This window comes from Bradyrhizobium sp. AUGA SZCCT0158 (assembly GCF_018130065.1).
Taxonomy (GTDB): Bacteria; Pseudomonadota; Alphaproteobacteria; order Rhizobiales; family Xanthobacteraceae; genus Bradyrhizobium.
The window spans coordinates 112,733-338,204 of sequence record NZ_JAFCME010000002.1 but is presented as its reverse complement, the minus strand read 5'-3'; the positions used below and the strand labels follow the sequence as shown (position 1 = coordinate 338,204).

227 protein-coding genes, 1 tRNA gene, 1 other RNA gene and 2 riboswitches (1 of these 231 only partly in view) are annotated in these 225,472 nt (G+C 63.1%); of the genes, 126 read left to right on the top strand and 103 right to left on the bottom strand.

The window, feature by feature from the left end:
- A protein-coding gene (locus tag JQ574_RS04445) for an amidohydrolase family protein (protein WP_212208913.1) crosses the window boundary here: on the bottom strand, positions 1-606 show its 5' portion. The gene continues 1,137 nt to the left of window position 1, outside the view; 606 of the gene's 1,743 nt are visible here — the first part of the coding sequence; its start codon is at positions 604-606; its stop codon lies beyond the left edge, outside the window.
- Positions 607-684: 78 nt separating this feature from the next.
- Positions 685-1,923: an MFS transporter gene (locus JQ574_RS04440; protein ID WP_212208912.1), complete on the bottom strand. Its 1,239-nt coding sequence runs from the start codon at positions 1,921-1,923 to the stop codon at positions 685-687.
- A gap of 192 nt (positions 1,924-2,115) precedes the next feature.
- On the opposite strand from JQ574_RS04440, the gene JQ574_RS04435 reads away from it, so the two are divergent.
- Positions 2,116-3,363, top strand: a complete 1,248-nt coding sequence (locus JQ574_RS04435) for a hypothetical protein (protein ID WP_212208911.1) — start codon at positions 2,116-2,118, stop codon at positions 3,361-3,363.
- A gap of 39 nt (positions 3,364-3,402) precedes the next feature.
- On the opposite strand, the gene JQ574_RS04430 is transcribed toward JQ574_RS04435, so the two are convergent.
- The gene (locus JQ574_RS04430) at positions 3,403-3,609 is read right to left on the bottom strand and encodes a hypothetical protein (protein WP_212208995.1); all 207 of its coding nucleotides are present in this window, start codon (positions 3,607-3,609) and stop codon (positions 3,403-3,405) included.
- 108 nt (positions 3,610-3,717) lie between these two features.
- Between JQ574_RS04430 and JQ574_RS04425 the strand changes: the two genes are divergently transcribed.
- Positions 3,718-3,957 carry a hypothetical protein gene (locus JQ574_RS04425; RefSeq protein WP_192735553.1) on the top strand — a complete coding sequence of 80 codons (240 nt, stop codon included), beginning with the start codon at positions 3,718-3,720 and terminating at the stop codon, positions 3,955-3,957.
- Positions 3,958-4,053: 96 nt separating this feature from the next.
- Here JQ574_RS04425 and JQ574_RS04420 read toward each other — a convergent pair whose 3' ends face one another.
- The 4 genes from JQ574_RS04420 to JQ574_RS04405 form a co-directional block, all read right to left on the bottom strand.
- Positions 4,054-4,341 (bottom strand): hypothetical protein, encoded by a 288-nt coding sequence (locus JQ574_RS04420; protein WP_249119084.1) that lies wholly within the window; start codon positions 4,339-4,341, stop codon positions 4,054-4,056.
- Positions 4,338-4,556 carry a transcriptional regulator gene (locus JQ574_RS04415; protein WP_249119083.1) on the bottom strand — a complete coding sequence of 73 codons (219 nt, stop codon included), beginning with the start codon at positions 4,554-4,556 and terminating at the stop codon, positions 4,338-4,340. Before JQ574_RS04415 ends, JQ574_RS04420 begins: the two co-directional genes overlap by 4 nt.
- 145 nt (positions 4,557-4,701) lie before the next feature.
- Positions 4,702-5,718 (bottom strand): DUF6925 family protein, encoded by a 1,017-nt coding sequence (locus JQ574_RS04410; protein ID WP_212208910.1) that lies wholly within the window; start codon positions 5,716-5,718, stop codon positions 4,702-4,704.
- 97 nt (positions 5,719-5,815) lie between these two features.
- A complete protein-coding gene (locus tag JQ574_RS04405; RefSeq protein WP_212208909.1) occupies positions 5,816-8,095 on the bottom strand; it encodes a TonB-dependent receptor in 2,280 nt (759 codons plus the stop codon).
- Between the two features lie 113 nt (positions 8,096-8,208).
- Positions 8,209-8,409: riboswitch (cobalamin riboswitch) on the bottom strand.
- Between the two features lie 134 nt (positions 8,410-8,543).
- Between JQ574_RS04405 and JQ574_RS04400 the strand changes: the two genes are divergently transcribed.
- From JQ574_RS04400 to JQ574_RS04390, 3 genes are read left to right on the top strand one after another with little or no spacing between them, the layout of a single operon-like run.
- Positions 8,544-9,587, top strand: coding sequence for an iron ABC transporter permease (locus tag JQ574_RS04400; RefSeq protein WP_212208908.1), 1,044 nt, complete (start codon positions 8,544-8,546; stop codon positions 9,585-9,587).
- The gene (locus tag JQ574_RS04395) at positions 9,584-10,366 is read left to right on the top strand and encodes an ABC transporter ATP-binding protein (RefSeq protein WP_212208907.1); all 783 of its coding nucleotides are present in this window, start codon (positions 9,584-9,586) and stop codon (positions 10,364-10,366) included. Before JQ574_RS04400 ends, JQ574_RS04395 begins: the two co-directional genes overlap by 4 nt.
- On the top strand, positions 10,366-11,193 hold the full coding sequence (locus JQ574_RS04390; RefSeq protein ID WP_212208906.1) for an ABC transporter substrate-binding protein: 828 nt from the start codon (positions 10,366-10,368) through the stop codon (positions 11,191-11,193). Before JQ574_RS04395 ends, JQ574_RS04390 begins: the two co-directional genes overlap by 1 nt.
- 116 nt (positions 11,194-11,309) lie before the next feature.
- On the opposite strand, the gene JQ574_RS04385 is transcribed toward JQ574_RS04390, so the two are convergent.
- The 10 genes from JQ574_RS04385 to soxC all read right to left on the bottom strand — a co-directional run bounded on the left by JQ574_RS04385 (position 11,310) and on the right by soxC (position 19,082).
- Positions 11,310-12,350, bottom strand: a complete 1,041-nt coding sequence (locus tag JQ574_RS04385; protein ID WP_192735547.1) for an MBL fold metallo-hydrolase — start codon at positions 12,348-12,350, stop codon at positions 11,310-11,312.
- Between the two features lie 121 nt (positions 12,351-12,471).
- Entirely contained in the window at positions 12,472-12,933 is a 462-nt protein-coding gene (locus JQ574_RS04380; protein ID WP_409363398.1) for a hypothetical protein, read from the bottom strand.
- Positions 12,930-14,672 carry a thiosulfohydrolase SoxB gene (gene soxB / locus JQ574_RS04375; RefSeq protein WP_212208905.1) on the bottom strand — a complete coding sequence of 581 codons (1,743 nt, stop codon included), beginning with the start codon at positions 14,670-14,672 and terminating at the stop codon, positions 12,930-12,932. The genes JQ574_RS04380 and soxB overlap by 4 nt, the downstream gene beginning before the upstream one ends.
- Before the next feature lie 28 nt (positions 14,673-14,700).
- A complete protein-coding gene (locus JQ574_RS04370; RefSeq protein ID WP_212208904.1) occupies positions 14,701-15,009 on the bottom strand; it encodes a hypothetical protein in 309 nt (102 codons plus the stop codon).
- Entirely contained in the window at positions 15,006-15,869 is an 864-nt protein-coding gene (gene soxA, locus JQ574_RS04365) for a sulfur oxidation c-type cytochrome SoxA (RefSeq protein ID WP_212208903.1), read from the bottom strand. Before soxA ends, JQ574_RS04370 begins: the two co-directional genes overlap by 4 nt.
- Entirely contained in the window at positions 15,866-16,177 is a 312-nt protein-coding gene (soxZ, locus tag JQ574_RS04360) for a thiosulfate oxidation carrier complex protein SoxZ (RefSeq protein WP_212001821.1), read from the bottom strand. Before soxZ ends, soxA begins: the two co-directional genes overlap by 4 nt.
- Positions 16,178-16,204: 27 nt before the next feature.
- Positions 16,205-16,696, bottom strand: coding sequence for a thiosulfate oxidation carrier protein SoxY (gene soxY / locus JQ574_RS04355; protein WP_212208902.1), 492 nt, complete (start codon positions 16,694-16,696; stop codon positions 16,205-16,207).
- Between the two features lie 27 nt (positions 16,697-16,723).
- Positions 16,724-17,059, bottom strand: a complete 336-nt coding sequence (soxX, locus tag JQ574_RS04350; protein WP_212208987.1) for a sulfur oxidation c-type cytochrome SoxX — start codon at positions 17,057-17,059, stop codon at positions 16,724-16,726.
- An 84-nt stretch (positions 17,060-17,143) separates the two neighbouring features.
- Positions 17,144-17,776, bottom strand: a complete 633-nt coding sequence (locus tag JQ574_RS04345; RefSeq protein ID WP_249119082.1) for a c-type cytochrome — start codon at positions 17,774-17,776, stop codon at positions 17,144-17,146.
- A 25-nt stretch (positions 17,777-17,801) separates the two neighbouring features.
- A complete protein-coding gene (gene soxC / locus JQ574_RS04340) occupies positions 17,802-19,082 on the bottom strand; it encodes a sulfite dehydrogenase (protein WP_409363401.1) in 1,281 nt (426 codons plus the stop codon).
- A 208-nt stretch (positions 19,083-19,290) separates the two neighbouring features.
- Here soxC and JQ574_RS04335 point away from each other — a divergent pair, with 208 nt between their 5' ends.
- From JQ574_RS04335 to JQ574_RS04315, 5 genes are all read left to right on the top strand, one after another.
- The gene (locus JQ574_RS04335) at positions 19,291-19,626 is read left to right on the top strand and encodes a helix-turn-helix transcriptional regulator (RefSeq protein WP_212033593.1); all 336 of its coding nucleotides are present in this window, start codon (positions 19,291-19,293) and stop codon (positions 19,624-19,626) included.
- Between the two features lie 9 nt (positions 19,627-19,635).
- Positions 19,636-20,331 carry a DUF938 domain-containing protein gene (locus tag JQ574_RS04330; protein ID WP_212208900.1) on the top strand — a complete coding sequence of 232 codons (696 nt, stop codon included), beginning with the start codon at positions 19,636-19,638 and terminating at the stop codon, positions 20,329-20,331.
- A 112-nt stretch (positions 20,332-20,443) separates the two neighbouring features.
- The gene (locus JQ574_RS04325) at positions 20,444-21,688 is read left to right on the top strand and encodes an MFS transporter (protein WP_212208899.1); all 1,245 of its coding nucleotides are present in this window, start codon (positions 20,444-20,446) and stop codon (positions 21,686-21,688) included.
- 24 nt (positions 21,689-21,712) lie between these two features.
- Positions 21,713-22,072, top strand: a complete 360-nt coding sequence (locus JQ574_RS04320; protein ID WP_212208898.1) for a nuclear transport factor 2 family protein — start codon at positions 21,713-21,715, stop codon at positions 22,070-22,072.
- A 202-nt stretch (positions 22,073-22,274) separates the two neighbouring features.
- Positions 22,275-23,519 (top strand): MFS transporter, encoded by a 1,245-nt coding sequence (locus JQ574_RS04315; protein WP_212208897.1) that lies wholly within the window; start codon positions 22,275-22,277, stop codon positions 23,517-23,519.
- 75 nt (positions 23,520-23,594) lie between these two features.
- On the opposite strand, the gene JQ574_RS04310 is transcribed toward JQ574_RS04315, so the two are convergent.
- Both JQ574_RS04310 and JQ574_RS04305 read right to left on the bottom strand, forming a co-directional pair.
- Positions 23,595-24,089, bottom strand: a complete 495-nt coding sequence (locus tag JQ574_RS04310; RefSeq protein WP_212208896.1) for a VOC family protein — start codon at positions 24,087-24,089, stop codon at positions 23,595-23,597.
- 92 nt (positions 24,090-24,181) lie between these two features.
- On the bottom strand, positions 24,182-24,727 hold the full coding sequence (locus JQ574_RS04305) for a carboxymuconolactone decarboxylase family protein (protein WP_212208895.1): 546 nt from the start codon (positions 24,725-24,727) through the stop codon (positions 24,182-24,184).
- Between the two features lie 159 nt (positions 24,728-24,886).
- On the opposite strand from JQ574_RS04305, the gene JQ574_RS04300 reads away from it, so the two are divergent.
- Both JQ574_RS04300 and JQ574_RS04295 read left to right on the top strand, forming a co-directional pair.
- A complete protein-coding gene (locus JQ574_RS04300; RefSeq protein WP_212208894.1) occupies positions 24,887-26,071 on the top strand; it encodes an acyl-CoA dehydrogenase family protein in 1,185 nt (394 codons plus the stop codon).
- 139 nt (positions 26,072-26,210) lie between these two features.
- A complete protein-coding gene (locus tag JQ574_RS04295; protein ID WP_212208893.1) occupies positions 26,211-27,350 on the top strand; it encodes an acyl-CoA dehydrogenase family protein in 1,140 nt (379 codons plus the stop codon).
- Positions 27,351-27,513: 163 nt separating this feature from the next.
- Here JQ574_RS04295 and JQ574_RS04290 read toward each other — a convergent pair whose 3' ends face one another.
- From JQ574_RS04290 to JQ574_RS04230, 13 genes are all read right to left on the bottom strand, one after another.
- Positions 27,514-28,554, bottom strand: coding sequence for an amino acid ABC transporter substrate-binding protein (locus JQ574_RS04290; RefSeq protein WP_212208892.1), 1,041 nt, complete (start codon positions 28,552-28,554; stop codon positions 27,514-27,516).
- Between the two features lie 57 nt (positions 28,555-28,611).
- Entirely contained in the window at positions 28,612-29,211 is a 600-nt protein-coding gene (locus JQ574_RS04285) for a L,D-transpeptidase (protein ID WP_212208891.1), read from the bottom strand.
- 262 nt (positions 29,212-29,473) lie between these two features.
- Entirely contained in the window at positions 29,474-29,629 is a 156-nt protein-coding gene (locus JQ574_RS04280) for a DUF2474 domain-containing protein (RefSeq protein ID WP_212208890.1), read from the bottom strand.
- Positions 29,629-30,636 carry a cytochrome d ubiquinol oxidase subunit II gene (cydB, locus tag JQ574_RS04275; RefSeq protein WP_249119081.1) on the bottom strand — a complete coding sequence of 336 codons (1,008 nt, stop codon included), beginning with the start codon at positions 30,634-30,636 and terminating at the stop codon, positions 29,629-29,631. Before cydB ends, JQ574_RS04280 begins: the two co-directional genes overlap by 1 nt.
- Entirely contained in the window at positions 30,633-32,042 is a 1,410-nt protein-coding gene (locus JQ574_RS04270; RefSeq protein WP_212208889.1) for a cytochrome ubiquinol oxidase subunit I, read from the bottom strand. The genes cydB and JQ574_RS04270 overlap by 4 nt, the downstream gene beginning before the upstream one ends.
- Before the next feature lie 87 nt (positions 32,043-32,129).
- Positions 32,130-32,936 (bottom strand): hypothetical protein, encoded by an 807-nt coding sequence (locus JQ574_RS04265; protein ID WP_212208888.1) that lies wholly within the window; start codon positions 32,934-32,936, stop codon positions 32,130-32,132.
- A gap of 231 nt (positions 32,937-33,167) precedes the next feature.
- Positions 33,168-33,647, bottom strand: a complete 480-nt coding sequence (locus JQ574_RS04260; RefSeq protein WP_212208887.1) for a hypothetical protein — start codon at positions 33,645-33,647, stop codon at positions 33,168-33,170.
- A gap of 311 nt (positions 33,648-33,958) precedes the next feature.
- Positions 33,959-34,150: a hypothetical protein gene (locus JQ574_RS04255; protein WP_212208886.1), complete on the bottom strand. Its 192-nt coding sequence runs from the start codon at positions 34,148-34,150 to the stop codon at positions 33,959-33,961.
- 174 nt (positions 34,151-34,324) lie between these two features.
- Entirely contained in the window at positions 34,325-34,936 is a 612-nt protein-coding gene (locus JQ574_RS04250; protein ID WP_212208885.1) for a sigma-70 family RNA polymerase sigma factor, read from the bottom strand.
- 354 nt (positions 34,937-35,290) lie between these two features.
- Positions 35,291-36,028: a response regulator gene (locus JQ574_RS04245; protein ID WP_212208884.1), complete on the bottom strand. Its 738-nt coding sequence runs from the start codon at positions 36,026-36,028 to the stop codon at positions 35,291-35,293.
- Positions 36,025-37,770, bottom strand: a complete 1,746-nt coding sequence (locus JQ574_RS04240) for a DUF3369 domain-containing protein (RefSeq protein ID WP_212208883.1) — start codon at positions 37,768-37,770, stop codon at positions 36,025-36,027. Before JQ574_RS04240 ends, JQ574_RS04245 begins: the two co-directional genes overlap by 4 nt.
- Positions 37,740-39,782, bottom strand: coding sequence for an ATP-binding protein (locus JQ574_RS04235; RefSeq protein WP_312014610.1), 2,043 nt, complete (start codon positions 39,780-39,782; stop codon positions 37,740-37,742). Before JQ574_RS04235 ends, JQ574_RS04240 begins: the two co-directional genes overlap by 31 nt.
- 55 nt (positions 39,783-39,837) lie before the next feature.
- The gene (locus tag JQ574_RS04230) at positions 39,838-40,833 is read right to left on the bottom strand and encodes a TRAP transporter substrate-binding protein (protein WP_212208881.1); all 996 of its coding nucleotides are present in this window, start codon (positions 40,831-40,833) and stop codon (positions 39,838-39,840) included.
- 226 nt (positions 40,834-41,059) lie between these two features.
- Here JQ574_RS04230 and ugpB point away from each other — a divergent pair, with 226 nt between their 5' ends.
- The 10 genes from ugpB to JQ574_RS04180 all read left to right on the top strand — a co-directional run bounded on the left by ugpB (position 41,060) and on the right by JQ574_RS04180 (position 51,868).
- A complete protein-coding gene (gene ugpB, locus JQ574_RS04225; RefSeq protein ID WP_409363400.1) occupies positions 41,060-42,373 on the top strand; it encodes a sn-glycerol-3-phosphate ABC transporter substrate-binding protein UgpB in 1,314 nt (437 codons plus the stop codon).
- Between the two features lie 111 nt (positions 42,374-42,484).
- Positions 42,485-43,438 (top strand): phosphotransferase, encoded by a 954-nt coding sequence (locus tag JQ574_RS04220; protein ID WP_212208879.1) that lies wholly within the window; start codon positions 42,485-42,487, stop codon positions 43,436-43,438.
- Positions 43,439-43,674: 236 nt separating this feature from the next.
- A complete protein-coding gene (locus JQ574_RS04215; protein WP_212383312.1) occupies positions 43,675-45,294 on the top strand; it encodes an ABC transporter substrate-binding protein in 1,620 nt (539 codons plus the stop codon).
- 116 nt (positions 45,295-45,410) lie between these two features.
- Positions 45,411-46,424, top strand: coding sequence for an ABC transporter permease (locus tag JQ574_RS04210; protein WP_212208877.1), 1,014 nt, complete (start codon positions 45,411-45,413; stop codon positions 46,422-46,424).
- 5 nt (positions 46,425-46,429) lie between these two features.
- Positions 46,430-47,329: an ABC transporter permease gene (locus JQ574_RS04205; RefSeq protein WP_212208876.1), complete on the top strand. Its 900-nt coding sequence runs from the start codon at positions 46,430-46,432 to the stop codon at positions 47,327-47,329.
- Positions 47,330-47,339: 10 nt separating this feature from the next.
- A complete protein-coding gene (locus JQ574_RS04200; protein WP_212208875.1) occupies positions 47,340-49,109 on the top strand; it encodes an ABC transporter ATP-binding protein in 1,770 nt (589 codons plus the stop codon).
- Positions 49,110-49,129: 20 nt separating this feature from the next.
- Positions 49,130-49,309, top strand: a complete 180-nt coding sequence (locus JQ574_RS04195; protein WP_212208874.1) for a DUF4089 domain-containing protein — start codon at positions 49,130-49,132, stop codon at positions 49,307-49,309.
- Positions 49,310-49,316: 7 nt separating this feature from the next.
- Entirely contained in the window at positions 49,317-50,693 is a 1,377-nt protein-coding gene (locus tag JQ574_RS04190) for an AtzE family amidohydrolase (protein ID WP_212208873.1), read from the top strand.
- A gap of 14 nt (positions 50,694-50,707) precedes the next feature.
- Positions 50,708-51,100 (top strand): oxalurate catabolism protein HpxZ, encoded by a 393-nt coding sequence (gene hpxZ / locus JQ574_RS04185; RefSeq protein WP_212208872.1) that lies wholly within the window; start codon positions 50,708-50,710, stop codon positions 51,098-51,100.
- Between the two features lie 33 nt (positions 51,101-51,133).
- On the top strand, positions 51,134-51,868 hold the full coding sequence (locus tag JQ574_RS04180) for a GntR family transcriptional regulator (RefSeq protein ID WP_212208871.1): 735 nt from the start codon (positions 51,134-51,136) through the stop codon (positions 51,866-51,868).
- A gap of 65 nt (positions 51,869-51,933) precedes the next feature.
- Here JQ574_RS04180 and atzF read toward each other — a convergent pair whose 3' ends face one another.
- Both atzF and JQ574_RS04170 read right to left on the bottom strand, forming a co-directional pair.
- Positions 51,934-53,721, bottom strand: coding sequence for an allophanate hydrolase (atzF, locus tag JQ574_RS04175; RefSeq protein WP_283813678.1), 1,788 nt, complete (start codon positions 53,719-53,721; stop codon positions 51,934-51,936).
- Between the two features lie 265 nt (positions 53,722-53,986).
- Complete coding sequence (locus JQ574_RS04170; RefSeq protein ID WP_212208984.1) at positions 53,987-54,478, bottom strand: MarR family transcriptional regulator; 492 nt, start codon at positions 54,476-54,478, stop codon at positions 53,987-53,989.
- 175 nt (positions 54,479-54,653) lie between these two features.
- On the opposite strand from JQ574_RS04170, the gene JQ574_RS04165 reads away from it, so the two are divergent.
- Positions 54,654-56,519: a feruloyl-CoA synthase gene (locus JQ574_RS04165; RefSeq protein WP_212208869.1), complete on the top strand. Its 1,866-nt coding sequence runs from the start codon at positions 54,654-54,656 to the stop codon at positions 56,517-56,519.
- A 3-nt stretch (positions 56,520-56,522) separates the two neighbouring features.
- Here the strand turns inward: JQ574_RS04165 and JQ574_RS04160 are convergent, their stop codons facing one another.
- Positions 56,523-57,053 carry a MarR family winged helix-turn-helix transcriptional regulator gene (locus tag JQ574_RS04160; RefSeq protein ID WP_212208868.1) on the bottom strand — a complete coding sequence of 177 codons (531 nt, stop codon included), beginning with the start codon at positions 57,051-57,053 and terminating at the stop codon, positions 56,523-56,525.
- A 112-nt stretch (positions 57,054-57,165) separates the two neighbouring features.
- Here JQ574_RS04160 and JQ574_RS04155 point away from each other — a divergent pair, with 112 nt between their 5' ends.
- Positions 57,166-58,380 (top strand): ABC transporter substrate-binding protein, encoded by a 1,215-nt coding sequence (locus tag JQ574_RS04155; RefSeq protein WP_212208867.1) that lies wholly within the window; start codon positions 57,166-57,168, stop codon positions 58,378-58,380.
- A gap of 499 nt (positions 58,381-58,879) precedes the next feature.
- Here JQ574_RS04155 and JQ574_RS04150 read toward each other — a convergent pair whose 3' ends face one another.
- Positions 58,880-59,404 carry a MarR family winged helix-turn-helix transcriptional regulator gene (locus tag JQ574_RS04150; protein ID WP_212208866.1) on the bottom strand — a complete coding sequence of 175 codons (525 nt, stop codon included), beginning with the start codon at positions 59,402-59,404 and terminating at the stop codon, positions 58,880-58,882.
- 85 nt (positions 59,405-59,489) lie between these two features.
- On the opposite strand from JQ574_RS04150, the gene JQ574_RS04145 reads away from it, so the two are divergent.
- From JQ574_RS04145 to JQ574_RS04135, 3 genes are read left to right on the top strand one after another with little or no spacing between them, the layout of a single operon-like run.
- Positions 59,490-60,701: a cytochrome P450 gene (locus JQ574_RS04145; RefSeq protein ID WP_212208865.1), complete on the top strand. Its 1,212-nt coding sequence runs from the start codon at positions 59,490-59,492 to the stop codon at positions 60,699-60,701.
- A gap of 8 nt (positions 60,702-60,709) precedes the next feature.
- Positions 60,710-61,033, top strand: coding sequence for a 2Fe-2S iron-sulfur cluster-binding protein (locus JQ574_RS04140; protein ID WP_212208864.1), 324 nt, complete (start codon positions 60,710-60,712; stop codon positions 61,031-61,033).
- Positions 61,034-61,089: 56 nt separating this feature from the next.
- The gene (locus JQ574_RS04135; RefSeq protein ID WP_212208983.1) at positions 61,090-62,304 is read left to right on the top strand and encodes an ABC transporter substrate-binding protein; all 1,215 of its coding nucleotides are present in this window, start codon (positions 61,090-61,092) and stop codon (positions 62,302-62,304) included.
- Positions 62,305-62,475: 171 nt separating this feature from the next.
- Here JQ574_RS04135 and JQ574_RS04130 read toward each other — a convergent pair whose 3' ends face one another.
- Complete coding sequence (locus JQ574_RS04130) at positions 62,476-63,750, bottom strand: NAD(P)/FAD-dependent oxidoreductase (protein WP_212208863.1); 1,275 nt, start codon at positions 63,748-63,750, stop codon at positions 62,476-62,478.
- Between the two features lie 234 nt (positions 63,751-63,984).
- Here JQ574_RS04130 and JQ574_RS04125 point away from each other — a divergent pair, with 234 nt between their 5' ends.
- Together JQ574_RS04125 and JQ574_RS04120 are read left to right on the top strand one after the other, a co-directional pair.
- The gene (locus JQ574_RS04125; protein ID WP_212208862.1) at positions 63,985-64,293 is read left to right on the top strand and encodes a hypothetical protein; all 309 of its coding nucleotides are present in this window, start codon (positions 63,985-63,987) and stop codon (positions 64,291-64,293) included.
- A 17-nt stretch (positions 64,294-64,310) separates the two neighbouring features.
- The gene (locus tag JQ574_RS04120; RefSeq protein ID WP_212208861.1) at positions 64,311-65,207 is read left to right on the top strand and encodes a sigma-70 family RNA polymerase sigma factor; all 897 of its coding nucleotides are present in this window, start codon (positions 64,311-64,313) and stop codon (positions 65,205-65,207) included.
- 7 nt (positions 65,208-65,214) lie between these two features.
- Here JQ574_RS04120 and JQ574_RS04115 read toward each other — a convergent pair whose 3' ends face one another.
- Positions 65,215-65,973, bottom strand: coding sequence for a GntR family transcriptional regulator (locus JQ574_RS04115; protein WP_249119079.1), 759 nt, complete (start codon positions 65,971-65,973; stop codon positions 65,215-65,217).
- Between the two features lie 84 nt (positions 65,974-66,057).
- Here JQ574_RS04115 and JQ574_RS04110 point away from each other — a divergent pair, with 84 nt between their 5' ends.
- The 9 genes from JQ574_RS04110 to JQ574_RS04070 all read left to right on the top strand — a co-directional run bounded on the left by JQ574_RS04110 (position 66,058) and on the right by JQ574_RS04070 (position 74,429).
- Positions 66,058-67,185 carry a cupin domain-containing protein gene (locus JQ574_RS04110; protein ID WP_212208860.1) on the top strand — a complete coding sequence of 376 codons (1,128 nt, stop codon included), beginning with the start codon at positions 66,058-66,060 and terminating at the stop codon, positions 67,183-67,185.
- A gap of 11 nt (positions 67,186-67,196) precedes the next feature.
- Positions 67,197-68,108 carry a fumarylacetoacetate hydrolase family protein gene (locus tag JQ574_RS04105; RefSeq protein ID WP_212208859.1) on the top strand — a complete coding sequence of 304 codons (912 nt, stop codon included), beginning with the start codon at positions 67,197-67,199 and terminating at the stop codon, positions 68,106-68,108.
- A gap of 27 nt (positions 68,109-68,135) precedes the next feature.
- On the top strand, positions 68,136-68,777 hold the full coding sequence (locus JQ574_RS04100) for a flavin reductase family protein (RefSeq protein ID WP_249119078.1): 642 nt from the start codon (positions 68,136-68,138) through the stop codon (positions 68,775-68,777).
- Positions 68,778-69,070: 293 nt separating this feature from the next.
- Positions 69,071-70,243 carry an ABC transporter substrate-binding protein gene (locus JQ574_RS04095; RefSeq protein WP_212208857.1) on the top strand — a complete coding sequence of 391 codons (1,173 nt, stop codon included), beginning with the start codon at positions 69,071-69,073 and terminating at the stop codon, positions 70,241-70,243.
- 123 nt (positions 70,244-70,366) lie between these two features.
- Positions 70,367-71,281, top strand: a complete 915-nt coding sequence (locus JQ574_RS04090) for a branched-chain amino acid ABC transporter permease (protein ID WP_212208856.1) — start codon at positions 70,367-70,369, stop codon at positions 71,279-71,281.
- Positions 71,278-72,225, top strand: coding sequence for a branched-chain amino acid ABC transporter permease (locus JQ574_RS04085; RefSeq protein WP_212208855.1), 948 nt, complete (start codon positions 71,278-71,280; stop codon positions 72,223-72,225). Before JQ574_RS04090 ends, JQ574_RS04085 begins: the two co-directional genes overlap by 4 nt.
- Positions 72,218-72,985, top strand: coding sequence for an ABC transporter ATP-binding protein (locus JQ574_RS04080; protein WP_212208854.1), 768 nt, complete (start codon positions 72,218-72,220; stop codon positions 72,983-72,985). The genes JQ574_RS04085 and JQ574_RS04080 overlap by 8 nt, the downstream gene beginning before the upstream one ends.
- Positions 72,978-73,706 (top strand): ABC transporter ATP-binding protein, encoded by a 729-nt coding sequence (locus JQ574_RS04075; protein WP_212208853.1) that lies wholly within the window; start codon positions 72,978-72,980, stop codon positions 73,704-73,706. Before JQ574_RS04080 ends, JQ574_RS04075 begins: the two co-directional genes overlap by 8 nt.
- Before the next feature lie 120 nt (positions 73,707-73,826).
- A complete protein-coding gene (locus JQ574_RS04070) occupies positions 73,827-74,429 on the top strand; it encodes a trans-aconitate 2-methyltransferase (RefSeq protein WP_212208852.1) in 603 nt (200 codons plus the stop codon).
- Between the two features lie 170 nt (positions 74,430-74,599).
- On the opposite strand, the gene JQ574_RS04065 is transcribed toward JQ574_RS04070, so the two are convergent.
- Positions 74,600-74,848: a hypothetical protein gene (locus JQ574_RS04065; protein ID WP_212208994.1), complete on the bottom strand. Its 249-nt coding sequence runs from the start codon at positions 74,846-74,848 to the stop codon at positions 74,600-74,602.
- Here JQ574_RS04065 and JQ574_RS04060 point away from each other — a divergent pair.
- The 3 genes from JQ574_RS04060 (at position 74,841) to JQ574_RS04050 (ending at position 79,147) form a co-directional block, all read left to right on the top strand.
- Positions 74,841-76,568, top strand: coding sequence for a glycosyl hydrolase family 17 protein (locus tag JQ574_RS04060; RefSeq protein WP_249119077.1), 1,728 nt, complete (start codon positions 74,841-74,843; stop codon positions 76,566-76,568). The two genes, JQ574_RS04065 and JQ574_RS04060, sit on opposite strands and share 8 nt — an antisense overlap.
- A gap of 38 nt (positions 76,569-76,606) precedes the next feature.
- Positions 76,607-78,070, top strand: a complete 1,464-nt coding sequence (locus tag JQ574_RS04055) for a GH1 family beta-glucosidase (RefSeq protein WP_212383309.1) — start codon at positions 76,607-76,609, stop codon at positions 78,068-78,070.
- A 111-nt stretch (positions 78,071-78,181) separates the two neighbouring features.
- Complete coding sequence (locus JQ574_RS04050; RefSeq protein WP_212208849.1) at positions 78,182-79,147, top strand: ABC transporter substrate-binding protein; 966 nt, start codon at positions 78,182-78,184, stop codon at positions 79,145-79,147.
- A gap of 150 nt (positions 79,148-79,297) precedes the next feature.
- Here the strand turns inward: JQ574_RS04050 and JQ574_RS04045 are convergent, their stop codons facing one another.
- On the bottom strand, positions 79,298-80,734 hold the full coding sequence (locus JQ574_RS04045; RefSeq protein ID WP_212208848.1) for a glutamine synthetase family protein: 1,437 nt from the start codon (positions 80,732-80,734) through the stop codon (positions 79,298-79,300).
- A 136-nt stretch (positions 80,735-80,870) separates the two neighbouring features.
- Positions 80,871-82,229, bottom strand: coding sequence for an aromatic ring-hydroxylating dioxygenase subunit alpha (locus JQ574_RS04040; protein WP_212208847.1), 1,359 nt, complete (start codon positions 82,227-82,229; stop codon positions 80,871-80,873).
- Positions 82,230-82,346: 117 nt separating this feature from the next.
- Here JQ574_RS04040 and JQ574_RS04035 point away from each other — a divergent pair, with 117 nt between their 5' ends.
- Positions 82,347-83,132, top strand: a complete 786-nt coding sequence (locus tag JQ574_RS04035) for an IclR family transcriptional regulator C-terminal domain-containing protein (RefSeq protein WP_212208845.1) — start codon at positions 82,347-82,349, stop codon at positions 83,130-83,132.
- A 183-nt stretch (positions 83,133-83,315) separates the two neighbouring features.
- Entirely contained in the window at positions 83,316-83,678 is a 363-nt protein-coding gene (locus tag JQ574_RS04030) for a hypothetical protein (protein ID WP_212208843.1), read from the top strand.
- Between the two features lie 7 nt (positions 83,679-83,685).
- Here JQ574_RS04030 and JQ574_RS04025 read toward each other — a convergent pair whose 3' ends face one another.
- The 3 genes from JQ574_RS04025 to JQ574_RS04015 form a co-directional block, all read right to left on the bottom strand.
- On the bottom strand, positions 83,686-83,904 hold the full coding sequence (locus JQ574_RS04025; protein WP_212208841.1) for a hypothetical protein: 219 nt from the start codon (positions 83,902-83,904) through the stop codon (positions 83,686-83,688).
- 36 nt (positions 83,905-83,940) lie between these two features.
- Positions 83,941-84,300 carry a PilZ domain-containing protein gene (locus tag JQ574_RS04020; RefSeq protein WP_212208839.1) on the bottom strand — a complete coding sequence of 120 codons (360 nt, stop codon included), beginning with the start codon at positions 84,298-84,300 and terminating at the stop codon, positions 83,941-83,943.
- Between the two features lie 140 nt (positions 84,301-84,440).
- Positions 84,441-85,337: a helix-turn-helix transcriptional regulator gene (locus JQ574_RS04015; protein ID WP_212208837.1), complete on the bottom strand. Its 897-nt coding sequence runs from the start codon at positions 85,335-85,337 to the stop codon at positions 84,441-84,443.
- A gap of 135 nt (positions 85,338-85,472) precedes the next feature.
- Here JQ574_RS04015 and JQ574_RS04010 point away from each other — a divergent pair, with 135 nt between their 5' ends.
- From JQ574_RS04010 to boxB, 5 genes are all read left to right on the top strand, one after another.
- Positions 85,473-87,020 carry a benzoate-CoA ligase family protein gene (locus JQ574_RS04010; protein WP_249119076.1) on the top strand — a complete coding sequence of 516 codons (1,548 nt, stop codon included), beginning with the start codon at positions 85,473-85,475 and terminating at the stop codon, positions 87,018-87,020.
- 175 nt (positions 87,021-87,195) lie between these two features.
- Positions 87,196-88,008: an alpha/beta fold hydrolase gene (locus JQ574_RS04005; protein WP_212208835.1), complete on the top strand. Its 813-nt coding sequence runs from the start codon at positions 87,196-87,198 to the stop codon at positions 88,006-88,008.
- 51 nt (positions 88,009-88,059) lie between these two features.
- Positions 88,060-88,578 (top strand): DUF309 domain-containing protein, encoded by a 519-nt coding sequence (locus JQ574_RS04000; RefSeq protein WP_212208833.1) that lies wholly within the window; start codon positions 88,060-88,062, stop codon positions 88,576-88,578.
- 98 nt (positions 88,579-88,676) lie between these two features.
- Positions 88,677-90,365 (top strand): 2,3-epoxybenzoyl-CoA dihydrolase, encoded by a 1,689-nt coding sequence (boxC, locus tag JQ574_RS03995; protein WP_212383306.1) that lies wholly within the window; start codon positions 88,677-88,679, stop codon positions 90,363-90,365.
- A gap of 158 nt (positions 90,366-90,523) precedes the next feature.
- Entirely contained in the window at positions 90,524-91,960 is a 1,437-nt protein-coding gene (boxB, locus tag JQ574_RS03990) for a benzoyl-CoA 2,3-epoxidase subunit BoxB (RefSeq protein ID WP_212208980.1), read from the top strand.
- Between the two features lie 258 nt (positions 91,961-92,218).
- Here the strand turns inward: boxB and JQ574_RS03985 are convergent, their stop codons facing one another.
- Together JQ574_RS03985 and JQ574_RS03980 are read right to left on the bottom strand one after the other, a co-directional pair.
- Complete coding sequence (locus JQ574_RS03985) at positions 92,219-93,019, bottom strand: SDR family oxidoreductase (RefSeq protein WP_212208829.1); 801 nt, start codon at positions 93,017-93,019, stop codon at positions 92,219-92,221.
- Positions 93,020-93,241: 222 nt separating this feature from the next.
- Entirely contained in the window at positions 93,242-94,300 is a 1,059-nt protein-coding gene (locus tag JQ574_RS03980; RefSeq protein ID WP_212383303.1) for a polysaccharide deacetylase family protein, read from the bottom strand.
- A 164-nt stretch (positions 94,301-94,464) separates the two neighbouring features.
- Between JQ574_RS03980 and JQ574_RS03975 the strand changes: the two genes are divergently transcribed.
- The 10 genes from JQ574_RS03975 to phoB all read left to right on the top strand — a co-directional run bounded on the left by JQ574_RS03975 (position 94,465) and on the right by phoB (position 104,398).
- Positions 94,465-95,859 (top strand): OmpA family protein, encoded by a 1,395-nt coding sequence (locus JQ574_RS03975; RefSeq protein ID WP_212208825.1) that lies wholly within the window; start codon positions 94,465-94,467, stop codon positions 95,857-95,859.
- 2 nt (positions 95,860-95,861) lie between these two features.
- A complete protein-coding gene (locus tag JQ574_RS03970; protein WP_212208823.1) occupies positions 95,862-96,158 on the top strand; it encodes a hypothetical protein in 297 nt (98 codons plus the stop codon).
- Positions 96,159-96,430: 272 nt separating this feature from the next.
- On the top strand, positions 96,431-97,486 hold the full coding sequence (locus JQ574_RS03965; protein WP_212208821.1) for a lysylphosphatidylglycerol synthase domain-containing protein: 1,056 nt from the start codon (positions 96,431-96,433) through the stop codon (positions 97,484-97,486).
- Positions 97,487-97,529: 43 nt separating this feature from the next.
- Positions 97,530-98,834 (top strand): ATP-binding protein, encoded by a 1,305-nt coding sequence (locus JQ574_RS03960; RefSeq protein WP_212208819.1) that lies wholly within the window; start codon positions 97,530-97,532, stop codon positions 98,832-98,834.
- 143 nt (positions 98,835-98,977) lie between these two features.
- Positions 98,978-99,988, top strand: coding sequence for a phosphate ABC transporter substrate-binding protein PstS (gene pstS, locus JQ574_RS03955; RefSeq protein WP_212208817.1), 1,011 nt, complete (start codon positions 98,978-98,980; stop codon positions 99,986-99,988).
- A gap of 239 nt (positions 99,989-100,227) precedes the next feature.
- The gene (pstC, locus tag JQ574_RS03950) at positions 100,228-101,217 is read left to right on the top strand and encodes a phosphate ABC transporter permease subunit PstC (RefSeq protein ID WP_212208815.1); all 990 of its coding nucleotides are present in this window, start codon (positions 100,228-100,230) and stop codon (positions 101,215-101,217) included.
- A 3-nt stretch (positions 101,218-101,220) separates the two neighbouring features.
- On the top strand, positions 101,221-102,066 hold the full coding sequence (pstA, locus tag JQ574_RS03945) for a phosphate ABC transporter permease PstA (protein WP_212208813.1): 846 nt from the start codon (positions 101,221-101,223) through the stop codon (positions 102,064-102,066).
- Positions 102,063-102,884 (top strand): phosphate ABC transporter ATP-binding protein PstB, encoded by an 822-nt coding sequence (gene pstB, locus JQ574_RS03940; protein WP_212208811.1) that lies wholly within the window; start codon positions 102,063-102,065, stop codon positions 102,882-102,884. Before pstA ends, pstB begins: the two co-directional genes overlap by 4 nt.
- A 23-nt stretch (positions 102,885-102,907) precedes the next feature.
- A complete protein-coding gene (gene phoU / locus JQ574_RS03935) occupies positions 102,908-103,624 on the top strand; it encodes a phosphate signaling complex protein PhoU (RefSeq protein ID WP_212208809.1) in 717 nt (238 codons plus the stop codon).
- A 72-nt stretch (positions 103,625-103,696) separates the two neighbouring features.
- Complete coding sequence (gene phoB / locus JQ574_RS03930; RefSeq protein WP_192735463.1) at positions 103,697-104,398, top strand: phosphate regulon transcriptional regulator PhoB; 702 nt, start codon at positions 103,697-103,699, stop codon at positions 104,396-104,398.
- Positions 104,399-104,580: 182 nt separating this feature from the next.
- On the opposite strand, the gene JQ574_RS03925 is transcribed toward phoB, so the two are convergent.
- Positions 104,581-105,090, bottom strand: a complete 510-nt coding sequence (locus JQ574_RS03925) for a GcrA family cell cycle regulator (protein ID WP_192735462.1) — start codon at positions 105,088-105,090, stop codon at positions 104,581-104,583.
- Between the two features lie 482 nt (positions 105,091-105,572).
- On the opposite strand from JQ574_RS03925, the gene JQ574_RS03920 reads away from it, so the two are divergent.
- From JQ574_RS03920 to JQ574_RS03910, 3 genes are all read left to right on the top strand, one after another.
- Positions 105,573-106,778 (top strand): aspartate aminotransferase family protein, encoded by a 1,206-nt coding sequence (locus JQ574_RS03920; RefSeq protein ID WP_212208807.1) that lies wholly within the window; start codon positions 105,573-105,575, stop codon positions 106,776-106,778.
- Positions 106,778-107,704 (top strand): ornithine carbamoyltransferase, encoded by a 927-nt coding sequence (gene argF / locus JQ574_RS03915; RefSeq protein WP_212208805.1) that lies wholly within the window; start codon positions 106,778-106,780, stop codon positions 107,702-107,704. Before JQ574_RS03920 ends, argF begins: the two co-directional genes overlap by 1 nt.
- A gap of 227 nt (positions 107,705-107,931) precedes the next feature.
- Positions 107,932-108,933, top strand: a complete 1,002-nt coding sequence (locus JQ574_RS03910) for an Hsp33 family molecular chaperone (RefSeq protein ID WP_212383300.1) — start codon at positions 107,932-107,934, stop codon at positions 108,931-108,933.
- Positions 108,934-109,805: 872 nt separating this feature from the next.
- Here the strand turns inward: JQ574_RS03910 and apaG are convergent.
- Positions 109,806-110,198 (bottom strand): Co2+/Mg2+ efflux protein ApaG, encoded by a 393-nt coding sequence (apaG, locus tag JQ574_RS03905; protein WP_192735458.1) that lies wholly within the window; start codon positions 110,196-110,198, stop codon positions 109,806-109,808.
- 239 nt (positions 110,199-110,437) lie between these two features.
- On the opposite strand from apaG, the gene JQ574_RS03900 reads away from it, so the two are divergent.
- The 3 genes from JQ574_RS03900 to JQ574_RS03890 are packed head-to-tail and all read left to right on the top strand — an operon-like array spanning position 110,438 to position 113,470.
- Positions 110,438-111,667 (top strand): OpgC domain-containing protein, encoded by a 1,230-nt coding sequence (locus JQ574_RS03900; RefSeq protein ID WP_212211384.1) that lies wholly within the window; start codon positions 110,438-110,440, stop codon positions 111,665-111,667.
- Positions 111,667-112,425, top strand: a complete 759-nt coding sequence (locus JQ574_RS03895; RefSeq protein ID WP_212211383.1) for an SGNH/GDSL hydrolase family protein — start codon at positions 111,667-111,669, stop codon at positions 112,423-112,425. The genes JQ574_RS03900 and JQ574_RS03895 overlap by 1 nt, the downstream gene beginning before the upstream one ends.
- 13 nt (positions 112,426-112,438) lie before the next feature.
- Entirely contained in the window at positions 112,439-113,470 is a 1,032-nt protein-coding gene (locus JQ574_RS03890) for an SGNH/GDSL hydrolase family protein (protein WP_212211381.1), read from the top strand.
- A 171-nt stretch (positions 113,471-113,641) separates the two neighbouring features.
- On the opposite strand, the gene JQ574_RS03885 is transcribed toward JQ574_RS03890, so the two are convergent.
- A complete protein-coding gene (locus JQ574_RS03885) occupies positions 113,642-114,835 on the bottom strand; it encodes an O-succinylhomoserine sulfhydrylase (protein ID WP_212211379.1) in 1,194 nt (397 codons plus the stop codon).
- 72 nt (positions 114,836-114,907) lie between these two features.
- Positions 114,908-114,987, bottom strand: a riboswitch (SAM riboswitch).
- 121 nt (positions 114,988-115,108) lie between these two features.
- Between JQ574_RS03885 and JQ574_RS03880 the strand changes: the two genes are divergently transcribed.
- Complete coding sequence (locus JQ574_RS03880; protein ID WP_192735453.1) at positions 115,109-116,215, top strand: 2'-deoxycytidine 5'-triphosphate deaminase; 1,107 nt, start codon at positions 115,109-115,111, stop codon at positions 116,213-116,215.
- 99 nt (positions 116,216-116,314) lie between these two features.
- Here JQ574_RS03880 and JQ574_RS03875 read toward each other — a convergent pair whose 3' ends face one another.
- Positions 116,315-117,649, bottom strand: coding sequence for a sorbosone dehydrogenase family protein (locus JQ574_RS03875; RefSeq protein ID WP_212211378.1), 1,335 nt, complete (start codon positions 117,647-117,649; stop codon positions 116,315-116,317).
- Positions 117,650-117,796: 147 nt separating this feature from the next.
- On the opposite strand from JQ574_RS03875, the gene JQ574_RS03870 reads away from it, so the two are divergent.
- Positions 117,797-118,852 carry a hypothetical protein gene (locus tag JQ574_RS03870; protein ID WP_212211398.1) on the top strand — a complete coding sequence of 352 codons (1,056 nt, stop codon included), beginning with the start codon at positions 117,797-117,799 and terminating at the stop codon, positions 118,850-118,852.
- Between the two features lie 162 nt (positions 118,853-119,014).
- The gene (locus JQ574_RS03865; protein WP_212211376.1) at positions 119,015-120,457 is read left to right on the top strand and encodes an MATE family efflux transporter; all 1,443 of its coding nucleotides are present in this window, start codon (positions 119,015-119,017) and stop codon (positions 120,455-120,457) included.
- Between the two features lies 1 nt (position 120,458).
- Here JQ574_RS03865 and JQ574_RS03860 read toward each other — a convergent pair whose 3' ends face one another.
- From JQ574_RS03860 to JQ574_RS03835, 6 genes are all read right to left on the bottom strand, one after another.
- Positions 120,459-120,920: a hypothetical protein gene (locus JQ574_RS03860; RefSeq protein ID WP_212211374.1), complete on the bottom strand. Its 462-nt coding sequence runs from the start codon at positions 120,918-120,920 to the stop codon at positions 120,459-120,461.
- Positions 120,921-121,080: 160 nt separating this feature from the next.
- Positions 121,081-121,611 carry a hypothetical protein gene (locus JQ574_RS03855; RefSeq protein WP_212211372.1) on the bottom strand — a complete coding sequence of 177 codons (531 nt, stop codon included), beginning with the start codon at positions 121,609-121,611 and terminating at the stop codon, positions 121,081-121,083.
- Positions 121,608-122,009 carry an SRPBCC family protein gene (locus tag JQ574_RS03850; protein ID WP_212211370.1) on the bottom strand — a complete coding sequence of 134 codons (402 nt, stop codon included), beginning with the start codon at positions 122,007-122,009 and terminating at the stop codon, positions 121,608-121,610. Before JQ574_RS03850 ends, JQ574_RS03855 begins: the two co-directional genes overlap by 4 nt.
- Before the next feature lie 141 nt (positions 122,010-122,150).
- A complete protein-coding gene (locus JQ574_RS03845) occupies positions 122,151-122,510 on the bottom strand; it encodes a VOC family protein (RefSeq protein ID WP_192735447.1) in 360 nt (119 codons plus the stop codon).
- A gap of 58 nt (positions 122,511-122,568) precedes the next feature.
- Positions 122,569-123,408 (bottom strand): AraC family transcriptional regulator, encoded by an 840-nt coding sequence (locus tag JQ574_RS03840; RefSeq protein WP_212211368.1) that lies wholly within the window; start codon positions 123,406-123,408, stop codon positions 122,569-122,571.
- A gap of 9 nt (positions 123,409-123,417) precedes the next feature.
- Positions 123,418-123,996, bottom strand: a complete 579-nt coding sequence (locus JQ574_RS03835; protein WP_212383297.1) for a methylated-DNA--[protein]-cysteine S-methyltransferase — start codon at positions 123,994-123,996, stop codon at positions 123,418-123,420.
- Positions 123,997-124,162: 166 nt separating this feature from the next.
- Here JQ574_RS03835 and JQ574_RS03830 point away from each other — a divergent pair, with 166 nt between their 5' ends.
- The 5 genes from JQ574_RS03830 to JQ574_RS03810 all read left to right on the top strand — a co-directional run bounded on the left by JQ574_RS03830 (position 124,163) and on the right by JQ574_RS03810 (position 125,917).
- The gene (locus tag JQ574_RS03830) at positions 124,163-124,393 is read left to right on the top strand and encodes a type II toxin-antitoxin system HicB family antitoxin (protein ID WP_212211364.1); all 231 of its coding nucleotides are present in this window, start codon (positions 124,163-124,165) and stop codon (positions 124,391-124,393) included.
- Between the two features lie 80 nt (positions 124,394-124,473).
- Positions 124,474-124,557, top strand: a complete 84-nt coding sequence (locus tag JQ574_RS34855) for a type II toxin-antitoxin system HicA family toxin (protein ID WP_312014608.1) — start codon at positions 124,474-124,476, stop codon at positions 124,555-124,557.
- Positions 124,558-124,763: 206 nt separating this feature from the next.
- Positions 124,764-124,837, top strand: a tRNA-Gly gene (locus JQ574_RS03820).
- 12 nt (positions 124,838-124,849) lie between these two features.
- Positions 124,850-125,239: a transfer-messenger RNA gene (ssrA, locus tag JQ574_RS03815) on the top strand.
- A 108-nt stretch (positions 125,240-125,347) separates the two neighbouring features.
- Positions 125,348-125,917 carry a hypothetical protein gene (locus JQ574_RS03810; RefSeq protein ID WP_212211362.1) on the top strand — a complete coding sequence of 190 codons (570 nt, stop codon included), beginning with the start codon at positions 125,348-125,350 and terminating at the stop codon, positions 125,915-125,917.
- 13 nt (positions 125,918-125,930) lie between these two features.
- On the opposite strand, the gene JQ574_RS03805 is transcribed toward JQ574_RS03810, so the two are convergent.
- From JQ574_RS03805 to JQ574_RS03780, 6 genes are all read right to left on the bottom strand, one after another.
- Positions 125,931-126,251 carry a cupredoxin domain-containing protein gene (locus tag JQ574_RS03805; RefSeq protein ID WP_212211360.1) on the bottom strand — a complete coding sequence of 107 codons (321 nt, stop codon included), beginning with the start codon at positions 126,249-126,251 and terminating at the stop codon, positions 125,931-125,933.
- A gap of 11 nt (positions 126,252-126,262) precedes the next feature.
- Positions 126,263-126,784, bottom strand: coding sequence for a DUF4142 domain-containing protein (locus tag JQ574_RS03800; RefSeq protein ID WP_212211359.1), 522 nt, complete (start codon positions 126,782-126,784; stop codon positions 126,263-126,265).
- A 96-nt stretch (positions 126,785-126,880) separates the two neighbouring features.
- Positions 126,881-127,567 carry an RNA polymerase sigma factor gene (locus tag JQ574_RS03795; protein ID WP_212211357.1) on the bottom strand — a complete coding sequence of 229 codons (687 nt, stop codon included), beginning with the start codon at positions 127,565-127,567 and terminating at the stop codon, positions 126,881-126,883.
- A gap of 121 nt (positions 127,568-127,688) precedes the next feature.
- Positions 127,689-128,054 carry a nuclear transport factor 2 family protein gene (locus JQ574_RS03790; protein ID WP_212383294.1) on the bottom strand — a complete coding sequence of 122 codons (366 nt, stop codon included), beginning with the start codon at positions 128,052-128,054 and terminating at the stop codon, positions 127,689-127,691.
- A 160-nt stretch (positions 128,055-128,214) separates the two neighbouring features.
- Positions 128,215-128,565, bottom strand: coding sequence for a RidA family protein (locus JQ574_RS03785; RefSeq protein ID WP_192735438.1), 351 nt, complete (start codon positions 128,563-128,565; stop codon positions 128,215-128,217).
- A gap of 128 nt (positions 128,566-128,693) precedes the next feature.
- Positions 128,694-129,608 (bottom strand): LysR family transcriptional regulator, encoded by a 915-nt coding sequence (locus JQ574_RS03780; protein ID WP_212276178.1) that lies wholly within the window; start codon positions 129,606-129,608, stop codon positions 128,694-128,696.
- A gap of 125 nt (positions 129,609-129,733) precedes the next feature.
- Between JQ574_RS03780 and JQ574_RS03775 the strand changes: the two genes are divergently transcribed.
- Positions 129,734-130,798 carry an aromatic ring-hydroxylating dioxygenase subunit alpha gene (locus JQ574_RS03775; RefSeq protein ID WP_212211351.1) on the top strand — a complete coding sequence of 355 codons (1,065 nt, stop codon included), beginning with the start codon at positions 129,734-129,736 and terminating at the stop codon, positions 130,796-130,798.
- Between the two features lie 164 nt (positions 130,799-130,962).
- Here the strand turns inward: JQ574_RS03775 and JQ574_RS03770 are convergent, their stop codons facing one another.
- On the bottom strand, positions 130,963-132,225 hold the full coding sequence (locus JQ574_RS03770) for a serine hydrolase (protein WP_212211350.1): 1,263 nt from the start codon (positions 132,223-132,225) through the stop codon (positions 130,963-130,965).
- A gap of 95 nt (positions 132,226-132,320) precedes the next feature.
- On the bottom strand, positions 132,321-133,979 hold the full coding sequence (locus JQ574_RS03765) for an FAD-binding dehydrogenase (RefSeq protein WP_212211348.1): 1,659 nt from the start codon (positions 133,977-133,979) through the stop codon (positions 132,321-132,323).
- Between the two features lie 283 nt (positions 133,980-134,262).
- On the opposite strand from JQ574_RS03765, the gene JQ574_RS03760 reads away from it, so the two are divergent.
- The 6 genes from JQ574_RS03760 to JQ574_RS03735 all read left to right on the top strand — a co-directional run bounded on the left by JQ574_RS03760 (position 134,263) and on the right by JQ574_RS03735 (position 139,475).
- Entirely contained in the window at positions 134,263-134,733 is a 471-nt protein-coding gene (locus JQ574_RS03760) for a hypothetical protein (RefSeq protein ID WP_212211346.1), read from the top strand.
- 105 nt (positions 134,734-134,838) lie between these two features.
- Complete coding sequence (locus tag JQ574_RS03755; protein ID WP_249119116.1) at positions 134,839-135,075, top strand: hypothetical protein; 237 nt, start codon at positions 134,839-134,841, stop codon at positions 135,073-135,075.
- Between the two features lie 22 nt (positions 135,076-135,097).
- The gene (locus JQ574_RS03750; RefSeq protein ID WP_212211344.1) at positions 135,098-135,688 is read left to right on the top strand and encodes an SCO family protein; all 591 of its coding nucleotides are present in this window, start codon (positions 135,098-135,100) and stop codon (positions 135,686-135,688) included.
- 181 nt (positions 135,689-135,869) lie between these two features.
- Positions 135,870-136,691: a transporter substrate-binding domain-containing protein gene (locus JQ574_RS03745; protein WP_249119102.1), complete on the top strand. Its 822-nt coding sequence runs from the start codon at positions 135,870-135,872 to the stop codon at positions 136,689-136,691.
- A gap of 72 nt (positions 136,692-136,763) precedes the next feature.
- Positions 136,764-138,404 carry a lysine--tRNA ligase gene (locus tag JQ574_RS03740; protein ID WP_212211340.1) on the top strand — a complete coding sequence of 547 codons (1,641 nt, stop codon included), beginning with the start codon at positions 136,764-136,766 and terminating at the stop codon, positions 138,402-138,404.
- A 288-nt stretch (positions 138,405-138,692) separates the two neighbouring features.
- Positions 138,693-139,475 carry a class II aldolase/adducin family protein gene (locus JQ574_RS03735; RefSeq protein ID WP_212211338.1) on the top strand — a complete coding sequence of 261 codons (783 nt, stop codon included), beginning with the start codon at positions 138,693-138,695 and terminating at the stop codon, positions 139,473-139,475.
- A 129-nt stretch (positions 139,476-139,604) separates the two neighbouring features.
- Here the strand turns inward: JQ574_RS03735 and JQ574_RS03730 are convergent, their stop codons facing one another.
- Complete coding sequence (locus JQ574_RS03730) at positions 139,605-140,186, bottom strand: mismatch-specific DNA-glycosylase (RefSeq protein ID WP_212211336.1); 582 nt, start codon at positions 140,184-140,186, stop codon at positions 139,605-139,607.
- A complete protein-coding gene (locus JQ574_RS03725) occupies positions 140,153-140,803 on the bottom strand; it encodes a helix-turn-helix transcriptional regulator (protein WP_212211334.1) in 651 nt (216 codons plus the stop codon). Before JQ574_RS03725 ends, JQ574_RS03730 begins: the two co-directional genes overlap by 34 nt.
- Positions 140,804-140,987: 184 nt before the next feature.
- On the opposite strand from JQ574_RS03725, the gene JQ574_RS03720 reads away from it, so the two are divergent.
- On the top strand, positions 140,988-141,332 hold the full coding sequence (locus tag JQ574_RS03720) for a DUF952 domain-containing protein (protein ID WP_212211332.1): 345 nt from the start codon (positions 140,988-140,990) through the stop codon (positions 141,330-141,332).
- Positions 141,329-142,426, top strand: a complete 1,098-nt coding sequence (locus tag JQ574_RS03715; protein ID WP_212211330.1) for a quinone-dependent dihydroorotate dehydrogenase — start codon at positions 141,329-141,331, stop codon at positions 142,424-142,426. The genes JQ574_RS03720 and JQ574_RS03715 overlap by 4 nt, the downstream gene beginning before the upstream one ends.
- A gap of 155 nt (positions 142,427-142,581) precedes the next feature.
- On the opposite strand, the gene JQ574_RS03710 is transcribed toward JQ574_RS03715, so the two are convergent.
- From JQ574_RS03710 to JQ574_RS03690, 5 genes are all read right to left on the bottom strand, one after another.
- Positions 142,582-143,907, bottom strand: a complete 1,326-nt coding sequence (locus JQ574_RS03710) for an MATE family efflux transporter (protein WP_212211323.1) — start codon at positions 143,905-143,907, stop codon at positions 142,582-142,584.
- Between the two features lie 2 nt (positions 143,908-143,909).
- A complete protein-coding gene (locus JQ574_RS03705; RefSeq protein ID WP_212211321.1) occupies positions 143,910-144,644 on the bottom strand; it encodes an MBL fold metallo-hydrolase in 735 nt (244 codons plus the stop codon).
- 26 nt (positions 144,645-144,670) lie between these two features.
- The gene (locus JQ574_RS03700; RefSeq protein WP_192735422.1) at positions 144,671-144,973 is read right to left on the bottom strand and encodes a DUF6460 domain-containing protein; all 303 of its coding nucleotides are present in this window, start codon (positions 144,971-144,973) and stop codon (positions 144,671-144,673) included.
- 149 nt (positions 144,974-145,122) lie between these two features.
- A complete protein-coding gene (locus tag JQ574_RS03695) occupies positions 145,123-146,796 on the bottom strand; it encodes an ATP-dependent DNA ligase (protein WP_212211314.1) in 1,674 nt (557 codons plus the stop codon).
- The gene (locus JQ574_RS03690; RefSeq protein WP_212211313.1) at positions 146,793-147,830 is read right to left on the bottom strand and encodes a ligase-associated DNA damage response exonuclease; all 1,038 of its coding nucleotides are present in this window, start codon (positions 147,828-147,830) and stop codon (positions 146,793-146,795) included. The genes JQ574_RS03695 and JQ574_RS03690 overlap by 4 nt, the downstream gene beginning before the upstream one ends.
- A 51-nt stretch (positions 147,831-147,881) precedes the next feature.
- On the opposite strand from JQ574_RS03690, the gene JQ574_RS03685 reads away from it, so the two are divergent.
- From JQ574_RS03685 to JQ574_RS03660, 6 genes are all read left to right on the top strand, one after another.
- Positions 147,882-148,808 (top strand): class I SAM-dependent methyltransferase, encoded by a 927-nt coding sequence (locus tag JQ574_RS03685; RefSeq protein ID WP_212211311.1) that lies wholly within the window; start codon positions 147,882-147,884, stop codon positions 148,806-148,808.
- Positions 148,809-148,912: 104 nt separating this feature from the next.
- A complete protein-coding gene (locus JQ574_RS03680) occupies positions 148,913-149,656 on the top strand; it encodes a FadR/GntR family transcriptional regulator (RefSeq protein ID WP_312014606.1) in 744 nt (247 codons plus the stop codon).
- 113 nt (positions 149,657-149,769) lie between these two features.
- Positions 149,770-150,999: an ABC transporter substrate-binding protein gene (locus tag JQ574_RS03675; protein ID WP_212211304.1), complete on the top strand. Its 1,230-nt coding sequence runs from the start codon at positions 149,770-149,772 to the stop codon at positions 150,997-150,999.
- A 233-nt stretch (positions 151,000-151,232) separates the two neighbouring features.
- The gene (locus tag JQ574_RS03670; protein ID WP_212211302.1) at positions 151,233-153,812 is read left to right on the top strand and encodes a ligase-associated DNA damage response DEXH box helicase; all 2,580 of its coding nucleotides are present in this window, start codon (positions 151,233-151,235) and stop codon (positions 153,810-153,812) included.
- Between the two features lie 39 nt (positions 153,813-153,851).
- Positions 153,852-154,526, top strand: a complete 675-nt coding sequence (gene pdeM, locus JQ574_RS03665) for a ligase-associated DNA damage response endonuclease PdeM (protein WP_212211301.1) — start codon at positions 153,852-153,854, stop codon at positions 154,524-154,526.
- A 460-nt stretch (positions 154,527-154,986) separates the two neighbouring features.
- Complete coding sequence (locus JQ574_RS03660) at positions 154,987-155,388, top strand: hypothetical protein (protein WP_212383291.1); 402 nt, start codon at positions 154,987-154,989, stop codon at positions 155,386-155,388.
- An 85-nt stretch (positions 155,389-155,473) separates the two neighbouring features.
- On the opposite strand, the gene JQ574_RS03655 is transcribed toward JQ574_RS03660, so the two are convergent.
- Positions 155,474-156,337: a LysR substrate-binding domain-containing protein gene (locus JQ574_RS03655; RefSeq protein ID WP_212211396.1), complete on the bottom strand. Its 864-nt coding sequence runs from the start codon at positions 156,335-156,337 to the stop codon at positions 155,474-155,476.
- 133 nt (positions 156,338-156,470) lie between these two features.
- On the opposite strand from JQ574_RS03655, the gene JQ574_RS03650 reads away from it, so the two are divergent.
- From JQ574_RS03650 to JQ574_RS03640, 3 genes are all read left to right on the top strand, one after another.
- Complete coding sequence (locus tag JQ574_RS03650) at positions 156,471-157,406, top strand: DMT family transporter (RefSeq protein WP_212211298.1); 936 nt, start codon at positions 156,471-156,473, stop codon at positions 157,404-157,406.
- Entirely contained in the window at positions 157,403-158,185 is a 783-nt protein-coding gene (locus tag JQ574_RS03645) for an MBL fold metallo-hydrolase (protein ID WP_212211296.1), read from the top strand. Before JQ574_RS03650 ends, JQ574_RS03645 begins: the two co-directional genes overlap by 4 nt.
- Positions 158,186-158,246: 61 nt before the next feature.
- Positions 158,247-159,602 (top strand): NRAMP family divalent metal transporter, encoded by a 1,356-nt coding sequence (locus JQ574_RS03640; RefSeq protein ID WP_212211294.1) that lies wholly within the window; start codon positions 158,247-158,249, stop codon positions 159,600-159,602.
- Positions 159,603-159,648: 46 nt separating this feature from the next.
- Here the strand turns inward: JQ574_RS03640 and JQ574_RS03635 are convergent, their stop codons facing one another.
- From JQ574_RS03635 to JQ574_RS03615, 5 genes are all read right to left on the bottom strand, one after another.
- Entirely contained in the window at positions 159,649-160,434 is a 786-nt protein-coding gene (locus JQ574_RS03635) for a TIGR02186 family protein (protein ID WP_212211292.1), read from the bottom strand.
- Positions 160,431-161,357, bottom strand: coding sequence for a sulfite exporter TauE/SafE family protein (locus tag JQ574_RS03630; protein WP_212211289.1), 927 nt, complete (start codon positions 161,355-161,357; stop codon positions 160,431-160,433). Before JQ574_RS03630 ends, JQ574_RS03635 begins: the two co-directional genes overlap by 4 nt.
- Before the next feature lie 426 nt (positions 161,358-161,783).
- Positions 161,784-162,638: a hypothetical protein gene (locus JQ574_RS03625; RefSeq protein WP_212211288.1), complete on the bottom strand. Its 855-nt coding sequence runs from the start codon at positions 162,636-162,638 to the stop codon at positions 161,784-161,786.
- Positions 162,639-162,744: 106 nt separating this feature from the next.
- Positions 162,745-166,263, bottom strand: coding sequence for a tetratricopeptide repeat protein (locus JQ574_RS03620; protein WP_212211285.1), 3,519 nt, complete (start codon positions 166,261-166,263; stop codon positions 162,745-162,747).
- A gap of 200 nt (positions 166,264-166,463) precedes the next feature.
- Positions 166,464-167,054: a PadR family transcriptional regulator gene (locus JQ574_RS03615; protein ID WP_212036714.1), complete on the bottom strand. Its 591-nt coding sequence runs from the start codon at positions 167,052-167,054 to the stop codon at positions 166,464-166,466.
- Between the two features lie 159 nt (positions 167,055-167,213).
- Here JQ574_RS03615 and JQ574_RS03610 point away from each other — a divergent pair, with 159 nt between their 5' ends.
- The 6 genes from JQ574_RS03610 to JQ574_RS03585 all read left to right on the top strand — a co-directional run bounded on the left by JQ574_RS03610 (position 167,214) and on the right by JQ574_RS03585 (position 175,475).
- Positions 167,214-167,597 carry a nuclear transport factor 2 family protein gene (locus JQ574_RS03610; RefSeq protein ID WP_212383288.1) on the top strand — a complete coding sequence of 128 codons (384 nt, stop codon included), beginning with the start codon at positions 167,214-167,216 and terminating at the stop codon, positions 167,595-167,597.
- A 118-nt stretch (positions 167,598-167,715) separates the two neighbouring features.
- Positions 167,716-169,506 (top strand): acyl-CoA dehydrogenase C-terminal domain-containing protein, encoded by a 1,791-nt coding sequence (locus tag JQ574_RS03605; RefSeq protein ID WP_212211280.1) that lies wholly within the window; start codon positions 167,716-167,718, stop codon positions 169,504-169,506.
- Between the two features lie 172 nt (positions 169,507-169,678).
- Positions 169,679-170,887 (top strand): acetyl-CoA C-acetyltransferase, encoded by a 1,209-nt coding sequence (locus JQ574_RS03600; protein ID WP_212211278.1) that lies wholly within the window; start codon positions 169,679-169,681, stop codon positions 170,885-170,887.
- Positions 170,888-171,017: 130 nt separating this feature from the next.
- Positions 171,018-173,231, top strand: coding sequence for a 3-hydroxyacyl-CoA dehydrogenase NAD-binding domain-containing protein (locus JQ574_RS03595; RefSeq protein WP_212383285.1), 2,214 nt, complete (start codon positions 171,018-171,020; stop codon positions 173,229-173,231).
- A gap of 370 nt (positions 173,232-173,601) precedes the next feature.
- Positions 173,602-174,834, top strand: a complete 1,233-nt coding sequence (locus JQ574_RS03590) for an FAD-binding oxidoreductase (RefSeq protein ID WP_212211274.1) — start codon at positions 173,602-173,604, stop codon at positions 174,832-174,834.
- Positions 174,835-175,082: 248 nt separating this feature from the next.
- Positions 175,083-175,475, top strand: a complete 393-nt coding sequence (locus JQ574_RS03585; protein WP_212211273.1) for a VOC family protein — start codon at positions 175,083-175,085, stop codon at positions 175,473-175,475.
- A gap of 37 nt (positions 175,476-175,512) precedes the next feature.
- Here JQ574_RS03585 and JQ574_RS03580 read toward each other — a convergent pair whose 3' ends face one another.
- Both JQ574_RS03580 and gstA read right to left on the bottom strand, forming a co-directional pair.
- A complete protein-coding gene (locus tag JQ574_RS03580) occupies positions 175,513-176,655 on the bottom strand; it encodes a mechanosensitive ion channel family protein (protein ID WP_212211271.1) in 1,143 nt (380 codons plus the stop codon).
- A gap of 292 nt (positions 176,656-176,947) precedes the next feature.
- Complete coding sequence (gene gstA, locus JQ574_RS03575) at positions 176,948-177,562, bottom strand: glutathione transferase GstA (protein ID WP_212211269.1); 615 nt, start codon at positions 177,560-177,562, stop codon at positions 176,948-176,950.
- Between the two features lie 163 nt (positions 177,563-177,725).
- Between gstA and JQ574_RS03570 the strand changes: the two genes are divergently transcribed.
- The 3 genes from JQ574_RS03570 (at position 177,726) to JQ574_RS03560 (ending at position 180,440) form a co-directional block, all read left to right on the top strand.
- Positions 177,726-178,214, top strand: a complete 489-nt coding sequence (locus JQ574_RS03570) for a MarR family winged helix-turn-helix transcriptional regulator (protein ID WP_212211267.1) — start codon at positions 177,726-177,728, stop codon at positions 178,212-178,214.
- Positions 178,215-178,310: 96 nt separating this feature from the next.
- The gene (locus tag JQ574_RS03565; RefSeq protein WP_212211265.1) at positions 178,311-179,681 is read left to right on the top strand and encodes a glutamate--cysteine ligase; all 1,371 of its coding nucleotides are present in this window, start codon (positions 178,311-178,313) and stop codon (positions 179,679-179,681) included.
- Between the two features lie 204 nt (positions 179,682-179,885).
- The gene (locus JQ574_RS03560) at positions 179,886-180,440 is read left to right on the top strand and encodes a PAN domain-containing protein (protein WP_212211263.1); all 555 of its coding nucleotides are present in this window, start codon (positions 179,886-179,888) and stop codon (positions 180,438-180,440) included.
- 138 nt (positions 180,441-180,578) lie between these two features.
- Here the strand turns inward: JQ574_RS03560 and JQ574_RS03555 are convergent, their stop codons facing one another.
- The 4 genes from JQ574_RS03555 to tldD are packed head-to-tail and all read right to left on the bottom strand — an operon-like array spanning position 180,579 to position 183,745.
- On the bottom strand, positions 180,579-181,145 hold the full coding sequence (locus tag JQ574_RS03555) for a nucleotidyltransferase family protein (protein ID WP_212211261.1): 567 nt from the start codon (positions 181,143-181,145) through the stop codon (positions 180,579-180,581).
- A 42-nt stretch (positions 181,146-181,187) separates the two neighbouring features.
- Complete coding sequence (locus tag JQ574_RS03550) at positions 181,188-181,526, bottom strand: MmcQ/YjbR family DNA-binding protein (RefSeq protein ID WP_212211259.1); 339 nt, start codon at positions 181,524-181,526, stop codon at positions 181,188-181,190.
- 9 nt (positions 181,527-181,535) lie between these two features.
- Positions 181,536-182,318, bottom strand: a complete 783-nt coding sequence (gene lepB, locus JQ574_RS03545; RefSeq protein WP_312014605.1) for a signal peptidase I — start codon at positions 182,316-182,318, stop codon at positions 181,536-181,538.
- Entirely contained in the window at positions 182,318-183,745 is a 1,428-nt protein-coding gene (tldD, locus tag JQ574_RS03540) for a metalloprotease TldD (RefSeq protein WP_212211257.1), read from the bottom strand. The genes lepB and tldD overlap by 1 nt, the downstream gene beginning before the upstream one ends.
- An 89-nt stretch (positions 183,746-183,834) precedes the next feature.
- On the opposite strand from tldD, the gene JQ574_RS03535 reads away from it, so the two are divergent.
- The gene (locus tag JQ574_RS03535) at positions 183,835-184,329 is read left to right on the top strand and encodes a GNAT family N-acetyltransferase (RefSeq protein ID WP_212211256.1); all 495 of its coding nucleotides are present in this window, start codon (positions 183,835-183,837) and stop codon (positions 184,327-184,329) included.
- Positions 184,330-184,364: 35 nt separating this feature from the next.
- On the opposite strand, the gene JQ574_RS03530 is transcribed toward JQ574_RS03535, so the two are convergent.
- Positions 184,365-184,547: a hypothetical protein gene (locus JQ574_RS03530; RefSeq protein WP_212211255.1), complete on the bottom strand. Its 183-nt coding sequence runs from the start codon at positions 184,545-184,547 to the stop codon at positions 184,365-184,367.
- Between the two features lie 193 nt (positions 184,548-184,740).
- Entirely contained in the window at positions 184,741-185,145 is a 405-nt protein-coding gene (locus tag JQ574_RS03525) for a helix-turn-helix domain-containing protein (RefSeq protein WP_212211392.1), read from the bottom strand.
- Between the two features lie 121 nt (positions 185,146-185,266).
- Between JQ574_RS03525 and JQ574_RS03520 the strand changes: the two genes are divergently transcribed.
- The 3 genes from JQ574_RS03520 to JQ574_RS03510 are packed head-to-tail and all read left to right on the top strand — an operon-like array spanning position 185,267 to position 186,851.
- Entirely contained in the window at positions 185,267-185,659 is a 393-nt protein-coding gene (locus JQ574_RS03520; RefSeq protein WP_212211254.1) for a DoxX family protein, read from the top strand.
- A 24-nt stretch (positions 185,660-185,683) separates the two neighbouring features.
- The gene (locus JQ574_RS03515; protein ID WP_212211253.1) at positions 185,684-186,187 is read left to right on the top strand and encodes a DsrE family protein; all 504 of its coding nucleotides are present in this window, start codon (positions 185,684-185,686) and stop codon (positions 186,185-186,187) included.
- Between the two features lie 49 nt (positions 186,188-186,236).
- Positions 186,237-186,851 carry a TlpA disulfide reductase family protein gene (locus JQ574_RS03510; RefSeq protein ID WP_212211252.1) on the top strand — a complete coding sequence of 205 codons (615 nt, stop codon included), beginning with the start codon at positions 186,237-186,239 and terminating at the stop codon, positions 186,849-186,851.
- A 32-nt stretch (positions 186,852-186,883) separates the two neighbouring features.
- Here the strand turns inward: JQ574_RS03510 and JQ574_RS03505 are convergent, their stop codons facing one another.
- A complete protein-coding gene (locus tag JQ574_RS03505) occupies positions 186,884-187,420 on the bottom strand; it encodes an invasion associated locus B family protein (protein WP_249119075.1) in 537 nt (178 codons plus the stop codon).
- A gap of 422 nt (positions 187,421-187,842) precedes the next feature.
- Here JQ574_RS03505 and coxB point away from each other — a divergent pair, with 422 nt between their 5' ends.
- The 12 genes from coxB to JQ574_RS03445 all read left to right on the top strand — a co-directional run bounded on the left by coxB (position 187,843) and on the right by JQ574_RS03445 (position 200,030).
- Positions 187,843-188,685: a cytochrome c oxidase subunit II gene (gene coxB, locus JQ574_RS03500; protein WP_212211251.1), complete on the top strand. Its 843-nt coding sequence runs from the start codon at positions 187,843-187,845 to the stop codon at positions 188,683-188,685.
- Positions 188,686-188,809: 124 nt separating this feature from the next.
- Positions 188,810-190,429: a cytochrome c oxidase subunit I gene (gene ctaD / locus JQ574_RS03495; RefSeq protein WP_212211249.1), complete on the top strand. Its 1,620-nt coding sequence runs from the start codon at positions 188,810-188,812 to the stop codon at positions 190,427-190,429.
- A gap of 63 nt (positions 190,430-190,492) precedes the next feature.
- Complete coding sequence (locus JQ574_RS03490; protein ID WP_212211247.1) at positions 190,493-191,428, top strand: heme o synthase; 936 nt, start codon at positions 190,493-190,495, stop codon at positions 191,426-191,428.
- Positions 191,429-191,446: 18 nt separating this feature from the next.
- Positions 191,447-191,611 carry a CoxF protein gene (locus JQ574_RS03485; protein ID WP_212211246.1) on the top strand — a complete coding sequence of 55 codons (165 nt, stop codon included), beginning with the start codon at positions 191,447-191,449 and terminating at the stop codon, positions 191,609-191,611.
- 36 nt (positions 191,612-191,647) lie between these two features.
- On the top strand, positions 191,648-192,289 hold the full coding sequence (locus tag JQ574_RS03480) for a cytochrome c oxidase assembly protein (protein ID WP_212211244.1): 642 nt from the start codon (positions 191,648-191,650) through the stop codon (positions 192,287-192,289).
- A gap of 91 nt (positions 192,290-192,380) precedes the next feature.
- On the top strand, positions 192,381-193,271 hold the full coding sequence (locus JQ574_RS03475; protein WP_212211242.1) for a cytochrome c oxidase subunit 3: 891 nt from the start codon (positions 192,381-192,383) through the stop codon (positions 193,269-193,271).
- 348 nt (positions 193,272-193,619) lie between these two features.
- Positions 193,620-194,690 (top strand): hypothetical protein, encoded by a 1,071-nt coding sequence (locus tag JQ574_RS03470; protein ID WP_212211240.1) that lies wholly within the window; start codon positions 193,620-193,622, stop codon positions 194,688-194,690.
- A gap of 372 nt (positions 194,691-195,062) precedes the next feature.
- A complete protein-coding gene (locus tag JQ574_RS03465; RefSeq protein WP_212211238.1) occupies positions 195,063-195,920 on the top strand; it encodes an outer membrane protein in 858 nt (285 codons plus the stop codon).
- Between the two features lie 269 nt (positions 195,921-196,189).
- Positions 196,190-196,576 carry a DUF983 domain-containing protein gene (locus JQ574_RS03460; RefSeq protein WP_212211236.1) on the top strand — a complete coding sequence of 129 codons (387 nt, stop codon included), beginning with the start codon at positions 196,190-196,192 and terminating at the stop codon, positions 196,574-196,576.
- Positions 196,573-197,349 carry an SURF1 family protein gene (locus tag JQ574_RS03455; RefSeq protein WP_212211232.1) on the top strand — a complete coding sequence of 259 codons (777 nt, stop codon included), beginning with the start codon at positions 196,573-196,575 and terminating at the stop codon, positions 197,347-197,349. The genes JQ574_RS03460 and JQ574_RS03455 overlap by 4 nt, the downstream gene beginning before the upstream one ends.
- Positions 197,350-197,500: 151 nt before the next feature.
- The gene (locus JQ574_RS03450; RefSeq protein ID WP_409363428.1) at positions 197,501-198,742 is read left to right on the top strand and encodes a threonine ammonia-lyase; all 1,242 of its coding nucleotides are present in this window, start codon (positions 197,501-197,503) and stop codon (positions 198,740-198,742) included.
- Positions 198,743-198,845: 103 nt separating this feature from the next.
- A complete protein-coding gene (locus JQ574_RS03445) occupies positions 198,846-200,030 on the top strand; it encodes an NADH:flavin oxidoreductase/NADH oxidase (RefSeq protein ID WP_212211230.1) in 1,185 nt (394 codons plus the stop codon).
- Positions 200,031-200,113: 83 nt separating this feature from the next.
- Here JQ574_RS03445 and JQ574_RS03440 read toward each other — a convergent pair whose 3' ends face one another.
- The 4 genes from JQ574_RS03440 to JQ574_RS03425 form a co-directional block, all read right to left on the bottom strand.
- On the bottom strand, positions 200,114-201,214 hold the full coding sequence (locus JQ574_RS03440; RefSeq protein WP_212211229.1) for an ABC transporter ATP-binding protein: 1,101 nt from the start codon (positions 201,212-201,214) through the stop codon (positions 200,114-200,116).
- Positions 201,215-201,351: 137 nt separating this feature from the next.
- Positions 201,352-202,638: an ABC transporter substrate-binding protein gene (locus JQ574_RS03435; protein ID WP_212211227.1), complete on the bottom strand. Its 1,287-nt coding sequence runs from the start codon at positions 202,636-202,638 to the stop codon at positions 201,352-201,354.
- Between the two features lie 59 nt (positions 202,639-202,697).
- Positions 202,698-203,534, bottom strand: coding sequence for a carbohydrate ABC transporter permease (locus JQ574_RS03430; protein ID WP_212211225.1), 837 nt, complete (start codon positions 203,532-203,534; stop codon positions 202,698-202,700).
- A gap of 16 nt (positions 203,535-203,550) precedes the next feature.
- A complete protein-coding gene (locus JQ574_RS03425) occupies positions 203,551-204,399 on the bottom strand; it encodes a carbohydrate ABC transporter permease (protein WP_249119074.1) in 849 nt (282 codons plus the stop codon).
- Positions 204,400-204,872: 473 nt separating this feature from the next.
- Between JQ574_RS03425 and JQ574_RS03420 the strand changes: the two genes are divergently transcribed.
- Positions 204,873-205,316: a nuclear transport factor 2 family protein gene (locus JQ574_RS03420; protein WP_249119073.1), complete on the top strand. Its 444-nt coding sequence runs from the start codon at positions 204,873-204,875 to the stop codon at positions 205,314-205,316.
- A 94-nt stretch (positions 205,317-205,410) separates the two neighbouring features.
- Here JQ574_RS03420 and JQ574_RS03415 read toward each other — a convergent pair whose 3' ends face one another.
- A complete protein-coding gene (locus JQ574_RS03415) occupies positions 205,411-206,679 on the bottom strand; it encodes an ATP-binding protein (protein ID WP_312014604.1) in 1,269 nt (422 codons plus the stop codon).
- A 134-nt stretch (positions 206,680-206,813) separates the two neighbouring features.
- Here JQ574_RS03415 and JQ574_RS03410 point away from each other — a divergent pair, with 134 nt between their 5' ends.
- Both JQ574_RS03410 and JQ574_RS03405 read left to right on the top strand, forming a co-directional pair.
- Complete coding sequence (locus JQ574_RS03410) at positions 206,814-207,458, top strand: response regulator transcription factor (protein ID WP_212036681.1); 645 nt, start codon at positions 206,814-206,816, stop codon at positions 207,456-207,458.
- 616 nt (positions 207,459-208,074) lie between these two features.
- Complete coding sequence (locus JQ574_RS03405) at positions 208,075-208,302, top strand: hypothetical protein (RefSeq protein ID WP_212036680.1); 228 nt, start codon at positions 208,075-208,077, stop codon at positions 208,300-208,302.
- 82 nt (positions 208,303-208,384) lie between these two features.
- On the opposite strand, the gene JQ574_RS03400 is transcribed toward JQ574_RS03405, so the two are convergent.
- Entirely contained in the window at positions 208,385-208,708 is a 324-nt protein-coding gene (locus tag JQ574_RS03400) for a hypothetical protein (protein ID WP_212211219.1), read from the bottom strand.
- Between the two features lie 1,070 nt (positions 208,709-209,778).
- On the opposite strand from JQ574_RS03400, the gene thrC reads away from it, so the two are divergent.
- The 4 genes from thrC to JQ574_RS03380 all read left to right on the top strand — a co-directional run bounded on the left by thrC (position 209,779) and on the right by JQ574_RS03380 (position 213,947).
- Complete coding sequence (gene thrC, locus JQ574_RS03395) at positions 209,779-211,197, top strand: threonine synthase (RefSeq protein WP_212383282.1); 1,419 nt, start codon at positions 209,779-209,781, stop codon at positions 211,195-211,197.
- Complete coding sequence (locus JQ574_RS03390) at positions 211,194-212,483, top strand: pitrilysin family protein (RefSeq protein ID WP_212214664.1); 1,290 nt, start codon at positions 211,194-211,196, stop codon at positions 212,481-212,483. Before thrC ends, JQ574_RS03390 begins: the two co-directional genes overlap by 4 nt.
- A gap of 98 nt (positions 212,484-212,581) precedes the next feature.
- On the top strand, positions 212,582-213,169 hold the full coding sequence (locus JQ574_RS03385) for a GNAT family N-acetyltransferase (protein ID WP_192735366.1): 588 nt from the start codon (positions 212,582-212,584) through the stop codon (positions 213,167-213,169).
- Positions 213,170-213,296: 127 nt separating this feature from the next.
- Complete coding sequence (locus JQ574_RS03380) at positions 213,297-213,947, top strand: hypothetical protein (protein ID WP_212214662.1); 651 nt, start codon at positions 213,297-213,299, stop codon at positions 213,945-213,947.
- Positions 213,948-214,000: 53 nt separating this feature from the next.
- Here JQ574_RS03380 and JQ574_RS03375 read toward each other — a convergent pair whose 3' ends face one another.
- The 5 genes from JQ574_RS03375 to JQ574_RS03355 all read right to left on the bottom strand — a co-directional run bounded on the left by JQ574_RS03375 (position 214,001) and on the right by JQ574_RS03355 (position 216,602).
- Entirely contained in the window at positions 214,001-214,486 is a 486-nt protein-coding gene (locus JQ574_RS03375; RefSeq protein WP_212214675.1) for an ATP F0F1 synthase subunit B, read from the bottom strand.
- A gap of 3 nt (positions 214,487-214,489) precedes the next feature.
- A complete protein-coding gene (locus JQ574_RS03370) occupies positions 214,490-215,062 on the bottom strand; it encodes a F0F1 ATP synthase subunit B' (RefSeq protein WP_212214660.1) in 573 nt (190 codons plus the stop codon).
- A 57-nt stretch (positions 215,063-215,119) separates the two neighbouring features.
- Positions 215,120-215,350, bottom strand: a complete 231-nt coding sequence (locus JQ574_RS03365; RefSeq protein ID WP_192735362.1) for a F0F1 ATP synthase subunit C — start codon at positions 215,348-215,350, stop codon at positions 215,120-215,122.
- Between the two features lie 57 nt (positions 215,351-215,407).
- Entirely contained in the window at positions 215,408-216,157 is a 750-nt protein-coding gene (locus JQ574_RS03360) for a F0F1 ATP synthase subunit A (protein WP_212038434.1), read from the bottom strand.
- 73 nt (positions 216,158-216,230) lie between these two features.
- Positions 216,231-216,602, bottom strand: a complete 372-nt coding sequence (locus tag JQ574_RS03355; RefSeq protein WP_212214658.1) for an AtpZ/AtpI family protein — start codon at positions 216,600-216,602, stop codon at positions 216,231-216,233.
- A 340-nt stretch (positions 216,603-216,942) separates the two neighbouring features.
- Between JQ574_RS03355 and JQ574_RS03350 the strand changes: the two genes are divergently transcribed.
- The 3 genes from JQ574_RS03350 to JQ574_RS03340 all read left to right on the top strand — a co-directional run bounded on the left by JQ574_RS03350 (position 216,943) and on the right by JQ574_RS03340 (position 218,830).
- Positions 216,943-217,578 (top strand): 2-hydroxychromene-2-carboxylate isomerase, encoded by a 636-nt coding sequence (locus tag JQ574_RS03350; protein WP_212214655.1) that lies wholly within the window; start codon positions 216,943-216,945, stop codon positions 217,576-217,578.
- A gap of 77 nt (positions 217,579-217,655) precedes the next feature.
- Entirely contained in the window at positions 217,656-218,192 is a 537-nt protein-coding gene (locus tag JQ574_RS03345; RefSeq protein WP_249119072.1) for a hypothetical protein, read from the top strand.
- 164 nt (positions 218,193-218,356) lie between these two features.
- Positions 218,357-218,830, top strand: a complete 474-nt coding sequence (locus tag JQ574_RS03340) for a secondary thiamine-phosphate synthase enzyme YjbQ (protein WP_212214653.1) — start codon at positions 218,357-218,359, stop codon at positions 218,828-218,830.
- Between the two features lie 93 nt (positions 218,831-218,923).
- Here JQ574_RS03340 and JQ574_RS03335 read toward each other — a convergent pair whose 3' ends face one another.
- The 6 genes from JQ574_RS03335 to JQ574_RS03310 form a co-directional block, all read right to left on the bottom strand.
- Positions 218,924-220,567: an MFS transporter gene (locus tag JQ574_RS03335; protein WP_212214640.1), complete on the bottom strand. Its 1,644-nt coding sequence runs from the start codon at positions 220,565-220,567 to the stop codon at positions 218,924-218,926.
- Positions 220,568-220,971: 404 nt separating this feature from the next.
- A complete protein-coding gene (locus JQ574_RS03330) occupies positions 220,972-221,340 on the bottom strand; it encodes a hypothetical protein (RefSeq protein ID WP_211997866.1) in 369 nt (122 codons plus the stop codon).
- Between the two features lie 84 nt (positions 221,341-221,424).
- A complete protein-coding gene (locus JQ574_RS03325) occupies positions 221,425-221,748 on the bottom strand; it encodes a hypothetical protein (protein WP_211997865.1) in 324 nt (107 codons plus the stop codon).
- On the bottom strand, positions 221,745-222,065 hold the full coding sequence (locus JQ574_RS03320) for a hypothetical protein (RefSeq protein WP_212214638.1): 321 nt from the start codon (positions 222,063-222,065) through the stop codon (positions 221,745-221,747). The genes JQ574_RS03325 and JQ574_RS03320 overlap by 4 nt, the downstream gene beginning before the upstream one ends.
- A 171-nt stretch (positions 222,066-222,236) precedes the next feature.
- Complete coding sequence (locus tag JQ574_RS03315) at positions 222,237-224,216, bottom strand: sodium:solute symporter family protein (protein WP_212214636.1); 1,980 nt, start codon at positions 224,214-224,216, stop codon at positions 222,237-222,239.
- 13 nt (positions 224,217-224,229) lie between these two features.
- Complete coding sequence (locus JQ574_RS03310; protein WP_212214634.1) at positions 224,230-224,508, bottom strand: DUF4212 domain-containing protein; 279 nt, start codon at positions 224,506-224,508, stop codon at positions 224,230-224,232.
- Positions 224,509-224,802: 294 nt separating this feature from the next.
- On the opposite strand from JQ574_RS03310, the gene JQ574_RS03305 reads away from it, so the two are divergent.
- Positions 224,803-225,423, top strand: a complete 621-nt coding sequence (locus JQ574_RS03305; protein ID WP_212214627.1) for a hypothetical protein — start codon at positions 224,803-224,805, stop codon at positions 225,421-225,423.
- Positions 225,424-225,472 lie beyond the last annotated feature (49 nt).

Here is a 225,472-nt window from a genome sequence, read left to right as displayed (position 1 = left end):
GAGGGTGCGCGAGGTCGAGAAGCCGAGTGCGCCCGCGCGTACGGCATCGGCGGCGAGCGCCGCCATCGCCTTGTTGTCCTCCGGCGTGGAGGGATCGCGGCGCGCGCCGCGGTCGCCCATCACGTAGACGCGCAAGGCCGCGTGCGGCAGTTGCGCGCCGACATCCATGTCGAAGTTTCGTTTCGACAGCCACTCCATGTAATCCGGAAAGCTTTCCCAGGCCCAGGGAATGCCGGCGCTCAACACCGGCTCCGGAATATCCTCGACGCCTTCCATCAGCTGGATCAGGCGGACATGGTCGCTCGGCCGGCACGGCGCGAAGCCGACGCCGCAATTGCCCATGATCGCTGTGGTGACGCCGTTCTGCGACGACGGCGTAATCTCCTGGCTCCAGGTGACTTGGCCGTCATAATGGGTGTGGACGTCGACGAAGCCGGGTGTGACCAGCTTGCCCCGGGCGTTGATCTCTTCCTTGCCTTTCCCCGAAACCTTGCCGACCTCGGTGATGCGGCCACCCGAGATGGCGATATCGGCTTCATAGAGGTCACCGCCCTTGCCATCGGCAATGTTGCCGCCACGGATCACGAGGTCATGGGAACTGGTCATGGCGATTCATCCCGGGTTGAAATTTTGTTGCCGCATCATCGGATATCCCCTGATGCAGTCAACGGCCGGGAATGAGGTTCAGGAATGCATCACGCCAGTAACCGGGCCCTCCGATCGCGTCTTCGGCTTGCGGTCGGTGATGAGCGCCAGCAGTACCGTCAGGACCATGAAGGCGACGGAGGCGCCGAACACCCAATGCGGCAGGTGCTGGTCCATGATCCAGCCGAACAATAGCGGGCTCAAAATGCCGCTGAAGTTGAAGCCGGTGGAGACGATGCCGAAAGCGCGGCCGGCCGCACCCGGAGGGGCGGCGTTGCGTACCAGCATGTCGCGCGAGGGCGCGATCACGCCGCCGAGGAACCCGGCGATTCCCATCGCCGCGGTCAGCGCCACCGACGGCAAGGTGGTCGTCGCGATCACCAGCATGATGATGGCGTTGATCCCAAAACAGGCGGCGGCGACCTGTCCGTGGCGCGTGGTGCGGTCGGCAAGATAGCCGCCGGCCAGCACGCCCGCCGCACTGGCGCCAAGAAACGCGGTCAGCGCGATATTCGCGGCGGAGAATGTCACGCCATAGCCGCTCATCAGCGCGACCACGCCGAAATTGCTGATGCCGGCGTTGGACAGACCAAGCAACATGAAGAAGAACGTCAGCATGATGATCGCCGGCGTGATGACGCTTTGCCGGGGGGCGGCCGCGCCATCGGTCTTGCGGTCGGCCGAACTCGCATCGGGAATGCCGACGGCGATCAACAGCAGCGCCACGACAGGTCCGACCGCGCCGGCCACGATCAGCGCGCCGAGACCTCCGGCCCAAGCGACGAGTGCCGCCATGATCGCGGGCGCCACCGCGCCGCCGAGGAAGCCCGCAAACGTGTGGATCGAAAACGCGCGGCCCATCCGCGCTTCATCCATATGGGTGGAGAGGATCGCGTAATCGCAGGGGTGATAGACGCTGTTGGCGAGACCAAGCAGCGCGGCGCAGACGATCAGTGACGTGTAGCTCAGATGCATGCCGAGCATGATCAGCGCGAGACCGCCGACACAAAGGCCGATCAGCAGCACCTTGCGGGCGCCGATATGGTCGGCGAGATATCCGATCGGCGCCTGGGTCAGGCCGGACACCAATCCGAACACGGTCAGAGCGAAGCCGAGCTCGATATAGCCGACGCCGAGCTGTGCCTTCAGATAAGGAAACAGCATCGGCAGCACGAAGATATGGAAATGGCTGACCCAATGGGCCACCGAAATTCCCGCCAGCGTGCGCAGAGAACTGTCCGCTTTCACGTCCTGCGGTGCGGTCAGAACATCGACCATATCAGCGTCAAACCCCGTCTCGATCCACGGCCCGGCAAAGGCTGGCTTTACAAAAATGCCTGCCGAAAATAGTGGTTAGCGGTTATTTGTCCATGAATACAACTGCATGGCTGCCCCGGCGCAGGGTGTGGAAGGGCGCAAATGCGTCAATAAGTTCAGGGACAAAGTCGGCGGGCGCGGCAATGATCCGGCATGATTGATCCGGGGAAGCCGCTCCGGGTGCTGGTGTCAGAAGGTTCCAGTACCTCAGCCCGCGAGGCCATCACGATACTGGGCCTGACGGGCCATCATGTCGAGGTTTGCGATCCCTCCGCCCATTGCCTGGCGCGGTTCTCACGCTTCGTCCGCAAATTTCACCGCTGCCCGGGCCTGCGCACGGACCCCGCCGGATTTCTGGCGTTTGTCGAGCAATTGCTGACGCGCCAACGTTTTGACGTGCTGCTGCCGACGCATGAGCAGGGTTTTCTGTTTGCGCGGATGCGCGCGCGACTGGAGGGCCGTACCGGTGTTGCGTTGCCTTCATTCGAGAGCTATCGCGCCGCCCACAGCAAGGCCGGATTCAGCCGGCTGCTCGATCAATGGAAGCTGCCGCAGCCGCTGACGCGGATCGTGAAATCCGCACGCGCGCTGCGCGACGCCATTGGTTTTCCGGCCGTGGTCAAGACCTCGATCGGCACCGCAAGCCGCGGCATCTGGTTCGTGCGCAATACGGATGATCTCGAAATAGCGCTGCGTGATCTCGGCGCCGGCGATGCGTTCACCGATGAGGTGCTGGCGCAAGACCTCATCACGGGCACCACCGAGAAGGCGCAGTCGGTGTTTTGCAGGGGACGGCTGGTCGGCTTTCATGCCTATCGGCAAGTCGCTGTCGGCGTCGGTGGCGGCGAGGCGATCAAGCAAAGCGTGGGCCGGCCGATAGTGCGAGCCTATCTGGAGACGATCGGCGGACAACTCGGCTGGCACGGCGCGTTGTCGGTCGACGTTATCATGCCGGACGATGGCACGGCGCCGCTCCTGATCGATTGCAACCCGCGGCTGGTCGAGCCGGTCAACGCCTATCGCGCCGGCATCGATCTCGTTGGGTTATTGCTGCGTGTCTCGCAGGGCGAGACGCCGGAGCCGTTGCCGGAAAGCCGCGAGGGCGTGCTCACGCATCTGGCGATGCAGGCGCTGCTCGGTTGCGCATCGCGCGGCGGCACGCGGGGCGATATTATCCGGGAATGCGGCCGTGTGTTTACCGCCAGCGGACCCTACGCCGGCAGCCGCGAAGAACTCACGCCGGTGCGACTGGACTGGTTCAGCGCCGTGCCGCTGGCGATGACCGCAGTATTTCTGCTGGCCTCGCCGTCGTCAGCGATCAAATTGGCGCGCGGCGGTTTTGGCGCGCATCTGCTCGATGTCGGGAGTATCCGGAAGATTGAGAGTGAGGGATTTCACTAGATCTCGCGTCGTTCCGGCGCAACGCCGGGACGACAATAATCACAAGGGTTCGTCGTCAGTGCCGTGGCGGTCGTGCTTGGGCGTGGCGATGTCGCCATCCTCGTAATCGTCGTCTTCGACGGGCGGGCCTTTCGGCTTCACGGGCTTGTCGTTGTCCTGCCTGGGAGGCTCGCTCTTCTTCCCGTTTCCACCCATATCGTGCCTTTTCACCGGCGCAACCGGCCTTATCCGGTCGAAATGACGCATTGACCGCAATCCGACCGACTTTGCGCAATATACTAGCGCCAGCAACACGAATTTTCCTTGCCCTTTTGGCCGATAGTGCTTCAAACGGGGCAATCAAACGGAGTCAGAATGAAGAAGCCTCGCATCGAAACCGAAGAACAGCAGCCACGCAAAGTTATCCGCGCCGACAAGGCGCCGACGTCAGGATATTCGCTGGTGGTCGACGGTCACTTCAAATCGCACCACGACACGGTCGAAGCCGCTGAAGAGGCGGGCACGGCGCTAAAGAACAAATTCCAGATGCTGCAAGTGCAGGTCTATGACGCCGAGACCAAGACGCGCTCGATGATCCATTGGCCACCGGCGTAACGCTGCAAGCTTAACTTCAGCGCTGAAGTCAAGGCTGAGCTCAAAGAGCTCAGCCTTGGAATTGAGCCTTGGATCCCTGCCTCAGGGTCTTCGATCTTAGGTCCGTCGTCCGCCGCTTTGCTGGCTCGCCAGCCAATCGCCCAATGCCGGGGTCGGCCGCTTCTCGGCCGGCTGTTTCGATTTGGCCGCGGCCTTCTTTGCCTTGACGGGAGCCGGAGGTGCGGCCGCTTCGCGGGCAAGCCGCAACGCCTTCAGCTTCGCCATATTGTCGAGCATGGCCCTCGAGGCCGCATCGCGGTCGGCCTTGCCGGACCGCGCGTCCTGGGCTGCGCGGGTGGTTTTATCCAGACGCGCCTGGGCGCGGTCGCGATCTTCTTTGGTCATTTTACGTCAGCCTTCTTCGCCACTTTGGCTTTCGCTTTGGGCTTGGCTTTCGGTTCGGGCGGATTGGCAAGGTCCTCAGCTTCCTTGGCCAGCCGCAGCGCGCGCAGCTTTTCAGTCCGCTTGCGAATTGCGATGTCGGAGGCCGCGATCTCGGCCATCGCTTTGATGCCCTCGACCTCCTGGGTACGCTTGCGGTGCAGCCGAATCTCTTTCATTTCGGCCGGACTCTTCGGTTCGTCGTTCATCATATACCTCTGGAACCGCGACGCATGCCGTCGGGCGGTGTTTCGGCCGTAATACCATGGATTGCGCCGCTGGGGGCGCGAATTTGGGCCGAAAATGCCCCGTTATCGGGTTGATTCAGCCCTCATGGTGAAGAGCGGCGGGATCATCGCCGTCTTCAGGACCGCTCTGGTCGAAAGCGGCCAGCCAGGCCGCCAATGTCGTTGACGCCTGACCTTCGGCCTTGACCTGGCGCAGCGCAATGCGGATGCCGGCGCGGCCGTGACGGTCGCCGGCGATCTCCACCGGCGGTTCCCCCGCCAGCACCGCATCGACGACGCGCTGCTTGATCGCGAGCGTTTCGGGATCGCCGCACGCCGCCAGGACCCGTTGAAAACGCTGGTGATGTGCCTGGTCGAATGGCCGGGCCTCGCCCATTCCGTCACGCAACGGATGCGGCGGATAGATGTGCGCGCAGGGGATCCAGCCCTCGGGAACCGGCTCGGTGGCGGCATGGGTCCGGCCGCTTTTCAGCAGTCTTGGCAGCACATGGGTGTGCGGCCCGTCCGGGCTCGTGCCCGAGGGCGGCGGGATCGGCTGATAGACCTCGATGCGGCCGAGCCGGCTGATGAAGACGCGATGCGGGTTAGCGCCAAGGATCATCCCCATCGCGGGATTGTCGTGTTCGAAGATGGCGCGGCCGCAGAGTTGGCGCAGCCGCGCGGCGAGATTGGGATCGCCGACGCGCACGCAGAAATCCGCCTGCAGCGCACCGAGGCCGAGATCGAACAGGAAGGATTCGCGGTCCTCCGGCCGCAGCGCCTCTTGATCGGCGCCGATTTCCGTCAGCGTGGTGCGGCCGTTCATCGCGCAATCGCCTGACGGCAGGCACAGCGCGATCCGATGGCTCCAGCCCGATTTGGTGATGCTCTCGGAGGCGAACGGCCGGCTGTTGCCGTTGGGATTAAGCGCAATGCCGCCGCGCGGCGTCACGGCTGCAACGGCTTCGATCGATTGCGTCAGCCGTACTGGCTCACCGCGATCGCGGGCGAATTCAGCGATGGCGCCGAACGTGCCGAGACTCCATTGCGTGTCGGGATCGGCGATTTCCCGCTGCAACAGATCGGTCGCCGCGACGGCGGAAGCATCAGGCATGGGCCAGCATTCCCTTAACCCTCGGGGCCAAAGAGAATACTGGCTTGTCAGGTCAGGACAAGCCGGTCCGGAGCGGGCCCCGGACCGGCGTCCGGGCTCAGAACGTCGCGCCGGCCTTCACCATGTAGGTCCGGCCCGGCAGCGGATAGGCGCTGAAGCGGCCGTCGGTGAACGTGCTTGCGATCGCATAGTCGTAGTACAGCGCGTTGAGCACGTTGTTGACGCTCACCGACCAGAAGAAGTGCTGATATGCCCCGCTCAGCTTGAAGTCGATGGTGGCATCGGCCGGGATGCGGCGCTGGGTATTTTTCTGGTCGTTGTCCATGTAGCGCTCGCTCCAGCCGCGCACCGTGGCGTCCGCGACCAGATAGTTCTGCCAGATATTCCACGTCACGCCGCCACTGGCGGTGTAGCGGGACACCAGCGGAACGTCATTGCCGGCGAACTGCCCTTCACGGAACACCGCACGGGTGTAGGCGACGCCGCCGCGCAGCAGCACGCTGTCGCTGACACGAAGCGAGGCGCTGGTTTCCGAGCCGTAACGGCGGGTCGGATCGAGGTTGACGTTAAAGAACAGTGCCGGGTTGAAATGGATCTCGTTTTCGAGGTCCATGTTGTAGATGCTCGATTGCATCTGGAACCCGCCCGACTTGATGCGGAAGCCGCCCTCGACGTCGTGCGAGGTCTGGGTTTTCAACTGGAAGGTGCCGGGAATTGGGGTGAAGAAGACAGGATCGAAGGAAGGTCCGGAGGACAATCTCTCGTCGACATTCGGCGTGCGGAACGCGCGGGCGGCCCGGCCGAATACCGAGACGATATTGTTGAAGCGATGTTCGAGGCCGACATGCAGCGCGTGCTGGACTTCGCTGCTATCCAGCGGAAGGTTCTGGGCGCCGCAGGTAAAAAACAGGGCGCAATTCGGCGGATCGTTAAGACGGTCCCGCGCACTCAGGCGGGTGTTCTGGATTCGCGCGCCGTACGAGAAATCCGTTGTCGGCAACAGCCCAAGGGTTTGCTGCCAATAGCCGGCAATCGTTCTCTGCGACAGATCGTAAGTATGGATGGGCGGTGTGCCCTGAAATTCCGGCCGCTCCTGGTGGAACGTCGCATCGTAATAATCGATGCCCGTCAGGATCGAAGAGGGCAACCCGAACATTACGTTCTTGACGCTCAATCGAGGCGTCAGGGACCATGTCTGCAGATGGCTGTCGACGTAACTGTTGGCGAAGGGATTGAAGAACGCGGCCTGCTGTTTCTTGTCCCGCACACCGCCATCGATGATGAGATCGACGCCGTTCCACAGGGTCTTGGTGAAGCCGGCGGTGGCGCTGGCGCCCTGCTGGTTGCCGTAGTCGAGCGGCGTGCTGGTGCCGCGGCGGTTGGTGACGAGCTCGTTGAGACCAATGGATGGATCGACCAGCCGGCCGCCGGGTAAGCCGAGCTTCTGATCGTCGCCGGTCACGGTTACGAAGGCGGTGAGGCCGGGCGTGGAGTAGTTGAGGTTGCCGACCCCGTTGCGCTGATCGAGCGCGTTGTTGACGCGGTAGCCGTCGGACTTGATGGCGTTGCCATAGAACGACGTCGACCACGGACCGAAATTGGTCGCGGCCGAGACCGAGGCCATGCGCTGATTGAAGGACCCGACGCCGGCTTCGCCGCGGATCGCGACCGGCGGGCCGCCGACGCCGTTTTTAAGCACGATGTTGATGACGCCGCCGACGGCATTGTCGCCGTACAGCACCGCGCCGCTGTTGCCGCGGGTGATTTCGATGCGCTCGATCGAATCGCGCGGAATGGTCGAAAAATCGACGCCGGCCATGTCGATGTCGTTGAGCCTTCGGCCGTTGATCAGCACCAGGGTATTGGAGGTCGCAAACGCACCGAATCCGCGCAGATCGACGCTGGTCTTCGCACCGTTGACGCCGCCAAACAGGCTGGTCAGTTGCACGCCCGGTGTTTGCGCGATGATTTCCTGCAAGGTCTGCGCGGGTGAATGCGCGATTTCTTCAGCCGTGATGACGGTCGCCGATGTGCCGACGATGCCGGCGAATTGCCGGACGGGCGCTCCGCCGCCGCCCTGGCCATCGCCTTGCGACGCGACGTTGGAGCCCGTCCCCGGCGCAGGGTTTCGATTGCTTGACGGCCTCGGGTTCGGCGCGACGACGCGGCGCGTGCCCGAGCCCTGATCGGAAGCGGGCTTGGCGCGGGTCCGGTTCTGGTCGCCGGGCGGGTTGACCTCGATCGCCGGCAGTTGATCGGCTGTGGCGGTCTGCTGGGCCTGCGCGCCGGAATGGGTGATCGCCATGATCGGCGCCAGAAAACTGGACGCCAGCAAAAGACGGCGGCACCGCTTGGCGGCAGTGGTGGTGGAAGACATGGTTCAGGCCTCGGTATGACGTCAGTGGCACGTCACAGCGAACCAAGTCCCACCATCGTGCTGCAAACAGCTCTGGTGAAACTAATGCCTGTACTCCCCGACCGACATCTTCGCGTGTGACCACGGCTGACGGCAGGTCTCCTGGCTTGCGGGTCGTTACCTTTCGTCGCCTTCCCAGGACCGAGAATCCCAGTGGCGTAGGACGAAAGATTCACCGCTTACAGTTGCGGGGGCAGCCGCGGAATTGGGGGACTGTCCCCGCACCGCATTCCCTTTTGATCCCCAAAACGGGAACCGTCGGAAATTATGGTAGAAGTTTGTCAAAGATAGAGTCAATCCCATCAGGCCTCGCCTGCGATCCTCACTGGACGAGTGCGTCTTTTATGTCGCATGAGCAGTACCGTTCGAACGCGTTGTGCGGTACGGGCTGACCGTTCGGGGACGATCGATGAGTGTTGAGACCATCACTGCTGCAAACGAGGAGGCCGCGCGGCGCCGGATTGGCGTGACGGCCGCGCTTGCCGGCCTTGTCGCGCTGCTGGTGCTGATCTCGCTCGGTATCGGGCCGGTGCGGCTGTCGCCGCTGGCGGTGATTGAAGCCCTCCTCGGCGGCGGCAGCGACGTGGCGCAGGTGATCGTGCGGGAAATCCGCCTGCCGCGGACCATTCTGGCGCTGGCGATCGGCGCCATCCTCGGAATGTCGGGCGCGTCGCTGCAGGGCCTGCTGCGCAATCCGCTGGCCTCGCCCTCGCTGTTCGGTGCGCCGCAATCGGCCGCCTTCGGCGCGGTGCTGGTGATCGCGCTGGGGTGGGCCGATGTGCGCTCCTATGCGCTGCCTGTCGTGGCGATCATGGCGGCGTTCGGTTCGGTGTTCGTGCTGCTGACGATTGCAGGCCGCAATGCCGGGCTGCTGATCCTGATCCTGGCCGGTCTTGCGATTTCGAGTCTGGCGGGCGCCGCTACCGCGCTGGTGATGAACCTCTCCAGCAATCCGTTCGTGGTGCTGGAGATCGCGTTCTGGCTGCTCGGATCGCTGGAGGATCGCAGTTTTCAGCACGTGATGCTGGCGCTGCCGTTCATCATCGCCGGCGGCATCATCCTGTTCAGCCAGCGCCATTCCTTTCGCGCGCTCAGCCTTGGCGAGGAAACTGCGCAGAGCCTCGGCGTCGATGTCGGGCGCCTGCGGCTGATCGTGATCACCGGCGTGGCGCTCGGGGTCGGCGGCGCGGTAGCGGTCACCGGCACCATCGGCTTCATCGGCCTCGTCGCGCCGCACCTGATGCGGCCCCTGATCGGCCATGATCCGGCGCGGCTCTTGGTGCCGAGTGCGCTGGCAGGCTCGGCGCTGCTGCTCGCCGCCGACATCGCGGTGCGGATCATTCCCTCGACCAGCGACATCAAGGTCGGCGTGCTGACCTCGATCATCGGCGTGCCGTTCTTCCTCTATCTGATCGCGCGCGAACGCCGCGCGCTCGGGGGAGGTGTCGCATGAGCGAAGCCGCGCTTCTCACGGCGCAAGGCGTGAACGTGACGCTGGCTGGCCGCCATGTGCTCAGCGATGTCACGCTGTCGCTGAGCGCGGGTCATCTGGTCGCCCTGGTCGGGCCGAACGGCGCCGGCAAAACCACGCTGTTGCGGGCGCTGTCGGGGCTGCTGCCGTCCCGCGGTGACATCCACATCGGCGGCGACGCACTGGCCGGTCTGTCGCTGCGCGAACGCGCCAAGCGATTTGCCTATCTGCCACAGGGCCACATCGTGCACTGGCCGCTGCCGGCGCGCGACATCGTGGCGCTCGGCCGCTATCCGCACGGCGCGACCGATCCGGCGCGGCTGTCGCCAAGGGATACTGACGCAGTATTGCGTGCGATGCAGGCGGTCGATGTGGTGGAGTTCAGCGAGCGCCGCGTCACCGAACTGTCCGGCGGCGAGCGCAGCCGCGTCGCGCTGGCGCGCGTGCTCGCGGTGGAAGCGCCGGTCATCCTCGCCGACGAGCCGACCGCCTCGCTCGATCCGCGGCACCAGATCGACGTGATGAAGAACCTGCGCGCCACCGCCGACAAGGGCGTGCTGGTCATCGTGGTGACGCACGACCTTGGCCTCGCCGCACGATTCGCCGATCATGTGCTGGTTCTGAAGGAGGGCCGGCTGGTGTCGCAGGGCGCGCCGGTGGAAGCGCTGTCGGAGCAGGTGATAGCCGACGTGTTCCGGATCAGCGCCTACCGCGCCGAATACCAGCGCGAGGCCGTAATCGTGCCGTGGGCGGATCTGTGATGCGCCGCCGGCTTGCCGTGCTGCTGGCGGTTGCGGCGCTGGCGATGCCTGGCGCGACGCTGGCCGCTCAATTGCCGCGCATCGTGTCGATGAACGTCTGCAGCGATCAATTGCTGCTGTCGCTGGCCGATCCCGAACAGATCCTCGGGCTTTCGCGGTATTCTCGCGATGCCTGGGTGGCCGGTGACGTCGCTCGCTATCCAAAACTGTCGGGCGGTGCGGAAGACGTGATGGTGCTGAAGCCCGACATCGTCGTCGCCAATCTGTACGACAAGCGTTCGACGCGGGAATTGCTCAAAGCGCACGGGTTGCGTCTTGCCGAACTTCCGGTGCCGCGAACCTTGCCCGAGGTGAAGGACCAGATTCGCGAGTTCGGTGATATCGTCGGTCACCCCGATCGCGCGGCGGCGCAGATCGCGTTGCTCGATGCCGCGCTCGCACGGGCGCGCCAGGCTGTCGCCGCAAAACACTATCGGGTGCTGCCGCTGTCGCGGCGCGGCTGGGTCGCGGGCAGCGACAGCTTTGTCGGCTCGCTGCTGGCCGAGACCGGGCTGTTCAACACGGCCGGCGATCTCGGCTTCAATTTCGGCGGCTTCGCCTCGCTGGAGGCGATCGTGAGCCAGAAACCGGATTTGCTGCTGGTGTCGCAGGCCGGCGATTTCGCGCGTGACGACGGCCAGGCTTTTCTGCTGCATCCGGCGCTCGCGCGGTTCTATCCGCCGGAAAAGCGCATCGTGATTCCGGAACGGCTGACCGAATGCGGCGGCGTGATGCTGGCGGAAGCGCTGGATGTGCTGACGGCGGAATTGAAACGGGTGGGGCGGTAACAGTCGCGGCGAAGCGTAGGGTGGACAAAGCGAAGCGTGCCCACCATTCTCGCATTCGGATAGAATGGTGGGCACGGCGCGAGTGCGCCTTTGCCCACCCTACGTTCCGTGAGTATTCACCCCATCACCACCGGGCCGCCGGCTTTCTTCCAGGCGTCGATGCCGCCTTCGATATGGGCGGTGTTGGCAAGGCCGGCGTTCTTGGCGGCGGTCACCGCCATCGCCGAGCGTTCGCCGAACGCGCAGAAGAACACCACGCGCCGTCCCGTCGCGGCCGCGACTTCGCGCAGCATGCCGCCCGGCGCTAAGCTTTCGGCGATGCCGGGATAGGGCGCATGCAGCGCGCCCGAGAGCGTGCCGTGCTTGGCGCGCTCGCTGGCCTCGCGCAGATCGACCAGCAGGATGTCGGGCTTGCCGATACTGTCGATCGCGGCGCGCGCTGACAATGCGAGGCCCTGTTTGGCGAGATCGTCCTGGTGCAGGCCGACATGCATGTTGGCCGGCAGCACCACATCCATCAGTTTTGGATTCGGCAGATTGAGATTGTTCATCAGCTCGACATACTCGTCGATGCCGCGCACCTGCAGGCGCGGATTGTAGCGCTTCTCCTCGCCAATGGTGGAAACCGTGTCGCCCTTGTAGTCGTGGGCGGGGAAGACCATGGTCTCGTCAGGCAGCTTCAACAGCCGGTTGAAGATCGAGTCATACTGCGCCCGCGCGCTGCCGTTCTGGAAATCGGTGCGGCCGGTGCCGCGGATCAAGAGCGTGTCGCCGGTGAAGACGCGGTCGCCCATCAAATAGCTGTAGGAATCATCGGTGTGGCCGGGCGTGTACATGACATCCAGGCTCAAGCCTTCGATCATCACCTTGTCGCCGTCGGAGACACGCATCGACACCACGTCGGCTTTGCTCTGTTCGCCCATGATGGTGATGCACTGGGTGCGGTCGCGCAGCTCGCCGAGGCCCGTGACGTGGTCGGCGTGCAGATGGGTGTCGACCGCCTTGACCAGCCGCAGGTCGAGTTCGCGCAGCAGCTGGCAATAACGGTCGGCCTTTTCCAGCACGGGATCGAGGATCAGCGCCTCGCCGCCGGCGCGGCTGGCCAGCAAATAGCTGTAGGTGCCCGAAACGCTGTCGAAGAGCTGACGAAAGATCATGATCGCTGCCGCGTTCTCTACTTCTCGCGGAGGATATTATTCTATTTCGTCGCGCCTCTCAAACGGCTTTCGTCTCTCCGACGTGGCTTTTTCGGGGTAATCTTGCTGATCAAAGGCTCGATCACGGTCTCACCAGTGTATATCCGTTCTCGGTCAGGAACAGAATCTGCGCGACGCCGACCTGAACCGGTGTCGCCGCCGCGATGAACTCCGGCCGTTTGCCGCTTTCGCGTTCGAGCGTGTCGACGGTGTTGAGGCAGATATTGAACCGCGCACCCTGGGCGACCAGGCTCTCGACCATCTTGCGGTTGGGATTTTCCGGGCGCAGCAGTTCGATGCCCGGGCCGAACGCGACGATTTCGATCGCGACCTTGTCGGGGTCGTAGTGCTTCATCAGATTGCTGGCGACGCTGAGCACGAGACCCTGCTTGCGCGGGTCATTGTCCGAAAGCTGCAGCACGATCTTGTGCTCGGCAAACGGCTTGTCCTGCAGCGGCGCCTGTTGGGCGCGCACGACCGGTGCGGTCGCTGCGATCAACAGCGCCGCGGTCATGATGCGCAGGGTGGTGGTAAGGCCTGTCATGCCTGTTTCGAAATGCCCGGATTGCCTTCGACGCCCTTCAGCGTCACGCCCGGGGCCGATCGGTTGGGCGGCTTGCCTGACTTCAGGTGCTTCGCCACCACGTCCCACACCGGCGTGCCGGTCTGTTCGTTGACCGAAGCCCATCCCGCCACCTTGTAGCTCTTGGCGGCTTGCAGCGGGTTGCCATTGTCGAGCGTCAGTTCGGAGATCCGCTTGCCGACGCCTTCCGCCGGCGTGCAGGCATAGGCGAGGCCGCCGAGCCGGACCATGTCGCCGCCTTGCTGGTAGTAGGGATCGGTATTGAAGAGATTATCGCAGACGTCCTCGAGCACGTCCTTGATCTGGGCGCCGGTCATGGTCGCGACGTAGGTTTCGGGATAGGTGACCGCGGTTTGCGCCAGCACGTCTTCCATGGTCAGCGGCTGGCCCGCCAGTGTCGTGGTGCCCCAGCGGAAGCCCGGCGACAGCGCGATTTCGGTGTCGAGTTCGCTGCGCAGCGCGTCGCAGATCAACTGATCCATGCTGCCGCTGAAATTTCCGCGGCGGTAGAGCAGGCGATCGGCCGAAGCGATCTTGTCGACCCAGTCGCCCGCATGCGGCGCGCGGGTCTTGTCGATCAGCCCCTGCATCGCCGGATCCGGCTTCAGCAGTTCGGAGAACACCGGCAGCAGCCGGTAGCGCACGTTCGCGACCTTGCCCTTGCCGATGTCGAGATCGAGCACGGCCAGGAACTTGCCGTTCGAGCCGGCATTGGTCACCAGCGTGACGCCGCCCGGATTGGTCACCGCAATCGGCTGCGGCACCGCGTCGTGGGTGTGGCCACCCAGAATGACGTCGATGCCGGTGACGCGGCTGGCGAGCTTGAGATCGACGTCCATGCCGTTATGCGACAGCAAAATGACCGCATCGACCTTGTCGTTGTTGCGCAAGCCATCGACCAGCTTCTGCAACTCCTCGTCGCGGATGCCGAACTTCCAGTCCGGCGTGAAGCGCTTGGGGTGCGCGATCGGCACGTAAGGAAAAGCCTGTCCGATCACGGCAACCCGACGGCCACCGATCTCTTTGATCGTGGCCGGTTTGAACACGCGGCCCGATGCCGGATCGAACGCCTTGGCGTCGTTGAAGGCGGCTTCCTCGGTCAGGAAAACGTTCTGCGCCAGGAACTCGCCCTTGAAGCGCTCGAGATTGCTGCGCAGCGTCTTCTCGCCATAGGTGAATTCCCAGTGGCCGGTCATCGCGTCGATGCCGAGCAGGTTCGAGGCGTCGACCATGTCGGCGCCCTGCATGACGTTGGCAAGGCCGGTGCCCTGCCAGAGATCGCCGCCGTCGAGCAGCAGCGAGCGGCCGGCGCCGACATCGCCGCGCAGGCGGTCGACCAGCGTCTTCAGATGCGCGAAGCCACCGAGCTTGCCGAACCGTTGCGCGCCTTTTTCGAATTCAATGCAGGTAAAGGCATAGGCATCGGCGCTGTCGGGCCGGATGCCGAAGCGGTCGAGAAAAGCTTTGCCAACCAGGTGCGGCGGATTGCCCTGCATCGAGCCGATGCCGAGATTGACACTGGGCTCGCGGAAAAACACCGGCTTGAGCTGCGCATGGGTGTCCGTGATGTGCAGGATGCGCGCATTGCCGAAGCGCTCGAGGTCGTAGACGCTGTCGGCGCTGTGCGCGAGGCGAGGCAGGCTGCCTGCGAGGGTAGCCGCGCCTGCTAGCGTCAGAAAATCCCGGCGGCGGATCGGCATACTAATCTCCGCGCGTCGCAAAACGCTCTCAACGAATTTCCAAATCTCTCCAGCGTTCCTTTTCGCTGGTCGCCTGGAAGATCGAAGCTTTCGCCAGCGCTTCCGCTTCTTTGGCTGACGCCGTGGCCTTGTCGAAATCGCCGCCGTCGGCGAACTTCTTGGCCACCGCCAGCGTTGACGCCGTCGTGGTCCATTGATTGCGCAAGGAAGCCGCCTGCTTGTTGGCAGCTTCCGCGGCGGCGTAGGCGGCCTTGTAGTCGTCCTCGCCCGCGGCCAGCGCCGATGTCGCACCTAGCAGCAGCAACGCCGCGATCGATGTGAGTGTCGTGATCCTCATGGCCGCGCTCCCGGACCTGATATCGGCAGCCCGTTGCTGACATAGGACAGGTAATATTCGACGTTGCGGTATTCATCGTCCTGCGGCGTCAGCGGCACGCCGCGGATCTGGCTGTTGCAGGTGGTGAAGCGCCGGCTGGTGGTGCCCATGCCGTTCCATTCGGAGCGATAAATCGGCATCGCGTTGACAATGCCGAGCGCCGGCGCCAGCACTTCGGTGCGGACCCGCTCGCCCGGGCTCTGCACATGGCAGGTGGCGCAGGAGAAATTGAGCTGGCCGCGCCGCGTGTAGAAATATTCCTTGCCGTTTTCATAGGCCGCCAGCGCGCGCGGGTCGTTCGGAACCTTGATGTTGAACGGCTTGCCGCGCGAGGTGAAGGCCATGTAGGCGGTCAGCGCCGCCATCTCGTCGCGCACATAGGAGAACGCCGGCTCGCCATTGGCTTCGCGGCAACGGTTCAGTGCCAGCTCCAGCGTGATGACCTTGCCTTCTTTCTCGTCGAAGGTGGGATAGTCCTGGCGGATGCCGATGCCTTTATTCGGGAAGCAGTCGCCATAGGTCTTGCCGTTCTTGAACGGCTTGGAAAACATCTCCTTGCCCAGTTCGAGCGAGAACTCGTAGGGCGGGAACTGTTCCTTGTCCTGCCATTGCTTGTACAGGTCCGCGTCCATCGAATAGGGACCGTTGACGAAATCTTCCGGCTTCAGCTTGGGGAATTTGTCGTAGAAGAATTTTTTGAATGCTTTCTCGTCGGCGACCGGGTCGACCTTGTCGGCGGAGACCGCGGGCGGTGCGGCGAACGCCAGCAGGGCCAGCGCGAAGGCTGCCGCAGCGAACTGTATCCTGGCTCGCAGATTCATTGAATCTTCGCCGTGGTGGTGTCGGTGGCGCCCTTGTTGTCGACCCAGCTCACTTTCAGCTCGTCGCCCTTCTTGCCGCCCTTGAAGGCGAACTTGACGTAGGGGTCCTTGGAGACGCCGCCGCCCCAATCGGCAACGAATACCGGCTTGCCGTTATATTCGAAGGTCAATTGCTGGATGAAATGCGGCGGAATGAGCTCGCCCTTGGAATCCTTGATGAAGCCGGAATCCATCGGATGCTGGATCAACGCCTGCACTTCGGTGGTTTCGCCTGACGAGGTGGCGCGCACGCGAATGGTCGATGCCATTTTTTCGATCCTTCGATTATCTGTGTCTTAGCCGCCGCAGCCGCCGACGGTGACTTTGACTTCCTTGGTGGCGCTGTAGAGCTTGCCGCCGGCTTCGACGACGACGATCACGTTGCTGGTCTTCGCCATCTTGATGCGGTTGGCAACGTTCGGCATCGTGCCGGCCGGAATCTTGTAGGAGGCCACCAGGGCGACCGGGTTTTCAGCCACCAGGAACGAGATCGAGGTCACGTCGGCCAGCGTCGTCGAAACCGATACCGGCACCACCGCGCCGTTCTCGGCGATCTCGGGCGCGTCCATCTTTACCTTGTCGGAAGCTTCTGCCGTCCTGCCATAGAGCGATTTGATCGCGTCGGCTTCGGTCTTCTGCTTGAACGCCTCTTCCGGATATTTGTCGTTGGCGGCGAACGCCTGCGTGAGGCCAAAAGGAAGATTGCCAAGGCCGACCAGCGCCACCGCGCCCGCGCCTTGCAGGACCAGGCGCCGCGTGGCGGAAAATCCATTGTCAGTACGTGTCATCCGAAAGTTCTCCTGAAAGGCGCGTCGTCACAATGTTTGCAGGAAATCCACGACCGCGCTGATTTCCTTGTCGGTCAAAATCCGGTTTCGTCCGAACGGAGGCATCACTGTCAGCGGATTGCGCTTGGTTTCGTCGTAGATAATGGCGATGAGTTCGTCGCGGTTGGGGTACTTGCTCTTGATGTCGACCAGTTCCGGCCCGATCGTACCGGGATACTGGCCGCCTTTGATGGCGTGGCAGGTCAGGCAATTGCCCTTGCTGCGGTCGAACGCCAGTTTCTGGCCTTCCGCCGCCGCGGACTGGGCAGCAGCGGGACCAGCGGCCGCGCCGATCGATAGCGCCAGCACCGTCGCCGCGATCAGGCCGAGCTTGTTTAGAGGTGCGTTGCTCAAGGACGTTTCCCGTAATTCCTGTTCAGCTTGCCAATTCTACTTTGCTTGCCAATTCTACTTTGCCTGCATGGTGTCGAGTGGCCCCGTCGTACGTGGCGTCAGGTTCTTGCCTTCCGCCGTGGACACGATTTTGACGCTGGCAGGGTCAACGCACGCGCTCATGCACGGTTTCGCTGCCGTATCGGGCCTCGGATCGGTCCAGAGGAAATTGTCGCGATTGGGCATTTTGACTTTCGGCAAGCTTTCCCGGTCGGCGACAAATTCACTGGGGACGAGGTCGTTCAGGTTCAGAATATAGGCGGTCAAAGCATAAACGTCATCGGCTGACAATGTGTGCGGTGCGGCCATCGGCATGGCGCGGTTAATGTAGTCCCACAGGGTCGGCGCAAACGGCCAGTAGCTGCCGACCGTCAGCTCCGGCCGGTCGTCCCTGAGCGTCCCGGCGCCCCCGACGAGCTTGGGAAACCGGCCCTCGCCTTCGCCGAAAGTTCCATGACAGGCCGCGCATTGCTCGGCATAGACCTCCGCGCCCCTGATCACGCCGCCGCGGCCCGCGGGCAGGCCCACACCATCCTCGCCGCGCGCATCGATATCCCAGCCGGCGATCTGCTCGGGCGTCGCCCGCTCGCCATAGCCGTAATATCCGGGCTCGGCGCCGTAAGCGAAGGTGCCGGCCGCGATGACCATGCCGGCGCAAAGTAGCGCGAGGTGCTTAACCGAGCTGGACATCGAACACGCTCCCGTCGCCCTTCACCTGCCAGGTCTGGATCGAATTGTTGTGGTAGACCGAATTGGTGCCGCGCTGCTTGCGCAGCTGCGCGATGGTCGGCTGCACATAGCCGGTTTCGTCGATGACGCGGGATTCCAGCAGCGCCGGCGCGCCGTCCCAGCGCCAGGGGATGGTGAATTTCGTCAGCGCCTTCGACAGCACCGGCTCATGCAGCCGCGCGCTCTGCCAATTGATGCCGCCGTCGGTCGAGACGTCCACGCGCTTGACCTTGCCGTTGCCGGTCCACGCCAATCCCCTGATCTCATAGAGGCCGGGATCCGAGAGCGGCTTTTCGGGGCAGGGGAAGGTGATGACGGATTTGGCGTCGATCAGCCAGGTGAAGCCGCGCGAGGTGCCGTCCGGCATCAGGTCGGTATATTTCGAGGTCTCTTCGCGCGAATGCCAGGGTTTGTCGCCGAGCTTGATCCGGCGCAGCCATTTGATGCTGACATTGCCTTCCCAGCCCGGCACCACCAACCGCAGCGGATAACCCTGTTCGGGCCGAAGCGCCTCGCCGTTCTGCGCGTACACCACGAGGCAATCGTCGAGGCATTTGTCGAGCGGCAGGCTGCGGTTCATGTGCGCGCCGTCGGCGCCCTCGACCATGACCCACTTGGCTTCCTTCTTGATGCCGACCTCTTCCAGCAGGGTCGACAGCCGCACCCCGGTCCATTCCGCGCAGGAGATCATGCCGTGATTGAACTGCAGCGAGTTCAACTGCGCGGCCCGCCACTCCATGCCGCCATTGGCCGGGCATTCGATGAAATGGATCCGCGTAACCTGCGGGAAACGGACGATGTCCTTCATCGAGAGCAGCAGCGGGCGCTCGACCAGGCCGTGGATCATGAGCTTGTGCTGCTCAGGATCGACGTCCGGCCGGCCGGCGTGATAGCGCTCGAAAAACAGGCCGTTCGGCGTGATGATGCCGTGCAGGTCCTGCAGCGGCGAAAAGCTGATCGAGGATTCGGTGCCGGCGGTGAGCCAGGGCACGTTGCGCCTGATGACGCCGGTCTCGGTGTCGGCGGGCCGGCCATAGGGACGGTCGACCACGCCGGGCCCGATCGATTGCGACCAAGGCGCGTCCGCCGGCGGGGAAGCCGGCGAGGGCTCTGCATTTCCCTGTTTTGGACCGAGCGCCAAGCCGCCGGTCAGTGCGGCGCCGAGGCCGAGCAGGGAGCGCCGGCCGAGCCGCGTGTGCGCGCCCGTGCTCGACAGTAGAGATATGCTGCGCCAGAGATCAGGCCGCACGTTTCATTCCCCTTGCCGCCACTTGGCCGCATCTTTTGTTGCTTTTTCGCGGGTTTATCGTCGTTCACTAATTTAGTCAATGCTAAATAACCATGGGCGCGATAAACTGGTGCACCGCGCCTTGTCGGCGCTGATTTCGATCCGGATAAAGGCGATGAGAGCAGAAGCGGCAACACCCAACAAGATGCCCATCGGTAACGGCGCCGAGGACGAGGCGTCCCTGAAGAAGCTGGCGAAACAGGCCGGTGAGGCCGCGCAATTGCTCAAATTGCTCGGTCACGAAAAGAGGCTGCTGGTTCTCTGCTTTCTCGCGGTGCGCGGCGAGATGACGGTCGGTGAACTCGTCGGCGTCGCCAAGCTCAGTCAGTCGGCGCTGTCGCAGCATCTGGCAAAATTGCGTGCCGACGGCCTGGTCGAATTCCGGCGTGCCTCGCAGACGCTGCATTACCGCGTCGTCGACCAGCGCGCCCTGCGCGTCCTGCAGCTCTTGAAGGAAATCTATTGCGGAGACTTGAAGTGAGATTTTGCGGTGGCTGAGTTTGTGGTGGAGTTTGGCAAGGATGGCCGTCCGATTGAGGCCGACGGCCGGCTGGACGCGGCCGCATTCCATCGCAACCATGCGCCGATCTGGGCGGTGCTGCAGAAATTCCTCGCCGGCAAGTCCGGCGACGTGCTGGAGGCCGGCAGCGGCACCGGCCAGCATGTGGTGCATTTCGCCCGCCATACGCCCGACATCACCTGGTGGCCGAGCGATTTCAACGAGGCGCACCTGAACAGTATTGCGGCGTGGCGCGCGCATGCGGGCCTGCCGAACATCCGTCCTGCGATGCGGATTGATCTCAGTGATCCCGCATGGTCGCCTGCGATGCAGGACGGCAGCGGGCCTTCCGAATTGCTGGCGGTGTTCTGCGCCAATGTGATTCACATCGCGCCCTGGCGCGTCGCGGAAGGATTGTTCGCCGGCGCGGCGCGTTACTTGCGCAACGACGGCCAGCTGTTTCTCTATGGTCCCTTCAAGCGCGACGGCAAGCACACCGCGCTCAGCAATGCCGTCTTCGACACCAGCCTGCGCGATCGCGACGCCGAATGGGGCGTGCGCGATATTGAAGATGTCAGCCGATTGGCTGAAGGCGTCGGGCTTGCATTGATCGAAACCGTACCGATGCCGGCGAATAATTTGATTCTGGTGTTCGAGCGATCAATGAAGGGTGAGCCCAGCGCATAGCGCGCGCCCGTTTGCGTCGGTTGATCGCACGTCTGCACGTCTCCATAGTACCGCAAATCAAACAAGCCAATGAATTGCGGCTCCCGCCGGGGCCTGCCGGGCGGGAATGCCGATGCTGGATGCCACTGCCACCGCAGAGATCGTCGATGACGCGCGGGCGCGCGCCAATGTGCTGCGGCTCGCCGCGGCGCAGGCGCTGACCGGCGCCAACTCGGCGGTGATCTTCGCCACCGGTTCGATCGTCGGCGCGACGCTGGCGCCCGACATCTCGTTCGCGACCGTGCCGCTCTCGATGTATGTGCTGGGCCTTGCCGCCGGCACGCTGCCGACCGGTATGATTTCGCGCGCTTACGGCCGCCGCATCGCCTTCATCATCGGCACCGGCTGCGGCGTGCTCACCGGTCTGATCGGCGCGCTCGCGATCCTGCAGGGCGCGTTCTGGCTGTTCTGTTGCGCGACCTTCTTTGGCGGACTCTACGGCGCGGTGTCGCAATCCTATCGCTTTGCCGCCGCCGACGGCGCCAGCGTCGCGTTCCGCCCGAAGGCGGTGTCGTGGGTGATGGCGGGCGGCGTGTTCGCCGGCGTGCTCGGTCCGCAGCTCGTGCAATGGACCATGGATATCTGGCCGCCTTATCTGTTCGCCTTCAGCTTTCTGATGCAGGCTTTCGTCGCTTTGGTCGCGATGGCGGTTTTGTCCGGCGTCGATGCGCCAAAACCTGCGGCGGCGGACATGCATGGCGGCCGGCCGCTGTTCGAGATCGCGCGGCAGCCGCGATTCATTGCGGCGGCGCTGTGCGGCGTAATTGCCTATCCCATGATGAATCTGGTGATGACATCAGCGCCGCTCGCGATGAAGATGTGTGGGCTCACCGTCAGCGATTCCAATTTTGGTATCCAGTGGCACATCGTGGCGATGTATGGGCCGAGCTTCTTCACGGGCTCGCTGATCGCACGCTTCGGCGCGCCGCGTATCGTCGCGCTCGGCCTGTCGCTGGAGGCCGCCGCCGCGTTGATCGGATTGTCCGGGATATCGGCGATGCATTTCTGGGCCTGCCTGATCGTGCTCGGCGTCGGCTGGAACTTTGCATTTATCGGCGCGTCCGCACTGGTGCTGGAGACGCACCGGCCGCAGGAGCGCAACAAGGTGCAGGCCTTCAACGATTTCCTGGTGTTCGGGATGATGGCGATCGGCTCGTTCTCGTCAGGCCAGTTGCTGGCGCATTACGGCTGGTCGATGGTCAACATGGTGGTGTTCCCGCCGGTGCTGCTCGGGCTCGCGGTGCTGTCGCTCGCATCATTCGCGCGGCGGCGGGCGAAGCTGCGGGAAGTTGACGAACTTGCCGGCCCCACTATCTGATAGCAGTCACATTCTGGAGGCCTCATGCCCTCACGCGCGCGTCTTGACGAATTCATCGCCGTCGTCGTTTCCGGCGACCATGCCGGCGCGATCGAGCGCTATTACACCGAAGACGCCACCATGCAGGAGAACTCAGCGCCGCCGCGCGTCGGCCGCGACGTGCTGGTGGGGCAGGAGCGCGCGACGCTGGAGCGGGTGTCGAGCGTTGTCACGACCTGCGTTTCCTCGGTCCTCGAGGGCGATCGTGTCGCGATCCACTGGATCTTCGATTTCACCTATCCGTCCGGCGCGGCGATGCGGATCGACGAAGTCGCGATGCAGGAATGGCGCGGCGACCGGATCTTTCGCGAGCGGTTCTTCTATGAGCCGCCGAAGAAGGCCTGATGACAACTGCTGACATTTCGGCGGCGGTCGAATTATTGCTCTTGTGATTCTGCTATTAGTTGTTGTCATGGCCGGGCAGAAGCGCGAAGCGCGTCTTCGCGCTAGATGACCCGGCCATCCACGTGCTTCGTGGCCGCTAGCAAGAAAGACGTGGATGCCCGGCACAAGGCCGGGCGTGACGGTGCAAGAACAAAGAACAAGAATGTTAAAAGGCCCCATTCACACCGCCATCGACGAAACCTCGCTCCGCTATGACGGCTGGCGCATTGTGCTCGTCTGTTTCTTGCTCGCGACCTTCGGCTGGGGGCTCGGCTTTTACGGCCAGAGCGTCTATGTCGCCGAGTTGCAGCGGCTGCACGGCTGGCCGGCGTCGCTGATCTCGCTCGGCACGACGTTCTTCTATCTGTCCGGCGCGGCGCTGGTGGCCTTCGTCAGCGAGGCGATCAGGGCGTTCGGTCCCCGCAACTGCATGATCGCCGGCATCGGCACGATGGCGATTGCCGCTGTTACCATCGGCCAGGTGCGCGAACCCTGGCAGCTCTATCTCGCCAACGCTTTTCTCGCCTTCGGCTGGGCCGGCACCAGCCTCGGCATGATCACCAACACGCTGGGCCTCTGGTTCGACAAGAAGCGCGGCATGGCCATCAGCCTGGCACTGAACGGCGCCAGCTTCGGCGGTATCGCCGGCGTGCCGCTGCTGGTACTGGCGATCGGCTATTTCGGTTTCCCGGGCGCGATGATTGCCGCTGCGGTCGTGATGGTCGCGCTGATGGTACCGGTCATTTTGCTTTACGTCGGGCGGCCGCCGGACCATGCGAGCGCAAACGGGGGCGCGGTGATCGCCGCGGACGCGCCGTCGCCGATCCAGATTCGCGCGCGGGCATTTCGCGATATCGGATTTCTGACGGTATCGTCGGCCTTCGCGCTGGTGCTGTTCGCGCAGGTCGGCTTCATCGTGCATCTGATCGCGTTTCTGGATTCGGTGATCGGGCGCGAGCGCGCCGCCATCGCGGTCGCGCTATTGACCGCCATGGCGGTGGTCGGCCGCGTGCTGTTTTCGTTCGTGATCGACCAGATGAACCAGCGGCTGGCGTCCGCGCTCTCGTTCGTCAGCCAGGCCGTGGCGCTAGGGATCGTCATCAACGTGCACAATGACTACGCGCTGATGGCGGCCTGCGCGCTGTTCGGATTTTCGGTCGGCAATCTGATCACGCTGCCGGCGCTGATCGTGCAGCGCGAATTCGATCCGCGCTCGTTCGGCGTGCTGGTCAGCCTGATCACCGCGATCAACCAGATCACCTATGCCTTCGGGCCCGGCGTGGTCGGCCTGCTGCGAGACATGTCGGGCAGCTATTCGCTGCCGTTCTACGGCTGCATCGGTCTGGAGTTGATTGCGGCGGTGCTGATCATGATTCGTGGGAAGACGGCGTCATTGCGAGGAGCGTAGCGACGAAGCAATCCATAGTGCCGCGGGCGGAGCGATGGATTGCTTCGCTTCGCTCGCAATGACGGTGGGACACGACTACGCCTCCCGCGCCCGCAACAGATCCTCGAGATCCAGCCGCTTCGTGAACATCGACAGCGAACCGTCGGCGGCGCGCGGCCATTCTTCCTTGGGCCGGTCCCGGTAAAGTTCGACGCCGTTCTCATCAGGGTCGCGCAGATAGAGCGCCTCGCTGACGCCGTGGTCGCTGGCGCCGTCGAGCGCAATGCCGGCCTGCATCACGCGATGCAGCGCGTCCGCCAGCGCCGGGCGCGTGGGGTAGAGGATCGCGGTGTGGAACAGCCCGGTGGTGCCCGGCGGCGGCGGATGGCCACCTTTGCTTTCCCAGGTGTTGAGGCCGATGTGATGATGATAGCCGCCGGCCGAGATGAACGCCGCGGCCGAGCCCATCCGCTGCATGATCTCAAAGCCGAGCACGCCGCAGTAAAACCCCAGCGCGCGTTCGAGATCGGCGACTTTCAGGTGAACATGCACGATCCGTGTGCCTGATATGATAGGCGTGTTGTCGGGCATGTCGATGCCTCCATTTGCCTTGCCGAGATTCTAAACTAGGGAGAAGCTGGGAGACGGGTACTGGCAATTCAGAAACCATGCGTTTCCAAATCTTATGCCAAGTCCGAAACTTCTCCATCCGGCAGTCCGAACTCAAACGTATTCAGCGTCATCGACACCATCGTGTAATAGCCGCACAGGCCGATGACCTCTGTCACGCCGCGCACCGTTAGCAATTCCACCGCCGCGTCATACAACGGCTTGGAGACGCCGTGCCCCTCATGCAATGACTTGGCGACGTCGTAGATCATCTGGCCCTTGGGGTCGTCGAAGGTGGGCGTGCGGCGGTCGCGGATGTCGTCGATGATCTTGGGGTCCATGCCGCCTTTCAGCGCCAGGCGCTTATGCGCGTACCATTCGTAATGCGAGGTCCAGTGCCGCGCGGTGACGAGGATCGCGATCTCGGAAAGCTTTGCCGGAAAGATCGTGTTGAAACGGAGTTGCTCGCCGAGCCGCGTGGCATGCTTGGCCATCTGCGGGCTGTTGAGCCAGGCCATCATCGGCGCCGGCGGCGCGCCGCGCTTGCCGGCAATCGACTCGTCGTAGGTCTCTTTTTGGTCGGGGCTCATTTCGCCAGGCGAAAGCAACTTCAGCCGCATGTCGGTTTCCTCTTGTTTTTCAATCGTTGCCGCCCCTGCGATACACCCGATCCCGGCGCGTGACTACGGCAGTCCGCGCATGGTGCGGCGCAGAGAGATGTTGAATTCCGCGATGCGGCGACTAAGGTCGTTTCAACTCGCCCCATATGGAAACGCACCATGTCCGATCCTGATCAATTCCGCCGTGAAACCCGCGCCTGGCTCGAGGCCAATTGCCCGCCAGAAATGCGCAAGCCCATGACGTCCGAAGGCGACACGTACTGGGGCGGCCGCAACGCCAAATTCTCTTCCGAGCCGCAGCGCGTCTGGTTCGAACGGATGCGCGACAAGGGCTGGACCGTGCCCGACTGGCCAAAGGAATATGGCGGCGGAGGGCTCGATCGCGCCGAGCACAAGGTGCTGCGCGAGGAAATGGCGGCGATGGGCGCGCGTTCGCCGCTGTCGAGTTTTGGTATCTGGATGCTCGGGCCGGCGCTGCTGAAATACGGCAACGAGGCGCAGAAGAAGGAGCATCTCCCGAAGATCGCCGCGGGCCTGATCCGTTGGTGCCAAGGCTACTCCGAACCGAACGCCGGATCGGACCTTGCCTCGCTGCAGACCCGCGCCGAGAGCGACGGCGATGATTTCGTCATCACCGGCCAGAAGATTTGGACGTCGTATGCCAATTACGCCGACTGGATTTTTTGCCTGGTGCGTACGGACGCGTCAGCCAAGAAGCATGACGGCATCAGCTTTATTCTGTTCGACATGACGTCGAAGGGCGTCACAACAAAACCGATCTTGCTGATCTCCGGCTACTCGCCGTTCTGCGAAACCTTCTTCGATGGGGTGCGGGTGCCGAAATCGCATGTGGTCGGCACAGTCAACCGCGGCTGGGATGTGGCGAAATATCTGCTGCAGCACGAGCGCGCGATGATCTCGGGCATGGGCGAGCGCGGCGTCGGCCGGCCGCTCGGCCAGGTCGCGGCCGACTCGGTCGGCAGCGACGAGCAGGGCCGGCTCGACGATGCGATGCTGCGCGGCCAGATCTCGACCTTCGAGATCGATGAGGCGGCGCTGTCGGCGGCAGCGGAACGCGCGGTTGATCTCGCCAAAGCCGGCCAGTCGCATCCGGCGTTTTCCTCGGCGATGAAATATTACGGCACCGAGCTCAACAAGCGCCGCTACGAAATCCTGATGTCGGCCGGCGGCGTCGACGCGCTGGAATGGGAAAGCGAGCGCTCCAAAGGCGGCGCTCGCCCGCGCGCCTGGCTGCGCACCAAGGCCAACTCGATCGAAGGCGGCACGTCAGAGGTGATGCTCGGCATCGTCGCCAAGCGCATCCTCGATCTGCCGGGGGCGTGAGACGCTAACTGACGCCGTCATTCCGGGGCACGCGAAGCGTGAACCCGGAATCTCGAGGTTCCGGGTTCGCCGCTTCGCGCCGCCCCGGAACGACGATCTCAAAGATACTCGTTCGAAACACTTAGACCGGAACTCCTCCATGGCACTCGTCCTCACCGAAGAACAATCCATGCTGCGCGACAGCGCGCGCGGCCTTATCAGCGACAAGGCGCCGGTGTCGCATCTGCGCAGCTTGCGCGATACGAAGGACGCTACGGGATTTTCCCGCGAGCTCTGGAAGGCGTTTGCCGAGATGGGCTTTTCGGGCCTGCTGGTGCCTGAGAATTTCGGCGGCAGCGCCTTAGGCGCCGTCGAGGCCGGCGTGGTGATGGAGGAAATCGGCCGCACGCTGATGCCGTCACCGTTCCTGTCGACCGCCGTACTTGCGGCCTCCGCACTGACGCGCGGCGGCAGCGACGCGCAAAAGGCCGCGCATCTGCCCAAAATTTCGGACGGCTCGCTGCTCGCGACGCTCGCGATCGACGAGGGCGCCAAGCATCGCCCGCTGCAGACCAAGCTGCAGGCCGTGCGCTCCGGCAACGGCTTCAAGCTGAGTGGTGCAAAAGCCTTTGTTGTCGACGGCCACACCGCCGATCTCCTGATCGTCGCGGCGCGCACCGCTGGCTCCGCCGGCGAGCGCAACGGGCTGACGCTGTTCCTGGTCGATCCCAAGTCCAAGGGTCTCGCCGTGGAACGCACCGCGATGGTGGATTCGCACAATGCGGCGCGCATCGAATTCGACAATGTCGAGGTCAACGCCGACAGCGTGCTCGGCGAGGTTGATCAGGGCGGGGCATTGCTCGAAGGCGTGCTCAATATCGGCCGCGGCGCGGTCGCCTCCGAAATGGTGGGCCTCAGTGAAGAGGTGTTCGGCCGAACCGTGACCTATCTGAAAGAGCGCAAGCAATTTGGAAAACTGATCGGCGAATTCCAGGCGCTGCAGCACCGCGCCGCCGAACTCTATATCGATATCGAGATCACCCGCGCCGCCGTGCTGAAGGCGCTGCAGACGCTGGACGGCGATTTTGCCAACGCCAGTGCCGCGGTTGCGGTTGCAAAGGCACGCGCCGGGACCACCGCGACGCGGGCGGTACAGGAAGGCGTGCAGATGCATGGCGGCATGGGCATGACCGACCAGTTCGACATCGGCTTCTTCATGAAGCGCGCCCGGGTCTGTCAGGAATTGTTCGGCGACAGCAATTACCACGCCGATCAGCTGGCGCGGATGAAGAGTTATTGAGCTGCGCCTGCCGCGACATTGGCGGTGTCATCGCCCGGCTTGACCGGGCGACCCAGTACGCCGCGGCAGTCGTGATTGATCCGAAACGTCCCCGCGTACTGGATCACCCGCTTTCGCGGGTGACGACAGAGAGTGTGTGGCTACGTTCGCCGGCTTTCGGCCGTCACCGGATCGGCGGCGCGTACTGGATGCCGCCGTTGCTCCAGAGCGAGTTCAGTCCGCGCGGGATCTTCAGCTTGGATTCGGCGCCGACATTGCGGTCGTAGATCTCGCCGTAATTGCCGACGTGGCGGATAATGCGGGCGGCCCAGTCCTTGGAGAGGCCGAGGTCTTCGCCGTAGGCGCCTTCGGTGCCGACCAGCCGCATCACGTCCGGCTTCTTCGACTTCAGCGCCTCGTCGATGTTCTTGGAGGTGATGCCGAGTTCCTCGGCGTTGATCATCGCGTACAGCGTCCATTTCACGATCATCATCCAGTCGTCGTCGCGCTGCCGCACCACGGGCGCCAGCGGCTCCTTCGAGATGACGTCGGGCAGGATGGTGTGATCGTCCGGCTTGGAGAGGTTGATGCGTAGCGCGTAGAGCTGTGAGACGTCGGCGGTCAGGGTGTCGCACTTGCCTTCATTATAGGCTTTGACGACATCCTCCAGCTTGGCGAATTTCATCTCCGTGAATTTCATGTTGTTGGCGCGGAAATAATCCGCGACGTTGAGCACCGTGGTGGTGCCTTCCTGCACGCAGATCTTGCTGTTGTTCAGGTCCAGCGCGGAATCGATCTTGCGCGAGGCCGGCAGCATAAAGCCTTCACCGTCATAATAGGCGACGGCCGGGAAATAGAGAGCGTTGTTGACCTCGCGCGACATGCTCCAGGTGGAATTGCGCGACAGAATGTCGACCTTGCGGCTCGACAGCTCCTTGAAGCGCTCGCTGGCGTCGAGGGGAATGAACTTCGCCTTCTTCGGATCGTCGAAGATCGCCGCCGCCACCGCGCGGCAGAAATCGACGTCGAAGCCGGTCCAGTCTCCCTTGTCGTCGGGGATCGAGAAGCCGGGCAGGCCCTTGTTGACGCCGCACAGCAGTTCGCCGCGCTTGAGCGTCCGCTTCAGGGTCTTGGTGTCATAGCGTTCATATGTGATTGCGCCAGCCGCGACCGCAGTTGCGACCGCCAGCCCAATGAGGAGGCCGCCTCGAAAATTACGTAGCATTTTTTAACTCACCAATTTCAGGGAAATGGATCTGCGGAAGAGACGGTACCGTTGCAATTACAGTTCGGGCTTCTGCCGGATGATCACCTTGGTGCCGACCGGGACGCGCTCATAGAGATCGGCGACGTCGGCGTTGACGAGCCGGAAGCAGCCGGAGGAGACGGCGGTGCCGATGGTGTCGGGGCGGTTGGTGCCATGAATGCGGTAGACGGTGGTGCCGAGATACATCGCCCGCGCGCCGAGCGGGTTACCCGGGCCGCCGGCCATGAAGCGCGGCAGGTAGGGCTGGCGTTGAATCATTTCCGGCGGCGGCGTCCAGTCCGGCCATTCCGCCTTGCGCGTGATGTTGACGAGTCCCTGCCACGTGAAACCCTCGCGGCCGACGCCGATGCCGTAGCGCAGCGCGCGGCCGCCGCCCTGGATCAGATAGAGATGGCGCTCGGCCGTGACCACGATGATGGTGCCCGGCGCTTCGTTGGTGCGGTAGAGCACCGCCGTCTTCCTGAACTGCGGATCGAGCTGGACGGATTCGTCGGCGATCAGTCCCGGCTGGTCACCCACATCGGGCTGGCGCAGCTGCGCATTGCTCTGCGAGGCTGAAAGGATCAGACCGCTCGTTGCGATCATCATCCAGATCAGGTGCCGAAACTTCGTCATTGCGGAGCTCTCCTTGTTGGCGCGTTGGCCAATTGGTTGGCGTTCTAAAGCATGATCCGGAAAAGTGTGAAGCGGTTTTCCGAAAAGATCATGCGCAAACAAAGAAACCAAAGCGCGATGACTAGCGCGCTTTGGCCAAATCAGCGGAACTATCAAATCTCAGGGCCAGCTTGATGGCAAGTTTAGGGCGGCAGGGCCGGTATCTTGCTGGAATGGCTTCTATTTTCTGATATCACAATCGCCGGTGATTGTGGCAAAGGCGTCATTTCGGCGCGATCCAGAGCCGCAGGCCGTACGAGATCAGCGTCACCGTGCCAACGCCGCCGAGCCACAGCGCGGCAAACCAGAGCAGGCGTTGCGTCAGCGGCCGCGGTGTCGGCTCGCTGGAGCTTTTTTCGCTGGAGAACACTTTGGCCATCAGTGATAGCCGCTTTCGGCTTTGACCTTGCCGCGGAACACCCAATAGGCCCACGCGGTGTAGCCGAGGATCAGCGGTATCAGTATGGCGACGCCGACCAGCATGAACAGCTGGCTGTTTTCAGGCGAGGCCGCCTGCCAGATCGTGATGCTCTGCGGCACGATGTAAGGGTACATGCTGATGCCGAGCCCGGCATAGGACAGCGCGAACAGCGCCAGCGTCAGGAAGAACGGCTGGTAGTCATACTTGTTGGCGAGGCTGCGCAGCAGCATCACGGTGACGGCGGCCACCGCGACCGGCACCGGCGCGGTGAGGATGATGTTGGGCCAGGCAAACCAGCGATGGGTATACTGCACATGCAGGAACGGCGTTGCAATGCTGACGATGCCGATGGCACACAGCATCGCGACCAGCAGCAGCCAGCTCAGCTGATAGGCGCGGTCGCGCAATTCGCCTTCGGTCTTCATGACAAGCCAGGTCGAGCCGAGCAGCGCATAGCCGATCACGAGCGCGACGCCGGTCAGGATGCTGAACGGCGTCAGCCAGTCCCACCAGCCGCCGGCATAATGTCGCCCCGAGACCTGAATGCCCTGCAGGATGGCGCCGAGCGCGATGCCCTGCGCCAGCGTCGCCAGCAGCGAGCCGCCGGCAAACGCAATGTCCCAGCGGTTGCGTTCGCGCGTGGTGCGCCAGCGGAATTCAAAGGCGACGCCGCGGAATACCAGCCCGAGCAGCATCACGATCATCGGCGTGTAGAGCGCCGGCATCAGCACGGCATAGGCCAGCGGGAACGCCGCCATCAGGCCGCCGCCGCCGAGCACCAGCCAGGTCTCGTTGCCGTCCCAGACCGGGGCGACGCTGTTCATGATGACGTCGCGGTCTTCCTTCTTCGGAAACAGCGGAAACAGGATGCCGAGGCCGAGATCGAAGCCGTCCATCACGACATAGACGAAAACCGCAAAGGCGATGATGAAGGCCCAGATGGTCGGAAGGTCGATGGCTATCATCGGATCGCTCCCTCGGCGGCGACGCCGGCGGCCGGCGTGATGCCGGCGGCACGGGCAGGGACGTCGCTGCGCGGACCTTCCTCGCCGTGATGCGGCGGCTGTGCCATCAGGCGCAGGAGGTAGATCACGCCGGCGGTGAACACCACGAAATAGACGATGATGAAGGCGATCAGCGACGAGGCGACCGCGGGCGCCGCCAGCGGCGACGCCGAATCCACGGTTCGTAGCAATCCATACACCGTGAACGGCTGACGCCCGGTCTCGGTGGTGATCCAGCCCGCCAGGACCGCGATGAACCCCGACGGAGCCATCGCGACCGCAAAGATGTGCAGCAGGCGCGAATTGTACAGCGTGCCGCGGAAGCGCATCAGCAGGCTGAGGAGGCCGAGCCCCACCATCAGCAATCCCATGCCGACCATGATCCGGAACGACCAGAAGGTGATCGGCACCGGCGGCCAGTTTTCGCGCGGCACGGTGTCGAGGCCGGCCATCGGCGCGTCGAGGGAATGTTTGAGGATCAGCGAGCCGAGTTTGGGGACTTCGATCGCGTAATCCATCCTGCCCGCGGCCTGATTGGGCCAGCCGAACAGGATCAGCGGCGCGCCGTCCTTGTGGCTCTGGAAATGGCCTTCCATCGCCATGATCTTCACCGGCTGATGCTCCAGCGTGTTGAGCCCGTGCTGGTCGCCGGCGAGAATCTGGAGCGGGGCGACGATCGTCGCCATCCACATCGCCATTGAGAACATCACCCGCGGGCCGGCCAGGTGCGGGTCGCGCAGCAGATGCCAGGCGCCGACCGCGCCGACCACCAACGCGGTGGTCAGGTACGCCGCCAGCACCATATGCACGAGCCGGTAAGGGAATGACGGATTGAAGATCACCTTGAACCAGTCGACGGCGATGAACTGGCCTTCAGCATTGAGGGCGTGACCTGTGGGCGTCTGCATCCAGGAATTGGCCGACAGAATCCAGAACGCCGAAATCAGCGTGCCGACCGCAACCATCAAGGTTGCGAAAAAATGCAGTTTTGGGCCGACACGATCGAGGCCGAACAGCATCACGCCGAGGAAGCCCGCCTCGAGGAAGAACGCCGTCAGCACCTCATAGGCCATCAGCGGGCCGATCACCGGGCCGGTCTTGTCGGAGAAGGCCGACCAGTTGGTGCCGAACTGGTAGGACATCACGATGCCCGACACCACGCCCATGCCGAAGGCGACGGCGAAAATTTTCAGCCAATAATTGAACAGGTTGATGAAAACCTCACGTCCGGTCCACAGCCACAGCGCCTCAAGCACCGCGAGATAGCTGGCGAGCCCGATCGAGAAGGCCGGGAATATGATGTGGAACGACATCGTGAAGGCAAACTGCGCCCGGGCCAATACAACGGCATCCCAGCCTTCGAACATCGGCACCACCTGTCGCAGCTAACCCTGGCGTGAATCCTATCATGCCCGATGCGAGAACAGTACCGCGGCTTTTGCAGCAGAGGTCCTCTATCCGGACAATGTTCCGGCATCCGGAGGAGTATTGAGACGCCGAATGATTTCTGCGCGCACGGCACGTGCCGCATTTTCGTCGTGCTTTGTCGGGCTGCAGAAGGTCTGGCCCGTGTGCAACCGAATGCTGATGGTGCTGGTGCGGTCCTTGGAATCGGGCTCGTCGACCTCGATCGCTGCGACGTCATCTGTTCGGATCGTCTCGGCGGATGGCTTACCGCTTAACGCAATCCGCTCGATACGGATCTCGCCTTGCCGAATGGTCCAGCACGCGCCGGCTAATCGGTGCGCGTGGCGGTAGAGTGCAAAGGCAGCGAGAAAGCCGAGCGGCAAGAGCAATCCGAGCGCCATCTCCCACTCACCGATCCAGAATGCGATGAGGAACGGCAGAGCGCACAGGCCGGCCACAACCGGCACGGCGATTCGAATCACGCGGCCCAGATCGGGGTTGACCGGCGAGCCAAGGATGATCTCGGCGTTGCCGGCCTCGAGCGGGTTGTCGATGGGCGCGGCATCGGGAAGACCGAGCAATCCCGTAACCGTTGCGGTGGTTTCGTTGACGCGCGTGATGTCCGGCAGCGGTGGCGAGATCAAGACACCTCCGGAGGCCAACCTGCACACCAGGCTGAAACTCGCTGGGTAGCTGAACCTGTTCTTGCGGACGCGGACCTCTGCGATGTCGTGATGGCTGATCATTCGCTTGTGCACCTTGCCAAGCGGACGCTGCTCGCCGATCAGGATGCCGTCTTGCGTGATGATCCAGGCCACATTGCGTTCAAGAGCGGCAACGCCGATCAGGAACAATCCGAGCGGCACGACCCAGAGTGCAGGAATGAACGGTCGGCCGCCCGAGGCCCAGGTAAGCAGGCCCGGGACAATAATCAGAAGAATTACAACGCCGGAGCCCGCCTGGACAAATCGTTCCCTGAGCGAGGATCCCTTGCGCAGCCGAACTTCATCCGGGTTTGCCGCCGCATCCATTGTCAGCGGCTAACATCATGAGCGGCTCGATCGCGTCAAGCAGGAAGTGCAACATTACTCGATCACGATCTCGCCGGTCATGCCGAGATCGGCGTGGGTCTTGCCTTCAGCGCCCTTGATGTCGCAGCGCAGATCGGTGGCGCGGCCGGCGGCGACCGGTACCAGCCACCATTCGGCGGATTGCCCCGGATAAACCTCGATCTCGCGCATCGCGCCCTTGAACTCGGCGAGCGTAACGGTCTTGCCGTCGCGCTGTTGCGTGACCTGCACCTTTCGCGTCCACACCATCGCTGAGAAGGCGTGCGAGGTGAAATAATGCGGATCGTTGCTGTCGTTGCGCAGGATCAATTTGTAGAGCTTGCCGGTCTCGAACTTCAGTTGCTTCGGCGCGAATTCATGCTTGCCCGGCGAGCCCAATGTGACGGTGAGCTCGATCGGCGTTTGCCGCGACAAATCGCCGGCCGCGATCGCCGCCCCCGAGACAAGGCCGAGCAAAACAGACGCGCCAGTGGCTGCGCGAAACGAGACGAACATGGATGGCCTCCCCTGCGTTCCGGACAGGGGCCGGAAACTGCTTGATGGTAATGCAAGTGCGAATTAGTTGCAAATAAATCACGAGCGGTATCCAAGTCCGGATGAAGAGGGGTCCGCTTTACTTTGCATGGGGTTGTTTTCGAGATTTTAGTCCAGGCCCCGTCCCGGACGTTGGAGCGCCGCCAACTGGCTCTTGGCGCGGCGCGTTGGCCGGACCCCCAAATACAGAGCGACCCGGCTGGGGGGCATCCCGGCCGGGTCGTTGGAGGTTCTTGGGAGGTTAAGCCTTGGTCGGTCGTCAGAAACTTGGTTTAGCGAACGACGTCCGGGATCACACAGACCTCGGCGGCGCTCTTGGTGCTGCAATCGACCACTTGTTCGCGCACGAACATCGAACCGGTATCGCGCTGGGCGCGAGGGCTGACATTTTGAGCGGACAGCGAAGCAAGGGTAGCGACTGCGCCGAGCGGGACGATGAAGAAGCGGAAGGACGGCTTCAGCATGTTCGATCTCCTGTTCGGCGTTGGGTTGCGTTGCTGATGATAGGTATAGGGGCAGAGTTTTTCCGGGTGATGTCGCCAATTGTTTCATTTGTTTCGTCGCCTTTAATCTTTGGCTTCGAAATCGACCCGGTTTCCGCTCCCAATACCTATCTAACCGACTGAATAACCTGCGATTTATGCGGCGATGCTGTCCACGCCAGCGACCTTAAGCAAGTCGGCCAATTGTTTGCGGGCATAGAACATCCGGGTCTTCACCGTGCTCTGGGGAATACCGATGATCGCGCCGGCCTCTTCCACCGACTTCTCGTGGTAGTAGACCAGGTTGATGATCTCGCGGTGCGCCGGCGACAGCTTGGCGACGCAGGCGCGCAGGATGGCGCTGGTGTTGCTGCGGTCGAGCGACGCTTCCGGGGTGTCGGCCTCGTCGGCGATCTCGAGCACGTCGTCCTGATCGATGTCCTCATGCTTGCGCTGGCGCAGCGCGGTCAGCGCCTTGAAGCGGGCGATCGACAGCAACCAGGTCGAAACCTGGGAGCGGCCTTCGAACTGGCTGGCGGTGCGCCACACGTCCAGAAACACCTGGCTGACGAGGTCTTCCGCCATCGTGGTATCGCGCACCATGCGCAGGATGAAGCGGTAAACCCGTACGTGATGCCGGGAATAAAGCACGTGCATCGCCGTGCGGTTGCCCTTGGCAATGCTCTCCAGCAGCGATTCGTCCGATGTAGCGCGGGCATCGGCAATGTGCTTGCGGGCTGCAGCGTTGATGGCAATCACGTTCGGCATGACAAACTCCCAGTTCACCGCTTGGCGGCGTGTCGTTGGGAGATTTCTAGTTAATCAACGTTTCGGGATGTCTGCACCGAAAGAGGAAAATGGTTTCGTGCCGGGGAGAATTGTTTCGTCGGGGCCGCCGCGACGAAACATTCGGGCCGAAAATAACAATAATTTCAATGTGCGGAAAATGGGAGGATTTCAGATCGAAAATCGTTCCGCGGGACCCACAAATCGATCGTCGTCCCGGCCTTGAGCCGGGACCCATAACCACAGGGCGTTGTTGTTTGGCGAGGTCACTACCACAGCACGCCAACACGACCGCTGCGGCGTGGGTCCCGGCTCAAGGCCGGGACGACATGGATGCTAACCCTTTTCGCCGGTCGGCGAGAACAGATAACCGCCGCCGCGGATGGTGCGGATGACAGCGGGCTTGGTCGGGTCGATCTCGATCTTGCGCCGGATCCGCATGATGCGGAGGTCGACCGCACGGTCGAAGGCTTCGGCGTCGCGCGCATTCGCCAGCTCCAGCAGCCGCTCGCGCGACAGCACCCGCTTTGGGTTGGCCGCGAACACTTTCAACAGGCCGAATTCGGACGCGGTGAGCGGATGCTCGTTGCCCTCGTCGTCGCGCAGGGCCTGGGCTTCGAGATCGAGCCATTTGGTGCCGAACCGCACCAACTGTTCCTTTTCCGCCTTGGCGCCGGCGGCCTCGGGCGCCACCGCCTTGACCGGCGCGCTGCGGCGCAGCACCGAGCGGATGCGCGCCATCAATTCGCGCAGCTCGCAGGGCTTTGCAATGTAATCGTCGGCGCCTAGCTCGAGGCCAACGACGCGGTCGATCGGGCTTGCGGTCGCCGTCAGCATGATGACGGGGACATTGATGCGGCTTTTCAGGTCGCGGATGATCGAGAGTCCGTCTTCCTCGGGCATGTTGAGGTCGAGCACGACGAGATCGGGCACATTGGTCTCGATGACGCCGCGCAGGCTCTTGCCGCCGTCGCACAGCGTCACGGCGAAACCGTGCATCTTGAGGTAATCGCCGACCATTTCGCGGGCCGGCGCCTCGTCGTCGACGATGATGATGTGCTGGCTCTGGCTCATGGTGTCTCTGCTGCAGGCAGTGTAACCGTAAAGGTCGACCCCTGTCCGGGGCCGGGGCTATCCGCGGTCACATGGCCGCCATGCATGTCGATAATGCGTTTGACGATCGATAGACCGAGGCCGGTCGAGCTTTCGCCCGCGGTCGGCTTGGCCGACAGCCGCTGGAAACGGCCGAACAGCCGACCGAGATCCTCGGGCGACAGGCCCGCGCCCTCGTCCGTGATCCGGACGACGGTGTTATCCCCCTCATGGGTGACGCCGACCGTGATCTTGCCGCCGATCGGTGAATATTTGATGGCATTGCTGACCAGATTGTCGATCGCCTCGCGGATCCGGTCGACGTCGCACATGGTGACGAAATTCGGCGGTGCGGAGACGCTGATGGCCTGCTGCTTGTTGACCGCCGAGGGCAGATTGGCGTCGGTGACTTCGGCCACCAGGGCGCCGACGTCGACCGGCTCGCGGCGGATGGTGATGTCAAAGGCATCAGCCATCGCGTCCGAAATCAGATGATCGACCATCGAGGTCAGGCGCTTGGTGGCGTCGCGGATGTGGTCGACCTGCGCCGTGACGTTTTCCTTCGGCGAGCCGGCGCCGATCAGTTCGTTCAGCATTTCCGTGCGGCCGAGAATGACGCCGAGCGGATTTTTCAGGTCGTGGGCGACGGTGCCGAGGATTTCGTTTTTGAAGCCGTTGGCGCGCTGCAGCCGCAGCCACTGCGCCGAAAGCCGGCGGTTGGCCTGCATCAGCGCGCGGGTGCGCTGGGCGACGCGGTCTTCGAGCTGGGTATTGGCCGCGTGCAGCTGCTGGTAGAGGATCACATTGTCGAACGCGATCGACAGCCGGCTGGAGAAAATCTCGACCAGCGCGCGGTCGGTGTCGGAAAGCTGGCGTTCGGCCTGCAGCAGCACCACGACCTCGCGGCCGGAGCCGGTGCGCAGGTAAAGCACGCTGCGGTGGTCGGCGAACTCGTTCTTACGGCGCGTGAAGGCGTCTTCCACCATCTGCCGCAAATCCGGATCGAGCGACTTGGAGCTGGTGGTGCCGATGAAGCGACTGTAGCAGCCCGAGCCCGCCAGCACGGAGAATTCGCTGCCAGGGGCGCCGTCGTCGCGCAGCACCAGTATACCGGCGCAATCGACATTGAGCAGCGAAGCCAGTTGCGTCAGCACGCCTTCGGCGAGGCGCTGCATCGATTTGAAGTCGTACAGGGTCGAGGCGGCGTCGATGATGATTTCGAGCCCGCGCCTTGTCTGCACCATGCGCTCGAGCTGCTGGTAGCTGCGCAAGGCGGCGGTCAGCGAGGTGAACAGCTTGTCGGCGGTGAGCTCGGTCTTGGCCTTGTAATCGTTGATGTCGTACTGGACGATGACGCGGCGCTCCGGCGCCTGGCCGGGCTGGCCGGTGCGCAGGATGATGCGGACGGTCTCGTTCTTGATGTCGTTGCGGATGTACTCGACGAGGTCGAGGCCGGCGACGTCGGTTTCCATGATGACGTCGAGCAGCACGGCGGCGATATCGGGATTGTCGCGCATCAGGACGCGGCCTTCGGCCGCGGAATAGGCGGAGAGGATTTCCAGCGTGGCGCCGTGGAGGTTGTAGTCGCTCAGCGCAAACCGCGTGCCTTCATGCACCGCATGATCGTCGTCGATGACGGCGATCTTCCATTTGCGTGCAGACGAATCATCCGGGGCGGTTTCGGAATCGTCGATCAGGTGGAGGACATCGTCCTGTTCGGCCATTGAGGGGTTCCGTCGGCTGCTGTGTCTGTGATCGTGGGTCCGCTGGTTACAATTCCCTTGGCGACCTTAGGCATGATAATGCGGAAAGTGGTGCCTTGTCCTAGCCTTGACTCCAGCATCATCCGGCCGCCGAGCTGTTGAGTGACAAGATTATAGACGATATGCAAGCCCAGTCCGGTACCGCCCTCGTTGCGGCGCGTGGTAAAGAACGGATCGAACGCCTGCCGCTGGACGTCCGGCGTCATTCCGGCCCCATTATCGGCAAAAATGATTTCGACATCGTCACTGCCGCGGGCCCGTGCCGAAAGCGAGATCGCCCCGGAACGGCCGTCGGCGAAGGCATGATTGGCTGCGTTGAGGAAAAGATTGGTTAAAATCTGGCCGTAGGAGCCGGGATAGCCGTCGATCAACAGACCCTCCGGCACGTCGACCGACAGCGTAATCGTCGCCTTCTTCAACACCGGGCGCAGGCTCGCCACGATCTGATCGGTGGCCTCGCTGAGGCTGAATTGCCGGCGCTCGGCATGGGAGCGGTCCACCGCCACCTGCTTGAACGACTGGATCAGTTCGCCGGCACGGTGCAGATTGGCCACCAGTTGCCCGGCGGCGTCGCGCGAGCTCTTGACGAACTCGTCGAGCTTGGAGCGGCGCAGCGGCTCGGTGCGCAGCTCGGTCTCGAAGATATCAGCGCGGCGCGCGAAGCTCGATGCCACCGTCAGGCTGATCCCGATCGGGTTGTTGACCTCGTGGGCGACGCCGGCGACCAGGCCGCCCAGCGCCGCCAGCCGTTCGGCGTCGATCAGGTTCTGCTGGGCGGCATTGAGCTCGAGCAGCGCGCCCTCGGCCTTTTCCTTCGACGCGCGCAGCTCGTCCTCGGTCTTGCGTTTGGCGATGGCGTTTTCGCGGAACACCTCCACCGCGCGCGCCATCGCGCCGACCTCGTCCTTGGCTGACGTGCCCTGCACGGCGCGATCGTAATTGCCCGAGGTGATCGCGTGCATCGACGCCATGATCTGCTGCAGCGGCAGCCGGATCGAGAGCGCGATCAGGACACCCGCGGACAGGATGATGCCGAGGAAGATCACGGCGATCGACAACACCCGGCGCGAAATACCCGCCAGCGTGCGGTCGAAGGTTTCCTGCGCCTTTTGCTCGCGCTGGCGCATCTTCACGGACAGGCGGTCGATCACGCCGATCGCATCGGCCTGGCTGGCGTCGATGGTGTTGCGCAACAATTCGGTCCGGACCGCAAGCTGCTCGGTCAGCTTCGCCAGTCCCTCGCGCAGCGCCAGGGTTTTCGCATGCAGCCGCGTCAGCGCCATGCGCTGCAAATCATTGTCGGCGAGGTCGGACATGACAGGGATGGTCTTTTCGATCGTCTCGGTATTCCGCCGGGCGTCCTCGGCCGACGCCGACGCCAGCGAAAGGTAGTAGGCGTTGGCGGCGACCAGCATCCCGGTAAACGCCTCGCGGGATTTTCCGAGCGACGGCCAGATCAGCGCGTCGCGGTGCCCGGTGGCGCCCTCGATGATGGAATAGAGCCCGGCCATGTCCCTAGCCGGGCCCAGCACCTGCTGCTCATAGGTTTTCGCGATCGTCGCCTGCACCGCACGCAGTTCGCCGAAGCCGTTGAGGAAGCGGTCGGTGACCTGCTCGAGCTGCTCGACCGAGCCCGAAAGCATCGGGTCGTTCGAGGCGCGGTTGGTCAGTGTGCCGAGCACGGCTTCGCGCAGCAGCAGGATCTCCGCGAACAGTTCCGGGCTCGGCTGGTTGATGTAGCGATGGATCAGGTTCTGAAGCCGGCTGGTTTCGCTTTCGAGCAGCGCCAGGATCTTGTCGGATTCCCTGACGTGGCGGACATCTTCCCAGGCCGAACCGAGCACCTTGGCGCCGTTCCATATCAGCGCGGCCAGCACCACGACCACGGCGGAGTTCAAGGCCGCGATCGACAGGATGCGCCAGCGGATCGGGACCGCGCGCAGCACCTGGACGATGCGAATACGGCCGCGCACGGCGAGGCTCGCCGGCCGTTCCACTGATCCGTCCCGTTGCGAGGTTGCGGCCAACTCACTGCACCCCACGAATTCGTTCAATGAGCTGCGCCATCGCGGGGTTTTGCTGCGCCTTGGCGTAAATTCCCGCCATCGCCCCCTCGAGCGGCTTGCGGTCGAAATCGGTGACGATCTTGACGCCGGCGTCTTCCGCCTGCTTGCGCGAGCGCTCTTCGAGATCGCGCCATTTCCCGCGCATGAAGCGGCTCGAACGCATGGCGGCTTCGCGAAAGGCCTTCTGGTCCTCGGGCGACAGGCCAGACCACGCCTTTTTCGACATGACAAGCACTTCGGGGCTCATCGTATGTTCGGTGAGGGTGTAGAAGCCGGCGAATTTGTAGTGATCGGTGGTGACAAAGGACGGCCAGTTGTTCTCGGCGCCGTCGATCAATTTGGTGGAGAGCCCGGTCAGCACCTGACCGTAGGGCAGTGCGACCGGATCGGCGCCGAGCGAGCGGATCATCTCGACCATCTGCTCGGATTGCTGCACCCGAATCCGCAAGCCCTTGAGGTCGGCCATCGAGGTGACCGGACGGACGTGGTTGTAGATCGAACGGGCGCCGGAATCGTAGAACGCGAGGCCGACGAAGCCGTAAGGTTCGAAGCTGTCCAGGATCTCATTGCCGATTGGTCCATCCAGCACCTTCTGCAAATGCTCGATGGAGCGGAACAGAAACGGCATCGCCAGCACATTCATCGCCGGCACCATGGTCCCGATCAATGCGACGTTGGTACGATTGATATCGATGGCGCCTGCGCGGGTCTGCTCCAGGGTTTCCTTTTCCTCGCCGAGCTGGCGCGAATGGAACACCTTGATCTCGTGGCGGCCGCCGGTGCGTTCCGCAACCAGGCTGCCCATATAGTGCAGCGCCTGCACGGTCGGATAACTCTCGTTCTGGGTATCGGCGGCGCGAAATTCGCGCGCAAAAGCGCTCGTTGAGGCCGCTGTCAGGAACAACGCCAGAACAAGCATTATGGTCCGCGAAAGGTCGGCGCGGCGATACACAGGCAACAAATCCCCTTGTGAAGAAGTCTGCGGCGGGAAGAAAAGGTTCAATATTTTTTTAGCAGAAAGCGCCCACACTTGGCTATCCGGAGCCGCTGCAATCGTTAATTGTGCGCTGCGACGGCGGTAGTGGATTGAAACGTCTGGCGCGGGCATCTATGAGGGCGCAGCGCGCAGATTTGATCGCGGCCCTGACAAGCGGTTTTGGCAAAGTGATTCATCAGTGAAGTCGATCTTGAGGCTGTTTCAGTTCGTCGCGCTCGCACTCACCGTGCTGGTGTCTCCGGCGCAAGCGACCACCGAGATCATGTGGTGGCACGCGATGTCGGGTGAGCTCGGCAAGCAGCTGGAGAAGCTCGCGGCCGATTTCAACGCCTCGCAATCCGACTACCGGATCGTTCCGACCTACAAGGGCAATTACACCGAAACGGTTACGGCGGCGATCTTCGCCTTCCGTTCGCGCAGCCAGCCCGCCATCGTTCAGGTCAACGAGATCGCGACCGCGACCATGATGGCGGCAAAAGGCGCGATCTATCCGGTGTTCGAGTTGATGCGCGACCAGTCGGAGCCGTTCTCGCCGGCGGCCTATCTGCCGGCCGTCGCCGGCTATTATTCCGATGTCGCCGGCAACATGCTGTCGTTCCCGTTCAACGCCTCGACACCGATCCTCTACTACAACAAGGACCTCTTCCGCGCCGCCGGTCTCGATCCGGAAGTGGCACCGAAGACCTGGCCCGAGGTGGGGGCCGCGGCGAAGAAGCTGCGCACGGCCGGCGCGGTCTGCGGCCTGACCACCTCCTGGCCTTCCTGGATCAATGTCGAGAATTTTTCGGCATTCCATAACCTGCCGCTGGCGACCAAGGGCAATGGGTTTGGCGGTCTCGACGCCGAACTGACCTTCAACAATCCGACCGTGGTGCGCCACATCACGCAGCTGGCGGAATGGCAGACCACGAAAGTGTACGACTATAGCGGCCGCGGCCAGTCGGCCGAGCCGCGCTTCCAGAAGGGCGAGTGCGGAATCTTCATCGGCTCGTCGGCGACCCGCGCCGACATCAAGGCCAATTCGAAATTCGAGGTCGGCTACGGCTTGATGCCGTATTATCCCGACGTAAACGGCGCGCCGCAGAACACCATCATCGGCGGCGCGACCTTGTGGGTGCTGCGGGCCCGGCCACGCGATGAATATACCGGGGTCGCGAAGTTTTTCGCGTTTCTCTCGAAGCGGGAAGTTCAGGCGGCCTGGCACCAGAACACCGGCTACCTGCCGATCACCCGCGCCGCCTTCGATCTTTCACGGGCGCAGGGGTTCTATGATCGCAATCCCGGCGCGGCGATCTCGATCGAGCAGATGACCCTGAAGCCGCCGACCGAGCACTCCAAGGGAATCCGGCTTGGCTCGTTCGTGCTCATCCGCGACGCGATCGACGAGGAACTGGAGCAGGTCTTCAGTGGCAAGCGGCCCGCGCAAGCCGCCCTCGACCTCGCCGCCGAGCGCGGCAACCGTCTGCTGCGCCAGTTCGAGCGGGCGAATCCGGACCGATAGGACGCGTAGGGTTTCGACTTTTCCGTCATTGCGAGCGAAGCGAAGCAATCCATCGCTCCCAAGGAAAGAAAGAATGGATTGCTTCGCTTTGCTCGCAATGACGGTTGAGTGATGACACCTTCACTGCCGGCCCTCGCAGACTACGAAGCCTTCCATGCCTGGCGCGCCGACCAGTCCCGCTGGCTGCCGGTGGCATCAGACGTCGCGCACGGCCATGGCCTGAAAGCAACATCGCCGCATGTCTTCGCGACCGGTACCAACCTCGTCGTCGGCCTTGGCGATGACCTGATCCTGAAGCTTTTCCCGCCAATGCTTCGCGGCCAGTTTGTCTCCGAGCGCGCATCGCTGAGGCAGTTGCGCGGACAATTGAGCCTCCCGATTCCGGAAATTCTGTTCGAAGGCGAGCGCGACGGCTGGCCCTATCTCATCGTCACGCGGCTGCACGGTGTCGTCGGCTCCGAGGTCTGGCCGGGGTTGCCTGAAGACCAGAAGGAGCGCGTACTTGTGCAGATCGGCGCTGCTATCGCCGAAGTGCAGCGCGCCCCGCTCGGAGAACTCTCGAACATCGAGATGCAATGGGCTGACTTCATCCCGAAGCAAATCGAGGGCTGTCGCGCGCGCCACATGCGTCTTGGATTGCCGCCAAAATTCCTTGCCGGGTTCGACGATATCCTGCGCGATGCGGCATCGCTCATTCCGTTGGACGCGCCGCCGGTCATCCTCACCGGCGAATACATTCCGGAGAATTTCCTGCTGGAGCGCGATAGCAATGGCTGGCGCCTGTCGGGGTTGTTTGATTTCGGCGACGTGATGACGGGTTTTGGCGAGTATGACCTGTTGGGGCCGAGCGCCTTCATGACCGCGGGGGTGAGGCGACGGGTACGCAGCCTGTTCGAGGGGTTTGGGTATTCAAGCGCCGATATCCATCCGGCGATGAAGCGGCGGTTGATGGCGCTGATGCTGCTGCATCAGCACAGCGACCCGATCCGGCATATCCAAATCGAAGGCTGGCAGGAGAAAGCCGGCGACCTCGTTGAACTGCAGGATCTGGTGTGGCCGACCTGACGGGTGCGACGAAGCCGCACATCAAACAGGCGCTCAGAATATTTGCATAATTAGTGAGCAAACATGCCTCTTTGTATGCAATTTGAGCCTCGCTTTGAGGAGCCGAATGCATCAAAAATTCATATTCGTTCGTATTATCAGTCAATTAGATCGTGTTTAGTTTTCCATTAAGGTTTGGCACGAACCTTGCGATTCCCGGTTCCAAAGCCGTTCCCCTCAGGCGTTGGAGCATCACCATGAAGCGTCGCGATTTCCTGAAATCCGTCACGGGGGTCGCCGCGCGCGCCCTGGTGCCGGCGCCGGCCATTTTCTCTCCCGCCAAGGCCGATGCGCGGTCGGAGACGCTTTTGATCGTCTCGGAAGGCGGTCCCAACAACCTCGACATCCATGGCGTCGGCACCAACGTGCCCGGCTATGAAGTGTCGTGGAATTGCTACGACCGCCTGATCACCCATGAGATGAAGAGCGGGCCCGGCGGCGTGCCGTATTACGACCGCGACAAGTTCAAGGGCGAACTCGCCGACGACATGAAGATCGACGACATGTCGGTGACATTCAAGCTGAAGAAGAACGCGAAATTCCACGACGGCGCGCCGGTGACGTCCAAGGACGTCAAATGGTCGCTCGATCGCGCGGTCTCGGTCGGCGGCTTTCCGACCTTCCAGATGAGCGCGGGCTCGCTGACCAAGCCGGAGCAGTTCGTTGTCGTCGATGACAACACGCTGCGGGTGGACTTTGCCAAGAAGGACCGCCTGACGATCCCCGATCTCGCCGTCATCGTGCCCTGCATTGTCAATTCGGAGCTCGTGAAGAAGAACGCCTCCGAGAAGGATCCCTGGGGTCTCGAATATACAAAACAGCAGACCGCGGGCTCCGGCGCCTACAAGCTGTCGAAGTGGACCGCCGGCACCGAAGTCATCATGGAGCGCAACGACGCCTGGGTCGGTGGTCCCCTGCCGAAGATCAAACGTGTGATCTGGCGCATGGTGCCGCAGGCCGGCAACCGCCGCGCGCTGCTGGAGCGTGGCGACGCCGACATCTCCTATGAACTGCCGTTCAAGGATTTCCAGGAGATGAAGGCCAACGGCAAGCTCAACGTGGTGTCGCTGCCGTTCAGTAACGGTATCCAGTATATCGGCATGAACGTCACCAAGCCGCCGTTCGACAATCCCAAGGTGCGTCAGGCGATCGCCTACGCGCTTCCCTATCAAAAAATCATGGACGTCGTGCTGTTCGGCCTCGCCAACCCGATGTTCGGCGCATCCGCCGACAAGGCCACCGAGGTGGCGTGGCCGCAGCCGACCAAATATTCCACCGACATGGCCAAGGCGAAGGCGCTGCTCGCGGAAGCCGGCTACGCCAGCGGTTTCGAGACCACGATCTCGTTCGATCTCAATTTCGCAGGCGTCAACGAGCCGCTCTGCGTGCTGGTGCAGGAGAGTCTCGCGCAGCTCGGCATCAAGGCCACGATCAACAAGATCCCCGGCGCCAACTGGCGCACCGAACTAAACAAGAAGGAGATGCCGCTCTACACCAACGTGTTCTCGGGCTGGCTCGATTACCCCGAATACTTCTTCTACTGGTGCTATCACGGCAACAATTCCGTCTTCAACACCATGAGCTACAAGTCGCCGGAGATGGACAGACTGATCGACGGCGCGCGCAACGCGGCCTCGACCGGCGACAAGGCGGCCTACGACAGCGACGTGAAGGGTTTCGTAGATCTCGCCTACAAGGATATCCCGCGGATTCCGCTGTATCAGCCCTTCGTCAACGTCGCGATGCAGAAGAACATCTCGGGCTATCAATACTGGTTCCACCGAAGGCTCGACTATCGTGCGCTGGTGAAGGCGTGAGGGGCGAATGGTGAGTAGCGAATGGCGAATAGGGGGTAGTGAAGGATGAAAGAACGTAGCCGCGATCGTCCATTCACTATTCGCCATTCGCTATTCGCCGGCGCGGAGCGCCTGCCATGCTGACCATGATCGGCAAGCGGCTGATGTTCGCGATCCCGTCGTTGATCGGGGTCGTGATCGTGACGTTTCTGCTGACGCGGGCGCTGCCTGGCGATCCCGCCGCGTACTTTGCCGGGCCCGCCGCGACCAAGGAGGCGGTCGAGCAGATCCGGAAAAAACTCGGCCTCGACAAGCCGCTGATCGAACAGTTCTTCCGCTACACCAATGATCTCGCGCATGGCGATTTCGGCAATTCGCTGACCACCGGCCAGCCGGTCGCCGCCGAAATCCGCAATCGCCTGCCGGCTTCCGCCGAGCTGACGCTGCTCGGCCTGTTCGTTTCCATCGTGATCGCCATCCCGCTCGGCGTGCTCGCCGCCACAAGGCCCGGCTCGTGGATCGATCATCTCTGCCGCATAACGACGACGGCCGGCGTCTCGCTGCCGGTGTTCTTTACCGGATTGGTGCTGGTCTACGTCTTCTATTTCCGGCTCGGCTGGTCGCCGGCGCCGCTCGGCCGGCTCGATGTGTTCTACAGCGCGCCGCCGACGGTGACCGGCTTCTATCTGATCGACACCCTGATCGCGCGCGATCTCGAGGCGTTTCGTTCCGCGCTGAGCCAGCTGATCCTGCCCGCGACGACGCTGGCGATATTCTCGCTGGCGCCGATCGCGCGCATGACGCGGGCCTCGATGCTGGCGGTGCTGGCCTCGGATTTCGTCCGCACGGCGCGCGCCAGCGGCCTGTCACCGAGCACCGTGATCGTCACCTACGCCTTTCGGAACGCCATGCTGCCGGTCATCACCACGCTCAGCATGGTGTTCTCGTTCCTGCTCGGCGCCAACGTGCTGGTTGAAAAAGTCTTCGCCTGGCCCGGCATCGGCTCCTATGCGGTGGAGGCCCTGATCTCGTCGGACTTCGCGCCGGTGCAGGGTTTCGTGCTGACCATGGCAGTCATGTACGTGCTGCTCAATCTGGTCATCGACATTCTCTACGGTGTGATCGATCCGCGCGTGAGATTGGAAGGGTAACAAGCATGAGCACCGTTGCGCCTGCCGTTGAACCTGTCGGCCCCGCGCGAACCTCGGGACTATCAGCGATCTTCGAGCACACCCGCTATGTGCTCGGCGAGAACCGCGTCACCGCTTTTGCCTTCGCCCTGTTGATCGTGATCCTGTTCGCGGCGGTGTTCGGGCCCTACATCGTGCCCTACGATCCGCTCGCCAGCGACACGTCAGCTGCCTTGAAGGCGCCGTCGGCGGCGCACTGGTTCGGCACCGATCAGTTGGGCCGCGATATCTTCAGCCGCGTCATCGTGGCCACACGGCTGGATGTGTTCATCGCGGTGGCTTCGGTGGCGCTGGTGTTCCTGATGGGCGGCCTTGCCGGCATCGCCGGCGGCTATTTCGGCGGCTGGACCGACCGCATCGTCGGACGTATCGCCGACACCATCATGGCGTTTCCGCTGTTCGTGCTGGCGATGGGCATCGTCGCTGCGCTCGGCAATACCGTGCAGAACATCATCATCGCGACCGCCATCGTGAATTTTCCGCTCTATGCCCGCGTCGCCCGCGCCGAGGCCAATGTGCGCCGCAATGCAGGTTTTGTGCAGGCGGCGCGATTGTCGGGCAATGGTGAGTTCCGGATTTTGCTGGTGCACATCCTGCCCAACATCATGCCGATCATGATCGTGCAGATGTCGCTGACCATGGGTTACGCGATCCTCAATGCCGCGGGCCTGTCGTTCATCGGCCTTGGCGTGCGGCCGCCGACCGCCGAATGGGGCATCATGGTCGCGGAAGGCGCCGGCTTCATGGTGTCGGGCGAATGGTGGATCGCGCTGTTCCCGGGGCTTGCGCTGATGATCGCGGTGTTCTGCTTCAACCTGCTCGGCGACGGCCTGCGTGACATCGTCGACCCGCAGCGAAGAACCTGAGGACATACCGATGACCGCGCAGCCATTGCTCGACGTCAACGACCTCACGGTGGAATTCGCCACGCGGCGCGGCATCGTGAAAGCGGTGCAGCACGTCAACATCTCCGTGGCCAAGGGCGAGACGCTCGGTATCGTCGGCGAGTCCGGCTCCGGCAAGTCGGTGACCTCTTACGCCGTGATGCGGATCCTCGACCGCGCCGGCAAGATCGCCGAGGGCTCGGTGGTGTTTTCCGGCATCGACGTCAAGGCCGCGACCGAGAACCAGATGCGGGATTTGCGCGGCCGCGAAATCTCGATGATCTTCCAGAACCCGCGCGCGGCGCTCAATCCGATCCGCAAGGTCGGCGACCAGATCGAGGATGTGCTGCGCCAGCATGTGCAGTCGGCGGCCAGTGATCGCGGCGAGAAGGCGATCGAAGCGCTGGAACAGGTCAAGATCGCGCGGCCGCGCGAGCGGTACCACGCCTATCCGTTCGAGCTCTCCGGCGGCATGTGCCAGCGCGTCGTGATCGCGCTGGCGCTGGCCTGCAATCCGCAGCTTCTGATCGCGGACGAGCCGACCACGGGTCTCGACGTCACGACGCAAAAAGCCGTGATGGATCTGATCGTCGAGCTCACGAAGCGGCGCGGCATGTCGACCATCCTGATCACGCATGACCTCGGCCTCGCGGCCGCCTATTGCGATCGTGTGGTCGTGATGGAAAAGGGCCGCGTAGTCGAGACCGCGAAATCCGCCGATATCTTCGCCAACCCTGAACATGCCTACACCAGGAAGCTGATGCGCGCGACGCCGCGGATCGGCGTCTCCTTGCGCGATCTGTTGCCGGAGGAAGACGCGGCGGCGCTACCACCCGTCATGGCCGGGCTTGACCCGGCCATCCATCAATCTTCGAAAGATTCCTTTGAAGCGATGGACCCCCGGGTCAAGCCTGGGGGTGACGAGAAGCCGCTTCTGCTGGTCGAGAAACTGGTGAAGGAGTATCCGCGCCAGGGCGCCACGGCCGTTCTCGGCAAGCTGTTTTCCCGCAAGCCGCCGATCGAGACCGAACTATTCCGCGCCGTCGACGGCATCAGCTTTACGGTCGGTCACGGCGAGAGCGTCGGCCTGGTCGGTGAATCCGGCTGCGGCAAATCGACCACGTCGATGATGGTGATGCGGCTGCTGGATCAGACCTCCGGCCGTATCGTGTTCGATGGCGACGAGATCGGCACCATGCTGCCCAACGCCTTCGCGCGGCTGCCGCTGCGCAAGAGCATCCAGATGGTGTTCCAGGATCCGACCGACAGCCTCAACCCGCGCTTCACCGCGGCGCGCGCCATCGTCGATCCGATCATGCAGCTCGGCGACATCAGGGGACGCGATGCGCTGCGCGCCCGTTGCGAGGAACTCGCCGGGCTGGTCGGTCTCCCCATTAATCTGCTCGATCGCTTCCCGCATCAATTGTCCGGTGGCCAGAAGGCCCGCGTCGGCATCGCTCGCGCGATTGCGCTGCACCCAAAGCTCGTGATCCTCGACGAGCCGACCGCGGCGCTCGACGTCTCCGTGCAGGCGGTGGTGCTCAATCTCTTGCAGGACCTCAAGTCGTCGATGGGTATGAGCTATCTGTTTGTCTCCCATGATTTGAATGTGGTGCGCCTGTTGTGCGATCGTGTCATCGTGATGCGTGCGGGACGAATCGTGGAACAGGGCCCGTCCGAACAGGTCTTGGGCAATCCGCAGGACGCCTATACAAAGGAGCTGCTGACGGCGATCCCGCATCCGCCGTTGCCGGTTCACTAATAAACCTGAATGGGAGCGAAATGGCCGAACCCCTGGACGACTATATCGACGCCGTCGCCAAAGCGCTGGCGTTGCCGGTGGAGGATTCCTGGCGGCCGGCGGTGCGCGCGAACCTCGAAGTATCGCTGAGGCTGGCCCGGCTGGTGGACGAATTCCCATTGCCCGACGAAACCGAGCCCGCCAGTGTCTTCACAGCCTGACCGCGCCATGACCGCACAAGAGATCGCCCAGGCCGTGGCCGGCGGCAAGATGACCGCGCTCGCCGCGACCGAAGACGCGCTGGCGCGGATCGCCAAGCATGATTCGGTTCTGAACTCCTTCACTGACGTCACCGCGGATCGCGCACGTGCGAAAGCCCGCGCCGTCGATGCGGCGATTGCGGCGGGGCAGAAAGTCGGCCCGCTCGCGGGCGTGCCGTTTGCGGTCAAGAACTTGTTCGACGTCAAGGGCCTGCCGACGCGTGCGGGCTCGAAGATCAACCGCGACCTCGCGCCGTCTTCGCGCGATGCGACGCTGGTGGAACGCATGGAGGCTGCGGGCGCCGTCCTGATCGGCGCGCTCAACATGGGCGAATACGCCTACGACTTCACCGGCGAGAATGTGCATGACGGCCCGTCGCGCAATCCGCACGATCCGACGTGCATGACGGGCGGTTCCTCCGGCGGCTCCGGCAGTTCGGTCGGCGGCGGCCTGGTCCCGATCGGGCTGGGCTCAGATACCAATGGCTCGATCCGGGTGCCGTCGTCGTTCTGCGGAATCTTCGGTCTGAAGCCGACCTATGGCCGGCTGTCGCGGGCACGGTCGTTTCCGTTTGTCGCGAGCTTCGACCACCTCGGACCGCTTGCGCGCAGCGTCGGCGATCTCGCGCTGGCCTATGATGCGATGCAGGGGCCGGATGCCGATGATGCCGCGTGCACGACGCGGCCGGTTGAGCCGGTGACGTCGCAGCTCGCGCAAGGCGTCGGCGGATTGCGGGTCGCAATAGCCGGTGGCTATTTCCAGAAGAATGTGTTTCCGGAGGCTGTCGAGGCCGTGGCGCGCGTCGCCAAGGCGCTTGATGCGACACAGACGATCGAAATCCCCGAGGCCGCGCGAGCTCGCGCCGCAGCTTACGTGATTTCCACCACCGAAGGCGCTTCGCTGCATCTTGATCGCCTGCGCAAGCGCCCGAACGATTTCGATCCGGCGGTGCGCGATCGCCTGATCGCGGGCGCGATGGTGCCGGCGCCGCTGGTCGATCGGGCGCAGAAATTCCGCCGCTGGTATCGCATGCAAGTGCTGGAGCTGTTCAAATCGGTCGACGTGATCATCGCGCCTGCCACGCCCTGCACCGCGCCCAAACTCGGGCAGGTAACGTTCAAGCTCGACGGCGTCGAACTACCGGTGCGCGCCAATATCGGCATCCATACCCAGCCGATTTCGTTCATCGGACTGCCCGTGGTCGCGGTGCCGGTGCCGCTGGAGCCGATGCCGATCGGGGTCCAGATCATCGCCGCACCCTGGCGCGAGGATATCGCGCTTCGCGTCGCTCGTGCATTGGAGCAATCCGGCGTTGCTGCGGCGCCTGCGCCAAGAGGAATTTAGCGAGGAATTTAGCCATGGATATCGATCTTCCCGACGTGCTCGCTGAAGTGTCAGCGCAATTCGCGCGCTATGAAGCGGCGCTGGTATCGAACGACGTCGCGGTGCTGGATGAATTGTTCCGCAACGATCCCCGCACGCTGCGCTACGGCATCAACGAAAACCTCTACGGCTATGAGGCCATCATGGCGTTCCGCGCCGGGCGCTCGCCGGTGGGGCTGATGCGTACGACCGACAAGACCGTCATCACCAGCTATGGCCGCGATACCGCTGTTGCCTCGACGTTGTTCTATCGCGATGCGTGGAGCGGCAAGAAGGTGGGGCGGCAGATGCAGACCTGGGTGCGGTTTCCTGAGGGGTGGAGAATCGTCGCCGCCCACGTCAGCATCATCGACGAGCCGGCTTCGTAGGGTTGGATTTCGAAAGGATTTGGGTCAAACGACATGAGCCTTGACGATCTTCCTACCCGCAGCCCGCAATCCGGCCCCGAAGGCGAGCCGGTGGTGCGGCGCGTCGACCGCGCCTCGCCGCAGGCGGACAAGGTCACGCGCGCGGAGGAATTGCGACTGCAACTCGCCGACGAGATCGTGCGCGGGGTGCTGGCGCCGGGATCGGGACTGGACGAGACCGATATTGCGCGGCGCTTCAGCGTGTCGCGGACCCCGGTGCGCGAGGCGCTGCGGCAGCTGGTGGCGAGCGGTCTCGTCGAATCCCGCGCCCATCGCGGCGCCGTGGTGGCGCAGCCGTCGATCGAGCGGCTAACCGAAATGTTCGAGGCGATGGCGGAGCTGGAAGCGCTGTGCGCAGGCCTTGCTGCGGAGCGGATGCCGGCGGCGGATCGCCAGAAGCTCGAAAGCATCCACGAGGAATTGCGGGTGCTGAGCTACGCCGGCAATCCTGAAAGATTCCACGAAGTCAACGAGCGCTTTCACAACGCGATCTATGCCGGCTCGCAGAACGGCTATATCGCCGAGATGACGCTGGCGACGCGGGTGCGGGTGCAGCCGTTCCGGCGTGCCCAGTTCCGCAATCTCGGCCGCCTCGCCAAATCGCACGCCGAGCACGACCGTGTCGTGGTCGCGATCATGCGCGGCGACAAAACCGGCGCCGCGGCCGCGATGCGTGCGCATATCGAACTGGTGCGCGGGGAGTATGAGCTTTACGCGGTGTCGGTGTAAGTGGGCGAATGGGGAGTGGCGAATAGCGAATGGGGAGGTTCGCTTAGCTACTCGCTACTCGCCTCTCATCTCTGCGCCATGAACGCGCGCCAGCCGCCGAACGCGGAAATATCCCGCGCGCCGCTCACCGCGGCCGGTTCGACCAAAAACCCCTTCACGCCGCGGCCGTCCGCGAGACGAATGGTGCCGATCGACAGTGGCGGCGGGATTGCGGCGACGAATTTTCCAAATGCCACCGCCGACAGCGCCCAGAGTTCGAGCTTGATCTGCGATCCCGCGCCAGCCTCGACGCGCAGCATGCCGGGTTTTGGCGGCGTGGTGTCGAGCGCATAGAGCCTGTAGTCCGGCGCGGTCGAGGTTTCCTCCAGCAGGCGTCCGCCGAGTGACGTCAGCTCGCCGTTCAGCGCCATGCCGGATAGATGCGCGCCGACCGCCGCGATTGCGATTTCGTCGCCGCTGAGTTGTGGCGAGGGCGCTGCGAGCGGCGGCTGCGTCAGGCCCTTGGCGCCCATCTTCAGTCCAGTGTGGGCATGGAAGGCGCGGCCCATGCTGGCGAGCTGCGCGTCGTGGCCGGCCGGCGCGAGCAGCGTGATGCCGAACGGGATGCCGTCCGGCCGCATCGCCGCCGGCAATGCCAGCCCGCAGAGATCGAGCAGATTGACGAAATTGGTGTAGGTGCCGAGCCTGGAATTGAGCTCGATCGGATTGGCCAGCACCTGCGCCGTTGAATAGGCGGTTGGCGCCGTCGGCAGCACCAGCGCGTCGATGTCGGTAAAGGTGCGCTCGGCGACGCGCCGCAGCGCCTGCAAACGATAGAGCGCCGCGAAGGTATCGGCCGCGGTCGGCCGCGCGCCGGCCATGGTGATCTCGCGCGTGACGGGATGAATCGCATCCGGCGACGATGCCAGGAGATCGCGGATCACCAGATAACGTTCGGCGACCCACGGTCCCTCATAGAGCAGCCGCGCGGTCTCATAAAACGGTTCGAGATCGAATTCGACCAGGGTTGCGCCGAGCGAAGTCCAGCGCTTGAGCGCTTCGCCATAGGCCTGCTCCGACTCACGGTCGCCGAAGAAGATCAACTGACCGCTACGGGGAACGCCGAGCCGCAACTGTCCGGGAAACGCGGTGACCGCGCCGAGCGGCCGGTCGCGTGAAAACGGATCGGCGTCATCGGGGCCGGCCATCGCTGATAGCGCCGCCACGGCGTCATCCACCGTGAGCGCGAACACCGAAATGCAATCCAGCGTGCGGCAGGCCGGCACCAGCCCGGCATTGGAGATCAGCCCGAGGCTCGGCTTCAACCCGACGATGTTGTTGAGCATCGCCGGCACACGGCCACTTCCGGCGGTGTCGGTGCCGAGCGCCAGCGGCACCAATCCGGCCGACACCGCGACTGCCGATCCCGAACTCGATCCGCCCGGAACGAGATCGGCGCGGATCGGATTTGTCGGGATGCCATAGGGCGAGCGCACGCCGACGAGGCCGGTCGCGAACTGGTCGAGATTGGTCTTGCCGATGATGATGGCGCCGGCCGCGCGCAGCTTTGCGACCGCGGTCGAGTCCTGCGTCGGCGAATAAGAAAACGCCGGGCAGGCGGCCGTGGTCGGCAGGCCCAGCGCGTCGATATTGTCCTTCACCGCGACCGGCACGCCCAGCAGCGGAAGCGTCGCCGGATCCTTTGCGCTCAGCGCTTGCGCCTCCGCCAGCGCGTCCCTTTCGTCGCGCAGGGAGATGAACACGGCCGGATCGTTGTGGTCGCGGATGCGCTGATAGCTGCGCGCGACGGTTTGCGCCGGCGTCATGGTGCCGGCGCGGTGCGCGGCGACGATCGCAGCAACGGTTTCAGTCAATTGATGCCCCGTCCTGGGTTGGCTGAGGTCAGTCACGGTCGACTTACCTAAGCGAGGAGTTCGTCCGGATTGAAGCAAGCGATGTGCCATTGTGTACAATTAGGGATGCAACCCAAGACACGGCAATAACCCTGCAATGTTCGTGGGTTAGTTGCCTTGTCGGAAAACGAGGCGTGTCCACGGTCCTAGCGCGGCGCCTTGTCTCTGCCTAATTTGTAGGCGGCATTGTCAGTTGTGGGGCTTGGAGTTCGTCGCGCCCGCGCGCTCAGGTGAACGCCGCCAGAATCCGGAGCAGGTGCTCCCGATTCGCGGCCCCGATCTTCTCGGCGACGTGACGCTCGTGTTCGGCCGCGAGCAGCATGAACTGCCGCAGCGATGCCTCGCCCCGCCCGGTCAGGTGCAGCGCGTGGGAACGGCGGTCGGTCCTGGATTGGACGCGCCGCACCAGCTTGCGATCTTCGAGACTGTCCAGCAGGTGCACCAGCCGGGCGCGCTCGATCCCGAGCCGCTTGGCGACCGCCATCTGGCTCAGGCCCGGATTGGCACCGATCACCGTCAGCACCGAATATTGCGTCGGCTTGATATCGACCGCCGCCAGCGTCCGGATGAAGTCCTGAAAGATCCAGATCTGGAAGCGCCGCACCGCGTAGCCGGCATGGCCGACCAGCCCGTCGAGGCCGACCTCGATATCCTGCTCCCGGTGGCGTGCCTTGCCATTTCCGCCGCGCTTGCCGTTCGCGGAAACTGGGGTTTTCAAGGCTGGTTGGGCCGCTCTGCTCGACACATGCTTCTCCCCGCGTCGCTCCCCTTCTAGCGCTTTGCGGCCGGGAAGGAAATATTGTTGTTGACGACAACAATTGTTGCGACCAACAATATGCCCAAGAGCGGCCCACAGAGGCCGGCGGCCGACGGGCCGCGCGAGGAGGAAACCGATGACGACAGCCGCCGCCACAGGCCGCGACCCATCCGAAGCGCTGTTTGCGAAGCCCGCGATATCAGCCGATCGCCGCGCGGACGGCAGCATCATCCTGAAATCGACGGTGCCGCTGAAGCCAGGCGCGCGCTGCGTCGGCGATTGGCTGGAACATTGGGCCCGGCAGGCGCCGGAGCGGACTTTTTTGGCCGACCGCAAGACGCCGGATGCGCCGTGGAACACGGTCACTTATGCCAGTGCATTGCGGCAGGTTCGCTCGGCGGCGGCATGGATCCTCGCGCAGGGACTGAGCGCGGAACGGCCATTGGTGATCCTGTCCGACAACAGCGTCGACCATGCATTGTTCGCGCTGGCTGCTCAGCATGTCGGCGTGCCCTCGGCGGCGGTCTCGCCGGCCTATTCGCTGATGTCCCGGGATTTCGACAAGCTCAAGGGCATGATCAGTTTGCTCGGGCCCGGCGCGATCTATGTCTCCAGCACCAAACCATTCGCAGCGGCGCTCGCGGCGATTGCTCCGCTGCACTCGACCAAAATCGTCAGCAGCGATTCCAGCGACGGTGATGTGATCCCATTCCCAGAGATCGCGGCGACACCGGAAAAGCCGGCCGTCGAAAAAGCCTTCAAGGCCGTGACGCCGGACACCATTGCAAAGTTCCTGTTCACCTCGGGTTCGACCGGCACGCCGAAGGCTGTGATCAACACCCAGCGCATGCTGACCTCGAGCCAGCAGGCCAAGGCGCAGACCTGGACGTTCCTCGAAGCGGCGCGCGACGATCTCGTGATCCTCGACTGGCTGCCGTGGAGCCATACCTTCGGCGCCAACCACAACTTTAACCTCGTGCTGCGCAATGGCGGCACGCTCTATGTCGACGGCGGCAAGCCTGCGCCGGGGCTGTTCGCGACCTCGCTGGCGAATCTGCGCAGCGTGATGCCGACGGTGTATTTCAACGTGCCGCGCGGTTTTGATATGCTGATCGCGGCGCTGCGCAGTGACGACGAGCTGCGCCAGAAATTCTTTGGCGAGGTGAAGTTCGCGTTCTATGCGGGTGCCGCGCTGCCGCAGAATCTCTGGGATGCGCTGGAGGAACTCTCGATCAAAACCAGCGGCCGCGCGTTGCCGATGGTATCGGCCTGGGGCTCGACCGAAACCTCGCCGCTCGCGACCGACTGCCATTTCCAGGCCAGGCGCTCCGGCAATATCGGCGTGCCGATATCAGGGACAGAGCTGAAGCTGGTACCGTCAGGCGACAAGCTCGAAGTGCGGGTGCGCGGACCGAATGTCACGCCGGGCTACTGGAAGGCGCCGGAACTCACCGCGCAGGCATTCGATGCGGAAGGCTTTTATTTGATCGGCGATGCCGTGACCTTTGCCGATCCTGAGCGACCAGAACTCGGATTGTTTTTCGACGGCCGCGTCGCCGAGGATTTCAAGCTCAACTCCGGCACCTGGGTCAATGTCGGCACACTGCGCGTCGCCGGCATCGCAGCACTCGCGCCGCTGGCGCAGGACATCGTCGTCACCGGCCATGGTGGCGATGAAGTCCGTTTTCTGGTGTTCCCCAACATCGCCGCTTGTCGTGCCCATGCCGGTCTGCCCGACGGCGCCGGCGCCGACGAGGTCATCGGTCACGAAAAAGTTCGCGCCGCGATCGGGCAGGGCCTCGCCAAACTGAAAGCGCAGGGCGGCAACTCATCCGGCCACGCCACGCGCGCGTTGCTTTTGGCCGAGCCTGCCTCCGTCGATGGTGGCGAGATCACCGACAAGGGCTACATCAACCAGCGCGCGGTGCTGACTCGGCGGGCAGGCGCGGTAGCGGTGTTGGACAATGACGCGTCGGCCGAATGGATCGGCTGCGCCGGCTAGATATCAAGCGATTTCGCTTCGCGAAAGTTCGCGCCGGTAGGCCTCGACCAGCCGCGTCAGCATGTGAAGAAATGCCGCCCTCTCTGGCTTGCTGAGCGGGGCGAGCGTCTGTTCATTGAAGATCTCGCCAGCCCGGCTTGCCTCATCGGCCCGTCTTTGCCCGGCCGCGCTGAGCGAAAGCTCGACCGCGCGCTTGTCGCGGGACGATCGCTTGCGCCTCACGATGCCGGCCTCTTCCATGGCAGACAGGATCTTCACGAGGTTGGGCAGCTGCATCTTGAGCACGGCGGCGAGTTCGCTCTGCGTCACGGCCTCGTTGTCGCGCACGGTCATGAGGATGGAATATTCCACCGGCGACACTTCCAGCGCCTGGAAGTGCCGGAAGAAAGCTTCGAAATTCAAGAGCTGCAGGATCCGGATCATGAACCCGGGCGTCTGCTGTAACGCGCTCAGATCGAGCGACTTTTTCTTGTCATCGGCGGTTTCCACCAGCGGGGATTTTTTCGCCGCGGCGCGGCTGCGGGTCTTTTGCATTTGTTCGGTGATTCCCGGTCGAGATTGACTCTCCGAAAAATACTTATATTATATAAGTAATTTCGGCAGCGTGAAGATTGCCTTTTGGAGTTGTAAACACAGGGAGGACCGGATGGGTCATGTTTTTTCGCGGCTGAAGACGCCGCTGGTTGCTGCGGCCGCGGTCCTGCTCGTCTCGGGCGCGCAGGCGCAGGAAAAAGTCCGCATCGGTATCCTGAACGATCAGTCCGGCGTGTTCGCGACCTACCAGGGCATCGGTTCGGTGGTCGCGGCCCAGATGGCAGTCGAGGATTACGGCGGCAAGGCCGCCGGCAAGGTCGTGGAGGTCGTCGCGGCCGATCACCAGAACAAGCCTGACATCGGCGTCGGCATCGCGCGGCGCTGGTATGAAAACGAAAGCGTCGATGCGATCTTTGACCTGCCGAACTCGGCGATCGCGCTCGCGGTCGCCGGCATCAGCGAACAGAAAAACAAGGTGTTCATCGGCTCCGGCGCCGGAACCGTGCTGCTGACCGGCGCGAAATGCACCCCCAACACCGTACACTGGACCTACGACACCTACGCCTATGGCCACGGTCTCGGCAAGGCGGTGGTGGCGAAGGGCGGCAAGAAATGGTTCTTCCTGACCGCCGACTATGCGTTCGGGCATGACCTGGAAAAGCAGGCGATGGAAGCGGTTAAGGCCGCCGGCGGCGAGGTGGTCGGCGCCGTCCGTCATCCGCTGGGGACGGCGGATTACGCCTCCTTCCTGCTGCAGGCGCAAGGCTCGGGTGCTGATATCGTCGGCATCGCCAATGCCGGCGACGACACCATTACGTCGATGAAGCAGGCGGCCGAATTCGGCCTGACCCAGAAGCAGAAGCTGGTCGGCCTGATCCTTGGCATGAACGGGTTGCCGGCGCTGACGCTGAAGGCGGCACAGGGCGCGCAGATCATGAATCCGTTCTACTGGGATCTGAACGACGGCACCCGCCGCTTCGCCGCAAAGTTTGCCGAGCGCCACCCGCAGAAGAACTATCCCAACGACATGCAGGCCGGCGTCTATGCCTCGGTGATTCACTACCTCAAGGCCGTCGACAAGGCCGGCGGCGCCACCGACGGCAAGGCCGTTGTCGAAGCGATGAAGGTGATGCCGACCGACGATCCCCTGTTCGGCAAGGGCTTCATTCGCGCCGACGGCCGAAAGATCCATCCGCTCTATCTGCTCGAGGTCAAGAAGCCCGATGAGTCGCAGTCGAAATGGGACCTTTTGAAAGTGGTCGGCACGATCAAGGGCGAGGATGCATTCCGGCCCGAGAAGGACGGCGGCTGTCCGCTGTCGAAATAGACGGCGCGCCGTAGCGCGCGATCATCGTCAGGGTCTGGCCCAAAAGCAGTCAGTACTTTCGCTTTCTCGTCATGGCCGGGCTTGTCCCGGCCATTCACGTCTTTCTTGCTTAATGGATGCAAAGACGTGGATGCCCGGCACCCGTCTCCGCCAGGGCTTCGACGGGGCCACGAGTGGTCGGCCCGCCGAAGCTTTAGCGAAGGCGGCAAGGCCGGGCATAACGAGCGCCGCCATAATAACCCGTTCATCGATTCCCCCAGCTCGCAAAGCGGCCAAAGTTCCCGACCAACCATTTCGTTGCCTTAGCAACACTCTATTGTTGCCACGGCAACTAATTCGTGACAGTCTCGCGATCAATGATGGCCACAGAAGCAGCCCAGCTGCCGGGTCTCGCAGGGAGGTATGGATGCCCGAAAGCAAAGGCGGGTCACGGAACGCCGCCGCTTCATACGCGGCGCGGACCGCCGCGCATCACATGAAATGGTCGTTGCTGGGCCGCCTACGGGCCACCGACGCCCTTGACGGCATCGAGATTGCCGTGGACGCGGCGCAGCAGGTCGATCAGCACTTCCCGCTCGTCCTTGCGCAGGACGGACAGCAGCCGTCGTTCGCGTTCAAGCGCGGCGACGATGACCTTGTCGTGGGTCGCGCGTCCCTTCGCGGTCAGCGATATCGAATGGGTGCGTCCGTCGTCCGGGGCGGTCCGGATCGCGACCAGGCCGCGCTTCTGCAGCATCGACAGGGTGCGGCTGACCGGCCCCTTGTCGAAGCCGATCACGTGGCAGATCCGCGAGGCCGGGATGCCGGGCTCGATCGCCAGCAGCGACATGATCCGCCATTCCGTGACGTTGACGCCGAAATTGCGCTGATAGAACGCGGTGGCGCTGTTCGAGAGCTTGTTGGCGATGAAGGTGATGAACGCCGGAACGTAGCGCTCGAGATCGAGGGTCGGGCCGTCATCGGCATCTGCGACCTCCACCGGTCTCGGCCGGCGCGCATTCCTGGCGGGTGGTTGACTGCTCATGTCCCTGATCATCGCTGCAAACGCTAGGCTTGAGAGATAGGGACATGCGCCAGCGCTTTACAAGAACAAACTTTGGGAGGTCGGAATGAGTGCATCAGGCTTCACGCCATCGGCAGGCGTGCCGCATATGGACATCGATCCGTTCTCGATCGAGTTCTTCGAAGACCCGCATCCCGCCCACGAGGTGCTCCGGGAAGCCGGGCCGGTCGTTTGGTTCGACAAATGGAAGGTCTACGGCGTCGCCCGCCATGCCGAGGTCCATGCCGTCCTCAACGATCCTCTGACCTTCTGCTCCAGCCGCGGCGTCGGCCTCAGCGACTTTGCGAAGGAAAAGGCATGGCGGCCGCAAAGCATCATTCTGGAGGCCGATCCGCCGGAACATGCGCGCACGCGGGCGGTGCTGAGCCGGGTGCTCTCGCCGACGGTGATGAAGCAATTGCGCGGCAGCTTTGTCGCAGCCGCCGAATCCCGGGTGGAAGCGCTGCTCGCCAAAGGCAGCTTCGACGCCATCGCAGACCTCGCCGAGGCCTATCCGCTGTCCGTGTTTCCCGATGCGCTCGGGCTCAAGCCGGAGGGGCGCGAAAACCTGCTGCCCTATGCGAGCCTCGTCTTCAATTCGTTCGGGCCGCCGAACCAGCTGCGCCAGGACGCGATCGAACGCTCCGCGCCGCATCAGGCCTATGTCGCCGAACAATGCCAGCGCGAAAATCTCGCGCCCGGCGGTTTCGGCGACTGCATCCATGCCCGCGCCGATGCCGGCGACATCACGGCGGCGGAAGCGCCATTGCTGGTGCGCTCGCTGCTCAGCGCCGGCCTCGATACCACGGTCAACGGCATCGGCGCGGCGGTCTATTGCCTGGCGCGTTTTCCCGATCAATGGGCGCGGCTGCGGAGTGACCCGACGCTGGCGCGCAACGCCTTTGAGGAGGCGGTGCGGTTCGAAAGCCCGGTGCAGACGTTCTTCCGGACCACGACACGGGACGTCGAGATCAGCGGGTCGCGGATCGGCGAGGGCGAGAAAATCCTGATGTTCCTCGCCGCCGCCAACCGCGATCCGCGGCGATGGGACCGGCCTGACGAATATGACGTCACGCGCAAGACCAGTGGCCATGTCGGCTATGGCTCCGGCATCCACATGTGCGTCGGCCAGCTGGTCGCGCGGCTGGAAGGCGAGGCGGTGCTTTCGGCGCTGGCCAAACGGGTCAGCGCGATCGAGATCACGGGGCCGGCGACGCGCCGTTTCAACAACACGCTCCGCGGCCTCGAAAGCCTGCCCGTGTCAATCAAAGCAGCGTGAGCCGGATCATGCCGACCATCATTTTCAATCGCCCCGACAACCGTTCCGAACGCGTCGACGCGAGCGCCGGCGACAGCGTCATGCAGGTCGCAACCACGCACGGCGTCGACGAGATCGTGGCCGAGTGCGGCGGCAACGCCATGTGCGCGACCTGCCATGTCTATGTCGATGAAGGCTGGATCGCGCGGCTCGCGCCGATGAGCGAGGAGGAGGATGAGCTGCTCCACGGCGTCGCCGCCGAGCGGCTGCCAAACAGCCGGCTGTCCTGCCAGATCAAGATCACGCCGGAGCTCGACGGCCTCGTCGTGCGGCTGCCGGACCGGCAGATCTGAATTCAAACCCGGCGCAGTCCGGGAACAACAACGATCACATCGATAGGGAGAGAATGATGAAGAATATCAGGGTCTATCTGGCGCTCGCGCTATCCTGCGCCGCGTTCGGACCGGCGCGGGCGGAGATTTCCGAAAATGTCGTCCGGGTCGGCGTGCTCAACGACATCTCCGGCATCTTCCAGGACACCAACGGCATGGGGTCGGTGGAAGCCGCGCGCATGGCGGCGGAGGATTTTGGCGGCGGCGGCAAGAACATCAAGGTCGAGATCGTCTATGCCGATCACCAGAACAAGGCTGACGTCGGTCAGGGGATCGCGCGCAAATGGCTCGATGTCGAGGGTGTCGATGCCATTGTCGACGTGCCGAACTCGGCGGTCGGGCTCGCCATCAATGCGCTGGTGCGGGACTCCCGCATGACGTTCCTGGCGTCATCGACAGCGAGCTCCGACCTGACCGGCAAGGCCTGTTCGCCCAACACCATTCAATGGGTCAACGACGCCTGGGCCACCGGCAACACCACGGCGGCGGCGATGATGGGGCGCGGTGGCAAGGACTGGTACTTCGTCACGGTCGACTATGCGCTCGGCAAGGGCATCGAGGCCGAAGCCACCAACTACATCGAAAAGAATGGCGGCAAGGTGCTGGGCTCGAGCAAGCATCCGCTCGGCACGTCGGACTTCGCGTCGTTCCTGCTGCAGGCGCAGAGTTCCAAGGCCAAGGTGATCGGCCTTGCCAATGCCGGCGGCGACACCATCAATGCGGTCAAGCAGGCCAATGAGTTCGGCATCCAGCAGAGCGGCCAGACCATGGTGGCGTTCCTGTTGTTCGTCAACGACGTGCACGGCATGGGATTGAAGATCGCGCAGGGGCTCCAACTGCTGGAGGCGTTTTACTGGGACATGGATGACGACACCCGCGCGTTCGCAAAGCGCTTTGCGGCGCGGCCGGGCATGAACGGCAAGATGCCGAGCGGCAACCAGGCCGGCGTCTATGCCTCCACGCTCGCTTATCTCAACGCGGTGGCGGCGACCGGCAGCGACCATGCCAAGGACGCCGTGCCGCAGATGAAAAAGTTCAAGGGCAAGGACAAGTTGTTCGGCGACGTCACCATCCGCCAGGACGGCCGCGTCATCCACCCGATGTATCTGTTCGAGGTGAAGAAGCCGGCGGAGTCGAAATATCCGTATGATTATTACAAGCTGGTATCGACGATCCCGGCCGATCAGGCGTTCCGGCCGATGGCGGACGGCGGGTGTTCATTGGTGAAGTGAGGGTCGCGCCGTCGCGGTTTCTTACCTCGCCCCGCTTGCGGGGAGAGGTCGAATCGCATCGCAGATGCGATCCGGGTGAGGGGGTACAGGTCTCACGAGTGACGTCACTCTTGGAGAGAGCCCCTCACCCCGACCCTCTCCCCGCAAGAGCGGGGCGAGGGAGAAGATCGCTCACCCCGTCACCTTGCTGCTCCCTTGCGTGATCAGCCGCGCCGCGCGCTGATTCCTGGCGTGGATCCAGAGCCAGCTCATGGCGACGCTGAGCCGGTGGCGCAGGCCGATCAGGAAATAGATGTGGGCGATGCCCCAGATCCACCAGGCGAGATTGCCGCGCAGCTTCATCCAGCCGAAATCGATCACCGCCTTGCGCTTGCCGATCTGCGCCAGGCTGCCGGCATGTTTGTAGCGGAACGGTGGCAGCGTCCCGCCGCCGAGCCGCGCCTTGATGAGGGCAGCGACGTAGCGGCCCTGTTGCTTGGCCGCCGGCGCAATGCCGGGCACCGGATTTCCGCTCGCATCTGCAATCGTTGCGGTGTCACCCACAGCGAAAATATCGGGATGGCCGGGCACTGTCAGGTCCGGCTTTACCTGCACGCGATAGGCGCGATCGGCGGGCGCGCCCAGCCATTCGGCCGCGCGTGAGGCACGTACGCCCGCGGCCCAGATGATGGTTTTCGCGTCGAGCCTAGTGTCGCCATAGACCACGCCATCGATGCTGCATTCCGTCACCGGCTTTCCCAGCATCACTTCGACGCCGAGGCCCTCAAGCGAGGTTTGCGCGTAGGCGGAGAGATCGTCGGGAAAGCCCGCGAGCACGCGAGGACCTGCCTCGATCAGCACCACGCGCGCCTTGCTGGTGTCGATGTTGCGGAAATCCTTCGGCAGCGTGTCCCTGGCGAGGTCGGCGATGGTGCCGGCGAGTTCGACGCCGGTGGGGCCTGCGCCGATGATGACGAAAGTCAGCAGCGCGGCGCGCCGCGCCGGATCGGTTTCGCGCTCGGCGCGCTCGAAGGCGACCAGGATGCGCCGCCGCAGCGTGGTGGCGTCCTCCAGCGTTTTCAGCCCGGGTGCGAACGGTTCCCATTCGTCGTGGCCGAAATAGGCGTGACGCGCACCGGTGGCAAGGATCAGCGTGTCATAGGGCAGTGCCTCGCCGTCATCGAGCAGCACGCGCTTGCCCGCGGCGTCGACGCCATTGACGTTGGCGAACAGCGTCGTGACATCGGGCCGGTCGCGCAAGAGGTAACGGATCGGCCAGGCGATCTCGGAGGTCGCCAACGATGCGGTGGCAACCTGATAGAGCAGCGGCTGGAACAAATGGTGGTTGCGCCGGTCGATCAGCGTGATTTTCACCGCTGCGCCGGCTAGCCCGAAGGCGGCTTCCAGCCCGCCGAAACCGGCGCCGACGATCACCACGTGGTGCTGACGTTTCGGCACTGTCGTCATGGAATCCGGCCTCGGTTCGAGATGTCTCCGTGCCCTCATTATGTAGTTATTTGTGCACTGCTTCCAAGAGAAGCTTCAAGCCGTGTTTGCCAATCGACCGATAGCGAAAGCGCATCGTGAGGGATGAAACACATGGCCGAAAATATTCTTTTCGAGCCTGCATCCTTTGCCCACCGCCAGACGTCCTTGGGTCGAGCTGCCAGGTTCTGCAGCACCCACGCCATGGAGAAGCACATGAAACGGACCCTGATCAGGTATAAAACAAAACCTGAAATGACCGAGAAGAACGCCGAACTGGTCGCCGCGGTGTTTGCCGAACTGAAGGCGCTGCAGCCGGAGGGCGTCCGTTATCTCTCGCTGCGGCTGGAAGACGATACGTTCATCCATTTCGTTGAGACCACGGCCGATGATGGCGCCAGCGCGTTGCCCAAACTGGCATCGTTTGCCGCCTTCCAGAGTGGTATTCGGGAGCGTTGCGCTGAACCGCCGCTGGCGCGCGCCGTTACCATCGTCGGCAATTATCGGATGCTGGGCGAGATATGAGCTCTTCGGAAGCGCGAATGACAGAGATATCTGAAGCCTCGCCAGCCGCGACGGATATCGATGCGCTTCTGGTCGCGCTGCGGCCAAAACTGCATCGCTATTGCGCGCGCATGGTGGGTTCGGTGATCGACGGCGAGGACGTACTGCAGGACGCGCTGATCAAGGCGGTGGAAGCCTTGTCAGCCACTAGAGCGTTGTCCAGCGGCAATCCCGAGGGTTGGCTGTTCCGGATTGCACACAACACCGCGCTGGACTTTTTGCGTAGGCGCAAGCGCCAGGAGGCGCTTTTTTCGGGGGAGGAGGCGGAGATGATGGCCGACCAGCTCGATGCCGTGACAAGCCGCCAGATCGCGAACGCCAGTCTGCGCACCTTCATGCGCCTCAATGTGACGCAACGCTCATCCGTGATCCTGATGGATGTGCTCGGATATTCGCTGGCGGAAATCTGCGCTGTCATGGATGTGAGCCTTGCCGCGGCCAAGGCCGCGCTGGTTCGCGGCCGCGCACAACTTCGAAAATATGCCGATGAGCCTGACGATGCGCCGCAGCCGAAATTGTCCGACGCCGATCGCAAGCGGCTCGGCGCTTATGTTGCCCATTTCAACGCGCGGGATTTCGACGCCATCCGCGCCATGATATCAGACGACGTGCGGCTCGATCTCGTCAACAAGACCCGCATGACCGGCAAGGCCGAAGTGTCGCGTTATTTCGGCAACTATTCCAAAGTCAGCGATTGGCATCTGGTGCCTGGCCTGGTGGAGGGGCAACCGGCGGTTCTGGTGTTCGATCCGAACGAGCCCAACTCGAAGCTGAAATACTTCATGCTGCTGAACTGGTCGGCCGACAAGGTCGCCACCATCAGGGATTTCCGCCACGCGCCTTACGTCATCGATGGGGCTGAATATCTGGTTTGAACAACCGTTACGCTGACGACGGCCACACGGTCGACGCCTCGATGATGTCTGCGGTTCGCCGGTAATGCTCGGCCAGGTAACGCACGGCATCTTCGCTGCGGCGTAGCGCGGCGTCCATGATTTGCTGATGTTCGGCGGCAACGTCGCGCGCCGGCGTTCCCGCCACCGGGCCGACCAGGCATGGCAGCCGGTAGCGCTGGGTTTCGACATAGAGCTGGTCTGCCAGGTCGAGCAGCCGCGGCGACCGGCAATGGGCGATCAGCGCCCGATGGAATTGATAGTGCCGCTCGTCCATCGCATGCATGTCGACGGCGTCCACCTCGCCGGAGAGGCGCAACTGCCGTTCGGCTTGCAGGCTGAGCGCATGGAAGGCGGCCACGATGCCGGCTTCCCAGTCATCGTCGCCGTCCCGCATCGATCGGCGCAGCGCTTCGGATTCGATCAGGATGCGGGTTTCCGTCGCGTCCTTCATTTCCTCGCGCGACAGCGGCGCGACGGAAAAGCCGCGCAGCGCCGTCGAGAACACCAGACGCTCGGACTGCAGCCGCATCAACGCCTCGCGCAGCGGCGAGAAGCTCAGGCCATAACGCTGCTTCAGCGCTTCGAGCCGCAGCGGCTTGCCCGCGCCGAGCACACCGGAGACGATATCGGTGCGCAGACGCTGATAGGCCACCTCGCTCAATGTTCCGGGCTCGCCAGCTCCTTCGCTGACGATCCGGCGGTCGCCTGCCACGCCGGCCATTTTTCCTGCTTTCGCGGCCACCATTACGGATTCGATTTCTTTCGAAAATTTTCTATTGCTTCGAAGATATATCTCATTTTATATGATTGGCAACCCAGGGAGAGCGAAATGGCAACAGGACGCCGCGAAAACCACCGGGAAGACGTCGCCGGGCGCGCCAATGTCGAGGACACCCCGGAGCTGCTCGCCTATTACGACGAGCTGGAAAATCTGGACGCGGGTGCGCTGTGGACGGTCGCCAACAAGATCGAGCCCTGGCAGCCGAAATCGTCATCCGTCCCCGTGCTCTGGCGCTATGAGGACCTGCGCCGGCATGTGCTGCGGTCCGTCGAACTGGTGTCTCCCGAAAAGGCCGGCCGCCGCGTCATCTATCTGAACAATCCCGGTCGCCGTGATTATGCCGCCGCCGTGGGCTGGCTGTATTCCGGTCTGCAGGTGATGCACCCCGGCGAGGTCGCCTCCGCCCATGCCCATTCGGCCTCGGCGCTGCGCTTCATCATGGAAGGCGAGGGCGCCTACACCATTGTCGACGGCCACAAGCTCACGCTCGGTGCCAACGATTTCGTCCTGACCCCCAATGGCACGTGGCACGAGCATGGTGTCTCCAGCGACGGCACGCCGTGCATCTGGCAGGATGGTCTCGACATCCCGCTCGTGAACACGCTCGAAGCCAATTTCTACGCGGTGCATCCGAAGATGCAGCAGGAGGTTGGTTATCCCGTCGACGACATGACGCATGCCTGGGGCAATCCCGGCTTGCGTCCTGCGGGCGCGGAATGGACGCGCGGATATTCACCGCTCCTGAAATACGAGTGGGGGCCGACCTACGAGGCGCTGCAGCGCTACGGCAAGGCCTCCGACGGCTCGCTCTATGACGGCGTGCTGATGAACTACGTCAATCCCGTCACCGGCGGTCCGGTGATGCAGACGATCGGTGCGTCGATGCAGATGCTTCGGCCCGGCGAGGCCACCAAGGCTCATCGTCACACCGGCAGCTTCATCTACCAGGTCGCAAAGGGAAGCGGTCACTCGATCATCGACGGCAAGCGCTTCGACTGGAAGGAGCGCGACATCTTCTGTGTGCCGTCCTGGTCCTGGCATGAGCATGTCAACGGATCTGGCAGCGACGACGCCTGCCTGTTCACCTTCAACGATCTGCCTGTGATGCACGCCCTCGGCCTGTATCGCGAGGAAGCCTATGGCGACAATCAGGGCCGGCAGCCGCTGACATCTTAGGGGATCCAACCATGCGTCTTGTTACCTACCGCGCCAACATCGAGGCGGCGGCCCGCCTCGGTGCCATCGTCGATGACCTGGTTGTGGACGTCGAGCGGATCGGCGCGCATGCAGGTGTCGCGCTGCCATCCTCGATGCTCGATCTGATTGATCTCGGGCCGCCGGCGACGCTGGCGCTGAAGAAGATTTTAAGCGATCGCGCAAGCCATTGGCCGGTAGGCGCGGCGCTGCCGCTTGCCAATGTCAAGCTGCTGGCGCCGATCCCGCGGCCGCGGAAGAACATCTTCGGGATCGGGCTGAACTATGTCGAGCACGTCGCGGAATCGTCGCGGGCTCTGGACACCGCGAAGGAATTGCCGAAGCAGCCGATCATCTTTTCAAAGCCTCCGACCAGCGTGATCGGGCCCAATGAGGCCATCGAGCACAACAGGACCATCACGCGGCAACTCGACTGGGAAGTCGAGCTTGCCGTCGTGATGGGCCGAACGGCGCGCCGGATATCGGAAGCGCAGGCCCTCGATTTCGTTTTCGGCTACAGCGTGATGATCGACGTCAGCGCCCGCGACAACCGCCGCGCCGGGCAGTGGATCTATTCCAAGGGCCAGGACACCTATGCGCCGTTCGGTCCGTGCATCGTGACGGCAGATGAAATCGGCGATCCGCACGCGCTCGATCTCTGGCTCACCGTGAACGGCGTCGAGAAGCAGCGCTCCAACACCCGCCACATGCTGTTCAAGGTGCCGCTGCTGATATCGGACATTTCGGCGGCGATCACGCTCGAACCGGGCGACATCATCGCGACCGGCACGCCCGATGGCGTGGGCGCGGGGCGGACACCGCAGGAATGGCTGTGGCCTGGCGACGTCGTGGAGGCGGAAGTGGCCGGCATCGGCCGGCTGCGTCATCCGGTCGTGGCGGTCTGAGCGCGGGGGCCGGCGATGTTGTTCGACATGGAGACGCTGGAGGCTCAACAACGCTACAAGATATTGACGGCGACGGTGACCCCGCGGCCAATCGCCTGGGTGACGACACTTTCCGAAGATGGCGTCGTTAATGCAGCTCCCTACAGCTTCTTCAACGTGTTGGGGCACGAGCCGCCGACGCTGGCGATCGGGCTGCTCGCCGGGCCGGGGCGCTTCAAGGATACCGCGACGAATATTCTCGCGACCGGAGAGTTCGTGGTGAACCTCGTGTCCGAACAGAACGCCGCGGCCATGAATGTCACCTGCATCGATGCGCCGTCTGATGTCGATGAACTCGCGCTGGCGGGCCTCACCGCCGCCCCGTCACATGCGATACGGCCGCCGCGCATTGCGGAGTCCCCGGTTTCCTTCGAGTGCCGGGTGCTGAGTTCGATGGTGACCGGACCGCGCCAGACGGCGGTGATCGGCCGCATCCTCTGCGCGCACGTCGAAGATTCCGCGGTTCAGGACAAAGCGCGCTGCTATATCGATACGCCTGCGCTGCAGTTGATCGGCCGCATGCACGGGAGCGGCTGGTACGCCCGCTGCACCGATCTGTTCCAGCTCGACCGGCCGAGCTGGGCGGAGTGGCGACGAAACGCCGCGCCCCAACCGGATCAGGCGCCATGAACATGATGGCGCACGCTGTCTCTTCCGATCGTGCCGCGGCCGAGCCTGCGACATTTGTTGCCCCGGCAACCGGAACTATAGTTCTTGCCTTCGGCGCCGTCTGCGAATTATGGTGCAGGCCGCTGGGGTATGGGCCGAAGGTTCTAATCGGAGCGTTCGGTTCGTGCTTGCTGCGGGCCGGAGATTTCGCGCACAAAATATCCGGGCTTACCGGGATCATACGAAGGCGCAGGCCTCGAACGGCAGCCGCATTGGCTGGCGTAACAAAATAGATAATGAGGAGGGGAGTGAATATGAAAAAGACATTCTGGCTGGCGGGCGCAATGGCTCTGGCGCTGGCCCAGCCCGCGCTTGGCGCCGACAGCATCAAGATCGGTTTCGTCTCGACCTTCAGCGGCCCCACGGCTGCGATCGGCAACGACATGCGCAACTCGTTCGAACTGGCGCTCGACCATCTGGGCCGCAAGATGGACGGCAAGCCGGTCGAGGTGATCTATGAGGACGACGGCCAGAAGCCGGATGTCGGCAAGCAGAAGACCGAAAAGCTGATCCAGTCCGACAAGGTCGATTTCATCGTCGGCTACATCTGGTCGAACGTGCTGCTGGCCTCGCTGAAGACCGCAGTCGATTCCAAAACCTTCCTGATCTCGGCCAATGCCGGTCCCTCGCAGCTCGCCGGCGAATTGTGCTCGCCTTACGTGTTCTCGACCTCCTGGCAGAACGACCAGACGCCGCAGGCGATGGGCACCTACATGAACCAGAAGGGCGTCAAGTCGGTGTTCCTGATCGGCCCGAACTATGCCGCCGGCAAGGACATGCTGGCCGGCGTCAAGAGCACGTTCAAGGGCCAGGTGGTCGGCGAGGAATACACGGTGTGGCCGAGCCAGCTCGACTTCTCCGCCGAACTCACCAAGGCCAAGAACTCCAAGGCCGAGTCGATCTTCGTGTTCTATCCGGGCGCTGCCGGCGTGCAGTTCCTCAACCAGTATGCGCAGGCCGGCATCAAGGCGCAGATCCCGCTCTACACGGCATTCACCATCGACGAATTGTCGCTGCCGCTGCAGAAGGAGAACGCGCTCGGCGTTCCCGGCGCCCAGCAATGGGTCAACGACCTGCCGAATCCCGAGAACAAGAAGTTCGTCGAGGACTATCGCAAGAAATATCCGAACCTGCGCCCGACCTTCTATGGCGCGCAATCCTATGATGCCGCGCAGCTGATCAACAGCGCGGTGGTTGCGGTCAAGGGCGACGTGACGAAAAAGGACGCGATGAAGGCCGAGATGGAGAAAGCCAACTTCAAGTCGGTGCGCGGTCCGTTCAAATACGGCAAGAACCATATTCCGATCCAGAACTTCTATCTGCAGGACGTGGTCAAGGATGCCGATGGCCAGCTGGCGCTGAAGACGGTGGCCACCATCGTCAAGGACAGCCAGGACGGCTTCCATGATAAATGCCCGATGAAGTGATCGGGTACTTCCGGCACATGATCTGTCGAGGTATGAGTGTTTCGGCGAAGATCATCGCCCAATAAAAATAGCGGCGGCGCAACGGCGCTGCCGCTGTTTTGTTTCGAGCTTTAGGGGTCGAGCTTGGTTCTTGTCGAACAATCGCTGAACGGGTTGCAGTTCGGCCTGCTGCTGTTCCTGCTGGCGGCCGGCCTGACGCTGGTGTTCGGCATCATGGACTTCGTCAATCTGGCGCACGGCTCGCTCTACATGATGGGCGCCTATTTCGCCGCGACGTTCACCGCCTGGACCGGAAGCTTCATCCTCGGCGTCCTGCTGGCGCTCGGCGCCACGCTGCTGCTCGGGATCGTGCTGGAGTTTGTCGCGCTGAGGCATCTCTACGGCCGTGACCACCTCGACCAGGTGCTGGCGACGTTCGGGCTGATCCTGTTTTTCAATGACGCGGTGCGGCTGATCTGGGGCCCGGCCGGCCTTGCGCTGCCGCTGCCGGCCTGGCTGACCGTGCCGGTCCAGATCATCCCCGGCGTGTACTATCCGGCCTACCGGCTCTCGATCATCATCGTCGCGCTCGCGGTCGCCGCGCTGCTTTATGTCGTCGTGATGCGGACCAAGATCGGCATGCTGATCCGCGCCGGCGCCTCCAACCGCGAAATGATCGGCGCGCTCGGCATCAACATCAAACTGCTGTTCACGCTGGTGTTCGGGCTTGGTGCGGCGCTCGCCGGCCTTGCCGGGCTGATGCAGGCGCCGATCCTCACCGTGCAGATCGGCATGGGCGAGAACATCCTCATCCTCGCCTTCGTCATCATCGTCATCGGCGGCATCGGTTCGATCCGCGGCGCGTTCCTCGCCGCGATCTTTGTCGGCATGATCGATACGCTCGGCCGTGCCTTCCTGCCTGATCTCCTGCGCATGGTGTTGAGCTCCGCCGCCGCTTCCACCGCTGCACCCGCGCTGTCCTCGATGCTGATCTATCTTTTGATGGCGATCGTGCTGGTGGTGCGGCCGGAGGGGCTGTTTCCGGCCGCCAAGCGATGAAATCACAGTTCAATACAAGCAACGTCGTCGTGGCGCTGGTCGCTGCCGGACTGGTCGTGCTGCCGCTCTATTCGCAGCTCACCGGCAACATCTTCATCCTGACGCTGTTCACCCGCATCATCATCTTCGCGCTGGCCGCGGCCAGCCTCAATCTCATCATGGGCTATGGCGGCATGATGAGCTTCGGCCATGCCGCCTATCTCGGCATCGGCGGCTATGCGGTCGGTATCCTCGCCTTCGAAGGCATCGGCTCCGGCTTCATCCAGTGGCCGGTCGCGCTAGCCGTGTCGGCGCTGTACGCGCTCGTGATCGGCGCGCTCAGTCTGCGCACGCGCGGCGTCTATTTCATCATGATCACGCTCGCCTTTGCCCAGATGGCCTATTACATCGCCTCGGGCATGTCGCGTTACGGCGGCGACGATGGCCTGACCATCTACAAGCGCAGCACTTTCGGCGGCCTGATCGACCTGTCGAACCGCGTGCAGTTCTATTATCTCTGTCTGGCCTGCCTGTTCGGCGGCATCTACCTGATCTGGCGGATCATCAATTCGCGCTTCGGCCTGGTGGTGCAGGGCGTGCGTTCCAACGAGCAGCGCATGCAGGCGATCGGCTTCCACGCCAACCGCTACCGGCTGGTCTGCTTCGTCATCTCCGGCACCATCTGCGGCCTCGCCGGCGCGCTGCTGGCGAACAATACCGACTTTGTCAGCCCGGCCGGAATGTACTGGACCCGCTCCGGCGAGCTCATGGTGATGGTGGTGTTCGGCGGCATGGGCTCGCTGTTCGGCCCTGTCATCGGTACGATCTTCTTTCTGCTGCTGGAAGAACTGCTGTCGCAATTCACCGAATACTGGGCGCTGATCATGGGGCCGCTGCTGCTCTTGATCGTGCTGTTCGCGCGCGGCGGCATCATGGGCCTGCTCGGGAGGTTTAACCGTGGCTGATCCCTTGCTCCGTGTTGAAAATCTGGTGCGACGCTTCGGCGGCATCCTCGCCACCGACAATCTGTCGCTCGATGTCATACCTGGCGAATTGCACGCCATCATCGGCCCCAACGGCGCCGGCAAGACCACGCTGATCAGCCAGCTGACCGGGCAATTGATGCCGAACTCAGGCACCATTCATTTCGGCGGCCGCGACGTCACCGCCCTGCCATCCTACCGGCGCAGCCGGCTCGGGCTGGCGCGCTCGTTCCAGATCACGTCGCTGCTGCCGGATTTTACCGCGGCCGACAATGTCGCGCTCGCAGCGCAAGCCCATGACGGGCACTCGTTCCGGTTCTGGGGCAATGCGCGCAAGGAAAAACCGCTGCGCGACGCCGCGCAGGCCGCGTTGACGCGGGTCGGGCTGGGGGCGCGCGCCGACGTGCCGGTGTCCGAACTCAGCCATGGCGAACAACGCGAACTCGAGCTTGCGGTCGCGCTCGCCACAAAGCCGCAATTGCTGCTGCTCGACGAGCCGATGGCGGGGCTCGGCGTCACCGAGTCGGCGCGCATGGTGGCGCTGCTGAAGGAACTGCGCAAGGAAGTCACCATCGTGCTGGTCGAGCATGACATGGAGGCGGTGTTCGCGCTCGCCGACCGCATCACCGTGCTCGTATACGGCCGCGTCATCGCCTCGGGCGATCCCGATGCGATCCGCCACAACGACGAAGTCAAGCGCGCCTATCTCGGCGATCAGCACGTGGTGGTCGCTCATGGCTGAAACAAAAACGGCTGAAACTCTGCTCGAAATTGACGGTATCGAAACCTGCTATGGCCTCAGCCAGGTGCTGTTCGGCCTGTCGCTGAAGGTTCAGTCAGGTGAAATGGTCGCCCTGATGGGCCGCAACGGCATGGGCAAGACGACGACCATCCGCTCGATCATGGGCATGACGGCGGCGCGTGCCGGCACCATCCGTTTCGGCGGGCAGGAGGTTCGGAGCCTGCCGTCGTATAAAATCGCAAAACTCGGCATCGGCCTGGTGCCGGAAGGCCGCCAGATCTTTCCGAATCTCACCGTGTACGAAAATCTGGTCGCGGCTGCCGGCAATCGCGCCGGCAACACCGATCCCTGGACGATCGAAAAAATCCACGCGCTGTTTCCGCGCCTTGCCGAACGTGGCGGCAACATGGGGATGACGCTGTCCGGCGGCGAGCAGCAGATGCTCGCGATCGGCCGCGCGCTGATGACCAATCCAAAACTCTTGATCCTTGACGAAGCAACCGAAGGCCTGGCTCCCCTGATCCGCGAGGAAATCTGGAGCTGCCTGTCGATGCTCAAGGGACGTGGGCAATCGGTGCTGGTGATCGACAAGAACGTCGCCAATCTCTCCCGCATCGCCGACCGGCATTACATCATCGAGCGCGGCCGCACGGTGTGGAGCGGCACGTCGGAGCAGTTGATCGCCGAGCCGGATTTGCAGCACCGCTATCTGGGGATTTGAGTTATCTCTGTCGTCGTCCCGGCCTAGTGCGCAATTGCGCACTAGGCCGGGACGACGAGAAAGCGCGCGATTCAGCAAGGCCTCTTGCTTGGCCATAGCGCCTACTCCAAATTTGCCACCATGAACCCCGACGCCGACCGGATCATCAGACTCTATCAACGCCACGCCCGCGCCTGGGCGCAGGACCGCGGCAACCGGCTGATGGAGCGCACGTGGCTCGGCCGGTTTCGCGCGTTGCTGCCGGGTGCAGCTTCTGTGCTCGACATCGGCTGCGGCTCAGGTGAACCGATCGCGCGTTATCTTACCCAGCAGGGATGCCATGTGACCGGCGTCGATTCTTCGCCGGAACTGATCGCCCTTTGCACGGCGTCTTTTCCCGATCTCGCGTGGCACGTCGCCGACATGCGCACGCTCTCGCTTGCGCGACGCTTCGACGGTCTGCTGGCCTGGGACAGCTTCTTCCACCTCTGTCCCGATGACCAGCGCCGGATGTTTGCCATCTTCCGGCAGCACGCTGCGCCGCGCGCGGCATTGATGTTCACGAGCGGTCCGGCGCACGGCGAAGCGATCGGGAGCTACAGGGGCGAGCCGCTCTATCATGCCAGCCTGGACGCTGCCGAATACCGCGCGCTGCTCTGCGCAAATGGTTTCGACGTGGTGGCGCATGTCGTCGAAGATCCGGACTGTGGCGGTCATACCGTCTGGCTGGCGCAGCTCACCTAGAGTGGTCGGCTGGCCCACGCTGCGTGCAGGTCAGCCAGAACGAACACGGACATGCCAGGGGCCCGGGATTGTTGGAAGATGACGAACGCTGGTATACTCTTTTTCGTCAAACTGACATGTTCCATCGGGGCCGCCTGCAATCAAACCCGCAAGCCGAATCGTGACCTCCATCAGGCCAAAGTATGTCTAGCAATATATTCAATTGCCTTCCTGTTGACCGGCAGGTTTTCACGATTGTCGGCGCCGCGACCACCGCGCCGCAATACGACGTTGAGCACCGCTTGCTCCTGATCTAGCTCAAGGCTGCGCGCGATGTCCCTCGATGCTCCCACCGCGTTGCGATCTGGTTTGCCGACCCGGCCGACCGGCGCTTCCCGCAAGAGCGTGCCGCTGGCGCTTTTCCTTGTTTCGATGAGCATGATTGTTGCGGTCTGGTACTGGCTGGCGGCGCCGGTGCTGCTGGATCATGCGCTGATCGATCCTGCGAAGAAGCTCGACTGCGTGTCCTACGCGCCGTTCCGGAGCGGGCAGACGCCGTGGAATTCCGACATCATCATCAGTCCGGAGCAGATCGCGGAAGATCTCGGCCAGTTGGCCGGGATATCGAACTGCATCCGCACCTACTCGGTCGAGAACGGGCTCGACAGGGTGCCTCAGCTGGCGTCGAAGGTCGGGCTGAAAGTCATTCTCGGCATCTGGCTCGGACGCGACCGCGTGAAGAACACAACGCTGATCGACACTGCGGTATCGCTGGCCAAGGATTATCAGGGGACCGTGACCTCCGTCATCGTCGGCAGCGAGGTGCTGCTCCGCGGCGAAATGACGGTGGCAGACCTTCGCGAAATCCTCCGCTCGGTCAGGTCGCGTATCACGACGCCGATAACTTACGCCGATTCCTGGGATTACTGGCTGCGCTACCGCGAGATGGCGGCCGACGTCGATTTCGTCACGGTCCACATGTTGCCGTTCTGGGAAGATGAGCCGATCCGGGCCGAAAACGCGGCGGGGCATGTTATCGATATCTACCACAAGGTCGCGCGGGCGTTTCCCGGCAAGGAAATCCTGATCGGGGAGGCGGGCTGGCCGAGCAAGGGACGCATGCGGGAGGTCTCGCTGCCGTCACGCATCAATCAGGCCCGCTTCATTTCCGAACTGCTCGACCGGGCGGAGCGGGAAAAAATCCGCGTCAATGTGTTTGAGGCCTACGACGAGTCTTGGAAGCGCCAGTGGGAAGGCACGGTCGGCGCGCATTGGGGCCTTCTCGACGGCGATAGCCGTCAGATCAAGCATGCGCACGGAGCGGCCGTCAGCAATTATCCGTTCTGGAAGCTGCAACTGGGAGCTGGCCTTGCTTTCGCCATTTGTGTTTTTGCCGTTGCATTGTTGACGCTTTGGCGTCGGCGGAGGGCGACAGGATTGGCGCCGTGGCTGGCCGTGTCGGCCTGCGCGACGACAGGTGGAATCCTGCTGGGGTTGGCGGCCGAAAAGGCCCTCTATGAAAACTATGGCGTCGCCGGTCTGCTGAACCAGGGATGGCTTCTGACCGCGGCCATCACGCTGCCGCTGCTGTGCGCCAACGCGTTGATGGCCGGACGGCCGTTGCCGTCGTTCCGGGAATTGCTCGGCCCGCGCGAGGGCTGGCCGTCATCAGTGCCTGCGCTGGTTCTGGGCGTTGTGATGATGGTCACCGCGCTGATCACAGTAGAGGTCGCGCTCGGCCTCGTGTTCGATCCGCGTTCGCGTGATTTCCCGTTTGCCAGCGTGACCATGGCGGCTGTGCCGGTCTGGATGGTGGCTCTGCTCTGCCGTCGAAAGTCAGACGACGGCGTCACCGCCGAGATGGCGTTCGCCGGCCTGCTCGCGGCGGCTGCGCTTTTCCTCTTGTTCAATGAGGGTGTTCACAACTGGCAGTCGCTCTGGACAGCGGCGGCATTCCTCCTGTTTGGCGCCGCGCTGTGGCCGCCGCGTTTCGTTGCCGTGTGGAGCGCGCTACCGAACATGCCGTTCGTCTTCCGGAAGACGCTTCGCAAGCAACAACTCGCCGTACAACCGGTCGCCGTCGCTTCCCTGCCGCCGCCAAAGCCGCAGGCCGCCGCCGGCTTCGTTGCGGCGACGTCAAAGGTCGAATGCGACAAATAGCTTTGTGCTGAAGAGGGCTCTGGTCCGGGAACGAACGCATGTGGTCGAACAGATTTTCCCGGCGCCGTTTTGGCAAGATCGCAGGATGGGCGGCGCTCGGCCTGTCGGCGGGATCGGTCAAGTCAGCGGATGCACAAAGCGGTTCCAGCGGCCAGAAACCCATCGCGGCCTTTCCGGCTGATTTTAGATGGGGCACCGCGACCTCGTCCTATCAGATCGAAGGCGCGGTCAACGAGGACGGTCGAGGGCCGTCGATCTGGGATCGTTTTGCGCACACGCCCGGAAAAATTGCCGATCACAGCACTGGCGACGTCGCTGATGACCACTTTCATCGCTACAAGGACGACGTCCAATTGATGAAGGCGCTGGGGACGAAGACCTATCGCTTCTCGATCGCATGGTCACGCGTTTTTCCGGAAGGAACGGGCGCGCCCAATCCGAAAGGTCTCGATTTTTACAATCGGCTTCTCGACGAACTGCTGGCCAACGGCATCGAACCGTTTGCTACGCTGTACCATTGGGACTTGCCGCAGACGCTGCAAGACCGCTTCGGCGGCTGGATGTCGCGCGATACTTCGAAAGCGTTTGCAGATTACGCGGGCTATGTCAGCGAGCGCCTGAGCGATCGCGTCAAGCACATTCTCACGATCAACGAATGTTCGAGGCTGGTTCATCTCGGCCATGGCCTTGGCCTCGACGCGCCGGGCCTGAAACTGTCGCAAGGCGAACAGAACCAGGTTCGTCACCATGTCGCCCTCGGACACGGCCTTGCCGTGCAGGCAATCCGGGCCCACGCCAAGGCCGGAACCAAAATCGGCCTCGCCGAGAACATGGTCAACTGCATCCCCGCGATCGAGACGCCGGCGAATATCCGCGCCGCCGAGATCGCGGTGCGCGAGCTCAATGCCGGCTACCTGACCGCCATCCTCGAGGGAAAATTCACGGAAAGTTATCTGGCACACGCCGACGCCCCGAAACATACCGCCGATGATGTCAGGATCATTTCATCGCCGATCGATTTCGTCGGGCTGAATGTCTACACGCCCGACCATTACGTGCTGGCCGCGGACAATTCGCGCGGCTACACGCTGGCGCCGTTTCCGGCATCGTTCCCGCATATGGATGCGTCCTGGCTGAGGATCGGTCCGGAGGCGCTGTATTGGGCGCCGCGTCACGCGGCGAAGATTTGGGGCGTGAAGTCGATCTACATCACTGAGAACGGGACGTCGTCGACCGATCAGCCGGCCGCGGACGGCAACATCTATGACGTCGACCGCGTCATGTATCTGCGCAACTATCTGTTCCATCTGCAGCGCGCGACGGCGGAAGGCGTCCCGGTGGCCGGCTACTTCCTGTGGAGCCTGATCGACAATTTCGAATGGATGGACGGCTACCAGAAACGCTTCGGCCTCTACCACGTCGATTTCAACACCCAGCGCCGTACGCCGAAACTGAGTGCGTCATTTTACCGCGAGATCATCAAGCAAAACGCCGTGGTTTAATATCGGCGGTGATTGACAGGACCGTCTAAAACTTTTCCCGTGCGCGGACCGTCATGGTACCGTCAAGTGTGGCCGCCTGCTACGAAGCGGCATCAGGGTTGGGAAATCAACATGAAGCGGCGGGATTTTATTGCGCTTGTCGGCGGCGCGACGGCTTGGCCGTTCGCGGTGCGAGCGCAGCAGGCGCAACTAAGCCGGATCGGCGTGCTCGTCATCGGTAATGCGGATGTGCCTTCGTTCGGAAAGGAACTTCGTGAAGGTTTGCGCGAACTCGGCCGCATCGAAGGACAGCATTACGTTATCGAGTTTCGTTCTGCCGAAGGACAACTCAGCCGCCTGCCGGAACTCGCGGCGGAACTGGTTCGGCTCAAAGTCGATGTCATCGTGGCGCTCTTCACGCCGTGCGCCCTCGCAGCGAAGCAGGCGACGCGCGAAATCCCGATCGTCATTCTGTCGGGCGATCCGCTTGGGACCGGTTTGGTTCAGAGTCTTGCCAACCCTGGCGCAAACATCACCGGCCTATCGCAGATGGGCGCGGAAACCCATGGCAAATGTGTCGAGCTGTTCCGCGACATGCTGCCATCGACACGGCGGGTCGCGCTGATTGCCAATGCCGCCGATCCGGTATTTGCAAAATCCTTTCTCGAACAAGCCCAGCGCGCCGGCGCCGGTACATCAAGCGAAATCGCTCCCGTCATCACGGTTCGTGGCCCGGAAGAACTGGAAGCGGCCTTTGCAACGGCGGTGAAGGAAAAGGCCGGCGCGGTCGTCTTTCAGGCCAGCCTGCCGACCAAACGCATGGTCGAGCTCGCCCTTGCACATCGCCTGCCGGCTGCAACCATTATCCGTGGCTTTGCCGAGACCGGCGGCCTGATGTCCTATGGTTCGGACGGGCCGGTGCTGTTCAAGCGCGCCGCGACGTTCGTGCACAAGGTCCTGCGGGGCGAAAAGCCGGCGAACATTCCTGTCGAGCAGGCGGTCAAGTTCGAGCTTGTCATCAATCTCAAGACCGCAAGGGCGATCGGCTTGACCGTACCAGCAGGTCTGCTTGCCCGGGCCGATGAAGTGATCGAATGAGTTTGAGAATTTTGAGCTGTATTTCTGTCGTCCCGGCGAAGGCCGGGACCCATACCGCGTGATCCATCGAGCGCGCTGTTCGACGACCTCTCGCAACCACAAATATTTGTGGTTATGGGTCCCGGCTCAAGGCCGGGACGACGAAGAATGTCAAAACATCTCGAAATATTCGCGATGTTCCCACTCCGACACTTCGGCCTGGAAGCGTTCGATCTCGGCGTTCTTGATGTGGACGTAATAGTCGACGAATTCCTGGCCGAACGCCCCGCGAAAAAACGGATCATCATTGAGCGCGGTCACAGCTTCACGCAGCGTTTTCGGCAGCAGCGCCGCCTTGGTCTCATAGGGCGTGTCGGCGGAGGGTCCGGGGTCGAGCTTGCGGTCGACGCCGTCGAGCCCCGAGAGAATCTGCGAGGCCATGTAGAGATAGGGATTGGCGGCGGGCTCGCCGATGCGGTTTTCGAGGCGCGTTGCGGCATCATTGGGGCCGCCGAGCACGCGGATCATGACGCCGCGGTTGTCGCGGCCCCAGATCGCGCGATCCGGCGCCAGCGAATAGGTGCGGTAGCGCTTGTAGCCGTTGATGGTCGGCGTCGTGAATACGGCGGAGGCGCGGGCATGTGTCAGCAGTCCCGCGAGATAGCTGCGCGCAAAGGGGCTGAGAACTTCGCCATCGTTCTTGGTCATGAACGCGTTCTCGCCGCTGGCGCGCGACACGATCGATTGATGCAGGTGCCAGCCGGACGCGAACACGTTCGGCAGTTTGGGCCGGCACATGAAGGTGGCGTGATAGCCGTGGCGCCGGGCGACCTGTTTTACGGCGCTGCGAAACAGTACCATGTTGTCGGCGGGCGTCAGCCCCCTGGTCGGCGCAAAGGTGAATTCGCACTGGCTCGGGCCGAACTCGACCTCGACCGAGCGTAGCGGCAAGCCGAGCGCCAGCACGTCGCGCCGGATGATTTCCAGCACCGGCTCCATCTGGTCGTAGCGCTGCTCGGTCAGGTATTGATAGCCGTGCGACAGGAGGCTCACCGAAGGTGGCTGTCCCGGCTGCCCGGCATCCTCCGGCGCCATGCGCGCGTCTTCGAGCTTGAAGATGTGAAACTCGACTTCGAGGCCCGCGACAAAATCGTAGCCGCGCTGGCCGAGTTGATCGAGCACGCCGCGATAGAGGTTTCGCGTCGCGAACGGCACGGGGCGGCCGTCGTTGAAATAGAGGTCACACAGCAGCCAGCCTGTCGTCGGCGCCCATGGCAGCACGCGGAACGTGGTGGGATCCGCGACCATCAAGACGTCGGCAGCACCTTCCATTTCGCGCATGCCAAACCCGCCGCCGGACGTGAACACCGGAAACACCGTGCGGTGCGAGGTGTCCTTGGCGAGCATGGTCGTGGTGATCGAGCAGCCGCTCTCGAGCGAGGCCAGCGCCTCGCTCGCGACCAGCGTCTTGCCACGCAAAATGCCGTGTTGGTCCGGGAACGACAGCCGGATCACTTCGAGTTTTTGCTCTTCGACGATGCGGCGCAGACGGCTCGCCGCCTCCTTCTGCTCCGCCGACCACAGGCCGTGACGCTCCACGAAACTCAACGCGTTGGCCCCCCTTTTCCGTCATCCCGGGGCGATGCGCAGCATCGAACTATGGAGCGCGCTTGCGCTCCTGAGAATCTCGAGATTCCGGGTCTGGTCCTTCGGACCATCCCGGAATGACGGTGCCGCAAATCCATCACTCAGCCGCCGTCAAATGCCGGATCTTGTCGGATATCTCCCCCGGCACCGGCGCCGCCCACGGCGCGCCGCGGCGGCGTTTGACGTCGACTTCCATCCAGTAGATTTCCCAGCCCCGCGTCGGCCCGATGCCGTCCATGGTGGCAGGGCCCTGGATGCTGCGCGCGCGGGACGCGTCGAGGAACATGAACGGTTTCTCGCCGCCGGAAACCTTTTCGATCTCCTGGCGCAGCAGGCGGCGATATTGCACGATCGCCTTGTCCGAGGTGCCGAGATGTTCGTTGGTGCGGTCCTGGATCGCGCCCATCGACTCCACCGCCCACTGGTCGTGCACGTTGATGTCGGCGCCCATGCCGGTATAGGTCTCGGTCGCCTGCTCGTGCGGATCGAACCCGTAATCGTTCGACTTGTTCTTGCGCGATTTGTAGTCGGGCAGTTCATAGAGTTCGAGGCGCTGGTCGCGCATTTTCTTCTTGTCGACCGGCGCCGTGTAGGAGGTGAAGATCGCGTACCAGTAGCAATTCTCGTCATCGACAGGCACATGCCACTGCGTGATCGTCATCTCCGTGCTCATCGGAATCACGAAGCCGTGCGGGAATAATTGATTGGTGACGCGCACATGGGTGCGCTCTTCGTCGATCTCGCGCAGCGCGATCAGCCGCAGGCCGTATTCGGTGTGCTCGACATTGATGATCGGATTGTCGTATTCGCGCAGGATTTTCGTCATCGGCATGTCTGAGCCGGCGGACGCGCCGCGGAACTGCTTGCCGTAACTGGCGGAAGTATCCTCGTCCTCGAAGAAGCGATGCAGGAACGAGGCGTGCGCCGGATCGATGCCGACTTCGAGCGCCTGCAGCCAGTTGCAGTTGATGTGGCCCTTGAACGCAAACGTATGGCTGTCGGGCGCGATGAAGCAGTCGATCTCAGGAAACGCCGGCGGCTCGCCTTCGCCGAGATAAGCCCAGAGGATGCCGCTCTTCTCGATCACGGGGTAGGAGCGCTGCTTGATGCCCTTGCACAGGTTCGAGCCCTTCGGCTCCGCCGGCGTCTCGATGCACTGGCCCGATGTGTCGAACAGCCAGCCATGGAACGCGCAGCGCAGGCCGCCATGTTCGAGACGGCCGAACGCGAGATCGGCGCCGCGATGCGCGCAATGGCGGTCGATCAGGCCAAAGCTTCCGTTCTCGTCGCGGAACAGCACGAGGTTCTCGCCGAGCAGCTTGACGGCTTTGACCGGCCGCGGGCCCTGCAGCTCGTCGACCAGTGCCGCCGGCTGCCAGTACATCCGCATCAGTTTCCCGCAGGGGTCTTTTGTCCCGGTGCGCGTGATCAGGTCGTTCGCTTCCTGGCTCATCATGGCGTTCAGCCCTTTCGTCGGAGGCAGTTTGTTCGCCTATTGAACGAATGGGCGAATTATGCCATGACTGCAGAGGACGGCAAGCACAATTTTGAACGCTTCCAATCGGAAGGGCCAATGCCAAAGCTGAAACGCGCCGAAGGCGACGAACGCGCCACCGATTTCGTCGAGAGTCTCGACCGCGGCATCCGCCTGCTCCAGGCGTTCGGCACGATCGGCGGCCCCGCGACCTTGAGCGATCTGGCGCGCGCCGCCGATCTGCCGCGCGCCACCGCCCGCCGCATCCTGTTCACGCTCGAGCACGGCGGCTTCGTCACCTCAGACGGCAAGCTGTTCACGCTGACGCCGCGCGTGCTGACGCTCGCCGCCTCCTATCTGCAATCGAGCCAGGTGGTCACGGTGCTGCAACCGGTGCTCGACCGGATCGCGCTGGCCGCGCAGGAAATAAGCTCGCTTGCGGTGCTCGACGGCGACGAGGTCGTTTTCATCGCGCGCGGCAGTCCGACGCGGGTGTTCTCCGCCGGCCTCGACATCGGCTATCGCCTGCCGGCGTTCTGCACCTCGGTCGGCCGCGCCATGCTCGGCCAGTTCGACGATAGCGATCTCACGGCGCGGCTCGCGGCGATGCGGCGCGAGCCGATGACGCCGCACACGGTGACCGATCCAAAACGATTGCTCGCTTGCGTGCGCGCCGATCGCGAACAGGGCTATTCGCTGGTCGATCGTGAGGCCGAGCCGCATTTCCGTTCGATCTCGGTCCCGGTGCGCCGCTACGACGACGTGATCGTCGGCGCCATCAACATGGGCGCGCATGTCGACCGCGTCTCGATGGCCGAGATGATCGAGCGATTCCTGCCACTGCTGCGGGAGGGCGCGGAATCGGTCAAGTCGATGTTGTTGTGAACGTAGCTGCGTAGGATGGGTTGAGCCCTTGCGAAACCCATCAGTTGTCGATCGAGATGATGATGGGTTTCGCGAAGAGCTCAACCCATCCTACGATCCCAGCGCCCAAATTTTCGCTCCCGTGTCATGAACGCAATTCCCTCCGGCATGCACGAAGTCGATGCAGATGCCGTGAGAAATGAAATGAGCAATCCCGACTTGGCTGTCCGTATCGTCGCCGTTCCCCCCGGCGAAGCCCCGCTATGGGTACGCCAGAAATGGGTCGGCCTCGATTTGCCGGTCATGCGCTATGCGGCGCATCGAAAGCTTCTCGCCTTTGGGGTTCTGTCGCGGCCGCATTCATGGCCGGCGCAATGGGCGGCCGTGTTTCGCGGGCAGGCAGAGCTGATCGCCGGCTATGCGGTGGAAGCGGTGCCTGCCGTCGGCATTCTCGCCAAAGATAGTCCCGAGGCCGCCGCATGGTGGCGCGAGAACACGCCACATCTGATCGCGCCGAAGCGCTACCTCGTGTTTCACGAAGAAGTCTGCCGGATTGCCGACATCTGACGGGATACTAAATCCGCTTGAGCGCGGCGGCGATCATTTCGAACTTGGCGACGATCTGCGGTGTCACCAGATAGCGAAGCGTGCCCGCAACCGACAGGCTGACGACGATCGCGACGATCGTGTACTGCGCCGTCAACACCGCCAGTATCGCGCGAAGCGGGCGCCGCCGGCTCCTCGGCATCTTCGCGGCGACGCGGATGGAAGCGTCGTCTTCAAGGGTACTCATGCGATTTCATCCTGACTGGCGGCTGAGTGGATCGCATCAGTGTTCGGATCGCAGCTGATCGAGGCGCGACCGCAGTTGCCGGTTCGCCCGTTCGCTGGCGCGCAGCTTGCGCGCCCAGTTCAGCTCAACGACGCCTTCCGTCTCGCTTGCGCCTGAAAACACCAGGCCTGCCGCGAAACGATCGCGCCAGACGAGGCGCGCCAGGCAGGAGATTCCCTTGCGCTCGATTTCGAAATCCACTTCGTCGGGCACGAGCACCGAATTTTCAAATTCGATCCTGGCCCCGAACTGGCTGAAGTTGCGCACGACGCAGGCGAGCGTCGAAGAGCGCGCGTTGAACGTGACCCTCCCACCGTAATAGACGCGGTTTCTCGGCAGTTTGCGGCGCTCTGACATGATCTGTATTCCCTGCGTTTAACGCTTTGGTAACACTATTAAAGGGTGTGTTTCCGCAAGGAACCGTTGCGGTGGTTAACCGCGGCCGTGGTTAATGGTGGCGTTCTTTCGCGAGCGGTGCGCGAAGACACCGCGCCCGCTCAGCCCCGCGCGAACATCCGCGCTTCATCGTGCAGCACTGGCGCCACCGCATCGACCAGCCGCGACGCGGCGTCGTTGACGTTCAGCCCCGCGGTATCCACCACGACCGACGCGCGGGCGTAGAGCGGCTCGCGGCTGACCAGGATGGTGCGCAGTTCGGCCATCGCGGAGCGATCGTCCGCCATCGGGCGCAGGTCGCCCTGGCCGCGCACGCGCGCCATGTGTTCTTCGGGCTTGGCCTTCAGCCAGATCGTGTAGAACGACGACAGGATCAGGTCGAACGTCAGTGGTTCGGAGACGATGCCGCCGCCGGTTGCCAGCACCATCAGCTCCTTGCGCGCCAGCAATTGCCCGAGGGCTGCCTGCTCCATGCGCCGAAAGCCTTCCTGGCCGTAGAGCGCGATGATCTCGGCGACGGACAATCCGTTCTGCGCCTCGATCTCCTTGTTGAGTTCGACAAAGCTCCAGCCGATTTTCTTCGCCAGCATCTTGCCGAGCGTTGATTTGCCGGCGCCGCGCAGGCCGATCAGCGCGATACCCGAGAACGACATCTTGCGATGCGCCGCAGTACTCCCGCCCGCGAGCACATCCTTGGCCTGCGCGATCTGCGCGGATGTCGCCTTGCGCACGAGGTCGCGAATGACAGCCCAGTCCGGCACAGGTTCGGTCGAGGGAATGAGATCTTCCAGATGTGCGCCCATCGCGTTCGACACCCGGCGCAGCAGCACGATCGAGACGTTGCCCTTGCCGCTTTCGAGTTGGGCGATATAGCGTTCGGAAATGCCGGAGACCTTCGCGAGTACCTTTCGCGACATGCCGCGCAACGCCCGCATGGTGCGCACGCGCTGGCCGAGCTGCTCAAGAAAGCCGGTTTCGGGATCGCTGGTTTCGGACATTTCCCTGAAGTAGCCCTTAGCTCGCCCTGGCTGCAAATCAGCGCGTTTCGGAAACATAATGCCGATGAGGATTGACAGCAAGCGCGCTCGGTGGTCTTTATATGAATTATAATTCTTAAATCTGGGAGAAGCGTCTTGAGCGGCACGTCCGGTTCCTACAATGCGGTGACCTGGCTGCTTGATCGCAATGTCGACGAGGGCCGCGGCGCCAAGCTCGCCTTTACCGATACGGTTTCCGAACTCACTTATGGCGATCTGCAGCGGCAAAGCCGCCGCGTCGCCAACATGCTGCGCCGGCTTGGCGTCCGCCGCGAAGAGCGCGTCGCGATGATCATGCTCGACACCGTCGATTTTCCCTCAGTGTTCCTGGGCGCGATCCGCGCCGGCATCGTGCCGGTGCCGCTCAACACGCTGCTGACGGCGGACCAATACGCCTATGTGCTGGCGGATTGCCGCGCGCGGGTGCTGTTCGTGTCCGAGGCGCTCTATCCCGTCGTCAAAGACATCGTCGGGCGGATGCCGGACCTCGAACATGTGATCGTGTCCGGCAAGGACGCGCATGGCCACAAGAAGCTTGCCGACGAACTCGCGCGCGAGAGCGACACCTTTGCGACCGCTGCGACACATCCAGATGAGCCCGCCTTCTGGCTCTATTCGTCGGGCTCCACCGGCATGCCCAAGGGCGTGCGCCACCTGCATTCCAATCTCGCCGCCACCGCGGAAACCTACGCCAAGCAGGTGCTCGGCATTCGCGAGGACGACGTCGGCCTGTCGGCGGCAAAGCTGTTTTTTGCCTACGGCCTCGGCAACGCGCTGACCTTTCCGATGTCGGTCGGCGCGTCAACGGTGCTGAATTCCGATCGCCCGACGCCGGCGGCGATGTTCGCGCTGATGAACAAATACAACCCCAGCATCTTCTTCGGCGTGCCGACATTGTTCGCGGCCATGCTCAATGACGAGACGCTGAAGGACACGTCCGCCGGCCAGCGGCTTCGCGTCTGCACCTCGGCGGGCGAAGCGCTGCCGGAATCGGTCGGCAATGCCTGGAAGGCGCGGTTTGGCGTCGACATTCTCGACGGCGTCGGCTCCACCGAACTGTTGCACATCTTTCTTTCCAACGCGCCCGGCGACATCAAATACGGCTCGTCCGGTCGCCCCGTGCCGGGCTACCGCGTGCGGCTCGTCAATGAAGCAGGCGCCGACGTGCCCGATGGCGAGGTCGGCGAATTGCTGGTCGATGCGCCGTCGGCCGGCGAGGGCTACTGGAACCAGCGCAGCAAGAGCCGGCAAACGTTTGAAGGCCACTGGACCCGCACCGGCGACAAATACATCCGCGACGCCGACGGCCGCTATACGTTCTGCGGCCGCAGTGACGATATGTTCAAGGTGTCCGGCATCTGGGTGTCGCCGTTCGAAGTCGAGAGCGCGCTGATCACCCATCCCGCGGTGCTGGAAGCCGCCGTGGTGCCGGAGGCCGATTCGGAAGGTCTGCTGAAGCCCAAAGCCTTCGTGGTGCTGCGCGCCGAAACCAAAACCGACGGCCTGCATGATGCGCTGAAGGAGCACGTCAAGCAGAAGATCGGGCCGTGGAAATATCCGCGCTGGATCGATGTGGTCGACAGTTTGCCGAAGACGGCGACGGGAAAAATCCAGCGGTTCAAGTTGCGGGATGGAGCGCCATAACAAGCGTCGTCCCGGCCTAGTGCGCAATTGCGCACGGGCGCCGGGACCCATACGCAGCGGCAGTTGTTGTTGAGCAGAATGGTCGACGGCTTCTTTCAACAACAGATGACCGGTGCTATGGGTCCCGGCGTTCGCCGGGACGACAAGCATCTCGATCACTTCGAAGAGTAACAACATGACACTCCCTCCCACCGGCTTCCTCACCATCGGCGCCGCCAATCTTGAATACCGCATGATCGGTCCGTCGCCTCAGGACGCGCCGACCATCGTGATGCTGCATGAAGGCCTCGGCTCGGCCGGCCTGTGGGGCGATTTTCCGGACAAACTTCAGGCCGCCACCGGCGCCGGTGTCTTTGTTTACTCGCGCGCGGGCTATGGCGCGTCGACGCCGGTGAAACTGCCGCGTGCCGTCGACTACATGCACAGCGAAGCGCTCGACGTGTTGCCAAAGCTGCTCGATCAAATCGGCTTTCGCCGCGGGCTGCTCGTCGGCCATTCCGATGGCGCCTCGATCGCGGCGATCTATACGGGTGCGCATCAGGATCACCGCGTTGAAGGCGTCGTGATGATCGCGCCGCATTTCATCGTTGAGGACATCTCGGTGAGCTCGATTGCCAACATCAAGGCCGCCTATGAGACCTCCGACCTGAAGGCAAAGCTGGCGCGCTGGCACAAGGATGTCGACAACGCCTTCTATGGCTGGAACAGCGCCTGGCTCGATCCGGCCTTCCGCAATTGGGACATTTCCGAATACCTCGCCTATATCCGCGTGCCGGTCGCGATCCTGCAGGGTCGGGATGACGAGTATGGGACAATGCGCCAGATCGAGATCGCCCAGGAAGAGTGCTATTGTCCCGTCGATGTGACCGTGATCCCGGGGGCGGGACACCAGCCGCATCGGGAGGCGCCGGGGGCGACGCTGGATGCGGTCCAGGAATTCGCAAACGCGGTGTTGCGTGTTGACGGCTCGCAGGGACGGGCCGCGTAAACTATTTTTCCGTGCACTGTTAGGGATTGTCGGTCGTCGGGTCATGCCCCGATGACCACGCTGCCTCTGGCCACGGGCAACCTTCCGCTGCCGCGATGGGCCTATGTGCCGGGCGAGGCTGATGAAGCCGACGCCGATTACGAAACGCTGGCGCAGGTCACCGCGCTGGTGCCGTCGCGGTTCGGTGGCCACGTGCCGGCGCGGCATCCGGCGCTGCGCTACGCGCTGCGGCTCAACGACCACGGTTATTTCTGGGAGTCGCAGGAGATCCTTGAGGCGGTGTGGGCGGCCGCACCGCAAGGCGGCCGCGAGCGAATCCTGCTGCGCGCCTGCATCCAGATCGCGACCGCGAATTTGCGGCTGCGCATGCAAAAGCCGCACGCCGCAGCAAGGTTGCTCGGCGAGGCGCTCGCCGAACTCAAGGCGCTGGGCCTGCGCAACGCCGGCGGCGACGGGTTCGCCGACGGTTTTCCGGTTCTGGCCCTGGCCGAACTCGTGAAGGTCAAACTAGGGCGGCCCCAGCTTGCCAAGGCCGATTGGGTGGCCTTTGGCTCTGTCAGCCGAACATGAAACAAAATGCATGTTTCGAAGTTTTGGACTAGACTGGACCAAAAACATGCATTATTGTGCATATCAGGCAAGGCAAACAAAAGCGTCAGGGTGGCCCAATGGCTGGCGAAGATCGCGTCCTCGCAGGCGGTGCAAAATACATCGATTTCCAGACTGATCCGTCGCGCTACCGGCATTGGAAGCTCGATGTCGATGGTGCCGTCGCGACGCTGACCATGGACGTCGACGAGAATGCCGGCCTGTTCGAAGGCTATCAGTTAAAACTCAATTCCTACGACCTCGGCGTCGATATCGAGCTCGCCGATGCCGTGCAAAGGCTGCGCTTCGAGCACCCGGAAGTAAAAGTCGTGGTGATGCGCTCGGGCAAGAACCGCGTGTTCTGCGCCGGCGCCAATATCCGCATGCTGGCGGGCGCCACCCACGCCCACAAAGTCAATTTCTGCAAATTCACCAACGAGACCCGCAACGGTCTGGAAGACTCTTCCGAGAATTCCGGGCAGCGCTTCATCAGCGTCGTCAACGGCACCGCGGCCGGCGGCGGCTATGAACTGGCGCTGGCGACCGATCACATCATGCTCGCCGACGACGGCTCGGCCGCGGTGTCGCTGCCGGAAGTGCCGCTGCTCGCCGTGCTGCCGGGCACCGGCGGCCTGACCCGCGTGGTCGACAAGCGCAAGGTGCGCCGCGATCACGCCGATTATTTCTGCACCATCGAGGAAGGCATCAAGGGCAAGCGCGCCGTGCAATGGCGCCTGGTCGACGAGATCGTGCCGAACAGCAAGCTGGAGGCCAAGGTCGCCGACCGCGCCAAGGAATTCGCCGCCGCCTCCAGGCGCAACGGCAACGGCAAGGGTCTCGCGCTGACGCCGCTCCAGCGCACCATCAACGAGGCCGGCATCCGCTACGGCTTTGTCAGCGTCGATATCGACCGCGCCCAGCGCATCGCCACCATCTCGATCAAGGCGCCGGAAGAAGCCCCGCCCGCCGATATCGACGGCCTGATCGCGCAAGGCGCGTCGTTCTGGCCACTGCAGGTCGCGCGCGAGCTCGATGATGCGATCCTGCATCTGCGCATCAACGAGCTCGAGACCGCGATGCTGCTGTTCAAGTCGCATGGCGACCGCGCAGGCGTCGTCGCCTGCGACGCGTTCCTCGAGGCCAACAAGGCGCATTGGCTGGTCAACGAGATCAGGCAGTACTGGAAGCGGGTGCTCAAGCGCATCGACGTCACCTCGCGCACGCTGGTGACGCTGGTCGAGCCCGGCTCCTGCTTCGTCGGCACGCTTGCCGAACTCGTGTTCGTGGCCGACCGCTCCTACATGCTGATCGGCCAGAAGCAGGGTGACAACCGCGCCCCGCCGACCATCGAACTGACAGCGATGAATTTCGGGCCGTATCCGATGAGCCATGGCCTGACGCGGCTGCAGTCGCGCTTCCAGGCCGATCCGTCCGATCTCGAGCGCGCCGAGGCGACTATCGGCACCACGCTCGACGCCGAGGCGGCCGAAGAACTCGGCCTCGTCACCTTCGCGCTCGACGATATCGACTGGGACGACGAGGTGCGGGTGTTCCTGGAGGAGCGCACCTCCTTTTCGCCCGACGGCCTCACCGGCATGGAAGCCAATTTGCGCTTCGTCGGACCCGAGACCATGGAATCGAAGATCTTCTCGCGCCTCACCGCGTGGCAGAACTGGATCTTCCAGCGCCCCAACGCCGTCGGCGAAGACGGCGCCCTGCGCCGCTACGGCACCGGCCAGAAGGCGCAGTTCGATATGACGCGGGTTTAGATTTCGTGTCCCGGGCGCTGCGCGGCACGCTTGTGACGCGCTGCAGAACCGGGACCCACACGGACCGTTACTGAAATGGTCCCGGCTCTGCGGCGCACCGCTTCGCGTCGCACCGCGTCCGGGACACGAGAGCGAGCAAGGAGCACGCCATGAACTTCATGAACGTCGACTACTCAACCAAGATTCCCAACAACGTGAATCTCAGTGAAGATCGCCAGGTGCTCAAGGCGCTCGAGGGCTGGCATCCCGGCTACATGGATTGGTGGGGCGACATGGGGCCGGAAGGCTTCCAGCAGTCGCTGGTGTACCTGCGCACCGCCTATTCGGTCGACCCGCGCGGCTGGGCCAAGTTCGATTACGTCAAGATGCCGGAATATCGCTGGGGCATTCTCCTTGCTCCCCAGGAGGAAAATCGCGTCATTCCGTTCGGCGAGAATTTTGGCAAGCCGGCCTGGCAGGAAGTCCCGGGCGAACACCGCGCCACGCTGCGCCGCCTGATCGTGATCCAGGGCGATACCGAGCCGGCCTCGGTCGAACAGCAGCGCCATCTCGGCAAGACCGCGCCCTCGCTGTACGACCTGCGCAACCTGTTCCAGGTCAATGTCGAGGAAGGCCGCCATCTCTGGGCGATGGTCTATCTGTTGCAGAAGTATTTCGGCCGCGACGGCCGCGAAGAGGCCGATGATTTGTTGCGCCGCCGCTCCGGCGACGCGGATTCGCCACGCATGCTCGGCGCCTTCAACGAGGCGACGCCCGACTGGCTGTCGTTCTTCATGTTCACCTACTTCACCGACCGCGACGGCAAGATGCAGCTGCATTCGCTGGCGCAGTCCGGCTTCGATCCCTTGTCGCGCACCTGCCGCTTCATGCTGACCGAAGAGGCGCATCACATGTTCGTCGGCGAGACCGGCATCAGCCGCGTCGTGCAGCGCACCTGCGAGGCGATGAAGGCGGCCGGCATCACCGATCCGACCGATATCGCAAAAGTCCGTGCGCTCGGCGTGATCGATCTGCCGACCATCCAGAAGAAGCTCCATCTGCATTATTCGCTGTCGCTGGATCTGTTCGGCTCGGAAGTCTCGACCAACGCGGCGAATGCCTTCAATGCCGGCATCAAGGGCCGCTACAAGGAAACCCAGATCGACGACGACCATCAGCTGAAGAACGCGACCTACCCGGTGCTGAAGCTGGTCGATGGCGTGATCAAGCGCGTCGACGAGCCGGCGCTAACCGCGCTCAACATGCGCCTGCGCGACGACTACACGCAGGATTGCGCCAAGGGCATGCTGCGCTGGAACAAGATCATCTCGCTCGCCGGCTACCAGTACAAGCTGACGCTGCCCGACGTCGCCTTCCACCGCCATATCGGCGAGTTCAAGGACATCAACGCGACCCCGGAGGGCGTGCTGATCGACGCCGCCACCTGGAACGCGCGCAAGAACGATTGGCTGCCGTCATCGGACGATGGCGACTTCATCGCTTCGCTGATGACCCCGGTCACCGAAGCCGGCACCTACGCCTCCTGGATCTCGCCGCCCAAGGTCGGCATCGACAACAAGCCCGGCGATTTCGAGTACGTGAAAATCGAGACGTGAGTTGTTAGGGAGCCCCGCTCGACGGGCTCCCTCCCCCCTTGCGGGGGAGGGTTGGGGAGAGGGGTAGCCCCACAAAAGGTGTTTGAAAGAAGAGACCCCTCTGCGAACATCGGTTCATCACGTCGACACGCAAGCCGAGAGAGCACGTCGTGTGGCACCCCTCTCCCTGACCCTCCCCCGCAAGGGGGGAGGGAACGGAGAAATTCTCGGCTGCCTCACTTGATCCCCGCTGTCACCTGCCGCGATGGATCGCGCCCTCTACCCCGCAATCTCCAGTCCCGCATTCGCGTACACCACGCCGCCATCAACCGCGATGGTGTTGCCGATCACATAATCGCCGGCGCGCGAGGCGAGATAGATCGCAATCCCGGCCATATCCTCGTCGGTGCCGATGCGTTTGGCCGGAATGCGTTTTGCGACTTCATCCGAATGGTCGCGTGCGGCCTTGTTCATGTCCGACTTGAAGGCGCCCGGCGCGATCGCGGTGACGTTGATGTTGTCCTTGACCAGTTTGGTCGCCATGCGCCGTGTCAGATGGATCACCGCGGCCTTGCTCGCGGCATAGGAATAGGTCTCCGTCGGGTTGACGAAGATGCCGTCGACCGAGGCAATGTTGATGACCTTGGCCGGCCGCTCGTGCGATGCGGCCGCGCGCAGCGGTTTCGCCAGCGCCTTGGTCAGGAAGAACAGTGACTTGACGTTGAGGTCCATGACCTTGTCCCAGCCGCTCTCCGGAAATTCGTCGAACTCCGCGCCCCAGGCGGCGCCGGCATTGTTGACGAGGATATCGAGCTTCGGCTCGAGCTTGATCATCTCGGCGGCGAGCCTGTCGCAACCTTCGACGGTCGAAATATCGATCGGCAGCGCGATGCACTCGCCGTCATAGGCCGCCGTGAGTTCTTTCGCGGTCGCCTCGCAGGGGCCGGCCTTGCGCGCGGTGATGTAGACCTTCGCCGCTCCCTGCGCGAGAAACCCGGCCGCGATCATCTTGCCAATCCCGCGCGATCCACCCGTCACCAGCGCGACGCGGCCCTTGAGCGAAAACAGATCCTTGAACATGAGTTCCTCCATTGCTCTTGCCGGCGGTTTTGAGCGCGAGAGGAGACCGAGTCAACTCTCCCCCTCTCCCCTTGTGGGAGAGGGTGGCTTCGCGAAGCGAAGACGGGTGAGGGGTTCTCTCTACACGGTGAGATTTCGAGGAGGATGGAGACCCCTCATCCGGCGCTTCGCGCCACCTTCTCCCACAAGGGGAGAAGGGAAGTGAGGCGTCAATGACGACAACTACGCCGCGTCGATGCGCCGAAAACCGTTCCACATCGCGGTGGCGGCGCCGGAGGTCAGCACGGGGATGATGCGCTCGTCCTGGTAATTGCCGTTGAGCGAGACCCGCTGCAGCGCGGTCAAATGACCGGCGCTTTCCGGGAAGATCATGCCCGGCCGGGTCGTCACCGCGGTCTTGAAGCCGGCCGCCTTGGCGAGTGTGAACTCCCGCTCCCCGGCGGCGATCTTGTCGCCATAGGGATAGGCAAGATGCAGCACCGGGCGTTGCAGCGCCGCCTCGATCCGCATCCGGCTGGTGGCGATTTCGAAACTGGCGGTCGCCTCGGTCTGCTTCGCCAGGTTGCAATGCGTGACTGTATGCGCGCCGATGGTCACGAGCGGTTCGTCCGCAAACGCCTTCAACTCGTCCCAGGACATGCAGAGGTCGCGGGCGATCTTCGTCTCGTCCACATCATAGCGCGTGCAGAGCGCGGAGATTTCGCGTTGCACGTCGAGCTCGCCCGGCAGGCTGCGCAGCCACTCGTGCAGCCGGTCGAAGGCGACCTGCTTGGCCGCCGGCGTCGAGGCATCGAGACGGGTAACCACGCCGCCGATCGGCACCTCGATCGAGGAAGCCTTGGCGAGCGCCAGCTCCATTGCAACCCACCACAACCGGCCGGTGCCTTCGGCGAAATCGCTGGTGACGTAGACCGTCATGGGTGCGTCGAATTCACGCATCACGGGCAACGCGAAATCGCGGTTGTCGCGATAACCGTCGTCAAAGGTGAAGCAGGCGAAGCGCCGCGCGAAATTGCCCTGGGAGAGCCGCGCATGCGCCTCGTCCATGGTGACCAGGTCGACGTTGAGGGACCGCAGATGCGCGAGCACCGCGCGCAGGAATTCGGGTTCGACCTCGAGATGATAATTAGGCTGGAATTCCACGTCGCGGCGCGGGCGCACATGGTGCAGCATGAAAATTGCGCCGACACCTGCGAAGATTGGTCGCAGCAAATAATGCGCGCCCGAGAAGTAAAGCGCCTCCAGTCCGGCGCGGATAACGGTGTTGCGGAGCATTTTCATCAGGACTTGCCGCCTGTTTCATTATGTTTCTAACTTAGCGGCAGACCGTTGAAGAAACGGTTAGCTGGGCAAATATCCGCACCCCGACGCTTCTGCGTTATTTCGGGTTTGACAGCCCCGCAAGGGTTTGTTTTCTCTCTGTTTCCGGACCCTTAGGAACTCGAATGCACGGACTTTTCAGGTGGAGTGGCAAATGGTGGCCGGGTGTGATTCCGCTCGTCATCCTTTGGGGTTTCGCCGCCTGGACAAGCACCGTGCCGCTGGAAGCCGACCTGGCGCAGCGTTCTACCACAGCGCTGAAGGATACCGTCCTCGACAAAAGGCGAATAGTGGTTGCGGGCCGCGACGTGACGTTTGCAGCCGAAGCCTTCTCGGAAGAGGGCCGGATGAGCGCGGTTGCGTCGGTGGAAGCGGTGCCGGGCGTGCGGCTGGTCAACGACGAAACCCGCCTCGTTCCCGAAGCCAAGCCGTTCGTGTGGTCGGCTGAACGCGACGTCGTCCGGGTGACGCTGGGCGGCAGTTCGCCGCTGCCTTCGAGCAAAAGCAAGCTGATGGAAGCCGCGCGCGCGATGCTTGGTGGCGTCGAAGTCTCCGACCGCATGAACCTGGCGCGCGGCGCGCCGCAGCGCTTCGACAATGTCGCGCTGCTGTTGCTCGACCAGATTGCAAAACTGAAGGAAGGAAAGATCACGCTGTCGGACAACAAGGTCACGCTGTCAGGGATGGCGCGTGAACTTGGCGGCCGCGAAGCCATCGCTGCCGCGTTGAAAAATCTCCCCGAGGGCTATTCGGTCGCGGCCAACGAGGTCAAGGCGCCGCCCTACATCTTCCAGGCCTACAAGGATCCGGTCGCGGTGACGCTGACGCTGACCGGCTATGTGCCCGACAACAACGCCCATGCGGCGCTGGTGGCGGCGGCGGGCCGCAAATTCTTCAGCGAGAAAGTCGTAGACAACCTGAAGGCGAGTATCGGTGCGCCCTCAGGATTTGCCGCCGCCGTGGTGCCGGCGCTCGGCGCGCTGTCGCGTTTGTCGACCGGGACGCTCGTGGTCAGCGACCGCGAGGTGAAACTGTCGGGCGATGCGCTTTACGAGACGGCCGCGACCCAGATCCGAGCCGGCCTTGGCAAGGAGTTTCCGCAGGGCTGGCAATTCAAGCCTGAAATCTCGGTCAAACCGACCGCGGCGCCGGTCGACCCAACGGTCTGCCAGCAGCTATTTACCGATCTGCTCGGCAAGGCCAGGATCCGGTTCGAATCCGGGAAGGCCGACATCGTGGCTGACTCCGCCGGGCTGCTCGACCGCCTGATCGAGACCGCAATGCGCTGCCCGAACGCCAATATCGAGGTCGTCGGACATACCGATTCCGACGGCGAGGAACCCACCAATCAGGCGCTCTCGGAGAAGCGCGCCCAGGCGGTCACCGATTATCTGGTCAGGGCCGGACTGCCGGCGAACCGTTTCACGTCGGTCGGCTATGGCAGCACACAGCCGATCGCCGGCAATGATACCGACCAGGGCAAGGCGCAGAACCGCCGCATCGATTTCGTGGTGAGGTAAGGATGGCCTATCTGACGACGTTTTTCTGGGGCTGGCTGCTGGGATCGTTGCTGCTTGGCCTGGCGATGGGCTGGATTTCCATCGTTCAGCACGGCGAGGGCGTATCGAAAACCTGGAAGCGGTGGCTGGCGGCGTTGGCAGTCGTGCTGGTCGCGGCCGCGCTTTCGCGCGTGGTCCCGGGCCGGTTTGGCTATTGGCTCGACCTCGGACTGATCATGTTTGCGCTCTATCTTTGCGGCTGTGCGGTGGGGTCGTGGCTGCGGGACTGGGTGGTCTCGCGCAGCGCCCCCGCGGCTTGAAACGCCCCGGCATGACCCGTTCCAGCCCAAGGGATTGGTTAAGGGATTGCCCAAGGGACCCGGCAGGAGCCCGGTTTGGGCGCGCAGAATCCAGCAAAACTGTGCACCCACTGTCATCAAATCCGCCTAATAGATTGAAGAACCGCGTTTTATTGTCGTTAGACGAATTCCACTCCGGCCCAAAACGCGCTACTGGAGTGCCCAGGGAGCAGCGGAGCGTCGGCGGAATTCGCACCGTTGCCGTCGTCGCGGGATCGCAATTCGAGGTCTAGATGCTGGAAGCAATACGCAGGGCGATTTCGTTTCTGCGCCAGAAGCAGGTCCTGCATAAGCTCGGGGTTGTGATCAGTATCGCGGTCATCGGAACCGCGTGCTACGTGCTCTATCACATGCTGCGTGGCATCGACTCCAACGAGGTGATCGAGGCCATCAAGAGCACGGAACCGCGCCAGATCGTGCTGGCGGCGCTGTTCGTGGCGGCGGGTTACTTCACGCTGACCTTCTACGATCTGTTTGCGGTGCGGGCGATCGGCCACACCCACGTCCCCTACCGCATCACCGCGCTTGCCGCCTTCACCTCCTATTCGATCGGCCACAATGTCGGCGCCAGCGTCTTCACCGGCGGCGCGGTGCGCTACCGGATCTATTCGGCCTGGGGGCTGAACGCGATCGACGTCGCCAAGATCTGCTTTTTGGCCGGGCTCACCTTCTGGCTCGGCAATGCCGCAGTGCTGGGCCTCGGCATCGCCTATCACCCGGAAGCCGCGGCCTCGATCGATCAGTTGCCGGCCTGGCTCAACCGAGCCCTGGCGTTTGCGATTATCGCCGGCCTCGTCGGCTATGTGGTCTGGGTCTGGAGCCAGCCCCGTAGCGTCGGCCGCGGGCCGTGGACCGTGACGCTGCCGGGCGGGCCGCTGACACTGCTGCAGATCGGCATCGGCATCATCGACCTCGGGTTCTGCGCGCTGGCGATGTATGTGCTGACCCCCGATGAACCCAACCTTGGCTTCGTCGTCGTCGCGGTCATCTTCGTCTCGGCGACGCTGCTCGGCTTTGCCAGCCACTCGCCCGGTGGTCTCGGTGTGTTCGACGCGGCCATGCTGGTCGGGCTCTGGCAGATGGACCGGGAGGACCTCCTGGCCGGGATGCTGCTGTTCCGGGTCCTCTATTATATTGCGCCTTTTGTCATATCTGTAATCTTGCTGACGCTTCGGGAGGTTATCCTGGGGGCGCGGTCGAAGCGCTTGCGCCAGTTGGCGCCTGGCCCCGACGCCGAACCGAGACGTGAGGCCGTCTATGTGCGCGAGCGTGGAGACACCGGCGCCTGAAAGCGCGTAAAAGACGCAAAAGACAGAGGGAACAAAGCCAACAATGGCGATAGACGATTCCTCCTCTTCCTCCTCCTATTTTGCCCCATGGTCCGACCGGTTACGGCATTCGGCCATTATCCTGCTGGTCGCGGGCCTTGCTCTGTCGGTCTTCGTCGCCACCGGCGAACTCGGGGTGGCGCGCGCAATTGCCGCCTTTATCTGCATTGCCGCCGCAGCGCTGGTGCCATGGCGGCTGCATGATGCGGTCACCTCGCGCGAGGACGTTCGCGGCGTCAATCCGGTCGAAGCCGCCGCGGTCAGCGCCGTCGTGGCCGGCATGCCGGATCCCGCCGTGCTGCTCGACCGCGCCGGCCGCGTCCTCCATCTCAATGCGGCGGCAGCCCAGCTGGCGCCTGCGTTGCGCAAGAACGAGCTTGCCCAGTTCGCGCTTCGCTCGCCCGAAATCATCACCGCCCTGCGCGAGGCGATCGCGACCACCGAACCGCGCCGCGCGACCTATCTCGACCATGTGCCGGTCGACCGCTGGATGGAGCTGATCATCACGCCGGTGCCGGTGCCGACGCTGTTCGGCGGCACCGACAAGTGCATGCTGATGACGTTTCACGACCAGACGCCGCTGCGCCGGGTCGAGGAGATGCGCGCCGATTTCGTCGCCAATGCCAGCCACGAACTGCGCACGCCGCTCGCCGCCCTGTCCGGCTTCATCGATACGCTGCAGGGACCGGCCAAGGATGACGTCAAGGCGCGCGAGCGCTTTCTCGGCATCATGCACGCGCAGGCGACGCGCATGGCGCGGCTGATCGACGATCTGTTGTCGCTGTCGCGGGTCGAATTGTCGGCGCATGTTCGGCCCGATACCTCGGTCGACATCGTGCCGATCATCCGCCAGGTCGCCGACGGGCTGGAGCCGCTGGCGCATGAGCGCCAGGTCAGAATCGAGATCGATCTGCCCGAGCTGCCGGTGACGATCGCGGGCGATCGCGAGGAGCTGCTGCGGCTGTTCGAAAATCTGATCGAGAACGCGCTCAAATATGGCGCCTCCGGCGGCAAGGTCATCGTCTCGCTGGTGCGGGCGAGTTCCGCCGATGGCACACCGGAAGTCCGTGTCCTGGTGCGCGATTTCGGGCCCGGAATTGCCCCGGAACATCTGCCGCGGCTCACCGAGCGGTTCTACCGGGTCGATGTCGGCGACAGCCGGGCGCAAGGTGGAACCGGGCTCGGTTTATCCTTGGTGAAACATATTGTTAACCGCCATCGCGGCCGGCTTTTGATTGAAAGCGTGCCCAAAAACGGGGCCACTTTTACCGCCTGCTTCCCCCAGGCCAAACCCCCGGTTGGGACCTAAACTCTAGCGATTTCAATCGCTTGAGAGTGTCATCCAACTGTCATCGAACCTTCGTAAAAGCTCTACTGACCGCACCTAAACGGATGCGGCGTGAGCGCGATCGGGCGTTAACAGGCGCTTCGCTCACCAGATGGAGACCAGCCATGAATTTCATCAAGACAATCGTCGCGGCAGGCCTCGTCGCCGCCTCGACCTCGGCGTTTTCAGCCGATATCACCGGTGCGGGCGCCACCTTCCCGTTCCCGATCTATTCCAAGTGGGCCGATGCCTACAAAAAGGAGACCGGCAACGGTCTGAACTACCAGTCGATCGGTTCGGGCGCCGGCATCAAGCAGATCCAGGCCAAGACCGTGACCTTCGGCGCCACCGACGCGCCGCTGAAGGCTGAGGCCCTCGAAAAGGACGGCCTCGTGCAGTGGCCGATGGTGATGGGCGCGATCGTCCCCGTCGTGAACCTCGAAGGCATCAAGCCGGGCGAACTCGTGCTCTCGGGCGAATTGCTCGGCGACATCTATCTCGGCAAGATCAAGAAGTGGGACGATCCCGCGATCGCCAAGCTCAATCCGAAGCTGAAGCTGCCGACCGACGCCATCACCGTGGTCCGCCGCTCCGACGGTTCGGGCACCACCTTCAACTTCACCGACTATCTGTCGAAGTCGAACGCCGAGTGGAAGACCAAGGTCGGTCTCGGCACGGCCGTCGAATGGCCGACGGGCGTTGGCGCCAAGGGCAATGAAGGCGTTGCCGGCAACGTCGGCCAGACCAAGAACGCGATCGGTTACGTCGAGTACGCCTACGCCAAGCAGAACAAGCTGACCCATGCCGCGATGGTCAACAAGGCCGGCAAGACCGTGCAGCCGACGATAGCCTCGTTCCAGGCTGCTGCGGCCAACGCCGACTGGGCGAAGGCGCCCGGCTACTACGTGATCCTCACCGACCAGCCCGGCGAAGGCTCCTGGCCGATCACCGCAGCGACCTTCATCCTGATGCACAAGTCCGCGACCGACAAGGCCGCGTCCCAGGAAGCCATCAAGTTCTTCAAATGGTCGTTCGAGAAGGGCGGCAAGATGGCTGAGGAACTCGACTACATCCCGATGCCGGACCCCGTGATCAAGCTGATTGAAAAGACCTGGTCGGCCGAGATCAAGAGCTGAATTTAAGAACAAAGAACCGGGCGGCGTTCGGCCCGGCGACAATGGGAGCGTGCTCCCACTCTGCCCAACCCGGGTCTTTCCGGGTTGGGTCTTTCCCTCCGGGCAGGAGGGCGAATACAGGCGGGTCTGGTTACCAAGGGGCTTGGTGGACACCAGCCTTGGTTCAAGAGTCCGGTGCAAAACCGGCGCCGGATCCGGGGCAGTTGGGCTATACAGTACAGGGGATTGGCGTGGCAGACATGGCCGTTCAGAGCGACGTGATGGAAGCTGCAGGACCTTACGATCGCGCCAAGGCCCTCAGCGCATTCAAGCTCGGTGACGTTACCTTCTATTGGCTCACGCGCGCCTGCGCGATCTCGGTGCTGCTTATTCTCGGCGGCATCATCCTTTCGCTGATCGTCGGCGCCTGGCCTGCGATCAGGGAATACGGCTTCTCGTTCCTGTTCACCTCGCGCTGGGCGCCGTCGGCCGATCCGCCGGTGCTGGGCGCGCTCGGGCCGATCTACGGCACGCTGATCACCTCCGTGATCGCGATGATGATCGCCATTCCGGTCGGCATCGGCATTGCGATTTTCCTGACCGAGATCTGTCCGATCTGGCTGCGCCGCCCGATCGGGCTCGCGGTCGAACTGCTCGCCGGCATTCCCTCGATCATCTACGGCATGTGGGGCTTCTTCGTGCTGGGGCCTTTTTTGGCCAACTCGTTCCAGCCGTTCATGATCAGCATCTTCGACGGCGTGCCGGTTCTCGGCACCATCTTCGCAGGCCCCCCGTCCTATCTCAGCCTGTTCAACGCCTCGCTGATCCTGGCGATCATGGTGCTGCCCTTCATTACCTCGATCTCGGTCGATGTCTTCAAGACGGTGCCGCCGGTGCTGAAGGAAGCCGCCTACGGCGTCGGCTGCACCACCTGGGAAGTCGTCCGCAATGTCGTGATCCCCTACACAAGGGTCGGCGTGATCGGCGGCGTGATGCTGGCGCTCGGCCGCGCGCTCGGCGAAACCATGGCGGTCACCTTCATCATCGGCAACTCGTTCAAGATCTCGTCGTCAATCTTCGCGCCGGGCACCACGATCTCGGCGGCGATCGCATCCGAATTCGCCGAGAGCGACGGCCTGCACCAGTCCGGCCTGATCCTGCTCGGCTTGCTCCTGTTCGTGCTGACGTTCTTCGTGCTGTCGGCCGCGCGGCTGATGCTGATGCGGCTGGAAAAGAAGGCGGGGAACTGAGCCATGAACCCGATTTACGCCTCCCGTCGCCGTGGCGACATCATCGTCCGGGGCCTCTGCATCAGCGCCGCCTTGTTCGGCGTGACCTGGCTCGCGCTGATCCTGTTCACGCTGTTCTACAACGGCCTTGCCGGCCTCAACCTGGCCGTCTTCACCCAGGACACGCCGCCGCCCGGCTCGACCGATGGCGGTCTGCGCAACGCGATCATCGGCTCGATCATGATGACCGTGATCGGCGTCGGCATCGGCGCGCCGCTCGGCATGCTGGCGGGAACCTATCTCGCAGAATACGGCAAGCATGACCGGCTCACCTCGGTGATCCGCTTCATCAACGACATCCTGCTCAGCGCGCCCTCGATCATCATCGGCCTGTTCGTCTATGGCGCCGTCGTGGTGCCGATGGGCGGCTTCTCGGCCTTTGCCGGCTGTCTGGCGCTGGCCGTGATCGTCATTCCCGTGGTGGTCCGTACCACCGAGGACATGCTCGGCCTGGTGCCCAACCCGCTGCGTGAAGCGGCATCCGCGCTCGGCCTGCCGCGTTCGCTGGTGATCAAGCGCATCGCCTATCGCGCCGCGCGCGCCGGGCTGATCACCGGCGTGCTGCTCGCCACCGCCCGCGTCGCCGGCGAAACCGCGCCGCTGCTGTTCACCGCGCTGTCGAACCAGTTCTTCAGCCTAGACATGACCAAGACGATGGCGAACCTGCCGGTTACCATCAACAACTTCGTGCAGAGCCCCTACGAATACTGGAAGCAGCTCGCCTGGAGCGGGGCGCTGCTCATCACCCTCACCGTACTTGCCCTGAATATTGGCGCACGCATCCTTGGCGCTGAGAGGACAGCAAAATGAACGATCTTTCCGTATCCGTGAGTGCTGCGAACGGACCTGTTCCGCAGGTCGCCTTGCCCGACGCGCCGCCGAAAGTGACCGCGCGCGGCCTGAATTTTTACTACGGCGAGCACCACGCGCTGAAGAACATCAACCTCGCGCTCGGCACCAACCGAGTCACCGCCTTCATCGGGCCGTCCGGTTGCGGCAAGTCGACGCTGCTGCGGATCTTCAACCGGATGTACGATCTGTATCCGGGCCAGAAGGCGACCGGGCAATTGATGCTCGACCAGACCAACATCCTCGACCCCAAGCTCGATCTCAATCTGCTGCGCGCCCGGGTCGGCATGGTGTTCCAGAAGCCGACGCCGTTTCCGATGACGATCTACGAAAACATCGCCTTCGGCATCCGCCTTTATGAGAAGATCTCGAAATCCGAGATGGACGGCCGCGTCGAAAAGGCGTTGCGTGGCGGGGCGCTGTGGAACGAGGTCAAGGACAAGCTGAATGCATCGGGCCTCAGCCTCTCCGGCGGCCAGCAACAGCGGCTCTGCATCGCACGCACCGTCGCGGTGCGCCCGGAAGTGATCCTGTTCGACGAGCCCTGCTCGGCGCTGGACCCGATTTCGACCGCCAAGATCGAAGAACTGATTACGGAGTTGGCGGAGGATTACACCATCGCCATCGTGACCCATAACATGCAGCAGGCGGCGCGCGTCTCGGACAAGACCGCCTTCATGTATCTCGGCGATCTGGTCGAATTCGACGACACCAACAAGATTTTCACCTCGCCGAGCGATCGACGCACCCAGGATTACATTACCGGCCGGTTCGGCTAAGCGCACATCGCGAGGAGAAGACAATGGCTTCAGAACATACCGCGAAGGCGTTCGACAGCGATCTTCAGGAACTGACCCGCCTGGTCGCCGAAATGGGCGGCCTTGCCGAACGCATGATCACCGAATCCGTCGATGCCCTGATCCGCCGTGACGTCGCGCTTGGCAAGCGCGTCGTCGCGTCCGACGTCGAGATCGACCGCCTGCAGCACCTGATCGAGGAACGTGCGGTGCTGACGATTGCCCGCCGCCAGCCGATGGCCATCGACCTGCGCGAGATCGTCGGCGCCATGCGGGTGGCCACCGATCTGGAACGGATCGGCGACCTCGCCAAGAACATGGGCAAGCGCGTCGCCGCGCTGGAGAACGATTTCCAGCCGCTGAAGCTGATCCGCGGTCTCGAACACATGACCGATCTGGTGCAGTCGCAGGTCAAGTCCGTGCTCGACGCCTACGCGTCGCACGACCTGCCGGCGGCGATGGCGGTCTGGAAGGGCGACGAGGAAGTCGACGCCATCTGTACCTCGCTGTTCCGCGAGCTCCTGACCTACATGATGGAAGATCCGCGTAACATCTCGTTCTGCATCCATCTGATGTTCTGCGCCAAGAACATCGAACGGATCGGCGACCACGCCACCAACATCGCCGAGACCGTGTTCTACATGATCGAAGGCCAGCAGATGCTCGACAAGCGCCCGAAGGGCGACATGACCAATTTCGCCACGACGGTGCCAGGAAACTAGAATCGAAACTGGAAGCGGAAGACGTTCGTAACACACCGCGTCAAAATACTGGATATCAAGAGGCTGACATAGATGAACGCACGCATTCTGGTGGTTGAAGACGAGGAAGCGCTCACCACGCTTCTGCGCTACAACCTCGATGCCGAAGGCTATGAGGTCGAAACCGTCGCCCGCGGTGACGACGCCGATACAAGGCTGAAGGAGCGGGTGCCCGACCTGATCGTGCTGGACTGGATGCTGCCGGGCCTGTCCGGCATCGAACTGTGCCGGCGCTTGCGGGCGCGGCCGGAGACCAAGGCGCTGCCGATCATCATGCTGACCGCGCGCGGCGAGGAAAGCGAACGGGTGCGGGGGCTGGCGACCGGCGCCGACGACTACATCGTAAAACCCTTTTCGGTGCCGGAGCTGCTGGCGCGGGTGAAGGGCCTGTTGCGGCGGGCGAGCCCGGAGCGGCTGGCCACCGTGCTGACCTATGGCGATATCGAACTCGATCGCGAGAAGCGCCGCGTCGCGCGTTCGGGCCGTCCGATTGATCTCGGCCCCACCGAATATCGCCTGCTGGAGTTTTTCCTGGAACATCCCGGCCGCGTGTTCAGCCGCGAGCAACTGCTCGATAGCGTCTGGGGCCGCGACATCTATATCGACGAGCGTACCGTCGACGTCCATATCGGTCGCCTGCGCAAACTGCTCAATCCCGGCCGCGAACAGGACCCGATCCGCACCGTGCGCGGCGCCGGTTATGCGCTGGATGATCGGTTTGCGAAGGTGGAGTAGGGCGGGTAAGGCGCAGCAATATCCGCTGTCGTCCCGGCCTTGAGCCGGGACCCATAACCACAAATATTGATTGTTCTAAAAAGGCTGGAGCTCCAGCCAAGCATAACCACGGCCATCGGTGGTTATGGGTCCCGGCTCAAGGCCGGGACGACGGCAAATATTCGTCGTAACGCCGCGCGCTCCTAGCGCGTCGGCTTCGGCGCCGGGCGGCGGCGATCGGAGGCCGGCTGATAGGCGATGCGCGAGTGATGTGCGCAATAGGGCAGGCTGGTGAGCGCCTTGCCGCCGCAGAAAAAGAATTCCGAGCTGGAGGGATCGCCGATCGGCCAGTGGCAGGTGGCCTCGTTCAATTCGAGCAGCGTCAGCCGCTGGCTCATCGGCACCACATTGTCGTAGGCGACCGGATCCGGCTCCATCTCCACCTCGAAGGCGTGGGCCAGCGCGGTGTTGCCGCGCGACACCGGGCGCGCCACCCGCATCATCTGCTGGGCGGGGCGCGCCTTGCGCTGACGCGGCGCGGCCGAGGACGGGCTCTTGGCACGGCCGGAAAGACCCAGCCGGTGCACTTTGCCGATCACTGCATTTCGCGTCACATTTCCGAGTTCCGCGGCGATCTGGCTGGCGGAAAGTCCGCCCTCCCAGAGCTTCTTAAGCTGCTCGACGCGCTCGTCGGACCAGGTCAATACCGTCATCGCATTCTTCCCTTCGCACAGAGCCGGCCAATTGGGGGGCAGCGCTGGCGATGCCAATTCTCAAAAATCCCAGCGGGCAGAATCCCTTAGCCCTCGCCGGGCGCATAAAAGCCGCCCGAACGTTTACGCCTTACAAAATGGACTCTAGGGGTCAGTACTTCCGCACGAGATGTCGTACCCGACAGCCCAGACGCTACAATATGGCGGGACTCTGGCGCAAGAGTCCGCGTCCGTGCGTCCACATGTTCCGGTATTTATGCATTGCAATTAGAGTTTTCCACGGCACCGGAATGCTACGGATTGCTTTATCCTGCACTGCAGGAAAGCCGTTTTTAGGCGTGTTGACACGGTCCAAAGCCAGCATAGAATGCCTGTCACGTGCCGCCCCGAAAAGGCGGCACGTTTTGTTTTCGCAAGACCGGCTGTGCCGCGTTCGCACCAATGCACGCTATGTGGCCGGTCTCTAACCGTCAGTGATGGCCATGACCAACAGCGCCCCGTCGCATCTGCTTCCCGTTTTCGCGAGAGTCGATCTCGGTTTCGAACGCGGCGAAGGCGCGTGGCTGATCTCGACGTCGGGCGAGCGCTATCTCGACTTCACCTCGGGTGTGGCGGTGAATGCGCTCGGCCATTGCCATCCGCATCTGGTCGCAGCCTTGCAGGAGCAGGCCACCAAGCTCTGGCACATGTCGAACCTGTTCCGGAGCCCGGACGGCGACAAGCTGGCAGCAAGGCTGTGCGAACAGAGCTTTGCTGATCTGGTGTTCTTCTGTAATTCCGGCGCGGAAGCGATGGAATGCGCGATCAAGGTCGCGCGCCGCTATCACGCCGCCAAGGGACATCCCGAGCGCTATCGCATCGTCACCTTCGAGGGCGCGTTCCACGGCCGCACGCTGGGCACGCTGGCGGCGACCGGCTCGGCCAAATATCTGGAAGGTTTCGGTCCGCCGCTTGATGGCTTCGACCAGGTCGCGCATGGCGATCTCGAAGCGGTCAAGAAGGCGATCGGGCCGCAGACCGCCGCCATCCTGATCGAACCGGTGCAGGGCGAGGGCGGCGTCCGCAGCGCGCCGCATGCGTTCTACAAGGCGCTGCGCCAATTGTGCGACGACAAGGGCCTGCTGCTGATCTTCGACGAGGTGCAGACCGGCATGGGCCGCACCGGCGATCTCTTTGCCTATAAGCGCCTCGGCGTCACCCCCGACATCATGTCGCTGGCAAAAGCGCTCGGCGGCGGTTTTCCGATCGGCGCCTGCCTTGCCACGGCAGAGGCGGCGTCCGGCATGACGCCGGGCTCGCACGGCTCGACCTTCGGCGGCAACCCGCTGGCGATCGCCTCCGCCAACGCGGTGCTCGACGTGATGCTCAAGCCCGGCTTCTTCGAGCACGTGCAGAAGGTGTCGCTGCTCTTGAAACAGAAGCTCGCTTCCGTGGTCGATCGCTATCCTTCCGTGCTCGCGGAAGTGCGCGGCGAAGGGCTGCTGATCGGCGTCAAGGCCGTAGTGCCCTCGGGCGATCTCGTTGCCGCGCTGCGCGACCAGAAGCTGCTGACCGTCGGCGCCGGCGACAATGTCGTGCGCTTCCTCGCGCCCCTGATCGTTTCCGAATCCGAGATCGAGCAGTCCGTCCAAAGCCTCGAACGCGCCTGCATCGCGCTGTCAGGCGACAAGAAGAAGGCGGCGGGGTGATGAGCAAGTCCCTACGTCACTTTCTCGATATCAGCGAGCTGCCGCCGAAGGAATTGCGCAACATGCTGGACCTGAGCGTCGCCATGAAGGCGAAGCTGAAGGCGCATGAAACGCCCAGAAAGCCGCTTGAGGGCAAGACCCTGGCGATGATCTTCGAACGGCCGTCGACCCGCACCCGGGTCTCGTTCGACGTCGGTATGCGCCAGCTCGGCGGCGAGGCCATCATGCTGACCGGCGCGGAAATGCAGCTCGGGCGCGGCGAGACCATTGCCGATACCGCGCGCGTGCTGTCGCGTTACGTCGATGCGATCATGATCCGCATCCTCAACCACGATGCGCTGCTGGAGCTTGCCGCCAACGCCACCGTGCCCGTCATCAACGGGCTGACCCGGCGATCGCATCCCTGCCAGGTGATGGCTGACCTGATGACGTTCGAGGAGCATCGCGGTTCGATCGAGGGCCGCACCGTGGCCTGGACCGGCGATGACAATAACGTGCTGGCGTCATGGGCGCATGCGGCGGAGCGTTTGAAGTTCAAACTGAACGTGGCGACCCCGCCGCAGCTCGCGCCGAACAAGGCGATGAAGGACTGGATCAAGGCGACGCAGGCGCCGATCGTGCTCGGCAACGACCCGGAAGCCGCCGTCGCCGGCGCCGACTGCGTCGTGACCGACACCTGGGTGTCGATGGGCGACAAGGACGGCGAGCATCGCCACAACGTGCTCAAGCCCTACCAGGTCAACGCCCAGCTGATGTCGCTGGCCAAGCCTGATGCGCTGTTCATGCACTGCCTGCCCGCCCATCGCGGTGAGGAGGTCACCGACGAGGTGATCGACGGCCCGCAATCGGTGGTGTTCGACGAAGCCGAAAACCGCCTGCATGCGCAGAAAGGCATTCTGGCCTGGTGTTTTAACGAAGTGGCGTAGCGCTGCAGTTTGGTTGTCGTCCCGGCGAAGGCCGGGACCCATACGCCGCGGCCCCGGTTGTCGAAAAGAGGAAGATAACGATCAGCGTGTAAAACGATTACCGCCGGTGGTTATGGGTCCCGGCCCCCGTGCGCAACTGCGCACTAGGCCGGGACGACGTCTGACGTGACACTCGCGTTCACTGCAACCCCTTTCGATTCACTTCTGCCGACCCCAGATAAAGCGCCATGACTCAATCCCCCGACATCAAAATCACGGCCTCAGCGCCGATCCGCGCGCCATCGGCGGTTCCCATCGACGACGCGGCGTTGCCGTTCGAGGTCAATGCGCTCGACCTGCGCGGACGGCTGACCCGGCTCGGCCCGGCGCTCGACGACATTCTGACCAAGCACGATTACCCGGCGCCGGTCTGCAAGCTGCTCGGCGAGGCCATCGTGCTGGCGACGCTGCTTGGTTCGTCCCTGAAGTTCGACGGCCGCTTCATCCTGCAGACCCAGACCGACGGCCCGGTGTCGTTCCTGATCGTGGATTTCCAGCTGCCGGATCGGCTGCGCGCCTATGCGCGCTTCGATGCGACGCGGCTGAAGGAGGGGCAGGATTCGGGTGCGTTGCTCGGCAACGGTCATCTGGCGATGACCATCGACCAGGGCGCGGACATGAGCCGCTATCAAGGCCTGGTGGCGCTGGAAGGCGGCAATCTCGAAGACGCCGCGCATGAATATTTCCTGCGCTCCGAACAGATCCCGACCCGCGTGCGGCTTGCGGTCGGCGAGGAATGGCGCGGCAGCGGCGACGGTCCGAAACACCGCTGGCGCGCCGGCGGCATGCTGCTGCAATTCTTGCCCCAGGCGCCTGAGCGGGCGCGGCAGGCCGACCTCGATCCCGGCGATGCGCCGGAAGGCGCCGTGACGCATGCGGTGGCCGAAGACGACGCCTGGGTCGAAGGCCAGTCGCTGATCTCGACCGTCGAGGATGTCGAACTGCTCGATCCGGATTTGTCGGGCGAGCGCTTGTTATATCGCCTGTTCCACGAACGCGGCGTGCGCGTGTTCACGCCGTTAGCCCTGCGCGCGCAATGCTCCTGCTCGCGCGACGCGGTGTCATCGATGCTGAAAAGCTTCCAGCCGCAGGACCGCGCGGAAATGGTCAAGGACGGCAAGGTGGTGGTGACCTGCGAGTTCTGCTCGTCGGTCTATGAGTTCACGCCTGATGAAGCCGGTGTGGAGTAGGGATGCAATTCTGCCTACCACCGTCATTGCGAGGAGCGTAGCGACGAAGCAATCCATTCCTCCGATTGCGGCGCTCTGGATTGCTTCGCGGAGCCTGTCATCGGGCGCGCATTCGCGCGACCCGTTGGCTCGCAATGACGATGTAGGGCGAGCAGCCGCGACAAATTGGCCCGACGGGCAGATCACTTCTGTTTTACGGAAATCATGTCAAGCCCAAAATTTCTGTAAATCAAAAATATTTCCCTTTCTATCTGACCCAAATCAGTGCGCATCTATCGCCATCCCGTCCTACTCAGAAGGGCGTCGGCCGTCGTCACGGACGTTGGGCGGGTTGCGGTGGACGCTGGTTTACGCTTCGACGACGGCGTGGACTAAGCGTACGGCAAAACCGTGTGGTCCTGGCACCCGTTGCAGGTGTCAAGCTGTCGGCTAAGCGTGAGCTGAACCGGCGGTGACGGAGTCAACCCAGAACTCGTCTCCGGGGAGAGCACGGCATAAGCCGTAAAGCCATTGCGCAGGGAAGGCCGGGTGTTCTCCGCTGCCCTGTATGCTCGTGTGCAGCATTTCTTGTGCAAACCGCACACGGGACCGCGGGTGCAGCGCGCACCCGGTCTTCCCTGCGCCCTCTCATTTTGGGGGCAAGGAATTTCTGGCAAAGCTCGGGCGCAATGCGTCGCGAGAACGCGAAGGTGTGTTCAGTACAGTGCAGCAACAAACACGCTGTCGTCCCGGCCTTGAGCCGGGACCCATAGCCACAGGAAGAAGTTTTGCGAAAGGTCTCTGCGACCGAGCCTCATCGAGAGATCACGCGGTATGGGTCCCGGCCCAAGGCCGGGACGACGCGTGGAGGGAGCGCAATGCGCCTCTCGCCCCTAATTCAACACCCGCTTGTTGTCAGGGCTATCCAGCGAAAATGTCGGCACATCGATCTCGAATTTCTCGCCGCTTTCGTTGACCATCTGATAGCGCCCGGTCATGAAGCCGGACGCGGTGGGGAGCGGTACGCCGGAGGTGTATTCGAAGCGTTCGCCGGGGGCCAGCACCGGTTGCTCGCCGACCACGCCTTCGCCGCGGACTTCCTGCTTGCGGCCGGTGGCGTCGGTGATGATCCAGTGCCGCGTCCGCAGCTGCACCGTCTCGTTGCCGGAATTGGTGATGACGATGGTGTAGGACCAGAAATACTGGCCCTTATCGACCGACGACCGCTCCGGCATGAAGTTCGGTTCGACGGTGACTTCGATCAGACGGGTGACGGCGCGGTACATGATGAAAAGCTTCCAGAATCCTGATGCGCAGCATAGCGAAGAAAGGCGGTGGAACCAATCGCCGGCCAGCCGGCGGGGGCGGGCTGTCGAGGTACTCCATCCTCGTTTCAACATAGTTTCGCCCTAAGGCGCACCCGCGCGGTTCCGACCCCGCATCTTGCTTGTATTGCGTGCTTGCGGGCCGATATTATCCTTACGGCCGTGCAATTTGCGTAGATTCGCTGCCAAAACGGTGCCCGATGTCGTCCATTGCCGATCAGATTGCCGGACCGTCCGCGAGTGACGCGGCCGCCACCTCCGCGCCGGCGATCACGCTGCCGGCGGCCGGCGAGCGCGAATTGCGGCTCGATCTGTTTCGCGGGCTGGCGCTGTGGCTGATCTTCATCGATCATTTGCCGGCGAACATCCTGACCTGGTTCACGATCCGCAATTACGGCTTTTCCGACGCCACCGAGATCTTCATTTTCATCTCCGGCTATACCGCGGCGTTCGTGTATGGCCGCGCCATGCTGGAATCCGGCTTCGTGATCGCCACCGCCCGCATCATGCGGCGGGTCTGGCAGATCTACGTGGCGCATGTGTTCCTGTTCACGATCTTCCTGGCGGAGATTTCCTACGTCGCGACCAATTTCAACAACCCGCTGTATACGGAAGAAATGGGGATCATGGATTTCCTCAAGCAGCCGGATGTCACGATCATCCAGGCCTTGCTGCTGAGATTCCGCCCCGTCAACATGGATGTGCTGCCGCTCTATATCGTGCTGATGCTGTTCCTGCCGATCATCCTGTGGCTGATGAAGTGGCGGCCCGACGTCTCGCTGGGGCTGTCGGTGGCGCTCTACGCGGCGACGTGGCAGTTCGATCTGTACCTGTCGGCCTATCCGAACGGCACCTGGTTCTTCAATCCGTTCGCGTGGCAATTGCTGTTTACGTTCGGCGCCTGGTGCGCGCTCGGCGGCGCGGTGCGGATGTCGGCGATACTCTCCTCGCCGATCACAATGTGGATCTGCTTTGCCTATCTGCTGGCCGCCTTCTTCGTTACGCTGACCTGGCATCTTCCGCAGTTGAATTTTTTGATGCCGAAGCACCTCGAACAGTGGATGTACCCGATCAGCAAGACCGATCTGGATGTGCTGCGCTTCGCGCACTTCCTGGCACTGGCGGCGATCACGGTGCGCTTCCTGCGCAAGGACTGGCCGGGGTTGAAATCGCCCTGGCTGCGACCATTGATCCTGTGCGGGCAGCATTCGCTTGAGATATTCTGCCTCGGCGTCTTCCTCGCCTTTGCGGGGCATTTCGTGCTGGCCGAAACCTCCGGTGGAGCGGGCATGCACTTCCTGATCAGCGTCGTCGGAATCCTCATCATGTCCGGCATGGCGTGGGTCATTTCGTGGTACAAGAATTCCGCCGACAAGAATGCCAAGAAAAAAGGCGCTGTTGGCAACGCCGATATGGCGGGAGGGGGCTGATGAAGTCCAACCCGGTGATGATCCTGGGGCTGACCTTGATTGCCGGCTTGCTGGCCGCAGCCCCCGTGCGCGCCGAGGATGCCCCCGCCAATTGCGAGGTTCCGGCCTATCTGCTGACGTCCGAGAGTAAGCTGCCCAAGGTCGAGACGGCCGTTGCCGGCGACCGCCGGCTGGAAATTCTGGTGGTGGGCAGCCGGTCGTCGAGCATTCCGTCGTCCGAAGCCAGCGCCTATCCCGGCCGGCTGCAGGCGATGTTGAAGGAGGCGCTGCCGAAGGTCGCCGTGAACGTATCCGTAGAACTACAGGTCAAGAAGACGGCCGAAGAGGTCGCTGGCGGACTTGTTAAGCTGGCCGAGCTAAAGAAGCCTACTTTGGTTATCTGGCAGACCGGCACCTACGATGCTATCCGATCGATCGATCCCGATGATTTCCGCGCCGGTGTCGAAGATGGCGTTGCTGCGTTGCAGAAGGCGGGTACCGACGTGATCCTGATGAATCTGCAATACAGCCCGCGCACTGAAACGATGATTTCCGCGCCGCCCTATCTGGATAATATGCGCGTGGTGGCGCAGCAGCACGACATTCCCTTGTTCGACCGCTTCGCCATGATGCGGCACTGGAGCGACGCCGGAGATTTCGACTTGTCCAGCACGTCGCATGGCCCCGACCTGGCCAAGCGGGTGCATGATTGCCTCGGCCGCGCGCTGTCGAAATTCGTGATCGACGCGGCGCATGTGAACCCGGCCCAGCAGAATTGAGGAACTAGCGTAAATGAGTCGTTACTGCCCTTTTTCCCCGTCTGCATCGCTGGCAGCGCTCGCCATCGCAGCGACGGTGCTGCTGATGCCGGCGTCCGTTTTGCAGGCGCGAGCGCAGGCGCAGGCGACCCAGACCGCCCAGCAGGCGACGTTATCCGACACGGCCAAATCTGAAGCCGCCAAACCGCCGGCGGCGCCGACCACGGGTGCGGGCAGCGTGGCGGCCACCGAGCCGGCCAGCCCGGCGGCGCAGAGGAGCGTCACCGGCAAGGCGATCGACAAGGCCAAAGAAGTCGCGAAATCGGCCGCCGACATTTTCAGCCGCGTTCCCTGCCTGCCGCCGAAGGGTGGCGCCAAAAAGATGGGATCGCTGCCGCGTGTCGCGGGCAAGCTCGCCGCGGGCGAGCCGGTGGTGATCATCGCGTTCGGATCGTCGTCGACCGCGGGCTTCGGCGCGACCTCGCCGGAATTCAACTATCCCAACCGCCTCGCGGCGCAGCTGCACCGGCAATATCCGACCGCCGACATCACCGTGATCAACCGCGGCCAGGGCGGTGAGGACGCGCCTGAGATGATGAAGCGGCTGCAGACCTCGGTCATCGACATGCATCCGGACCTGGTGATCTGGCAGGTCGGCACCAACGCCGTGCTGCGCAATCTCGATCCGGCCGAAACCATCAAGCTCGTGGAAGACGGTGTCGCGCGCATTCAGGCGGCTGGCGCCGATCTGGTGCTGATCGATCTGCAATATTCGCCGCGGGTCAACGAACGCGCGGAGAGCGCGGGCAAGATGATCAATTTGCTGGGCAAGGTCGCCGAACTGCGCAAGGTCGGCATCTTCCCGCGCTTCGAGGTGATGCGCGACTGGCACGAGAAGCAGGCGATCCCGATGGACAATTTCGTCATCGCCGACGGCCTGCACATGAGCGACTGGGGCTACGCCTGCTTCGCGCAACTGCTCGGCGACGATATCATCCGCTCGGTCGGCCAGATCAAGCTCGGCGTCAACGTGCCGTCGGACGTGCGGACCTACCGGCCGATGTGATTACGGCTGTTGCCGTTACACACCGCCGTCGTCCCGGCCTTGAGCCGGGACCCATACGCCGCGGCCGTGCTGATTAAACACGGTGGTCGACCACTTCCTTGACTCACAACGTCCTGTGGTTATGGGTCCCGGCTCAAGGCCGGGACGACGATGGTGTTGCTGGCAATCAGCTCACGCCTTCTCCAGCGCCTGCGCAAAATCCTCGATCAGGTCATCCGCATGCTCGAGCCCGGCGGAGAAGCGAATGAAGCCTTCGCTGATGCCGAGCTCGGCGCGCGCCTCCGGCGTCAGCCGCTGGTGCGTCGTGGTCGGCGGATGGGTGACGAGGCTCTTGGCGTCCCCGAGATTGTTCGAGATCCGTGAGATCTGCAACGCGTTGAGGCAGCGGAACGCGGCCTGCTTGCCACCCTTGACCTCGAAGCCGACCAGGGTCGAGCCGGCGCGCATCTGCCGCTTCACCAGTTCGGCCTGCGGATGATCTGATCGCCCGGGATAGATCAGCCGCGAGATCTTCGGATGCTTCGCCAGCGCATCGGCCACCTTGCCGGCGGTCTCGGTCTGCGCGCGCACCCGTACCGCCAGCGTCTCCAGTCCCTTCAGCAGGACCCAGGCGTTGAACGGCGACATCGACGGGCCGGTATGGCGCATGAAGTTATGGAGGTGCTCGGCGACGAATGCTTCCGAGGCCAGGATGATGCCGCCGAGGCAGCGGCCCTGGCCGTCGATATGCTTGGTGGCGGAGTAGACAACGACGTCGGCGCCAAGCGAAAGCGGGCTCTGCCAGATCGGCGTGGCGAACACATTGTCCACGATCAATCGTGCGCCGCCACTGTGCGCGATCTCGGCAATCGCCGGGATGTCGAGCACGTCGAGCGTCGGATTGGTCGGGCTCTCCAGGAAGAAGGACTTGGTGTTCGGGCGCAACGCGCGCTGCCACTGGTCGAGATCGAGACCGTCGACCAGAGTCGTCTCGATCCCGTAGCGCGGCAAGAGATCCTGCACCACGTAAAGGCAGGAGCCGAACAGAGCTTTCGAAGCGACCACGTGGTCGCCGGCCCGGAGCGGTGCGAGGATCGCGGTCGCCACCGCGGCCATGCCGGTCGCGGTCGAGCGCGCGGCTTCCGCGCCCTCGAGCTGGATCATGCGGCGCTCGAACATCTCGATCGTCGGATTGGAATAGCGCGAATAGATGAAGCCGGGCTCCTCGCCCTTGAAGCGGGCCTCGCACTGCTCCGCGCTGTCGTAGACGTAGCCCTGGGTGAGGAACAGCGCCTCCGACGTCTCGCCGAACTGCGAGCGTAGCGTGCCGCCATGGACAAGGCGGGTTTCGGGACGATAGCGGGTGGTAGACTTAGCCTCAGGCATGTGACCTCCGTCGTGACCACCATTGAAAATGGTCACAAAAAACCGGCCTGGAAAAATTTCCACAGGCCGGGATCACACGTGTCCCCGGCCTGTTTAGCGACTTATTTAACGTGGCTGCAAGCCGGCCGGCTCAAATCACCACGGGATAAGTCATGCTGATATTCCCTCGCGCCCTTTTCGTCAAGCCGGCCATCGGATAACCCCTAAATGCCCATATTTATGAGGTTTGGATGACATTCGGGTCATCCTTCCCGGGCTCCCTTGAGGACCGCCGTGCCTTTCACGCTGCCGCCCGACGCCAACGGAATTCTGCCCGACCGCATGATCGCGGCGATGGCGGATGCGGGCCTGATCCTGCCGGCCTATCCCTTTGTCGAGAGCCAGATCCAGCCCGCCAGCCTCGATCTGCGCCTCGGCGACATCGCCTACCGGGTGCGCGCAAGCTTCCTCCCGGGGCCGGGTGCGACGGTGGCCGAGCGTATCGACGAACTGAAACTGCACGAGATCGACCTCACTGACGGGGCGGTGCTGGAAACCAATTGCGTCTACATCGTGCCGCTGCTGGAGAGCCTCGCGCTGCCGCCGGAGATCGTCGCCGCCGCCAACCCGAAGAGCTCGACCGGACGGCTCGACGTCTTCACCCGCGTGATCGCTGACGGTACCCGCCGCTTCGACATGATCGGCGCCGGCTACCACGGGCCGCTCTATGCCGAGATCAGCCCGAAGACGTTTCCGGTGCTGCTGCGCGAGGGATCGCGGCTTAGCCAAGTGCGCTTCCGCACCGGCGACGCCATCCTCAATGCGGACGAGCTCGACGCGCTGCATGAGGCCGAGCGGCTGGTCGATATCGACGACGCCGATCTCGCCAATGGCGTGGCGCTGAGCGTCGACCTAAGCGGCGCGAATTCCGGCGGCTTTGTCGGCTACCGCGCCAAGCGCCACACCGGCGTGGTCGATGTCGACCGCCGCGGCGGCTATGCGGTCGATGAATTCTGGGAGCCGATCGCGGCGCGTCCGGACGGCAGCCTGATCCTCGATCCCGGCGAGTTCTATATCCTCGCCTCCAAGGAAGCGGTGCAGATCCCGCCGGATTACGCCGCCGAGATGGTGCCGTTCGATCCCTTGGTCGGCGAATTCCGCGTGCATTATGCCGGCTTCTTCGATCCCGGCTTCGGCTATGCCGGCGCCGGCGGGCAGGGCTCGCGCGCGGTGCTCGAAGTGCGCTCACGCGAAGTGCCGTTCATCCTCGAGCACGGCCAGATCGTCGGCCGCCTGGTCTATGAAAAAATGCTGGCGCGGCCCCATGCCATGTACGGCCAGCGCATCGGCTCGAACTATCAGGCCCAGGGCCTGAAGCTGAGCAAGCATTTCCGGGTGTGATTCTCACCTCGTCATTGCGAGGAGCGCAGCGACGAAGCAATCCATGCTCCCAGCAAAGATGGATTGCTTCGCTTCGCTCGCAATGACGGTGGTTGGTGCCTACCGCGCCGCCGATGTCATCGCAGGCGTCACGCGCCATACCGTGTTGCCGACGTCGTCGGCCACCAATAGCGCACCCTGCTTGTCTAACCGCACGCCGACCGGACGTCCGCGGGCTTCACCGTCATCACTGACAAAGCCGGTCAGCACGTCCTGCGGCTTGCCGGAAGGCTTGCCGCCCTCGAACGACACGAAGATCACCCTGTAGCCGGCGAGCGGCTTGCGATTCCACGAGCCGTGCTGGCCGATGAAAGCGCCACCCGCCATCGCTTCTGGAAACAGATTGCCGGTGTTGAACGCCAGCCCGAGCGAAGCGGTATGCGCGCCGAGTGCGTAGTCCGGTGCCATTGCTTTGGCGACCATATCGGGACGCCGCGGCTCGACGCGCGTATCGACGCGATCACCGAAATAGCTGTAGGGCCAGCCATAGAACGCGCCGTCCTTCACCGAGGTCATGTAGTCAGGCACCAGATCGTTGCCGAGTTCATCGCGCTCGTTGACAACGACCCACAATTCGCCGGTGTGCGGATTCCACGCGGGTCCGTTCGGATTGCGCAGGCCTGAGGCAAACACCCGCCATGTGCCACTGGCGCGATCGACCTCCAATACGGCGGCGCGATCCTTTTCGGCCTCGATGCCGTTCTCGCCGATGTTGCTGTTGGAGCCGACGGTCGCATAAAGCTTCGATCCGTCGCGGCTGGCGGCGAGGTCCTTGGTCCAGTGATGATTGAGCGTGCCCGCGGGCAGGTCGGTGAGCTTCTCACCCGCTGCGGTGATTCTGGTGACGCCGGTCTGATAGGGAAATTTCATGATCGCGTCGGTATTGGCGACATAGAACTCCTCGCCGACCAGCACCATGCCGAACGGCGAGTTCAGCCCGCTGAGGAAGATGCTGCGGGTTTCGGCGACGCCATCGCCATCCGAGTCGCGCAACAGCGTGATGCGGTTCGCGCTCGGCACGCCGGCGCCGGCCCGGCTCTGCGCCCACTTGAAGAAGAAGCCTTTGATGCCCCCGCCGTCCGGTTTCGGTGGGGCGTTGGACTCGGCCACCAGCACGTCGCCATTTGGCAGCACGTAGACCGTGCGCGGATGCTCGAGCCCGCTGGCGAACGCATTCACCGCCATGCCGTTGCCGGCGGTCGGCTTGCCGCCTTCGGGCCAGCCCTTGGCAGTGGCGATGTTGACGGTCGGTATCCACGAGGTCTGCGGCGATGGCAACTGGGGCGAGGGACCATAGGTCTGTTCGGCGGAGCCTGATGGGGCCTGTTCGTTACAGGCGGCGAGAGGAAGCGCCAGCGCTCCCAGACATAGCGCTAGCCGAAGGTGGCTATGCATGACGGCTCCTTGCATATCGATGTACAATGCGGTGCATATCGCTCCACCAATGCGGAAAGCCGGCCATTGTTCGCGGCGCCTGCCATGAAATTCGCGTGAATTGAACCCCAACCCTGCGTGTGGAAAGAAAAGGGAACCGGAATGGCGATGACCGAGGCGAAGGATGACCCCGCGCAGCAAGCGCAATGGGCGAAGTGGCGCAGCATCGCTGATCTCTATCACGCGTTTTTCACCGGCCTCGTTCTCACCGTGGTCTCGCGCCGCGGCACGGCGGATGCCGCCGAATTCGTGTTCCGGGTGTTTCGCCGCCAGCAGCAGGAGCGCTTCCTGCCGGGGCTGGAAAAACTCGGGCTCAGCCATCTGCCGCCGGCGGTCGCGGCTGCGCAGTATCACTATCTCTCGAACTGGATCGGCGGCGTCCATGTCGAATACATGTACGAGACCGATCGCAAGGCCTGGATCCGTTATCCGCCGCCGCGCTGGATCTGGCGGGGCACCGCGATCTGCGGCGTGCCCGGCGAAGTGTCGCGCGCGATGCTGCGGGGCTGGCACGGCAATAACGGCGTGGCGCTCGGCAATCTCAATCTCGGCTTCGTCTGTACCAAGCAAAGCGTCGACGGCCAGGACGGCCTCGAAGGCTATTACTGCGAATACGATCATCCGCTCGAGTTAGATGCCCGAATGGTGTTCGCGCGGCATCTCGAAGCGCCGCGCTTCGATCCCGCCACCGCGCCGGCATTGCCTGTTGCAAGCTGGCCGAAGCCGCGGTTGGAAAAGGCCTATCGCAACTACGCGATGGAATATGTGAAGACCGCGGCTCCCGTGATGGTGCAATGCTTCGGCCCGGAGGACGCCCGATATCTATTGCACCTCACCGGCAAGCTGATCGGCATGCAATATTTCGACGAGATCGCGCAAAACCTTGGGGCGAGCCGCGGCGGGCCGAAGGAATTTGCTGGCTTCCTGCGTGCGCTGTTCGAGGCGCAGGATGATGCGGTTGAGATCAGCGAGTCCGACGGCACGTTCGAAATCCGGCAGCAGAGCTGGAAGCTGATGGCCGATGTCGGCGATTATCACCCGGCCTGCGCCAGCGTCCTGCAGGGATTGTTCGAAGGCCTCGCAGCCGGCTGCGGCCGCCATATTCCCGTGCATTTGAAGCCGCCGGCCGGCGGAAAGGCACCGTTCGTCTGGTCGATCGGCTAGGGGAGTGCGCCCGCCTGCAATCGCGCAGGCCCCCATTGCGTTTCGCGCACGCGGAATCAGCGCCTGCCGTGCTAGGAAACATCCTGGCGCAGCAAGATAATGCGCCCAAAATATTGAATGGGCGCGCGACCTTAAGGTTGCCTTTCGCGCGCGGGAGCAGAAATGTCCGATATCGGCGTTGCCGAAATTCCCGTCGACGAGGAAGAGCGCCCGCTGCCGCCACCGCCGCCGCCGGCGAAGAATGCGCTGGTCGACGGTCCGATCCTGCGCACGCTGTTATGGCTCGCCTGGCCCAACGTCATTGCGCTATCGGCAGGCACCTGCGTGGTGATCGCCGAGACCTCCTATATCGGCCGGTTAGGGGTGGAATCGCTGGCCGCGATGGCGCTGGTGTTTCCCTGCGTGATCCTGACCATGACGATGTCGGGCGGCGCCATGGGCGGCGGCGTGGCGTCCGCGATCGCGCGCGCGCTCGGCGCCGGTGATACCGAGCGGGCGTCGGTGCTCGCCGCGCATGCCTTGCTCATTGGCCTCTGCTTCGGGCTCGTCTTCATGCTGGGCATGCTGATCTTCGGCCCAAAGCTGCTGGAATTGCTCGGCGGCCGCGGCAACGTGCTGGCGCAGGCGATCGGCTACACGCAGATATTCTTCGGCGGCGCTGTCGTGCCGTGGCTGATGAACACGATGGCCGGCATCCTGCGCGGCACCGGCAACATGAAGCTGCCGTCGCTGCTGATGCTGGTTTCCGCCGTCTGCCAGATCATTCTCGGCGGCACGCTCGGTCTCGGTCTCGGTCCGATCCCGCAATTCGGCATGCAGGGCGTCGCCGCCGGTTCGCTGATCGCTTACCTCATCAGCATCTCAGTGATGACGTGGTATCTGTTTTCCGGCCGCGCGCGCATCGTTCCCAGGATCGTCGGCCTGCGGATTCGCTGGGCGATGTTCATCGACATTCTCAAGGTCGGCGCCATCGCCTGCTTCTCGCCGCTGCAATCGGTGCTGACGATCAGCATCTTCACCTACATGCTGGCGGGTTTCGGCACCGAGATCCTGGCCGGTTACGGCATCGGCGCGCGGCTCGAATTCATGTTGACGTCGATCGCCTTTGCGGTCGGCATCGCGACCGTGCCGATGGTCGGCATGGCGATCGGTGCGCAGCGCATCGCGCGGGCCCGCAGGATCTGCTGGATCGCGGGCGGCGTGGCCTTTGTCGGGGTCGGAGCGTTGGCGACCTTGATCGCGATCTTCCCCGACATCTGGGTCAATCTCTTCACCGACAATGCGGGCGTGCGCACCGCAAGCCGGCAGTATCTGTCTACGGCGGCGCCGATGTATGCGTTCCTCGGCCTTGCCACGACCTGCTATTTTTCATCGCAGGGCGCGGCCAAGGTGCTCGGCCCCGTGCTGGCGCAGACCGCGCGGCTGGTGTTCATCGGCGTCGGCGGCTGGTGGCTGTCGACGCACAACGCCACGGCTATGGACTTTTTCATGCTGACGGCCGCATCGATGATGCTGCTCGGCCTGCTGTCCTGCCTCAGCGTGATCCTGACGCGGTGGGGACCGAAGCGCGTCCCCCTTGCCAAGGCTCGCCCGGCGCTGTCGTAGCTCAGCGCCGCCGATGCTTTCGGCCGTGACGGCTGCCGCCCATATTGGCCATGCGCATCAACTGCGGGATCATGCTCATCATCTCGCCGCCGCCGGCGCCGCCGAGCATACCCATGATGTCGCCGCCGCCCATGCCGCCCATGTTGACGCCATAGCCGTGGGCCATACCGCTGCCATAGCCGCCGGGGATTCCACCACCGCCCATCATGCCGCCGAAACCACCACCGCCGCCTTCCATCATGCGGCCCATCATCGGCCCCACGGTCTGCATCATCAAGCCGAAGCGGCGCTTGCCCATCTTGGCCTTCATCATTTCCAGCATCGGCGCCATCTGCGTCATCATGTCGTCGCCGCCTCCACCCCCACCGAACCCGGCGAATTGCGCCTTCGCCGGCGTCGTCGTCAGGGCAAACAGCAGCAGCAGCGTGGCTGCCTGGCACACAACCTTGTCAGCTCCAGTCATGGTTCGACCTCCCAATGCGCCGCGGCCCGCGGGGGCGGTGCCATCCGGGCGCAACTGGTGACGCTAGGAAAGGGAGGCTTGCCGATCTGTGCGAAAGATCACGGTAGAGCATGATCCCGGAAAAGTGGCCGCCGGTTTTCCGAAAGGATCATGCTCAAAATTACAAAGGCTGCCGCCGCGCGGTGAACTCGGTATTGACACGCCAGCTCGCGCCGTTGTCCGCGGATATCTCGCCACGCCAGAGGAACGAGTTCGGCGTGATCTTTGAAAAACTCCAGCGCATCAGCTGTCCATCCGGCCGCGTGCCGTGCTGCACGATGTCACGGCCTTCAGCGCGGCCGATCATCTGCAGAAAATTTTTGGCGACCGGATCGGTCCACTGGATCCGCCAGGCATCGATATCGGGATCGTAGACCCGCAGCGTCGTGCCATAGGAATTGACCTTGGCGGTGGCGTCGCCGTGTCGCGCTTCGCCACGCGGCGGCACGATCCAGACATCCTGGATCGCGCGGCCCTCCAGCGCCCAGCCGAAATGCCATTCACCGGCGCGGCGGCGCTCGCGGCCATCGTCGGAGAATTGCCTGACGTCGAGATCCCAGGAGCCGATGAAGCGTCCGTACAGATCCATCTTGCCGGCGCGGTCGGCTGAAGGACCGACCGCGCCGAGCGCTTCGAGAAATGCGGAAATCATGCCGCGGCTTTCCCAAGCGCGTTCTGCATCGCCAGCGCCGCCTGATCCATCTGCGCGTTCATGTAGGGCGCGATTTCATGTGGCAGCACGTCGACGGTCCAGGCCAGCCGGCTGCGGCCATCGGCTTCGGCGGTCACCTGCACCGCGGCGCTGTGCTGTTTGATCCGCTCGCTGATCACGGCATAGACCAGCCGCCGCCGCGCATCGTCGCAATCGACCAAGAGTTCGCGCGCCACCGTGCCGTTGGAAAACGTCACGATCCGCGCGTCGCCGTCGAGGCGGGTGTCGAGCACGAAGCCCGGCACCAGCCGCGTATGCAACGCCCCGAAATCGCGCACCGCGTCCCAGACGTCGGCCGGCGCGGCGTCGATGATGATGTCCTTGTGGATAGAAGCCATGGTTGAGGTCCTTCGAATGAGAATGAGAGGCATCGGTCCGTAGGGTGGGCAAAGGCGCACTTCGCGCCGTGCCCACCATCTATCCAGGCCGTTGCCTTGAATGGTGGGCACGCTTCGCTTTGCCCACCCTACGATGCGCACCTACGTGCAAACCGCCTCGACATTGTTGCCATCAGGGTCGATCAAAAACGCCGCGTAGTAAGTCGGGCTGTAGTCCGCCCGCGCGCCCGCGCCGCCATTGTCGCGGCCGCCGGCCTTCAGTCCCTCGGCATGGAATTTCTTGATCGCGGCATGATCAGGCGCGCGGAACGCGACATGGGCGCCGGTGCTGCCAGCGCCCTTGTGCAGATGCAGCCAGAGCGCGGGTTCGCCCTTGGGGCCGAAGCCGGCGCCGGAATCATCGCGCGAGCACAGCACAAAGCCGAGGGGCGCGAGCGCTGCCGTATAGAAGCGCACGCTGGCGTCGAGATTTCCGACGCGTAATCCGATGTGGTCGTACATTGCTGTTCTCCAGTGAGAAGTGCGCGCGGGAATGCCGCGCAACCTGGAGAAACCCTAGCTAGTGGAGGGCAAGCCGTTCTTGGAGAATCTTGCGCTTCCCGCGCGAGGCCTGGCGGAACCGGAGCGGCGAGGCGCCGGCGGCGCGATGGAACGTGCGCACGAAATTGGACAGGTCGCCGAAGCCGACGTCATAGGCGATAGCGGTGATCGGGCTGTCGTCATCGGCCAGCCGCCGCGCCGCATGGCGCAGCCGCGAGCGCAGCAGATATTGGTGCGGGGTGACGCCGAGCACGTCGGAAAACAGCCGCAGGAAATGGAACGGGCTGATGCCGGCTTGCGCTGCGGCATCTTCCAGATCGATTTCGCGGTGCGAATTGGCATCGATCCACAGCGCGGTTTCCACCGCGCGGCGGCGGTCGCGGGCGGCGTCGGAACCAGTCTTGCGTGGCTTGCCGGATACCACCTCGACAAAGCGGCTGGCGAACACCTGCCCGATCTCGTCGAGGCCGATGTCGCTGCTGCCGTCTGCCGCCGCCTGCGCCAGTTCGCCCAGCACCATCAGCTCCGGCAGCGGCGGCGCCGAGCCGATCTGCCAGATATCCCTGGCTTCGCTGATCGCTTCCACCAGCTCCGGGCTCAAAAAGAACGACAAGCACTCGTCGCCGCAGACGTGCTCATGCGTGCAGGTATATTCGTCGCCGGGATGGCCGATCAGCACCGATCCCGCCACCAACTCACTGAACTTGCCGCGGCAGTGCAGGCCGAAGCTGCCCTTGCGGACATAGGAGATCGAGTGGCAGCGGTGCTGTTCCGCGAACGGCTTGTCGCCGGGCCCCGCGCTGCAGCGGAAGTCCGACACCGAAATGGATTTGCGTTCCAGGAGCGTGGTCGCTGTCATCCCGCAAATTTAGGTAGGCGGACGAGGCGACGCAACCGGCAGCAGCACGTCGAACAGGGTCTTGCTGGCGGTCGGACGGGTGCCTTCGATCGACAGCAGCCGGCGCTTGGAAATGGCGCCGCCGTTCGGCGATATCTTGTCGGCATAGTGCCCGGCCTCGAGCACGCGGTGGCAAGGCACGATGATCATGAAGGGGTTGCGGGCGATCGCCTGCGCTACCGAATACACTGCGCCCGAGGCGCGCAGCGCACTGGCGACCTCGCCATAAATGCGGGTCTCGCCGCGCGGGATGGTGCGGGCGAGCTGATAGACGCGCTGGTTGAAGGCGGGAATCCCGGTCATGTCGAGCGCGACATCGGAAAGGTCGCTGTCACCGCCGCGCAGCAACGCCACGATGCCTTCGATCGCGAGCGCGACATTTTCGGGAGGGCGAAGTTCGCGGGCATCGGGGTAAAGCTGGAACAGCCGACGTCTGGTGTCGATCTCGCGGGCTTCCGGGAGCTGCACGCCCGTGACGCCGAGATCGCCCCATGCGATCCCGCACCGGTCGATTCCCGTGTCAAAAATGCTGTAGCCCCGCCCCGCCATACGCCACCAACCCCGGCAGGATCATAACACCGTCGTCACAGCGCGCATCTGGAATCTTTATAACCCGTTGGGGGTAGGGGCAGGGAGGCGCCGGTACGGCTTGGCGGAACGCTCGGGTCGGCTAATCAGGGGGAACGCAAAGTTGCGGGATCGCAGGAACCAGATCATGGCAGCAAGCTACAGCTATTCCGTGATCCTCGAACCGCAGGAGGGTGGCGGCTTCACTGTGCTCGTCCCGGCGTTACCCGAAGTCGTGACGGAAGGCGACACCGAGCAGGAAGCGCTTGCCAATGCCGAGGAAGCCATCCGGGCCGTCCTCGCGTACCGGCAGGAACAGGGCATGGCGCCGCCGTCCGATGCTCATCCCGAGATCCGGCACGTAACGGTGGCCGCCTAGTGGGCGGCGGAAAGCTTCCAGCCGTCAACGGCAAGCGTGTCATCCAGGCTCTCACGAGAGCGGGCTTCCTCGTCAATCGAATTGTCGGCAGTCATCACGTCCTCGTCTATCCCGGTGACCCGACGCGTACGGTAACCGTTCCGGTTCATGCCGGACGGACCTGAAACCAGGCACCGTGCGCTCGATCATTCGACAGGCGGGGCTCACGGTGGAGGAGTTCGCGGGTCTCCTGTAAGAGTTTATCGTGTCTTCACCTCTCGCGATGTAGGTTCGCTGGCAGCAAGCGCATCGACTGAGGGGTTGCAGATTGCCGAAAGCTCGGACAATGTGAGCTGCGTCAGATCGGAACCGAAAACCACGAGTGGCGTTCGCGGGCGTAGTTCAATGGTAGAACGGCAGCTTCCCAAGCTGCATACGAGGGTTCGATTCCCTTCGCCCGCTCCATTCCCAGTCACCACCCTATCTTTCCCCGCCAATCCCGAGTACAACCGCTTCGTCGCAAGACGATGGCGCTGAAACTCTGAATGGACTGCGGGCAGACCCGGGGGCAGTACCCGGCGCCTCCACCCTAGCAGCTTGAGCTTAAAGGTCTCATCGACAGCACGATCCGAAAAGATCATGCTCCACATGAGATCGATTCTGCCGCAAGGCAAGATCCCAGGGCTGCTATGGCGGGGGCGAACCAGGATCGATGGTCGCAAAGAAGTTCGGAATTGTGCTCGGCATGATACCGCCGTTATCGGGTCAAAAACCTAAATGCAAACGATAACGTTGCATTGAACGAAGTGCGCCTCGCGGCGTAACCTGTTCGGGGTTGGTCCACCTGGCAACAGAACGGCCATGGCCGCGTCAACCTTCGGGTTGGCGCGGCTTTTATTTGTGAAGCTGTGCGCGAGTACAATCGCAACCGTTATCGTGCTAGATTGCCGCGCCGCAGAGAGGGAGGCGAACGCGTTGACCGAGGCCGTCGCTGCCACTGATGCTCCCCGCAATCTTTTGATGATTGCCGCCGGCGGTCTGCTGTCGGGCCTGTTGACGCCGCTCACGCCGCAACTGATCGACAAGTTCAGCGGCGGTTCCGGCAATCTGCGCATGGCGCTGGTGGCGGTGCCGTTTGCGGTGCTCGTCTTCTTCGTGGTTCGGCGCTGCAGCGCCAATCCGCTCTGGGCGGCGCTGCTTGCCGGCATTGTCACCATGGTCGCTTTTGTCTGCGCGGTGAACGCCGCGATCTGGATCGATCTGCAGGCCTATGGCGCCTCCAAGATGATGCGCAATGTGCTGGCGGGCCTCGCCGGCGGTTTCGTCGGCTCCGGCTTGATGGCGCTGGCGATCGCGCTGCTGCCGGCCGGGCCGCGCGATGCGGCGTTATGGATGCGGATTCTGCTCACGGGCACGCTGGCCGGCACGCTGATGGCGGTCGACAGCGCGCTCGATCTCGATCTCACCTCGGTGCTGTATCCGGTGTGGCAGGTGGCGGTCGCGGTGCGGCTCGCGATGGTGCTGCAGCGAGGGAAGTCGGGCTGACGAGGTTGCCGGCTTACGGCGCGATCGTCAGCACCGCCTTCATGTTGGGGTGGAAGCGGCAATAATATTCGACCGTGCCGGCCTTCTTCAACACCGACGTCACGGTCTTCTTCGGCGGCATGGCGACATCGAAATCGCCGTTTCGCGCGGTGGCGGTGTGGGCGAAGATATCCTTGTTGATCCATTCGATGGTGTCGCCGACCCTGGCGGTTACCTGCGCCGGCGACACCACGAGATTGTCCATCACGATCTGTATGGTTGCGGCATGCGCCGGGACGGCGATGGCGCCCGATAGCAGGGCGGTCACGATGAGAAAAATGCGTCTCGGCAGCATGGCAGTCTCCGTTACTTCAGGCCGGCGGCGACGTGTTCGGCATGCTGCTGGTGGCCCTGAAACAGCTTCAGGCCGGTCTGCAGCAGGCTCTTCAGCTCGGCATTGCTGGCTGACGGGATCAACAGTGTCTCAAGCGCGCCATTGACCGCCTTGTGGTAGGCAATCTCGTTGGCGATATAGGCCTTGTCGTAGTCGGCGCCTTTCAGCTTGCCGAGTTCGGCCAGCTTGTCCGCGGCCTGCTTCGACAGCGTCTTGCTGGTGTCGTTGTCCTCGGGCGTCACCTTCAGCTTCTTGACGAGGTCGAGCGCCTGCTTGTTCACGGCTTCATGGTCGCGCACCATGCCTTCCGCGAACGCCTTGACGTCCTTGTTGCTGGCCTTGGTGATGGCCTGTTTGCCGGCGGCGATGTCGATGACGCCTGCGGTGTAGGCGACATGCGCGATCTGCGGGTCGGTGGGCTTTGCGCCCTGCGCCAGTGCGGCGCCGCCCAAAAGGCTCAATGCGGCAATCGCCGCGCTCAATCGAACGAACATGGTGTGACACTCCTGTGGCGCCGACGCGAGCGATCGGCTTTCAAGTTGATTGCACAGGAGTTGGATGACGCAGGTGGCCGGAGGTTCCCGAAAAAATCAGATAAAGCCGAGCCGGTTCAGCACCGCTTCGGTGAGCCGTTCGCAGCGCCTGCCGGCAAACGGAAACGCGTCCATCACGACAGGGCCGATCTTCTTCTCGACATTGTCGCGGAGCATGACGCGGGCGCGATGCAACCTCGTCTTCACGGTCACAGGATTGAGCCCCAGAATCTCGGCGGTCTCCTCGACATTCATGCCCTCGATCACCCGGGTGATGAAGACGAGCCGGAACGGTTCCGGCAATTCGTCGATGGCGTGTTCGACGACATGCTGAATTTCACGTTGGGCCATGGATTTTTCCGGGTCGTCTGCGGCCGCGCGGGGAAACTGGATGATCTGGGCTTCGAGCGTGCCCTGCGGCAATGACGACAACTCCACGCCCGGCCGCTGCCGGCGCAAGCGCCCCAGCGCCTCGTTCATGGCAATCCGCGCCAGCCAGGTCGCCAGGCTGGAATCGCCGCGAAAATTCTCCAGATGCGTGAAAGCGCGGACGTAAGTCTCCTGCACGACATCCTCGGCCTCGCCATCATTGCGCAGGATGCCACGGGCGAGCCGGTAGAGCCGGCGGTTGTTCGCCTGCATGATGGCGCGAACCGCGGTCTCGTCGCGCGCCAGCGCCCGGCGAACCAGGTCGAGGTCACCAGTATCGACGGGCGGAATATGAGGCGTGTGGGCCTGACGCATGATGGTTCCACCAATAGCATTGTATTGGGGTTGGATGCGGCAAGGCAGAAGAGGTTCCCGGAATAATTCGGGCGCGTCGGCGGCTACCTGGGATTGCCCAGGCAGCCGCGCAGCCTTTCGCTCACGCCCCCGCCGGCACCTGATCGAGGAAGCCGGTGATGCTGCGGATGCGGCCGTCGCTCAGCACGGCGAAATCCGTACCCTTGATCGGGCTGTCGGCGCCGTCGGGGCCGAGGCCCCAACAGAACCGGACGTGGTCGCCGAACCCGTTGGGCTCGCCGATCAGCTTGAATTTGAGATCCGGAAACCGCTGCTGCACGCCTGCGATCAGCGCATCGACGCCGTCGTGGCCGTCGCCGCTCATCAAGGGGTCGACATAACGGGCGTCTTTGGCCCAGTTTTGGCTAAGGATCTCGCGGCGGCGGGCCGGGGTTCGCTCGTTCCACAGATCGATGTAACTGGCGGCAATGGTCTTCGGGTTGGTCATGGGGCTCTCCTTCGTTGCGGCCGAATGGATCGGCTGACCTGTTATCGAAGGTTCGCGCGCGTGTTTCGATTACCTCGGAGGTCAAGGAAACGCGGTCAATGAGATACGGATCAAGGAAAATTACGGCGCGAGGGCAGGCAAGCCCTCGCGCCGTGAAAAATCACTTCGCCGCAACCACCATGATCTCGACGTTGTATTGCGGAGACGCCAATTTGGCCTCGACCGTGGCGCGCGCCGGGGTATTGCCCGCCGACACCCAGCCGTCCCACACCGCATTCATTTCCGGGAAGGTTTTCATGTCGGTGATGTAGATCGTGGCCGACAGAAGCTTCGACTTGTCGGTCCCGGCTTTGGCGAGATGGCCGTCGATGGTCTTGAGCACGTCCTGCGTCTGCTTGGTCACGCTTTCGCCGGCTGCATTGTTGGCGACGACGCCCGCGAGATAGACGGTGTTGCCGTGGACGACGACCTGGCTCATGCGCGGGCCGGTTTCGAAACGCTGGACTGACATGGTGTTCTCCGTTTTTTAAAGTGGCGCGCCTCCTTAGCGCGACAGGGCGCGATCGGCTACTGCGTTCTTCTCAAGGGAGCCTCCGCAAATTGCCGCGCACCGGGATTTGCTGAAACGTGCAGCTGTTTCTATGGGATATCCTCTGCCTCCGCCCCGGCGCTGCCGCGGCCATGCGCTTCCAGCGCATCGAGGAAGCATCGCACTTTTGCCGGAACGAACTGCCGGGCCGGCAGCAAAGCATGCACGTTGAGCGGCTCGCAGATGTGATCCGGCAGCAGCCGCCGCAGCGTGCCTGCTTCAACGGCGCTGTTGGTGAACGTCGCGGTCACCCGCAACACGCCGTGGCCGGCCAGTGCCGCCTGCAACCTGATGTCGGCGTTCGAGCTGACCAGCCGCGCCTTCTGAACGTCCAGATGTTCGATTACCCCAGAAGGCGTGGTGAGCGCCCACGGCGCGTCGTTGGGGCCGGTGAGGACGGGCAGTCTGGCGAGCTCTTCAAGGCTGCGCGGTTCGCCGAACTTCTCCAGCAGCGAAGGCGCGGCGTACAGCCCGCGCTCGAGCGATGAAACCCGTTTGATGACGATCCCTGTCGAAGGAAGCGGCGCCTCCAGCATCGCGAACACGATGTCGTAATTCTCGACCACCGGACTGACGATCTCGTGCTCGACATCGATCCGGATCACGAGATCCGGATAACGGTCCATCAGTTCGCATGCGATCGGACCGGCGTGGTTGGCGCCGAATTCGTAAGGTGACTTGATGCGGAGCGTGCCGGCGACAGTGCTGCTCATCGCAAGCGCTTCGCCATGCGTATCATGCAGCGCAATGAACAGCGGCTTTACCCGCGCATAGATGGTCTCGCCGGCGTCGGTGAGGCGCAAATGCCGCGTGGTGCGCTCGATCAGTCGCAGCCCGAGATTGCTTTCCAGCCGCTGCACTGCAGCACTGAGGCTGGATTTGGGATGGCCGAGCACGCGCGCGGCAGCGCTAAAGCCGCCATGCTGAACCACTTCGCAAAACAGCTCCCAATCGCGCCAATCCATGCGGGCAATTGTCCATGGGCCGGTACAGTGTGTCCAGACAATCCGGATATCCGCACCGGCGCCGATGCCGTAGAAGATGACACAAACGAAAAAGAAAAGCGCACCGAGCAACAGGGAGGAATGCCATGACCGATGACGGAATCTTTCTTCGCAACTCCTGGTACGTCGTGGCCTGGAACCACGAACTGATCGACGGCAGGAAGTTGGCCCGCACCATCCTGGAGCGGCCGGTTGTGATGTACCGCGGCGAGAGCGGCAAGGTCGTCGCCCTCGACGACCGCTGTTGCCATCGCGCAGCGCCGCTCTCCATGGGCCGGATCGAAGGCGACGACATCCGCTGCATGTATCACGGCATGAAGTTCGACCCATCAGGCAAATGCATCCAGATCCCTGGCCAGGACATGATCCCGCCAAAACTCGGCGTACGCAGCTATCCCGTGGTCGAGCGCTACAATCTGATCTGGATCTGGATGGGCGACATCGAGAAAGCCGATCCCGATTTGATCGTGGACTATCCGCCGCTCGCCGATCCCAAGTGGCGGGGTTTGCCGGGTTATATGCACTACAAGGCGAACTGGCTGCTGATCGTCGATAATCTCAGCGATTTCGCGCACCTTGCCTTCGTGCATACCCACACCCTCGGCGGCTCCGAGGAATATGCCTACAAGACCAAGCCGGTCGCGATCGAAAAGCTCGATGACGGTTTCCGCGTCGAGCGCTGGCACATGAGCGCCGATCCGCCGCCCTATCTCTGCAAGGTGATTGCCAACAAGACCGACAAGGTGGACCGCCGCAATATCGGCCGCATGCTGGTGCCCGGCATCTTTCTGCTCGACTCCATGTTCGCGCCGGCAGGGCAGGGTGCGGAGAAGGGAGCCCAGGTTCCAGGCACGCGGCAATTTCGCAACGCCCAGTTCATGACCCCGGAAACGCGAAGCACGACGCATTTCTTCTGGAACTATCTGCACGATTTCGACATCGACAATCCGAACATCGCGCTGTCGCTGCGGCACAGCCTCGAAGAAGCGTTCCACGAGGATCTGGCGATCATCGAGGCGCAGCAGAAGGTGTTTGACGCCGATCCGAACTATCAGCTGCTCGCAATCGGCGCCGATGCGGCGCTGACCTATTTCCGCTGGGTGCTGGCGCGGCGGATCGAAGCGGAGAAGAGCGCGGCGAAGGCGGCGTAGGCCGGCCCGCAAAAATGAGGCTCGTCATGGCCGGGCTTAGCCGCCCGAAGGACGGCGTCGCTTCCGCTCGCCTTGTCCCGGCCATCCACGTCCTCCTTGCTTAACGGAAGCCAAGACATGGATGCCCGGCACAAGGCCGGGCATGACGAATGTAGGTGAGTCGGCTACTTTTCAAACGCCTCATACACCAGCGCCTTGAACGCAGGCGTGATGCGTTGGCGCTCGAGCTGGGTCTGCTCCATCAGGATGTAGATCATGTCCAGCTTGGGATCGACGCCGAAATAGGTGCCGCTGCCGCTGTCCCATTTCAGTTCGCCGATCGAGCCTGCCGGCGGTGGCTTGGCATTTCCAGGTTCTACGCGAACCGCAAGGCCAAAGCCGTAACCAAAGCCATCGCCGGGAAAATAGAAGTAATCCCGCCCGACGCCGGAGCCCGGTCCGATCTGATCTGACGTCATCTGCTTGAACGCGGCCGCGCTGAGATACTGCTTGCCGTCGAGCTTTCCGCCGCCCAGCAGCATCTGCGCAAAGCGTGCGTAATCCGTGATGGTCGAAAGCAGGCCGCCGCCGGCTGATTCCCATTCGGGATGCCTGCGCCGTTCCTTCCCCGACATCCGCAGGACGGTATCGCCCGGCAGCGGCTCGGCCATGCGCGCCGCTTCAGCCGCGCCCTGCAGCACGAACTTCGTGCTGGTCATGCCAAGCGGATCAAGTATGCGCTCTTTCAGGAACTGATAGAGCGATTTGCCGGTGACGATTTCGATGACGCGCCCGAGAACGTCGGTGGAATGGCCGTAGCGCCAGAGTGTGCCGGGCTGCCTCGCCAGCGGCAGGCGGGCGATGCGCTCGGCAAATTCCGCGTTGTTGAAATGTCCCTCAAAGATGTTGGCGTCCGTATAGGCCTTCATGATCAATTCGCTGCCGATGTATTCATAGGTGATGCCGGACGTATGCCGGAGCAGATCCTCGATCGTCACCGGCCGGATCGGCGGCACGAGCCGCAGGACCGGGTTGCCGTCGCGCGGTTTGAATTCCACGCCGACCTTCGTGTCGGCAAATGCCGGAATGTATCGGGACACCGGATCGGCCAGCGCCAGTTTTCCTTCATCGATCAGCATCATCGCCGCCACACTGGTGATCGGCTTGGTCATCGAATGAATGGCAAAGATCGTGTCCGGCGTCATCGGCAGTTTGGTGGCGACGTCCCGAACGCCGAAGCTCTTGAGATAGACCGGCTTGCCATGCTGCTGGATCAGCACAACCGCGCCGGGCAGCTGGCCGGTCGCCACTTCGTTTTCAAAGAATTGCGACACGCGTTCGAGTTTGGCGGGCGAGGGCGCCGGCGCGGCCGCGTTGCCCTGGGCGCGGGCGGGGGTGTTGCTCCCGGCCAAGGCTGCCGCGACCATTATGGCTATGACCTTCGGCATCAAAACAACAGCCCTGGCAATGGGTTCCTTACTTTGCATGGGGTTGTTTTCGCGGTTTTGTTTCCGGGTCCTTCGGCTTTGGTCTGCTTGCCCTGTCATCCCGCCGCCTTCGCCGCCGCGCGTCCCGCATTCCGCCCCGAAAACAGACACCCGCCGAGGAACGTGCCCTCCAGCGAGCGGTAGCCGTGCACGCCGCCGCCGCCGAAACCGGCGGCTTCGCCGACGGCGTACAGCCCCTTGATGATGTCGCCGCCCGTGCCGAACACGCGGGAGTCGAGATCGGTCTCGAAGCCGCCGAGCGTCTTGCGGGTCAGGATGTTGAGTTTGACCGCGATCAGCGGGCCATGCTCGGGATCGAGGATGCGATGCGGTTTGGCTGTGCGGATCAGCTTGTCGCCGATATAGCGCCGCGCATTGTGGATGTTCATCACCTGCGCATCCTTGACGTAGGGATTGGTCATCTCGCGGTCGCGCGCCTCGATCTGGCGCTTGATGTGATCGAGCTGCAGCAGATTGTCGCCGCTGAGCGCGTTCATGGCGCTGACGAGGTCGGCGAGATTGTCGCGCACGATGAAATCGGCGCCTTTTTGCTTGAATGCTTCCACTGGCGCCGGCGCGCCCTTGTTGGTGGCGCGCTTGATGGTCATGCGCCAGCTCTTGCCGGTGAGGTCAGGGTTTTGTTCCGAGCCTGACAGAGCGAACTCCTTCTTGATGATGCTCTGGGTCAGGATGAACCAGGAATAATCGTAACCCGTCGACATGATGTAGTGCAGCTGGCCGAGCGTGTCGGAGCCGGGAAACAGCGGCGCGGGCAGCCGTTTGCCTGTCGCGTCGAACCACAGCGATGACGGGCCGGGCAGGATGCGAATGCCGTGGCGCGGCCAGATCGGCGACCAGTTCCTGATACCCTCGACGTAATGCCACATCCGGTCGCGGTTGATCAGCCGCGCGCCGGCAGCCTCGGTGATCCCGATCATCCTGCCGTCGACATGTTCGGGCACGCCGGAGATCATGAATTTCGGCGGTTCGCCGAGGCGCTTCGGCCAGTTCTGGCGGACCAGATCATGATTGCCGCCGATGCCGCCGGAGGCAACGATCACCGCCTGGGCGCGAAAGCTGAAATCGCCGGTGACCTGGCGCGAGCTGCTCTGGCCGCGTTCGACATTGGTGGGTTCGAGGATCGACCCGCTGACACCCTCGACCGTGCCGTTGGTGATACTGAGCGCATCGACGCGGTGGCGGAACTTGAAAGTCAGCCGGCCGATCTTCTGCGCCTCGCGGGCGCGCCGTTCGAACGGCTCGACGATGCCCGGGCCAGTGCCCCAGGTGACATGAAAGCGCGGCACCGAATTGCCGTGCCCCATCGCGTCATAGCCGCCGCGTTCGGCCCAGCCGACCACGGGAAAAATACGGTGTCCCATCGCGCGCAGCCACTCGCGCTTCTCGCTCGCGGCGAACGCGACATAGGATTCCGCCCACTTCTTCGGCCAAAAATCCTCGTCGCGGTCGAAGCCGGCGGTGCCGAACCAGTCCTGCAGCGCCAGATCGTAGCTGTCCTTGATGCCGAGCCGACGCTGTTCCGGACTATCCACCAGGAATAAGCCCCCGAACGACCAGAACGCCTGGCCGCCAAGGCTTTGTTCGCCCTCCTGGTCGATCACGATGACGCGCTTGCCGGCGTCTGCGATTTCGCATGCCGCGACCAGCCCGGCCAACCCGCCGCCGACCACGATTACGTCTGCGTCCTCTGCCATCGTGTCCTCCCCAACCCGAAATTGATTCAAACCACGCGATCCAATGCGGTCAACGGCAAATGCCGCTTGCCTGTGGCGAAGCTACCACCGTGAAAACGTTAACTTGTTCCAGTTTGGGACCTTTTCGCGCATCGGGTGCAGCGCCACTGCAACACTTAATTTGAATTTGTTTTGACTGGCTCCAGCCGCCTAGACAAAATCACGGTCTCGAACGACGCTCGCGAAGTCTGCATCACGAAGACAATCAGATTCGGGTTCGACGTTTCAGGACTGGGGCTGGGATATGAAGCTGGTGACGGGGTTGCTTGCGGCGGTGCTGCTGCTGGCAGGGGTTGTGTCGAGCCAGGCGGTGGTCCGGATCGCCGACGATCGTGGCGGCCGGATCGGTACCTATGTCGATAAATACCAGGGCCTGCGCAGTTCCGGCGAGATGGTCATCATCGACGGCCTGTGCGCCTCGGCCTGCACTATCGTTCTCGGCGCCGTTCCCCACGACAGGATCTGCGTCACCTCGCACGCCAATCTCGGTTTCCATGCTGCCTGGGATTTCGGCGCCAACGGCCGGGCGATCACCAACGCCGAAGCGACCCAGATGCTGTATTCGATGTATCCGACGCCAATCCGGCGCTGGATCGCCCAGCGCGGCGGCCTGACCCAGCGCATGATCTTCCTGCGCGGCAAGCAATTGCAGGCGATGTTCAAGCCCTGCTATCTCGACGCCCAGGCCTCCGCGATCAAGCCGGCGTCTCGCTGAGATCCCGGCGTCGCACTGCGATCGCCCCGGCGTCTCCCTGAGATCGCCTGGCGTCGCGCTGAAACAGCAGATATTCCTCCGCATGACGTGATTGGCTGCGCGGCCATGGCGCTTGCCTGGCCCTGGAACTGGCCCTATCTGAACCCCATGGTTCAGCCGATTTCCACCCAGCATGGGATGATCGCGGCACCCCGGCCGCAGGGCAGGGTGGCGTCCGCGATCGTCTGGGGCGCCGCCAGCCTCGGCGGGCTAGCCGTGTGCGGCGCCGCGGCGCTCTGGTTCCACTACGGGACCACGGTGTTCTTTGAAATGATCGCCGCCGGTATTTCGGCCTGCTTCTGATCCGGACATAAGGAATTTTCGCATGGACCGGAGCATCCGCCCGCTGGTGATCGTCGCCTCCTTTGCCGTCAGCCTGCTGGTGGGCCTCCTGATCATGCTGTGGGCGCTCGGCGGCCTGCGCACCGTCACGGCGCCGGCCGCGATCGGCGGGCCATTTCAACTGACCGACCAGGCCGGCCAGACCGTGACCGACAAGGATCTCAAGGGTCGGCCGACGCTGATCTTCTTCGGCTTCACCCATTGCCCCGATGTGTGCCCGACCGCGCTGTTCGAGATTTCCGAAGTGCTCAAGGCGATGGGCAGGGACGCCGACCGCGTCAACGCCTTTTTCGTCTCGGTCGATCCGGAGCGCGACACCGCGGTTGCGATGAAGGAATATCTCTCCAGTTTCGACCCGCATCTAAAGGGCCTGACGGGCAACCCCGAGGCGGTGGCCAAGGTGCTGTCGGCCTACCGGGTTTATTCCAAGAAGGTCCCGCTCAAGGACGGCGACTACACCATGGACCACACCGCGCTGGTCTATTTGATGGATCGCGACGGCCGCTTCGTCTCGCCGTTCAACCTGAAACGGACACCCCAGGAAGCTGCGACCGATCTGAAGAAATATCTCTGAGCCGTACCAAAGCCTCGCAAAACGGCCTCGCATCGGATGCCGGATGGTCTATAAGGCCATCCAATTCCACAACAAAACGCCGGCAATGCCCCACCAGCCAGCCTTGTTACAAAGCGCCAGATTGCCAAAATCCGTCCGCAGCTTGCTGGCCGGGATTTCGATCGCGGCTGCGCTGGCTGTTATGCTGCCCGGTGAGGCGTCCGCACAAGCCGCGCCCCGGCCCGCGGTCGAGGCGGCACCGCAGGCGGTGCCAGGTTTTTGGGACCCCAGGCGGCGTCCGGACCGGCCCGATTTGTCGCGCCTGACCGTGATCCGGTTCCTGACCGAAACCGACTATCCGCCGTTCAACTTCACCGGCCCCGACGGCAACCCGGCCGGCTTCAATGTCGATCTGGCGCGCGCGCTGTGCGACGAGATCAAGGTCACCTGCACCATCCAGATGCGCCGGTTCGAGACCCTGATCGACGCCATCACCAGCAACCGCGGCGACGCCATCATCGCGTCGATGGCGGTGACGCCGCAATTGCGCGCCCGCATCGATTTCACCGACCCCTATTACCGCGCGCCGGCGCGCTTCGTGTCGCGGCGCGACGCCGTGATGCCGGAGGTGCGTCCCGAATATCTCGAAGGCAAGAAGATCGGCGCGATCGCCGGCACCTCGCATGAGGCCTATCTGAAGGCGATGTTCACCGACGCCGAGATCAAATCGTACCCCAATGACGAGGCGCTGCGGCTGGCCCTGCGGCGAAGCGAGGTCGATTTCATCTTCGGCGACGCGATCGCGCTGGCGTTCTGGATCAACGGCACGGATTCAGCCGAATGCTGCGCCTTCTCGGGCGGGCCATTCGTCGAGAGCCGCTATTTCGGCGAGGGCATCGGCATCGCGGTCCGCAAGGGCAACGATCTGCTGCGGCAGTCGCTGAACTGGGCGCTGTTCCGGCTCTGGGAAAAAGGCCGCTATACGGATTTGTGGCTGCGTTATTTTTCCATCAGTCCGTTCTGACGGAGGCGCAGCCTCCGTCATTTTGCAATTTGCCGCGGAAGCGCTAGTTTCCGCGGCCTCCGGAGACCTCTGATGTCCACGATCGACCCATCCAACCCGAGCGACTTGCGCGCGCTCGCCGAACAATCCAATGCCTGGCCGTTCGAGCAGGCCAAAGCGATTGTCGCGCGGCTCAAAAAGAGCCCGAAGGACGAGGTGCTGTTCGAGACCGGCTACGGTCCGTCGGGGCTGCCGCATATCGGCACCTTCGGCGAGGTCGCGCGTACCACCATGGTGCGCCATGCCTTTCGCGTGCTGACCGAGGACAAGATCAAGACGCGGCTGCTGGCGTTCTCCGACGACATGGATGGCCTGCGCAAGGTGCCGGACAACGTCCCCAATCGCGACATGATGGCGGCTCATCTCGGCAAGCCGCTGACGCGCGTGCCGGATCCATTCTCGAACGAACACCCTTCGTTCGGCGCCGCCAACAATGCGCGCTTGCGCGCGTTCCTCGATCATTTCGGCTTCGACTACGAGTTTGCCAGTTCGACCGATTACTACACGTCGGGCCGCTTCGACGCGACGCTGCTCAAGATGCTCGCCGCCTACGACAAGGTCATGGCGATCATCCTGCCGACGCTGGGGCCGGACCGGCGCGCGACCTATTCCCCGTTCCTGCCCATCAGCAAGACATCCGGCGTCGTGCTGCAGGTGCCGATGATCCGCCGCGACATTGGCGCCGGCACGATCACCTATGTCGACCCCGACAGCGGCGAGGAGGTCGAAACCCCGGTCACGGGCGGCAATGTGAAGTGTCAATGGAAGGCCGACTGGGCGATGCGCTGGGTCGCGCTCGGCGTCGACTACGAGATGGCCGGCAAGGATCTGATCGACTCGGTGAAGCTCTCGGGCCAGATCACCCGGGCGCTCGACGCCACGCCGCCGGAAGGCTTCAACTACGAACTCTTCCTCGATGAACAGGGCCAGAAGATTTCCAAGTCGAAGGGCAACGGTCTCACGATCGACGAATGGCTGCGCTATGCGTCGCCGGAATCGCTGTCGCTGTTCATGTACCGCGAGCCGAAGGCGGCGAAGCGGCTGCATTTCGACGTGATCCCGCGCAATGTCGATGACTACCAGCAATTCCTCGACGGCTTGCCGCGGCAGGACGCCAAGCAGCAGCTGCAAAATCCCGTATGGCACATCCATGCCGGCCAGCCGCCGAAGGCCGACATGCCGGTCACGTTCCAGCTGTTGCTGACGCTGGTGTCGTCCTCGAATGCGGAGAACGCCGAAACGCTGTGGGGTTTTATCGGGCGCTATCGGCCCGGCGTGACGCCGCAGACGCATCCGAAGCTCGACGCGCTGGTCGGCTACGCCATCAACTATTATCGCGACTTCGTGGCGCCTACCAAAAAATTCCGTGAGCCGACAGACGGTGAGCGCGTCGCGCTGCAGGATCTGCGCGACGCGCTGTCGCAACTGCCGGCGACGTCGACGGCGGAAGAGATCCAGAACGTGGTCTACGAGATCGGCCGCCGCGAGCCGTTCCTCGATCTCGTCAAGAAGGGCAAGGATGGCCGGCCGGGCGTCTCGCTCGACTGGTTCAACATGCTCTATCAGGTGCTGCTCGGTCAGGAAAAAGGCCCGCGCTTCGGCTCGTTCGTCGCGGTGTATGGCCTGGCCAACGCCGTGGCCATGATCGACGGCGCGCTGGCAAGGTCGGCTTAAGAGGCGCGCGCTTCTCTTCCCCTCTCCCCTTGTGGGAGAGGGTGCCGGAGCGAAGCGTAGGCGGGTGAGGGGTTCTCTCCGCGGACACAACTCCCTCTACGGATAGAGACCCCTCATCCGGCGCTTCGCGCCACCTTCTCCCACAAGGGGAGAAGGAAGCAGGGAAGAAGAAGCCGCAAATCCAGATGGCAGGCCCGCCGCAATTTCAACCGCGGCCTGCACCGAATTGCGCTACACTATCCGCCATCAAGCCTCCGTGGAGAGGCGGGCAACATTGGGAGCAGACGCATGCAGTTCAGGGTTTCGCCGAACTTGATCAACGACAGCAGCGCCGAGGAGTGGCAGGCGCGAGTCGATCTGGCGGCCGCGCATCGCCTCGCCTTCAACCAGGGATTTTCCGAAGGTATCTTCAACCATCTGACCTACACGGTGCCGGGCCGCAGCGACCGCTACTACCAGATCCCGTTCGGCATGCATTGGTCCGAGGTGACGGCCTCGTCCTTCATGGAAGTCGGCGTCGATGACGGTGAGGTCAAGCGCGGCGAGGGCGAGGTCGAGCGCTCCTGCTATTGCATCCACGCCCCGATCCACAAGGCGCTGCCGCAGGCCAAAGCGGTGTTTCACACCCACATGCCCTATGCCAGCGCGCTGACGCGCCTCGATGATCCCCGCATCAAGGAGATCGGCCAGACCGAGGTCGGGCTATCAGGCGCCATCGCCTATGACGACGAATATACCGGGCCGGCCGTCGATCCTGCCGAGGGTGCCCGCCTTGCGAAGGTGATCGGCGACAAGCAGGTGCTGTTCATGGCCAATCACGGCATCTCGACGGTCGGTGCGACCGTCGCCGAGGCCTACGACATGCTCTATTACGTCGAGCGCGCCGCGCAGGTGCAGATCTACGCGATGTGGACCGGGCAGAAGCTGAAGCAGCTTCCCGCGCCCGTGGTGGAGAAGACCCAGCGCGAATACAAGGATGAGCGTCTCTACAAGGGACCGACCCCGGCACAACGGCACTTCGATGCGTTGAAGCGCATGCTCGATCGCAAGGAGCCGGATTACGCGACGTAGCAACATTCTCCGCTGTCGTCCCGGCCTTGAGCTCAGATGCGCAATTGCGCATCGGGGGACCTATACGCCGCAGCTTCCCGTTTGGAGAAGACTGTTCGACGACTTTCTTATCACCACTAACGCTTGTGGTTATGGGTCCCGGCTCAAGGCCGGGACGACGAAGGTGGCAGCCCGCACCGCATCCGCAAACGCGTGCCAAATCTCCGGCCGCCAGCTTCCGTTCGCGGCGCCCGACGTGGAGGGCAGGATCCAGATTCGTGTGTGGGCGATCCGCTCAGCCTGTTCGCCGTAATCGCGCTTGCCGCCGAGAAATCCCTGTCCGGCCGCCTTGCTCGTGAATGCCAGGAATTTCGGCCGGAATACCGCAACCGAATTGCCCAGGCGGGATCGCGCATCCAGTCGCAGTTCCGATAGCGGGATCTGGTGGTCCATTCCCGAGTGCGTCTTCACGAGATCGGTGAGGCCGATCCGATGCTGCAGCAGATCTCGGTACTGGTGCGGCTGCAGCAGCGCCGGCGTCAGTCCGGTCTCGTAGAGAATCTTCCAGAACTTGTTCTGCTTGTGCGCGTAGTAAGCCTTGGCTTTGGCTGATGCCGTCCCCGCAGCCATCCCGCACAGAACGATGTGAAGGGAATCTTCCAGCACATCCTGTAGGATATCCGGAGCCGGGGACAACCCTACTGGCTCGCCCATACGATCCGCGCGATCCATTCGACGTCGTCGGCGTCGAGCGCGCGGTCGGCATGCGCCGGGTTGAGCGATTGCAGCTCCAGCGTCCTGGTGGTGCGGCGCTTCAATTCCTTCACCATCACCTCGCCGTCGCTCGTCTTCACCACCACGCGGTCGCCGCGCCGGATCGGTGTGCCGGGCGAGACCACGATGATGTCGCCGTCGCGGTAGGCGGGCTTCATCGAATCGCCGGATATTTCCAGCGCGTAGGCGTGCTCGTCGCCCGCGGCGGGCAGGGCCACCTCATCCCAGCCCTTGCCGGAAGGAAAACCGCTGTCGTCGAAATGGCCGCCGCTGCCGGCTTGGGCGAGGCCGAGCATCGGCACTGATTGCTGGCTGCGCGCGCCGTCGCCGATCAGCTGCACAAACGTGTCGATCGAGGAATTGGTCGCGGCCAGCGCCTTCGAGACCGATTCGGTGGAGGGCCAGCGTTCGCGGCCGTCGCCCGTGATGCGCTTGGATTTGTTGAAGGTGGTGGGGTCGAGGCCGGAGCGCTTCGCAAGGCCCGAGGGCGACAGCCCGGCGCGTTCGGCGAGCCGGTCGAGCGCGGTCCAGACCTGGCCGTGGGTGAGAATGCGGGCTTTGGATGGCTTGGCCATGGGGATCACTCAACGTCGGGTTTAGGAATTATTGCCTGAAACGCGGGTTTTCCGCAAATTCCAGGCTGGCCGGACGGCGCGGCGGCGCTTGAGTTCAGCCCCAGCCGCCTTTACGGTCGGCGCCCGACCCGGAATCCTGGGAAAAATCCCAAGAGACTCAACGACAAACAGGGAATGCCGGCGAGTGCCCACGATCTATAAAATCAGCCCCGCCTCGGCCTGGCGCGAGGCCGAGCGGCAAGGCGTCTATCGGGGCAGCGCGGACGATCTGCGCGACGGCTACATTCATTTTTCCACAGCGTCCCAGGTCGCCGAGACCGCGCGGAAACATTATTTCGGCCAGACCGGGCTGTTCTTGATCGCGGTCGACGCCGATGCGCTGGGGGACAGCCTGCGCTGGGAACCCTCGCGCAACGACGAATTGTTCCCGCATCTCTATGGCGAACTCGATCTCGGCGCCGTCACCGCCGTTCTCGACATGCGGGCGCGGTCCGACGGCCATCATGACATTCCGGAGCTTGCGCCGTGATTCGCGCCTTCGACGCCTTTTCCCTGCCGCTGCTGCGCTGGTTCGATCCGGAGGATGCGCATCGCATGGCGATCCAGGGCCTGCGGCTGCTGCCGCCGATCCGCTCAAAGCCTGACGATTCGAAGCTGGCGGTGCGCGCCTTCGGCCTGAACTTCCCCAATCCGATCGGGATGGCCGCGGGCTTCGACAAGAGCGCGGAGGCGCCCGATGCGCTGCTGCGGCTGGGATTTGGATTCGTCGAGATCGGCTCGGTGACGCCCAAACCGCAAGTCGGTAATCCGCGGCCGCGGCTGTTCCGGATGGAGCGCGACGAGGCCGTGATCAACCGGATGGGTTTCAACAATGACGGGGCGGAGATTGTGCTGCGGCGGCTCGCCTCGCGCGCGCATCTCTCCGGCATCATCGGTGTCAATGTCGGAGCCAACAAGGATTCGGCCGACCGCACCGCCGATTACGTCAAGCTGATCGAGACCTTTGCGCCGGTCGCGAGCTATTTCACCGTCAACGTCTCCTCGCCGAACACGCCGGGCCTGCGCAATCTGCAGCAATCGGCAGCCCTCGACGATCTCCTCGCCAGGGTGATCGATGCGCGCGAGCGGGTGCGCAAGAATGCCGGCGATTCCCCGGTGCTGCTCAAGATCGCGCCGGATCTCAGTCTGGCCGAACTCGACGACGTCGTGCACATCGCGCGTTCGCGCCGGGTGGACGGCATGGTCGTGGCCAACACCACGCTGGCGCGGCCCTCGAGCTTACGTGAATCCGGCCGAGCCAAGGAGCAGGGTGGCCTGTCGGGACGGCCGCTGTTCCGGCTGTCGACGCGGATGGTGGCGGAAACCTATGTGCGTACTGAGGGCGCCTTCCCGCTGATCGGGGTCGGCGGCATCGACAGCGGAGGTGCCGCACTCACAAAAATCCGCGCCGGCGCCAGCCTGATCCAGCTCTATTCGTCGCTGATCTACAAGGGTCTTGGGCTGGTCGAGGACATCAAGAACGATCTGTCCTCGACCTTGCTGCGCACCGGCCGCGATTCGCTTGCGGAAATCGTCGGCGCCGATGCCGCGACCATCACCGCCGAGGAATGGCCGGTGCAGTAGATGAATCTTCCCCTCTCCCCTTGTGGGAGAGGGTGGCTTCGCGAAGCGAAGACGGGTGAGGGGTTCTCTCCTCACGGCAAGATTAGAGTTTGAGGATAGAACCCCTCATCCGGCGCTTCGCGCCACCTTCTCCCACAAGGGGAGAAGGGAAGAACTCACCCTCCGAACGACTTCCTCAACAACGCCGGATAACGCAGTGCTTCCAGGCCGCCGCGGGCGGCGTAATGCACCAATAGCGCGCCCCACAGCCCGGCATTGCCGAACGATCGCAACGCCAGCCACGCGCCGAGGAAGATCGCAAGCGACAGCAGCATCAGGTTGCGCATGTCGCGCGCCCAGGTGGCGCCGATATAGACCCCGTCAAAGGCAAAGGCGAACACCCCGAGCAGCGGTGCGAAGATCACGAACGGCAGAAAATCGCGCGCGATGCGCCGCACGTCGGCGCTCGCCGTCATGATGTCGATCAGCGCGGGACCGAACAGGGCGAAGACGGCGGCGACGGCGAGCGCGAAGCCAAAACCCCAGAGCACGACCAGTTTGACCGCGCCGGCGAATCCGCGTCTGTCGCGCCCGCCGTAGGCGCGGCCGCAGAGCTGTTCGGCGGCGTTGGCAAGGCCGTCGAGGAAGAAGGCGCTGATCATCAGGAAATTGTTCAACACCGCATTGGCTGCGAGCGTCAGATCGCCGGCGCGGGCGCCCTGCGCGGTGAAGAACAGGAAGGCCGCGATCAACGCCGCGGTGCGAATCAGGATGTCACGGTTGACCGCCAACAGCCGCATCAGTTTGGTGCGGTCGAACAGCGTCGCGCGCAAGATGGCCGGCTGCCCATGGGAGAGGCGCCGCGCGATCAGTATGCCGAGCAGGAGCCCGGCCGCTTCCGCGATCACGGCGGCGATCGCCGCGCCGGCAATGCCGAAGTCGAGCACCAGCACCAGGAGCGCGGTCGCTGCCGCATTGATCAGGTTGATGGCGATCTGGGTGCCGAGCGCCAGCCTGGCGCGGGCCTGTCCGATCAGCCAGCCCAGCACGACATAATTGCCGAGCGCCAGCGGCGCCGACCAGATCCGGATCGTGAAATAGGTTTTCGCCGCGCGCGTCACGCCTTCGCTGCCGCCCATCGCCTCCAGCAGGAGGCTGGCGAGCGGGGTCTGCAGCAGGATGAGCCCAGCGCCGACCAGCCCGGCGGCGATGAAGCCGCGCAGCAGGATGGCGCGTAGTTCCTGCGTGTCGCCGGCGCCGAGCGCCTGCGCTGTGAACGCGACTGTGCTCATGCGCAGGAAACCGAACAGCCAGAACAGGCAGTCGAACAGCACGGAGGCGACCGCCACGCCGCCGAGCAGCGTGGCATCGCCGAGCCGGCCGATCGCCGTGGTCGAGACGATGCCGATCAGCGGCGTCGTCAGGTTCGCGATCATCGCGGGACCCGCGATGGCAAATACCTGTGCCGTCGTGACTTTCGAGGGAGCGGCCGGCGAATGCATGCTTACAGCTCGACCACCAGACCGTCGCTTGCGGTGGAATAGGAAAGCGAACCCAGCCGTCCCAGCATGTCGTCGCTCATATGCGTCAGGATCAGCCGCCGGGCGTTGATCTCGGGCAGATGCGCTTCCAGCGTTTTCAGGCTGAGGTGGTTCTTGACGATCTTGTCGTAATAATACGCCTCGGCAATGAACAGGTCGGCCTCGCGCGCGGCCGGGATCAGCGTCTCCGTCCATTCGGTGTCGGCGCTGTAGGTGATGATGCGGCCTTCGGCCTCGATGCGGTGGGCCAGGAACGGGCCGCCGGATTCGCCGTGCACGACAGGATAGGGCGTCACCTTGACCGCGCCGAAGCTGCGGCTTTCCTCGGGATCGAGCGCGACGACGGAGAGCTCGAAGCGCTGCTTCGTCCTTGAGGAATGCTCGAACATTGCTTCCATCAATTGCGTCAGCCGGGTCTCGATTCCGTGCGGACCGGCGATGACGAGCGGACGGGTGCGGCGGGTGAACTGCGCATCGAGCAGGAAGAACGGCAGTCCGCCAAAATGGTCGCCGTGGAAATGCGTGATCAATATCAGGTCGATGCCGTCGCTGATGACACCGAGCCGCTTCAGCGCCAGCAGCGACGAGGCGCCGCAATCGATCAGGAAATTGACGCTGGCGCCGGTGACATGGAAACAGGTGTTGGCGCGGCCACCGGAGCCGAGCGCGTCGCCGCAGCCGATAAATTGCAGTTGCATCGGCTGCGGTCCCTTGGCGAGGAGATTTAGCGCCCGCGCGGGCTGCCGAACAGCCGCGACAACAGCCAGACCGGAATCACGATCACGGCGCCGAGCAGGAAGTAGCGCCACAGCCAGTTGACGGCGTCAAAGCCGAGATCCCAGAGCCGCTGGAACAGCATGCGGATGCTGTGCAGAATGTTCCAGGGATCGAAGCCGACAGCGGCAAGGACCACGCCGACCAGAACCGACAGCAGGATCAGCCGGAATGCCACCGCCAGCGGCGAGCCGCCGAGAAAGCGGTTGAGGCCGTCATTGCTGGCCGGCAAATCCCTGACGTCGTTGGGCATCTCACTCTCCTGCGGGTCACGCCCGCGCATTGTAGCGTTTTCGAGCGAAGTGGATACCGGTTCGCGTGAAGAAAACGCGTCAAAACAAGAATCCACTATAGCGGTCAGCAGATGGGGAACCCGCCCTCAGACGTCAATGGGTTGCAGGATTACGCCGCGGTAATGCTGGCGTCACTCTTCAGCATCCGCTCCAGCGTTTCCAGCCGGTCGGCCTCGCGCGGCGGCTTGTCCCAGCGCAGCCGGCTGATGCGCGGAAACCGCATCGCGACGCCGGATTTGTGCCGCGGCGAGCGCGCCAGCCCCTCGAAGGCGACTTCCAGCACCAGCCCCTGGTCGGGCTCGTGCACGACGTGGCGCACGGGCCCGAATTTTTCGGTGGTGTTGCGGCGGACGAAGCGGTCGATCTGCAGCAGCTCCTCGTCGGTGAAGCCGAAATAGGCCTTGCCGACCGGCACCAGCTGTTCGCCGTCCTCGCCCGAGGTCCAGACGCCGAAGGTGTAGTCCGAATAATAGGACGAGCGCTTGCCGTGGCCGCGCTGCGCATACATCAGCACGGCATCGATCAGATGCGGGTCGCGCTTCCACTTCCACCATTGGCCCTTGGGGCGGCCCGGCAGATAGGCGGCGTTGCGGCGCTTGAGCATCACGCCCTCGACGGCGTCGGCATCCTCACCGGCGCCGGCTTGGGCCGGATCGGCGCGCGCCGCCGTCAGCGCGTCCCAGCTGTCAAAGGCGACCGTCGGCGACAGATCAATCCTGGCATCGTCAAGCTTTCTGACGAACGCCTCCAGCCGCGCGCGGCGTTCGATGAACGGCAGCTCGCGCAGATCGTTCTCGTCGTCGCCGAGCAGATCATAGGCGCGCAAATGAATCGGGTACTCCTTGATCAATTTTGGCGAGACCACTTTGCGGTTGAGGCGCTGCTGCAGCACGTTGAACGTCTGCACGCGGCCCTCGCGCAGTACCAGCAATTCGCCGTCGATGGCGAAACTTGAAGATCCTTGCAGATGCAGCGATGGCACGAGGTCCGGAAAACTCTTCGTAATGTCTTCCCCGGTGCGTGAATAGAGCCGCGCCTGGATGTGGCCGCGCTCGTCGCGGCCGCTCACCGCCTGCACGCGGATGCCGTCCCATTTCCATTCGGCGATGAAGTCGGCGGGATCGAGATTGGCGAAATCCGCATCCTCGATCGCATGCGCCAGCATCACAGGGCGGAACGGTGTCGGATCGCGATTGACCGGTTTCTCGCTGCGGCCTTCCAGCCAGGCGAACAGGTCGAGATAGGGCGGGCTCAATCCCGGCCACATCAGCTCGACGTCGTGGGCGTCCTTGCCGCCGAGGTTGGCCGCGGCAGTCTTGGCGAGCCGCGCCGAAATGCCGATCCGCATCGCCCCGGTGACCAGCTTTAGCAGCGCCCAGCGGCCGGTCTCATCGAGCTCATCGAGCCAGCGCGCAAGCTGCTTCGGCAGCTCGGTCTTGCCGAGGGTGCGTAGCGTAGTGACGACTTCGGAAAGCGTGGGTGGGGGCGGGTTGTTGTGGCCGGGCAACGCCGCCCTCGGCCACATCAGCGCCACCGTCTCGGAGAGATCGCCGACATAATCATAGGACAGGCCGAACAGCACGGGATCGGCGCGGTCGGTGATCAGGTCGCGGATCAGTCCGGGCTTGGCGTGCTTGAACGACAGCGCGCCGGTCAGTGCCGCCAGCGCATAGCCGCGGTCGGGATCGGGCGTGTCGCGAAAATACGCCGTGATCAAGCGCAGCTTGTTGTTGCGGCCGGGCTCATAGGCGAGGCGGTCCAGCAATTCGGCGAAGCGGTTCATGCCTCGGCCTCTTTGGCGGGCGGCGCCTCGTGCTCGTCCTCGTCGCCGTAGCCGACCAGATCGAGCGGCCGCGCGGCGAGGCCTTTGGTCTTGCACCAATGTACCAGCGCATCTTCCTGGCCGTGGGTGACCCAGATTTCGCCGGCGCCGGTGGCCTCGATCGTCGCGGTCAGCCCGTCCCAGTCGGCGTGATCGGAAATCACCAGCGGCAATTCGATGCCGCGCTGGCGGGCGCGGGCGCGCACCCGCATCCAGCCCGAGGCGAACGCCGTGACCGGATCGGGGAAGCGCCGCGTCCAGATGTCAGAGGTCGCCGACGGCGGCGCCAGCGTGATGGTGCCGGCGAGATCGACCTTCTTCATGCCTTTGGCCGGACGAAGCTCGCCGAGCGCAACGCCGCGGCTTTGATAATAGTGCGTGATCGCCTCCATCGCGCCATGCAGATAGATCGGCGCGTCGTAGCCGGCCTCGCGGAGCAGCGCGATTACGCGCTGCGCCTTGCCGAGCGAGTAGGCGCCGACCAGATGCGCGCGCTCCGGGAACAGCGCGACCGAGGCCAGCAGCTTCTTCACCTCATCGGCTGCGTTGCCATGGCGGAACACCGGCAGGCCGAACGTCGCCTCGGTGATGAAGACGTCGCACGGCACCACTTCGAACGGCGCGCAGGTTGGATCCGAAGCGTCCTTGTAGTCACCCGAGGCGACGATGCAGGTGTCCTTGCAGGTGACGGCAATCTGCGCCGAGCCCAACACGTGACCGGCGGGATGGAATTTGATTTTGACGTCGCCGAGCCTGAGTTCCTCGCCATAGGCGATCGCCTGCGTAGAGCCTGCGAAATTATCGCCATAGCGCAGCCGCATCATGTCGAGCGTCTCTTGCGTCGCCAGAACCGCGCCATGGCCGGCACGGGCGTGGTCGGAATGGCCGTGGGTGATCACGGCGCGCTCGACGGACCGAACCGGATCGATATGGAAGCCGCCGGGCTTGCAGCACAAACCGGCGGGAGCTGGCAGCAGGATGTCTTGTGGACGCATCTTGGTTATATAGGGCGTATTGCCCCGATTTTTACCTGCCCCATAGAGCCCATGCCCACGCGAATATTCCTGACCTCCGGCGATCTGATGGCCGATCGCCGCTATGATTTTGCGCGCGACCTGCAAATGAAGGGCGATCTGCCCGGCGCCGCCGACCTGCTGCTGCAGGCGACGGATCTGGCGCCGAATTTCGTCACGGCCTGGTTCACGCTCGGCGATATCAGCGAAACGCTCGGCGAGCGCGATGCGGCGATCACGGCGTTTCGCAAGGCGTGGGACGGTGATCCCGATGATCGTCATGGCGCCCGCCTGCGGCTGATGCGGCTCGGCGCCGAACCATTGGCCGCGATGCCGCAAGGCTATGTGCAGGTGCTGTTCGATCAATACGCGCGGCGGTTCAATTCGGCGCTGGTGGACGATCTCGGTTATCGCGGCCCGGACCTGCTGTTCAGGGCGGTGCTGTCGGTGCGCGCGGCCGCCCGCAAGCCCGCCTTCTTCAAGCGCGCCATCGATCTCGGCTGCGGCACCGGGCTCGTCGCGACGGCCTTCGCCAGGGAGGTCGATCATTTCATCGGCATCGATCTGTCGCCGCGCATGATCGCGCAGGCCCGCGCGACCGGCTGTTATGCGGAGCTTGAAGTCGGCGACATCGTGCAAGGTCTGCGCGCGCAGCCTGCCAGCAGCGCCGATCTCATCCTGGCCGCCGACGTGATGATCTATGTTGCCGATCTCGCGTCGGTGCTGGCGGAATCAAGCCGCGTGCTGGCCGCCGGCGGCCTGTTCGCCTTCACGACCGAGACGCATGCCGGCGAAGGCGTCATTCTCGGCGCAGGGCTGCGCTATGCCCACGCGGCGGCTCATGTGCGCGCAGCGGTGGAAGCGGCCAGCCTCACATTCCTGTTGCTCGAAGATCGCTCGGCACGCACCGAGGACAACATCCCGGTGCCGGGGCTTGTCGCGGTCGCAGCCAAGGGCTGACTGCCCGCACCGTTCGACCCGTGAGCATGCCTCGCGCGGCGGGCTGGACAAACCGGCGAGGATATACCAATCTGGACCTACCAGATTGGTAGGATCAGATGACCGTGCCACAGCAAGCAAGCGAAGGATCGCGAGCGGTCAAGCGGACCATCGAGTTCATTCGCCATCACCGATTGCAGAAGGGCGACCGGCTGCCGTCAGAGCGCGAACTGTCGGACCGCTTTGGTGTCACCCGCAGCTCGGTGCGGGAAGCGTTGGCGGTTCTTGATGCGCTTCGGCTGACCGAGCGACGGCCGAAGTCCGGTATTTTCCTGCGCAACGCGCTCGAAGACAGCGGGCTCGATTCCCTGGTCATCCAGGCCAATCTGGATCTGCCGTTTGACGAGCGCACCATGCGCGATGTGAGCGAGGCCCGCGTCATATTTGAAACCCATGCGATCCGCCTCGCATGCGCGCGCAGGACCGATGCCGATCTCAACAGGTTGCGCGAGTTGGTCGCCAATTATGCCGATCGGGTGCAGGCCGAGCTCAATGTCGCCAATGAAGACGTCGAATTTCATCTGGCAATGGCTGCCGCCAGCCAGAACGCCATCATCGTTCGAACGCTGACGCCTTTGTTCCTGATGAGCTTTCAGTGGCGGCAGAAGTATTTCTCATCCCCGGTCATTCGCCGCCGCTCACTGGCCGATCATCAGGAGTTCGTGGCCACCATTGCTGACAGGGATGAAACCCGGGCGGCGGCTCTGGTGCAAAAGCATGTCCATTCCGCATTCGACGAAGTCCGGGCAATGGCGGAAGGAAACGAGCAGCCGGAATCTCACAACCAATGGGAAGGCCAGGACCAGTAAGTTGCCGGGAATACCGGCTCACGCAGCGCAAGTCGAAGCCAATTTCGATCCGCACAACCTGAATGACAGATCGCTGCATTCAGGCATCGACAACAACAAAGGGAGAAACAACAATGAAAAACAAGCAAACACGCCGCGAGTTCGGCGCCACCGCGCTATCCGCCCTCGCGGCTTCCGTATTGCCCGCCCCGTTCGTCTGGGCCGCCGAGAAGAAATACGATCCTGGCGCGACCGATACCGAAATCAAGCTCGGACAGACCGTGCCGCATTCCGGTCCCGGCTCGCTCTACGGCGTGCTCGGCCGGGTCGGCGAGGCCTATTTCCAGATGCTGAACGAAAAGGGCGGCATCAACGGCCGCAAGGTCAAATTCCTCACCATGGACGACGGCTACAGCGCGCCGAAATGCGTGGAAGCGACGCGGCGGCTGGTGGAGAATGACGAAGTGCTGGCGCTGTTCGGCTCGCTCGGCACCGCGCCGCAGACCGCCGTGCACAAATACCTCAACTCCAAGGGCGTGCCGCAGTTGATGCTCAATACCGGCGCGTCGAAATGGAACGATCCGAAGAACTTCAAATGGACCATGGCGGGCCTGCCGCTCTATCCGACCGAGGCGCGCATCCTCGCCAAATACGTCGTGGCCACGAAGCCGAACGCCAAAATCGGCATTCTCTACCAGAACGACGATTTCGGCCGCGATTTCCTGGCGCCGTTCAAGAAGATTCTGGAAGAGGCCGGCGGCACCGCCAAGGTGATCATGGAGCAGAGCTACGATCTGACCGAGCCGACCATCGATTCGCAGCTGATCAATCTATCGAAGTCGGGCGCGGATGTTTTCTACAACATCTCGACCGGCAAGGCGTCGTCGCAGTCGATCCGAAAGGTGGTCGAGCTCGGCTGGAAGCCGCTGCAATTGCTGTCGGCGGGATCAACCGGACGTTCGATCCTCAGCGCCGCCGGTTTCGAGAACGCTACCGGCATCGTCGCGATCCGTTACGCCAAGGAAGTCGGCGTGCCGCGCTGGGAAAAGGATCCCGACGTGATGGCGTTCGAGGCGCTGCGCAAGAAATATCTGCCCAATGTCGATCCCGACAACACCATCGCCTTCGCCGGCTACGGCCAGGTGGCGTCGATGGCGGAAATCCTGCGCCGCTGCGGCGACGATCTCACCCGCGCCAACGTGCTGAAACACGCGACCACGCTGGCCGGCTTCCACTCGCCGTATTTCCTCGACGGCGTCAATTTCAGCTACACGCCGGAGGACTACACGCCGATGAAGACGCTCTTCATCTCGCAGTTCAACGGCAAGGATTGGGATATTTCCGACAAGCCGGTGACGGAGTAGTTGACCTTCTCCTGGCCTATTCAACTCGTCATGCCCGGGCTTGTCCCGGGCATCCACGTTTTTGACGACCGCAGAACAAGACGTGGATGGCCGGGCATAGGCGAGCGGAAGCGACGCCGTCCTTTGGACGGCTAAGCCCGGCCATGACGATTTGGATGATTTGAGCCTCGCACGGAGTGAGGCGAGGTTGATACCCCTCGACGTGGCGGCCCTGACGGCTTAGTTCTTGTTTTGTGCCAGCCCGAATCCTACCAGCCATATCGGCCGAGCCGGCCGCGCTGCTGCCCGAGCGCTTCCTTCAATGGTTCGCGTCGCGCGGCTGGTCGCCGCGTGAGCATCAGCTGGAACTATTGGCGAAGGCGCGAAAAGATCGCTCGGCGCTGCTGATCGCACCGACCGGCGCCGGCAAGACCCTGGCGGGGTTTCTGCCGACATTGGTGGAACTGTCTGCTCCGCCGCCGGTCGTAGGCGAGGGCGCTAAGAAAAACGTCATCTCGACCGGCCGCGGCGTCAAGCGTACCGGCGGTCTGCACACGCTTTACATCTCGCCCTTGAAAGCGCTCGCGGTCGATATCGCGCGCAACCTGGAGGCGCCGATCGCCGAGATGGGCCTCCCGATCAAGGTCGAAACCCGCACCGGCGACACGCCGGTGTCGCGCCGGCAGCGGCAGCGGCGCTATCCGCCGGATATTCTGCTGACCACGCCCGAGCAACTGGCGCTGCTGTTGTCCTCCGACGATGCGCCGTTCCTGTTCGGCTCACTGAAGCGCATCGTGCTCGACGAATTGCATGCGCTGGTCACCTCCAAGCGCGGCGATCTGCTGTCGCTGGGGCTGGCGCGGCTGTGGCGGCTGGCGCCCGAGATGCGCGGCATCGGATTGTCGGCGACGGTCGCCGAGCCGGAATCCTTGGCGCGGTTTTTGGTGCCGCAGCGTGACCGCAAAATTGAAGCCGCCGACATTGTCGTTGCCGGCGGCGCCGCAGCGCCCGTGGTCGAGATGCTCGACACCCGGGAGCGCCTGCCATGGGCCGGGCACAGCGCCCGCCATGCGCTCGGCGAAATGTACGAGCTGATCAAGCGCAACAAGACCACGCTTGTTTTCGTCAACACCCGCAGCCAGGCCGAAATGCTGTTCCAGGATTTCTGGCGTATGAACGACGACGGCCTCGCCATCGCGCTGCATCACGGCTCGCTCGACGTCGCGCAGCGCCGCAAGGTCGAGGACGCGATGGCGGCCGGCAGATTGCGCGGCGTGGTCTGCACCTCATCGCTCGACCTCGGTATCGACTGGGGCGACATCGACCTCGTCATCAATGTCGGCGCGCCGAAGGGCTCCTCGCGGCTGATGCAGCGGATCGGCCGCGCCAACCATCGATTAGACGAACCCTCGCGCGCCGTGCTGGTGCCGGCCAACCGTTTCGAGGTGCTGGAATGCGCCGTTGCGATCGACGCGATCGCGGAGAATGCGCAGGATACCCCGCCGCTGCGGATCGGCGCGCTCGACGTGCTGGCGCAGCACGTGCTGGGATGCGCCTGCGGCGAGCCGTTTCTCTCCGATGAACTCTATGAGGAGGTGCTGACGTCGGCGCCTTACTCTGGCTTGACGCGCGCCGATTTCGACGACGTCGTCGATTTCGTCGCCACCGGCGGCTACGCGCTGAAAACCTATGAGCGCTTCGCGCGCATCAAGCAGGACAAGCAGGGCCGCTGGCGCGTCGCCAACCCCCGGGTGCGGCAGAGCTATCGCCTCAACGTCGGCGCCATCGTCGAAGAACCGATGCTTAAGGTCCGGCTGGTGCGTTCGCGCGGCGGCGGTGCCGGTTCGACCGGCGCACTTGGACGCGGTGGACGGATGCTCGGCGAGATCGAGGAATACTTTATCGAGGGACTGGTGGCCGGGGATACCTTTGTGTTCGGCGGCGAGGTGGTGCGCTACGAGGCGCTCGCCGAGGACCAGGTCTACGTCTCGCGCGCCAACGATGCGGATGCGAAGGTGCCGTCCTATATGGGCGGCAAGTTTCCGTTGTCGACCTATCTCGCCGAGCGCGTGCGTAAATTGCTCGACGACAAGCGAGCCTGGAACGCGCTGCCGGATCAGGTGCGCGACTGGCTGTCGCTGCAACGGCACTTTTCGCGCGTGCCGGCGGTGCGCGAATTGCTGATCGAAACCTTTCCGCGCGGCAACAAGCATTATTTGATCTGCTATCCCTTCGAGGGACGGCTGGCGCATCAGACGCTCGGCATGCTGCTGACGCGGCGGATGGAGCGGGCGCGGGTGCGGCCGCTCGGCTTCGTCGCCAATGAATATGCGGTCGCGGTGTGGGGGCTCGGCGACATGTCGTTCATGATCCGTCATGGCAAGCTCGATCTCAACGCGCTGTTCGATCCGGACATGCTGGGCGACGATCTCGAGGCATGGCTTGCCGAATCCGCGCTGATGAAGCGAACCTTCCGCACCTGCGCCGTGATCTCGGGCCTGATCGCGCGGCGCTTCACCGGCGAGGAAAAGTCCCGCCGTCAGGTGCTGTTCTCGACCGATTTGATCTACGACGTACTGCGCAAGCACCAGGCCGACCATGTGCTGCTGCGCGCCGCGCGCGCCGACGCCGCCACCGGGCTGCTCGATCTCAAGCGGCTCGGTGATATGCTCTCCCGTATACAGGGCCGAATCATCCATCGGGAACTCGACCGTGTTTCGCCGCTGGCGGTGCCGGTGATGCTGGAAATCGGCCGCGAGTCAGTTTATGGCGAAGCGGCCGACGAGCTGCTGGCGGAAGCCGCCGATGAGTTGGTCAGGGAAGCGACAGGATAGAATGTGAAGGCAGCGGCGCAAGCTTCGGACGATGATCAAATGGCGCGGCTTTCGAAAGTTTCGATCGCAGATGTGAGCTTCCTCGCCGATCTCTCCGGCGCGTTGTTCTGGCAGGAACAGCGCCTGCTCGTCGTTTCCGACCTGCATCTCGAAAAAGGGTCCAGCTTCGCCGCGCGCGGCGTGCTGCTGCCACCCTATGACACCGTGGCGACGTTGAGCCGGCTAGCCGCCGTGATCGCGCGGCACGATCCGCGCATGGTGATCGCGCTCGGCGACAGTTTTCATGACCGCGACGCCCACGAGCGGCTGTCGGCGCCCGATCGCGACGCGCTGTCTGCGATGCAGGCGCGGCGCGACTGGATCTGGATATCAGGCAATCACGATCCGGCCTTGCCGTCCGATCTCGGCGGCGTTGTCGCCAGCGAAGTCGCCATCGGCAACATCATGTTCCGCCATGAGCCAACGGGCGCTGCCGGCGAAATCGCCGGCCATCTGCATCCCAAGGCCCGCGTCGCCACCCGTGGCCGTTCGATGGAGCGGCGATGCTTTGCCTGCGACGGCGAGCGCGCGGTAATGCCGGCGTTCGGCGCCTATACCGGCGGCCTCAGCATCCGCGATCCGGCGTTTGCAAAAATCTTCCAGACGCCGGGCCTGATGGCACACGTGCTCGGCGACAACAGACTGCACGCGATCGCAGCGTCGCGGTGTTATTAACAGAACGATGCTGCTGCCGTCGCTCTATGACCGCTTTCTCGTTTCCTATGAGGTGAACCGCGAGACGCGGCACATTGTTCATGCGAATTCACGAGAGCGAATCGTAGCTCACCGTTGATACGAGCCAACTTACCTTTTCGTAATACGGTTGACACGTTCGTGATTTCGGCAGTCGCAGATTTGAAATAGTGAGTCAGCGCTAATTCACTATGTGGTGAGTCATTGTTGATCGGCGCAACAGCTCTTCGCCAAGCATCGCCAGCCGCACATGGATTTCCTGCCTTTCGCCTCCGCTTAACGAGGATTCTTGGTGCTGACTCCAAGGGCGTCGGCGATGTCCATCGACTGTTTCGAAAAACGCATAAGACCTAAGCGGGAGAGCGGGCTTGTCCCGCCGAGACAACAGGTCGATTACAAAATCAAGGCGAGCTGAGACTCGCTTAACCATGGAGCAAATACCATGAACTACAAAACGCTCATTGCGGCATCCTCGATGTCGATAGCTCTGACATCCGCAGCGACGTCCGCGGCATTTGCGCAGTGCACGGACTGCGCAATGTATCCAGATCGCGATTACCTGAACAAAGGCGTCCCAACCCCCGCCAGCAAGATGATGGCGGAGCCGGGCGGCGCAGCAGCTGCGAGCACTGCGAATTTTGAAAACGGTGGGTACAATGCACGGGCCGGAGCCAGGGTGGCTGGCACGCAGCGCCGCCACCCGCACGACGCCAACGCTTCCATGGCCGGGGGTTCTGCCCCGGCCGGTGTCCCCTCGCAGCGGGTGTACCTCAAGAACCTGCACGACTCCGGATACAATCCTGCCAGCGACGTCGATGGCGCCGGCAACATGAAGGTGAACTGATCCCGACGCACCATTTGGCATGCATTACTTGGTGCGCACGCCCACACCCGCACGCGGGGAGGGAGCGCACCGAGTTCGCCGCGAGCTACGCCGCCTTTGCCTGCACCGTATTGCAAAACTCCGCCAGCCGATCGGCGAGCCGCAACGTGGCGGGGCTGGCATCCGGTGCGGCGACCAGCGCGACTTCCGTACGATCGATCGGCGCAAAGCCGTCTTTCGCGGTCAGCACGCGGTGGTCGGCCTGGATCGCCATCTCGGACAGAATGCTCAGGCCCATGCCGGCGGCAACCGCGGCCTGGATGCCGGAGAGACTGGAGGACGTGTAGGCCATGTGCCAGGGCCGGCCGGCGCTTTCCAGCGCGTGGATCGCGCGTGAGCGATAGAGGCAGCCGGTGGGAAAGCCGATCAGCGGCACCGAGCCCGTCGTGGTATCGCGCGGCCGGCTCTTGCTGGTGACCCAGTGCACGCGTTCGGGCCACACCGCGATGCCGACTTTCTCGCCGGCGGCGCGCTTGAACAGCGCCAGATCGAGTTCGCCGCGTTCGAGGTCGCGCTTCAGGCAAGTGCTCTGGTCGGAGCGGACATCCATCCGCAGCCGCGGATGCGAGCGTGAAAACGCCGCCAGCAATTTCGCGAGCCGATAGGCGGCAAAATCTTCGGGCACGCCGAGCCGGATCGCGCCTTCACTGCCGGGGCGCGTCAGCACATCGCGGGCCTCTTCCGCCAGCGACAGCAGCCGCCGCGCATAGGACAGCAGCCGTTCGCCGGCTTCGGTCGGCGTGACGTCCTTGCCGCTCCGGTTGAGCAACGGCTGGCCGACGTCTTCCTCCAGCCGCTTGATCTGCTGGCTGACGGTCGACTGGGTGCGGTGGACGCGCTCGCCGGCGCGGGTGAAGCCGCCGGAATCCACCACCGAGACGAAGCTGCGCAGCAGTTCCAGATCGAGCATGGCCATGGCTCGTCTCGCTTCTCAGAAGTGACTATTCATAAATCCACTGAATGTAAGTTTATCATTTAATTTCTAAATATCAAGGCGCGGGCCTACATCATGGGCCAAGGAGACTCTCCAAAGGAATCTTGCCATGTCGCTCGCGCCCTCGATTCCCGTTCCTCGCGCCGGTTTCAATTGGCTGCCGCTCACGATCACGCTGTTCTGCCTGCTCTGGAGCTTTGCCTTCGTCGCCGGCAAGATCGGCGTCACCGGTTGTCCGCCGCTGATCCTGCTCACGGCGCGGTTTTCGCTCGCGGGCGTCCTGATCCTCGGCATATCCGCATTTCGCAACGAGGGATGGCAGCTCAGCTGGCGCGACGTGGTCGTGTTCGCGGTACTCGGCGTCGCCAACAACGCGCTCTATCTCGGGCTGGGGTACACCGGCCTCCAGACCGTTTCCGCCGGCCTCGGCGGGCTGATCGTCAGCGCCAATCCGGTGTTCACCGCTGTCGCCGCCGCGGTGTTTCTCGGCGAGGCGCTGACCTGGCGCAAGGTGACAGGACTCTTGCTCGGCATATCAGGCGTCGGCTTCATCGTCTGGCACCGCATGTCTGTCGGTACCGACGACTGGCACGGCATTCTCTATACGCTGGCCTCATTGGCTTCGATCGTGGTCGGCACCATCCTGTTCAAGGTGCTGGCGCCGAAGGGCAGCCTGTGGGTCGGCAATGGCGTGCAGAATCTAGCCGGCGGACTGGCGCTGCTGCCCTTCGCCTTCACGTTTTCCAGCGTCAGCGACATCGTGCCGAGCGCGCGGCTGCTCGGCGCATTCGCCTTCCTGGTGCTGGGCGGATCGATCCTGGCCTATTTGTTGTGGTTTCACCTGCTGAAGGTTTGCGGCGCAACCGCTGCCAGCGCCTATCACTTCCTGATGCCGCCGCTCGGCATGCTGTTCGCCTTCCTCGTGCTCGGCGAGCACGTCGAATTCCGCGACCTGCTGGGGATCATTCCGGTGGCGCTCGGGATTTATCTGGTGACGCGGCCCGCTGCGGTGGCCGCTCCCGCTTCGCAAGGGAGTGCGGCATGACCCTATCCATCACCCTGGTCGGCGGCCCGACCGCACTAATTGAAATCGATGGCTTCCGCCTGCTCACCGATCCGACCTTCGATGCACCCGGCGCCTATCAATTGCCGCATGTGAAGCTGGAAAAGCTGGTTGGTCCCGCGGTGACCGCAGACACGATCGGTGACGTCGATGCCGTGCTGCTTAGCCACGACCAGCATTCCGACAATCTTGATCATTCCGGCCGCGAATTTCTCAAGAAGGCAAAGCGTGTGCTGACGACGGAGGCTGGTGCGAAGCGGCTCGGCGGCAACGCCGAAGGTTTTGCGCCATGGGACGTCACCGAACTGACCGGCAGCAGCGGCCGTTCGCTGACGATTACTGCGACACCCGCGCGTCACGGCCCGGCCGGTATCGAGCCATTGTCGGGCGATGTGATCGGCTTCGTGGTGGCGTCGAACAAATCAGGCAGCCGCCCGGTCTATATCAGCGGTGACACGGTCTGGTTCGACGGCGTCGCCGACGTCGCGAAGCGATTCAAGGCCGGCGTGGTGCTGCCGTTCGCGGGCGCGGCGCAGACCCGCGGGCCGTTCCATCTCACCATGGACACCAATGATACGATCGAGACCGCGCGGGCGTTTGCCGATGCGGTGATCGTGCCAGTTCATACCGACGGCTGGGCGCATTTCCGCCAGAACGCGAACGATCTGCGCGTCTCCTTCGATACGCTGGGGTTTGGAGCGCGGTTACGAATTCTCGAACCGGGAGTCACGACCGTGATCGAATCCTTGCATCCAGCGTAAGCCAGTTCCGCGTCGGAACCGATCGCGGTCCGGTTCGTTGTCGCCGCGGCTGGATCCACACATGGAAGATCGCAACAGATCGAGTTCAAAATGCCAAGCGCACCAGGATGCCGGTAGCAGCAGGCCGGCAACCAGTGCCGAGCCGCATCAGCCGTTTCGTCTCCGCAATGTTGCAAAGGCGCTCGGCCCCGGCCTGATCACCGGCGCCTCCGACGACGATCCGTCGGGGATCGGCACTTACAGCCAGGCCGGCGCGCAGCTTGGTTACGGCATCGGCTGGACCATGCTGCTGACTTTCCCGCTGATGGCGGCGATTCAGGAAATCTCCGCCCGGGTCGGCCGCGTCACCGGGCACGGCATATCGGGCAATGTCTGCCGGCACTATTCGCCAGCGCTGCTCAACATCGTGGTGGCGCTGTTGTTCATCGCCAACACCATCAACATCGCGGCCGATCTCGGCGCCATGGCTGACGCGACCAAGCTCCTGATCGGCGGATACGGCATCGTCTATGTCGTGTTCTTTGGTGTCGTGTCGGTCGCAGCGCAAATCTTCCTCGATTACAAGCGCTATGTCGCGGTGCTGAAATGGCTGACGCTCAGCCTGTTCGCCTATGTCGCGGCGCTTGCATTCGCGAAGGTGTCGTGGGGCGAAGCGCTCACGGGCGTTCTGATTCCGAAGATCACCTGGAGCGCGGATTACTTCACCACCATCGTCGCGATCCTCGGTACCACTATTTCACCCTATCTGTTCTTCTGGCAGGCCTCGCAGGAAGCCGAGGACCAGCGCGTCGACGCCCGCAAGCGACCCCTGATCGAGAAGCATTACGGCGCGCAGAAGGAATTCAACCGGATCCGCGCCGATACCATCGTCGGCATGGCGTTCTCGAATTTGATCGCGCTGTCGATCATCGTGACCGCGGCGGCGACGCTCAATGCCGCAGGCGAGACCAACATCCAGTCCTCGGCGCAGGCGGCTGAAGCGCTGCGGCCGATCGCCGGCGCCTTCGCGGAAGCGATCTTCGCGCTCGGCATCGTCGGCACCGGATTACTGGCGATCCCCGTGCTGGCCGGCGCCGCCGCCTACGCCGTCGGCGAAGCGCGACGATGGCCGGTCGGGCTCGCCCGCAAGCCCAGGCAAGCCGCCGCGTTCTATGCCGTGCTGGCGCTGTCGGCCGCCATCGGCATCGCGCTGAATTTCACGCCGATCAATCCGATCTCGGCACTGTACTGGAGCGCCGTCATCAACGGCGTGCTCGCCGTTCCCGTGATGGTGCTGTTGATGTTAATGGCGCGCCGCAGGGACGTGATGGGGCGCTTTGTCGTCGGCGGCCCGCTCTATTGGCTCGGATGGCTGTCGACCGCGGCGATGCTGCTCAGCGTGCTGGCGATGGGCATCGGGTTTTTTGCGGGCGAATAGCGAATGGCGAATAGTCTATTCGCTACTCGCCATTCGCTATTCGCATCTAATCCTTCCGGAACACAATCGATGCCATCCAGCCCGTCATCAGCGCCATGAAAGCTGTCACCAGCCCATAGGCAAGACCATTGTTGTGGGCAGCGTTGGCGATGAACTGTTCGAAACCGACCTTGACGATCTCGAACGCGGTTTCGGTGCGCGTGACCAGCGCGCCGTCGGCAAACAGCTTGATCTCGACGTCGTAGGTGCCGATCGGCACTTCGCCCGGCAACGGAATGCCCGTGCGGAACAGCGTCGGCGTCAGGAACGTCACCGCCGATTGCTCTTCGCGATAAAGCCCGTGCTGGGTGCGCAGCCGCACGAACGCGCTGCGGAACGGATCGTTGGGCACGACGTCGGCAAAATCAGGACCGACGCGCTGGGTCAGCAGGACATTGTTGAGCCCGAGTTGCTGCCGGCGCTGCACTTCGGGGGAAGCGATGTCGTCGAACGGCCGGTTGGAAAACAGCGCCAGATAGGTCGGCACTTTGAGGAACTGCCGGGAATCGGTGTTGATCCAGATGCCGAATTTGCGTTCCTTGCGCCGTGTCACCATGTCGGCGCGCGGGCCGCTGACGGTCACGACCAGATCGTAATTGTTGCGGCCGGCGGGCGTCTGCGCGTCCTTTTCGACCGAGCCGAACAGCACCAGTTCCTCGCCGGAATAATTCGGCGTCACCGTGACGCGGTGGTTCGACACCGACACGATCAGCCGCTCGGCGGATGCCGGCGAATTGGCGAGTGCGGCGCCCAGCACGAAACTTGCCACGATGAGCGAGGCGCGCGCGATCATACCCCGCCTCCCGTTTCGCGGATCGTGAACAGATCGGCCGGCCGGATCACCAGTTCGACGGCAAAGCGGATACCGACGGCGAGTACCAGAAGCCCGAGCAGCAGCCGCAGATGTTCGCCGCGGATCTTCTGGCCGGCGCGGGCGCCGAATTGGGCGCCGGTCACGCCGCCGATCATCAGGATCAGCGCCAACACCGCGTCGACCAGATGATTGGTCACCGCATGCAGCAGGGTCGCGAATATCATCGTCACCAGCGTCAGCACCATCGAGGTGCCGACCACGGTCGAAGTCGGCACCCGCAGCACGTAGATCATCAGCGGCACCAGGATGAAGCCGCCGCCGATGCCCATGACGGCGCCGATGAAGCCGATGATCAGGCCGATCACGACGACGGGGATCACGGACAGGTAGATCTTCGAGCGCTTGAAACGCATCTTCAGCGGCAGGCCGTGAATCCAGCCATGGCTGCCGGGGCGGCGTATCGTCGCCGCACCGCCGCGCCGGGCCCGCAGCAGCGCGCGCAGGCCTTCCCAGAACATCAGCCCGCCGACCGTGGTCAGCAGGATGACGTAGGACGTCGCGATCAAGAGATCGAGCTGGCCGAGCGCGCGTAGCAGCGTAAACGTCCAGACCCCGAGCGCCGTCCCGACGGTGCCGCCGGTCAACAAGACCACCGCCAGAATGGGATCGATGGATCGTCGCCTCCAATAGGATATCGCGCCCGAGAAGGAGGAAGCCGCGATGTGGCTCGCGACCGAGGCGACCGCGACCGCGGGCGCGATGCCGACGAAGATCAACAGCGGCGTCATCAGGAAGCCGCCGCCGATGCCGAACATGCCGGAGACGAAACCAACCGCCGCACCCATCGCCAGGATGAGGAAAACATTGACCGGAATGTCGGCGATCGGAAGGTAGAGCTGCACGCGCGTCTGCTTCTCGTTGTCTGCCGCTGAGGTGGCCTAACGGCCGCTCAGGGCATGGTTTCGAGCATTTGCCGGCAGTGGAATCCGATTGGCGCGCAGGGTCAGGGCACGCGGACCGGTTGCCGCGTCTTTGCATAACCCAGATCAGTGGCAGGGGGGACTAAAGAATGCCCCGGAAGGCAATTATTTGCCGCACCTGCACACACTTCCGGCGGCGTGATGCGACATTCCGATGAATGCGCCGATATCACGTTTGCGTGGCCGGCCGGGGTGGTGTCGTCCCGGCCTTGAGCCGGGACCCATACCCCGCGGCCTGCCTTGTTGAACAAGGTAGATAAGGCTCAGCGCGCAAAACAATTGCGGCCGGTGGCTATGGTCCCCCGATGCGCAATTGCGCATCTGAGCTCAAGGCCGGGACGACAGCAATCAGGGCTTCCCCACCGGATCGGTGACGAGGTTCATGGCGAGCGCCTCCTTGGGCGCAAGCCAGCGGATGTCCTTGGTCTCGGACATCGCCTGCACGACCGACGATGAAACCCCCATTTTGGTCATATAGCCCAGTACCGCGCCTGATATCTTCTGGGCTTCGGCAAGCGGATCATCCACTTGCTTTGTCGTGGTAAACCGGTGCACGCCCAGGCCTGAGCCCGCCACGCCGATGCGGCTCTTGCCGCCGGCATAGACCAGCACGCAGGCGCTGGCGCAATAGGAGGGTTTGACGCGGCCCGCGGCATCGGCGGTGCCGACCGCCGTGATCAGTCCGCGCGAGCGAATGATCTCGCCGATGATCGCGGCCTGATTCAAATCGCCGCCGGGCGAGGACATCAGGATCACGTCGCCTGCGGCAAGCTGGGCCTCGTCCAATTTCTCGCGGAACCATCTTGCGGCGCCGGGTCCGATCTCGCCCTTGATGAACAGGGCACGCCGATCACGCGCGGCGCCATCGAGATCGAGTTTGGCGACCACCGAGGAGGTCAGGCTCGGCGAGACATACTGGTCCTTCCAGTAATCCCAGGCATCGGGCCGCGAGAGGTCGCGATAGGCCTGGATGGCGATGCCGGCAAGCAAAAGAACGAAGATGAGAATCGAGCCGACCGGCCATTGGCTGCGTGCCGCTTGCGGCGGCTGCGGTGGCGGAGCTGGAAGAGATCGCCAGGGAGAAGCCGGGGCAGAAGGTGGCAGCGAAGGCTGATCGATCACCTTGCGCGGCGGCGCGACCGACGGCCCGGTCGGCGACCTTCGGAAGCGGTTTTCCCCGTTCTGGCCCTCTTCGGCAGACAATCGATCCTCACTGCACAGCCGTGTACGAGGCCCCGCCGGCCCCATCAGATCATACGGCTTTATATGGAGGATTATCGGCGCGACGCCAGCGGCATCGCTGTCCGCTTTAACGGACGGCTGCGGCGCGCTTGGTCGAAGCCTGCTTGGCGGCGGGTTTGGTCGCAGTTGCGGGCGCGGGCACCGGGTCCCAGCCGCCGGCCGGCGTTGCGACATTGACGGCGGCGTCGGGCTGCGGCTCCGGCGTGAAGGTCTGGATCGCGAGCTTCGCCGCCGCCAGCGACTGGGCGTCGAGGCGCTTGGCGATATCGTCACGCTTGCGGCCGGAATCCGCATCGCCCTGTGCCGCTGCGAGGCTGAACCATTTGAAGGATTCGGCGAGGTTCTGCTCGACCCCGATGCCGCGGGCATAGAGGATACCGAGGTTGAACTGGCTGTCGGCGACGCCGCGGTCGGCCGCCTTGCGGAACCATTGCGACGCGACCTTGTAGTTGGCGCCCTTGCCGCCACCATCGGCGTCGAGCACGGCCAGATTGTGCATCGCCTTGGCGTTGCCGCGTTCGGCTGCCTGCAGATAGTAACGCCGCGCGACATCGGCGTCCTTTTTGACGCTCATGCCCTTCTCGTAGAAGGTGCCGAGCCGGAAGATCGCGGGCACCACGCCGGCTTGCGCCGCGCGGTCATACCATTTTGCGGCCTCGTCGAGATTGGCCGGTACGCCCTTGCCCTCGGCAAAGCGCACGCCGACTTCATAGGCTGCCGCCGGATCGCCCTTCAGCGCAGCAGCGCGCAGCATCGGTCCGCCGATGCCATCGGGCAGTTGCTCGCCCGGCGGCACCTGCACCATTCCAGGCTTGCCGTTGGCCGGCAGGGCCGGGAGCGCGCCGGTGATGTCGCCGGCATTGATCGACGACATCGCCGCTTGTGGCGGGATGGACATCGCCGCCTGCGGCGCGATCGCGGTCTGGGGAATAGCGGCTTGAGGAATAATGGCCTGAGGAATTGTGGCTTGGGGAATAGCGACTTGCGCGCCATCCAGCGTGTTCGGTGCGGAGGAGTTGTTCGATTGCCGTCCGATCGGGGCGGGCGACATCATGGAGGGCCCAGCCGGTGCCGGCATGGCGGGCTTGGCGCTGTTCTCGGCCGGGGCCTTTGAGGCCGGCGCTGGATCGGTGGATTCCATCTGCGGTATTTGCGGCGCGCTGCCGGTGTCGAGCAGCGTCATTGCCAGCTGGAAGGTGCTGAGCACGATCGCAAATACGCTGGCGCCGACCAGCAGCGAGCGGATCTTGGAGGTGATGTTCGACGGCTCCTTGCCGTCGGTCTTGCCCTTGTCGATGGCGGTAACCTTGGCCGCCTTCGAGTTAGCCTTCGCAGCGGCCTTGGCCGCCTTCTCGTTGGCGGGCGCGGCGGCAGCGGCCTGCGCGGCGCGGCGGGCGGCGGCGATGAAGCTCGACGAGCTGACCGGCTCCTTGGCGGCCGCGGAAATTTCGTTGATCACGCTTTCGGATGCGGCGATGCGCTCCGATGGCGACGACGCCCGTGCGGCCGGCCGTGTGCCCGGCTCCAGCGGATGATCCGGCGGCAGTTCCGGCGCGATCGCGGTGCGCGGCGCGGCTGCGTGCGGCTCGAGGATTTCGCTGATGGCGCGCGGCGTCATCGGCGGAATGGCCGGCGGTGCTACCGGCTCCGCGGCATGGAAGTCGCGCGGCGCGGCGGCAAAATGCTCCTGGAAGGCTGCGGGATTCGGCAATTCCGGTTTCGGCTGCGGCGCAAAAGCCTGCGGCTGAGCCTGAGGGACATAGGCGGGCGGTGCAAAGCTGGGCGGCGGCATTGCCGCGCGCGGCGCTTCCGCCGGGGCTTCGAACGCAGGCGCTGCCACGGGCGGTGCGGCGCGAACCGCGCGCAGATCGCCTTCGATCATCGCCAGCCGATCGACCACATGGCCGAGCGTGCTGTGAACCGTTTCCAGCGAGTCTTGCGTGCGGCGGTCGGTTTCCGACTGATTAAAACGGAGGTCCGACAATTCACGCTTGACGGCTTCGACGATGCCGGAATCCATCGGCTGCGGCGCCGCGTAGCTGCTGGTGTTGTCGGCAAGCCTGGCCAAATTCGCGTGCTGGTGTTCGAGATGGCGCAGGATGTCCTGCAGCCCTTCCTCGACGCGCCCGAGATTGCCGCCGCCAGAACCGCCCTGGCCGCCGGAGGTCTCCAGGCGTTCCAGCAGATACGTCACGCGCTGTTCGAGATGGGTGAACGCGGAGGCGTTGTCGTTGCCGGCCGGGATCCGATCCAGGCGTTCGGACAGCGAGCGGAGCGCGCCTTCGATATATTCGGAATTGTCGCTTGCGACCGGCCGCTCGCGCGTTTCGATCGACGAGGTCAGCGCGGCAATGCGCTGTTCAAGGCTGGCCAGCGACTCGCTGTTGTCGCCGGCGCGAGACAATTGATCGACCTTGGCCGACAGCGCATGCAGATCGTCGGAAACCCGCGCCAGCGCATCGTTGGACGCAACGTTGGAGGCGATCGCCCGCATCGCCGAGATCGCGTCTTCGAGCTGACGCACCGTCGACGGATCGTCGTTCGTACGCAGGATCAGGTCGAGTTTGGTGCCGAGATTGCGGATCGCATCGTCATAGCCCGCGAGTTGCTCGGCCGGCTTGAGGGAACGCAGCGCGTCGTAGATTTCGCCGAGCGCGCGCTCCAGGTTGGCCAGCACGTTGGCGTCGGTGCCGTTCTGGCGGGTTTCGTCGATCCGGCGCGACAGCGAGCGGATTTCGTTCTCGATCGAATCGATCGCCTGGCGCGGCATCGCTTCGGTAATGGCGCGGCGGATATCGGCAAGCTCGGTGCGGAAGGCCGCAATCGACTGCTCGACATTGTCGGGGCGCTGCAGCGCCTCGATCTGGCTCGTGATCTTGAGCAGATGCCGTTCCAGCGACGAAAAATCCGGACCGGCGGGGATGGGAGCAGGTGCGGGCACCGGTGCAGGCGGCGGCATCGGTGGCGCATAAGCCATGGCACGGGCGCTTGGCGCCATCGGCGGCATACCTGCCGCCATCGGCGGCGTGCTGCGCGGCGGCATCTGTCGGGACGGCACCCCGTCCAGTTCGTTCTGGCGCGCGGCGATTTCGGCGATCGCCGAATCAAACGACGCCGGGCTCAGCGGCGGCGAGGGACGATAGACCTGCGCCGCGGCGCGTTCGACCATCTCGGTCTGGCGCTGCCGCTCCTGCACCGTCGGCTGGCGCGGGGCGTGGCTTGAAATCTGCGACAGCCGCGCATCGAGGCGCGAAATGGCGTCATTGAGCTGCCGCGCGACGGTCGGCTCAGCGCGGGGCGCTTCGGTTCGGGGCGCGTCGCTCCGCGCGGGGGACCGTGAAATCTGGTCGATCTGCCGGGTGATCGAATCGAGCCGCTGGTGAATGTCCGCAACCTCGCGGCTCTCCGCGCTCGGCATCGCCGGCTGCTCGTCATAGGGCGCACGGAAATTTGGCGGGGCGGAATCGCCGATGGTGGAATTGAGCCAGTCGCTCAGCGACATGCCAGCGCGCCGCGCGGCCGCTTCGGCCCTTTCGCGGACCGACGGATCGATGCCCTCAACACTCCACGATACGCGCGAATTCATGCTCTCGTCCGGTTCTGACTCCGGCGCTTCCTGCGCCTTCAGCCTCCCCGCGCGTCCCACCTTGGAGACAATCGAATTTCGCGCAGGTCGTCTGCCTCAGAACCTGACTTTTTCGCGTTACGGTAAATAACGGGTTAAGGAATGGGACCGGGCGGCCCTAAAGTTAACTTTGGAACCCGAACAGCCGGTTCCGCTGCCGCTCAGCCGTTGCTTTCACGGCTGGTGTCTTCGAGCAGCAGGACCGGAGCAGGTTTCGCGACGGCGGCCAGGGTCTCGATCGCCTCTTCGCACCATTCCGCCACGGCTTGTTCGTGGCGCAGACCGATGCGCAGCCCGAGCAGCTTGCCGGTATCGGCGACGGAGGTGGCTTTGCCGTCCGGAAACAGCTTGTTCAGAATTCGCTCGTAGCGGGCGTAGCGGTCGCGGTGATGTTCCAGCCGCGCCATCAGATCGGCGCGCAAGGGCTCGATATCGAAGCTGTCGAGCGCGCACAGCCGAACCAGCAGGTCGTCCTTCATCATCGGCGGGCTGCTCGGCCGGGCGCCCCAGTGCCGCAGCGCGGCCCGGCCCTCCTGTGTCAGCGTATAGACCAACTTGTTGGGCTTGCCGGACTGGACCACCTCGTGGCCCTGGATATGGCCGCGATCCCTGAGCTTCGAGAGTTCGCGATAGATCTGCTGGTGGTCGGCCTTCCAGAAAAACCCGATCGAGGAATCGAACGTCTTGGCGAGCTCATAGCCCGACATCGGACGTTCCGTCAGACAAGCAAGGATTGCGTCACCGAGCGCCAAACGCCGACCCTTTCAAAAATCGCGAAAACAACCCCATGCAAGGTAGAAGGGGCCTAGTCTCCCGACCAAATTGTCGCGTTGACTTTATGCATAAAGTTGCATATGCGTCAACATGCATAAGATTAGGCTAACCCGTATCGAGCCGATCGGAGACGCATCATGACCGTGACTGCACTCGACAAATGGTACGGCTACATGAAGTCGCACGACCAGGCGGCGCTTTGGGATCTGCTGCACCCCGACGCGGTGTTCGAGAGTCCCGTGGTCCATACCCCGCAGCGCGGGCGTGACATCACCTTCAAATATCTGTCGAGCGCCGAGAAAGTGCTGGGCGGCCCGGGATTCAGATATGTCGGCGAATGGCGCAGCGACAATGGCGCCGTGCTCGAATTTGAAAAAGAAATCGACGGCATCGTGATCAACGGCGTCGACATCATCACCTTCGCGGATGGCAAGATCACGCATTTCAAGGTGATGGTGCGGCCGCTCAAGGCGATCAACCTGCTGCACCAGCTGATGGGAGCGCAACTCGCAAAACAGTGACGCCGCGTCGTCCGGAACCGGATAAGGTCCGGCTTTGAACCCTGAAGCGCCCGCTGGCCTGCCAAGCTTCATCTGAAACGTATCCGCCAATTCATTCTGTCCCTGCCGGGAGAACACCATGCCGACTTACAAAGCCCCCGTGGAAGACGTCACGTTCCTGCTCAACGATGTTTTCCAGATCGACCGCTATGACAATCTCCCGGGTTTTACCGACGCCTCCGCGGATGTCCGCGAAGCGATTATTGGCGAAGCCGCCAAGCTCAGCGAAGAAGTGCTGCAGCCGCTGAACCGGGTCGGCGACCTCGAAGGCTGCGTCCGCCACGATGACGGCCGCGTCACCACGCCGAAGGGTTTCAAGGAAGCCTTCAAGCAGGTCGCCGAAGGCGGCTGGCTCGGGCTGTCGGCTCCATCCGAATATGGCGGGCAGGGGTTGCCGGTCACGCTGAGCCAGGTCGTGACCGAATTCCAGAGCTCGGCCAACATGGCGTTTTCGATGTATGGCGGCCTGACCATGGGCGCGACCGCCGCGTTGATGGTGCACGGCAAGCCCGAACAGAAGAAGATGTTCGTGCCGAAGATGGTGGCGGGCGAGTGGACCGGCACCATGAACCTCACCGAGCCGCAATGCGGCACCGATCTCGGTCTGCTCCGCACCAAGGCGGTCAAGCAGGCCGACGGCAGCTACAAGATCACGGGCACCAAGATCTTCATCTCGGCCGGCGAGCACGATCTCGCCGACAACATCATCCATCTGGTGCTGGCGCGCATCGAAGGTGCGCCCGCGGGCATCAAGGGCGTCTCGCTGTTCGTGGTGCCGAAGGTGCTGGTCAATGCCGACGGTTCGCTCGGCGCACGCAACGGCGTGTCCTGCGGTTCGATCGAGCACAAGATGGGCATTCACGGCAACTCCACCTGCGTGATGAATTACGACGGTGCCACCGGATGGCTGATCGGCGAAGAGAACAAGGGCATGCAGGGCATGTTCGTGATGATGAACGAGGCCCGCCTCGGCGTCGCGGTGCAGGGCCTCGCGCAATCCGAGGTCGCCTATCAGAACGCGGTCAATTACGCGCGCGAGCGGCTGCAGGGACGGTCGCTGACGGGCGCCAAAGATCCGGACAAGCCGGCCGATCCGATCATCGTACATCCCGACGTGCGCCGCGTGCTGCTGACGATCCGCGCCTTCAACGAGGCGGCCCGCGCGATGGTAGTGTGGACCGCGCTGAAGAGCGACGTCGCCCACCGCTCAAGCGACCCGAAGGATCGCCAGGAGGCCGACGACCACATGGGCCTGATGACGCCTGTCATGAAGGGCGTGATGACCGATGTCGGATTTTCCAATTCGGTGCTGGCGCAGCAGATGTATGGCGGCCACGGCTACATCGCCGAACACGGCATGGAGCAGTTCGTGCGCGATGCGCGTATCGCCATGCTGTATGAAGGCGCCAATGGCATTCAGGCGCTCGACCTCGTCGGGCGCAAACTGCCGCGCGACGGCGGCCGCGCCGTGATGGCGTTCTTCGGCGAGGTCGGCGCCTTCGCCAAGGAGCACGGCGCCGACGAGGCGATGAAGCCGTTCGTGACGCCGCTCTCGACCGCGCTCGGCCATCTGCAGCAGGCCACCGGCTGGCTGATGCAGAACGCGCTGACCAAGCCCGACAATGCCGGTGCCGCCGCCACCGACTACATGCAATTGTTCGGCCTCGTCACCTTCGCCTATATGTGGGCGCGGATGGCCAAGGTGGCGCAGGACAAGATTGCGTCCTCTGGCGCCACGCCCTATCTGACCACCAAGCTCGTGACCGGCCGCTTCTTCATGGAGCGGATGCTGCCGGAAACCACGGTGCACCTTGCGCGCATCCAGACCGGCTGCGCGACGACAATGGAATTGGCGGCGGAAGCGTTCTGAAGCGTTCTGCAAAATTCTGTCGTCATTGCGAGCGCAGCGAAGCAATCCATAGACCCACAACGGAAGCATGGATTGCTTCGTCGCTTCGCTCCTCGCAATGACGACCCAACGATCTGACTGTTCTGAAATTCGTCTGGCTCGAGGAGAGCCGAGACCGAAACGGGAGAAAACCATGCCTGAGGCATATATCTACGATCACGTTCGCACCCCGCGCGGCCGCGGCAAGGCCGACGGCTCGCTGCATGAAGTGACCGCGCTGGCGCTCGCCACCGTGCCGCTGCAAGCGCTGAAGGAGCGCAACAATCTCGGTGTCGACGTCGTCGACGACGTCGTGCTCGGTGTGGTCGATCCGGTCGGCGAGGCCGGCTCCGACATCGCGCGCTTTGCGGCGCTCAAGGCCGGGCTCGGCCAGGCCGTCCCCGGCGTACAGATCAGCCGCTTCTGTGCCTCCGGCCTCGATGCCGTGAATTTTGCCGCCGCCCAGGTCATGGCCGGCCAGCATGAGCTCGTGATCGGCGGCGGCGCCGAATCGATGAGCCGCGTCGGCATCGGCGCTTCCGGCGGCGCCTGGCCGATGGACCCCTCGATGGCGGTGCCGGCCTACTTCATGCCGCAGGGCGTCTCGGCCGACCTGATCGCTACCAAATACGGTTTTTCGCGCGATGACGTCGACGCCTATGCGGTGCAGAGCCAGCAGCGCGCTGCGAAAGCCTGGGACGAGGGCCGCTTCAAGAATTCCGTGGTGCCGGTGAAGGACATCAACGGCCTCACCATCCTCGCCAAGGACGAGCACATGCGCCCGACCACGACGATGCAGTCGCTCGGTCAGTTGCAGCCGTCGTTCGTGGCGATGGGCCAGATGGGCGGCTTCGATGCGGTCGCGATCCAGTCGCACCCCGAAGTCGAGCGCATCAATTACGTGCACCACGCCGGCAATTCCTCCGGCATCGTCGACGGCGCAGGCGCCGTGCTGCTCGGCAGCAAGGAAGCCGGCGTCAAGCACGGCCTGAAGGCGCGCGCGAAAATCCGTGCCTTTGCCAATATCGGCTCCGAGCCCGCGATGATGCTGACCGGCCCGGTCGACGTCACCGAAAAGCTGTTCGAGCGCTCCGGCATGAAGAAGTCGGACATCGACCTGTTCGAACTCAACGAGGCCTTCGCCTCGGTGGTGCTGCGCTACATGCAGGCCTTCGACATCGACTCTTCCAAGATCAACGTCAATGGCGGCGCGATCGCGCTCGGGCATCCGCTCGGTGCCACCGGTGCCATGATCCTCGGCACCGTGCTCGATGAACTCGAACGCACCAACAAGTCGACCGCGCTGGTGACGCTGTGCATCGGCGGCGGCATGGGCACCGCGACCATCATCGAGCGGGTCTAGGCGACGGCAATTCGTAGGGTGGGCAAAGCGAAGCGTGCCCACCATCACAAGCACCGAATGAAAATGGTGGGCACGGCGCGAAGCGCACCTTTGCCCACCCTACGCAGCAATCGCATTGGGAGCGACCAACATGGCCTTCAAGAATTTCAAGCTGGAAACCGACTCCGACGGCATCGTGCTCGTCACCTGGGACACGCCCGGCCGTTCGATGAATGTGCTCGACGAGACCTCGGCCACCGAACTCGAGGAGATCGTCAAGCAGACCACCGCCGAAGCCGCCGTCAAGGGCGTCGTCATCACCTCGGGCAAGGAAGCGCTGTGCGCCGGCGCTGACCTGTCGATGCTCGAAGGCATGGCCCATCAATATGCCGATCTGCTCAAGGCCAAGGGCGAAGAGGCCGCCAACCAGATGCTGTTCGACCAGAGCCGCCGCTTCTCGCAGGTCTATCGCAACATCGAAATTTCAGGGAAGCCGTGGGTCGCCGCGATCAATGGTCTCGCGCTCGGCGGCGGTTTTGAATTGACCCTGGCCTGCCACTACCGCGTCGCCGCCGACAACCCGAAGACACGGCTCGGCCTGCCCGAGGTGAAGGTCGGCCTGTTCCCCGGCGCCGGCGGCACCCAGCGCGTGCCGCGTATCGTGCAGCCTGCCGATGCGATGCAGCTGCTGCTCAAGGGCGAGGCGATCAACCTTGCCAGGGCCAAGGCGCTCAACCTCATTCACGCCATCGTCCCGCCCGCCGACATGATCAAGGCGGCGAAGGACTGGATCAAGGGCGGTGGCAAGGCCGTCGCACCCTGGGACGAGAAGGGCTTCAAGCTTCCCGGCGGCCCGGTGTTCTCCAAGGCGGGTATGCAGATGTTCCCGGCGGGCAACGCGATCTACCGCCGCGAGACCTACGACAATTACCCGGCGGCGCGCGCCATCATGAGCTGCGTCTATGAAGGCCTGCAGTTGCCGATCGATGCGGCGCTCCGCGTCGAATCGCGCTACTTCACGCAGATACTGCGTTCCAACGAAGCCGCGGCGATGATCCGCAGCCTGTTCCTGTCGATGCAGGAACTGAACAAGGGTGCACGCCGGCCGCCAAACGTGCCGCCGACCAAGGTGAAAAAGCTCGCCGTGATCGGCGCCGGCTTCATGGGCGCCAGCGTCGGCTACGTCTCCGCGCGGGCCGGCATCGACGTGGTCTTGATCGACCGCGACCAGGCCAGCGCCGACAAGGGCAAGGGCCACGCCCAGACCGTGATCGACGATCTCATCAAGAAGGGCCGCGCCAAGGAAAGCGACCGCGACGCCGTGATGTCGCGCATCAGCGCGACCGCCGACTATGGCGTGCTGAAAGACTGCGACCTCGTCATCGAGGCCGTGTTCGAGGACCGCAAAGTAAAGGCCGAAACCTACGCCAAGGCGCAGCCGCTCCTGAAGGATGGCGCGATCTTCGCCTCCAACACCTCGACGCTGCCGATCAACTCGCTGGCCGAGGAATTCAAGGACCAGGGCAAGTTCATCGGCATCCACTTCTTCTCGCCGGTCGAGAAGATGATGCTGGTCGAGATCATCGTGGGCAAGAACACCGGCGATGCCGCGCTTGCCACCGCGCTGGATTACACGCGGATGATCGGCAAGACGCCGATCGTCGTCAACGACAGCAGAGGCTTCTACGCCAACCGCTGCGTCGGCCGCTACATCGCCGAAGGCAACGAGATGTTCCTTGAAGGCGTGCCACCGGCGATGATCGAGAACTGCGCCAAGATGGCCGGCATGCCGGTCGGCCCGCTGTCGCTGTCCGATGAAGTGGCGCTCGACCTCGGGCTCAAGGTGATGAAGGCGACCGAGGCCGATCTCGGGCCGAACTCCATCAACCCGGACCAGAAGAAACTGATGGTGGAGCTGGTGGAGAAGCAGGGCCGTCTCGGCCGCAAGAACAGCAAGGGCTTTTACGACTATCCCGAGAAGGGCAAGGGTCAGAAGAGCCTGTGGACCGGACTTGCCGATCTGCAGCCGAAGAAGCTCGACCCCGACACGCTCGACATCGAGGAGCTGAAGCAGCGTTTCCTGGTGGTGCAGGCGGTGGAAGCCGCGCGCACGGTGGAAGATCACGTCATCACCGACATGCGCGAGGCCGACGTCGGCTCGATCCTCGGCTTCGGTTTTGCCCCGTTCACCGGCGGCACGCTGTCCTATATCGACTTCATGGGCACCAGGAAGTTCGTCGAACTCTGCCACAAGCTGGAAGCCAAATACGGCTCCCGCTTCACGCCGCCGAAACTGCTGGAGGACATGGCGGCCAAGGGCGAGACGTTCTACGCTCGCTTCCCGCCGAAGAAGCTGGCGGCGTAAGGGAAATCGTCGTCCCGGCCTTGAGCCGGGACCATACGCCGTGTGCTATGGAATGGGCACAACGGCAGCGTTCTTTCACCATGAGCATTTGTGGTTATGGGTCCCGGCTCAAGGCCGGGACGACGTGTTGAAAGTTCTGAGCAAAACAAATAAAGGCCGGATCATCGATCCGGCCTTTATTTTGTGAATCGATTTTTGAGGTCGCTCACGCGACCCGGCGCGGCTTGAGCGTCAAGCGCCATTCTGCGCAGGGCATCCGCGCCTTTTCCACTGTCGCGATCTGTTGCAGCAGCTCGTAGATTGGTTGAAGCAGGACTTTGAAGCAGGACTTGGCGACAGGTCGCTGACGTATGCAAAGGTGATCGCGACAATGCCAAGTGTTATCGTTCTCGGTGCCGGAATGGTCGGGGTTGCAACCGCGCTGCAGTTACAGCGCCGCGGCTGGTCGGTCGTGCTGCTCGATCGCAATCAGCCCGGCCGCGAGACCAGCTACGGCAACGCCGGCTTCATCCAGGCCGAAGCGGTGCGGCCCTATCCGATGCCGCGCGATCTTGCGACGCTGGCGGCGATCGCAACGGGGCGCGCCAACGATGTCCATTACCGCGTAAAATGGCTGCCGCGGCATCTTGGTCCTTTGCTGCGGTACTGGTGGCATTCCGCGCCGGATCGGCACCAGCGCATATCGCAGGCCTACGCGCGGATCATCGCACGCGCGACAAGCGAGCATGACGTGCTGATCCGGGAAGCCGGCGCGGACAATCTGGTGCAGCGAAGCGGCTATCATTCCCTGCGCCGCACCCAGGCTGCGCTGGATGAAGTGGCGCTGGTCGCCGAGTCGCTGGCGGCTGAATTCGGTGTGCGATCGGAAATTATCAGCCCGGCACAGCTTGCCGCGGCCGAACCCGGGCTTAACGAGACCGGGGCGGGGGCTGTTCACTGGCGCGACCCATGGACGGTCTCGGACCCGGGCGGGCTTGTATCCGCTTATGCCGATCTGTTCACACGCGCAGGCGGCACCTTCGTCAACGGGGATGCGACCACGTTGGCGCCGAGTCCTGCCGGCTGGACGGTTCAGTCGGATGATGGCCCGATCGACGCCGAGGCGGCCGTGGTATCGCTGGGTCCGTGGTCTCCCGATCTGTTGCAAAAGTTTGACTACCGTTTTCCGATGCTGCGCAAGCGCGGCTACCATCGGCATTTCACCGGCGGCGGCAGGCTCAATCTGCCGCTGCACGACCCCGAATTCGCATACGCGATGGCGCCGATGGCGAAGGGGTTGCGGATTACGTCGGGCGCCGAATTGATGGGACCGGAAAGGTCGTCGCAGTCGCGCCAGCTCGAACGGGCGGAACAGGCGGCACGGCGGCTTGTCGATCTCGGCACGGCGGTGGAGGCCGAACCCTGGAGCGGGGTCCGCCCCTGCATGCCCGACATGCTGCCGGTCGTGGGAGCTGCACCGAAGCACAAAGGCCTGTGGATGCATTTCGGGCATGGTCATCACGGCCACACCCTTGGCCCCACCACAGGCCGCCTGCTGGCCGAGATGATGAGCGGCGAGGCGACGTTTACGGACGCGATGGCTTTCAGTCCTGCGCGGTTCTGATGGCTTCGCGCGCTGTAGGAGCGGTTGCGGTATAAGCCCCGTCATTGCGAGGAGCGTAGCGACGAAGCAATCCATCCATCTGTTATGCTGCGAGATGGATTGCTTCGCTTCGCTCGCAATGACGAACAAACAATGGGCCGGATCATCGATCCGGCCCTTCAGGTTTTCTCTCACGGGATTTTTGGAACCAACCCGCCGCCTCGCGCCTATCTGTGCTGGCCCAAAAAGTTCGACGCGGGAATGCACCGATGATCCATCATGTTTCGGTCGGCACCAATGACCTCACGCGGGCCAAGGCGTTTTACGATCCGCTGATGTCTCTCATCGGTTTCCGGCTTCTCAAAACTTCCGAGAAGGCCGCTCATTATGGCGCATCCGAGATCGTGTTCAGTCTTGAAACCCCGGCTGACGGTTTGCCCGCAACACCGGGCAATGGCGTCCATATTGCCTTTCTGGCGCCGGACCGGAAAACGGTCAGGCGATTTCACGAAAGCGCGCTTGCCAGTGGCGGAACTGACGAAGGCGCGCCTGGCATTCGGGAAAAATACAATGCCAATTATTACGGCGCCTTTGTCCGCGACCTCGACGGCAACAAGATCGAAGCCGTGACCTTCACGGCGAAGGAACGCATCAGCTCCTGAAATCCGCGCGACGGCGGTCGCCGGCAGAAACGCCGCTTCAGCCATTCCCGGCCCGGGCTTTCGACGGCAGCGCGTGTTCCGGCACCAGGCTTGCCTCGTCAAGCCAGACGTGACTGGCGATCTGTCGGCGCGGTTGCGGCAGGGAATATCTGAGTTCCTTGCTCACAAAGCTGATCAAGGCTTCCCTGACCAGACATCTGAGGTCCCAGGCGGACGCCGCGGTTCGCGCGCTGACCAGAATGCGCAGCTGCATCGAGGTCTCCGTCGCATCGCTGACCTGCAAATTGACCACCTTGCCGTCCCACAACGGCATCGTCTTCACGAGCTGTTCGAGCTTTTTCCGGATCGCCGGGACATCGGCGCAATAGTCCACATAGATCATCACGCTTCCGATGATCGACTCGCTATCCCTCGACCAGTTCTGGAACGGCTTTTCGATAAAATAGTTCAGCGGCAGGATCAGGCGCCGCCAATCCCAAAGCTGCACCACGACGTAGGTCGAGTTGATCTCCTCGATCGTGCCGTAGTCTCCTTCGACGATCACGCTGTCCTGAATCCTGATCGGCTGCGTCATTGCGATCTGAACGCCCGCGATCAGGTTTGAAAGCAGCGGCCGTGCTGCAAGACCGATGGCGAGGCCGGCGACGCCGGCGGAGGCAAACAGGCTGACGCCATACTGGCGCACCGCGTCGAAACTCATCAGCGCGGATGCAAGGCCGATCAGCGCGATAATCAGCACCGCCGCCCTCGTCAGGATTCTGATCTGCGTCACATGCTTTCGCGCGAGCAGGTTTTCCTCGAGGTCCCTCTGCAAGCGGCCGAGATAGACGGAGCTGAATATCTCGGTCGTGACAATGGCAAGCCATGTGAGCAGGGTAATGAATGCGATCTGCATCAATGCCGTAAGTCCGGTCGCCGCGGTTCCGCTGATCGGACCCAATTGCAGCGAGAGGCTCAGCGCCGCCATGACGGCGGCAAAAGCTGACGGTGCCTTCGATTTCTTCAGTATCAGCAACCATGCGAATCGTTCGCTGTCGCGCAACTGCCGTTCGAGCAAAAAGAACACCAGCCGGTGAGCCGCCAGCGCCGCGAGGATCGCGACGCCGGCAATGGCGGCAAGGATCGCCCAGGATGGAATCCGCTCGATCTGGGCGACGACGTACGAAAGCCAGTTGTCCATTGGTATGGTGCCTCTGGAGTTTTTCTCGGGATTTTTTTTCGGGATTTTCTTGTGACGTTTTTCGCGCAGAGACTCCGGATGACCAAAGCACCGTCACTACGGAACCACTCTGCCGGCGGTCGGAACCCGCAACACGTTCTCGACCGGAGACTTACTCATCAGCCCGGCCAATGTTCCGGTCTACCTGGACGATCGCCACGTCACGGACGATTTTGTTGATCGACGATCAAATCGAAAATAAAAAGGGCCGGATCATCGATCCGGCCCCGTTCTCATTTTATGTATCGAAACGTCACGCCGCCTTGAGCAGACCTTCCTTGGTCAACGCTTCCTGCACCATCGGGCGTGCGCCGACGCGGGCCTTGTAGGCCATCAGGTTGGAGAGATCGGCGAGATCCCATTTCATCCGTTCGGCCCATGAAAGCATCGTGAACATGTAGCCGTCGGCGACCGAAAACTGCTTGCCCATCAGGTAGTCTTTCCCGGCGAGCTCGCCATCGACATACCTAAACTTGCCCATCACCCGATCCTTGAAGAAGGCCTTGGCGTCATCTGACAGCGCCGGGGCGAATTGCGGGCCGAGGTTCTTGTGCAGTTCACTGTTGATATAGGTGAGCCAGGCCTGCAGCTTGTAGCGATCGGCATGGTCGCGGCTGGGGGCAAGATTCTTGTCCGCGGCCTTGTCGGCGATCATCTGGACGATGACCGGGCCTTCGGTCACCAATTCGCCGGAGTCGAGCGCCAGTGCGGGCACCTGGCCCTTCGGATTGACCGTCAGATAGTCGTCGCCGTTTTCCAGCTTCTTGGCGCGCAGGTCGACCTTGACCAGATCGTAGGGCAGACCGGCCTCCAGAAGCGCGATATGGGGAGACAGCGAGCAGGCGCCTGGCGAATAGTACAATTTCATTGGATTTTCTCCCTTTGGAAGTTCTTGTCTTTGGAAACCTTGGCTTGGGGCCGCGGAACGACTAAATGCATCTGCATGTAATAGTCAAGATTGATGCAGCTGCATTTAGTGCGGTACACTAACCTGTGACAGACACGGACCTGTGACGGATACGGACCAGACCATGAAACGCAAACCATCGACCGAGGCGACCAACGCCTGGATCCGCCTGATGCGGGTGCAGAGCCGGGTGCTCGACGCCGTCGAGCAGGATCTGAAGAAGGCGGGCTTCCCGCCGCTCGCCTGGTATGACGCGCTACTGGAATTGTCGCGCGCGCCGTCCGGCGAGATGCGTCCCGTGGAGCTGGAGAAGCAGATGCTGATCCCGCAATACTCGACCTCGCGCCTGATCGACCGGCTGGTCGACGAAGGGCTGGCGGCGCGGCGCGAATGCAAGATCGACAAGCGCGGCCAGTTCGTCGAAATCACCGAGACGGGACGCGAGCTGCAAAAGAAAATGTGGAGCGCCTATTCCGCCGCGATCGAAAAGCACGTCGGCTCCAAACTGTCCGACACCGACGCCATCAAGCTCTGCGGTCTGCTCGACCGGCTGGGCTGCTCGTGCAGCGAGGTCAGGGCGGCCGCTGTGCGAGACGGCGTTCCCGCCCGATGATACGCCTTCATCTTATCGTTTTTGCGGATAACGCTGTCCGCAATGCTCCCTGCCACACGGCGCGTTCGGTCGAATCGCCAAAGATCCGGGTTTTTTATGGCGCGTGACCAAATCGATATGACGCCGTTGCAATCGCGCGACGAACTCGTGGCGTGGCTGGCGGCCGGCGTGAAGCCGCCGTCGGAGTTCCGCATCGGCACCGAGCACGAGAAGACCCCGTTCACGCTCGAGGGCTATCACCCCGTGCCATATGAAGGCGCGCGCGGCATCGGCGCGCTGCTGGAGGGCATGCAGCTCCTGCTCGGCTGGGAGCCGATCATGGAGCGCGGTAACATTATCGGGCTGTACGACGTCACCGGCGGCGGCGCGATTTCGCTGGAGCCCGGGGGGCAGTTCGAATTGTCGGGCGCGCCGGTCGAGACCGTGCACCAGACCCAGTCGGAGTTGATGGCGCATCTGGCGCAGGTGCGCGAGATCGCGACCCCGCTCGGCATCGGCTTTCTCGGCCTCGGCATGACGCCGTCATGGTCGCGGTCGCAAATCCCTGTGATGCCCAAGGGCCGCTACGGGATCATGACCAATTACATGCCGAAGGTCGGCCAGTACGGCCTCGACATGATGTATCGGACCTGTACCGTGCAGACCAATCTCGACTTCTCTTCCGAAGCCGACATGGTCAAGAAGCTGCGGGTATCGGTGGCGCTGCAGCCGATCGCGACCGCGTTGTTCGCCAATTCGCCGTTCACCGAAGGCAAGGCCAACGGCTTCCTGTCGTTCCGCTCCGAAATCTGGCGCGATACCGATAATGCGCGTTCCGGCATGATCCCGTGGGCGTTCGAGGACGGCATGGGTTTTGAGCGTTGGGTCGACTATGCGCTCGACGTTCCGATGTATTTCGTCAAGCGCGGCGACAGCTATATCGACGTGTCAGGCTCGTCGTTCCGCGCCTTCTTCGACGGCAAGAGTAACGCGCTCCCGGGTGAGCGGCCGACGCTGTCGGATTGGGCCAATCATCTCTCGACGATTTTCCCGGAAGTGCGCTTGAAGCGTTATCTGGAAATGCGCGGCGCCGACGGCGTGCCGTGGGGCCGCTTGCCGGCGCTGCCGGCGTTCTGGGTCGGCCTGTTGTACGACGACACCACGCTGGACGCGGCATGGGATCTCGTGAAGCACTGGACGGCGGCGGAGCGTCAGGCGCTGCGCGACGACGTGCCGCGCTTCGGCTTCAAGGCCCGGATCCGCGACCGCTATCTGTTCGAGATCGCGAAGGAATGCCTGAAGCTGTCCCATGCCGGACTGCGGCGGCGTGGTCATGTCGATCATCTCGGCCGCGACGAAAGCCGTCACCTCGAACCCCTGGAACGGATCCTCGAATCCGGCCGCACGCCGGCCGAAGAGATGCTGGAGAAATTCAACGGCGCCTGGGGCGGCTCCGTGGAACCGGCCTACAAGGAATACGCGTTCTAACGCACGATCCGGTAAAGCATGCCCCGCGTTTGATGCGGGGTGGGTGCCGGCTTTGCCGAAAAGATCATGCGCAAACAAAAGGATAGAGCGTGATGGGATCATCACGCTCGGTTCGTTGCCGCGTTTCCGGGCCGTTCATCCGCCGTACAGGTTGATGCCGCTCCAATGGCAATCTTCGGAACGCGCGCATTCGAAAGCAATCATATGGGGATAGGCCGCCTCGTTAGGGCGTGTTTGGTGACGCTCGCCTTTTTGGCGGCGGCAGCACCCGCGCGCCCGGCCGCGGCGCAGGCCAATTTCGACCGCCCCGGCGGCGATTATCTGAGCTCGCCGGTGATCTCGGGCGATCCGGCCGACTGCGCGCTGGTGTGCGAACGCGACAAGCGTTGCCGGTCGTGGAGCTTCAACTATCCGACCGACCTGACCAGCGGCGCGGTGTGCTGGCTCAAGAGCAACGTTCCGGCGCGCGTCCAGGACAGTTGCTGCGTCTCCGGGGTGCGCGGCGCCGGCGTGGTCGAGCCGAGGAACAGCGTGATCGAAACCTCGATCGACCGGTTCGGCGGCGACTACAAGAATTTCGACGTCAAGAGCAAGGACGGCGATGACGCCTGCAAGGCCGCCTGCACCGCCGACAACAAATGCCGGGCCTGGACCTATGCGCGGCCGGGCTACGCCGGCAAGGAAGGCCATTGCTTCCTGAAAAAAGACATCAAGCCGCCGCGGCGCAAGGCCGGGTTTACCTCCGGCGTGGTGCGGTAGCTTTTCTTGTCGCCCCGGCCTTGAGCCGGGGCCCATACGCCGCGGCCGTTCTGATTAAGGGTGCTGGTCGACGACTTCCTTTACTCATGATGCCCTGTGGCTATGGGTCCCGGCCTTCGCCGGGACGACGGTTGAAATTTACTCCACCGCCAGCACCGTCACCTCCGGCCACAGCGCCTTCCATCGCGCGGCCTTCACTTCATAATTCGCCGCGGAGAAATTCGGACCCGGATTGGGCCGCACGATCAGCCCGGCGGCATCGTCGAAACCATCGGGCGCATAGACGTCGTAGCCATCAGGCATGCGACGGATGCCAATCTGCGTATTCCTGGTCAGAAACCGATCGATGCCTTCGGTCGAGCAGCGCAGCGGCGGGTAGGGCAGGCCGTGCTTTTCGCCGTACCAGAGATGGACGCGCGCCTGGTTGCGCGCCTCGACCCTGGCGTCGAGATGGCCGAGCGCGCCGTGCAGGCGGCGGATCACGGCGTCCTCGGCCGCCCAGGATGTATCGGGATCGAAATAGAACACGTCGTAATCGTTGATGCCGTAATCGACGGCGCGCCCGGTCAGCACGTTCCAAACCGTCTGCAGCAGGCATCCCGACACGATCCAGGCATCCGGCAGCGCCAGATCGAACAGTTTTTCGGCGATGATTTGATTGACGGGGTTGCGTAGCGCAAGGTTGAGGAATTGGTCTTGGGTCATGGATGCTCTTTCCACGTCATTGCTTCGCAATGACGGGATGATCTATGATTCGTCGAATTCCTTCACCGCCTTCTTCGAAGCCAGCGTGCGCCAGTGCCGGCGCAACAGCGGCTCGACGATGCCGCGTTTGGCCTTCGACAGGCGAACCAGCACGATTGGATAATCTCGATAGTGGTCGGTGAAGTAAAACAGCTTCGGTTGGCTTTCGATCAGCATCTCGCGTTCGTCATGGGGAATGCCGAACAGGACGAGGCTGTCGTTGTCTTCCCTCAGCCGCGCCAGCAGCTTCTTGCGCACCTTGAGCGCCGGCGTGCCGTAGGAGGTGCCGTCGTCGACCTCCGCCCACGTCAGCGCAAACTCCCTGACGTCGTCGAAGGTCATGCGACGATCTCAATGCACCGACGTGAAAAACCGCGCCATGCGAAAGCCGGAGAGCCAGGTCCATACCGGCTGGCTGCGGATGCCGAGATCCCAGGAGCCGACCACGGCGTCGGCGCGGCCGATCAGATTGTCGATCGGCAGCAGGCCGACGCCGCCGTCGCGCACGGCGACGCGGCTGTCGGCGGAATTGTCCCTGTTGTCGCCGAGCACGAACAATTTTCCCGTCGGCACCGTTACCTCTGGCGTGTTGTCGAGCCGGCCGCTGTCGCGCATCTTGAAGATCGCATGCGTGACCCCGTTCGGCAGCGTCTCGACATAGCGATAGGCCTTTTCGCTGCCGCCGCGATCGTCTTCGGCTTCACCCACGCCATCCGGCTTCAAGGTCGCGGCATGGTCGTTGATGAAGAGCTGGCCCTGCCGCATCTGGATGCGGTCGCCGGGCAACCCGACCACGCGCTTGACCCAGGCCTGCGAGCGGTCGCCGGGCCAGCGGAATACGACGACGTCGCCGCGCTTGGGCGTCTCGCCGAACAGGCGGCCGGTTTCCGGCAGCGTGATCTGGATCGGTAGCGACGCCGCGCCGTAGCCATAGGGGAATTTTGACGCCAGCAGCGCGTCGCCGATCAGGAGCGTCGGCTCCATCGAACCGGACGGTACGTAAAACGGTTCGGCCAAGGCGCCCTTGGCGACGAACACCACCATCACGATGGCGGCGAGTTGAGCGACCTGCGCGCGCCAGCCGGCGGGTTTTGCCGCAGGTTTTGCGACCGTGGTTTCGTTCTCGCTGGTCACTAGCCGGTTCCTCCGACCGTAATGCGCTCCATCCGCAGCGTCGGCTGGCCGACGCCAACCGGCACGCCCTGGCCGTTCTTGCCGCAGGTGCCGATGCCGGTATCGAGCGAGAGGTCGTTGCCGACCATGGTGATGCGATGCAGGTCGGTCGGGCCGTTGCCGATCAGCATCGCGCCCTTCAAGGGCGCGCCGATCTTGCCGTTCTCGATCTTGTAGGCCTCGGTGCACTGGAACACGTATTTGCCCGAGGTGATGTCGACCTGGCCGCCCCCGAAATTCGCGGCATAGATGCCGTTCTTTACCGAGGCGAGGATTTCCGCGGGATCGCGCTGGCCCGACAGCATGTAGGTGTTGGTCATGCGCGGCATCGGCACATGGGCGTAACTCTGGCGCCGTCCGTTGCCGGTCGGCTTCATGTTCATCAGCCGGGCGTTCTGGCGGTCCTGCATGTAGCCGACCAGAATGCCGTCCTCGATCAGCACGGTGCGGTTGGTTGGCGTGCCCTCGTCGTCGATGGAGAGCGAACCGCGCCGCGAGGCCATGGTGCCGTCATCGACCACGGTGACGCCCTTGGCGGCGACCTGCTTGCCCATCAGGCCGGCGAAAGCCGAGGTCTGCTTGCGGTTGAAATCGCCCTCGAGCCCGTGGCCGACAGCTTCATGCAGCATGACGCCGGGCCAGCCGGCCCCCAGCACCACGTCCATTTCGCCGGCGGGGGCGGGAACCGAGTCCAGATTGACCAGCGCTTCGCGGATCGCGCCGTCGGCGGCATCGCGCCAGGCCTTGGTCTCGATGAAGCGCGCATAGCCCTCGCGGCCGCCATAGCCCTTGCTGCCGCTTTCCTGCCGGTCGCCCTGGCCGGCGACCACGGAAATATTGACCCGCACCAGGGGGCGGATGTCGCGGTAGCTTTCGCCGTCGGGCCGCAGGATTTCCACCACCTGCCAGGTGGCGGAAAGGCTGGCGGTGACCTGCCGCACCCGCGGGTCCTTGTCGCGCACATAGGCGTCGATTTCGGCGAGCAGCTTCACCTTGGCTTCAAAACCGGGTGCATCCAGCGGATTGTCGTCGCCATAGAGTCTCACATTGGTGTGAGCGGGCGCCGCCGCAAAGTTGCCGGAATAGCCGCCGCGGACCGCTGCGACCGCGTCCGCAGCGCGGATCAGCGCCGGCAGCGAGACGTCGGAGGAATGCGCGTACCCGACCGCGTCGTCCTTGACCGCGCGCAGCCCAAAACCCTGCGAGGTGTCGTAGGTCGCCTGCTTCAGCCTGCCATTGTCGAACATCAGCGCTTCGGTCTGGCCATATTCCAGGAACAACTCGCCGTCGTCGGCGCCTTCGAGCCCGCGCGCGATCTCCCGGCGGACGGAATCGCGATCGAGGTTGGCGCGGTCGATCAGGGAGGTTGTAGCGGGGGAGTTGGTCATTACATTCAGTCCGTTGTCGGAGGGGCGCAACCAAGATAGTTGTTTCCCGTCCGTTTCGCGAGGGGCGGGAGAGTCTCGCTGCAAGTACGATGGCTACAATCGAAATTGTTCCGATAACGCAAGGCCATATCGACGGCTTTCACCGCACCCTCGATATCGTCGCGCGGGAGCGGCGCTATTTGTCGTTCCTGGAGGCCCCGCCGCTGGAAGCGACGCGGGCGTTCATTCTCGACCTAATCGAGCAGGGTTATCCGCAATTTGTCGCCCTGTCGGGCGGTGAAGTCATCGGCTGGTGCGACGTGACCCCGAAGCCAAGGCCGATTTATGCCCATAACGGCGTTCTCGGCATGGGCCTTTTGCCGCAATTTCGGGGGCGGGGCATCGGCAAGCGCCTGATCGCGCAGGCGCTCGGCGCCGCACAGGCCTTCGGGCTGCAGCGGGTCGAGCTGACGGTCCGGGAAAACAACGTGAACGCGATCGCGCTCTATAAGAAAGTCGGCTTCGAGATCGAAGGCGTGCAGCGAGAGGCCATCCTGGTCGATGGCAAGCACGAAAACCTGATCTTGATGGGGCTGCTGTTCTAGCGGCAGGCCGGAAAACCTGACGGCGCCCAATCAAATCAGGGGAGGTGCTGGCGACGCCCGGTCGCCAATCCCGACGCCGCGTCCCGCGGGGACTTCACACTGTGCTCGGCGCGCACGATTTCAAACCATTTGCCGCCGGATACGATGTCGAGTTGCTCCCCGGTCAGCTCGCTTTTCGCAGCGTCTGCACGGGCCCCGAACGTACGGTCATTGGTCATGGCGGTCTCCTCCGCGTTGATGGAGAAACCTTTGGCAGGATGGCGGTCGCCTTGGCTGTGAGGGAGGTCACGGTGTCGTTCCGCGTCATTGCGAGCGAAGCGAAGCAATCCATAGGGCCGCGAAGTAAGTGTGGACTGCTTCGCGGAGCCTGTCATCGGGCGCGCATTCGCGCGACCCGGTGGCTCGGGAAACCTACTTTGGCTGCTCCTTTTTGTCGGCGGAAGAAGCCTTGGGCTGCGCCGCCGGCGGAAAGCCGTGCTCCTGCGACCAGCGAAACAGTTCATCGAACACCGGCTTGAGGGCCCTCGCCGAGGGCGTGATCTCATATTCGACGCGCGGCGGCACCTCGGGATAGACCGTGCGCTTCACCAGTCCATTGGCCTCGAGATCGCGTAGCTGCGTCGTCAGCATGTGCTGGGTGACGCCGGGGATCGATTGGCGCAATTCGCCGAACCGGTGCTTGCGCTGGACCAATTGCCAGAGAATTTCGCCCTTCCATTTTCCAGCCAGAACGCCCAGCGCACGATGAAATTGCTCCAGCACCCCGCGCTGGCATGGTTCCGGGGCGGCAATATCCTTGCTTTCTGCAATAGTCATCTTTTTCATACTACCTCACAAAAAGCATCCTACTTGTACTTTTCATCTTACTCCCGAATTTTGTGTCTCGAAAGCCTTCGCGGGCTCGGTCTGAACCGCTGGAACATATCGGGAGCTAACAATGTCACTTGCTGCTGCCTCGGCGCCGCCGCGCTGGAAGTCCGCCGGTCTGTGGATCGTCAGGGGATTGCTGGCCCTTGCCTTTGCAGGCGCTGGCGGCGCCAAGCTCTATGGCGTGCCGATGCTGGTTGAGTCATTTCAGCACATCGGACTTGGTCAATGGTTCCGCTATTTGACGGGGGTGCTGGAAGTGCTCGGGGCTTTCCTGATCCTCACGCCGTCGCTGGCGGCCGTCGGCGCCGTGCTGCTGATCTGCATCATGATCGGCGCGACCGTCACGCATCTCTTTGTGGTCGGCGGCTCGGCCGTGCCCGCGCTGGTGCTGTTGGCACTGAGCGCCATCGTCGCCTATGCGAAGCGCGACCAGATCGCATCGCTTGCCAGGCACTTGTGAACAAGCATTTGTGAGGCCGCTGCCATGCGCCTTTCTCGCCGCGAATGGACGATTGCCGCGGGCCTCATCCTGGCCTTCTTGGTGCCGCTGACCGTGACCCTGTTGCTGACAGGATCGGAGGCGGCGAGCCCAAAGCCGCAGGCGAAGGCAGCTTCAGTCGCGATGCATCGGCTGGTGCTGCCGATCAACACCGATGATCCCACCACGATGCGGGCGCTGATCTCGACCGCGCTCAACCTTCCAAAATACTACCAGGAGCGGAACGAAGCGTTCACGATCGAAGTGGTTGCCTACAACGCTGGCGTTCACATGCTGCGCGCCGACACTTCGCCGGTGAAGGACATGCTGCGCATACTAAGGACGGTCAATTCGAACATCCGCTTCGTGGTCTGCGATGCCACCAAGCTCGGCATGGAGCGCCAAGAGGGACGTCCGGTCACGCTGATCGATGGCGTCGATATCGTGCCGAGCGGGCCGGGGCGCATCATCGAATTGCAGGAAGCCGGCTGGTCCTACATCCGATCGTGATATTTGGATTCAGAACCTGGATGCAAAACTGCACAGCGGAGTATCCGACATGACGTCGCCTCGCGGCCCGACCCGCCGCACCTTTGTCGCGGGGGTCATGGGCGCGGCCGCCTCGCTTGCGATCCCGCCCTTGCCGGGACGTGCCGCGGCCGGCGGGCCGCCGCCATTCGCAACAGCCCGGCATCAGTTCACGCTGGTTCGCGGCGCACGGCCGGTCCCGCCGGTAACGATCCCGCGTCTCGGCGGCGGTGCGCTCGATCTGGCGTCTTTCCGCGGCAAGGTGGTGCTCGTCAATTTCTGGGCGACCTGGTGTGCGGCCTGCCGCACGGAGCTGCCGATACTGGATCAACTCGCGGAAAGCCGCCGCGCCGACCTCGCCGTCGTCGCCATCACCACCGATCGCGATCGATCGGTGGTCGCGCCGTTCGTCAAGAAGTTGAAGCTTCGCCATCTTACGATCGGCTTCGACCCCGGCGGACTGGTGGGACGCGCCGGCGCCAGCGACGGTGTCGACACGCCCTTCGCGCTTTACGGCATGCCGATCAGCTTCCTGCTCGGCGTCACCGGGCAAGTCGAAGGCTACATCACGGGTGAAGCCGACTGGCTCTCGATCGAGGCGCGCCGGTTGTTCGACTATTATGCAAGTGCCGTGGCGCGTAACTAAGCGAAGCGGATGTTGAGGCGGCGCCCGGTGCCTCACGGCAACTTATCATACCCCTCGCCGATCCCGTTCAGGCTCAGCGGGAAGCCGATGCCCTCTTCCGGGGTCTCGAAGATGATAAAGGTCGCGGTCTTGGCGGTGCGGAGCTGGCCGAGCAGTTTTTCGTCCATCACGACTTCGGCAACGCAGCCATTGGGCAGGCAGCGGACAAAACCGGCGCGGCCGACGTCCTGGTTGTCCAGTTTCAGGCCGAGCCCGGAGGGCAGCAGTACGCCCAAGGGGGCTACCACCCGCATCAGCTTGCTCTTCTGGTCGGCGGTCTTCAGCACGATCACGGTGAGGCCGGCGTTGGAGCGGTCTTCGGCTACCACGCTCTGGATCAGGGCGCATTGCTCGCCCTGGGCGCCCGGCGGGGTGTCGCAGCGGATCTGCCAGTCGCCATGGACCGAGCGCACCGCGCCCTGGGCGCTGGCAGCCTCGGTCAGGCCGAGCAGGAAGGCTGTGGCGAGCAATCCGCCCAGCCAGCGGCCTGGCCCTGGCTTGCGTCCTGCCTGATGTTTTGAACGCCTCATCCGGGTCGATCCTCTGAATGATTACTCGGACTGATACGTAATGACGGCGCCTTGAAGGCGGTCTTTCGCCAAATCTCGAAGCGCCTCAGCGGCGAATCAGGTCCCCGCGGCGCACCCTGCCTGTGCGTACATCCGGTAATCCGCCTGTCAAGCGGCGCGGCCGGACAAAAAGGTGGGTTTTGTCTGATTCACCGGGAAAACCTGACATGCAGAGATTAGCCGGTGACGCATGGCTTTGGTCCCCACTACTGCATTGCGAGAGCCTGCGAATTATGGTTTGAGAGGCTGGATTTCGAAGCGTTCTAGCGATCTGGCCCCGGTGCTCCTAACCTCCGGCGGGCTGTTTGTGAGGGCGGATCGTGCGGCATTTCCGGCCATCCGGCGGGGATGCTTTGGGGATTTATCAAGGGAGCGCGAGCGGCATGAAGATGTCGAAGGGCCAGATTGGCCGGCGGTTGCTGGGGTTTGCGGTGGCGGGCATGGCCCTTGTCGCCGGCGGTACGGCGTCAGCCGAATTGGGGCAGCCAGCGCCGTGGGAATACACCCTGCAGGAGTCGGCCTCGCCGGTGATGGACTACATCATCTGGTTCCATAACTGGCTGCTCGCCACCATCACCATCATCACGCTGTTCGTGCTGGTGCTGCTGGTCATGGTCGTCGTCAAGTTCAACGCCAAGGCCAACCCGGTCCCCTCCAAGACCACCCACAATACCCTGATCGAAGTGGCCTGGACCCTGATCCCGGTGCTGATTCTGGTCGCGATCGCGGTGCCGTCGTTCCGGCTGCTGTTTCTGCAGCTCGACGTGCCGAAGGCGGATCTCACCATCAAGGCGACCGGCAAGCAGTGGTACTGGAGCTATGCCTATCCCGATCACGGCAAGTTCGAGTTCGATTCGCTGATGGCGGCGGACAAGAAGCCCCGGCTGCTCGGCGTCGACAATGAGATGGTGGTGCCGGTCAACAAGGTGGTCAAGGTTCTGACCACCGGCGCCGACGTCATCCACGCCTTCGCGGTGCCGGCCTTCGGCATCAAGATCGACGCCATCCCCGGCCGCCTCAACGAGACCTGGTTCAAGGCCACCAAGACCGGGATGTTCTACGGCCAGTGCTCCGAACTGTGCGGCAAGGATCACGCCTTCATGCCGATCGCGGTGCGGGTCGTGAGCGATCAGGAATTCGCGGCCTGGGTGGAAACCGCGAAGAAGAAATATGCGACCAACCCGGCGAATTCGTACGCCTCGGCTGGTGGCGCGGTGGCGCAGTAAGCCGCAAAGCTCAGGCAAGCTTTAAGGCTTAGGCGCAAGGGACAAGGGCGACGGGACCGCAAGGTCCGAAAAGGGCGACAGGACCGCAAGGTCCGACAAAAGGACTGCAAGGCAGGATTTGAACATGGCAACAGGCGCAGCGACACACCACGATCACGCCCATGATGACCACGCGCACGCGCATCCGACCGGATGGCGGCGCTTCGTCTATTCGACGAACCACAAGGACATCGGCACGATGTACCTGGTGTTCGCGGTCATCGCCGGCGTTATCGGCGCGGCGATGTCGATCGCGATCCGTATCGAGTTGATGTATCCCGGCGTCCAGCTGTTCCACGAAGCCCATACCTACAACGTGTTCGTGACCTCGCACGGCCTGATCATGATCTTCTTCATGGTGATGCCGGCGATGATCGGCGGCTTCGGCAACTGGTTCGTGCCGCTGATGATCGGTGCGCCTGACATGGCGTTCCCGCGCATGAACAACATCTCGTTCTGGCTGCTGCCGGCCTCGTTCGCGCTGCTTCTGATGTCCACCTTCGTCGAGGGTGAGCCGGGCGCCAACGGTGTCGGCGCGGGCTGGACCATCTACGCGCCGCTGTCGACCTCGGGCCATCCGGGACCGGCGGTCGATTTCGCGATCCTGTCGCTGCATCTGGCCGGCGCCTCGTCGATCCTCGGTGCCATCAACTTCATCACCACGATCTTCAACATGCGCGCGCCGGGCATGACCCTGCACAAGATGCCGCTGTTCGTCTGGTCGATCCTGGTCACCGTGTTCCTGCTGCTGTTGTCGCTGCCGGTGCTCGCCGGTGCGATCACCATGCTGCTGACCGACCGCAATTTCGGCACCACCTTCTTCTCCGCCGACGGCGGCGGCGACCCGCTGCTGTTCCAGCATCTGTTCTGGTTCTTCGGCCATCCCGAAGTGTACATCCTGATCCTGCCCGGCTTCGGCATGATCAGCCAGATCGTCTCGACCTTCTCGCGCAAGCCCGTGTTCGGCTATCTCGGCATGGCCTACGCCATGGTCGCGATCGGCGGCATCGGCTTCGTGGTGTGGGCGCACCACATGTACACGGTCGGCATGTCCTCGGCGACGCAGGCCTATTTCGTCGCCGCCACCATGGTGATCGCGGTGCCGACCGGGGTGAAGATCTTCTCCTGGATCGCCACGATGTGGGGCGGCTCGATCGAGTTCAAGACGCCGATGCTGTGGGCGATCGGCTTCATCTTCCTGTTTACGCTCGGTGGCGTCACCGGCGTCGTGCTGGCCAATGCCGGCGTCGACCGCGTGCTGCAGGAAACCTATTACGTCGTCGCGCACTTCCACTACGTGCTGTCGCTGGGCGCCGTGTTCGCGATCTTCGCCGGCTGGTACTACTGGTTCCCGAAGATGTCCGGCTACATGTACTCGGAAACCATCGGCAAGCTGCACTTCTGGGTCACCTTCATCGGCGTCAACCTGGTGTTCTTCCCGCAGCATTTCCTCGGGCTATCCGGCATGCCGCGCCGCTACATCGACTATCCGGATGCGTTCGCCGGCTGGAATCTGGTGTCTTCGCTCGGCTCCTACATCTCGGGCTTCGGCGTGCTGATCTTCATCTATGGCGTGGTCGACGCCTTCATCAAGAAAGAGCAGGCGGCGGATAATCCGTGGGGCCCCGGCGCCACCACGCTCGAATGGACGCTGTCGTCGCCGCCGCCCTTCCACCAGTTCGAAGTGCTGCCGCGGGTCCAGTAAACCTTGTCATTCGCGGCGCGCTCTTGCGGGCGCGCCGCGGCCTAGAACCAAGCGAGATCAATCTTGTCGGTCGTCGATCACAACGCCATCGAACTGCCCCGGATTTCCGAGGCTGAGGTCGGCGACTACCTCGCGCTGCTGAAGCCGCGGGTGATGTCGCTGGTGATCTTCACCGCACTGGTCGGTCTCGTGATCGCGCCCGGCCATATCCACCCGATCCTGGCGTTCACTTCCATCCTCTGCATCGCGGTCGGTGCCGGCGCTTCCGGTGCGCTGAACATGGCCTATGAGGGCGATATCGACGCCAAGATGTCGCGCACCGCCAACCGGCCGATCCCGCGCGGCCGCATCACGCGCGAAGAGGCGACCGCGTTCGGGTTGATCCTCGCGTTCTTCTCGGTGATGACGCTCGGCATCCTCGTCAACTGGCTTGCGGGCGGGCTCCTGGCGTTCACGATCTTCTTCTACGTCGTGGTCTACACCATGCTGCTGAAGCGCTGGACCGCGCAGAACATCGTGATCGGCGGCGCCGCCGGCGCGCTGCCGCCTGTCGTGGCGTGGGCCGCGGCGACCGGTTCGCTGTCGATGGAGCCGGTGCTGCTGTTCCTGATCATCTTCTTCTGGACCCCGCCGCATTTCTGGGCGCTGGCGCTGTTCCGCAGCGACGACTATGCCCGCGCCGGCGTGCCGATGCTGCCGGTCGTTGCCGGCCCCGACGCGACCCGGCTGCAGATCCTGCTCTATACGGTCGTTTTGGTCGCGATCGCCGTCGCCCCCTGGCCGCTCGGCTATTTCGACGCGATCTATGGCATCACCTCGCTGGTGCTCGGCGCCGGCATGATGGCGCTGGCGATCAACGTCTACCGCCGCCGCGAGGGTACCGCGGCGCTGCGTGCGACCAGGCGGCTGTTTGCTTTCTCGATCCTTTATCTGTTCGCGCTGTTCGCCACGCTGCTGCTCGAGGTTGTCGTGCGCGGCGTCATCGCCGCGATCGGGTAGGGGGCCCATGGGACCGGAATGGACGACAAGCAGATGCCAGATGGAATCGTCCTCACCGAGGCGCAGAAAAGAAGCCGGCGCCAGCGGTCGGTCGCGATTGCGCTCGCGCTCCTCGTGCTCGTCGTGCTGTTCTTCGCCGTCACCATGGTCAAGGGGCCGGCCGTTCTAGTTCGGCCCATGTAAACTGGAAATGTAGGCTGGGAATTTAGGGTGGTGGAGATGGCAGACCAACCGATCGCGCAAGGGGAACCGGAGGCAAGCCGCAAGGCTTCGCGCCGCGGCCTGACGCGCGATGCGATGGTGGCCTCGATCTGTGGTTTCGTCGTGGTGTTCATGGTCGGCGCGGCCTATGCCGCCGTTCCCTTCTATAACTGGTTCTGCCGCGCTACCGGCTTCAATGGCACCACCCAGGTCGCCACCTCGGCGCCTTCGCAGGGCCCGCTGGCGCGCAAGATCTCGGTGCGGTTCGATGCCAATGTCGGCGCCGGCCTGCCGTGGAAGTTCGAGCCCGAGCAGAACGAAACCGAGGTCAGGATCGGCGAGGTCGTCACCGTATTTTATACTGTGACCAACCAGGCGGCGCGGGCCACGGTCGGCCAGGCCGCCTACAACGTGACCCCGCTGACGGTCGGCGCGTATTTCCAGAAGATCAACTGCTTCTGCTTCACCGAACAGACCATGGCGCCGGGCGAAAAGCGCGAGATGCCGGTCGTGTTCTACGTCGATCCGGCGCTAGTCGCCGACAGCGAGAATGACGGACTGAACACCATCACGCTGTCCTATACCTTCTATCCCGTGCGCGATCCGGCGCCGAAGCCGGTGGCTTCAGGCGAGTCGGACAAGCGCAAGGGAAGCCTGTAACTCCGGGATTTCGGCCTTCCGAAATTCCTGACCTTGATTTTTGAGACGAAGATGTGCCGAAGGATCCGGCACCGCTAACGGAGAGACCGCAATGGCTACGGCGCACGCGAAGCATCACGACTACCACCTCGTCGATCCGAGCCCGTGGCCGGTCGTCGGCTCGATCTCGGCCTTCATCATGGCCGTCGGCGCGGTCGGCTGGATGCACCATATGTATGCGGCGGCACCGATCGTGTTCGGCGTCGGCACCATCGGCGTGCTCTACACCATGGCGAGCTGGTGGGGCGACGTGATCCGCGAAGCCCAGTTCAAGGGTGACCACACCCGCGTGGTGCAGATCAGCCACCGTTACGGCATGATCCTGTTCATCGCCTCCGAGGTGATGTTCTTCGTCGCCTGGTTCTGGGCCTTCTTCAATTCAGCGCTGTTCCCGGCCGACGCCATTCACGCCACCCGCGACGCGGTGTTCGGCTGCGGCCCCGGCACGGCCGCGGGCGCCTGCAGCGTGCCGGGCACCTGGCCGCCGAAGGGCATCGAGACCTTCGACCCCTGGCATCTGCCGCTGCTGAATACGCTGCTGTTGCTGACGTCAGGCACCACGGTGACCTGGGCGCATCACGCGCTGCTGGAGAACGACCGCCAGGGTCTGAAATACGGCCTGATACTCACCGTCGTGCTCGGCGCCTTGTTCACCTGCGTGCAGGCCTATGAATACGCCCACGCCACCTTCGCGTTCTCCGGCAACATGTACGGCGCGACCTTCTTCATGGCGACTGGCTTCCACGGCTTCCACGTGTTGGTCGGCACCGTGTTCCTGCTGGTCTGCCTGTTCCGCGCCTATGCCGGACACTTCACGCCGACCCAGCATCTCGGCTTCGAATTCGCCGCCTGGTACTGGCACTTCGTTGACGTGGTGTGGCTGTTCCTGTTCATCTGCATCTACGTCTGGTTCCGCGGCGCCGGACCTGTCGCCGGGCATTGATCGCAGACTGCACGTGTTAACAAGGGCGGCCGCAGGGCCGCCCTTTTTCTTTGCTTTGCCTTTTAACGATCAAGATGCGTGTCGCCGGGCGTTAACCATCCTCATGCTGACGCGCTCGCCGACGGGCGAAGTCTCGGATCGTGACGGCATGGAGACCTTCACCACTGGCCGGAGCGGCTTGCCGGTTTGGGTAATCCTTCTGCGCACTCACTCTTGCGTCGCCCTCCGAATACTCTGAACAGGTTGCCGGGACGGTCGGGGAAGTTCCCGCGCGTGCCGATAGACTGAACGATAAAACGTTGGACGATATTGAATATCGCGAATTTCGAGAATTGAAGGAGCAGCCTTTTGGCGGCGACGCTCGTGCCGAAGAGCCGGAGCAAGCGCGATTGGATTGCGGGCGCGCACCCGGACGAGGTATCGATTTTTTCCCAGCCCTGGTTCGTGGATATTGCGTACAGGAAGGAGCACCGGGTAGCCAAAGCGTTCAACAAAACCGGCGAGCTAATATGCGAGTTTCCATATTGCCAAACAAACGTACTGGGCATTTTTCCAAGGATAACAAGTTTAGATAACTGGAGACGCCTCAGCTCATTCGTCTTTCTCGACAAACACATTAGTGATGAAGAGAAGCGAGGCGCGATTGCCGATATCATAAAGCAGCTTCCCAGATCGATTGGTCACTGCCAATTCATCCTGGATGATGATTCAGGCATCATTCGCGATGCGTTCATCAACGCCGGGTTTGAATGTATCAAAATACCCAAATACGTCCGTCCACCCAGCAAACAAAAATATGAGCGCGACGCGTATGCACAAGCCAGAGACAAGGTACTGAAAGCCATCTCAAGAGACGGAAGAACCAGATACAGAACAGCATTGGAACAAGCTAAAATAGAAGATATCTCGGCGTCCGACTTTTGTAGGTTTTACCAGAGCAATCTTACCAGCAATGGTGCGCAGAGTTATGCCCCGTTGAGCATTGCAGAGGCACTCATCGAGAATGGCGTCCGTCGTCGGAAAGCCTTCGCGCTGGCGGTAAAAGACAAGGGCGGCATGGAAGCCGCCGCCGCTTTCCTGTTTGATTCAGGAGCAATCTATGCGTGGCTGGCAACCAGAAAGTATCATCCGCAAAGCACGAAATTTCGTGGTGATGATAAATATAAAAAATACTTTATCGATATATTGGCCATCGAAGCCATGATCTTCGCGGAGTTGCATGGGCTGATTTATGATGCCGAATTTGTTCCTGTCGAAACAAATGGCGCCCCCAGAAATCCGCACAAGGTTTTTGTCAACGAGAAGATACTTCACCTTTCGAAAAGAGAATCCAGATTTCTCTTCGAAAGAGTGGGGTGGTGGTATCACGGCGCGAGGCGGTTTTTTTACACGGCAAGGGCTTTTTGCAAAGCGACTTGATATGATCGGATGACGCTCAACTTGACCGTCGGGGCGATTCTTGCGAGGCGCCACCGCTGCTTCGAGCCGTGCTTCCTGGAAATTTCATTCAGGCTGCTCCAAATTGCTCCTCAAGGCTGATGCTGGTCCTGTGGCCGCTCCACCACGGGCGGCAAACCGCCATCATCCGTAGCCTTCCGGATCTGTCGGCGTGGGACTTGATCTACCGGAAGGGGTGCAGCCGCACGGCCTTGCCGGTCCGGCTGCAAGCGCGGAACAGGGTTCCACATGTAAGTCCGAAATGTCTCGACTGTGGCTTGGACGATACATCTGGGCACGATGAACCCGTTTAAGCTCTGGTCCGGGCCGTTCCACGAGTGCTTGGGGCTTTCTATGAAAAAACTTGCTTTGGCAATATCCGTTCTCGCGTCCAGCGCAATGGGCGCGTCCGCTGCCGACATGGCTGTGAAAGCTCCTCGCTACGCGCCTGAAGCAGCGGTTTCGACCTGGACAGGCTTTTATGTTGGAGCCTCGCTCGGCGGCGAGCAGGCCAACGCCGATTGGACCACTACGTCGATTGGCGTTGTCGCGCCGGGCTTTGTAATTCCTCCCCCAACCGTAGACGGTAGCTCGCCTCGACGCTTTAGCCCCTCAAGCGGTCGCTTCGGCGGCTTTGCCGGATACGACTATCAGTTCGCGCCTCAATGGGTTGCAGGCATTGTCCTCGATGCCGCGTATTTTAACGGCACCGTCACGACGGTGGGCGCGCCCGGCTGCACGGTCACTTGCATTTTGGGTGTCCCGGGCCCCGGCCTCGATGTATCGAGCGTGAGAGCCAGATGGGATGCGAACGTGCGGGGCCGGCTCGGATTTCTGGTAACTCCCAATGTTCTGCTCTATGGGACCGGCGGTATTGCGTTCCAGAACTTCTCCAACTCGATAACCTGCGAAACCAGCTTTACGGATCCGCTTTGCGGACCAACTCCAGTCCCCCTTCTTACGACGGCGACGAACAGCACCACCCGAACGGGCTGGACGGCCGGAGTCGGCATCGACGCGAAAATCTTCGCAAACTGGATGCTTCGTGCGGAGTATCGTTACTCGGACTTCGGAACGTGGAGCAATTCGCTGGTGCTGGTATCACCCGGTGTTTCAGTTGTGACGGTAGCCACGGATTTGAAGCTCAACACGCACATTGGAATGATAGGATTAGCCTACCGGTTCGGTGGCCCCGTCGTTGCAAGGTACTGAGTTCTCCAAACTTTCCATACCTTAAAGCCACGCACACCTCCCCTTGTGCCGCTTCGGGCAGTCGCCTCGAAGGCGCGCAGCGTGCGATTTTCCAGTCATGTAGAACGCGCCTGGCGGGCCATGGTGTCCGCCAAAATGTTCCGGACATGGAGTGGGAGGAAGGAAATAAACTTAGCAACTACAATCACTTGGTAGGGTTGCGTGGGGCTGCGTAGAGCGCTATGGAGTGCGCTTTCTCCCCTGTGGGAGAAGGTGGCGCGAGGACGCAAATGGACGAGGCACTCCCCACGCTGACCGAGAGCGCATTGCGCGGTATCGCCTGCCGCTGCCCGCGCTGCGGCAAGGGCAAGCTCTACGCGGGCTTCATCAATTTGCGGCCGAACTGCGAGGCCTGCGGGCTCGATTACGCCTTCATCGACGCCGGCGACGGGCCGGCGATCTTCATCATCATGATCGCCGGCGCGATCGTCGTCGGATCGGCCTTGGTCGTGGAGATCAAATACCAGCCGCCGTTCTGGCTGCATGCGGCGTTGTGGCTGCCATTAATTCTCGCAACCACGCTGTTGCCGCTACGCTCGATGAAGTCGCTGCTGATCGCGCTGCAATACCATCACAAGGCCGCACCCGGCCGCCTGATCGACCGCGAGCCGAAATGACCGGCGTTGTTGCGCGGCGGCGTGGTACGCTCGGCTTTGCCATCTTTACGCTCGTGATGATCGTGACCTGCCTGAGCCTTGGGATCTGGCAATTGCAGCGGCGCGTCCAGAAGCACGCGCTGATCGCGGCCCTCAACGAAAGGCTGGCCGATGTGCCCAAGGCGCTGCCGGAGCAGGCGCAATGGGGCACGCTGACACCAGCCAAAGACGAATTCCGCCGCGTCAGCTTCACCGGAACTTACGAGCGGCTTCCCGATGTGATGGTTTATAGCTCCGGCTCTTCGGTCCGTAACGACGTGTCCGGTCCAGGCACCTGGGCGTTCCTGCCGGCGCAAAGCGCCGATGGGGCAATCGTCGCGGTCAATACCGGCTTCGTGCAGAACACGATGCAGGATCGCGCGCAGCAGGATCGCGCGGTCGGCCGTCTCGTCACCGGCCAGCCGGTCAAATTCACCGGCTATCTTCGTTTTCCCGAAGCCGCCGGCACGCTGACGCCGTCAGAGAATATCGCCAAGCGGCTCTGGTTCACCCGCGATCATCTTGCGATGGGGCGCGCGCTCGGTTGGGGCGAGGGCGGCAAGGCGGTCGCGCCGTTCTATATCGATCTGGAATCACCGGTGCCCGAGAGCGGCATCCCGAAACCGGGGCCGCTCAATGTCCATCTCAAGGACGACCACATGCAATACGCCATCACCTGGTTCAGCCTCGCGGCCGCGGTCGTGATCGCCTTCGGCGTGTGGTGGCGCGCGCAAAGGCGGAGCGCAGCTTCGTAGCTTCGTGGTGTCGTAGGGTGGGTTAGCGCGGTATCCCTGCTGTATCTCCTGCTGTATTTTTTCCTGAGATAGCTCATAGGGTGGGTTGGCGTAGCGTAACCCGCCGTCCGCGCCCTTACTGCGTGGAGCGGTCGGCAGAGATTAGATGATTATGACCGAGACGTTGAAAGCCTCCCTCGCGCACCTGCCGGTTACCCTTGGCGATATCGAGGCGGCGGCAGGCGTGCTCGCCGGCTTCGTGAAGCGGACGAGCTTCGAGTCCAGCCGTACATTGTCCGACATCACCGGCGCGAACATATGGCTGAAATTCGAAAACCTGCAGTTTACGGCGACGTTTAAGGAGCGCGGCGCGCTCAATCGGCTGTCTGCGTTGTCAGTCGACGAACGGCAGCGCGGCGTGGCAGCGGCCTCGGCGGGCAACCACGCACAGGGCGTGGCCTATCACGCGGCCCGCCTCTCGATCCCTGCGACCATCTTCATGCCGGTGGGCACGCCGATGGTGAAGATCGAGAACACGCGCCGGCACGGTGCGACCGTGATCGAAGGTGGGGCGACGCTGGAGGACACCGCCACGCTCGCCACCGACTACGGTCGAAAACAGGGTTTGACGTATATCCATCCCTATGACGATCCGCTGATCATCGCGGGTCAGGGTACCATCGCGCTCGAGATGCTGGCTTCGGTGCCCGATCTCGACGTCCTGATCGTTCCAATCGGGGGCGGCGGCCTGATATCCGGCATCGCCGTTGCGGCCAAGACCCTCAAGCCGGATATCGAGATCGTCGGCGTTCAGGCCGCGCTTTATCCCTCGATGTACAACCTCATCAAGGGGGAACATCTTGCGATGCGCGGTGATACGCTTGCGGAGGGCATTGCCGTCAAGGCACCGGGCCAGATCACGTCGCAAATCGTGCGCGCGCTCGTCGATGATATCGTACTCGTCACCGAACAGCAGATTGAACACGCGTTGAGCCTTTTCATCACCATCGAGAAGTCGGTGACCGAGGGCGCGGGGGCGGCGGGCCTGGCGGCGGTACTCGCCGATCAGGCCCGCTTCAAGGGCCGTTCGCTCGGCCTCGTGCTGAGCGGAGGCAATATCGACACGCGGCTCCTGTCCGGTGTGCTGACGCGTCAACTCGCGAGGGAAGGCCGGCTTTCGAAGCTCAAGTTCGACATCGTGGATCGGCCCGGACAGCTCGGCATGGTCGTCGCCGTCCTGGGCAAGGCAGGCGCCAATATCGTCGAGGTGTCCCATCAACGCATCTTCACCGACCTGCCAGCCAAGGCGGTGGTGCTTGAGGTTGTCATCGAAACCCGAGACCGGACCCATCTTGAGGCGACCGTCGCCTCGCTGAAGGCCGCCGGCCTCGATGTCACCGTTGGTGGCGACTAGGGGGCCGAAGCGTTGCTGCATGCATGACATGCAAGGGCTGGCTGGACCGTGGATTTCAAATGATGGATCATTCGCTACCCGCAGTTCACGCCACAGGCCACCGATGTCCGACGCGCCCTCCGCCGATCCCGCACGCCCCCTGCTATTCCAGCCCTTCAAGATCCGCGATCTGACGCTGAAGAACCGCCTGGTGGTGCCGCCGATGGTGCATTACCGCGCCGATCCCGGGGCGACCTGCGGCATGTTTCATCAGGTACATCTCGGTCGATACGCGCTCGGCGGTTTTGGTCTTGTCTTTGTCGAGGCCACCGGCGTCGAGGAAATCGGCCTGATCAACGAGTTCGATCTCGGCATCTGGAACGACGCCCAGGTCGAAAGCTTCAAGCCGCTGATCGCTTTCATGAAACGCGAGAACACCGCGATCGGCCTTCAGCTCGCGCATGGCGGCCGCAAATCGTCCTCGCAAAAGGCGATGAATGGCATGGGGCCGCTCACACAAGATGAGATCAAGGCGGGCGCCAAGCTGTGGCAGCCGGTCGGCCCGACCAGCGAGCCGGTGGCGCCGGGATGGCTGACGCCGCGCCAGCTCACGACCGAAGACTGTCGCGCCATGGTGAAGACCTGGGCGCACGCGGCGAAGAACGCGGTCAAGGCCGGCTTCGACGTGATCGAGGTTCATATGGCGCATGGCTATCTGCTGGCCTCGTTCCTGTCGCCGATATCAAATACCCGCAACGACGAGTATGGCGGCGACCGCCAGGGGCGCATGCGGCTGCCGCTCGACATCGTCGAGGCGGTGCGGCGCGAAATGCCTGATACGATGCCGCTGTTCGTGCGCGTGTCCTCGGTCGACGGCGCGCAGAACGGCTGGAACATGGATGACACGGTGGCGCTGGCGCACGAGTTGAAAGCGCGCGGCGTCGACGTGGTCGACTGTTCCTCCGGCGGCATTTCCGGCTCGGCGACGGCCGCCCAAGTGCCGCGCGGCCTCGGTTTCCAGGTGCCCTATGCCGAGCGTGTCCGCAAGGAAGTCGATATCGCCACCATGGCGGTCGGCATCATCCTTGAAGCCGAGCAGGCCGAAGCGGTGCTGGAAAAGGGCCAGGCCGACCTGATCGCGGTCGGGCGGCAATCGCAGTACAATCCCAACATCGCCCATCACTGGGCGCATGATCTCGGCATCAACCGCCGATTCGAGGACTGGGCGCCCGAATATGGCTGGTGGCTGGAAAAGCGCATCCGGACCATGGAAGGGTTTGCCAGCCCGACCGGTGCGGTGAAGCGGTGAGCTTTGTAGGGTGGGTTAGCGAAGCGTAACCCACCATCTTCGTTCTTGGCATCACGGTGGGTTACGGCTTCGCCTAACCCACCCTACGAAGTCGTAATCGGCAATTCCGTTTCCGGATCGAAGAAGTGCAGCCGGCCGGGCTGGGCCGAGACACGGACCTGATCGCCGCGCGCGATCACCGTTTCTGCCGGCACCCGGGCCACCGTGATGCCGTGGCTCCCCACACGCGTTTCGAGCAGGATCTCGGAGCCGAGCTGCTCGACGACTTCGACGTGGGCGTCAAAGCTGGCGCCCGGCGCACCTTCGCCGAGCGCGAGATGTTCGGGCCGCGCGCCCATGATCACGGGCTTGCCGTTGTAAGCCGCGAGCGCGCGCGCATCGGCGCCGCCGACCGTCAGCTTGAGGCCATCAGCCTCGACCGTCGTCGCGCCGCCATCGCTGCGCACGGTGACGCTGACAAAGTTCATCGCGGGCGCGCCGATGAAGCCGGCGACGAATTTGTTGGCGGGCTTGCCGTAGACCTGCAGCGGCGTGCCGACCTGCTGCACCCGGCCGTCGCGCATGATCACGACCCGGTCGCCCAGCGTCATGGCCTCGACCTGGTCGTGGGTCACGAACACAGACGTGGTCGGAATGGCGGCATGCAGGCGCTTGATCTCGATCCGCATCTGCGCGCGCAGTTTTGCGTCGAGGTTCGACAGCGGCTCGTCGAACAAAAACACTTCCGGATTGCGCACGATGCAGCGGCCGAGCGCGACGCGCTGCTGCTGTCCGCCGGACAATTGCTTCGGCTTGCGCGCCAGCAATTCGTGCAGCCCGAGCATGCCCGCGGCGCGGTCGATCGCAGCCTTGATCTCGGCTTCGGACGTCTTCTTGTTGCGCAGGCCGAAGGCGAGATTGTCGTAGACGCTCATGTGCTGATAGAGCGCGTAGTTCTGGAACACCATCGCGATGTCGCGGTCGCGCGGCGGCAGGTCGTTGACGACCCGGTTGCCGATGCGGATGTCGCCGCTACTGATGTCCTCCAGCCCTGCGATCATGCGCAGCGTCGTCGACTTGCCGCAGCCGGACGGGCCGACCAGCGCCACGAATTCCTTGTCGGCGATCTCGAGATCGACGTCCTTTACGGCGTGGAACAGCGAGCCATAATGCTTGTTGAGCTTGCTGAGTGAAATCGCTGCCATTTACCCGCCGTTACCGTACTAGAGCGTTTTCGAGCGAAGTGGATACCGGTTCGCGTGAAGAAAACGCGTCAAGGAAAAGACCTGTTGACCCAAAATAATCCCGCCGCGATTTCCCGCGGCGGGATATTGCTTTCGACTTATTGCGCCGCCTTGCTGACCAGCGGCGCGCCGTCGGCCAGCACCTTTGCGATATCCTCGCGCTTGCCGGTGACGGCCTTGGTGACGGTGTCGTTGAACGCCTTGTGCACGGCGGGCCATTGCGGGAAGTAATAGGCGCCGCGCACCTTGTCCGGCGAATCCAGCACCGATTCCTTCAAGAGCTTCATGAAGGCGTCTTCCGCCGCGATTTCCGCCCAGAACTCGGTGTTGGGCGGCGGCGCGCCGGTCGCCTTGAACAGCTTCTTCTGGCCTTCCTTGTCCAGCATCATCGCGTTGAGCATTTCCTTGGCCTTCTTCTTACGCTCCGGCGAGATTGACTTCGGGATCGCCCAGCCCCAGATGTCGTCCCAGGCGAACGGCTTGGCGCGGTCGGGACCGAGCGGGAAACGCGTCGCAGCCACCTTGCCTGATATCTTCGACTTGGCGGGATCGTTGAACGTGCCCCACCACAGCGAATCCGCCACCGTGAACGCGGCGTCGCCGGCCATGAACACGGCGTTGGCTTCGTTGCGGTCATAGGCCGGCATGCCGCGCGGCACGATCTTGTGGGTGTTGATCGCATCCCACCAATATTCGACGTTCTTCTGCATGCAGGGCTCGGTCATGCCCGATTTCCAGCCGTTCGCGGCGAGCTTCTTGTTGTCGCGCTCATAGGGCGGCAGCAGCACGTCGCAATTGTTGCCCCACATCGACCAGAACCAGGTGAACCAGGAGTTGTTCATCGACGCGCCGGCGACATAGCCGAACTTCACCTTGCCGTCAGCCTGCAGCTTCTTGCTCACGGTGACGAGTTCATCCAGCGTCTTCGGCACTTCCTCGGGTTTGACGAGGTCGGATCGGTAGAAGAACACGCTGAAGGTCTGGCCCATCGGCACGACGGTGTTCTGGCCCTTGTCGTTGCCGAACACGATCGGTGACATGCTCCACTTGGAGGCAAATTTGTTGGCTTCGACGTCATCCATCGGCTCGAGCAGATGCGCCCAGGTCTGGCCCCAATCGTCATTGTGCCAGATCACGTCGTACTGATCGGAGTTCGACGTCAGCGACGCCGTCATCTTCTCGACATAGACGCCGTAGGAGTTCGGCACCTTGACGATCTTGACGCCGTTCTTGGCGCCCCAGGCCTCGAACATCGCAATCGAATTGTCCTGGATCGGGCTCGGCTGGTAGCCGATCCGCAGTTCGGTCACCTGGGCGCTCGCGCTTCCCGCGGCGGCCCACAGGGCCACCGTCGTTGCGACAGCCAGTTTGGTCAGTTGCTTCATCGCTTCCCTCCCTCGTTTTTGGTGTTGTTTCCTCGTCGTATTAAGCGTCCCCGTCGTTGTTAGATACGCAGTCCCCGGATCACATATTTCTGCCCGAACAGCGCCACCAGGAACGCCGGCACCAGCGCCATCACGGCGGTCGCCGCCATCAAATTCCAGCGCAGCCCCATCTCGGTGACGAACTGCGCCATGACAACCGTGATCATCGGCACGCGGTTTCCGGTCAGGATCAGCGCGAACAGGAATTCGTTCCAGGTGAACAGCCAGCACAGCACCGCCAGCGCCGAGATCGCCGGCAGCGCCGACGGTATGGCGACGCGGATGAAGGCGCCCCACCGCGTGCAGCCGTCGATCATCGCCGCGTATTCCATGCTGGGATCGATGCCGTCGAAAAACCCCTTCATCAGCCACGAGAAGAAGCAGATATGCACCGCGACATGCGGCAGCAGCAGGCCGGTATAGGTGTCGTAGAGGCCCCAGCTCTGGGTCACGAAGTACAGCGGCAGCACCCAGGAGATATAGGGGATGCAGCGGAACACGTAGATGGTGCCGAACCAGATCCGCGACGCCGGTCCGGTGAAGCGCGACAGCATGTAGCCGCTGGAGACGGTGACCAGCAGCGAGAAGATGGTCGCCAGCGTCGAGATCAGCGCGCTGTTGAGGAAGGCCGACACGATGCGGTCGTCGGTCAGCACCTCGGCGAAGCTGGCCAGCGTGAATTCGGTGCCGCGATGGACGTAATAGACGCCGGATTCCGGCCGCAGCGAGGTCAGGATCAGCCACAGCACCGGAAACGCGAACGCAAAGCAGATGCCGAACAGCGCCAGCGCGAACAGCGTCTTGCGGCTCCATTTCGGCAATCCCGGCAGGAAATCGGGGCGGGTTACGATCGGCATGGGATATTTCCTTGGCTCATGCCTTTGCGATGCGGTCGACGAGGCGGTAGAGCACCACGCCGATCACGAGGATGATGAGCCCGCCAATGATCGCCGCCGCCGAGCCGCGGCCGAGATCGAGGTTCAGGAACGCGTGCACATAGGCATAGAGGCTGAACAGCTCGGTCGAGCGGCCCGGCCCGCCGCCGGTCAGCGTCCACACGATGTCGAAGGTGCGGAAGGCATCAATGGCGCGGATCACCACGCACACCACGATGACAGGGCGCAGCATCGGCAGCGTCAGGAACCTGAACACGCGCCAGGTCGTGGTGCCGTCGATCGCGGCGGCCTCGAACGGCTCTTTCGGCAGGCTCTGCAATCCGGCAAGCAGCAGCAGCGTGAACCACGGCGTCCACAGCCAGATGTCGGTGAGCAGGATGATGCCGAAGGCGCTCCAGCGCTGCACCAGCCAGGGCTGGCCTTCCAGCCCGATCGCCTCCAGCACCGTGTTGACGATGCCGAACTGGTCGTTGAACATCCAGCGGATCATGATCGCGGCCACGACCGGCGCCACCATCAGCGGCACCAGCAGGATGGTCTGCACCAGCTTTTGCCCGCGAAACGGACGGTTGAGCAGCAGCGCCAGCGCCAGTCCCGCCACCAGCGCCCCGGCCACGCTGAGGATCATGAACAGGAAGGTGTTGGGCAGCACCGTGTAGAGAAACGCCGGATCCGACAGCACCGCGTAATAGTGGCTGAAGCCGACCCAGATCTTCTTCGGGTTATAGAGCGCCCAGTCGCGAAAGCTGGCATTGGCGCCGATCACGATCGGCAGCACCTGAAACAGCAGCATCAGAAGTGCCGCCGGCGCAATGAGAAACAGCATGAACCGCTGTTGCTCGCCGAACATTGGACGCCGCGATGCCGACAAGCCTGTTACCCCCGCCTTTGCACTGATTGGTCACGACTCTTGTGGTCGCTACGTGCATAAAGCCCCTTGCACCGGGATTATGGGCGCGGCGTCGGAGGCTAGTCAATCGGCATTGTAGCGTATGCGGACGCGGGACGTATGCAGGCGACGGAGCTGCAAGGATAGTGGCGGTGCAAACGCGCTGCCAAGCTTGCATCCGCGGGCTCACCGTTTGCACGGATTGTCGCTACCAGAGATTGCTGGCTCAAAAGCACGGTTGTCTGAATCAGCTGATCGGGCATCTGCCGCGGCCCCGCGCGGAAAACGCAGCGCGCCGAGTGTCGGGGTGACGCACGATTGACCACCCTCGTGCCTGGAACTTCCGTGGACCCAATTTGTTTTTGGTTCCAAACTGAATTGCGGCTAACCGGTCAGTGCAGCCAATGGACATGTCGAACCTGCCCAAAGATATTGCCAAGGATACTGCCAAGGATACCGCCAAGGATATCGCGAACGATATCGATCAGGTGGCTGTTGTCGTCGATTGGCTCGATGCCTGCCGGCGACAGGAGCTTGGCCCGCTGCTCGACCTGTACGCGTCCGAGGCAAGCCTCGAATGTGACTGCGACGGCGCAAACATTTATGCGGGCCGGGCTGCGCTGGAATCGTATTGGCGGCCCCGGCTCCAGGCGTTCTCGCCCAATGCCTTTGGACTGGAAGAAATTACGCCTGCTGCTGACGGGGTCATGCTCGATTACCTGAACTCCGAAGGCAAGCCCGTTCGCATTGTGTTCACGTTTGACGCTTCCGGGAAGATTCTGCAAACCCGCTGCGCTCCGTTCGCGCCGGCAACGGCGCGGGATGGCGCTGGCGCGCGGGATCGCGCATGGTGACGACGCGGTCGCTACTTCACCTTTCAGCCTGATGTTCTTTCGCGCTGCATCCTCCGCTGCATCCTTCGCTGCATCCCTGGCCCAGCGGTGCGCCTCACACGCCAGCCGGCAAACGGCACCGGACGTAGGTCCGACTGTTCTGCCGCTTGAATTCGAATGTCCCGCTCAGGGCCCGGACACGCTCGTGCATTCCCGTCAATCCGCGGCCAAAGGGCTGGTCCGGTGTAAATCCAACACCATCGTCGGAAATTTCCACCAATACCTGGTTTCCTTCGATCGTCGCCTCGACGCTTGTCGCGCTGGCATTGGCGTGCCTGAGGACATTGGTCACGCCCTCCTGGATAACCCGGTAGATGGTTTGGGAAAGCAGCCCATCGACGTCGTTCAGACGGGGATCGATCCGCACATTCAGCTTGAGGCCGGGCGCCTGCGATCGCGCATACTGCAGCAGGGTCTGGACACTCTTCTCGAGCCCGAGCTCCTGGATATGAAGCGGCCGCAACCGGTCGAGGATACGGCGGTTCGCCAGTTGCAGGGCCTCGACCGATTTAAGCATCGCCTCGACCGAAGCGCCGAGTTTCCTGCGCTGTGCCGCGCCATCCTGTAGCGCCACCGCGTTGGCCCGGATCCCGAACAACAATGGCCCGAGTTCGTCATGAAGGTCGCGCGCGATGTCGCGGCGCTCGTCGTCCTGCAGCGACACGACCTTGCGCAGCAGGCTGCGATTGTCCTGGCTCAGTTGGTTCAGCGTGCGTGCGAGTTCATTGGCCAATTCGGAACTCTTGCGTATCTCCGGCGGACCCTTCGCCGCGATCAGGTGCTGGTAGTCCCCCGTCCGCATCCGGGTCAGGCCTTCGCCCAGATTCCGCAGTGCGTCGACCACGGTGCCTGCGGTCAAATAGGCGATAATGCCGGTCACGAGCATCAGGGCGATGACGGATGAAACGAGGGCGAGAAAGCCGACCCATTTCTCGTAGATGTCGGCTGAAAGATCGGGTGAAGACAGGATGTCGCCGACCTGCGTTCCATCGATCCTCACCGGAAACGAGGCGCCAATCTCCGGCAGGCCGAGAAGATGGACGAACCAGTGCGGCACGCGTCCAAGGGGAGTGTGTGTCTCCGCCGGCGAAGGCGTGGTCGTCTCTGTGCCGGTACGGCGGAAGCGGATGGCTTCGGATGAGCCCATCGCCTGCACAAATGCGTCGAGCGTTTGCTGCGGGTTGGCGGACGTCAGCAGCGCGCTGTTGAGCGCCTCGGCAACCACCTTGGCCGATCGCGATGCCGGCTCGCTTTCATCCTTAAGTTGGGTCCGCGCGAAAAGCTGCAGCGAGACGGCCCCGAGCAGCAGCGCGGCCACGAACATGGTGCCGAGCGGAAGAATCAGCCGCATGCGAAGGGAAAGATTCTGCCACATTCGGACTATTCTAACTCCCATAGCGCAGGTTTCACTTTTCAATCATCGCGAAATGCCTATTTATCCCAAAAGGGGCGGCAAGGATGCAGAACATCGCCAAATCGGCAACCAGGATCCTGATCGTCGACGACCATCCAGTGGTCGTTTCCGGATGCCGTTCGCTGTTCGCTTCGGACGCGACGGTGAAAATTGACGAGGCTGCGGACGCAAAATCCGGTCACAAGGCCTTTATGACGCGACGGCCGGATGTCACAATCATCGATATCAAACTTCCCGACGTCTCGGGATTTGAGCTGATGCGACGGATCCGGAAGGAGGATCCGGACGCGAAAATCATCATGTTCAGCATGAATGACGACCCGGCCTTCGTGGTTCGCGCGGTGGAAATGGGCGCGCAGGGTTACGTCGCCAAGGGCGACGATCCACGGACGCTGGTAAAGGCCGTCCGCAAGGTGGCTTCGGGAGAGAATTTCATCTCGCCGCAACTGGCGGAGGCGGTGACGTTCTCGGGCGCCTCCATCAAAGCCAATCCGGCCTCGCAAATGACCGCGCGCGAACTGGAAATCCTGCGCCTGCTGGGCCGCGGCGACAAAATCGTCGAAGTCGCCGACGCGCTCGATATTTCCTACAAGACCGTGGCCAACACCACCTCGCTGCTGAAGCAGAAACTCGGCGCCAAGAACCATTCCGACCTGATCCGGATCGCCGTCGAGATGGAACTGGGCTGACCGGTGTCAGAAATTGAACTGGCCGCGCCTGTTGGGCGCGACCGTCCATACCGCCGTTGCCTGCTTTCGTCGGGGCAATGGATCGATGAAAGCAGCACAAGACGAATCAGAGTTTCAGTAGAAGCGACGGTGATGACGCCAGCCGTAATGGTGTCCGCGACCGCGGCCCCAACCACGGTGGTGACCTCGGCCCCAACCACGGTGGTGACCCCGGCCCCCGCGATGTCCGCGACCGTGCCCACGTCCGTGCTTGACCTGGGTCACCCCGTCATCCGACACGGTGAGCGGCGCAATTCCCAGCCTGGCGGAAGCGGATGCGGTCATTGCCAGCAGCAGCGCGCAGCCAATCAATGCAATGCGTCTCATGCAGTCGTCCTCCATCGCATGATTGCGATCACGTCGATAAGTTCCCGGTCTTATGTTTGTTCCGGGGCCCCGGAAAGACTGAGGTCTTTACTGGGCGGTACTGCCGACTATTCCCGACCTGTTTCCGAGCTGCCCGCCGCACATAGACCGTAATGGAATCCGGGAGCTGAAAACCATTCGGGAAAAAGTGGAACATCCGGTTTCTCCGCGGGTTGCTGATGGCATCACTAAGAACTCGGAGGAGCATACCTTGAAGAAATTTCTGATGATCGGCGCGCTGGCGTTTGCCGCAACGAGCGTAGCCGGGACCGCGATGGCTGCCGAATATTACGTGGTTCGCGACAGCACCACGAAGAAGTGCACGGTGGTCGAAACCAAGCCGACCAGCACGACCACCACCATCGTCGACAACGGCATCTTCAAGACCAAGACGGAGGCCGAAACCGGCATGAAGACGACCAAGGTCTGCACCGAGTAACGACAGACCCTTCCAGGAGAAAGGGCCGCGGTTTTGCCGCGGCCCTTTTTGCGTTTCGATCTGGCTGTGCGTGCCCTGTCAGTTACGGTCGTTCGACGTTGGTAATGGTTTTGCTGCCACCCGCGTCGGTGAGCGTAAACTTGACCCGGTCACCGGCGTGCAGGATGTTCAACAGATTGCCCTGGATCTTGGTCTTGAGCTCTTCGGCAGGACCGTCTGTTTTGGCGCCGCTGGTGCTGGCGCCGACGGTACCGCTCTGCGTTGGAGTCCGGTGCAGCTGGATTGCGATCGTCCCGTCGGTCCGGTCAATTCGCGTGACCGTTCCCGTCATCGCTTGCTGGGCTGAGGCCGCCGAAACGAAGGTGAGGGCGGCCAGTCCAGCCAGCATGATCTTTGCCGTTTTCATGGAAGTCTCCCGGAATTCGAAGCGTTGACGATAATGCCGACAGGACCGGATTGTTCCCGCGGTATTTTGGTTGGCGGGTGCAATCTGATTTCCTTGTGTGTTTTTAATCTGATTTGTTTGTGGGTTTTTGATGCGAGCGAGCCCATTCCCTTCCGTTCATGTTGACGGCTGGCCGCGACAAAACGACCCGACGGGCAAATCAGTTCTGATTTGCGGAAATCGTGTCAAGCAGAAAGTTTCTGTAAATCAAAAATGTTTCTGTTGTCGGTCGACCCAAATCAGTGCGCATCTATCGCCATCCCGTCCCACTCAGAGGGCGTCGGCCGTCGTCACGGACGTTGGACGGGTTGCGGTGGACGCTGGTTTACGCTGAGACGATGGCGTGGATGAGCGTACGGCAAAACCGTGTGGTCCTGGCACCCGTTGCAGGTGTCAAGCTGTCGGGTAGGCGAGAGCTGAACGGCAGCGACGGAGTCAACCAAGAACTCGTCTCCGGGGAGATCACGGCATAAGCCGTAAAGCCATTGCGCAGGGAAGGCCGGGTGTTCTCCGCTGCCCTGTATGCTCGTGTGCAGCTTTTTTAGTGCAAATCGCACACGAGACCGCGGGTGCAGCGCGCACCCGGTCTTCCCTGCGCCCTCTATTTTCGAGGGCAAGGAATTTCTGGCAAAGCTCGGGCGCATCGCGTCGCGAGAATGCGAAACTGCGTTTAGGCCACGGTGCAGCAACAGACACCGCCGTCGTCCCGGCCTTGAGCCGGGACCCATAACCACAGGAAGAAGTTTTGCGGATGGTCTCTGTTACCGAGCCTCTTCGAAAGATCACGCGGTATGGGTCCCCCGATGCGCAATTGCGCATCTGAGCTCAAGGCCGGGACGACAGTTCGTTGGGAGGCAAGAGCGGCGCGCAAATCGCACCAAAGCCCTTACCCCGCACTCACCTTTTCGCCATTGCGGCATTTCACAAGGAGCAAAAACGCTTTAAGGTGCCGCGCGCTTTGTCGTTGGCGAAGGGTAATAATTCACAGATATCAAAGGGTTAGCGGAAGGCTAACGCCTTTGGAGGGCGGTTTGACGCGGTATATTTCGACGCGGGGGGAAGCTCCCACCCTGGGTTTTTGCGATGTGATGCTGACCGGGCTTGCCCGCGACGGCGGTCTCTATGTGCCTGAAACCTGGCCGCAGCTTTCGCCCGAGACCATCGCTGGATTTTTCGGACGGCCCTATTGGGAAGTCGCGGTCGAGGTGATCAGGCCGTTCGCCGGGGCTGAAATCTCCGACGCCGATCTCGGCCGCATGGCCAATGAAGCCTACGCCACCTTCCGCCATCCCGCTGTCGTGCCGCTGCGGCAGACCGGCTCCAGCCAGTTCGTGCTCGAACTTTTCCACGGTCCGACGCTCGCGTTCAAGGACGTCGCGATGCAGTTGATCTCGCGGCTGATGGATCACGTGCTGGCCAAGCGCGCGCAGCGCACCACCATCGTCGTGGCGACCTCGGGCGATACCGGCGGTGCGGCGGTCGACGCCTTTGCCGGTCTCGACAATGTCGATCTGATCGTGCTGTTTCCGCATGGCCGGATTTCCGACGTGCAGCGGCGGATGATGACGACGACGGGCGCGGCCAACGTGCACGCGCTGGCGATCGAAGGCAATTTCGACGACTGCCAGGCGATCGTGAAGGAGATGTTCAATCATCACGGCTTTCGCGATGCGGTCTCGCTGTCGGGTGTCAATTCGATCAACTGGGCGCGGGTGGTTGCGCAGGTGGTCTATTATGTTACCTCGGCGGTGGCGCTCGGCGCGCCCGCGCGCACGGTCGATTTCACGGTGCCGACCGGGAATTTCGGCGACATCTTTGCCGGCTACGTCGCCAAGAAAATGGGCCTGCCGATCCGTTGGCTGCGCATTGCCTCCAACATCAACGACATCCTGCCGCGCACGCTGAAGACCGGCATCTACGAGGTGCGCGAGGTGCACGCTTCTGCCTCGCCCTCGATGGATATCCAGGTGTCCTCCAATTTCGAGCGGCTGCTGTTCGAGGCTGGTCAACGCGATGCCGCCAGCGTGCGGCGGCTGATGGGCTCGCTGAAACAGTCCGGGCGTTTCGTGCTGCCGGACGCGACGCTGGCCGCGATCCGCGAGGAGTTCGACGCCGGGCGCGCCGACGAGACCGAGACGGCGGCGGCGATCCGCGCCGCCTGGCGGGAGGCCGGCGACCTCGTCGATCCCCATACCGCGGTGGCGCTGGCGGTGGCCGATCGCGACACCTCGGATTCCAGGATTCCCAATATCGTGCTGTCGACCGCCCATCCGGCCAAATTCCCCGATGCGGTCGAGGCCGCCTGCGGCGTGCGACCGCAGTTGCCGGCCTGGCTCGACGGCCTGATGACCAAATCTGAACACATCACGGTGATGAAAAACGATTCAGCCGAAGTGGAGCGATTCGTGCGCTCGGTGAGCCGTGCCGCGAAGCAGGGAGTTACCGGATGAGCGTCGACGTCACCAAGTTAGCATCCGGTCTCACCGTCATTACCGACAGCATGCCGCATCTGGAAACCGCCGCCCTTGGCGTGTGGGCCGGCGTCGGCGGCCGCGACGAAAAGCCCGACGAGCACGGCATCTCGCATCTGCTCGAACACATGGCATTCAAAGGCACCACGCGGCGCTCCTCGCGCGAGATCGTGGAAGAGATCGAAGCGGTCGGCGGCGACCTCAATGCGGGGACCTCGACCGAAACCACCGCCTATTATGCGCGGGTGCTGAAGGCCGACGTGCCGCTGGCGCTCGACGTGCTCTCCGACATCCTCGCCAATCCGTCCTTCGTGCCGGACGAACTCGAGCGCGAGAAGGGCGTCATCGCGCAGGAAATCGGCGCCGCGCAGGATACGCCGGACGACGTCGTGTTCGAGCATCTCAACGAGCTCTGCTATCCGGACCAGCCGATGGGGCGATCGCTGCTCGGCACCACCAAGACGCTGAAGAAATTCGATCGCGACATGCTGCGCGGCTATCTCACCCGGCATTATCGCGGGCCGGACATGGTGGTGGCGGCCGCGGGCGCGGTCGATCACAAGCGCGTCGTCGAGGAAGTGACGGAGCGCTTTGCGAGTTTTGAAGCAACGCCGGCGCCGAAACCGCAAGCAGCGATGTTCGGCAAGGGCGGCTCGCGCGTGGTGCATCGCGACCTCGAACAGGCGCATATGACGCTGGCGCTCGAGGGCGTGCCGCAGACCGACCTGTCGCTGTTCTCGCTGCAGGTGTTCACCAACACGCTCGGCGGCGGGATGTCGTCGCGGCTGTTCCAGGAAGTCCGCGAGAAGCGCGGCCTGTGCTACTCGATCTACACCTTCCATGCGCCCTATAGCGACACCGGCTTTTTCGGCCTCTATACCGGCACCGATCCGAACGACGCGCCGGAAATGATGGAAGTGATCGTCGACGTCATCAACGACGCGGTGGAAACCCTGACCGAGGCCGAGATCGCCCGCGCCAAGGCGCAGATGAAGGCGGGGCTTTTGATGGCGCTGGAAAGCTGCTCCTCCCGCGCCGAGCAGCTCGCCCGCCATATGCTGGCGTACGGCCGGCCGTTGACGGCGGAGGAACTGGTCGCCCGGATCGACGCGGTCAGCGTCGAATCGACCCGCAATGCCGCGCGGGGACTGCTTTCGCGCAGCCGGCCGGCGGTCGTGGCGCTCGGCAGCGGCAGGGGTCTGGACACGGCGGTGACTTTTGCGGAAGGATTGACCAAGGTGAAGGCCAAGACCTTGTTACATTAAGACGCTGCTCCATTAGGGCATGATCCGGAAAAGTGGGTACCGGTTTTCCGACAAGATCATGCCCAAGATGGACAAGCGGGCGTCCTGGGAGTTAGGGCATGGCCCTGTTTCGGTTGCCATCCAGCGGACCGGCCGCACTCGTGCCGCGCGGCCACGGCCTGTTGCTGCGCGCGCCGCAGATGGCGGATTTCCTGCAATGGGCGCAATTGCGCGAATCGAGCCGCGCCTATCTGACGCCGTGGGAACCGATCTGGCCGTCGGACGATCTCACCCGGGCCGGCTTCCGGCGGCGGCTGCGGCGCTATGCCGAGGACATCGCGGCCGACCGGTCCTATCCGTTCATCATTTTCCGCGAATCTGACGGCACCATGATCGGCGGCATCACGCTGGCCAATGTCCGCCGCGGCATCGTGCAGGCCGGCACCATCGGCTATTGGGTCGGCCAGCCCCATGCCCATCGCGGTTACATGACGACGGCGCTGCGGGTGCTGCTGCCGTCGCTGTTCGGCGAGCTCAATTTGCACCGTATCGAGGCGGCCTGCATTCCCACCAATACGCCCTCGATCCGGGTACTGGAGAAATGCGGCTTTACCCGCGAGGGGCTGGCGCGGCGCTATCTGTGCATCAACGGGGTCTGGCAGGACCATCTGCTGTTCGGCATGCTGCATGAGGATTTCCGCGGCTAACCCATGATTTCAGGGCCTTGCCGGGTGCCGCACGCGCCTTTAGGTGGCCTTGGGTTCGCCGCCATTGGCCTGCTATAAGGCCGCCGGGAACATGACTTCGAGATGACGTGGATGGCAGGGACGTCGCATGGGTGACATCAGGTTGTTGAGAGTAGCGCTCGCCGCCACGGTCGTGGCCGGGCTCGGCTGCGGCCTCGTCCAGCCTGCGTCGGCGCAGTCGCTGACCGACCGCTTCAAGGGCCTGTTCGGCGGCAAGTCGGACGAGCCGGCTCCGGCGCCAGGCGCTGCGCCGAAAGCCGAAGAGGATATCGGCGACCTGACCTGTCCGGAGGTGAGGGTCAGGGCCGGCGCGTCGACCTATGCCGTGGCCGCGCCCGGCAAGCAGCCGGTCGGCAACGATTTGCGCTTCCAGGCGACCATCGGCAAGACGGCGCGGGAATGCAGCCTCAATGGCGGCGTCATTACCGCGCGGATCGGGATTCAGGGGCGCGTCATTGCCGGTCCCGCCGGCGCGCCGTCGTCGGTGCAGGTTCCGCTTCGCGTCGCGGTGGTGCAAGGCGGGATCAGCGAAAAGACCATCGCCACCAAGGCCTATCAGACCACGGTCAGCATGACGGAGACCGGGAGCGAGCCGTTTACGCTGGTGGCCGAAGATCTGGTCTATCCGGTGCCTGCGCCCGGAACCAGCGACAACTACATCTTCTACATCGGCTTCGACCCGCAGGCCCTGAAGCCGGAGCGGCCGGCGCCGCGCAAGAAGGCGGCGCCCACGCAATAAAAAACCGGCGCGAAATGATCGCGCCGGCTTGCGTCTCTTTGATTTGAAACCGCTCAGTTCAGCTTGGCGCGAACCTCGGCGATACCCTTGGCCATCAGGTCATCGGCCACCGAGCCCTTCACCGACTGCGACAGGATGGTCGACGCTGCGGCCACTGCGGCATTGGCCGCGGCGGAACGGACGTCGGCGAGCGCCTGCGCTTCGGCGAGGGCGATCTTGCTCTCGGCGGTCTTGGTGCGGCGGGCGACGAAGTCTTCCATCTTGGCCTTGGCTTCGACCGCGATCCGCTCGGCTTCGGCCTTGGCGTTGGAGATGATTTCCTCGGCCTCACGCTCGGCGCTGCTGCGCTTGGTCTTGTATTCCGCGAGCAATGCGGCGGCCTCGTCCTTCAGGCGGCGGGCGTCGTCGAGTTCGGCCTTGATGCGTTCGGCGCGATGGTCGAGCGCCTTGAGCACCGTGCGATGGATGCCGAGATAGGCAAACAGCGCCAGCAGGATGACGAACGCAATGGCAACCCAGGTTTCTGGCTCGGCGAACATCATTTATCCCTTCAACGAAGCATCGACGGCGCTGTTCAGCGCACCGCCGTCGGGCAGCACGCCGGTCAGCCGCTGCACGATCGCGCCAGCCGCATCCGCGGCGATGCCACGGACGTTGCTCATGGCGGTCTCGCGCGTCGCCGCGATGGTTTTCTCGGCCTGGGCGAGCTTGGCGGAGAGCTGGTCTTCCAGCGTCTTGCGCTCGGCTTCCGAGGCTGCGTTCAGCTTCTCGCGGGTCTCGGCGCCGATGGCCTGGGCGCGGGAGCGCGCCGAAGCCAGGTCGGCTTCATACGCCTTCAGCGCCGCGGCCGACTCGTCCTTCAGCTTCTGCGCTGCGGCCAGATCGCCTTCGATCGCGTTCTGACGTGCATCGATCACGCCGCCGACGCGCGGCAGCGCAATGCGCGACACGATCAGGTAAAGCGCGACGAACGCGATGGCCAGCGACACCAGCTGCGACGCGAAGGTGCTCGACTCGAACGGAGGAAATCCTCCGCCGTGATGGCCACCATCGGCTTCGGTGTGGGCGCCGGTCTTCTGGCCCTTGGCGGGGGCGCCCTGACTCTTTTCAGCCACGGGGTACTCCTGTTGCTGTCATGCGCGCCGCCGGAGGGCGGCGCGGGAAGGTGCAGCTCAGAGCGGAACGAACAGCAGCAGCAGCGCGATCAGCAGCGAGAAAATGCCGAGCGCTTCGGTCACGGCGAAGCCGAAGATCAGGTTGCCGAACTGGCCCTGGGCTGCGGAAGGATTGCGCACCGCTGCGGCGAGGTAGTTGCCGAAGATGATGCCCACGCCGACGCCCGCGCCGCCCATGCCGATGCATGCGATGCCCGCGCCGATGAGTTTTGCTGCTGATGCTTCCATTTTCTTGAGCTCCTTAGAGGGATAGACGAAGTTGTGGGTGGGAATTCTCCGGACCGCTTAGTGTCCCGGATGAATGGCGTCGTTGAGGTAGATGCAGGTGAGGATCGCGAACACGTAGGCCTGCAGGAACGCGACCAGCAGTTCCAGCGCGGTCAAGGCGACGGTGAGCGCCAGCGGCAGGATGCCGCCGATCCAGCCGACCGCGCCCAGCGAGACGCCGAGCATCGCGACGAAGCCCGCGAACACCTTCAGCGCGATGTGCCCGGCCAGCATGTTGGCGAACAGACGCACGCTGTGCGAAACCGGCCGCAGGAAGAACGACAGGATTTCGATGAACATGACCAGCGGCAGGATGTAGATCGGAACGCCGGAGGGAACGAAAATCTTGAAGAACTTGAGGCCGTTCTTGTAGAGGCCGTAGAACAGCACGGTGAAGAACACCAGGAACGCCAGCGCGGCGGTCACGATGATGTGGCTCGAAATCGTGAACGTGTAGGGAATGATGCCGACGAGGTTCGAGACGCAGATGAACATGAACAGCGTGAAGATCAGCGGGAAGAACTTCATACCTTCCGAGCCGGCGGTGCTGCGGATGGTGCTGGCGACGAACTCGTAGGAGATTTCGGCGACCGACTGGAAACGGCCGGGAACCAGCTGCCGCCCGCCACCGAGCATCAGCACCGCAGTCAGCGCCACCGCGATGAACATGTAGAGCGACGAGTTGGTGAAGGCGATCGTCTGATTGCCGATATGGCCGATCGTGAAGAGGGGCTCGATGTTGAACTGATGAATCGGGTCGATTTTCATCCGCGCGGGCCTTGGTCCGCCGGCCTAGATTGCCGGCAATCGAATTTCAAATGTCGTGACTTCCCGTCGGCGCTCAGCGTTTGCCCGAGGCTACGCCCGCGTATCTCACCACGTTGACCACGCCGGCGACGAAGCCGAGCAGTAAAAACACGATGAAACCGAACGGCGATGTCGACAACAACCAGTCGAAACCCCAGCCAATCCCTGCCCCGACGACAACGCCCGCAACCAACTCCGAGGAAAGGCGGAAACCAAGCGCCATCGCCGAAGCTCTGGCCGCCCTGTCGCCGCTTTCAGTACCGGGTTGATCAGTCCTGATTTTTCGGCTGTCACGAATTTCGGACAACCGGTGATCGAGACTTCCGAGCCTTGCGGAAAGCGCAGCTTCATCGGACGACGATTGATCGCGATTTCCACCTGCGTTGTCGCTTTTGTCTTGGGCCATGCCCAAGACATTAAACGATGCTGCGGTTGATGGAAATTACGCCCGTCACCCTTAAAAGCCGCGCGGACCATACTTACCGCGTCTAATCAAGTCAAGATTGCGCCGTAACCAGTTAGTGCTTTGATTTCGCTGGATTTATTTAGAGATATTCCACGAGCCTGTGGACCCGTCATCGCAGTGCAGCAGCAAAAACGTTTTGAAGTGGAGCAGAGGCTGCTTCGCGCCCGGAAAACCCGTTCGAACAAAAGACCCCTGGCGCGGCAAGGGGCGATCTTGCGCCGATTCGGTTGACCTGTTGGGATGTCGCTTGCGCCTGTCATCAGCCGTTCCCGGAGCCCGCATGCCGCGCCAGGTCGATTACTATTTCTCGTTTCAATCGCCGTGGGCCTATATCGGCCATGGGCCGTTCAGCGAGCTCGTAAGTACCTATGATCTCAAGGTAAATCACAAGCCCGTGGTGCTGGTCGATCTGTTCTCGGAAACCGGCGGGTTGCCGCTGATGAAGCGCCATCCGGTGCGACAGCGCTACCGGATGGTCGAGCTGCAGCGCTGGCGCGACAAGCGCGGCCTGAAATTCCATCTTCAACCCGCGCATTGGCCGTTCAACGCACGGCTCGCCGACGGCGTCGTGATCGCTGCGATCGAGGCCGGGCTCGATCCCGATCGGTTTCTGCGGCGGGGCTTTGCCGGCGTGTGGGAGGATCAGCTCAATCTGGCCGATCCCGCGACGATTGCGCAACTGGCCGACGAATGCGGGTTGCCCGGCAAGCAATTGGTGGAGCGATCCGCCACCGAGGCGATCAGCGCGGCCTATGAGCAGAATCGCCAGGATGCGCTGGCGGCCGACGTGTTCGGCTCGCCGGTCTATGTGCTGGATGGCGAAGTGTTCTGGGGACAGGACCGGATAGAATTGCTGGGAGACGCGTTGAAGTCCGGCCGCGCGGCCTATAGCTCAAAGGTCCAGGGCGTTACGTGATGAGGCGTCGTGTGATGCGCCTGTGTGTGTCCTGGCGGTTGAGGAAACCGGTACTGTCTTTAAGGCGGAGCAAGCCCATGAGCACAGCGTCGTCCTCCAGAATGTTTCTCTGCAGATTGTTTCTCTCCGTTGTTGCCGTGCTGGCGCTGGGTGTTGCCGGCGCCGGCGCCGCGTCTCCGAAGGCGATGCCGGACACCGAGAACGGCCGTTATGCGCTGTCCTCGACGGCGGATGGCGTGCTGCGGCTCGATACCCGAACCGGCGCGATTTCGACCTGCAGCAATTCGGGCGCGGGCTGGGCCTGTTACGCGGTGCCCGACGAACGCGCGGCGCTGGATGCGGAGATCGGCCGGCTGCAGGCCGACAATGAAAAGCTCAGGAAGGACCTCGCTTCGCGCGAGCCGACCGTCGCCGGCAAGATCGAAGAGCCGATGCCGAAATCCGACTCGCTGAAGAAGAGAGAGCCCAAAATCGTCGAGGGCGAACGCAAGATTGAAATTCCACTGCCGAGCGATCGCGACATGGATCGCATGATGTCGTTCCTGGAGCGGGCTTGGAAGCGATTGATCGAGATGGCCAACCGCGTGCAGAAGGACGTCAACGGCAGGATTTGACGCTGTCGTCCCTGCGAACGCAGGGACCCATAGCCACAGGGCGTTATTGTTCGAAGGAAGTCGTCGACCACTGCCTTTCATCAGCACGGCCGCGGCGTATGGGTCCCCCGATGCGCAATTGCGCATCTGAGCTCAAGGCCGGGACGACGAAGAGATGAGGCCTTATGTCCCAACCCAAATCGCTGTCCCGCACGCCACCCTCCAGCGTCACGGCGACCACCATCGTCTCCTCGCTGCTGACTGTGCAAACAGCAGGTGCGGGGTTTACCGACCTCACCGCCGAAGTCGCAAAATTCGTGCGCGAGGCCGGCGCCCGCGAAGGGGCGGTGACGCTGTTCATCCGCCACACCTCGGCGTCGCTGACGATCCAGGAAAATGCCGATCCGACGGTGCTGGGCGATCTCTTGACGGCGCTGAGCCGGGCCGCGCCGGAAAACGCCGGATGGCGCCATGACACCGAAGGTCCAGATGACATGCCCGCGCATATCAAGACCATGCTGACCGCGACCTCGCTGCAGGTCCCGGTGCTGCGCAGCGCGCTGGCGCTGGGAACATGGCAGGGGATCTATCTGATCGAGCACCGGGCGCGGCCGCATCGGCGCGAGATCGTGTTGCAGTTTATCGGCGCGACGGCTTAAGGCGCGCCCGCCAAAAACAGAACCGGCCGCGGATCGCTCCGCGGCCGGTTCGTGTTGTGATCGTCCGCCGGCTGCCCGGCGGACGAAATCCGGTTACTTCGTGATGTCGACGTCCTTGGTTTCCGGCAGGAAGAAGAAGCCGACGACCGCGGTGATCGATGCGAAGATGATCGGGTACCAGAGACCTGCGTAGATATCGCCGGTCGAGGCCACGATCGCGAACGAGGTCGCGGGCAACAGACCGCCGAACCAGCCGTTGCCGATGTGGTAGGGCAGCGACATCGAGGTGTAGCGGATCTTGGTCGGGAACAGTTCGACCAGCATCGCCGCGATCGGCCCGTACACCATGGTGACGAAGATCACCAGGATGAACAGCAGCCCGATCACCGCGGCGACCCGCGGTTTGAAGATGTCGAACGGGTGCGCCATCTTCACGATCTGGGCGTCGCCGGCCTTCGGATAGCCTGCAGCCTGCACCGCCGCCAGCACCGCCGGGTTGGATGTCTTGGCATCCGTGTAAGCCACGTCCTTGCCGTTGACGACGAGCTTCACGCCGGTGCCCTCGTAGCGGGTCGAATACTTGACCGACTGCTGGGCGAGATAGGCGCGGGCGGTGTCGCAAGGTGCGGTGAAGACGCGGGTGCCGACAGGGTTGAACAGATCGCCGCAGGCCTTGGCATCGGCGACGACCTCGACCTTCACGGTTTCGATCGCCTTTTCCAGCGCCGGGTTGGCGTTGCTGGTGATCATCTTGAAGATCGGAAAGAACGTCAGCGCCGCGATCAGGCAGCCTGCCAGAATGATCGGCTTGCGGCCGATCTTGTCGGACAGCGCGCCGAACACGATAAAGAAGCCGGTGCCGAGCAGCAGTGACCACGCAATCAGCAGGTTGGCGGTATAGCCGTCGACCTTGAGGATCGATTGCATGAAGAACAGCGCGTAGAACTGGCCCGTGTACCAGACCACGCCCTGGCCCATCACGCCGCCGATCAGCGCGATAATTACGATCTTGGCGTTGCTCCAGTTGGCGAAGGCTTCGGTCAGGGGAGCCTTGGAGCTCTTGCCCTCGTCCTTCATCTTCTGGAACACCGGCGATTCGTTCAGGCGAAGCCGGATCCAGACCGAGATGCCGAGCAGCAAGACCGACACCAGGAACGGAATACGCCAACCCCATGCGGCGAAATCAGGCTCGCCTAGCGCCGTACGGGTGAACAGGATCACCAGCAGCGACAGGAACAGGCCGAGCGTTGCCGTGGTCTGGATGAACGAGGTGTAGTAGCCGCGTTTGCCCATCGGGGCATGTTCGGCCACGTAGGTCGCCGCACCTCCGTATTCGCCGCCGAGCGCGAGGCCCTGCAGCAGGCGCAAACCGATCAGGATGATCGGCGCCGCAATGCCGATGGTCGCCGCGTTGGGCAGGATGCCGACGATGAAGGTCGACAGGCCCATGATCAGAATGGTGACGAGGAAGGTGTATTTGCGGCCGACGATGTCGCCGACCCGGCCGAACACGATGGCGCCGAACGGGCGGACGATGAAGCCCGCGGCGAACGCCAGCAGCGCGAATATGTCGCGGGTGGCCTGGTTGAACATCGGCTGATTGGTTGCGGGATCAATGACGCCGAAGAACTGTGCGCCGATCACGCTGGCAAGCGAACCGAACAGGTAGAAGTCGTACCATTCGAACACGGTACCGAGTGACGAAGCCAGAATGACGAAACGTTCGTCCTTCGTCATTCCCCCGGTTCTAACTTTTTCCGTTGCCGCCATAGTGGACATTTCGATCGCTCCCCGTTTTTTGTAAAACACGAACACGTGCGTTGCGTCTGTTCGACGCGCAATTAATTGCGAGCCTAACTACATGTTCGAGAAGCGTGCCCCAATAGTACTTTAGTACTTTTGGATGGCATCGATCAGCCGCACCTGCGGTCAGGTTGCCGGACGTGGTTGCTGCGATGGCACGATTGCGCCTGCCGAATCGCGGCGGACAATGCTGATTTTACCGCGACATATGAGCTTCGTGTTCCAGGCCTGGGTCTTTGGAAATGCCCCAGCTCATGCTCAAAACTGCAAACCACTTAGACAAAAGTCGGGACCCTTGTTGCGCCGGAATCCTGCCCACTATTGATGCAGTTTCCAAACTAAAGTCCAATAACAGAGAAGAACAGCGCGATGCTCCACATCACAATGGAGATGATCGCGGTCCAGCTCGCGAACAGCAAATAGGTCTCGCGCATGACCGTCGAAATCGTCCTTTGAGCGAAGGCCTGGGGCGGACGTTTCTCCTTCGGAAGATAGAGCCACATCTCGGTCCGGCGGTGGTCCTTCGTTCGGGCTTCACGGGCCTTCAGAACGAGGACAAGTGTCATCGCCATGCTCAGAAACCCTCCCGCCTGAAAGGCAGAACGCGGCAGGAAGGACAGGCCGATCATGACGCAGAAAATGGCCAGCGACGCGAACCCGCATGCGCGCAGCACCGTTTCATAGGCAATACGGCGCATCTCTTCCATGATCCGCCACGCTCCGTCGCCAGCAAGCACCTGACGCTCAGCGTAGCGCCAAGGTCCCTCGCTCTCAACCTCAGGACTGTTCGGCTAGAGGCCGATTTTGAGAAAATTGCCGGCGGCGGGCAGCGCGAGTAGCGCTGTTCCGGCAAGCCAGATCCAGAGCGAGACATTGTTCGATTCCGGTGCGCGGGTGGCCCGTTCGTAAACTGCCGCCGGAATCCCGCCGAGGATGACGGTTGCGGTGGAAACCATCAGCGACGCGAACATCAGCGTCAATGACAGGCTGCCAAACAGCAGGGGGCCGATGAGCGGCTGAACGTACAGCAATGCGAAAATCAGCGCGAGCTGATTGAATATCCCGTTGATCATTCCGAAGAACGCAATTCCGATGAAATAGAAATTGCGGTTCATGGCGCGGCTCCGCCGAACCTGGGCGCGAGATTCAACACCAGTAACGTGTAGTGAAACAGCACGCGCAGCCAGAACATCCAGACGAAGCCGAACAGCCACAGCACGGGGGGAGGGGTAATCTTCGGGGTTACGATCGTGAGGACGGCGATCACGGGATCGGTAATCCGGCAAAAGAATCGCCAGATATAGTTCGGCGAATCCGCGTCGACCATCAGGCCGAGCAGGAGCCGGCCGAGCATCGTGTACATCAGCGCCGCCAGCACGAAATTCGGCAGATGGAAATACCAATAGCTGGCGAATGAAGTTGCCGTATCCAAAGTCCAATGCTCCCGCAGTGCTTCAGCTATCGACGAATCGAGATGTGTCACGGCACCATGATCGTGGTCAACAATGGCAAGTGGCGACTTTCCCGGCAAGCGATGTCGTGGCTCAAGGAAAACAAAACGGGGCCCTGAGGGCCCCGTTTGCCGATATCAGTCGTTGCGCTCTTAAGTGGTCCTCTCTTCGAGCACCGTCCTGCCACGCGGTTTGCGGATATCGTCCACATAGGCCTGCATTTCCCTCGACGGCTCCTTGCCGAGCAGGCTGACGATGTAGATGACCGCGAAGCCGAGCGGCGTTCCCAGCAACCCGCAGGCGATATTGTTGAGGTCGAACCATCCGACCTTGTTCGCCATCGGGTGGGCCAGTGTTGGGAAACTCTCCATGGCATTGGGTAATGCCATGGCTTTCGCGATGTCGACCAGCGGAAGTCCCGTCAGTGGGTTGGTCAGCGAAGTCATGCCGAAATACGCCACGCCGGCGCCCGGGAAGTAGCGGGTGGTCACGAGATAGAACAGGCATAGTCCGAAGCCGGCAATGATGCCGCAGATTGCTCCCGTCGCCGTCGTGCGTTTCCACCAGACGCCCATCACGAGCGCCGGGAAGTTGCCCGCCATCGCCAGTGAGAACGCCCAGCCGACCATGGCCAGGATATCTGCCGGCTTGGTAGCTGCCGTCGCGGCCGCGATCACAGCGACGACGACCAGCAGGGCGCGCGCCACGGTGAGCCGGCGCATGGTCGGTGCGTTTGGGTCGATCATCTTGTAGTAGACGTCGTGCGACAACGCGTTGGCGATGGCGAGCAGCAGCCCGTCAGCGGTGGACAACGCGGCGGCAAGGCCGCCCGCCGCCACCAGACCCGAGATCACATAGGGAAGTCCCGCGATCTCCGGGGTGGAGAGCACGATCACGTCGGTGTTGATCACGAAGTCCTGCAGCCTGACGACACCGGGATGACCGGCAATGGCCTTGCAGGCTGCAACGATGGCGTCGATATTGGCCGCGTTCTTGCCGCAGATCTGGATCAGCCCGAGTTCACCCCAGTTGAACAACCATGGGCGGATGGACGTCAGGTCGCGCCCGATGATGTTGGTGTAAACTTCCAGCTTCGAGAACGCCGCGTAGGCCGGCGCCGAGAAGTACAGCAGGAAGATGAACAGCAGCGACCATGCCACCGACTGGCGTGCCTCACGTACCGAGGGGGTGGTGAAGTAGCGCATCAGGATATGCGGCAGCGAAGCCGTTCCGACCATCATGCACATGATGATCGCGAAGAAGTTCAGCGGACTGTAGTTGATGAAAGGCTGAATATGCGGCTTGAGGTTTGCCACCGTCGCAAGGCCGGTCGCCAGCATCTGCTGCTCCCGCGCCGTAATCTCCGCGATCGCCTGCCCATAGGTGAGTTCCGGAATCGGAATTCCGTATTTCTTGGTGGACAGGATCACGATGGGGGTCAGATAAGCGATGATCAGCACGACGTACTGCGCGATCTGCGTCCAGGTCACCGCCCGCATGCCGCCCAGCATCGCGCAGAGCAGAATGCCGACCAGCCCGGCGAAAACTGCAAGTTCGAACTGCATCCCGAGGAATCGCGAGGCAATGAGACCGGTGCCGTAGATCTGCGCAGTCACATAGGTGAAGGAGCAGCAAACGAGCACGATCACGCCGAGCGCGCGCGCGAAGTTTCCGCCGTACCGGAACGACAGGAAGTCGGGCACCGTATAGGCGCCGAACTTGCGCAGATATGGCCCGATCAGGATCGATACCAGCACGAATCCGCCGGTCCATCCGAGCACCCATGCGAGGCCGTCGTAACCCAGCAGGAAAAGGGTGCCGGCCATGCCTACGAAGGACGCCGCCGACATCCAGTCGGCGCCCGTCGCCATTCCGTTGTAGAAAGCCGGAACGCGCCGTCCGGCCACGTAATACTCCGAGACTTCAGCGGTTCGCGTCATCACGCCGATGATGGCGTAGACCGCGAGCGTGAAGAACACGAACAGGTAGCCGAGAATTTTGTTCGGAACACCCATCTGCTCCATAAGCGCGAGCAGAAGGATGAACGCGATGAAGCCGCCGGTATAGGTGCCGTACATCTTGCCCAGATTCTTGATGAAATCCGAGCTTTTGGCAGAAGCTTCTGTGGCCATGATCTCTTCCCCCTCAATCTTCCTCGGCAAAGCCGTATTCGCGGTCAATCTTGTCCTGCTGCTTCGCGAAGAGGAACAGCATGACCACGAACACGATGAGGGAGCCCTGCGCGGCCATATAGAAGCCGAGCGGGAAGTTAAGGATCGGAATGGTGATCTTGTTGAGCGGGACCACGAACATGTGGATGACGAAGCCGAAGAAGAACCAGACACCGAGATGCGTGAACATCAGGCGCGAGGTCTTTGCCCAGTGCGCTTCTTCTCTCTCTTTCATGCTTGCAGAGTCAGGCATCGTTGCAAATCCTCCCCAAAGCACCGGCGCATCAATGCACCGGATTAAATGATCGAGGGGAATGCAAATCCCTTCAGCACGGCGCCCCCCTTGCCGCTTATTCAACCGGTCTTGCGCCAGTTCGGAGTCATCTGACGCTAACACTACGACTGGTCAGGTCTTCATTATACTTTCGGCGGGGTGTGAAATTGTTGCAACTGCTAACAGGGATGCGTTGAGAACGTTGGACTTGTCGTGAACCAGATGGGGTAAGCTGACGAAGTAGTCTGGGCCGATCGAGCTGGATGAGATGCGATGAAGCTGTTCGAAAAGTTGTTTCGCCCCCGTCCGCCGATTCGCGACCCGGAAGCGCTTGCGGACTTCATCGATGCGCAGTCGGCCTTCATCGTACAAAAGGGCATCTACGAATATTCGCGCGCCCGTGCAGGTCACTACGCCAAGGTGTTATTCGCCGAAGAGGGATTTGCGCAATCCGTCGAGCGCGCGCGCTGGAAAGCCTTTCCGCTGGGTCTTGCGATGGTGGGCGAAATGATCGAGGGGGTGCTGGCTGCTCAGGCTGGGACCCAGCGCCGGGCCATTCTCGACCAATTGATCCTTGTCGTTCTTTCGGTTTTCGACCGCTATCCGGTTCCTCCGTCGCTCGGCGAAGCTGCCTGGCTCGAAGCGCGCCGCGAACTCGCGCATCGTCTCGATCTGGTCGGCGGCCATGCGCCGAAGCGCGTGATGGACATTCCCGAACCGCTGGCGGAAAGCTATTTCTCGATGATGCCGATCCACGAAAAGCTGCGCGGACGGGATTTCCAGACGACGCGCAATTACCTCCGTGTCAGCCTTTGCAACATCCATGACGAATTGATTGCGCGGATGGACAGGGCCGCGCTGGAACGGGCACTGATCGTGGGGGCCGCGGCATAGGCCGACCGGTGGTGCCGTCGCAAACGTCAGATGATCTGACCCGCGATCT

Coding starts and splice junctions, on each gene's coding strand:
- JQ574_RS04440 (WP_212208912.1), bottom strand. CDS start 1,923: ATGGTCGATGTTCTGACCGCACCGCAGGACGTGAAAGCGGACAGTTCT.
- JQ574_RS04435 (WP_212208911.1), top strand. CDS start 2,116: ATGATTGATCCGGGGAAGCCGCTCCGGGTGCTGGTGTCAGAAGGTTCC.
- JQ574_RS04430 (WP_212208995.1), bottom strand. CDS start 3,609: ATGCGTCATTTCGACCGGATAAGGCCGGTTGCGCCGGTGAAAAGGCAC.
- JQ574_RS04425 (WP_192735553.1), top strand. CDS start 3,718: ATGAAGAAGCCTCGCATCGAAACCGAAGAACAGCAGCCACGCAAAGTT.
- JQ574_RS04420 (WP_249119084.1), bottom strand. CDS start 4,341: ATGACCAAAGAAGATCGCGACCGCGCCCAGGCGCGTCTGGATAAAACC.
- JQ574_RS04415 (WP_249119083.1), bottom strand. CDS start 4,556: ATGAAAGAGATTCGGCTGCACCGCAAGCGTACCCAGGAGGTCGAGGGC.
- JQ574_RS04410 (WP_212208910.1), bottom strand. CDS start 5,718: ATGCCTGATGCTTCCGCCGTCGCGGCGACCGATCTGTTGCAGCGGGAA.
- JQ574_RS04405 (WP_212208909.1), bottom strand. CDS start 8,095: ATGTCTTCCACCACCACTGCCGCCAAGCGGTGCCGCCGTCTTTTGCTG.
- JQ574_RS04400 (WP_212208908.1), top strand. CDS start 8,544: ATGAGTGTTGAGACCATCACTGCTGCAAACGAGGAGGCCGCGCGGCGC.
- JQ574_RS04395 (WP_212208907.1), top strand. CDS start 9,584: ATGAGCGAAGCCGCGCTTCTCACGGCGCAAGGCGTGAACGTGACGCTG.
- JQ574_RS04390 (WP_212208906.1), top strand. CDS start 10,366: ATGCGCCGCCGGCTTGCCGTGCTGCTGGCGGTTGCGGCGCTGGCGATG.
- JQ574_RS04385 (WP_192735547.1), bottom strand. CDS start 12,350: ATGATCTTTCGTCAGCTCTTCGACAGCGTTTCGGGCACCTACAGCTAT.
- JQ574_RS04380 (WP_409363398.1), bottom strand. CDS start 12,933: ATGACAGGCCTTACCACCACCCTGCGCATCATGACCGCGGCGCTGTTG.
- soxB (WP_212208905.1), bottom strand. CDS start 14,672: ATGCCGATCCGCCGCCGGGATTTTCTGACGCTAGCAGGCGCGGCTACC.
- JQ574_RS04370 (WP_212208904.1), bottom strand. CDS start 15,009: ATGAGGATCACGACACTCACATCGATCGCGGCGTTGCTGCTGCTAGGT.
- soxA (WP_212208903.1), bottom strand. CDS start 15,869: ATGAATCTGCGAGCCAGGATACAGTTCGCTGCGGCAGCCTTCGCGCTG.
- soxZ (WP_212001821.1), bottom strand. CDS start 16,177: ATGGCATCGACCATTCGCGTGCGCGCCACCTCGTCAGGCGAAACCACC.
- soxY (WP_212208902.1), bottom strand. CDS start 16,696: ATGACACGTACTGACAATGGATTTTCCGCCACGCGGCGCCTGGTCCTG.
- JQ574_RS04345 (WP_249119082.1), bottom strand. CDS start 17,776: ATGGTCATCGCGGCCGGCACCTTCGCTTACGGCGCCGAGCCCGGATAT.
- JQ574_RS04335 (WP_212033593.1), top strand. CDS start 19,291: ATGCCCATCGGTAACGGCGCCGAGGACGAGGCGTCCCTGAAGAAGCTG.
- JQ574_RS04325 (WP_212208899.1), top strand. CDS start 20,444: ATGCTGGATGCCACTGCCACCGCAGAGATCGTCGATGACGCGCGGGCG.
- JQ574_RS04320 (WP_212208898.1), top strand. CDS start 21,713: ATGCCCTCACGCGCGCGTCTTGACGAATTCATCGCCGTCGTCGTTTCC.
- JQ574_RS04315 (WP_212208897.1), top strand. CDS start 22,275: ATGTTAAAAGGCCCCATTCACACCGCCATCGACGAAACCTCGCTCCGC.
- JQ574_RS04310 (WP_212208896.1), bottom strand. CDS start 24,089: ATGCCCGACAACACGCCTATCATATCAGGCACACGGATCGTGCATGTT.
- JQ574_RS04305 (WP_212208895.1), bottom strand. CDS start 24,727: ATGCGGCTGAAGTTGCTTTCGCCTGGCGAAATGAGCCCCGACCAAAAA.
- JQ574_RS04300 (WP_212208894.1), top strand. CDS start 24,887: ATGTCCGATCCTGATCAATTCCGCCGTGAAACCCGCGCCTGGCTCGAG.
- JQ574_RS04295 (WP_212208893.1), top strand. CDS start 26,211: ATGGCACTCGTCCTCACCGAAGAACAATCCATGCTGCGCGACAGCGCG.
- JQ574_RS04290 (WP_212208892.1), bottom strand. CDS start 28,554: ATGCTACGTAATTTTCGAGGCGGCCTCCTCATTGGGCTGGCGGTCGCA.
- JQ574_RS04285 (WP_212208891.1), bottom strand. CDS start 29,211: ATGACGAAGTTTCGGCACCTGATCTGGATGATGATCGCAACGAGCGGT.
- JQ574_RS04280 (WP_212208890.1), bottom strand. CDS start 29,629: ATGGCCAAAGTGTTCTCCAGCGAAAAAAGCTCCAGCGAGCCGACACCG.
- cydB (WP_249119081.1), bottom strand. CDS start 30,636: ATGATAGCCATCGACCTTCCGACCATCTGGGCCTTCATCATCGCCTTT.
- JQ574_RS04270 (WP_212208889.1), bottom strand. CDS start 32,042: ATGTTCGAAGGCTGGGATGCCGTTGTATTGGCCCGGGCGCAGTTTGCC.
- JQ574_RS04260 (WP_212208887.1), bottom strand. CDS start 33,647: ATGTTCGTCTCGTTTCGCGCAGCCACTGGCGCGTCTGTTTTGCTCGGC.
- JQ574_RS04255 (WP_212208886.1), bottom strand. CDS start 34,150: ATGCTGAAGCCGTCCTTCCGCTTCTTCATCGTCCCGCTCGGCGCAGTC.
- JQ574_RS04250 (WP_212208885.1), bottom strand. CDS start 34,936: ATGCCGAACGTGATTGCCATCAACGCTGCAGCCCGCAAGCACATTGCC.
- JQ574_RS04245 (WP_212208884.1), bottom strand. CDS start 36,028: ATGAGCCAGAGCCAGCACATCATCATCGTCGACGACGAGGCGCCGGCC.
- JQ574_RS04240 (WP_212208883.1), bottom strand. CDS start 37,770: ATGGCCGAACAGGACGATGTCCTCCACCTGATCGACGATTCCGAAACC.
- JQ574_RS04220 (WP_212208879.1), top strand. CDS start 42,485: ATGACACCTTCACTGCCGGCCCTCGCAGACTACGAAGCCTTCCATGCC.
- JQ574_RS04215 (WP_212383312.1), top strand. CDS start 43,675: ATGAAGCGTCGCGATTTCCTGAAATCCGTCACGGGGGTCGCCGCGCGC.
- JQ574_RS04210 (WP_212208877.1), top strand. CDS start 45,411: ATGCTGACCATGATCGGCAAGCGGCTGATGTTCGCGATCCCGTCGTTG.
- JQ574_RS04205 (WP_212208876.1), top strand. CDS start 46,430: ATGAGCACCGTTGCGCCTGCCGTTGAACCTGTCGGCCCCGCGCGAACC.
- JQ574_RS04200 (WP_212208875.1), top strand. CDS start 47,340: ATGACCGCGCAGCCATTGCTCGACGTCAACGACCTCACGGTGGAATTC.
- JQ574_RS04195 (WP_212208874.1), top strand. CDS start 49,130: ATGGCCGAACCCCTGGACGACTATATCGACGCCGTCGCCAAAGCGCTG.
- JQ574_RS04190 (WP_212208873.1), top strand. CDS start 49,317: ATGACCGCACAAGAGATCGCCCAGGCCGTGGCCGGCGGCAAGATGACC.
- hpxZ (WP_212208872.1), top strand. CDS start 50,708: ATGGATATCGATCTTCCCGACGTGCTCGCTGAAGTGTCAGCGCAATTC.
- JQ574_RS04180 (WP_212208871.1), top strand. CDS start 51,134: ATGAGCCTTGACGATCTTCCTACCCGCAGCCCGCAATCCGGCCCCGAA.
- JQ574_RS04165 (WP_212208869.1), top strand. CDS start 54,654: ATGACGACAGCCGCCGCCACAGGCCGCGACCCATCCGAAGCGCTGTTT.
- JQ574_RS04160 (WP_212208868.1), bottom strand. CDS start 57,053: ATGCAAAAGACCCGCAGCCGCGCCGCGGCGAAAAAATCCCCGCTGGTG.
- JQ574_RS04155 (WP_212208867.1), top strand. CDS start 57,166: ATGGGTCATGTTTTTTCGCGGCTGAAGACGCCGCTGGTTGCTGCGGCC.
- JQ574_RS04150 (WP_212208866.1), bottom strand. CDS start 59,404: ATGAGCAGTCAACCACCCGCCAGGAATGCGCGCCGGCCGAGACCGGTG.
- JQ574_RS04145 (WP_212208865.1), top strand. CDS start 59,490: ATGAGTGCATCAGGCTTCACGCCATCGGCAGGCGTGCCGCATATGGAC.
- JQ574_RS04140 (WP_212208864.1), top strand. CDS start 60,710: ATGCCGACCATCATTTTCAATCGCCCCGACAACCGTTCCGAACGCGTC.
- JQ574_RS04135 (WP_212208983.1), top strand. CDS start 61,090: ATGAAGAATATCAGGGTCTATCTGGCGCTCGCGCTATCCTGCGCCGCG.
- JQ574_RS04130 (WP_212208863.1), bottom strand. CDS start 63,750: ATGACGACAGTGCCGAAACGTCAGCACCACGTGGTGATCGTCGGCGCC.
- JQ574_RS04125 (WP_212208862.1), top strand. CDS start 63,985: ATGAAACGGACCCTGATCAGGTATAAAACAAAACCTGAAATGACCGAG.
- JQ574_RS04120 (WP_212208861.1), top strand. CDS start 64,311: ATGACAGAGATATCTGAAGCCTCGCCAGCCGCGACGGATATCGATGCG.
- JQ574_RS04115 (WP_249119079.1), bottom strand. CDS start 65,973: ATGGTGGCCGCGAAAGCAGGAAAAATGGCCGGCGTGGCAGGCGACCGC.
- JQ574_RS04110 (WP_212208860.1), top strand. CDS start 66,058: ATGGCAACAGGACGCCGCGAAAACCACCGGGAAGACGTCGCCGGGCGC.
- JQ574_RS04105 (WP_212208859.1), top strand. CDS start 67,197: ATGCGTCTTGTTACCTACCGCGCCAACATCGAGGCGGCGGCCCGCCTC.
- JQ574_RS04100 (WP_249119078.1), top strand. CDS start 68,136: ATGGAGACGCTGGAGGCTCAACAACGCTACAAGATATTGACGGCGACG.
- JQ574_RS04095 (WP_212208857.1), top strand. CDS start 69,071: ATGAAAAAGACATTCTGGCTGGCGGGCGCAATGGCTCTGGCGCTGGCC.
- JQ574_RS04085 (WP_212208855.1), top strand. CDS start 71,278: ATGAAATCACAGTTCAATACAAGCAACGTCGTCGTGGCGCTGGTCGCT.
- JQ574_RS04075 (WP_212208853.1), top strand. CDS start 72,978: ATGGCTGAAACAAAAACGGCTGAAACTCTGCTCGAAATTGACGGTATC.
- JQ574_RS04070 (WP_212208852.1), top strand. CDS start 73,827: ATGAACCCCGACGCCGACCGGATCATCAGACTCTATCAACGCCACGCC.
- JQ574_RS04060 (WP_249119077.1), top strand. CDS start 74,841: ATGAGCATGATTGTTGCGGTCTGGTACTGGCTGGCGGCGCCGGTGCTG.
- JQ574_RS04065 (WP_212208994.1), bottom strand. CDS start 74,848: ATGCTCATCGAAACAAGGAAAAGCGCCAGCGGCACGCTCTTGCGGGAA.
- JQ574_RS04055 (WP_212383309.1), top strand. CDS start 76,607: ATGTGGTCGAACAGATTTTCCCGGCGCCGTTTTGGCAAGATCGCAGGA.
- JQ574_RS04050 (WP_212208849.1), top strand. CDS start 78,182: ATGAAGCGGCGGGATTTTATTGCGCTTGTCGGCGGCGCGACGGCTTGG.
- JQ574_RS04040 (WP_212208847.1), bottom strand. CDS start 82,229: ATGATGAGCCAGGAAGCGAACGACCTGATCACGCGCACCGGGACAAAA.
- JQ574_RS04035 (WP_212208845.1), top strand. CDS start 82,347: ATGCCAAAGCTGAAACGCGCCGAAGGCGACGAACGCGCCACCGATTTC.
- JQ574_RS04030 (WP_212208843.1), top strand. CDS start 83,316: ATGAGCAATCCCGACTTGGCTGTCCGTATCGTCGCCGTTCCCCCCGGC.
- JQ574_RS04025 (WP_212208841.1), bottom strand. CDS start 83,904: ATGAGTACCCTTGAAGACGACGCTTCCATCCGCGTCGCCGCGAAGATG.
- JQ574_RS04020 (WP_212208839.1), bottom strand. CDS start 84,300: ATGTCAGAGCGCCGCAAACTGCCGAGAAACCGCGTCTATTACGGTGGG.
- JQ574_RS04015 (WP_212208837.1), bottom strand. CDS start 85,337: ATGTCCGAAACCAGCGATCCCGAAACCGGCTTTCTTGAGCAGCTCGGC.
- JQ574_RS04005 (WP_212208835.1), top strand. CDS start 87,196: ATGACACTCCCTCCCACCGGCTTCCTCACCATCGGCGCCGCCAATCTT.
- JQ574_RS04000 (WP_212208833.1), top strand. CDS start 88,060: ATGACCACGCTGCCTCTGGCCACGGGCAACCTTCCGCTGCCGCGATGG.
- boxC (WP_212383306.1), top strand. CDS start 88,677: ATGGCTGGCGAAGATCGCGTCCTCGCAGGCGGTGCAAAATACATCGAT.
- boxB (WP_212208980.1), top strand. CDS start 90,524: ATGAACGTCGACTACTCAACCAAGATTCCCAACAACGTGAATCTCAGT.
- JQ574_RS03985 (WP_212208829.1), bottom strand. CDS start 93,019: ATGTTCAAGGATCTGTTTTCGCTCAAGGGCCGCGTCGCGCTGGTGACG.
- JQ574_RS03980 (WP_212383303.1), bottom strand. CDS start 94,300: ATGAAAATGCTCCGCAACACCGTTATCCGCGCCGGACTGGAGGCGCTT.
- JQ574_RS03975 (WP_212208825.1), top strand. CDS start 94,465: ATGCACGGACTTTTCAGGTGGAGTGGCAAATGGTGGCCGGGTGTGATT.
- JQ574_RS03970 (WP_212208823.1), top strand. CDS start 95,862: ATGGCCTATCTGACGACGTTTTTCTGGGGCTGGCTGCTGGGATCGTTG.
- JQ574_RS03965 (WP_212208821.1), top strand. CDS start 96,431: ATGCTGGAAGCAATACGCAGGGCGATTTCGTTTCTGCGCCAGAAGCAG.
- JQ574_RS03960 (WP_212208819.1), top strand. CDS start 97,530: ATGGCGATAGACGATTCCTCCTCTTCCTCCTCCTATTTTGCCCCATGG.
- pstS (WP_212208817.1), top strand. CDS start 98,978: ATGAATTTCATCAAGACAATCGTCGCGGCAGGCCTCGTCGCCGCCTCG.
- pstC (WP_212208815.1), top strand. CDS start 100,228: ATGGCCGTTCAGAGCGACGTGATGGAAGCTGCAGGACCTTACGATCGC.
- pstA (WP_212208813.1), top strand. CDS start 101,221: ATGAACCCGATTTACGCCTCCCGTCGCCGTGGCGACATCATCGTCCGG.
- pstB (WP_212208811.1), top strand. CDS start 102,063: ATGAACGATCTTTCCGTATCCGTGAGTGCTGCGAACGGACCTGTTCCG.
- phoU (WP_212208809.1), top strand. CDS start 102,908: ATGGCTTCAGAACATACCGCGAAGGCGTTCGACAGCGATCTTCAGGAA.
- phoB (WP_192735463.1), top strand. CDS start 103,697: ATGAACGCACGCATTCTGGTGGTTGAAGACGAGGAAGCGCTCACCACG.
- JQ574_RS03925 (WP_192735462.1), bottom strand. CDS start 105,090: ATGACGGTATTGACCTGGTCCGACGAGCGCGTCGAGCAGCTTAAGAAG.
- JQ574_RS03920 (WP_212208807.1), top strand. CDS start 105,573: ATGACCAACAGCGCCCCGTCGCATCTGCTTCCCGTTTTCGCGAGAGTC.
- argF (WP_212208805.1), top strand. CDS start 106,778: ATGAGCAAGTCCCTACGTCACTTTCTCGATATCAGCGAGCTGCCGCCG.
- JQ574_RS03910 (WP_212383300.1), top strand. CDS start 107,932: ATGACTCAATCCCCCGACATCAAAATCACGGCCTCAGCGCCGATCCGC.
- apaG (WP_192735458.1), bottom strand. CDS start 110,198: ATGTACCGCGCCGTCACCCGTCTGATCGAAGTCACCGTCGAACCGAAC.
- JQ574_RS03900 (WP_212211384.1), top strand. CDS start 110,438: ATGTCGTCCATTGCCGATCAGATTGCCGGACCGTCCGCGAGTGACGCG.
- JQ574_RS03895 (WP_212211383.1), top strand. CDS start 111,667: ATGAAGTCCAACCCGGTGATGATCCTGGGGCTGACCTTGATTGCCGGC.
- JQ574_RS03890 (WP_212211381.1), top strand. CDS start 112,439: ATGAGTCGTTACTGCCCTTTTTCCCCGTCTGCATCGCTGGCAGCGCTC.
- JQ574_RS03885 (WP_212211379.1), bottom strand. CDS start 114,835: ATGCCTGAGGCTAAGTCTACCACCCGCTATCGTCCCGAAACCCGCCTT.
- JQ574_RS03875 (WP_212211378.1), bottom strand. CDS start 117,649: ATGCATAGCCACCTTCGGCTAGCGCTATGTCTGGGAGCGCTGGCGCTT.
- JQ574_RS03870 (WP_212211398.1), top strand. CDS start 117,797: ATGACCGAGGCGAAGGATGACCCCGCGCAGCAAGCGCAATGGGCGAAG.
- JQ574_RS03865 (WP_212211376.1), top strand. CDS start 119,015: ATGTCCGATATCGGCGTTGCCGAAATTCCCGTCGACGAGGAAGAGCGC.
- JQ574_RS03860 (WP_212211374.1), bottom strand. CDS start 120,920: ATGACTGGAGCTGACAAGGTTGTGTGCCAGGCAGCCACGCTGCTGCTG.
- JQ574_RS03855 (WP_212211372.1), bottom strand. CDS start 121,611: ATGATTTCCGCATTTCTCGAAGCGCTCGGCGCGGTCGGTCCTTCAGCC.
- JQ574_RS03850 (WP_212211370.1), bottom strand. CDS start 122,009: ATGGCTTCTATCCACAAGGACATCATCATCGACGCCGCGCCGGCCGAC.
- JQ574_RS03845 (WP_192735447.1), bottom strand. CDS start 122,510: ATGTACGACCACATCGGATTACGCGTCGGAAATCTCGACGCCAGCGTG.
- JQ574_RS03840 (WP_212211368.1), bottom strand. CDS start 123,408: ATGACAGCGACCACGCTCCTGGAACGCAAATCCATTTCGGTGTCGGAC.
- JQ574_RS03835 (WP_212383297.1), bottom strand. CDS start 123,996: ATGGCGGGGCGGGGCTACAGCATTTTTGACACGGGAATCGACCGGTGC.
- JQ574_RS03830 (WP_212211364.1), top strand. CDS start 124,163: ATGGCAGCAAGCTACAGCTATTCCGTGATCCTCGAACCGCAGGAGGGT.
- JQ574_RS03805 (WP_212211360.1), bottom strand. CDS start 126,251: ATGCTGCCGAGACGCATTTTTCTCATCGTGACCGCCCTGCTATCGGGC.
- JQ574_RS03800 (WP_212211359.1), bottom strand. CDS start 126,784: ATGTTCGTTCGATTGAGCGCGGCGATTGCCGCATTGAGCCTTTTGGGC.
- JQ574_RS03795 (WP_212211357.1), bottom strand. CDS start 127,567: ATGCGTCAGGCCCACACGCCTCATATTCCGCCCGTCGATACTGGTGAC.
- JQ574_RS03790 (WP_212383294.1), bottom strand. CDS start 128,054: ATGACCAACCCGAAGACCATTGCCGCCAGTTACATCGATCTGTGGAAC.
- JQ574_RS03785 (WP_192735438.1), bottom strand. CDS start 128,565: ATGTCAGTCCAGCGTTTCGAAACCGGCCCGCGCATGAGCCAGGTCGTC.
- JQ574_RS03780 (WP_212276178.1), bottom strand. CDS start 129,608: ATGGATTGGCGCGATTGGGAGCTGTTTTGCGAAGTGGTTCAGCATGGC.
- JQ574_RS03775 (WP_212211351.1), top strand. CDS start 129,734: ATGACCGATGACGGAATCTTTCTTCGCAACTCCTGGTACGTCGTGGCC.
- JQ574_RS03770 (WP_212211350.1), bottom strand. CDS start 132,225: ATGCCGAAGGTCATAGCCATAATGGTCGCGGCAGCCTTGGCCGGGAGC.
- JQ574_RS03765 (WP_212211348.1), bottom strand. CDS start 133,979: ATGGCAGAGGACGCAGACGTAATCGTGGTCGGCGGCGGGTTGGCCGGG.
- JQ574_RS03760 (WP_212211346.1), top strand. CDS start 134,263: ATGAAGCTGGTGACGGGGTTGCTTGCGGCGGTGCTGCTGCTGGCAGGG.
- JQ574_RS03755 (WP_249119116.1), top strand. CDS start 134,839: ATGGCGCTTGCCTGGCCCTGGAACTGGCCCTATCTGAACCCCATGGTT.
- JQ574_RS03750 (WP_212211344.1), top strand. CDS start 135,098: ATGGACCGGAGCATCCGCCCGCTGGTGATCGTCGCCTCCTTTGCCGTC.
- JQ574_RS03745 (WP_249119102.1), top strand. CDS start 135,870: ATGCTGCCCGGTGAGGCGTCCGCACAAGCCGCGCCCCGGCCCGCGGTC.
- JQ574_RS03740 (WP_212211340.1), top strand. CDS start 136,764: ATGTCCACGATCGACCCATCCAACCCGAGCGACTTGCGCGCGCTCGCC.
- JQ574_RS03735 (WP_212211338.1), top strand. CDS start 138,693: ATGCAGTTCAGGGTTTCGCCGAACTTGATCAACGACAGCAGCGCCGAG.
- JQ574_RS03730 (WP_212211336.1), bottom strand. CDS start 140,186: ATGGATCGCGCGGATCGTATGGGCGAGCCAGTAGGGTTGTCCCCGGCT.
- JQ574_RS03725 (WP_212211334.1), bottom strand. CDS start 140,803: ATGGCCAAGCCATCCAAAGCCCGCATTCTCACCCACGGCCAGGTCTGG.
- JQ574_RS03710 (WP_212211323.1), bottom strand. CDS start 143,907: ATGCATTCGCCGGCCGCTCCCTCGAAAGTCACGACGGCACAGGTATTT.
- JQ574_RS03705 (WP_212211321.1), bottom strand. CDS start 144,644: ATGCAACTGCAATTTATCGGCTGCGGCGACGCGCTCGGCTCCGGTGGC.
- JQ574_RS03700 (WP_192735422.1), bottom strand. CDS start 144,973: ATGCCCAACGACGTCAGGGATTTGCCGGCCAGCAATGACGGCCTCAAC.
- JQ574_RS03695 (WP_212211314.1), bottom strand. CDS start 146,796: ATGAACCGCTTCGCCGAATTGCTGGACCGCCTCGCCTATGAGCCCGGC.
- JQ574_RS03690 (WP_212211313.1), bottom strand. CDS start 147,830: ATGCGTCCACAAGACATCCTGCTGCCAGCTCCCGCCGGTTTGTGCTGC.
- JQ574_RS03685 (WP_212211311.1), top strand. CDS start 147,882: ATGCCCACGCGAATATTCCTGACCTCCGGCGATCTGATGGCCGATCGC.
- JQ574_RS03675 (WP_212211304.1), top strand. CDS start 149,770: ATGAAAAACAAGCAAACACGCCGCGAGTTCGGCGCCACCGCGCTATCC.
- pdeM (WP_212211301.1), top strand. CDS start 153,852: ATGGCGCGGCTTTCGAAAGTTTCGATCGCAGATGTGAGCTTCCTCGCC.
- JQ574_RS03660 (WP_212383291.1), top strand. CDS start 154,987: ATGAACTACAAAACGCTCATTGCGGCATCCTCGATGTCGATAGCTCTG.
- JQ574_RS03655 (WP_212211396.1), bottom strand. CDS start 156,337: ATGCTCGATCTGGAACTGCTGCGCAGCTTCGTCTCGGTGGTGGATTCC.
- JQ574_RS03650 (WP_212211298.1), top strand. CDS start 156,471: ATGTCGCTCGCGCCCTCGATTCCCGTTCCTCGCGCCGGTTTCAATTGG.
- JQ574_RS03645 (WP_212211296.1), top strand. CDS start 157,403: ATGACCCTATCCATCACCCTGGTCGGCGGCCCGACCGCACTAATTGAA.
- JQ574_RS03640 (WP_212211294.1), top strand. CDS start 158,247: ATGGAAGATCGCAACAGATCGAGTTCAAAATGCCAAGCGCACCAGGAT.
- JQ574_RS03635 (WP_212211292.1), bottom strand. CDS start 160,434: ATGATCGCGCGCGCCTCGCTCATCGTGGCAAGTTTCGTGCTGGGCGCC.
- JQ574_RS03620 (WP_212211285.1), bottom strand. CDS start 166,263: ATGAATTCGCGCGTATCGTGGAGTGTTGAGGGCATCGATCCGTCGGTC.
- JQ574_RS03610 (WP_212383288.1), top strand. CDS start 167,214: ATGACCGTGACTGCACTCGACAAATGGTACGGCTACATGAAGTCGCAC.
- JQ574_RS03605 (WP_212211280.1), top strand. CDS start 167,716: ATGCCGACTTACAAAGCCCCCGTGGAAGACGTCACGTTCCTGCTCAAC.
- JQ574_RS03600 (WP_212211278.1), top strand. CDS start 169,679: ATGCCTGAGGCATATATCTACGATCACGTTCGCACCCCGCGCGGCCGC.
- JQ574_RS03595 (WP_212383285.1), top strand. CDS start 171,018: ATGGCCTTCAAGAATTTCAAGCTGGAAACCGACTCCGACGGCATCGTG.
- JQ574_RS03590 (WP_212211274.1), top strand. CDS start 173,602: ATGCCAAGTGTTATCGTTCTCGGTGCCGGAATGGTCGGGGTTGCAACC.
- JQ574_RS03585 (WP_212211273.1), top strand. CDS start 175,083: ATGATCCATCATGTTTCGGTCGGCACCAATGACCTCACGCGGGCCAAG.
- JQ574_RS03580 (WP_212211271.1), bottom strand. CDS start 176,655: ATGGACAACTGGCTTTCGTACGTCGTCGCCCAGATCGAGCGGATTCCA.
- gstA (WP_212211269.1), bottom strand. CDS start 177,562: ATGAAATTGTACTATTCGCCAGGCGCCTGCTCGCTGTCTCCCCATATC.
- JQ574_RS03570 (WP_212211267.1), top strand. CDS start 177,726: ATGAAACGCAAACCATCGACCGAGGCGACCAACGCCTGGATCCGCCTG.
- JQ574_RS03565 (WP_212211265.1), top strand. CDS start 178,311: ATGGCGCGTGACCAAATCGATATGACGCCGTTGCAATCGCGCGACGAA.
- JQ574_RS03560 (WP_212211263.1), top strand. CDS start 179,886: ATGGGGATAGGCCGCCTCGTTAGGGCGTGTTTGGTGACGCTCGCCTTT.
- JQ574_RS03555 (WP_212211261.1), bottom strand. CDS start 181,145: ATGACCCAAGACCAATTCCTCAACCTTGCGCTACGCAACCCCGTCAAT.
- JQ574_RS03550 (WP_212211259.1), bottom strand. CDS start 181,526: ATGACCTTCGACGACGTCAGGGAGTTTGCGCTGACGTGGGCGGAGGTC.
- tldD (WP_212211257.1), bottom strand. CDS start 183,745: ATGACCAACTCCCCCGCTACAACCTCCCTGATCGACCGCGCCAACCTC.
- JQ574_RS03535 (WP_212211256.1), top strand. CDS start 183,835: ATGGCTACAATCGAAATTGTTCCGATAACGCAAGGCCATATCGACGGC.
- JQ574_RS03530 (WP_212211255.1), bottom strand. CDS start 184,547: ATGACCAATGACCGTACGTTCGGGGCCCGTGCAGACGCTGCGAAAAGC.
- JQ574_RS03525 (WP_212211392.1), bottom strand. CDS start 185,145: ATGACTATTGCAGAAAGCAAGGATATTGCCGCCCCGGAACCATGCCAG.
- JQ574_RS03520 (WP_212211254.1), top strand. CDS start 185,267: ATGTCACTTGCTGCTGCCTCGGCGCCGCCGCGCTGGAAGTCCGCCGGT.
- JQ574_RS03515 (WP_212211253.1), top strand. CDS start 185,684: ATGCGCCTTTCTCGCCGCGAATGGACGATTGCCGCGGGCCTCATCCTG.
- JQ574_RS03510 (WP_212211252.1), top strand. CDS start 186,237: ATGACGTCGCCTCGCGGCCCGACCCGCCGCACCTTTGTCGCGGGGGTC.
- JQ574_RS03505 (WP_249119075.1), bottom strand. CDS start 187,420: ATGAGGCGTTCAAAACATCAGGCAGGACGCAAGCCAGGGCCAGGCCGC.
- coxB (WP_212211251.1), top strand. CDS start 187,843: ATGAAGATGTCGAAGGGCCAGATTGGCCGGCGGTTGCTGGGGTTTGCG.
- ctaD (WP_212211249.1), top strand. CDS start 188,810: ATGGCAACAGGCGCAGCGACACACCACGATCACGCCCATGATGACCAC.
- JQ574_RS03485 (WP_212211246.1), top strand. CDS start 191,447: ATGGACGACAAGCAGATGCCAGATGGAATCGTCCTCACCGAGGCGCAG.
- JQ574_RS03480 (WP_212211244.1), top strand. CDS start 191,648: ATGGCAGACCAACCGATCGCGCAAGGGGAACCGGAGGCAAGCCGCAAG.
- JQ574_RS03475 (WP_212211242.1), top strand. CDS start 192,381: ATGGCTACGGCGCACGCGAAGCATCACGACTACCACCTCGTCGATCCG.
- JQ574_RS03465 (WP_212211238.1), top strand. CDS start 195,063: ATGAAAAAACTTGCTTTGGCAATATCCGTTCTCGCGTCCAGCGCAATG.
- JQ574_RS03460 (WP_212211236.1), top strand. CDS start 196,190: ATGGACGAGGCACTCCCCACGCTGACCGAGAGCGCATTGCGCGGTATC.
- JQ574_RS03455 (WP_212211232.1), top strand. CDS start 196,573: ATGACCGGCGTTGTTGCGCGGCGGCGTGGTACGCTCGGCTTTGCCATC.
- JQ574_RS03450 (WP_409363428.1), top strand. CDS start 197,501: ATGACCGAGACGTTGAAAGCCTCCCTCGCGCACCTGCCGGTTACCCTT.
- JQ574_RS03445 (WP_212211230.1), top strand. CDS start 198,846: ATGTCCGACGCGCCCTCCGCCGATCCCGCACGCCCCCTGCTATTCCAG.
- JQ574_RS03440 (WP_212211229.1), bottom strand. CDS start 201,214: ATGGCAGCGATTTCACTCAGCAAGCTCAACAAGCATTATGGCTCGCTG.
- JQ574_RS03435 (WP_212211227.1), bottom strand. CDS start 202,638: ATGAAGCAACTGACCAAACTGGCTGTCGCAACGACGGTGGCCCTGTGG.
- JQ574_RS03430 (WP_212211225.1), bottom strand. CDS start 203,534: ATGCCGATCGTAACCCGCCCCGATTTCCTGCCGGGATTGCCGAAATGG.
- JQ574_RS03425 (WP_249119074.1), bottom strand. CDS start 204,399: ATGCTGTTTCTCATTGCGCCGGCGGCACTTCTGATGCTGCTGTTTCAG.
- JQ574_RS03420 (WP_249119073.1), top strand. CDS start 204,873: ATGTCGAACCTGCCCAAAGATATTGCCAAGGATACTGCCAAGGATACC.
- JQ574_RS03415 (WP_312014604.1), bottom strand. CDS start 206,679: ATGTTCGTGGCCGCGCTGCTGCTCGGGGCCGTCTCGCTGCAGCTTTTC.
- JQ574_RS03410 (WP_212036681.1), top strand. CDS start 206,814: ATGCAGAACATCGCCAAATCGGCAACCAGGATCCTGATCGTCGACGAC.
- JQ574_RS03400 (WP_212211219.1), bottom strand. CDS start 208,708: ATGAAAACGGCAAAGATCATGCTGGCTGGACTGGCCGCCCTCACCTTC.
- JQ574_RS03390 (WP_212214664.1), top strand. CDS start 211,194: ATGAGCGTCGACGTCACCAAGTTAGCATCCGGTCTCACCGTCATTACC.
- JQ574_RS03385 (WP_192735366.1), top strand. CDS start 212,582: ATGGCCCTGTTTCGGTTGCCATCCAGCGGACCGGCCGCACTCGTGCCG.
- JQ574_RS03380 (WP_212214662.1), top strand. CDS start 213,297: ATGGGTGACATCAGGTTGTTGAGAGTAGCGCTCGCCGCCACGGTCGTG.
- JQ574_RS03375 (WP_212214675.1), bottom strand. CDS start 214,486: ATGTTCGCCGAGCCAGAAACCTGGGTTGCCATTGCGTTCGTCATCCTG.
- JQ574_RS03365 (WP_192735362.1), bottom strand. CDS start 215,350: ATGGAAGCATCAGCAGCAAAACTCATCGGCGCGGGCATCGCATGCATC.
- JQ574_RS03360 (WP_212038434.1), bottom strand. CDS start 216,157: ATGAAAATCGACCCGATTCATCAGTTCAACATCGAGCCCCTCTTCACG.
- JQ574_RS03355 (WP_212214658.1), bottom strand. CDS start 216,602: ATGGCCCAAGACAAAAGCGACAACGCAGGTGGAAATCGCGATCAATCG.
- JQ574_RS03350 (WP_212214655.1), top strand. CDS start 216,943: ATGCCGCGCCAGGTCGATTACTATTTCTCGTTTCAATCGCCGTGGGCC.
- JQ574_RS03345 (WP_249119072.1), top strand. CDS start 217,656: ATGAGCACAGCGTCGTCCTCCAGAATGTTTCTCTGCAGATTGTTTCTC.
- JQ574_RS03340 (WP_212214653.1), top strand. CDS start 218,357: ATGTCCCAACCCAAATCGCTGTCCCGCACGCCACCCTCCAGCGTCACG.
- JQ574_RS03335 (WP_212214640.1), bottom strand. CDS start 220,567: ATGACGAAGGACGAACGTTTCGTCATTCTGGCTTCGTCACTCGGTACC.
- JQ574_RS03330 (WP_211997866.1), bottom strand. CDS start 221,340: ATGGAAGAGATGCGCCGTATTGCCTATGAAACGGTGCTGCGCGCATGC.
- JQ574_RS03325 (WP_211997865.1), bottom strand. CDS start 221,748: ATGAACCGCAATTTCTATTTCATCGGAATTGCGTTCTTCGGAATGATC.
- JQ574_RS03315 (WP_212214636.1), bottom strand. CDS start 224,216: ATGGCCACAGAAGCTTCTGCCAAAAGCTCGGATTTCATCAAGAATCTG.
- JQ574_RS03310 (WP_212214634.1), bottom strand. CDS start 224,508: ATGCCTGACTCTGCAAGCATGAAAGAGAGAGAAGAAGCGCACTGGGCA.
- JQ574_RS03305 (WP_212214627.1), top strand. CDS start 224,803: ATGAAGCTGTTCGAAAAGTTGTTTCGCCCCCGTCCGCCGATTCGCGAC.